The 221,489-nt window shown below is 67.6% G+C and carries 217 protein-coding genes, 3 tRNA genes, 3 rRNA genes, 1 pseudogene and 1 riboswitch (2 of these 225 only partly in view); of the genes and pseudogenes, 152 read left to right on the top strand and 72 right to left on the bottom strand.

Going from position 1 to position 221,489, the window contains the following annotated elements:
- Positions 1-505 carry the 5' end (the start) of an AraC family transcriptional regulator gene (locus BKK80_RS19740; RefSeq protein ID WP_071010147.1) on the bottom strand. It extends 512 nt beyond the left edge of the window, so only the first 505 of its 1,017 coding nucleotides appear in the window; the start codon lies at positions 503-505; its stop codon lies beyond the left edge, outside the window.
- Positions 506-846: 341 nt separating this feature from the next.
- On the opposite strand from BKK80_RS19740, the gene BKK80_RS19735 reads away from it, so the two are divergent.
- From BKK80_RS19735 to dsbD, 34 genes are all read left to right on the top strand, one after another.
- Positions 847-2,076: a dienelactone hydrolase family protein gene (locus BKK80_RS19735; protein ID WP_071070566.1), complete on the top strand. Its 1,230-nt coding sequence runs from the start codon at positions 847-849 to the stop codon at positions 2,074-2,076.
- Between the two features lie 143 nt (positions 2,077-2,219).
- Positions 2,220-3,008 (top strand): SDR family oxidoreductase, encoded by a 789-nt coding sequence (locus tag BKK80_RS19730; protein ID WP_071010144.1) that lies wholly within the window; start codon positions 2,220-2,222, stop codon positions 3,006-3,008.
- 126 nt (positions 3,009-3,134) lie between these two features.
- Complete coding sequence (locus BKK80_RS19725; protein ID WP_071070565.1) at positions 3,135-4,376, top strand: styrene monooxygenase/indole monooxygenase family protein; 1,242 nt, start codon at positions 3,135-3,137, stop codon at positions 4,374-4,376.
- Position 4,377: 1 nt separating this feature from the next.
- Positions 4,378-4,881, top strand: coding sequence for a flavin reductase family protein (locus BKK80_RS19720; RefSeq protein ID WP_071010140.1), 504 nt, complete (start codon positions 4,378-4,380; stop codon positions 4,879-4,881).
- Positions 4,882-5,296: 415 nt separating this feature from the next.
- Positions 5,297-5,947 carry a 50S ribosomal protein L3 gene (gene rplC / locus BKK80_RS19715; RefSeq protein ID WP_071010138.1) on the top strand — a complete coding sequence of 217 codons (651 nt, stop codon included), beginning with the start codon at positions 5,297-5,299 and terminating at the stop codon, positions 5,945-5,947.
- A 12-nt stretch (positions 5,948-5,959) separates the two neighbouring features.
- Positions 5,960-6,580, top strand: coding sequence for a 50S ribosomal protein L4 (gene rplD, locus BKK80_RS19710; protein WP_071010137.1), 621 nt, complete (start codon positions 5,960-5,962; stop codon positions 6,578-6,580).
- Positions 6,577-6,891, top strand: coding sequence for a 50S ribosomal protein L23 (rplW, locus tag BKK80_RS19705; RefSeq protein WP_006576245.1), 315 nt, complete (start codon positions 6,577-6,579; stop codon positions 6,889-6,891). Before rplD ends, rplW begins: the two co-directional genes overlap by 4 nt.
- Before the next feature lie 2 nt (positions 6,892-6,893).
- Positions 6,894-7,724, top strand: a complete 831-nt coding sequence (gene rplB / locus BKK80_RS19700) for a 50S ribosomal protein L2 (protein WP_071010135.1) — start codon at positions 6,894-6,896, stop codon at positions 7,722-7,724.
- A gap of 22 nt (positions 7,725-7,746) precedes the next feature.
- Complete coding sequence (gene rpsS / locus BKK80_RS19695) at positions 7,747-8,022, top strand: 30S ribosomal protein S19 (RefSeq protein ID WP_071010134.1); 276 nt, start codon at positions 7,747-7,749, stop codon at positions 8,020-8,022.
- Positions 8,023-8,031: 9 nt separating this feature from the next.
- Positions 8,032-8,361 (top strand): 50S ribosomal protein L22, encoded by a 330-nt coding sequence (gene rplV, locus BKK80_RS19690; protein ID WP_061956552.1) that lies wholly within the window; start codon positions 8,032-8,034, stop codon positions 8,359-8,361.
- Between the two features lie 9 nt (positions 8,362-8,370).
- Positions 8,371-9,168 (top strand): 30S ribosomal protein S3, encoded by a 798-nt coding sequence (gene rpsC / locus BKK80_RS19685; protein ID WP_071010132.1) that lies wholly within the window; start codon positions 8,371-8,373, stop codon positions 9,166-9,168.
- Positions 9,169-9,170: 2 nt separating this feature from the next.
- Positions 9,171-9,587: a 50S ribosomal protein L16 gene (gene rplP, locus BKK80_RS19680; RefSeq protein ID WP_006576240.1), complete on the top strand. Its 417-nt coding sequence runs from the start codon at positions 9,171-9,173 to the stop codon at positions 9,585-9,587.
- Between the two features lie 11 nt (positions 9,588-9,598).
- Positions 9,599-9,793, top strand: coding sequence for a 50S ribosomal protein L29 (gene rpmC / locus BKK80_RS19675; protein WP_071010131.1), 195 nt, complete (start codon positions 9,599-9,601; stop codon positions 9,791-9,793).
- On the top strand, positions 9,790-10,068 hold the full coding sequence (gene rpsQ / locus BKK80_RS19670; protein WP_071010129.1) for a 30S ribosomal protein S17: 279 nt from the start codon (positions 9,790-9,792) through the stop codon (positions 10,066-10,068). The genes rpmC and rpsQ overlap by 4 nt, the downstream gene beginning before the upstream one ends.
- Before the next feature lie 290 nt (positions 10,069-10,358).
- Complete coding sequence (gene rplN / locus BKK80_RS19665) at positions 10,359-10,727, top strand: 50S ribosomal protein L14 (RefSeq protein WP_006576237.1); 369 nt, start codon at positions 10,359-10,361, stop codon at positions 10,725-10,727.
- Between the two features lie 9 nt (positions 10,728-10,736).
- Complete coding sequence (rplX, locus tag BKK80_RS19660) at positions 10,737-11,045, top strand: 50S ribosomal protein L24 (RefSeq protein ID WP_071010127.1); 309 nt, start codon at positions 10,737-10,739, stop codon at positions 11,043-11,045.
- A gap of 25 nt (positions 11,046-11,070) precedes the next feature.
- Positions 11,071-11,613: a 50S ribosomal protein L5 gene (rplE, locus tag BKK80_RS19655; RefSeq protein WP_071010125.1), complete on the top strand. Its 543-nt coding sequence runs from the start codon at positions 11,071-11,073 to the stop codon at positions 11,611-11,613.
- 9 nt (positions 11,614-11,622) lie between these two features.
- Positions 11,623-11,928, top strand: coding sequence for a 30S ribosomal protein S14 (gene rpsN / locus BKK80_RS19650; RefSeq protein WP_071010124.1), 306 nt, complete (start codon positions 11,623-11,625; stop codon positions 11,926-11,928).
- 27 nt (positions 11,929-11,955) lie between these two features.
- Complete coding sequence (rpsH, locus tag BKK80_RS19645) at positions 11,956-12,351, top strand: 30S ribosomal protein S8 (protein WP_071010122.1); 396 nt, start codon at positions 11,956-11,958, stop codon at positions 12,349-12,351.
- A gap of 9 nt (positions 12,352-12,360) precedes the next feature.
- Positions 12,361-12,894, top strand: coding sequence for a 50S ribosomal protein L6 (gene rplF, locus BKK80_RS19640; RefSeq protein WP_071010119.1), 534 nt, complete (start codon positions 12,361-12,363; stop codon positions 12,892-12,894).
- Positions 12,895-12,905: 11 nt separating this feature from the next.
- Positions 12,906-13,262, top strand: a complete 357-nt coding sequence (gene rplR, locus BKK80_RS19635) for a 50S ribosomal protein L18 (RefSeq protein ID WP_071010117.1) — start codon at positions 12,906-12,908, stop codon at positions 13,260-13,262.
- Between the two features lie 20 nt (positions 13,263-13,282).
- Positions 13,283-13,801, top strand: coding sequence for a 30S ribosomal protein S5 (gene rpsE, locus BKK80_RS19630; protein WP_039007559.1), 519 nt, complete (start codon positions 13,283-13,285; stop codon positions 13,799-13,801).
- Between the two features lie 11 nt (positions 13,802-13,812).
- Entirely contained in the window at positions 13,813-13,995 is a 183-nt protein-coding gene (gene rpmD, locus BKK80_RS19625) for a 50S ribosomal protein L30 (RefSeq protein ID WP_071010115.1), read from the top strand.
- A 22-nt stretch (positions 13,996-14,017) separates the two neighbouring features.
- Positions 14,018-14,452, top strand: a complete 435-nt coding sequence (gene rplO, locus BKK80_RS19620) for a 50S ribosomal protein L15 (protein WP_071010114.1) — start codon at positions 14,018-14,020, stop codon at positions 14,450-14,452.
- Positions 14,453-14,500: 48 nt separating this feature from the next.
- The gene (gene secY, locus BKK80_RS19615) at positions 14,501-15,844 is read left to right on the top strand and encodes a preprotein translocase subunit SecY (protein ID WP_071010112.1); all 1,344 of its coding nucleotides are present in this window, start codon (positions 14,501-14,503) and stop codon (positions 15,842-15,844) included.
- A gap of 23 nt (positions 15,845-15,867) precedes the next feature.
- A complete protein-coding gene (gene infA / locus BKK80_RS35685; protein ID WP_018313956.1) occupies positions 15,868-16,086 on the top strand; it encodes a translation initiation factor IF-1 in 219 nt (72 codons plus the stop codon).
- Between the two features lie 31 nt (positions 16,087-16,117).
- Entirely contained in the window at positions 16,118-16,234 is a 117-nt protein-coding gene (gene rpmJ / locus BKK80_RS35680) for a 50S ribosomal protein L36 (protein ID WP_008642959.1), read from the top strand.
- 19 nt (positions 16,235-16,253) lie between these two features.
- Positions 16,254-16,619 (top strand): 30S ribosomal protein S13, encoded by a 366-nt coding sequence (gene rpsM / locus BKK80_RS19605; RefSeq protein WP_071010110.1) that lies wholly within the window; start codon positions 16,254-16,256, stop codon positions 16,617-16,619.
- Between the two features lie 25 nt (positions 16,620-16,644).
- On the top strand, positions 16,645-17,046 hold the full coding sequence (rpsK, locus tag BKK80_RS19600; RefSeq protein ID WP_008642963.1) for a 30S ribosomal protein S11: 402 nt from the start codon (positions 16,645-16,647) through the stop codon (positions 17,044-17,046).
- Positions 17,047-17,336: 290 nt separating this feature from the next.
- Positions 17,337-17,960 (top strand): 30S ribosomal protein S4, encoded by a 624-nt coding sequence (gene rpsD / locus BKK80_RS19595; RefSeq protein WP_071010108.1) that lies wholly within the window; start codon positions 17,337-17,339, stop codon positions 17,958-17,960.
- 178 nt (positions 17,961-18,138) lie between these two features.
- On the top strand, positions 18,139-19,119 hold the full coding sequence (locus BKK80_RS19590; protein WP_071010107.1) for a DNA-directed RNA polymerase subunit alpha: 981 nt from the start codon (positions 18,139-18,141) through the stop codon (positions 19,117-19,119).
- A 158-nt stretch (positions 19,120-19,277) separates the two neighbouring features.
- Entirely contained in the window at positions 19,278-19,673 is a 396-nt protein-coding gene (gene rplQ / locus BKK80_RS19585) for a 50S ribosomal protein L17 (RefSeq protein WP_071010105.1), read from the top strand.
- 138 nt (positions 19,674-19,811) lie between these two features.
- A complete protein-coding gene (cutA, locus tag BKK80_RS19580; RefSeq protein WP_071037799.1) occupies positions 19,812-20,150 on the top strand; it encodes a divalent-cation tolerance protein CutA in 339 nt (112 codons plus the stop codon).
- A 140-nt stretch (positions 20,151-20,290) separates the two neighbouring features.
- Positions 20,291-22,135 carry a protein-disulfide reductase DsbD gene (gene dsbD, locus BKK80_RS19575; protein WP_236903701.1) on the top strand — a complete coding sequence of 615 codons (1,845 nt, stop codon included), beginning with the start codon at positions 20,291-20,293 and terminating at the stop codon, positions 22,133-22,135.
- 30 nt (positions 22,136-22,165) lie between these two features.
- Here dsbD and BKK80_RS19570 read toward each other — a convergent pair whose 3' ends face one another.
- The 3 genes from BKK80_RS19570 to yihA all read right to left on the bottom strand — a co-directional run bounded on the left by BKK80_RS19570 (position 22,166) and on the right by yihA (position 25,382).
- On the bottom strand, positions 22,166-23,386 hold the full coding sequence (locus BKK80_RS19570; protein ID WP_071010101.1) for a magnesium transporter CorA family protein: 1,221 nt from the start codon (positions 23,384-23,386) through the stop codon (positions 22,166-22,168).
- 15 nt (positions 23,387-23,401) lie between these two features.
- Positions 23,402-24,394, bottom strand: coding sequence for a porphobilinogen synthase (gene hemB / locus BKK80_RS19565; RefSeq protein ID WP_071010099.1), 993 nt, complete (start codon positions 24,392-24,394; stop codon positions 23,402-23,404).
- 277 nt (positions 24,395-24,671) lie between these two features.
- A complete protein-coding gene (gene yihA, locus BKK80_RS19560) occupies positions 24,672-25,382 on the bottom strand; it encodes a ribosome biogenesis GTP-binding protein YihA/YsxC (RefSeq protein WP_071010097.1) in 711 nt (236 codons plus the stop codon).
- A gap of 532 nt (positions 25,383-25,914) precedes the next feature.
- Between yihA and BKK80_RS19555 the strand changes: the two genes are divergently transcribed.
- The 6 genes from BKK80_RS19555 to msrQ all read left to right on the top strand — a co-directional run bounded on the left by BKK80_RS19555 (position 25,915) and on the right by msrQ (position 32,794).
- Positions 25,915-26,580 carry a c-type cytochrome gene (locus BKK80_RS19555; protein ID WP_071037802.1) on the top strand — a complete coding sequence of 222 codons (666 nt, stop codon included), beginning with the start codon at positions 25,915-25,917 and terminating at the stop codon, positions 26,578-26,580.
- Positions 26,581-26,784: 204 nt separating this feature from the next.
- Complete coding sequence (locus BKK80_RS19550; RefSeq protein WP_071070563.1) at positions 26,785-28,974, top strand: cytochrome c biogenesis protein ResB; 2,190 nt, start codon at positions 26,785-26,787, stop codon at positions 28,972-28,974.
- Between the two features lie 152 nt (positions 28,975-29,126).
- Complete coding sequence (gene ccsB / locus BKK80_RS19545; protein ID WP_198173330.1) at positions 29,127-30,293, top strand: c-type cytochrome biogenesis protein CcsB; 1,167 nt, start codon at positions 29,127-29,129, stop codon at positions 30,291-30,293.
- Positions 30,294-30,475: 182 nt separating this feature from the next.
- On the top strand, positions 30,476-30,904 hold the full coding sequence (locus tag BKK80_RS19540) for a COG4315 family predicted lipoprotein (protein ID WP_071010090.1): 429 nt from the start codon (positions 30,476-30,478) through the stop codon (positions 30,902-30,904).
- 196 nt (positions 30,905-31,100) lie between these two features.
- Positions 31,101-32,111: a protein-methionine-sulfoxide reductase catalytic subunit MsrP gene (gene msrP / locus BKK80_RS19535; RefSeq protein ID WP_071070560.1), complete on the top strand. Its 1,011-nt coding sequence runs from the start codon at positions 31,101-31,103 to the stop codon at positions 32,109-32,111.
- Positions 32,111-32,794, top strand: coding sequence for a protein-methionine-sulfoxide reductase heme-binding subunit MsrQ (gene msrQ / locus BKK80_RS19530; RefSeq protein ID WP_071070558.1), 684 nt, complete (start codon positions 32,111-32,113; stop codon positions 32,792-32,794). The genes msrP and msrQ overlap by 1 nt, the downstream gene beginning before the upstream one ends.
- Before the next feature lie 57 nt (positions 32,795-32,851).
- Here msrQ and lysA read toward each other — a convergent pair whose 3' ends face one another.
- Complete coding sequence (lysA, locus tag BKK80_RS19525; protein WP_071070556.1) at positions 32,852-34,111, bottom strand: diaminopimelate decarboxylase; 1,260 nt, start codon at positions 34,109-34,111, stop codon at positions 32,852-32,854.
- 2 nt (positions 34,112-34,113) lie between these two features.
- On the bottom strand, positions 34,114-34,335 hold the full coding sequence (gene lptM, locus BKK80_RS19520; RefSeq protein ID WP_071015862.1) for an LPS translocon maturation chaperone LptM: 222 nt from the start codon (positions 34,333-34,335) through the stop codon (positions 34,114-34,116).
- 136 nt (positions 34,336-34,471) lie between these two features.
- On the opposite strand from lptM, the gene cyaY reads away from it, so the two are divergent.
- Complete coding sequence (gene cyaY / locus BKK80_RS19515) at positions 34,472-34,807, top strand: iron donor protein CyaY (RefSeq protein ID WP_071010083.1); 336 nt, start codon at positions 34,472-34,474, stop codon at positions 34,805-34,807.
- 119 nt (positions 34,808-34,926) lie between these two features.
- On the opposite strand, the gene BKK80_RS19510 is transcribed toward cyaY, so the two are convergent.
- Positions 34,927-37,311, bottom strand: coding sequence for a penicillin-binding protein 1A (locus BKK80_RS19510; protein ID WP_071010081.1), 2,385 nt, complete (start codon positions 37,309-37,311; stop codon positions 34,927-34,929).
- Positions 37,312-37,691: 380 nt separating this feature from the next.
- Here BKK80_RS19510 and pilM point away from each other — a divergent pair, with 380 nt between their 5' ends.
- From pilM to BKK80_RS19455, 11 genes are all read left to right on the top strand, one after another.
- Positions 37,692-38,762, top strand: a complete 1,071-nt coding sequence (gene pilM / locus BKK80_RS19505; protein ID WP_167366680.1) for a type IV pilus assembly protein PilM — start codon at positions 37,692-37,694, stop codon at positions 38,760-38,762.
- A gap of 16 nt (positions 38,763-38,778) precedes the next feature.
- Positions 38,779-39,438: a PilN domain-containing protein gene (locus BKK80_RS19500; RefSeq protein ID WP_071070554.1), complete on the top strand. Its 660-nt coding sequence runs from the start codon at positions 38,779-38,781 to the stop codon at positions 39,436-39,438.
- A 2-nt stretch (positions 39,439-39,440) separates the two neighbouring features.
- Positions 39,441-40,139 (top strand): type IV pilus inner membrane component PilO, encoded by a 699-nt coding sequence (locus tag BKK80_RS19495; protein ID WP_071010076.1) that lies wholly within the window; start codon positions 39,441-39,443, stop codon positions 40,137-40,139.
- Positions 40,136-40,678, top strand: coding sequence for a pilus assembly protein PilP (locus BKK80_RS19490; RefSeq protein WP_071010074.1), 543 nt, complete (start codon positions 40,136-40,138; stop codon positions 40,676-40,678). The genes BKK80_RS19495 and BKK80_RS19490 overlap by 4 nt, the downstream gene beginning before the upstream one ends.
- Complete coding sequence (pilQ, locus tag BKK80_RS19485) at positions 40,675-42,840, top strand: type IV pilus secretin PilQ (RefSeq protein WP_071070552.1); 2,166 nt, start codon at positions 40,675-40,677, stop codon at positions 42,838-42,840. Before BKK80_RS19490 ends, pilQ begins: the two co-directional genes overlap by 4 nt.
- A 216-nt stretch (positions 42,841-43,056) precedes the next feature.
- Entirely contained in the window at positions 43,057-43,596 is a 540-nt protein-coding gene (locus tag BKK80_RS19480) for a shikimate kinase (protein ID WP_071010064.1), read from the top strand.
- A complete protein-coding gene (gene aroB / locus BKK80_RS19475; RefSeq protein WP_071070550.1) occupies positions 43,593-44,699 on the top strand; it encodes a 3-dehydroquinate synthase in 1,107 nt (368 codons plus the stop codon). The genes BKK80_RS19480 and aroB overlap by 4 nt, the downstream gene beginning before the upstream one ends.
- Before the next feature lie 56 nt (positions 44,700-44,755).
- On the top strand, positions 44,756-45,892 hold the full coding sequence (locus BKK80_RS19470) for a deoxyguanosinetriphosphate triphosphohydrolase (RefSeq protein ID WP_071010061.1): 1,137 nt from the start codon (positions 44,756-44,758) through the stop codon (positions 45,890-45,892).
- Positions 45,893-45,991: 99 nt separating this feature from the next.
- A complete protein-coding gene (locus tag BKK80_RS19465; protein ID WP_071070548.1) occupies positions 45,992-46,738 on the top strand; it encodes a transposase in 747 nt (248 codons plus the stop codon).
- 351 nt (positions 46,739-47,089) lie between these two features.
- Positions 47,090-51,799 (top strand): glutamate synthase-related protein, encoded by a 4,710-nt coding sequence (locus BKK80_RS19460; RefSeq protein ID WP_231908067.1) that lies wholly within the window; start codon positions 47,090-47,092, stop codon positions 51,797-51,799.
- Between the two features lie 119 nt (positions 51,800-51,918).
- Positions 51,919-53,382, top strand: coding sequence for a glutamate synthase subunit beta (locus BKK80_RS19455; RefSeq protein ID WP_071010056.1), 1,464 nt, complete (start codon positions 51,919-51,921; stop codon positions 53,380-53,382).
- Positions 53,383-53,455: 73 nt separating this feature from the next.
- On the opposite strand, the gene BKK80_RS19450 is transcribed toward BKK80_RS19455, so the two are convergent.
- Positions 53,456-54,016 carry a GNAT family N-acetyltransferase gene (locus BKK80_RS19450; RefSeq protein WP_071015861.1) on the bottom strand — a complete coding sequence of 187 codons (561 nt, stop codon included), beginning with the start codon at positions 54,014-54,016 and terminating at the stop codon, positions 53,456-53,458.
- A 281-nt stretch (positions 54,017-54,297) separates the two neighbouring features.
- On the opposite strand from BKK80_RS19450, the gene BKK80_RS19445 reads away from it, so the two are divergent.
- The 26 genes from BKK80_RS19445 to BKK80_RS19320 all read left to right on the top strand — a co-directional run bounded on the left by BKK80_RS19445 (position 54,298) and on the right by BKK80_RS19320 (position 75,315).
- On the top strand, positions 54,298-55,320 hold the full coding sequence (locus BKK80_RS19445; protein ID WP_418235871.1) for a Bug family tripartite tricarboxylate transporter substrate binding protein: 1,023 nt from the start codon (positions 54,298-54,300) through the stop codon (positions 55,318-55,320).
- Positions 55,321-55,471: 151 nt separating this feature from the next.
- On the top strand, positions 55,472-56,296 hold the full coding sequence (locus tag BKK80_RS19440; RefSeq protein ID WP_071010052.1) for an ABC transporter ATP-binding protein: 825 nt from the start codon (positions 55,472-55,474) through the stop codon (positions 56,294-56,296).
- A gap of 8 nt (positions 56,297-56,304) precedes the next feature.
- Positions 56,305-57,081, top strand: coding sequence for a lipid asymmetry maintenance ABC transporter permease subunit MlaE (gene mlaE / locus BKK80_RS19435; protein ID WP_071015859.1), 777 nt, complete (start codon positions 56,305-56,307; stop codon positions 57,079-57,081).
- 55 nt (positions 57,082-57,136) lie between these two features.
- Positions 57,137-57,667 (top strand): outer membrane lipid asymmetry maintenance protein MlaD, encoded by a 531-nt coding sequence (gene mlaD / locus BKK80_RS19430; RefSeq protein WP_071037813.1) that lies wholly within the window; start codon positions 57,137-57,139, stop codon positions 57,665-57,667.
- Positions 57,664-58,497 (top strand): MlaA family lipoprotein, encoded by an 834-nt coding sequence (locus tag BKK80_RS19425; RefSeq protein ID WP_071037814.1) that lies wholly within the window; start codon positions 57,664-57,666, stop codon positions 58,495-58,497. The genes mlaD and BKK80_RS19425 overlap by 4 nt, the downstream gene beginning before the upstream one ends.
- A 224-nt stretch (positions 58,498-58,721) precedes the next feature.
- Entirely contained in the window at positions 58,722-59,345 is a 624-nt protein-coding gene (locus BKK80_RS19420; RefSeq protein ID WP_071010045.1) for an MlaC/ttg2D family ABC transporter substrate-binding protein, read from the top strand.
- A 146-nt stretch (positions 59,346-59,491) separates the two neighbouring features.
- Positions 59,492-59,788: an STAS domain-containing protein gene (locus BKK80_RS19415; RefSeq protein WP_071070544.1), complete on the top strand. Its 297-nt coding sequence runs from the start codon at positions 59,492-59,494 to the stop codon at positions 59,786-59,788.
- A 221-nt stretch (positions 59,789-60,009) separates the two neighbouring features.
- The gene (locus BKK80_RS19410; protein ID WP_071010041.1) at positions 60,010-60,960 is read left to right on the top strand and encodes an ABC transporter ATP-binding protein; all 951 of its coding nucleotides are present in this window, start codon (positions 60,010-60,012) and stop codon (positions 60,958-60,960) included.
- Positions 60,957-61,787 carry an ABC transporter permease gene (locus tag BKK80_RS19405; protein ID WP_071010039.1) on the top strand — a complete coding sequence of 277 codons (831 nt, stop codon included), beginning with the start codon at positions 60,957-60,959 and terminating at the stop codon, positions 61,785-61,787. Before BKK80_RS19410 ends, BKK80_RS19405 begins: the two co-directional genes overlap by 4 nt.
- A gap of 86 nt (positions 61,788-61,873) precedes the next feature.
- Complete coding sequence (locus BKK80_RS19400; protein WP_071010038.1) at positions 61,874-62,122, top strand: BolA family protein; 249 nt, start codon at positions 61,874-61,876, stop codon at positions 62,120-62,122.
- A 107-nt stretch (positions 62,123-62,229) separates the two neighbouring features.
- Entirely contained in the window at positions 62,230-63,480 is a 1,251-nt protein-coding gene (gene murA / locus BKK80_RS19395; protein WP_071010036.1) for a UDP-N-acetylglucosamine 1-carboxyvinyltransferase, read from the top strand.
- Between the two features lie 17 nt (positions 63,481-63,497).
- On the top strand, positions 63,498-64,169 hold the full coding sequence (gene hisG / locus BKK80_RS19390; RefSeq protein ID WP_071010034.1) for an ATP phosphoribosyltransferase: 672 nt from the start codon (positions 63,498-63,500) through the stop codon (positions 64,167-64,169).
- Positions 64,170-64,199: 30 nt separating this feature from the next.
- Positions 64,200-65,537 carry a histidinol dehydrogenase gene (gene hisD, locus BKK80_RS19385; RefSeq protein ID WP_071010032.1) on the top strand — a complete coding sequence of 446 codons (1,338 nt, stop codon included), beginning with the start codon at positions 64,200-64,202 and terminating at the stop codon, positions 65,535-65,537.
- 54 nt (positions 65,538-65,591) lie between these two features.
- Positions 65,592-66,692: a histidinol-phosphate transaminase gene (gene hisC / locus BKK80_RS19380; RefSeq protein WP_071010030.1), complete on the top strand. Its 1,101-nt coding sequence runs from the start codon at positions 65,592-65,594 to the stop codon at positions 66,690-66,692.
- Positions 66,693-66,696: 4 nt separating this feature from the next.
- Positions 66,697-67,284, top strand: coding sequence for an imidazoleglycerol-phosphate dehydratase HisB (hisB, locus tag BKK80_RS19375; protein WP_071010029.1), 588 nt, complete (start codon positions 66,697-66,699; stop codon positions 67,282-67,284).
- Positions 67,285-67,367: 83 nt separating this feature from the next.
- Positions 67,368-67,991, top strand: a complete 624-nt coding sequence (locus tag BKK80_RS19370; protein ID WP_071010027.1) for a YchE family NAAT transporter — start codon at positions 67,368-67,370, stop codon at positions 67,989-67,991.
- The gene (gene hisH, locus BKK80_RS19365; protein WP_071070542.1) at positions 67,988-68,641 is read left to right on the top strand and encodes an imidazole glycerol phosphate synthase subunit HisH; all 654 of its coding nucleotides are present in this window, start codon (positions 67,988-67,990) and stop codon (positions 68,639-68,641) included. The genes BKK80_RS19370 and hisH overlap by 4 nt, the downstream gene beginning before the upstream one ends.
- A 121-nt stretch (positions 68,642-68,762) precedes the next feature.
- Positions 68,763-69,509: a 1-(5-phosphoribosyl)-5-[(5-phosphoribosylamino)methylideneamino]imidazole-4-carboxamide isomerase gene (hisA, locus tag BKK80_RS19360; protein ID WP_071010024.1), complete on the top strand. Its 747-nt coding sequence runs from the start codon at positions 68,763-68,765 to the stop codon at positions 69,507-69,509.
- A gap of 71 nt (positions 69,510-69,580) precedes the next feature.
- Positions 69,581-70,351, top strand: a complete 771-nt coding sequence (gene hisF / locus BKK80_RS19355) for an imidazole glycerol phosphate synthase subunit HisF (RefSeq protein ID WP_071010022.1) — start codon at positions 69,581-69,583, stop codon at positions 70,349-70,351.
- A 15-nt stretch (positions 70,352-70,366) separates the two neighbouring features.
- Positions 70,367-70,774: a phosphoribosyl-AMP cyclohydrolase gene (hisI, locus tag BKK80_RS19350; RefSeq protein WP_071010021.1), complete on the top strand. Its 408-nt coding sequence runs from the start codon at positions 70,367-70,369 to the stop codon at positions 70,772-70,774.
- A complete protein-coding gene (locus BKK80_RS19345) occupies positions 70,771-71,139 on the top strand; it encodes a phosphoribosyl-ATP diphosphatase (RefSeq protein ID WP_071037817.1) in 369 nt (122 codons plus the stop codon). The genes hisI and BKK80_RS19345 overlap by 4 nt, the downstream gene beginning before the upstream one ends.
- Before the next feature lie 87 nt (positions 71,140-71,226).
- Complete coding sequence (locus BKK80_RS19340) at positions 71,227-71,613, top strand: DUF4870 family protein (RefSeq protein ID WP_071010017.1); 387 nt, start codon at positions 71,227-71,229, stop codon at positions 71,611-71,613.
- Positions 71,614-72,207: 594 nt separating this feature from the next.
- Positions 72,208-72,447, top strand: coding sequence for a Sec-independent protein translocase subunit TatA (tatA, locus tag BKK80_RS19335; RefSeq protein WP_071010016.1), 240 nt, complete (start codon positions 72,208-72,210; stop codon positions 72,445-72,447).
- Between the two features lie 93 nt (positions 72,448-72,540).
- Complete coding sequence (gene tatB / locus BKK80_RS19330; RefSeq protein ID WP_071010014.1) at positions 72,541-73,041, top strand: Sec-independent protein translocase protein TatB; 501 nt, start codon at positions 72,541-72,543, stop codon at positions 73,039-73,041.
- A 91-nt stretch (positions 73,042-73,132) separates the two neighbouring features.
- A complete protein-coding gene (tatC, locus tag BKK80_RS19325) occupies positions 73,133-73,933 on the top strand; it encodes a twin-arginine translocase subunit TatC (protein WP_071010012.1) in 801 nt (266 codons plus the stop codon).
- Positions 73,934-74,223: 290 nt separating this feature from the next.
- Positions 74,224-75,315, top strand: coding sequence for a porin (locus BKK80_RS19320; protein ID WP_071010010.1), 1,092 nt, complete (start codon positions 74,224-74,226; stop codon positions 75,313-75,315).
- Between the two features lie 631 nt (positions 75,316-75,946).
- On the opposite strand, the gene BKK80_RS19315 is transcribed toward BKK80_RS19320, so the two are convergent.
- Positions 75,947-77,146 carry a Do family serine endopeptidase gene (locus BKK80_RS19315; protein WP_071010008.1) on the bottom strand — a complete coding sequence of 400 codons (1,200 nt, stop codon included), beginning with the start codon at positions 77,144-77,146 and terminating at the stop codon, positions 75,947-75,949.
- A 20-nt stretch (positions 77,147-77,166) separates the two neighbouring features.
- On the opposite strand from BKK80_RS19315, the gene BKK80_RS19310 reads away from it, so the two are divergent.
- On the top strand, positions 77,167-77,913 hold the full coding sequence (locus BKK80_RS19310) for a Nif3-like dinuclear metal center hexameric protein (protein ID WP_071070540.1): 747 nt from the start codon (positions 77,167-77,169) through the stop codon (positions 77,911-77,913).
- Positions 77,914-78,084: 171 nt separating this feature from the next.
- On the opposite strand, the gene mscL is transcribed toward BKK80_RS19310, so the two are convergent.
- A complete protein-coding gene (gene mscL, locus BKK80_RS19305) occupies positions 78,085-78,510 on the bottom strand; it encodes a large conductance mechanosensitive channel protein MscL (RefSeq protein ID WP_071010004.1) in 426 nt (141 codons plus the stop codon).
- 214 nt (positions 78,511-78,724) lie between these two features.
- Between mscL and petA the strand changes: the two genes are divergently transcribed.
- From petA to BKK80_RS19270, 7 genes are all read left to right on the top strand, one after another.
- Positions 78,725-79,342: a ubiquinol-cytochrome c reductase iron-sulfur subunit gene (gene petA / locus BKK80_RS19300; RefSeq protein ID WP_071010002.1), complete on the top strand. Its 618-nt coding sequence runs from the start codon at positions 78,725-78,727 to the stop codon at positions 79,340-79,342.
- Positions 79,343-79,344: 2 nt separating this feature from the next.
- Complete coding sequence (locus tag BKK80_RS19295; protein ID WP_071010000.1) at positions 79,345-80,748, top strand: cytochrome b; 1,404 nt, start codon at positions 79,345-79,347, stop codon at positions 80,746-80,748.
- A gap of 31 nt (positions 80,749-80,779) precedes the next feature.
- Positions 80,780-81,523, top strand: a complete 744-nt coding sequence (locus BKK80_RS19290) for a cytochrome c1 (protein ID WP_071009998.1) — start codon at positions 80,780-80,782, stop codon at positions 81,521-81,523.
- A 200-nt stretch (positions 81,524-81,723) separates the two neighbouring features.
- Complete coding sequence (locus BKK80_RS19285) at positions 81,724-82,335, top strand: glutathione S-transferase N-terminal domain-containing protein (RefSeq protein WP_035870642.1); 612 nt, start codon at positions 81,724-81,726, stop codon at positions 82,333-82,335.
- Between the two features lie 63 nt (positions 82,336-82,398).
- A complete protein-coding gene (locus BKK80_RS19280; protein WP_071015851.1) occupies positions 82,399-82,893 on the top strand; it encodes a ClpXP protease specificity-enhancing factor in 495 nt (164 codons plus the stop codon).
- Positions 82,894-82,951: 58 nt separating this feature from the next.
- Positions 82,952-83,027: transfer RNA gene (locus tag BKK80_RS19275), tRNA-Thr, on the top strand.
- 97 nt (positions 83,028-83,124) lie between these two features.
- A complete protein-coding gene (locus BKK80_RS19270; RefSeq protein ID WP_071070538.1) occupies positions 83,125-84,165 on the top strand; it encodes a tyrosine-type recombinase/integrase in 1,041 nt (346 codons plus the stop codon).
- A 17-nt stretch (positions 84,166-84,182) separates the two neighbouring features.
- On the opposite strand, the gene BKK80_RS19265 is transcribed toward BKK80_RS19270, so the two are convergent.
- Entirely contained in the window at positions 84,183-85,181 is a 999-nt protein-coding gene (locus tag BKK80_RS19265; protein ID WP_157903252.1) for a hypothetical protein, read from the bottom strand.
- A gap of 103 nt (positions 85,182-85,284) precedes the next feature.
- Here BKK80_RS19265 and BKK80_RS19260 point away from each other — a divergent pair, with 103 nt between their 5' ends.
- The 3 genes from BKK80_RS19260 to BKK80_RS19250 all read left to right on the top strand — a co-directional run bounded on the left by BKK80_RS19260 (position 85,285) and on the right by BKK80_RS19250 (position 88,853).
- The gene (locus BKK80_RS19260) at positions 85,285-85,521 is read left to right on the top strand and encodes a hypothetical protein (protein ID WP_071070533.1); all 237 of its coding nucleotides are present in this window, start codon (positions 85,285-85,287) and stop codon (positions 85,519-85,521) included.
- On the top strand, positions 85,518-86,132 hold the full coding sequence (locus BKK80_RS19255) for a helix-turn-helix domain-containing protein (protein WP_071070531.1): 615 nt from the start codon (positions 85,518-85,520) through the stop codon (positions 86,130-86,132). The genes BKK80_RS19260 and BKK80_RS19255 overlap by 4 nt, the downstream gene beginning before the upstream one ends.
- A gap of 1,827 nt (positions 86,133-87,959) precedes the next feature.
- Positions 87,960-88,853 carry a TIR domain-containing protein gene (locus BKK80_RS19250; protein WP_071070529.1) on the top strand — a complete coding sequence of 298 codons (894 nt, stop codon included), beginning with the start codon at positions 87,960-87,962 and terminating at the stop codon, positions 88,851-88,853.
- 238 nt (positions 88,854-89,091) lie between these two features.
- On the opposite strand, the gene BKK80_RS36525 is transcribed toward BKK80_RS19250, so the two are convergent.
- From BKK80_RS36525 to BKK80_RS19240, 3 genes are all read right to left on the bottom strand, one after another.
- Complete coding sequence (locus BKK80_RS36525; protein ID WP_157903251.1) at positions 89,092-89,805, bottom strand: hypothetical protein; 714 nt, start codon at positions 89,803-89,805, stop codon at positions 89,092-89,094.
- Positions 89,802-90,725 carry a hypothetical protein gene (locus BKK80_RS36520; protein ID WP_157903250.1) on the bottom strand — a complete coding sequence of 308 codons (924 nt, stop codon included), beginning with the start codon at positions 90,723-90,725 and terminating at the stop codon, positions 89,802-89,804. Before BKK80_RS36520 ends, BKK80_RS36525 begins: the two co-directional genes overlap by 4 nt.
- Before the next feature lie 475 nt (positions 90,726-91,200).
- On the bottom strand, positions 91,201-92,454 hold the full coding sequence (locus BKK80_RS19240; protein WP_236903700.1) for an outer membrane beta-barrel protein: 1,254 nt from the start codon (positions 92,452-92,454) through the stop codon (positions 91,201-91,203).
- A gap of 859 nt (positions 92,455-93,313) precedes the next feature.
- Here BKK80_RS19240 and BKK80_RS19235 point away from each other — a divergent pair.
- Positions 93,314-93,559, top strand: a complete 246-nt coding sequence (locus BKK80_RS19235; protein WP_071015849.1) for a hypothetical protein — start codon at positions 93,314-93,316, stop codon at positions 93,557-93,559.
- Positions 93,560-93,595: 36 nt separating this feature from the next.
- Here the strand turns inward: BKK80_RS19235 and BKK80_RS19230 are convergent, their stop codons facing one another.
- Positions 93,596-94,597, bottom strand: coding sequence for a Bug family tripartite tricarboxylate transporter substrate binding protein (locus tag BKK80_RS19230; protein WP_418235899.1), 1,002 nt, complete (start codon positions 94,595-94,597; stop codon positions 93,596-93,598).
- 112 nt (positions 94,598-94,709) lie between these two features.
- Positions 94,710-96,221: an amidase gene (locus BKK80_RS19225; protein WP_071037820.1), complete on the bottom strand. Its 1,512-nt coding sequence runs from the start codon at positions 96,219-96,221 to the stop codon at positions 94,710-94,712.
- A 120-nt stretch (positions 96,222-96,341) separates the two neighbouring features.
- Here BKK80_RS19225 and BKK80_RS19220 point away from each other — a divergent pair, with 120 nt between their 5' ends.
- Positions 96,342-97,253: a LysR family transcriptional regulator gene (locus tag BKK80_RS19220; protein WP_071015843.1), complete on the top strand. Its 912-nt coding sequence runs from the start codon at positions 96,342-96,344 to the stop codon at positions 97,251-97,253.
- Positions 97,254-97,262: 9 nt separating this feature from the next.
- Here BKK80_RS19220 and gcvA read toward each other — a convergent pair whose 3' ends face one another.
- Complete coding sequence (gene gcvA, locus BKK80_RS19215; RefSeq protein WP_071037822.1) at positions 97,263-98,174, bottom strand: transcriptional regulator GcvA; 912 nt, start codon at positions 98,172-98,174, stop codon at positions 97,263-97,265.
- Between the two features lie 148 nt (positions 98,175-98,322).
- On the opposite strand from gcvA, the gene BKK80_RS19210 reads away from it, so the two are divergent.
- Positions 98,323-99,174: an EamA family transporter gene (locus BKK80_RS19210; RefSeq protein ID WP_071070525.1), complete on the top strand. Its 852-nt coding sequence runs from the start codon at positions 98,323-98,325 to the stop codon at positions 99,172-99,174.
- Between the two features lie 56 nt (positions 99,175-99,230).
- Here BKK80_RS19210 and BKK80_RS19205 read toward each other — a convergent pair whose 3' ends face one another.
- From BKK80_RS19205 to BKK80_RS19190, 4 genes are all read right to left on the bottom strand, one after another.
- Positions 99,231-99,548 carry a TonB-dependent receptor gene (locus tag BKK80_RS19205; RefSeq protein WP_071070523.1) on the bottom strand — a complete coding sequence of 106 codons (318 nt, stop codon included), beginning with the start codon at positions 99,546-99,548 and terminating at the stop codon, positions 99,231-99,233.
- A 107-nt stretch (positions 99,549-99,655) separates the two neighbouring features.
- Positions 99,656-100,219 (bottom strand): ester cyclase, encoded by a 564-nt coding sequence (locus BKK80_RS19200; protein ID WP_071015836.1) that lies wholly within the window; start codon positions 100,217-100,219, stop codon positions 99,656-99,658.
- 36 nt (positions 100,220-100,255) lie between these two features.
- Positions 100,256-101,245: a polysaccharide deacetylase family protein gene (locus tag BKK80_RS19195; RefSeq protein ID WP_071070521.1), complete on the bottom strand. Its 990-nt coding sequence runs from the start codon at positions 101,243-101,245 to the stop codon at positions 100,256-100,258.
- A gap of 178 nt (positions 101,246-101,423) precedes the next feature.
- Positions 101,424-102,392, bottom strand: coding sequence for a LysR family transcriptional regulator (locus BKK80_RS19190; RefSeq protein WP_162287348.1), 969 nt, complete (start codon positions 102,390-102,392; stop codon positions 101,424-101,426).
- Positions 102,393-102,542: 150 nt separating this feature from the next.
- Between BKK80_RS19190 and BKK80_RS19185 the strand changes: the two genes are divergently transcribed.
- Complete coding sequence (locus tag BKK80_RS19185) at positions 102,543-103,553, top strand: tripartite tricarboxylate transporter substrate binding protein (protein WP_157903249.1); 1,011 nt, start codon at positions 102,543-102,545, stop codon at positions 103,551-103,553.
- Between the two features lie 2 nt (positions 103,554-103,555).
- On the top strand, positions 103,556-103,924 hold the full coding sequence (locus tag BKK80_RS19180; protein ID WP_071015831.1) for a tautomerase family protein: 369 nt from the start codon (positions 103,556-103,558) through the stop codon (positions 103,922-103,924).
- 37 nt (positions 103,925-103,961) lie between these two features.
- On the opposite strand, the gene BKK80_RS19175 is transcribed toward BKK80_RS19180, so the two are convergent.
- Both BKK80_RS19175 and BKK80_RS19170 read right to left on the bottom strand, forming a co-directional pair.
- Positions 103,962-104,456: a M48 family metallopeptidase gene (locus BKK80_RS19175; RefSeq protein WP_071070932.1), complete on the bottom strand. Its 495-nt coding sequence runs from the start codon at positions 104,454-104,456 to the stop codon at positions 103,962-103,964.
- 55 nt (positions 104,457-104,511) lie between these two features.
- Complete coding sequence (locus BKK80_RS19170; RefSeq protein ID WP_071015829.1) at positions 104,512-104,736, bottom strand: hypothetical protein; 225 nt, start codon at positions 104,734-104,736, stop codon at positions 104,512-104,514.
- Between the two features lie 259 nt (positions 104,737-104,995).
- On the opposite strand from BKK80_RS19170, the gene ettA reads away from it, so the two are divergent.
- A complete protein-coding gene (gene ettA / locus BKK80_RS19165) occupies positions 104,996-106,663 on the top strand; it encodes an energy-dependent translational throttle protein EttA (RefSeq protein WP_071015828.1) in 1,668 nt (555 codons plus the stop codon).
- 195 nt (positions 106,664-106,858) lie between these two features.
- Here the strand turns inward: ettA and BKK80_RS19160 are convergent, their stop codons facing one another.
- The 4 genes from BKK80_RS19160 to BKK80_RS19145 form a co-directional block, all read right to left on the bottom strand.
- The gene (locus BKK80_RS19160; protein ID WP_071015826.1) at positions 106,859-108,007 is read right to left on the bottom strand and encodes a metallophosphoesterase; all 1,149 of its coding nucleotides are present in this window, start codon (positions 108,005-108,007) and stop codon (positions 106,859-106,861) included.
- A 147-nt stretch (positions 108,008-108,154) separates the two neighbouring features.
- On the bottom strand, positions 108,155-109,522 hold the full coding sequence (locus tag BKK80_RS19155) for an MATE family efflux transporter (protein WP_071070930.1): 1,368 nt from the start codon (positions 109,520-109,522) through the stop codon (positions 108,155-108,157).
- A complete protein-coding gene (locus BKK80_RS19150) occupies positions 109,515-110,057 on the bottom strand; it encodes a winged helix-turn-helix transcriptional regulator (RefSeq protein ID WP_071070517.1) in 543 nt (180 codons plus the stop codon). The genes BKK80_RS19155 and BKK80_RS19150 overlap by 8 nt, the downstream gene beginning before the upstream one ends.
- Positions 110,058-110,195: 138 nt before the next feature.
- On the bottom strand, positions 110,196-111,113 hold the full coding sequence (locus BKK80_RS19145) for a LysR family transcriptional regulator (RefSeq protein WP_071038532.1): 918 nt from the start codon (positions 111,111-111,113) through the stop codon (positions 110,196-110,198).
- Positions 111,114-111,313: 200 nt separating this feature from the next.
- Between BKK80_RS19145 and BKK80_RS19140 the strand changes: the two genes are divergently transcribed.
- The 6 genes from BKK80_RS19140 (at position 111,314) to BKK80_RS19115 (ending at position 118,096) form a co-directional block, all read left to right on the top strand.
- Entirely contained in the window at positions 111,314-112,240 is a 927-nt protein-coding gene (locus tag BKK80_RS19140; RefSeq protein ID WP_071070515.1) for an SDR family oxidoreductase, read from the top strand.
- A 71-nt stretch (positions 112,241-112,311) separates the two neighbouring features.
- On the top strand, positions 112,312-113,832 hold the full coding sequence (locus tag BKK80_RS19135; protein WP_071015819.1) for an acyl-CoA synthetase: 1,521 nt from the start codon (positions 112,312-112,314) through the stop codon (positions 113,830-113,832).
- A gap of 145 nt (positions 113,833-113,977) precedes the next feature.
- Complete coding sequence (locus BKK80_RS19130; RefSeq protein WP_083384169.1) at positions 113,978-114,982, top strand: Bug family tripartite tricarboxylate transporter substrate binding protein; 1,005 nt, start codon at positions 113,978-113,980, stop codon at positions 114,980-114,982.
- Between the two features lie 188 nt (positions 114,983-115,170).
- Positions 115,171-116,724, top strand: coding sequence for a chloride channel protein (locus BKK80_RS19125; protein ID WP_071070513.1), 1,554 nt, complete (start codon positions 115,171-115,173; stop codon positions 116,722-116,724).
- 189 nt (positions 116,725-116,913) lie between these two features.
- Positions 116,914-117,162 carry a hypothetical protein gene (locus BKK80_RS19120; protein ID WP_071015815.1) on the top strand — a complete coding sequence of 83 codons (249 nt, stop codon included), beginning with the start codon at positions 116,914-116,916 and terminating at the stop codon, positions 117,160-117,162.
- A 214-nt stretch (positions 117,163-117,376) separates the two neighbouring features.
- A complete protein-coding gene (locus BKK80_RS19115) occupies positions 117,377-118,096 on the top strand; it encodes a hypothetical protein (RefSeq protein WP_071070511.1) in 720 nt (239 codons plus the stop codon).
- A 76-nt stretch (positions 118,097-118,172) separates the two neighbouring features.
- Here the strand turns inward: BKK80_RS19115 and dapB are convergent, their stop codons facing one another.
- Positions 118,173-118,982: a 4-hydroxy-tetrahydrodipicolinate reductase gene (dapB, locus tag BKK80_RS19110; protein WP_071070509.1), complete on the bottom strand. Its 810-nt coding sequence runs from the start codon at positions 118,980-118,982 to the stop codon at positions 118,173-118,175.
- A 173-nt stretch (positions 118,983-119,155) separates the two neighbouring features.
- Positions 119,156-119,605 carry an Lrp/AsnC family transcriptional regulator gene (locus BKK80_RS19105; protein WP_071015810.1) on the bottom strand — a complete coding sequence of 150 codons (450 nt, stop codon included), beginning with the start codon at positions 119,603-119,605 and terminating at the stop codon, positions 119,156-119,158.
- 231 nt (positions 119,606-119,836) lie between these two features.
- Between BKK80_RS19105 and BKK80_RS19100 the strand changes: the two genes are divergently transcribed.
- From BKK80_RS19100 to BKK80_RS19090, 3 genes are all read left to right on the top strand, one after another.
- Positions 119,837-121,051, top strand: coding sequence for a saccharopine dehydrogenase family protein (locus tag BKK80_RS19100; RefSeq protein ID WP_418235870.1), 1,215 nt, complete (start codon positions 119,837-119,839; stop codon positions 121,049-121,051).
- Positions 121,048-122,568 carry an L-piperidine-6-carboxylate dehydrogenase gene (amaB, locus tag BKK80_RS19095; protein ID WP_071015808.1) on the top strand — a complete coding sequence of 507 codons (1,521 nt, stop codon included), beginning with the start codon at positions 121,048-121,050 and terminating at the stop codon, positions 122,566-122,568. Before BKK80_RS19100 ends, amaB begins: the two co-directional genes overlap by 4 nt.
- Positions 122,569-122,744: 176 nt before the next feature.
- Positions 122,745-122,978, top strand: coding sequence for a hypothetical protein (locus BKK80_RS19090; protein WP_071070507.1), 234 nt, complete (start codon positions 122,745-122,747; stop codon positions 122,976-122,978).
- Between the two features lie 39 nt (positions 122,979-123,017).
- Here BKK80_RS19090 and BKK80_RS19085 read toward each other — a convergent pair whose 3' ends face one another.
- The 6 genes from BKK80_RS19085 to hemA all read right to left on the bottom strand — a co-directional run bounded on the left by BKK80_RS19085 (position 123,018) and on the right by hemA (position 128,280).
- Positions 123,018-123,635, bottom strand: a complete 618-nt coding sequence (locus tag BKK80_RS19085; protein WP_071070505.1) for a UbiX family flavin prenyltransferase — start codon at positions 123,633-123,635, stop codon at positions 123,018-123,020.
- A gap of 2 nt (positions 123,636-123,637) precedes the next feature.
- Complete coding sequence (gene grxD / locus BKK80_RS19080) at positions 123,638-123,949, bottom strand: Grx4 family monothiol glutaredoxin (protein WP_071015802.1); 312 nt, start codon at positions 123,947-123,949, stop codon at positions 123,638-123,640.
- Positions 123,950-124,133: 184 nt separating this feature from the next.
- A complete protein-coding gene (gene prmC, locus BKK80_RS19075) occupies positions 124,134-125,063 on the bottom strand; it encodes a peptide chain release factor N(5)-glutamine methyltransferase (protein ID WP_084084701.1) in 930 nt (309 codons plus the stop codon).
- 167 nt (positions 125,064-125,230) lie between these two features.
- Entirely contained in the window at positions 125,231-125,554 is a 324-nt protein-coding gene (locus BKK80_RS19070) for a hypothetical protein (protein WP_071015801.1), read from the bottom strand.
- A gap of 189 nt (positions 125,555-125,743) precedes the next feature.
- Positions 125,744-126,826 carry a peptide chain release factor 1 gene (prfA, locus tag BKK80_RS19065; RefSeq protein ID WP_071015799.1) on the bottom strand — a complete coding sequence of 361 codons (1,083 nt, stop codon included), beginning with the start codon at positions 126,824-126,826 and terminating at the stop codon, positions 125,744-125,746.
- Between the two features lie 149 nt (positions 126,827-126,975).
- Positions 126,976-128,280, bottom strand: coding sequence for a glutamyl-tRNA reductase (gene hemA / locus BKK80_RS19060; RefSeq protein WP_071015797.1), 1,305 nt, complete (start codon positions 128,278-128,280; stop codon positions 126,976-126,978).
- A 308-nt stretch (positions 128,281-128,588) separates the two neighbouring features.
- Here hemA and BKK80_RS19055 point away from each other — a divergent pair, with 308 nt between their 5' ends.
- Positions 128,589-128,834: a hypothetical protein gene (locus tag BKK80_RS19055; protein ID WP_071015795.1), complete on the top strand. Its 246-nt coding sequence runs from the start codon at positions 128,589-128,591 to the stop codon at positions 128,832-128,834.
- Positions 128,835-128,875: 41 nt separating this feature from the next.
- Here BKK80_RS19055 and BKK80_RS19050 read toward each other — a convergent pair whose 3' ends face one another.
- Positions 128,876-129,643: a 5'-methylthioadenosine/adenosylhomocysteine nucleosidase gene (locus BKK80_RS19050; RefSeq protein ID WP_071015793.1), complete on the bottom strand. Its 768-nt coding sequence runs from the start codon at positions 129,641-129,643 to the stop codon at positions 128,876-128,878.
- A 193-nt stretch (positions 129,644-129,836) separates the two neighbouring features.
- On the opposite strand from BKK80_RS19050, the gene BKK80_RS19045 reads away from it, so the two are divergent.
- From BKK80_RS19045 to BKK80_RS19030, 4 genes are all read left to right on the top strand, one after another.
- Entirely contained in the window at positions 129,837-130,877 is a 1,041-nt protein-coding gene (locus tag BKK80_RS19045; protein WP_236903699.1) for a DUF2157 domain-containing protein, read from the top strand.
- Positions 130,874-132,016 (top strand): DUF4401 domain-containing protein, encoded by a 1,143-nt coding sequence (locus tag BKK80_RS19040; protein WP_236903698.1) that lies wholly within the window; start codon positions 130,874-130,876, stop codon positions 132,014-132,016. The genes BKK80_RS19045 and BKK80_RS19040 overlap by 4 nt, the downstream gene beginning before the upstream one ends.
- On the top strand, positions 132,013-132,513 hold the full coding sequence (locus BKK80_RS19035; protein ID WP_071037834.1) for a GDYXXLXY domain-containing protein: 501 nt from the start codon (positions 132,013-132,015) through the stop codon (positions 132,511-132,513). Before BKK80_RS19040 ends, BKK80_RS19035 begins: the two co-directional genes overlap by 4 nt.
- Positions 132,514-132,823: 310 nt before the next feature.
- Positions 132,824-133,117, top strand: a complete 294-nt coding sequence (locus tag BKK80_RS19030; RefSeq protein WP_071070500.1) for a hypothetical protein — start codon at positions 132,824-132,826, stop codon at positions 133,115-133,117.
- Between the two features lie 62 nt (positions 133,118-133,179).
- On the opposite strand, the gene BKK80_RS19025 is transcribed toward BKK80_RS19030, so the two are convergent.
- On the bottom strand, positions 133,180-133,548 hold the full coding sequence (locus BKK80_RS19025; protein ID WP_071015782.1) for a helix-turn-helix domain-containing protein: 369 nt from the start codon (positions 133,546-133,548) through the stop codon (positions 133,180-133,182).
- Positions 133,549-133,838: 290 nt separating this feature from the next.
- Between BKK80_RS19025 and BKK80_RS19020 the strand changes: the two genes are divergently transcribed.
- Positions 133,839-134,045 carry a hypothetical protein gene (locus BKK80_RS19020; protein WP_071015780.1) on the top strand — a complete coding sequence of 69 codons (207 nt, stop codon included), beginning with the start codon at positions 133,839-133,841 and terminating at the stop codon, positions 134,043-134,045.
- Between the two features lie 845 nt (positions 134,046-134,890).
- On the opposite strand, the gene BKK80_RS19015 is transcribed toward BKK80_RS19020, so the two are convergent.
- Positions 134,891-135,715, bottom strand: coding sequence for an AraC family transcriptional regulator (locus BKK80_RS19015; RefSeq protein WP_071015778.1), 825 nt, complete (start codon positions 135,713-135,715; stop codon positions 134,891-134,893).
- Positions 135,716-136,073: 358 nt separating this feature from the next.
- Here BKK80_RS19015 and BKK80_RS19010 point away from each other — a divergent pair, with 358 nt between their 5' ends.
- The 3 genes from BKK80_RS19010 (at position 136,074) to BKK80_RS19000 (ending at position 140,326) form a co-directional block, all read left to right on the top strand.
- Positions 136,074-137,603 carry an efflux transporter outer membrane subunit gene (locus BKK80_RS19010; RefSeq protein ID WP_071070498.1) on the top strand — a complete coding sequence of 510 codons (1,530 nt, stop codon included), beginning with the start codon at positions 136,074-136,076 and terminating at the stop codon, positions 137,601-137,603.
- Positions 137,600-139,183: an MFS transporter gene (locus BKK80_RS19005; RefSeq protein ID WP_236903697.1), complete on the top strand. Its 1,584-nt coding sequence runs from the start codon at positions 137,600-137,602 to the stop codon at positions 139,181-139,183. Before BKK80_RS19010 ends, BKK80_RS19005 begins: the two co-directional genes overlap by 4 nt.
- A 99-nt stretch (positions 139,184-139,282) precedes the next feature.
- Entirely contained in the window at positions 139,283-140,326 is a 1,044-nt protein-coding gene (locus tag BKK80_RS19000; RefSeq protein WP_071015774.1) for an HlyD family secretion protein, read from the top strand.
- 18 nt (positions 140,327-140,344) lie between these two features.
- Here the strand turns inward: BKK80_RS19000 and BKK80_RS18995 are convergent, their stop codons facing one another.
- The gene (locus BKK80_RS18995; RefSeq protein ID WP_071015772.1) at positions 140,345-141,337 is read right to left on the bottom strand and encodes a Bug family tripartite tricarboxylate transporter substrate binding protein; all 993 of its coding nucleotides are present in this window, start codon (positions 141,335-141,337) and stop codon (positions 140,345-140,347) included.
- 226 nt (positions 141,338-141,563) lie between these two features.
- Between BKK80_RS18995 and BKK80_RS18990 the strand changes: the two genes are divergently transcribed.
- On the top strand, positions 141,564-142,490 hold the full coding sequence (locus BKK80_RS18990; protein WP_071015770.1) for a LysR family transcriptional regulator: 927 nt from the start codon (positions 141,564-141,566) through the stop codon (positions 142,488-142,490).
- 89 nt (positions 142,491-142,579) lie between these two features.
- On the opposite strand, the gene BKK80_RS18985 is transcribed toward BKK80_RS18990, so the two are convergent.
- Positions 142,580-143,245, bottom strand: coding sequence for a 3-oxoacid CoA-transferase subunit B (locus tag BKK80_RS18985; RefSeq protein ID WP_071015769.1), 666 nt, complete (start codon positions 143,243-143,245; stop codon positions 142,580-142,582).
- Positions 143,242-143,922 (bottom strand): CoA transferase subunit A, encoded by a 681-nt coding sequence (locus BKK80_RS18980; protein ID WP_071070497.1) that lies wholly within the window; start codon positions 143,920-143,922, stop codon positions 143,242-143,244. Before BKK80_RS18980 ends, BKK80_RS18985 begins: the two co-directional genes overlap by 4 nt.
- Before the next feature lie 148 nt (positions 143,923-144,070).
- Here BKK80_RS18980 and BKK80_RS18975 point away from each other — a divergent pair, with 148 nt between their 5' ends.
- A complete protein-coding gene (locus BKK80_RS18975; protein ID WP_071037839.1) occupies positions 144,071-145,003 on the top strand; it encodes a LysR family transcriptional regulator in 933 nt (310 codons plus the stop codon).
- Here the strand turns inward: BKK80_RS18975 and BKK80_RS37775 are convergent.
- A complete protein-coding gene (locus BKK80_RS37775; RefSeq protein WP_071037840.1) occupies positions 144,988-145,353 on the bottom strand; it encodes a CzcE family metal-binding protein in 366 nt (121 codons plus the stop codon). The genes BKK80_RS18975 and BKK80_RS37775 overlap by 16 nt on opposite strands.
- A gap of 385 nt (positions 145,354-145,738) precedes the next feature.
- On the opposite strand from BKK80_RS37775, the gene BKK80_RS18965 reads away from it, so the two are divergent.
- The 7 genes from BKK80_RS18965 (at position 145,739) to BKK80_RS18935 (ending at position 152,728) form a co-directional block, all read left to right on the top strand.
- A complete protein-coding gene (locus BKK80_RS18965) occupies positions 145,739-146,119 on the top strand; it encodes a DUF427 domain-containing protein (protein WP_071015764.1) in 381 nt (126 codons plus the stop codon).
- 102 nt (positions 146,120-146,221) lie between these two features.
- Complete coding sequence (locus tag BKK80_RS18960; RefSeq protein WP_071015762.1) at positions 146,222-147,148, top strand: LysR family transcriptional regulator; 927 nt, start codon at positions 146,222-146,224, stop codon at positions 147,146-147,148.
- A gap of 92 nt (positions 147,149-147,240) precedes the next feature.
- Complete coding sequence (gene tcuA, locus BKK80_RS18955) at positions 147,241-148,650, top strand: FAD-dependent tricarballylate dehydrogenase TcuA (protein WP_071070495.1); 1,410 nt, start codon at positions 147,241-147,243, stop codon at positions 148,648-148,650.
- Positions 148,637-149,860 carry a tricarballylate utilization 4Fe-4S protein TcuB gene (gene tcuB / locus BKK80_RS18950; RefSeq protein WP_071070493.1) on the top strand — a complete coding sequence of 408 codons (1,224 nt, stop codon included), beginning with the start codon at positions 148,637-148,639 and terminating at the stop codon, positions 149,858-149,860. The genes tcuA and tcuB overlap by 14 nt, the downstream gene beginning before the upstream one ends.
- Before the next feature lie 84 nt (positions 149,861-149,944).
- On the top strand, positions 149,945-150,928 hold the full coding sequence (locus BKK80_RS18945; protein WP_071015756.1) for a Bug family tripartite tricarboxylate transporter substrate binding protein: 984 nt from the start codon (positions 149,945-149,947) through the stop codon (positions 150,926-150,928).
- 176 nt (positions 150,929-151,104) lie between these two features.
- A riboswitch (FMN riboswitch) is annotated at positions 151,105-151,275 on the top strand.
- Between the two features lie 83 nt (positions 151,276-151,358).
- Entirely contained in the window at positions 151,359-151,880 is a 522-nt protein-coding gene (locus BKK80_RS18940) for a 6,7-dimethyl-8-ribityllumazine synthase (protein ID WP_071015754.1), read from the top strand.
- Between the two features lie 143 nt (positions 151,881-152,023).
- Positions 152,024-152,728, top strand: coding sequence for a riboflavin synthase (locus BKK80_RS18935; protein ID WP_071015753.1), 705 nt, complete (start codon positions 152,024-152,026; stop codon positions 152,726-152,728).
- A gap of 83 nt (positions 152,729-152,811) precedes the next feature.
- Here the strand turns inward: BKK80_RS18935 and BKK80_RS18930 are convergent, their stop codons facing one another.
- Entirely contained in the window at positions 152,812-153,360 is a 549-nt protein-coding gene (locus BKK80_RS18930; protein ID WP_071015751.1) for a Spy/CpxP family protein refolding chaperone, read from the bottom strand.
- Between the two features lie 691 nt (positions 153,361-154,051).
- On the opposite strand from BKK80_RS18930, the gene BKK80_RS18925 reads away from it, so the two are divergent.
- Together BKK80_RS18925 and BKK80_RS18920 are read left to right on the top strand one after the other, a co-directional pair.
- Positions 154,052-154,807 (top strand): SDR family NAD(P)-dependent oxidoreductase, encoded by a 756-nt coding sequence (locus tag BKK80_RS18925; protein WP_071070491.1) that lies wholly within the window; start codon positions 154,052-154,054, stop codon positions 154,805-154,807.
- A 180-nt stretch (positions 154,808-154,987) separates the two neighbouring features.
- On the top strand, positions 154,988-156,421 hold the full coding sequence (locus BKK80_RS18920) for an MFS transporter (RefSeq protein WP_071070487.1): 1,434 nt from the start codon (positions 154,988-154,990) through the stop codon (positions 156,419-156,421).
- On the opposite strand, the gene BKK80_RS18915 is transcribed toward BKK80_RS18920, so the two are convergent.
- The 5 genes from BKK80_RS18915 to BKK80_RS18895 all read right to left on the bottom strand — a co-directional run bounded on the left by BKK80_RS18915 (position 156,418) and on the right by BKK80_RS18895 (position 160,961).
- Complete coding sequence (locus tag BKK80_RS18915; RefSeq protein WP_071015745.1) at positions 156,418-157,317, bottom strand: hypothetical protein; 900 nt, start codon at positions 157,315-157,317, stop codon at positions 156,418-156,420. The two genes, BKK80_RS18920 and BKK80_RS18915, sit on opposite strands and share 4 nt — an antisense overlap.
- A gap of 157 nt (positions 157,318-157,474) precedes the next feature.
- Positions 157,475-158,857, bottom strand: a complete 1,383-nt coding sequence (locus BKK80_RS18910) for an ATP-binding protein (RefSeq protein WP_071070485.1) — start codon at positions 158,855-158,857, stop codon at positions 157,475-157,477.
- Positions 158,821-159,498 carry a response regulator transcription factor gene (locus tag BKK80_RS18905; protein WP_071070482.1) on the bottom strand — a complete coding sequence of 226 codons (678 nt, stop codon included), beginning with the start codon at positions 159,496-159,498 and terminating at the stop codon, positions 158,821-158,823. Before BKK80_RS18905 ends, BKK80_RS18910 begins: the two co-directional genes overlap by 37 nt.
- A 23-nt stretch (positions 159,499-159,521) precedes the next feature.
- A complete protein-coding gene (locus BKK80_RS18900) occupies positions 159,522-160,280 on the bottom strand; it encodes a COG4705 family protein (RefSeq protein WP_071015739.1) in 759 nt (252 codons plus the stop codon).
- Positions 160,281-160,367: 87 nt separating this feature from the next.
- Entirely contained in the window at positions 160,368-160,961 is a 594-nt protein-coding gene (locus tag BKK80_RS18895) for an undecaprenyl-diphosphatase (RefSeq protein ID WP_071070479.1), read from the bottom strand.
- A gap of 1,087 nt (positions 160,962-162,048) precedes the next feature.
- Here BKK80_RS18895 and BKK80_RS35670 point away from each other — a divergent pair.
- A complete protein-coding gene (locus BKK80_RS35670; protein ID WP_084545612.1) occupies positions 162,049-162,861 on the top strand; it encodes a DUF6597 domain-containing transcriptional factor in 813 nt (270 codons plus the stop codon).
- A 113-nt stretch (positions 162,862-162,974) separates the two neighbouring features.
- Positions 162,975-163,343 (top strand): VOC family protein, encoded by a 369-nt coding sequence (locus tag BKK80_RS35665; protein WP_084545611.1) that lies wholly within the window; start codon positions 162,975-162,977, stop codon positions 163,341-163,343.
- 128 nt (positions 163,344-163,471) lie between these two features.
- On the opposite strand, the gene BKK80_RS37490 is transcribed toward BKK80_RS35665, so the two are convergent.
- The 4 genes and pseudogenes from BKK80_RS37490 to ychF all read right to left on the bottom strand — a co-directional run bounded on the left by BKK80_RS37490 (position 163,472) and on the right by ychF (position 165,942).
- Positions 163,472-164,023: a tyrosine-type recombinase/integrase gene (locus BKK80_RS37490; RefSeq protein WP_236903756.1), complete on the bottom strand. Its 552-nt coding sequence runs from the start codon at positions 164,021-164,023 to the stop codon at positions 163,472-163,474.
- Positions 163,926-164,348 carry an N-terminal phage integrase SAM-like domain-containing protein gene (locus BKK80_RS37485; protein WP_236903755.1) on the bottom strand — a complete coding sequence of 141 codons (423 nt, stop codon included), beginning with the start codon at positions 164,346-164,348 and terminating at the stop codon, positions 163,926-163,928. The genes BKK80_RS37490 and BKK80_RS37485 overlap by 98 nt, the downstream gene beginning before the upstream one ends.
- A 102-nt stretch (positions 164,349-164,450) precedes the next feature.
- A pseudogene (locus BKK80_RS37480) lies at positions 164,451-164,663 on the bottom strand (Arm DNA-binding domain-containing protein); the annotation flags it as partial.
- Between the two features lie 187 nt (positions 164,664-164,850).
- Positions 164,851-165,942 carry a redox-regulated ATPase YchF gene (ychF, locus tag BKK80_RS18885; protein ID WP_071070460.1) on the bottom strand — a complete coding sequence of 364 codons (1,092 nt, stop codon included), beginning with the start codon at positions 165,940-165,942 and terminating at the stop codon, positions 164,851-164,853.
- Positions 165,943-166,113: 171 nt separating this feature from the next.
- Here ychF and BKK80_RS18880 point away from each other — a divergent pair, with 171 nt between their 5' ends.
- The 5 genes from BKK80_RS18880 to BKK80_RS18860 all read left to right on the top strand — a co-directional run bounded on the left by BKK80_RS18880 (position 166,114) and on the right by BKK80_RS18860 (position 173,691).
- A complete protein-coding gene (locus BKK80_RS18880) occupies positions 166,114-167,394 on the top strand; it encodes a UbiH/UbiF family hydroxylase (RefSeq protein WP_071070459.1) in 1,281 nt (426 codons plus the stop codon).
- Positions 167,395-167,468: 74 nt separating this feature from the next.
- Positions 167,469-168,218: a DsbC family protein gene (locus BKK80_RS18875; RefSeq protein ID WP_071037849.1), complete on the top strand. Its 750-nt coding sequence runs from the start codon at positions 167,469-167,471 to the stop codon at positions 168,216-168,218.
- Positions 168,219-168,313: 95 nt separating this feature from the next.
- Positions 168,314-169,315 (top strand): acrylyl-CoA reductase (NADPH), encoded by a 1,002-nt coding sequence (gene acuI / locus BKK80_RS18870; protein WP_071037850.1) that lies wholly within the window; start codon positions 168,314-168,316, stop codon positions 169,313-169,315.
- A 116-nt stretch (positions 169,316-169,431) separates the two neighbouring features.
- Entirely contained in the window at positions 169,432-171,246 is a 1,815-nt protein-coding gene (locus BKK80_RS18865; protein ID WP_071070457.1) for a M61 family metallopeptidase, read from the top strand.
- A gap of 90 nt (positions 171,247-171,336) precedes the next feature.
- The gene (locus BKK80_RS18860; protein WP_071015713.1) at positions 171,337-173,691 is read left to right on the top strand and encodes an FUSC family protein; all 2,355 of its coding nucleotides are present in this window, start codon (positions 171,337-171,339) and stop codon (positions 173,689-173,691) included.
- Between the two features lie 454 nt (positions 173,692-174,145).
- On the opposite strand, the gene BKK80_RS18855 is transcribed toward BKK80_RS18860, so the two are convergent.
- The gene (locus BKK80_RS18855) at positions 174,146-175,519 is read right to left on the bottom strand and encodes an ABC transporter ATP-binding protein (RefSeq protein WP_231907943.1); all 1,374 of its coding nucleotides are present in this window, start codon (positions 175,517-175,519) and stop codon (positions 174,146-174,148) included.
- Positions 175,516-177,285: an ABC transporter permease gene (locus BKK80_RS18850; RefSeq protein WP_157903247.1), complete on the bottom strand. Its 1,770-nt coding sequence runs from the start codon at positions 177,283-177,285 to the stop codon at positions 175,516-175,518. The genes BKK80_RS18855 and BKK80_RS18850 overlap by 4 nt, the downstream gene beginning before the upstream one ends.
- A gap of 278 nt (positions 177,286-177,563) precedes the next feature.
- Here BKK80_RS18850 and BKK80_RS18845 point away from each other — a divergent pair, with 278 nt between their 5' ends.
- Positions 177,564-177,851: an acylphosphatase gene (locus BKK80_RS18845; protein WP_071015711.1), complete on the top strand. Its 288-nt coding sequence runs from the start codon at positions 177,564-177,566 to the stop codon at positions 177,849-177,851.
- A gap of 56 nt (positions 177,852-177,907) precedes the next feature.
- On the opposite strand, the gene BKK80_RS18840 is transcribed toward BKK80_RS18845, so the two are convergent.
- The 8 genes from BKK80_RS18840 to rpe form a co-directional block, all read right to left on the bottom strand.
- Complete coding sequence (locus tag BKK80_RS18840) at positions 177,908-178,684, bottom strand: uracil-DNA glycosylase (protein ID WP_071037851.1); 777 nt, start codon at positions 178,682-178,684, stop codon at positions 177,908-177,910.
- Positions 178,685-178,809: 125 nt separating this feature from the next.
- The gene (locus BKK80_RS18835; RefSeq protein WP_071070455.1) at positions 178,810-179,439 is read right to left on the bottom strand and encodes a CYTH domain-containing protein; all 630 of its coding nucleotides are present in this window, start codon (positions 179,437-179,439) and stop codon (positions 178,810-178,812) included.
- Positions 179,440-179,449: 10 nt separating this feature from the next.
- Positions 179,450-180,253, bottom strand: coding sequence for an indole-3-glycerol phosphate synthase TrpC (trpC, locus tag BKK80_RS18830; protein ID WP_071015706.1), 804 nt, complete (start codon positions 180,251-180,253; stop codon positions 179,450-179,452).
- A 51-nt stretch (positions 180,254-180,304) separates the two neighbouring features.
- The gene (trpD, locus tag BKK80_RS18825; RefSeq protein WP_071016609.1) at positions 180,305-181,342 is read right to left on the bottom strand and encodes an anthranilate phosphoribosyltransferase; all 1,038 of its coding nucleotides are present in this window, start codon (positions 181,340-181,342) and stop codon (positions 180,305-180,307) included.
- Between the two features lie 74 nt (positions 181,343-181,416).
- Entirely contained in the window at positions 181,417-182,001 is a 585-nt protein-coding gene (locus tag BKK80_RS18820) for an aminodeoxychorismate/anthranilate synthase component II (RefSeq protein ID WP_071015704.1), read from the bottom strand.
- A 26-nt stretch (positions 182,002-182,027) separates the two neighbouring features.
- Positions 182,028-183,554, bottom strand: a complete 1,527-nt coding sequence (gene trpE, locus BKK80_RS18815; RefSeq protein ID WP_071015703.1) for an anthranilate synthase component I — start codon at positions 183,552-183,554, stop codon at positions 182,028-182,030.
- A 486-nt stretch (positions 183,555-184,040) separates the two neighbouring features.
- A complete protein-coding gene (gph, locus tag BKK80_RS18810; protein WP_071070453.1) occupies positions 184,041-184,763 on the bottom strand; it encodes a phosphoglycolate phosphatase in 723 nt (240 codons plus the stop codon).
- Complete coding sequence (gene rpe, locus BKK80_RS18805) at positions 184,760-185,473, bottom strand: ribulose-phosphate 3-epimerase (RefSeq protein WP_071037854.1); 714 nt, start codon at positions 185,471-185,473, stop codon at positions 184,760-184,762. Before rpe ends, gph begins: the two co-directional genes overlap by 4 nt.
- A gap of 162 nt (positions 185,474-185,635) precedes the next feature.
- Here rpe and apaG point away from each other — a divergent pair, with 162 nt between their 5' ends.
- Positions 185,636-186,010, top strand: coding sequence for a Co2+/Mg2+ efflux protein ApaG (gene apaG, locus BKK80_RS18800; protein WP_071015691.1), 375 nt, complete (start codon positions 185,636-185,638; stop codon positions 186,008-186,010).
- A 58-nt stretch (positions 186,011-186,068) separates the two neighbouring features.
- Here the strand turns inward: apaG and BKK80_RS18795 are convergent, their stop codons facing one another.
- Positions 186,069-186,269 carry a hypothetical protein gene (locus tag BKK80_RS18795; RefSeq protein ID WP_071015688.1) on the bottom strand — a complete coding sequence of 67 codons (201 nt, stop codon included), beginning with the start codon at positions 186,267-186,269 and terminating at the stop codon, positions 186,069-186,071.
- 103 nt (positions 186,270-186,372) lie between these two features.
- On the opposite strand from BKK80_RS18795, the gene mltA reads away from it, so the two are divergent.
- Positions 186,373-187,521 (top strand): murein transglycosylase A, encoded by a 1,149-nt coding sequence (mltA, locus tag BKK80_RS18790; protein WP_071037855.1) that lies wholly within the window; start codon positions 186,373-186,375, stop codon positions 187,519-187,521.
- A 16-nt stretch (positions 187,522-187,537) separates the two neighbouring features.
- Here mltA and paaK read toward each other — a convergent pair whose 3' ends face one another.
- From paaK to paaG, 3 genes are all read right to left on the bottom strand, one after another.
- Complete coding sequence (paaK, locus tag BKK80_RS18785) at positions 187,538-188,842, bottom strand: phenylacetate--CoA ligase PaaK (RefSeq protein WP_071070451.1); 1,305 nt, start codon at positions 188,840-188,842, stop codon at positions 187,538-187,540.
- An 88-nt stretch (positions 188,843-188,930) separates the two neighbouring features.
- Positions 188,931-189,332, bottom strand: a complete 402-nt coding sequence (gene paaI, locus BKK80_RS18780) for a hydroxyphenylacetyl-CoA thioesterase PaaI (RefSeq protein WP_071016607.1) — start codon at positions 189,330-189,332, stop codon at positions 188,931-188,933.
- A 128-nt stretch (positions 189,333-189,460) separates the two neighbouring features.
- Positions 189,461-190,273, bottom strand: coding sequence for a 2-(1,2-epoxy-1,2-dihydrophenyl)acetyl-CoA isomerase PaaG (gene paaG, locus BKK80_RS18775; RefSeq protein ID WP_083384165.1), 813 nt, complete (start codon positions 190,271-190,273; stop codon positions 189,461-189,463).
- 520 nt (positions 190,274-190,793) lie between these two features.
- Between paaG and BKK80_RS18770 the strand changes: the two genes are divergently transcribed.
- The 9 genes from BKK80_RS18770 to BKK80_RS18730 all read left to right on the top strand — a co-directional run bounded on the left by BKK80_RS18770 (position 190,794) and on the right by BKK80_RS18730 (position 200,165).
- Positions 190,794-191,354, top strand: a complete 561-nt coding sequence (locus tag BKK80_RS18770) for a copper resistance protein CopQ (protein ID WP_071070450.1) — start codon at positions 190,794-190,796, stop codon at positions 191,352-191,354.
- Positions 191,355-191,604: 250 nt separating this feature from the next.
- Positions 191,605-192,192, top strand: a complete 588-nt coding sequence (locus BKK80_RS18765) for a TetR/AcrR family transcriptional regulator (protein WP_071037857.1) — start codon at positions 191,605-191,607, stop codon at positions 192,190-192,192.
- 193 nt (positions 192,193-192,385) lie between these two features.
- Positions 192,386-193,162, top strand: a complete 777-nt coding sequence (locus tag BKK80_RS18760; protein WP_071015640.1) for an enoyl-CoA hydratase — start codon at positions 192,386-192,388, stop codon at positions 193,160-193,162.
- A gap of 581 nt (positions 193,163-193,743) precedes the next feature.
- Positions 193,744-195,275 (top strand): 16S ribosomal RNA (locus tag BKK80_RS18755).
- A 61-nt stretch (positions 195,276-195,336) separates the two neighbouring features.
- Positions 195,337-195,413, top strand: a tRNA-Ile gene (locus BKK80_RS18750).
- Positions 195,414-195,423: 10 nt separating this feature from the next.
- Positions 195,424-195,499: transfer RNA gene (locus BKK80_RS18745), tRNA-Ala, on the top strand.
- A 287-nt stretch (positions 195,500-195,786) separates the two neighbouring features.
- Positions 195,787-198,665, top strand: a 23S ribosomal RNA gene (locus BKK80_RS18740).
- 122 nt (positions 198,666-198,787) lie between these two features.
- Positions 198,788-198,901 (top strand): 5S ribosomal RNA (gene rrf, locus BKK80_RS18735).
- Together the 16S, 23S and 5S rRNA genes with 2 tRNA genes alongside form the textbook arrangement of a ribosomal RNA operon.
- Positions 198,902-199,244: 343 nt before the next feature.
- Positions 199,245-200,165 carry a DUF3047 domain-containing protein gene (locus BKK80_RS18730; RefSeq protein ID WP_071015638.1) on the top strand — a complete coding sequence of 307 codons (921 nt, stop codon included), beginning with the start codon at positions 199,245-199,247 and terminating at the stop codon, positions 200,163-200,165.
- 21 nt (positions 200,166-200,186) lie between these two features.
- Here the strand turns inward: BKK80_RS18730 and BKK80_RS18725 are convergent, their stop codons facing one another.
- Together BKK80_RS18725 and BKK80_RS18720 are read right to left on the bottom strand one after the other, a co-directional pair.
- Entirely contained in the window at positions 200,187-201,203 is a 1,017-nt protein-coding gene (locus tag BKK80_RS18725; RefSeq protein WP_071070919.1) for a DUF2891 domain-containing protein, read from the bottom strand.
- 50 nt (positions 201,204-201,253) lie between these two features.
- The gene (locus BKK80_RS18720; RefSeq protein ID WP_071037859.1) at positions 201,254-202,447 is read right to left on the bottom strand and encodes a M20 aminoacylase family protein; all 1,194 of its coding nucleotides are present in this window, start codon (positions 202,445-202,447) and stop codon (positions 201,254-201,256) included.
- 285 nt (positions 202,448-202,732) lie between these two features.
- Between BKK80_RS18720 and BKK80_RS18715 the strand changes: the two genes are divergently transcribed.
- The 5 genes from BKK80_RS18715 to BKK80_RS18695 all read left to right on the top strand — a co-directional run bounded on the left by BKK80_RS18715 (position 202,733) and on the right by BKK80_RS18695 (position 208,448).
- The gene (locus tag BKK80_RS18715) at positions 202,733-204,319 is read left to right on the top strand and encodes an ABC transporter substrate-binding protein (RefSeq protein ID WP_071037860.1); all 1,587 of its coding nucleotides are present in this window, start codon (positions 202,733-202,735) and stop codon (positions 204,317-204,319) included.
- Positions 204,320-204,461: 142 nt separating this feature from the next.
- Positions 204,462-205,439, top strand: coding sequence for an ABC transporter permease (locus BKK80_RS18710; protein ID WP_071016599.1), 978 nt, complete (start codon positions 204,462-204,464; stop codon positions 205,437-205,439).
- A 3-nt stretch (positions 205,440-205,442) separates the two neighbouring features.
- Positions 205,443-206,375 (top strand): ABC transporter permease, encoded by a 933-nt coding sequence (locus BKK80_RS18705; RefSeq protein WP_071070448.1) that lies wholly within the window; start codon positions 205,443-205,445, stop codon positions 206,373-206,375.
- Between the two features lie 19 nt (positions 206,376-206,394).
- On the top strand, positions 206,395-207,393 hold the full coding sequence (locus BKK80_RS18700; RefSeq protein WP_071015630.1) for an ABC transporter ATP-binding protein: 999 nt from the start codon (positions 206,395-206,397) through the stop codon (positions 207,391-207,393).
- Complete coding sequence (locus BKK80_RS18695; RefSeq protein WP_071015628.1) at positions 207,390-208,448, top strand: ABC transporter ATP-binding protein; 1,059 nt, start codon at positions 207,390-207,392, stop codon at positions 208,446-208,448. Before BKK80_RS18700 ends, BKK80_RS18695 begins: the two co-directional genes overlap by 4 nt.
- Positions 208,449-208,471: 23 nt before the next feature.
- Here BKK80_RS18695 and BKK80_RS18690 read toward each other — a convergent pair whose 3' ends face one another.
- Positions 208,472-209,680 carry an ABC transporter substrate-binding protein gene (locus tag BKK80_RS18690; protein WP_071015626.1) on the bottom strand — a complete coding sequence of 403 codons (1,209 nt, stop codon included), beginning with the start codon at positions 209,678-209,680 and terminating at the stop codon, positions 208,472-208,474.
- A 412-nt stretch (positions 209,681-210,092) separates the two neighbouring features.
- Between BKK80_RS18690 and BKK80_RS18685 the strand changes: the two genes are divergently transcribed.
- Positions 210,093-212,222: a molybdopterin-containing oxidoreductase family protein gene (locus BKK80_RS18685; protein ID WP_071070446.1), complete on the top strand. Its 2,130-nt coding sequence runs from the start codon at positions 210,093-210,095 to the stop codon at positions 212,220-212,222.
- Positions 212,219-213,457: an aminopeptidase gene (locus BKK80_RS18680; RefSeq protein ID WP_071070444.1), complete on the top strand. Its 1,239-nt coding sequence runs from the start codon at positions 212,219-212,221 to the stop codon at positions 213,455-213,457. The genes BKK80_RS18685 and BKK80_RS18680 overlap by 4 nt, the downstream gene beginning before the upstream one ends.
- 46 nt (positions 213,458-213,503) lie before the next feature.
- On the opposite strand, the gene BKK80_RS18675 is transcribed toward BKK80_RS18680, so the two are convergent.
- From BKK80_RS18675 to BKK80_RS18665, 3 genes are all read right to left on the bottom strand, one after another.
- On the bottom strand, positions 213,504-214,832 hold the full coding sequence (locus BKK80_RS18675) for a branched-chain amino acid ABC transporter substrate-binding protein (protein WP_236903695.1): 1,329 nt from the start codon (positions 214,830-214,832) through the stop codon (positions 213,504-213,506).
- 90 nt (positions 214,833-214,922) lie between these two features.
- Positions 214,923-218,255 (bottom strand): acetyl-CoA carboxylase family protein, encoded by a 3,333-nt coding sequence (locus tag BKK80_RS18670; RefSeq protein WP_071070442.1) that lies wholly within the window; start codon positions 218,253-218,255, stop codon positions 214,923-214,925.
- 121 nt (positions 218,256-218,376) lie between these two features.
- A complete protein-coding gene (locus BKK80_RS18665) occupies positions 218,377-220,140 on the bottom strand; it encodes an AMP-binding protein (protein WP_071070440.1) in 1,764 nt (587 codons plus the stop codon).
- A 192-nt stretch (positions 220,141-220,332) separates the two neighbouring features.
- Here BKK80_RS18665 and BKK80_RS18660 point away from each other — a divergent pair, with 192 nt between their 5' ends.
- On the top strand, positions 220,333-220,965 hold the full coding sequence (locus BKK80_RS18660; RefSeq protein ID WP_418235868.1) for a TetR/AcrR family transcriptional regulator: 633 nt from the start codon (positions 220,333-220,335) through the stop codon (positions 220,963-220,965).
- 254 nt (positions 220,966-221,219) lie between these two features.
- Positions 221,220-221,489, top strand: the beginning of a protein-coding gene (locus BKK80_RS18655; protein WP_071015615.1) for a long-chain fatty acid--CoA ligase. Its footprint extends 1,413 nt past the window's final position; 270 of the gene's 1,683 nt are visible here — the first part of the coding sequence; its start codon is at positions 221,220-221,222; its stop codon lies off the right edge, out of view.

Here is a 221,489-nt window from a genome sequence, read left to right as displayed (position 1 = left end):
CCATGCCCAGGGCGAAGCGCAGCGCCTGCTCGGGGCGCCGTCCCAGGTAGGCGGCGCAGACACGTTCCAGCGCGCCCAGTTCCACCCGCACGATGAGCTGGTCATTGTCGGCGCTCCAGCGCATGCGCACGGGGTCGCTCGGCGTCAGCACCGAGGCCAGGTCGGCGTCGGACAGGATGCGCTGGGTACCGCAGGCGACGTCGGCCTGGCCCGACAACGGCATCTGCACCAGCAGGAAATCACCCATGGGCCCGGGGTCGATCTCCACCTCTGCACCGTAGGCGAGGCGGTTGAAGGAGACCGCTCCCAGCGGCGCGTGGTGCAGGCGGGCGGCCAGGCGGTTGCCACCGATGGCGAGCCGATGGGGTTTGAAGACGGCGCCCACCGCCGCGCGGGCCTGGTCCTGGTCGGTCGAGGCGAACACCAGGCGGCCGGGGTCGCCCAGCAGGGCGGCGGCCAGCGCGGGGGTGGCCATGGTGGCCGTGGCGGTCGGGGGCAGCAGCATGTCTCGCTCCACTGGAGGTGGCCGGGCGCTGCCGGTGGCGCGCGCGATCCCGGGATGGTCTCGCCACGCCCGGTCTCTGCCCGCGCGGTGGACTCCCTGCGCACCACTATAGCGGAGCGCGCGGGCCGCGCACCGGCCGCGGGTGCGCCGGCTTGCGCACGGCTGCAATTTCCTGCACTAATCGGATAGCCGCTGCAGGCGGCGGCTAGCTTGCTGCAGTGCGGAGCGCCCATGATGGAATCCATGTGGCGACGCGGCCCGGTTCCGGTGTCACCCTTCGGCGTCACCGCCGGCGCCAACCGCAGGCAGCCCGACCCCCACACCAACAAGGAGACCAGGCAATGGGCCAGACCATCCAGATCCAGACCCCCGACGGCAGCTTCAGCGGCTATCTCGCCACCCCGGCTGCCGGCAAGGGGCCCGGGATCGTTCTGTGCCAGGAGATCTTCGGCGTCAACGCCACCATGCGGCAGGTAGCTGACTATTACGCCGAAGAGGGCTACACGGTGCTGGTGCCGGACCTGTTCTGGCGCCTGGAGCCCGGCATCGAGCTGGGAGATCGCGGCGAAGACTTCCAGCGCGCGCTGGGCCTCTACCAGCGCTTCGACGAGGCCCTGGGGGTCAAGGATGTCGGCGCTGCCCTCGAGGCCCTGCGCCAGCGCCCGGAATGCGTCGGCCGCACCAGCGTGCTGGGCTTCTGCCTCGGCGGCAAGCTGGCTTACCTGGCTGCCTGCAGGCTGCCGGACGTCGCCTGCGCCGTCGCCTATTACGGGGTCGGCATCGAGCATGCCCTCGATGAGGCGGCCAGGATGCGCGGCCGCCTGGTGCTGCACATCGCTGCGCAGGATGGCTTCTGCCCGCCCGAGTCTCAGGCGCGCATCGGGGCGGCGCTGGGCGGGCGCGACGGCATCGAGGTCTATGTCTACCCGGGCGTGGACCACGCCTTCGCGCGCGCCGGCGGCGAGCACTTCGACAAGCCCAGCGCCCTGATGGCGCACCAGCGCTCGATTGCCGCGCTGCGTCGCGAGATGGGGCCGCACTACGATTTCTCGGCACTGTGGGACAAGCACTGCGAGTACGAATTCGCCACGCGCGACGTCGACGCCACCATGGCGACGATGGTCGCCGAGCCCTACGTCAACCATATTCCGACCATGACCGGCGGCGTGGGCTACCGCCAGCTCAAGCGCTTCTACCAGCACCACTTCGTGCACAGCAATCCGCCGGACACCGCGCTGATCCCGCTGTCGCGCACCATCGGCGCGAGCCAGATCGTCGACGAGCTGCTGTTCTGTTTCACGCACACCTGCGAGATCGACTGGATGCTGCCCGGCGTGGCGCCCACCGGCCGTCGCGTGGAGATTCCGCTGGTCGCCATCGTCAAGTTCCGCGGCGACAAGCTCTATCACGAACACATCTACTGGGACCAGGCCAGCGTGCTGGTGCAGATCGGCAGGCTGGACCCCGCTGGGCTGCCGGTGGCCGGCATCGAGACCGCGCGCAAGCTGCTCGACGAAACGCTGCCATCGAACACCCTGATGGCGCGTTGGCAGGACAGCGAAGGCAAGTAGGCCACCGCTAAGACCACCACCAAGACCACCACTAAGGCCGACGCGATGGCCACCGCATGGCACCGCTAGGTGCCGTGCGGCCGCTTCAACCCCCGGAGCCGGCGCCCGCATGAGGCGCCGCCCGCAGACGAGGAGACGATGACATGAAAGGCTTGCAGGACAAGGTCGCCATCATCACCGGTGGCGCGACGCTGATCGGCGCCGGCGTGGCGCGTGCTTTCGTGGCCGCCGGCACGCGCGTGGCCATCCTGGACATCGATGCCGCCGGCGGTGAGCGGGTGGCGGCGGAACTGGGCGAGCGCTGCCGTTTCCTGCGTACCGACATCAGCGATGACGCCCAGGTCGCAGCGGCCGTGGCGCAGGTTGCCGAGCAGTTCGGCGGGGTCGATTTCCTCGTCAACCTGGCCTGCACCTACCTTGATGACGGGCTGCGCTCCAGCCGCGCCGACTGGCGCACCGCCCTCGACGTCAACGTGGTCTCCGCGGTGATGCTGGCACAGGCGGTGCAGCCGCTGATGCGCGCGCGCGGTGGCGGCGCCATCGTCAACTTCACCAGCATCTCCGCCAATGTCGCCCAGACCGGCCGCTGGCTCTACCCGGTGTCCAAGGCCGCGCTGCGCCAACTCACGCGCAACATGGCCATGGACCTCGCGCCCGACCGCATCCGCGTCAATGCCGTGTCGCCCGGCTGGACCTGGTGCCGCTTGATGGACGAGGTGTCAGGCGGCGACCGCGCCCGCACCGACCGCGTGGCGGCCGACTTCCACCTGCTCGGCCGCGTCGGCGAGCCCGACGAGGTGGCCCAGGTGGTGCTGTTCCTGTGCTCGGACCATGCCAGCTTCGTGACCGGGGCCGACTACGCGGTCGACGGCGGTTACTCGGCCATGGGGCCGGAGCGCGCCGAACCGGCCATTCCGCGCCTGGCCGGCTGAGCCGTCGCGGCCGTCGCGCCGCATTCCCTCTGTTGCCCTATCTGCCGGCGCGGCGTCGCGCGCCGCCGGCCGGCTGCCTTCGTCCTTTTCCAGACCGCGCGACCCGTCCATCGAGGAGACAACGCCATGAGCCAACGCATCGCCATCGTCGGGGCCGGCCAGTCCGGCCTGCAGATGGCCCTGGGCCTGCAGGCCCGGGGCTACCACGTGACCCTGATGACCAACCGCACCCCGGAACAGGTCCGGGCCGGCAAGGTCATGTCCAGCCAGTGCATGTTCGACCGTGCGCTGCAGACTGAGCGCGACCTCGACCTGAACTGGTGGGAGGCCGAGTGCCCGCCGGTCGAGGGAATCGGCCTGGCCGTGCCGCATCCCGAGCAGCCGGGCGCCCGCCTGATCGATTGGGCGGCGCCGCTGGACAAGCCGGCGCAGGCGGTCGACCAGCGCCTCAAGATGCCGGCATGGATGGAGGCCTTCGCCGCGCGTGGTGGCGACCTGCGCATCGGTGACGCCGGCATCGACGAACTGGAGGCGCTGGCGGCCAGCCATGACCTGGTGCTGCTGGCTGCCGGCAAGGGAGAGATCGTCGGCCGCTTCGAGCGCGATGCCGCGCGCAGTCCCTACGCAGCGCCGCAGCGCTCGCTTGCCCTGACCTATGTGCATGGCATGGCGCCGCGCGAGCCGTTCTCCCGGGTCTGCTTCAACCTGATCCCCGGCGTGGGCGAATACTTCGTATTTCCCGCGCTGACCCTGTCCGGGCCCTGCGAGATCATGGTGTTCGAAGGCGTGCCCGGTGGCCCCATGGACCGCTGGCAGGACGCGCGTACGCCCGCGGAGCACCTGCAGGAGAGCCTGCGCATCCTGCGCACCTGGCTGCCCTGGGAGGCTGAACGCTGCGCCGCGGTCGAGCTGACCGACGCCAACGGCATCCTGGCCGGGCGCTTCGCTCCCACGGTGCGCAAGCCGGTGATGACGCTGCCGTCCGGCCGGCCGGTGTTCGGCATGGCCGATGCGGTGGTGGTGAACGACCCCATCACCGGACAGGGCTCGAACAATGCCGCCAAGTGCTGCAAGGTCTATCTCGATGCCATCCTCGCCCGCGGCGACCGCCCCTTCGACGCCGCCTGGATGGAGCAGACCTTCGCCCGCTACTGGGACTACGCCTCGTATGTGGTGGACTGGACCAACTCCCTGCTGGCGCCGCCACCGCCGCACATCCTGGCACTGCTGGGCGCGGCTGGCCAGGCGCCGGCGCTGGCGGGCCGCATTGCCAACGGCTTCGACAATCCGCCCGACTTCTTCCCCTGGTGGCGCGATGCCCAGGCCTGCCATGCGCTGATCGAGCAGTACCTGCCGCAGGCAGCCTGACATGGACGCCGCAGCCGACAAGCAGCCGGGCGCCCTCGACGGCCGTACCCTGCGCCGGGTTTGCTCGCGCTACGCCACCGGCGTGGCGGTGATCGGGGCGGCTGGCGCGCAGGGCAGGGCGGTCGGGTTGACCGTGAACTCCTTCGCCTCCCTGTCGCTGGCACCGCCCCTGATCCTCTGGAGCCTCGCGCTGCACTCGCCCAACGCCGGACTGTTCGTACCGGCCGCGGGTTTCGGCGTCAGCGTCCTGCATGCCGGCCAGGGGGCGCTGGCCCGCCACTTCGCGACGCCCGCGCCGGACAAGTTCAGCGGCGTGGCCCACCGCCGGTGCCCGGCCGGTGTGCCTTACCTCGACGATGCCCTGGCCACGCTGGCCTGCCGCGTGGTGCGCGCCGATCCGATCGGAGACCACCTGCTGGTGGTGGGCGAAGTCGAAAGCTGCGAAGCGGGGGAGGGCGAGCCGCTGGTCTTCTACGGCGGCGGCTTCGTGCGCATCGCTGCCTAGGCCCGAGGCCCTTTGCGCACGGCGCAGGCGGCTCCATCGATGCACCGCTCCCCGTCGTTCCCGGCTTGCGGCGGCGGTCTCCATCGCCCGACCGCCGGCCCATTGCCTATCGCGGCCGGGACGGCATTCCGTGCAGCGGGCGGCCGGCCTGCCACCTGTTTCGCATCGCCGCAACGGCCCCGCCCGGAATCCGGGTTTACCTCTTGCCCTTTCCAATTGGGTCGGATATAGTGTAAGGCTACCCGTGTCTCTGGGTGGTGGGCTGGCCGTTTTGGCCTCGCGCTGTCCTCTTTTGCGCAAGCCCGTGCCGCGCGCAGCCATGCGCTCCGCGGCAGACTCCTGCGGCATTCCGCAGATCACACAGTTTCGTGTATCAATCAGCCCCGGCCAATCGCAGCTGGGAATGGAGCAAACCATGAGCCTTGGCCTTGTAGGTCGCAAGGTTGGCATGACCCGTATTTTCACGGACGACGGTGATTCGATCCCCGTTACCGTGGTCGAGGTCGGCGACAACCGCGTGACGCAAATCAAGACGGACGAGACCGACGGTTACACCGCGGTTCAAGTCACCTTCGGCAAGCGACGCGCCAGCCGCGTCACCAAGCCGCTGGCGGGTCACCTCGCCAAAGCCGGCGTGGAAGCCGGCGAAATCATCCGCGAATTCCGTATCGATGCAGCCAAGGCTGCCGAACTGCAAGCTGGCGGTTCGCTGTCGGTCGACCTGTTCGAAGTCGGTCAGAAGATCGACGTGCAGGGCGTGACCATCGGTAAGGGCTACGCCGGTACCATCAAGCGCTACCACTTCGCTTCCGGCCGTGCCACCCACGGTAACTCGCGTTCGCACAACGTGCCGGGCTCGATCGGTATGGCGCAGGATCCGGGCCGCGTGTTCCCGGGCAAGCGCATGACCGGTCACCTGGGTGACGTCACCCGCACCGTCCAGAACCTGGAAATCGCCAAGATCGACGCAGAGCGCAAGCTGCTGCTGGTCAAGGGCGCCATCCCCGGCTCCAAGGGCGGCAAGGTTATCGTGACCCCGGCCGTCAAGGCCAAAGCCAAAGCTTAAGGAGCGGAAACAATGGAACTCAAGCTCCTGCAGGACAACGGCCAGATCGGCGCCGGCGTTACCGCCTCGCCCGAAGTCTTCGGTCGTGACTACAACGAAGCCCTCGTTCACCAGATCGTCGTCGCTTACCAGGCCAACGCTCGCAGCGGCAACCGTAAGCAGAAGGATCGTGAAGAGGTCAAGCACACGACCAAGAAGCCGTGGCGCCAGAAGGGTACGGGTCGCGCCCGTGCCGGTATGTCCTCCTCGCCGCTGTGGCGCGGGGGCGGCCGTATCTTCCCGAACTCGCCGGAAGAGAACTTCAGCCAGAAGGTCAACAAGAAGATGTACCGTGCCGGCCTGCGCTCGATTTACTCGCAGCTCGCACGTGAAGGTCGTATCAACGTGGTGGAAGGTCTGACCGTCGAAGCCCCGAAGACCAAGCTGCTGGCCGACAAGTTCAAGGCCATGGGCCTGGACTCGGTCCTGGTCATCACCGACAGCCTCGACGAGAACCTCTACCTGGCCGCTCGCAACCTGCCGCACGTGTCGGTGGTTGAAGCACGCCACGCCGATCCGCTGTCGCTGGTGCACTACAAGAAGGTGCTGGTCACCAAGGCGGCCGTCGCGCAGATCGAGGAGTTGCTGAAATGACGCAAGTAGCCAAGAACGATCATCGTTTGATGCAGGTGCTGCTCGCGCCCGTGGTTTCCGAAAAGGCAACCCTGGTCGCCGACAAGAATGAACAGGTCGTGTTCGAAGTCGCCCGCGACGCCAACAAGGCGGAAGTGAAGGCGGCAGTCGAACTGCTGTTCAAGGTCGAGGTGCAGTCCGTTCAGATCCTGAACCAGAAGGGCAAGCAAAAGCGCTTCGGCCGCTTCATGGGCCGTCGCAACCACGTCAAGAAGGCGTACGTGTCGCTGAAGCCGGGTCAGGAAATCAACTTCGAAGCGGAGGCCAAGTAATCATGGCACTCGTCAAGACCAAGCCGACTTCCCCGGGTCGCCGCTCGATGGTGAAGGTCGTCAACCGCGACCTGCACAAGGGTGCGCCCCATGCTCCGCTGCTGGAAAAGCAATTCCAGAAGTCGGGCCGCAACAACAACGGTCACATCACCACCCGTCACAAGGGCGGTGGTCATAAGCACCACTACCGCGTGGTCGACTTCAAGCGCAACGACAAGGACGGCATCGCCGCCAAGGTCGAGCGCCTGGAATACGATCCGAACCGCAGCGCGAACATCGCGCTGGTGCTGTTCGCCGACGGCGAGCGCCGCTACATCATCGCCACCAAGGGCATGGTCGCCGGCCAATCGCTGATGAACGGCTCGGAAGCGCCGATCAAGGCCGGTAACAACCTGCCGATCCGCAACATCCCGGTCGGTACCACGATCAACAACGTGGAAATGCTGCCCGGCAAGGGCGCGCAGATCGCCCGTGCCGCCGGTGCCTCGGCTGTGCTGATGGCCCGCGAAGGCGTGTACGCCCAGGTCCGCCTGCGCTCCGGCGAAGTGCGCCGCATTCACATCGAATGCCGTGCCACCGTTGGTGAAGTGGGTAACGAAGAGCACAGCCTGCGCGTCATCGGCAAGGCCGGTGCGACCCGCTGGCGCGGTATCCGCCCGACGGTCCGCGGTGTGGTGATGAACCCGGTGGATCACCCGCACGGTGGTGGTGAAGGCAAGACCGCTGCTGGTCGCGATCCGGTGTCGCCGTGGGGTACCCCGACCAAGGGCTACCGCACCCGCAGCAACAAGCGCACTGCCAGCATGATCGTGCAGAAGCGCCACAAGCGTTAATCGGTAGGTAGGAGCTAAAGACATGACACGTTCCGCAAAGAAGGGTCCGTTCTGTGACGCCCACCTGCTGAAAAAGGTGGAAGCGGCTGCAGGCGGCAAGGACAAGAAGCCCATCAAGACCTGGTCGCGTCGTTCGACCATCATGCCGGACTTCATCGGCCTGACGATCGCCGTGCACAACGGCCGTCAACACGTGCCGGTGTACGTGACGGAAAACATGGTTGGCCACAAGCTCGGCGAATTTGCGATCACTCGCACGTTCAAGGGTCACGCGGCCGACAAGAAAGCGAAGAGGTAAGGTGCCATCATGGAAGTGAAAGCGATTCATCGCGGTGCCCGTATCTCCGCCCAGAAGACGCGCCTGGTCGCTGACCAGATCCGTGGTCTGCCGATCGAGCGCGCGCTCAACATCCTGGCGTTCAGCCCGAAGAAGGCCGCCGGGATCGTGAAGAAGGTGGTCGAATCGGCCATCGCCAACGCCGAGCATAACGAAGGCGCCGACATCGACGAACTGAAGGTCAAATCGATCTACGTCGACAAGGCGACCTCGCTCAAGCGCTTCACCGCACGGGCGAAGGGCCGCGGCAACCGCATCGAGAAACAAACCTGTCACATCACTGTGACGCTCGGCAACTAAGGAGTCACGATGGGACAGAAGATTCATCCGACTGGCTTCCGTCTGGCCGTCAGCCGTAACTGGGCCTCGCGTTGGTACGCCGCCAACACGAAGTTCGCCGGCATGCTGAAAGAAGACATCGAAGTTCGCGACTTCCTGAAGAAGAAGCTCAAGAACGCATCGGTTGGCCGCGTCGTGATCGAGCGTCCCGCCCGCAATGCCCGCATCACCATTTACAGCTCGCGTCCGGGCGTGGTGATCGGCAAGAAGGGTGAGGACATCGAACTGCTGAAGGCCGAGCTGCAGCGTCGCATGGGCGTGCCCGTGCACGTGAACATCGAGGAAATCCGCAAGCCGGAAACCGATGCGCAGCTGATCGCCGACTCGATCACCCAGCAGCTCGAGCGTCGCATCATGTTCCGCCGCGCCATGAAGCGCGCGATGCAGAACGCGATGCGTCTGGGCGCCCAGGGCATCAAGATCATGAGCTCGGGCCGTCTGAATGGCATCGAAATCGCCCGTACCGAGTGGTACCGCGAAGGCCGTGTGCCTCTGCACACCCTGCGTGCTGACATCGACTACGGCTTCTCCGAAGCGGAAACCACCTACGGCATCATCGGTGTCAAGGTGTGGGTCTACAAGGGAGATCACCTCGGCCGCAACGAAGCGCCGGTGGTGGAAGAGCCGCAAGACGAACGTCGCCGCCGTCCGGGTCGCCCCGATGGTCGCCGCCGTGACGGTGAAGGCCGTCCGGGTGGCAACCGCCGCGGCGGTGCCGGTGCCGGCCGTCGCGCTGCGCCTGGCGCAGATGGGAAGAGTGGAGAATAACGATGCTGCAACCTAAGCGCAGAAAGTACCGCAAGGAGCAGAAAGGCCGCAACACGGGTAAGGCTACCCGTGGCAACGCCGTGTCTTTCGGCGAGTTCGGCCTGAAGGCAATGGGCCGTGGCCGCCTGACGGCTCGCCAGATCGAGTCGGCACGTCGTGCGATGACCCGTCACATCAAGCGTGGCGGCCGCATCTGGATCCGGATCTTCCCGGACAAGCCGATCTCGAAGAAGCCCGCTGAAGTCCGTATGGGTAACGGTAAGGGCAACCCGGAGTACTACGTGGCTGAGATTCAGCCGGGCAAGATGCTGTACGAAATGGATGGCGTGAGCGAAGAGCTGGCACGTGAGGCGTTCCGCCTCGCGGCCGCCAAGCTGCCGATCGCCACCAACTTCGTGGTGCGTCAGGTCGGGACGTAAGGAGAGCAGGAATGAAAGCATCCGAACTGCGCGGCAAGGACGCCGCCGGGCTGAACCAGGAGCTCTCCGAGCTGCTGAAGGCCCAATTTAGCCTGCGCATGCAAAAGGCCACCCAACAGCTGCAGAACACCAGCCAGCTGAAGAAGGTGCGCAAGGACATCGCGCGGGTGCAAACCGTGCTGAGTGAAAAGGCGAGCTCGAAATGACTGAAACTGCAAAAACGGAATCGTCGCTTCGCCGCACGCTGGTCGGCCGGGTTGTAAGCGACAAGATGGACAAGACCGTGACGGTCCTGGTTGAAAACCGCGTCAAGCACCCGCTGTATGGCAAGTACGTGCTGCGTTCGAAGAAGTACCACGCACACGACGAAGCCAACCAGTACAAGGAAGGCGACAAGGTCGAGATCCAGGAAGGCCGTCCGATGTCCCGGACCAAGGCCTGGGTAGTCTCCCGTCTGGTGGAAGCCGCCCGCGTCATCTAACGACAACGCGGTCGTATCCTAGCTTGCAAGTCCAGGGTTATATGTTATAATCCTGGACTTCCGCTTTATTGCGTTCGCCTTAGCTGTACCACCCGGGCGGGCCTGTGAGGCGAGCCGGGGTCGGCGGACCGGGCTGGGGGTCTCTCCAGTCAGGGTCGCCAGGCGACTACCGACTTCAAAGTTGATCAACCCAAGCGGTGCTGGCGCAAAGCCGGTTCCGACGGGACCAAGACTGACCGGCGGGCTTGCATTCCGGCAAGCCAGGCGGATTAAGTTGGGAAGATAACACCATGATTCAGACAGAAAGCCGGCTCGAAGTGGCCGATAACACTGGTGCGCGCGAAGTGCTGTGCATCAAGGTGCTGGGTGGGTCCAAGCGCCGCTATGCGAGCGTTGGCGACATCATCAAGGTGACCGTCAAGGACGCAGCCCCCCGTGGCCGTGTCAAGAAGGGCGACATCTATAACGCCGTCGTGGTCCGCACCGCCAAGGGCGTGCGCCGCGCGGACGGTTCGCTCGTCAAGTTCGACGGCAATGCCGCCGTCCTGCTGAACAACAAGCTCGAGCCGATCGGCACCCGTATCTTCGGGCCGGTGACTCGTGAACTCCGTACCGAGCGCTTCATGAAGATCGTGTCGCTCGCGCCGGAAGTGCTGTAAGGAGCCGCCATGAACAAGATTCGCAAAGGCGATGAGGTCATCGTCCTGACCGGCAAGGACAAGGGCAAGCGTGGCACCGTGCAAGCCGTGCTGGGCGACAAGGTTGCCGTCGAAGGCGTGAACGTTGCCAAGAAGCACGCTCGCCCGAACCCGATGCTGGGTACCACCGGTGGCGTGGTCGACAAGGTCATGCCCCTGCATATTTCCAACGTTGCGCTCGTGGATGCCAATGGCAAGCCGTCGCGCGTCGGCATCAAGGTGGAAGACGGTAAGCGCGTGCGCTTCCTGAAGACCACCGGCGCCGTCGTGGCTGCTTGATTCTGGGCACGGATAGGAGTTGAGCATGACAGCACGTCTGCAAGAGTTTTACAAAGAACAGGTCGTTCCGAAGCTGATCGAGCAATTCGGTTTCAAGTCGATCATGGAAGTGCCGCGCATCACCAAGATCACCCTGAACATGGGTCTGGGCGAAGCGATCAACGACAAGAAGGTCATCGAGCTCGCCGTTGGCGACCTGACCAAGATCGCTGGTCAGAAGCCCGTGGTGACCAAGGCCAAGAAGGCCATCGCCGGCTTCAAGATCCGCCAGGGCTACCCCATCGGTGCGATGGTGACCCTGCGCGGCGAGCGCATGTTCGAATTCCTCGATCGTTTCGTCACCGTGGCGCTGCCGCGTGTGCGTGACTTCCGTGGTGTGTCGGGCCGTTCGTTCGACGGTCGCGGCAACTACAACATCGGTGTGAAAGAGCAGATCATCTTCCCCGAAATCGAGTACGACAAGATCGACGCACTGCGTGGTCTGAACATCAGCATCACGACGACGGCGAAGAATGACGAGGAAGCCAAGGCGCTCCTCGCTGCATTCAAGTTCCCGTTCCGTAATTAAGGGGTAACCGTGGCTAAACTGGCTCTGATTGAACGTGAGAAGAAGCGCGCCAAGCTGGTGGCGAAGTTCGCCGCTAAGCGCGCAGCCCTCAAGGCCATCATCGACGACCAAGAGAAGTCGGAAGAAGAGCGTTACGGCGCGCGTCTGGCACTGCAGCAGCTGCCGCGCAACGCTAACCCGACTCGCCAGCGCAATCGCTGCGCGATCACCGGTCGTCCCCGCGGTACCTTCCGCAAGTTTGGCCTGGCGCGTAACAAGATCCGCGAGATCGCCTTCCGTGGCGAAATCCCGGGTCTGACGAAAGCCAGCTGGTAATTACGCACAGGCTACAGGAGAAACAGTATGAGCATGAGCGATCCCATCGCCGATATGCTGACGCGCATCCGCAACGCCCAAGGCGTGCAGAAGGCGTCGGTTGTCATGCCGTCGTCGAAGCTGAAGGCAGCGATCGCCAAGGTCCTGAAGGACGAAGGCTACATCGACGACTACGCAGTGAAAGAAGAAGGCGGCAAGGCACAACTGACCATCGGTCTGAAGTATTACGCAGGTCGTCCGGTCATCGAGCGCATCGAGCGCGTGTCCAAGCCTGGCCTGCGTGTCTACAAGGGCCGCAGCGAGATCCCGCAGGTGATGAACGGCCTGGGCGTGGCGATCATCTCGACCCCGAAGGGTCTGATGACCGACCGCAAGGCACGTGCCTCCGGCGTGGGCGGCGAAGTTCTCTGCTACGTCGCTTAAGGAGGAACCATGTCCCGTGTAGGTAAGGCTCCCATCGCGCTGCCCAAAGGCGCGGAAGTGAACGTGGCGGCCGGTGTGCTCTCTGTGAAGGGCCCGCTCGGTACGCTGTCCCAGCCGATCCACAGCCTGGTCAAGGTCAATGTCGAGAACGACACGCTGACTTTCGCCCCGGCCGATGAATCGCGCGAAGCAAACGCCCTGCAAGGCACCATGCGCGCCCTCGCGGCGAACATGGTCAAGGGCGTGACCACCGGTTTCGAGCGCAAGCTGACCCTGGTTGGCGTGGGCTACCGTGCCCAGCTCCAAGGCGCTGCGCTGAAGCTCCAGCTTGGTTTCTCGCACGACGTGATCCATGAGATGCCGGAAGGCGTGAAGGCGGAAACGCCGACGCAGACCGAGATCATCATCAAGGGTGCGGACAAGCAGAAAGTCGGTCAGGTTGCCGCTGAAGTCCGCGCGTACCGTCCGCCCGAGCCCTACAAGGGCAAGGGTGTGCGCTACGCCGACGAGCGCGTCATCCTGAAGGAAACCAAGAAGAAGTAAGGGGTGCAGAGATGAACAAGAAAGACGCTCGTTTGCGCCGTGCACGTCAGACCCGCGCGAAGATCGCGGAACTGAAAGTGAATCGTCTGACGGTGTTCCGCACGAACTCGCATATTTACGCTCAGGTCTACTCGCCGTGCGGCACCCAAGTGGTGGCCTCGGCTTCGACCCTCGAAGCAGAAGTGCGCAAGGAACTGACCGGCAGTGGCGCGACCACCGCCGCCGCCACCGTGATTGGCAAGCGCATCGCCGAGAAGGCGAAGGCTGCCGGCGTGGAAATCGTCGCGTTCGATCGCGCCGGCTTCCGCTTCCACGGCCGCGTGAAGGCTCTGGCTGACGCTGCACGCGAAGCCGGCCTCAAGTTCTAAGCGCTAGAGAGAGATACGTCATGGCAAAGATGCAAGCAAAAGTCCAGCAGGACGAACGCGACGACGGCCTCCGCGAGAAGATGATCTCGGTCAACCGTGTCACCAAGGTGGTGAAGGGTGGCCGGATTCTCGGTTTCGCTGCGCTGACCGTTGTAGGTGACGGCGACGGCCGCATCGGCATGGGCAAGGGCAAGGCTAAGGAAGTCCCCGTGGCCGTGCAGAAGGCGATGGATGAAGCCCGTCGCAAGATGGTCAAGGTCGCACTGAAGAACGGCACGCTGCAGCACGAAGTCGTGGGCAAGCACGGCGCCGCCAAGGTGCTGATGATGCCCGCCAAGGAAGGTACCGGCGTGATCGCCGGCGGTCCGATGCGCGCGATCTTCGAAGTGATGGGCGTGACCAACGTGGTGACCAAGTCGCACGGTTCGACGAATCCGTACAACATGGTCCGCGCCACGCTGGATGGCCTGCAGAAGATGAGCACTCCGTCCGAGATCGCCGCCAAGCGCGGCAAGTCGGTCGAAGACATCCTCGGCTAAGGAGTCCGCAAATGTCGCAGAAAACCGTAAAAGTGCAACTGGTGCGGAGCCTGATCGGCACGCGCCAGGATCATCGCGCCACCGTGATTGGCCTGGGCCTGCGTCGCCTGAACTCCGTCTCGGAGCTGCAGGACACGCCCGCCGTGCGCGGCATGATCAACAAGGTCTCGTACCTGGTCAAGGTTCTGGCCTGATACCGGGAACTCGGAGAGCAAGATGCAACTGAACAACCTGAAACCGGCCGCCGGTTCGAAGCACGCCAAGCGTCGCGTCGGCCGCGGTATCGGCTCCGGCCTGGGCAAGACGGCTGGTCGCGGTCACAAGGGTCAGAAGTCGCGTTCGGGCGGCTTCCACAAGGTCGGCTTCGAAGGCGGCCAGATGCCCCTGTACCGTCGCCTGCCGAAGCGTGGCTTCACCTCGCTGACCAAGGCCTTCAACGCTGAAGTGACCCTGCGCGACATCGAGCGCCTGGAAGCCACCGAGGTGGACCTGCTGGTTCTGAAGCAGGCCGGCCTGGTGAGCGACCTGGTCAAGAGCGCCAAGGTCATCAAGGCCGGCGAGCTGACCCGCAAGGTGACGATCAAGGGTCTGGGTGCCACCGCTGGCGCCAAGGCCGCGATCGAAGCCGCTGGCGGCCAGATCGCGGAATAAACTAGCAGCTGATTTCGCAGTCAAGGCGAGTCACAGTCGGAGCATCGTTTGGCCACGGCGAAACCCAATGCAAGCGCGCTAGCCAAGAACACGGCGAAGTACGGCGATCTCAAGCGCCGGCTGATGTTCCTGGTGCTGGCCCTGATCGTCTACCGCATCGGTGCGCACATTCCGGTGCCGGGAATCGATCCGGACCAGCTGGCGAAGCTTTTCCAGAGTCAGTCGGGTGGCATCCTCGGGATGTTCAACCTGTTCTCGGGCGGTGCGCTGTCGCGCTTTACCGTCTTCGCGCTCGGCATCATGCCGTACATCTCGGCGTCGATCATCATGCAGTTGCTGACGATCGTGCTGCCGCAGCTGGAAGCGCTGAAGAAGGAAGGGCAGGCAGGGCAGCGGAAGATCACGCAGTACACGCGCTACGGCACGGTGGTCCTGGCCACCTTCCAGGCGCTGTCGATCGCGGTCGCACTGGAGTCACAGCCTGGCCTGGTGCTGGATCCGGGCCTGATGTTCCGGGTCACGGCCGTGATCACGCTGGTGACCGGCACGATGTTCCTGATGTGGCTCGGTGAGCAGATCACCGAGCGTGGTCTGGGCAACGGCATCTCGATCATCATCTTCGGCGGTATCGCAGCGGGCCTGCCCAATGCGATCGGAGGGTTGTTCGAGCTGGTGCGCACCGGTTCGATGAGCATCATCGCCTCGATCCTGATCGTGGCGATCATCATCGGCGTGACCTACGCCGTGGTGTTCATCGAGCGTGGCCAGCGCAAGATCCTGGTGAACTATGCCAAGCGTCAGGTCGGCAACAAGGTGTACGGCGGTCAGTCGTCGCACCTGCCGCTGAAGCTGAACATGGCCGGGGTGATTCCGCCGATCTTCGCATCGTCGATCATCCTGTTCCCGGCGACCATCGCGGGTTGGTTCACCTCGGATTCGACCGGGGCGGTCGGTCGGTTCATCAAGGACCTGGCCGCAACCCTGTCGCCCGGCCAGCCGGTGTACATCCTGCTGTACTCGACTGCAATCGTATTTTTCTGCTTCTTCTATACGGCCTTGGTGTACAACAGCCGTGAAGTTGCAGACAACCTGAAGAAAAGCGGTGCCTTCATTCCTGGCATCCGTCCGGGCGAGCAGACGACGCGCTATATCGACAAGATCCTGGTGCGCCTGACGCTGGCTGGTGCGATCTACATCACACTGGTCTGCCTGTTGCCGGAATTCCTGGTGCTGCGCTGGAATGTTCCGTTCTATTTCGGCGGAACCTCGTTGCTGATCATCGTGGTCGTCACGATGGACTTCATGGCTCAGGTCCAGTCCTATGTCATGTCGCAGCAATATGAGTCGCTGCTGAAGAAGGCGAATTTCAAGGGTAATCTGACCTTGCGCTGAAGCCGGGTCGGTACGGGCTAGGTATGGCAAAAGACGATGTCATCCAGATGCACGGGGAGGTGCTGGAAAACCTCCCCAACGCAACCTTCCGTGTGAAGCTGGAGAACGGCCATGTGGTACTGGGCCATATCTCCGGAAAAATGCGGATGAATTACATCCGGATCCTTCCGGGTGACAAGGTGACCGTCGAGCTGACCCCATATGATCTGTCGCGTGCACGGATCGTCTTCCGGACGAAGTGAAGCGAACAGGAATTGAAGGAAGAGGAAAATTATGAAAGTGCTGGCTTCTGTTAAGCGCATTTGCCGCAACTGCAAAATCATCAAGCGCAACGGTGTCGTGCGCGTGATCTGCTCGTCGGATCCCCGCCACAAGCAACGCCAAGGCTAATCGTAGAGAGGATTGACGAATGGCACGTATCGCAGGGGTTAACATCCCGAACCACAAGCATACCGAGATCGGCCTGACCGCCATTTACGGTATCGGCCGCTCGCGCGCCCGCAAAATCTGCGAGGCCACCGGCGTTCCTTTTGACAAGAAGGTCAAGGACCTGACCGACGCCGACCTGGAAAAGCTCCGTGACGAGGTAGGCAAGGTCACGGTCGAGGGTGACCTGCGTCGTGAGACCACGATGAACATCAAGCGTCTGATGGACCTTGGTTGCTATCGTGGCATGCGTCACCGCAAGGGACTGCCGCTGCGCGGTCAGCGTACCCGCACCAATGCACGTACCCGCAAGGGTCCGCGCAAGGCCGGCGTGGCTCTGAAGAAGTAAAGCCGAAGGCAGAGGAAGATAGACAATGGCAAAAGGTCCGAACAACGCCGCCCAGCGCGCGCGTAAGAAGGTCAAGAAGAACGTTGCCGACGGCATCGCGCACGTCCACGCTTCGTTCAACAACACCATCATCACCATCACCGACCGCCAGGGCAACGCTCTGTCGTGGGCGACCGCCGGTGGCCAGGGCTTCAAGGGTTCGCGCAAGTCGACCCCGTTTGCAGCCCAGGTCGCAGCCGAGAACGCCGGCCGCGTGGCGCAAGACCAGGGTATCAAGAACCTGGAAGTGCGCATCAAGGGCCCGGGCCCGGGCCGCGAGTCGGCCGTGCGTGCCCTGAACGCCCTCGGCATCAAGATCGCGGTGATCGAAGATGTGACGCCGGTGCCGCACAACGGCTGCCGTCCGCCGAAGCGCCGCCGTATCTAAAGCGCCAGGCACGGTCGCAGCAGGGCTTCCCCTGCTGCGATCGCTTGTGGTAGTATCGCGCGTTGGCCTGCCCCAGTTGTTTGTGGCAGGTTTTCGTTTTGCGCCGCCAGGCAGTCGTGGCCTGGGCGGCCATTCAAGTACATGCTGTTTTGCGCGGCCTTCAATCGGAGGGCCGCGCCGGATAAGCCCACCGTTCGCCCAGCCGCGCCGATAAGGCGGCAGGACCAGGCGGACTCGCGGCGCACCGCCTTCTGGCGGCATGGCGCCGTGATCGACCAAAGGAAGATAAAGTGGCACGTTATACCGGCCCGAAGGCCAAACTCTCCCGCCGCGAAGGCACTGATCTGTTCCTGAAGAGCGCGCGTCGCTCGCTGGCCGACAAGTGCAAGCTGGACAGCAAGCCGGGCCAGCACGGCCGCACCTCGGGTGCCCGCACCTCGGACTACGGCAACCAGCTGCGCGAAAAGCAGAAGGTCAAGCGCATCTACGGCGTGCTCGAGCGCCAGTTCCGCCGCTACTTCGCCGAGGCTGACCGCCGCAAGGGCAACACCGGCGAAAACCTGCTGCAACTGCTGGAATCGCGCCTGGACAACGTCGTCTACCGCATGGGTTTCGGTTCGACCCGCGCCGAAGCGCGCCAGCTGGTGTCGCACAAGGCCATCCTGGTGAACGGCCAGGCCCTGAATGTCCCGTCGGCCCAGATCAAGGCCGGTGACGTGGTGACGGTGCGTGAGCAATCGAAGAAGCAAGTGCGTATCGCCGAAGCGCTGTCGCTGGCCGAGCAGTCGGGTTTCCCGACCTGGGTCGCTGTCGACGCCAAGAAGTTCGAAGGCACCTTCAAGCAAGTGCCGGATCGTGCCGATATCTCGGGCGACATCAACGAAAGCCTGATCGTCGAACTTTACTCGCGCTAATTCCAGGCATTGGCCCGACCCAAGACCGGTCCAACGCTTGTATTTTCGCCAAGCTCCCTCTTCAGCCCGACGCGCCCCGGCGCGCCGGGCTTGTTGCCCATCGCACGATGGGATGTTCAGGTTCCATACGTCAGCCTTATCGGTGTAACGAGCCGAGGGTATTGAAAAGGACAACCTAATGCAAACAGCACTCCTCAAGCCAAAAATCATCGCCGTCGAGCCGCTTGGCGATCATCACGCCAAGGTCGTGATGGAGCCGTTCGAGCGTGGCTACGGGCATACGCTCGGTAACGCCCTGCGTCGCGTGCTGCTGTCCTCGATGGTCGGCTATGCGCCGACGGAAGTGACGATCGCTGGGGTGGTCCACGAGTATTCCACCATTGATGGCGTGCAGGAAGACGTGGTCAACCTGCTGCTGAACCTCAAGGGTGTGGTCTTCAAGCTGCACAACCGCGATGAAGTCACGGTTTCGCTGCGCAAGGAAGGCGAAGGCGTGGTGACGGCTGCCGATATCGAGCTGCCGCACGACGTCGAGATCATCAACCCGGGCCACGTGATCGCCCACCTGTCTGCCGGCGGCAAGCTGGACATGCAGATCAAGGTCGAACAGGGCCGTGGCTACGTGCCCGGCAACGTGCGCAAGTTCGGCGACGAAGCGAGCAAGGTCATCGGCCGCATCGTGCTGGATGCCTCGTTCTCGCCGGTGCGCCGCGTGTCGTACGCGGTCGAGTCGGCCCGCGTGGAACAGCGTACCGACCTCGACAAGCTGGTGATGAACATCGAAACCGACGGCGTGATCTCGCCCGAGGAAGCGATCCGCCAGTCGGCCCGCATCCTGGTCGACCAGCTGTCCGTGTTCGCTGCCCTGGAAGGCACCGAGTCGTCGGCGGAAGCCGCCTCGAGCCGCGCGCCGCAGATCGATCCGATCCTGCTGCGCCCGGTCGACGACCTGGAGCTGACGGTGCGCTCGGCCAACTGCCTGAAGGCCGAGAACATCTACTATATCGGCGACCTGATCCAGCGTACCGAGAACGAGCTGCTGAAGACCCCGAACCTGGGTCGCAAGTCGCTCAACGAAATCAAGGAAGTCCTTGCCTCGCGCGGCCTGACCCTCGGCATGAAGCTCGAGAACTGGCCGCCCGCAGGCCTGGAGAAGTAATTTGCGTCGGGGGGCGGCGTGAGCGGCCTCCCGTGCAAGCGCGGCCGCCGGCAGGTGCCGGCGGCTTCAATCGACTACCGGCCCGCGTCGGAAGCAGCCTTTGGCAAGCCTGCGGCGATAGAAGAGCTGGTCAAACACTGAAATAGAAAGGAATCATCATGCGTCACCGTCATGGTCTGCGGAAACTGAACCGCACCTCGTCGCACCGTCTCGCGATGCTGCGCAACATGTCCAACTCGCTGTTCCAGCACGAGCTGATCAAGACCACCCTGCCCAAGGCCAAGGAACTGCGCAAGGTCGTCGAGCCCCTCATCACGCTGGCTAAGAAGGACACCGTCGCCAACCGCCGCCTGGCCTTCGCCCGCCTGCGCGACCGCGACATGGTCACCAAGCTGTTCACCGAGCTGGGCCCGCGCTACAACGCCCGTCCGGGCGGCTACACCCGTATCCTGAAGTTCGGCTTCCGCCAGGGCGACAATGCGCCGATGGCGCTGGTCGAGCTGGTCGACCGTCCGGAAGTGACCGAGGCTCCGGCCGAGGAAGCAGCGGAATAAGCCCGCGGCGCAGCCCGTCCGAGAGGACGGGCCGGCGCACATTGCTTACAATCGAGCCAGGCTGATGCCTGGCTCTTTTGTTTTTGGGCTTTGGTTGCTGGCGTCGGACGAGCACGACAAGACGAGACGAGGTGGCACATGGAGCCGGTGGAAGCGATCTGGATGGTGATGACCACCCTGCCCGATGAGGCCGGCGCACGGCATATGGCGCACGTGCTGTTGGAAGCGGGTCTGGCAGCCTGCGTGAACCGGCTGGCTCCATGCGAGTCGGAATACCGGTGGCAGGGCGCGATCGAGCAGGCGACCGAATGGCCGTTGCTCATCAAGACCACTGCCGCACGCTATCCGGCACTGGAAGCGGCGATCCGCGCGGCGCATCCCTACGAGGTGCCGGAGATCGTGGCGTGGCCGCTGGCGGCCGGCCATGCGCCCTACCTGGCCTGGGTGAGCGCGGAAACGACGCCCGGCGGGCGCTGAGGCGCGCCCGCGGCGCACTGGACTGACGAGGACGAGGTATGTTTCTGGAGTGGGTGGCTGCATGGCACGGACAAGCGGGAGGCCTGGCGGGAGGCCGGGCTCGCGCAGCCTCGCTGCGGCATTTCGCCGCGGCATGCCTGATGGTGTTCGCCTGGCTGTGCGGGGCCGGTGGCGCCGTGGCAGCGACCGGCGATGACTTCCTGCCACCCGAGCAGGCCTTCCGCTTCGCCGCCCGCCAGATCGACGCGCACGCCATCGAGGTGCGCTTCGACGTGGCCGATGGCTACTACCTGTACCGCGACCGCTTCGCCTTCGCCGCGCAGCCGGCCGGAGTGAAGCTGGGTCAGCCGCAGTTTCCACCGGGCAAGGTCAAGTTCGACGAGAACTTCGGCAAGGAGATGGAGACGTACCACGACGGCGTCACCATCCGCGTGCCGGTGGAGTCGGCCCCCGAGGGCGGCTGGACCCTGGTGGTGACGTCGCAGGGCTGCGCCGACAAGGGGTTGTGCTATCCGCCGATGGAGCATGCCTTCCAGGTCGGCGGCAGCGCGCTCGATGGACTGCTCGGCAAGGCAGCGCGCAGCGAGGCGCCGACGGCGCGTGCGCCGGGCGCGGATGCCCCGGCCGCAAGCGCTGGGGCCAGGCTGGATGGCGGCGACGATGGCGATCGCATCGCCGGCGCCCTGGCCAGCCGCAACCTGCCGCTGATCGCCGCGCTCTTCTTCGGCCTCGGCCTGCTGCTGACCTTCACGCCCTGTGTGCTGCCGATGGTGCCCATCCTGTCGTCCATCGTGGTGGGCGAGCACGTCACGCGCGGCCGCGCGCTGGCGGTGTCGCTGGCCTATGTGCTCGGCATGGCCGTGGTGTACACCGCAGTCGGCGTGGCCGCCGGCCTGCTCGGCGAGGGGCTGTCGGCTGCGCTGCAGAATCCCTGGGTGCTGGGCGCCTTCGCCGTGCTGATGGTGGCGCTGGCATTGTCCATGTTCGGCCTCTATGAACTGCAGCTGCCGCAGCGCTGGCAGACGCGGCTGACGGCTTCCTCCAACCGCCGCCAGGGCGGCCAGGTCGCCGGTGCCGCCGCGATGGGCGCGATCTCGGCGCTGATCGTCGGCCCCTGCGTGACGGCGCCGCTGGCCGGCGCGCTTGCCTATATCGCGCAGACCGGCGATGCCTTCACTGGTGGCGGTGCACTGTTCGCCATGGCCCTCGGCATGGGCGTGCCCCTGGTCCTGGTCGGCGTCGGGGCCGGCAACCTGCTGCCGCGTGCCGGACGCTGGATGGAGGTGACCAAGCGCTTCTTCGGTTTCCTGCTGCTGGGTGTGGCGATCTGGATGGTGAGTCCGGTGCTGCCGGCCTGGCTGCTGATGGCGGCCTGGGCCGCCTTGCTGCTGGTGGCGGCGGTCTTTCTCGGCGCTTTCGACCAGCTCGGTAGCGAGCCGCACGGACTGGCGCGGCTGGGCAAGGGCCTGGGCCTGCTGGCGGCCCTGGCCGGTGCCATCCTGCTGGTGGGCCTGGCCTCGGGCGGCCGCGATCCACTGCAGCCCCTGTCGCACCTGGCCGCGGTGCGCGGTGCGGGCGCCGCCGTGCCGGGCGGGGCCGGGCATGCCGAGGTCCGCTTCGAGCGCGTCGCCTCGGTGACCGAACTGGAGACGCGCGTCGCGCAAGCCTCGGCGGCGGGCAAGCCGGTGCTGCTGGATTTCTATGCCGACTGGTGCGTCAGCTGCAAGGAGATGGAGCGCCTGACCTTCAGTGACACCGCCGTGCGTTCGCGCCTGTCTGGCCTGGTGCTGCTGCAGGCCGACGTGACCCGCAACAATGCCGACGACAAGGCGTTGCTCAAGCGTTTCGGCCTGTTCGGCCCGCCCGGTATCATCCTGTTCGGCGCCGATGGCAGCGAGCGCCCGGTACGGGTGATCGGCTACCAGTCCGCCGAGCGCTTTCTCGACAGCCTGCAGCGGGCGCTCGGTTCCGCCACGCGTACCTGAGGCTGCGCCAGCCGCGGCGGCAGGCCAGGCTCAGCGGTCCAGCCAGCGGCTGAGCTGCCATACCGCGCCCAGTACCACCACCACCGCGCCCATCAGGCCGAGCGACCACCAGAAGCCGTCCGGCTCATGCAGCCACGGCATGCGCTCGAAGTTCATGCCGAAGATGCCGGTGATCAGCGTCAGCGGCATGAACAGCGCGGTGATCAGCGTCAGCGTGCGCATGGTGCGGTTGGTGCGATGCGCCACTGCCGAGAAGTGGATCTGCACCGCCGACTCGATCGAATCCTCCAACCGCCGCGCATGGGCGAGTACGCGCGAGATGTGTTCCATCAGGTCGTTGATGCGCACCAGCAGCACTTCGTCGCGCCCGGCCGGTCCCCCGGCTGCGGCGGCACCCGGCCCGGGCTCGGAGGCGTCGCTGTAGCGGTTGTCCAGCAGGCTGTCGCGGAATTCCTGCAGCGCGTCGCGCTGCTCTTCGCTGAGGTGTTCCAGGCGGCGCAGCTGGATGCGTGCATCCAGCAGGCCTTCCCAGCTGGAGAAGCCGCGTCGCGCGTTCAGCAGTGCCCGCTGCCAGCGGTCGAGCTGGCGCGTCAGCGGTGCCCGCAGCTCCAGGTAGCGGTCGACCATGGCATTGAGCAGCCGCAGCATCAGGTCTTCGGGGCGCGTCGGCGGGCGGATGCCGTGGACCAGCGCCGCCTGGCCGTTGCCGCGGGCCTTCGCCGGCGGCGCCTGGCAGAGTTCCAGCAGGCGCTGGCGCACCTGCTCGATGGTGCGCGACTGGGCCGGCCCGACCGTGGCCAGCACGTTGTCGAAGACGAAGAAGGCCACCGGCTGCGTATCGATGCGCGCCAGCGCCGGCAGGAAGCCCGGCGCGCGCCGGCGCGGCCTGGGCCCGGCTGCAGCGGCTGCCTCGCCGTTGCCCGCTTCCGTGCTGCCCGCCCCGGCTTCCGCGATCAGGCGGCTGGTCTCCAGCGTCAGCTTGCGGAAGATCACCATGTCATAGGCATGGGTGGTATCGAAGTAGGACGGGTGGGCGGGATTGGTCGCATCCGCCAGATGCAGGTCCAGCACCGATGCGCCCGCCAGCGCGGCCAGCTGGTCGCGCCAGGCGCTTGCTGCCGCCGTCACTTCCTCGATGGTGCAATCGATCCAGATGAAACGGGCCGACGCATGGCCGGCGAGGAAGCCCCGCGCGGCCTCGACGGTGTCGAGCGGGTGGACCTGGCTGGCGGAGAAGCCAAGCAGCTGCATGCGCGGCGGCGGCGCTCAGCGTGCCAGCAGCCGCGCGGCATCGCGCGCGAAATAGGTCAGGATGCCGTCGGCGCCCGCTCGCCGGAAGGCCAGCAGGGACTCCATCATCACCTTGTCGTGGTCGAGCCAGCCGTTCTGCGCGGCGGCCTTCAGCATGGCGTACTCGCCGCTGACCTGGTAGACGTAGGTGGGGAAGCGGAACTCGTCCTTCACGCGGCGCACGATGTCCAGGTAGGGCATGCCGGGCTTGACCATCACCATGTCGGCGCCTTCCATGATGTCCTGCGCCACCTCGCGCAGGGCCTCGTCGGTGTTGGCCGGGTCCATCTGGTAGGTCATCTTGTTGCCCTTGCCCAGGTTGGCGGCGGAGCCGACCGCGTCGCGGAAAGGACCATAGAACGCCGAGGCGTACTTGGCCGAATAGGCCATGATGCGCGTGTGGATGTGGCCGGCTTCCTCGAGTGCGCTGCGCACCGCACCGATGCGCCCGTCCATCATGTCGGACGGCGCCACGATGTCGACGCCGGCCTCGGCCTGGGTCAGCGCCTGCCGGACCAGGATCTCCACGGTGACGTCGTTGATCACGTAGCCGTTTTCGTCCAGTACGCCGTCCTGGCCGTGGCTGGTGTAGGGATCGAGCGCCACGTCGGTCAGCACGCCCAGTTCGGGGAAGCGCTCCTTCAGCGCGCGCACGGCGCGTGGGATCAGGCCCTCGGCGTTCGTGGCTTCGATGCCGTCCGGCGTCTTGAGCGACGGGTCGATCACCGGGAACAGCGCAATCACCGGAATCCCCAGTTCCACGCAGTCCTGCGCCACCGGCAGCAGCAGGTCGACCGAGACGCGCTCGACGCCCGGCATCGACGCCACGCTTTCGCGCTTGTCGTGGCCATCCAGCACAAAGACCGGATAGATCAGGTTGTCGGGGGTCAGGCGATGCTCGCGCATCATGCGGCGCGAGAAGTCATCGCGGCGCATGCGGCGGGGACGGTATTCGGGGAAGGTGGACATGAACGGAATCAGCGGAGTGATGCGCCGGCCGGCCTGGCCGGCGCTGCGGCATGGGCATGTTGCCGGCCAGGCCGGCGGTCCCGTGAAAAAGAAAGTCGAGAAAAACTAAACTTTCGGGCGTGCCCGCTATCATACTCGCGGACACTCTGCGTTGCGCCATGCGCGGCGCAGTGTCCCCCGCTACTCCTCCCTGAGCGGGTACCCGTCGCCCTTCGTGGCGGGAATGTTCCTCCCCGTTGCATGCAACGGGGTTTTTTTTGCCCGCGTGCCGTGGCGCTCAGGGCGCCGGCTGCTCGCCGCCGGCCGCGTCGGGGGCCTCGGGCTGCGTCGCGGGCTTGGCGTCGGCCGCCTGCGCCTCGGGCAGGCCGAGCCAGCCGGCCACGACGCGCTGGGCCTCTTCGATGCCGCGCCGCTTCAGGCTGGAAAACAACTGCGCGGTCAGCGGCACCGGTTGTTCGAGCTGTGCCGCGTATTCCGCCAGCATGCGCCGGGTTTCACGCAAGGCCAGGGCGTTCTCGCTGTTGGTGAGCTTGTCGGCCTTGGTCAGCAGCACGTGGATGGGCCGCCCCGTGGGCAGGAACCACTCGACCATCTGGCAATCGAGGTCGGTGAACGGGCGGCGGGCGTCCATCATCAGCACCAGGCCGGCGAGCTGCGTGCGCGTCTGCACGTAGTCGCTCAGCAGGCCCTGCCAGTGGAACTTGGCGGTGCCCGAGACCTGGGCGTAGCCGTAGCCGGGAAGGTCGACCAGGAAGGCCAGCGGCTCCGGTGCCTTGACCGGTGCCACCGAGAAATAGTTGATGTGCTGGGTGCGCCCCGGTGTGCGCGACGAGAAGGCCAGGCGCTTCTGGTTGCACAACACGTTGATGGCGGTCGACTTGCCGGCGTTGGAGCGACCGGCGAACGCCACTTCCGGCACGGCCGTGGCGGGCAGGTCGCGCAGGTGGTTGACGGTATTGAAGAAGCGGGCCTGGTGTAGGAGGGACATGCGGTCGGGACTAAGCGGCTGGACGATGGCAAGACAGGTCGTCTCGCGCCATCGGGCAGCGCGGGTTGGGGCCGGCGGCGGCGAGGCCGCGCCTTGGGAGCCGGGTCGGGTGGCGTTGCCGCCGCGCCGGGGTCGGCGCCATCTTTCGAGGAGACGATTTATTGTACAATAAGCCGGTTTACGGTCTCCGGATTGGGTGACGCGTGGCATCCTTGCGCCGCCCTAGGCTTCTCCAGGAGGTCTTGCGTGTCCGTTTCATTGTGGTAGCAGCGCGGCCTTTGCGCGCTCGCCATCGGCGCTGCGTCCCTGCCCGACGCCGTGTGCGTGGCGGGTCGGAGGGGGCCGGAAGCTTCTACCCGGACCGGCGCGCGGCGGGCCCGCGGGGCGCGCCGCCGGGTCTGGGCGGTGGCGCCGGGCGCAGGTCGCGTAGAACCCTGGACATCACCACCCTGCACGCCGCGCGTCCTCACCGCGGCATGCAGGCAAGCGGCACGCAGCACGGTTTCGATAACAAATCAGACAAGGTGTGCGAATGAACCGCATTGCGCAATTCCTGGCTATCGTGGCACTGGCCCTGCCGGCCGCCACCATGACCAGTCTGGCATCCGCTGCAGAACAAGCCGCACAGGCACCGAAAGCGGACCCCGCCAAGGGTGAAACGCTGTACACGCAGGGCGCCCCCGATCGCAATGTCCCCGCCTGCCTGAGCTGCCACGGCGCCAACGGCAACAGCGGCGCCGCCGCCAATCCGAAGCTCGCCGGCCAGCATCCCGAGTACATCGTCAAGGAACTGCAGAACTTCAAGGCGAAGACCCGCAACAACGCCATCATGTCGGCCTATGCCGCCACGCTGAGCGACCAGGAAATGCGCGATGTCGGCGCCTACCTGGCCAAGCAGGGACTGAAGCCTGCCACGGCCAAGAACAAGGACACCATCGAGGCCGGCCAGAAGATCTACCGCGGCGGCATTGCCGCCAAGGCTGTGCCGGCTTGCGCCGCCTGCCACGGCCCGACCGGCGCCGGCATCCCGGCCCAGTATCCGCGCATCGGCGGTCAGTGGGCCGACTACACCGAGGCGCAGCTGGTCGCGTTCCGCCAGGGCACGCGCACCAACAACCCGGTGATGACGGCCATCGCCGCGCGCATGTCGGACGCCGAGATCAAGGCAGTGGCCGACTACGTCGCCGGCGTCCGCTGAGGCTGGCCTGCGCCGGAACGGCCCGAGGCCCTGCGGCAAGCTGACGCAGGAACGGGGCGCGGCCCGGCGCGCGGAGTATCATCGAACAGGGTGGGCTGCTCGCCGAGCAGGTCCGCCCTTTTTCTTGCCAACCTATGCTCCAAGCATCCGGCCACCCGTCTGGCCACAAGTTTGGCCACAACCGGCTGTAGGGCCTGACCGCACATGTCGACCGCTTCCACTTCGGGACTGCACCTGAAGACACCCCACCGCCTGCTGCGCGACGCGGTCGAGCTGCTGTCCTCGATGCGCTTCGCCATCACGCTGCTGACGGTGATCGCCATCGCCAGCGTGATCGGCACCGTGCTCAAGCAGAACGAGCCCTACCCGAACTACGTCAACCAGTTCGGGCCGTTCTGGGCCGACCTGTTCCATGCGCTGTCGCTGCAGAAGGTCTACAGCTCCTGGTGGTTCCTGTTGATCCTGGCCTTCCTGGTCATCTCGACCTCGCTGTGCATCGCGCGCAACGCCCCCAAGATGGTGGCCGACATGCGTTCGTGGAAGGACCATGTGCGCGAGCGCAGCCTGCGTGCCTTCCACCACCGCGGCGAATTCGATACCGGGCGCGGGCGCGCCGATGCTGCCGCTCACCTGCAGGCACTGCTGCACAACCGTGGCTACCGCATCCGGCCGGTGGCCCACGAGGGTGCCACGCTGCTGGCGGCCAAGGCCGGTGCTGCCAACAAGCTGGGCTACATCCTCGCTCACAGCGCCATCGTGGTGATCTGCCTGGGCGGGCTGATCGACGGCGACATGCTGATCCGCGCACAGATGTGGTTCGGCGGCAAGACGCCGATCTCGGGCAATGCCGTGATCAGCGAGATTCCGCCGCAGCATCGCCTGTCGGCCAGCAACCCGGGCTTCCGCGGCAATGCCTTCGTGCCCGAGGGGGCCACCGTTTCCACCGCCATTCTCAACGTGGCCGACGGCGCCCTGGTGCAGGACCTGCCGTTCACGCTCACGCTGAAGAAATTCACCATCGAGCACTATTCCACCGGCATGCCCAAGCTGTTCGCCTCGGACGTGGTGGTGACCGACCGCGCCACCGGCAAGCGCACCGAGGCCACGATCAAGGTCAACGAGCCGCTGGTGGTGGATGGCGTGGCCATCTACCAGTCGAGCTTCGAGGATGGTGGCTCGCACCTGAAGTTCGTCGGCTATCCGATGCAGGGCTCGTCCGACAAGACATTCGCCTTTACCGGCAGCGTCGGCGGCAATGCCCCGCTGGCCGGCACCGGTACCGCGGCGGACCAGGATGGCCTGACGGTGGAGTTCAGCGATTTCCGGCTAATGAACATCGAGAACGTCACCGATGCCTCGGGCAAGCCCGACGCGCGCGGTGTGGCGCGCCAGTCGCTCAATGCCAAACTGGAATCCCATCTCGGCGCGGCCGCGAATCCCGAGCGCGCCAAGGAACTGCGCAACGTCGGTCCGTCGGTGCAGTACAAGCTGCGCGATCGCAATGGCCAGGCGCGTGAGTTCAACAACTACATGGTGCCGGTACAGCTCGACGGGCAGACGGTCTTCCTGGCCGGCGTGCGCGACTCCCCCAACGAGCCCTTCCGCTACCTGCGCATTCCTGCCGACGACCAGGGCAGCGTGGCCGACTGGATGCGCCTGCGCGCCGCGCTGCAGGACCGTGGCATGCGCGGCGAGGCAGCGCGCCGTTTTGCGCAGGCGTCGATGCCCGGCGAGGACAAGGCCACGCTGCGCACGCAACTTGCCGAAAGCGCCCTGCGCGCGCTCGACCTGTTTGCAGGCGCCAGCCGTCCGGCGCCGGACGCGCCGCCGGGCGGCTTTGCCGCGGTGGCCGCCTTCCTGGAAAAGACCGTGCCGCAGGCCGAGCAGCAGAAGGCGGCCGACGTGCTGCTCAAGATCCTGAACGGTTCCATGTGGGAGCTGTGGCAGATATCGCGCGAGCACGACAAGCTACCGGTGGTGCCCAACAGCGTGCAGAGCGGCGCCTTCCTGCAGCAGGCGGTCAATGCGCTGTCCGACAGCGTCTTCTACCAGGCGCCGGTCTTCTTGCAGCTCGAAGACTTCCAGCAGGTCCAGGCCAGCGTGTTCCAGCTGACCCGTGCGCCGGGCAAGAACATCGTGTATCTTGGCTGTCTGCTGCTGGTGCTGGGCGTGTTCGCCATGCTCTATATCCGCGAGCGGCGCGTCTGGATCTGGATCAAGGACCGCGCCGAGGGGGCGGGAAGCCACGTGCTGATGGCCATGTCGACCCAGCGCCGCACGCTGGACTTCGAGAAGGAGTTCACGGCCTTGCGCGACGATGTGCGCCGCGCCGCAGGCGCGCCGGCCGAGGAGGGCGCGGCCGCGGTGGCGGCAGAAGACCGGCCGGCTCACTAGGCCGGCCAGGCAAGGTCCGCGAGGGCAGCCCGCGCCAGGCGGGCGGGGCGGCGCGCCGCACGCGCCGGAGAAAACAGCGGCGCCGGTCCGGCCGGCGCGCGATGATGCAGGCAGGAGATATGTCGTCCAATGTGAACCAGGCCAGCGCCGGCATGGGCGCCGCGCGGCCCGGCGCCGCCGCCGAACCGGCGCCTTACCTCGAACCGTCTTTCCTGCGCCGCCTCGGCTGGCTCGACTGGGTCTTCGCCCTGCTGCTCGCCGTCGGCGCGGGCGTGGCGCTGACCCGCTACGGCAACTGGATGAACGGCTATGACAAGGCCGTGCTGATCGCCTCGGTGCCGACCTTTGCGCTGCTCGGCTGGCACTGGAAACCGGTGCGCCTGCTGATGGTGGTATTGGCCGTGCTGGCGCTGTCCGCCCTGCAGCTTTACCAGGGGCAGCTTGCGCGCGCCGAGCAGGCCTTCTTCCTGAAGTATTTCCTCTCGAGCCAATCGGCCATCCTGTGGATGAGCGCGCTGGTCTTCCTTTCTACGCTGTTCTACTGGGGCGGCCTGCTGGCCCGCAGCGCCACCGGCTACAGCATCGGCCACAAGCTGTGCTGGGCGGCAGTCGCGCTGGGCTTCACCGGCTTGCTGGTGCGCTGGTACGAGTCCTACCTGATCGGCACCGACATCGGGCATATCCCCATCTCGAACCTGTATGAAGTGTTCGTGCTGTTCACGCTGATCACGTCGCTGTTCTACCTGTACTACGAGGGCCGCTACGCCACGCGCGCGCTGGGTCCCTTCGTGATGCTGGTGGTGTCGGCCGCGGTCGGCTTCCTGCTGTGGTACACGGTGAGCCGCAATGCGCAGGAGATCCAGCCCCTGGTGCCGGCGCTGCAGAGCTGGTGGATGAAGATCCACGTGCCGGCGAACTTCATCGGCTACGGCACCTTCGCGCTGGCCGCGATGGTAGCAGTGGCCTACCTGCTCAAGCAGAAAGGCATCCTGGCCGAGCGCCTGCCGGCGCTGGAGGTGCTGGACGATGTCATGTACAAGGCGATCGCGATCGGTTTCGCCTTCTTCACCATCGCCACCATCCTGGGAGCGTTGTGGGCCGCCGAGGCCTGGGGCGGGTATTGGAGCTGGGACCCCAAGGAGACCTGGGCGCTGATCGTCTGGCTGAACTACGCAGCCTGGTTGCACATGCGCCTGATGAAGGGCTTGCGCGGCACCATGGCGGCCTGGTGGGCACTGGTCGGCCTGTTGGTCACGACCTTTGCCTTCCTGGGGGTGAACATGTTCCTGTCCGGCCTGCACAGCTACGGCGAGCTGTAGTCCCGTACCACGGCCGCACCGTTGTGATGTGACGGATTTGACGCATCGCAAGGAACCTGCCCCCTGGGCAGGTTTTTTTTCGCGCCGAGGATGAAAAGCGCCGTATTCGGTGTTTACTGAGAGGACGGCGCCGGCTGGCGGCGCCTTTTTTTGCTTTTTTCTTTTGACTGGAGACTGACATCATGGCCCGTTTCTGTCGTACCGCTCCCTTCGCGCGCGCCGGCGCCCTGGCCCTGGCCTGCTCGGCTGTCCTGCTGGCGGCCTGTTCCAGCATGGGAATGGGAAGCTCCAGCGGCAATATGCCGCCCACGGTCAAGGTGACGAATGGTGCGCTGAGTGATCCCCAGGGCCTGACCCTCTATGTGTTCGACCGTGACAATGTCGGGGCCGGCGTCAGCGCCTGCAACGGCGCCTGCGCAAAGAACTGGCCGCCGCTGCTGGCCCAGCCCGGCACGTCGCCGAGCGGTGACTTCACCATCATCACGCGCGAGGATGGCAGCAAGCAGTGGGCCTACCGCGGCCGTCCGCTTTACCGCTTCGCCAAGGATGCCAGCCCGGGGGACCGCGCCGGCGACAACTTCAACAACGTCTGGCACGTCGCCACGCCCTGACGCATCGGGCCCGAGCGGCCCGCGCCGGCGTGACGGAGCCGGCGCGGCCGCCATGCCCTGGGGAGATGGGTGGCTTGGTGGCGGCACGGCAAGAAAACTGTCAGGTTCGGGGCGTACCGTCCGACCAAGGCTGGTGTCCGATGCCCGATGCGGCGCGATGGTGTGTCCCCGGGCTGGCCCGTACAAAGGAAAGACCATGCTGATTCCTCCTCCGCGATGGCTGCGCGGCACCGATGTGCCCGCCTCCGAGATCACGCCGCGCTCGCTGTTCGAGTCGCGCCGGCGACTGCTGGCGCTGGCGGCCGGCGGCGGAGCGATCGGCGCACTCGGCCCCTGGGCCGCGCGCCACGCGCGTGCCCAGGGGCCGGCCGGCCACGGCCCGCGGCTGGCGGCGGTGCTGAACCGCAGCTATGTGGTGGCAGACCGGCAGACATCCTATGAGGACATCACCACCTACAACAATTTCTATGAATTCGGCACGGACAAGTCCGATCCGGCCCGCTTCGCCGACACGCTGCGCCCGCGCCCCTGGCAGGTCGTGGTGGAAGGCCTGGTCAACAAGCCCAAGGTGTTCGACCTGGATGAGCTGCTGAAGCTGGCGCCGCTGGAGGAGCGCATCTGCCGGATGCGCTGCGTCGAGGGCTGGTCGATGGTGATCCCCTGGATCGGTTACTCCCTGGCGAACCTGGTGCGCCGCGTCGAGCCGCAGGGCAGCGCCAAGTACGTGCAGTTCCTCACGCTGGCCGACAAGAAGCAGATGCCCGGACTGGCCAGCCCGGTGCTGGACTGGCCCTATAGCGAGGGTTTGCGCATGGACGAAGCCATGCACCCGCTCGCACTGCTGGCCTTCGGCCTGTACGGCGAAGTGCTGCCCAGGCAGAACGGCGCGCCGGTGCGCATGGTGTTGCCATGGAAGTACGGCTTCAAGGGGGCCAAGTCCATCGCGCGCATCCGCTTCGTCGAGCGGCAGCCGCCGACCAGCTGGAACCAGGCGGCGCCGCAGGAGTACGGCTTCTTCTCGAATGTCAATCCGGAGGTCGACCATCCGCGCTGGAGCCAGGCCACCGAGCGCCGCATTGGCGAGGATAAGGGCGGCGGTGGCTTTGCCGCGCTGTTCGCGCCCAAGCGCAAGACGCTGATGTTCAACGGCTACGCCGAGCAGGTGGCCTCGCTCTACCAGGGCATGGACCTGAGGAAGTACTTCTGATGGCCGCCCCGGACCTGCCTGCAGGCCAGAGGCCGGCCACGGCCGCCGGGCGCTGGAGCCTGGCCGCGCCGACCCCCGCGGCCCTGCGTGCGATCAAGCTGGCGGCATGGCTGCTGGCCCTGCTGCCGTTCGTACGCCTGCTCTATCTGGGGGCGACCGACCGCTTCGGCGCCAATCCCCTGGAATTCGTCACGCGCTCAACCGGTACCTGGACCCTGGTGATGCTGTGCGCGACGCTGGCGGTGACGCCGCTGCGGCGGTTGCTGGGCTGGAACTGGCTGGTGCGGCTGCGCCGCATGCTGGGCCTGTTCGCCTTCTTCTATGGCTTGCAGCACTTCCTGCTGTGGGTCGGCGTGGACCGCGGCTTCGACTTCGCCTACATGCTGAAGGACGTGGCCAAGCGGCCGTTCATCACGGTGGGATTCGCTGCCTTCATGCTGATGGTGCCATTGGCCGCGACCTCCACCAACGCGATGGTACGGCGCCTTGGCGGCAGGGCCTGGCAGCGCCTGCACCGGGCCGTCTATGCGATCGCGGTGCTGGCCATCCTGCACTACTGGTGGCACAAGTCAGGCAAGCACGATTTCGCCGTGGTGTCGGTCTATGCCACGGTGGTGTTCGTGCTGCTGGGACTGCGGCTGTGGTGGCGCAGACCGCGGGCGCAGGAGGTGCGCCACGCATAAGGGGCGGCGCGGAGCGGGGTGCAGGGGGAGCCGGACGCCGCTCCCCCCGTGGAGGCGTCAGCCCTGCAGCAGTCGCTCGCCGCGGTACAGGTCCTCGACGCGTTCGCGCTCGCGCACCAGGTGCACGGTGTCGCCGTCGACCATGACTTCGGCGGCACGCGTGCGCGTGTTGTAGTTCGAACTCATGACGAAGCCGTAGGCGCCAGCCGACATGATGGCCAGCAGGTCGCCCGGTTGAACTGCCAGGGCGCGGTCGCGGCCGAGCCAGTCGCCAGACTCGCAGACCGGGCCGACCACGTCGTAGGTCACGGCCTGCGCGGCGCGCGGCGCGACCGCTTCGATGGCGTGGTAGGCCTCGTACATGGCCGGGCGCGCCAGATCGTTCATCGCGGCATCGACGATGCAGAAGTTCTTGGTGGCACCCGGCTTCAGGTACTCGACGCGCGCGAGCAGCAGGCCGGCATTGCCCACCAGGGAGCGGCCCGGCTCGAACAGCACTTCACGGTGGCCGTGGCCGCGCGCGGCCACGTGCGACAGCAGCGTCGAGGCGAAGGCCGTGATGTCCGGCGGCGTTTCGTCGGCGTAGGTGATGCCTAGGCCGCCGCCGACATCGATGTGCTCCAGGTCGATGCCTTCCTGCGCCAGTGCCTCCACCACGTCCAGCACCTTGTCCAGTGCCTCCAGGTAGGGCGCCACTTCGGTGATCTGCGAGCCGATATGGCAGTCGATGCCCACCACCTCAAGGTGGGGCAGGGCCGCCGCGGCGCGGTAGGTCGGCAGCACGTCCTCGAAGGCGATGCCGAACTTGTTGCCCTTCAGGCCGGTGGAAATGTAGGGGTGCGTCCTGGCGTCGACGTCCGGGTTGATGCGCAGCGACACGCGCGCGCGCTTGCCCAGCCGGCCGGCCACGGCGTTCAGCCGGTCCAGTTCGGGAATGGATTCGACGTTGAACGACAGCACCTCGTGCGAGAGCGCCAGTTCCATCTCCGCCGCGCTCTTGCCCACGCCGGAGAACACCACCTTGCGCGGATCGCCGCCGGCGGCCAGCACCCGCATCAGCTCGCCGCCCGAGACGATATCGAAGCCCGCGCCCAGGGCGGCGAAGACCTGCAGCACGGCCAGGTTGGAGTTGGCCTTCATCGCGTACTGCACGCGCGCACGGCGGCCGGCGCAGGCGGCGGCGTAGGCCTCGTAGGCGGCGGTCAGCGCGGCGCGCGAGTAGACGTAGGTCGGCGTACCGAATTCGGCGGCGATGCGCGACAGCGGCACTTGCTCGACGGCAAGCTCGCCGTCGCGACGTTGGAAGAAGGCGTTCATGGTCACTTGGAGGCGGGGGCGCTCGCGGCCGGCGCTGCGGCTGCGGGGGCGCCTGGCGCGTAGACGGCGTCGGGACGGCCCAGTCCCGGATCGGGTGCGGCGGGCGCGGTCGGCTCGGGCGGGCGCTTGGGCATCACCAGCGGGCCGCGCACGCCGCATCCCGACAGCAGGGACATCGCAAGGCTGGCGGCAAACGCCGATACAATCGCTACACGACGCAACATCGGGTCGTCCTTGAAGAAGCGTCCCGGCCGGGACGGGCCGGGACCATCGGAATTGCATTCAAATACAGCGCCGGCCGCGCCCGCGCCTGCATGATGCGGGCGCAGGAAGAGCGGCCGGCGGACCTTGGAGTTTAGCATGCCCCCCTTGAGCGAGAGCGAGTTCCTGGCCCTGGCAGAACAGGAGCTGGACCGTCTGGAACGCGCCGTGGAAGACGCGGCGGATGCCGCCGGCGCCGACATCGAGATCAACCGCAGCGGCAACGTGATGGAGCTGGAATTCGAAGACGGCTCCAAGATCATCGTCAACAGCCAGGCGCCGATGCAGGAGCTGTGGGTGGCGGCACGCGCGGGCGGCTTCCACTTCCGCCGCGACGGCGGGCGCTGGGTCGACACGCGCGGCGGCGGCGAATTGTTCGAGGCGCTGTCGCGCTACCTGAGCCAGCAGGCAGGGGTGGTGCTGACCCTGGCCTGAGGCTGATCCTGGCCCGAGGCGTGCGGGCGCGCGCCTGCGCTGCCATGCCCATGAAAAAGCCGGCCACAGGGCCGGCTTTTTTCATGGGCGCGAGGTGGCTGCCAGTTGTCTCTAGCGTTTCAAGCGCCGCCGAACATCTCCAGGACGCGCTTCTTCTCCGCTTCGGCATCGGCCGGCGACTGCGGCTGCGAGGCGCCGCTGTCGGCCTTGCCGGGCCACGGGTCGCCCAGGCCCACCGAGGCTACGCCGGCACCACCGGCATTTTCCTCGAAGGTCCAGTCTCCGCCGGCCATCACCACCCCCTCCGGCGGCTGGCGCTCGGGGATTTCCGGCACGCCCTTGAGGGCATGGCTCATGTAGCCGACCCAGATCGGCAGTGCCAGGCCGCCGCCGGTCTCGCGCACGCCCAGGCTCTTGGGCTGGTCATAGCCCATCCAGGCGATCGCAACCAGGCCCGGCGTATAGCCGGCGAACCAGGCATCGACCGCATCGTTGGTGGTACCGGTCTTGCCGGCCAGGTCGTTGCGGCCAAGGCGCTGCTTGGCGAGGTTGGCCGTGCCCATGCGCACCACATCGCGCAGCATGCTGTCGGCGATGAAGGCTGTGCGGGCATCGAGCACGCGCACGGCATCCTGGCCGGCGCGCGCGGGCCTGGTCTCCGACAGCACATTGCCGCGCGCGTCGACGACCTTCTGGATCAGGAAGGGATTGACGCGGTAGCCGCCGTTGGCGAATACCGAATAGGCTGCCGCCATCTGCAGCGGGGTCACGCTGCCCGAGCCCAGCGCCATCGGCAGGTAGGCGGGATGCTTGTCGGCGTCGAAGCCGAAGCGCGTGATGTAGTCCTGGGCGTATTGCGTGCCGATCGCGCGCAGGATGCGCACCGAGACCAGATTCTTCGACTTGGCCAGCGCGCGGCGCATGGTCATCGGGCCTTCGAACTTGCCGTCGTAGTTCTTCGGCTCCCAGACCTGGCCGCCGGTGTCGGGGCCGATGGTCAGCGGCGCGTCGTTGATCACGGTGGCAGGGGAGAAGCCTTTCTCCAGCGCAGCCGAGTAGATGAAAGGCTTGAAGCTTGAACCGGGCTGGCGCCACGCCTGCGTCACGTGGTTGAACTTGTTGCGGTTGAAGTCGAAGCCGCCCACCATCGAGCGGATCTGGCCATCGTTGGGGTCGATCGAGATGAAGGCCGCCGACACCTCGGGCAACTGCGTGACCGACCAGGCGCCCTTGGCATCCTGCGTCACGCGGATGATGGCGCCCGGGCGCATCTTCATTTTCGGCTGGGCGCTGGCCGACAGCGAGGGGGCGATGAATCGCAGCGCCGCACCTTCGATGGTGGCGACCTCGCCCGACAGCAGCGTGGCCGTGACCTGGCGCGGCGTCACGCTGGTGACCACGGCCGAGCGCAGGTCGTCGCTGCCGGGGTGTTCCAGCAGCGCGTCGTCGATGGCCTGCTCGCGGTCGTCGGCATTGCCCGGCAGGTCGATGAAGGCCTCCGGCCCGCGGTAGCCGTGCTTGCGCTCGTAATTCATGATGCCGTCGCGCACGGATTCATAGGCGGCGTCCTGGTCGGGCTTGCGCAGCGTGGTGTAGACGGTCAGGCCGCGCGTATAGGTCTCTTCGCGGTACTGGGCGTACATCAGCTGGCGCACCATCTCGGCCACGTACTCGGCATGGGTCGAGAACTCGTTGCCTTCGCTGCGTACCTTCACTTCCTCGTGCAGCGCCTGCTCATATTGCTCCGGCGTGATGTAGCGCAGGTCGCGCATGCGCTGCAGGATGTACTCCTGGCGCACCTTGGCGCGCTTCGGGTTGACCACCGGGTTGTAGGCCGAGGGCGCCTTGGGCAGGCCCGCCAGCATGGCCGCTTCGGCGATGCTGAGGTCCTGGATCGACTTGCCGAAATACACGCGCGCCGCGCTGGCGAAGCCGTAGGCGCGCTGTCCCAGGTAGATCTGGTTCATGTACAGCTCGAGGATCTGGTCCTTGCTCAGGTTCGCCTCGATCTTGTACGACAGCAGCATCTCGTAGATCTTGCGCGTATAGGTCTTCTCGCTCGACAGGAAGAAGTTGCGCGCCACCTGCATGGTGATGGTCGAGGCGCCCTGAGACAAGCCGCCGCGCAGGTTGGCCAGGCCCGCACGCAGCACGCCGACGAAGTCGACGCCGCCGTGCTCGTAGAAGCGGTCGTCCTCGATCGCCAGCACCGCCTTCTTCATGATGTCCGGGATCTGCGTGATCGGCACGAAATTGCGGCGCTCTTCGCCGAACTCGCCGATCAGCACGTTGTCCGCGGTGTAGACGCGCAGCGGGATCTTGGGACGGTAGTCCGTGATGGTGTCGAGCGAAGGCAGGTTCGGGGCTGCCACCAGCAGGGCATAACCGAGCAGCAGCGCAACGGCGACGGCACCGGCCAGCAGCAGGCCGAATCCCCACATCAGCGCGCGCTGCCAGAGGGGGCGGCGGGCGGGGGCGGGCGTCGTCGGTTGTGGGGTGACCATGGGGAATTTGCCTAGTCTGAGGTGCCCGGATTATATCGCCCGTGTCCCTGCGCTCCGCTTCGCCGGTGACGGAAGCGCCGCAGCAGTGCTGTTACAAGATGTAATGCCTTGGAAACCTGTCTGAAACCGCGTGGAAGTCGGCAAAGTGCCTTCGCGGCGCATGCGGGAGAGGGGCGTCGGATTTTGGCAACGCTTTGGCAGGGGCGGAAACAAATTAAATGCGTGTCCAGACCGGCACATTGCCAGCGCTCCGCCTTTTTGTGAGAATCCTCGAACAGAAAACGGGAAACGTTTCATCCAAGAAACAGGATTCGTCCAATTAGAGCAGACATGCCAGGGGCGAGTTCAAATGTCAGGGGGTCACCTTGCGACGGGGCATCTTGTCGGGGCTTCTGCGCCGGACTACGGTCGGCGTGGATATTGGTTCGTCCAGCGTCAAGGTAGTGGAGCTGTCGGTCGGCGGCAGCAAGCAGGACTACCGGCTGGAGAAATGCGCCAGCGAACTGCTGGACCGCAATGCCGTTGCCGATGGCAACGTGGTCGATATCGCAGCGGTCGGCGCCGCGCTCAAGCGTGCGCTGGGCAAGGCCGGCATCCGCACCAAGGATGTGGTGCTGGGCGTGCCGTCCATGCTGACCGAGTCGCAGACCGTCAGCCTGCCCGACAACCTGACGGACGACGAACTCTATCTGCAGGTGGAATCCGAGGCGCACCGCCTCTATCCGCCATCGCAACCCGTCAACTTCGATTTTGCCGTGATCGGTCCCAACGAGACCGAGGGCGGCATCGGCGTGCGCGTGACGGCGGCCAACAGCGACCGTGTGCAGGAACGCGTCACCGCCGCCGAGATGGCCGGACTGAAACCGCAGGTGATGGACATCGAGGAGTACGCCGTGCAGCGCTCCGTGGTCCACATGCTCGGCGTGCCGGAAGCGCTCTCCGAAGCCGATGCGCGCATGCTGCCGGTGGTGGCGGTGGTGCACCTGGGCGGCAGCCGTTCCAAGGCCATCTTCTACCAGGGCTGGCAGGAGTTGTACGAGCAGGCGCTGGGCAGCTATGGTGACCAGCTCACGCAGAGCGTGGCCCGCATGTTCTCGCTCGACGCGCTCAAGGCCGAGGTCAAGAAGCGCAAGAACACCTTGCCGGAAGCCTGGCGCACCCAGTTGCTGAAGCCTTCGCTGCAGATGCTGGCCGAGGAAGTGGACGGCGCGGTGCGCAACTTCATCAGCGGCTCCGGCGTGGCCCGGGTCGACGAGATCCTGCTGTCCGGCGGCCACGCCTCGCTGCTGGGCGTGCAGGCGGCGATCGAGCAGCAGACCCACATCACCACCACGCTCGCTAATCCTTTCGCCAATATGGCGACCGCCGGCAAGGTCAACGAACGCTACCTGCAGCGCGACCTGCCGGCCTACATCGTCGGCGCCGGGCTGGCGCTGCGCGGATTGCAATAGCCCGACGGGAGACATCATGCCGATCCATTCGATCCCGTCGGTCAACCTGCTGCCCTACCACGAAGCACGCAAGGCCGCCCGGCGCAGGAAGGTCTACACGATGCTGGCGGCTGCCGCTGGCGGTGGCCTGCTGGTGGTGCTGCTGGGCGGCTTCTACATCGACAGCCGCGTCAGTGCCGAGGAAGGACTGAACCAGATGCTGCGCCAGGAGAACGCGCGCATGGATGGCCAGATCCGCGAAGTCGATGCGCTGAAGAAGGACATCGATTCCCTGCTGCAACGGCAGCAGGCGGTGGAGAGCCTGCAGACCGAGCGCAACCGCCCCGTGCAACTGCTGGAGGAACTGGTGCGCCAGGTGCCGGAAGGCGTCTACCTGACCAGCCTCAAGCAGACCGGCGACAGCTTCACCGTGTCCGGCGTGGCCCAGTCGAACGAGCGCGTTTCCGAACTGCTGCGCAACATCGGCCAGGTGGCCTGGCTCGACAAGGCCGAACTGGTCGAGTCCAAGGCGGTGACCATGACCAACAACCTGCGCGAGCAACGCCGCTTGTTCGACTTCTCGATGCGCTTTGCCTATCGGGCGCCCGAGGCGGCCGACGCCGGCAAGGCAAGACGCGGGGCCGGCGGTGCTGCCGCCCCCATGCCCACGGTGCCTGCCGCGGCGAACAAGGGCTGATCATGGCGCTCAATTCCGAAATCTCGCTGGCCGCTCTCAATGACCTGGCCGGCCAGTTCCGCGGCCTGAACCTGAACGAGCCCGAGACCTGGCCGCAGGCGCCGCGGGTGGCGTTCGCGCTGCTGGCCTGCTTGCTGGTGCTGGTGCTCGGCTGGCAGTTCTACTGGAGCGGCAAGTTCGACGAGCTCGATGCCAGGCGCAACGAGCAGAACACCCTGAAGCAGGCCTACCAGACCAAGGTGGCGCAGATCGCCAACCTGGCCGCGCTGCGGGAGCAGAAGCGCGAGGTCGAGCAGCGCGTCGCCCTGCTGGAGCGACAGCTCCCGAACAAGACCGAGATGGACGCGCTGCTGGCCGACGTCAACCATGCGGGCGTGGCCCGAGGCCTGCAGTTCGAGTTGTTCAAGCCGCAGGCCGCGGTCATCAAGCCTTATTTCGCCGAGATCCCGGTGAACCTGAAGGTCACGGGCCGCTATCACGACGTGGCACAGTTCAACGCCGACGTGGCGGCGCTGTCGCGTATCGTCACCATGCGGGGCCTGCAGCTCACCGCCGGCAAGGACGGCAGCGGCCTGACCATGGAGGCGGAGGCGATGGCCTATCGCACGCTGGACGCCGACGAGCAGGCGGCGCAGCGCAAGGCAGCCGCCGATGCGGCCAAGAACAAGAAGGGCGCAGGCCAGCCGGGAGGCGCCAAATGATCCGGCTGATCCGCTCCCTTCCTGCCGGCCGCATACGCGTGCTCGGCGCCGCGTTGCTGGGGGCCGCGCTGCTCAGCGCCTGTGGTGACGGCGAGGAGGACGCGCTGCGCCATTGGATGGCCTCGACCCGCACCGCCAAGGCGCCGCCGCCCGCGCCCCTGCCGCAGCCTACCCCCTTCGTGCCGCGCGAGTACGCGGGGCGCAATGCTCCCGAACCCTTTTCGCAGACCAAGATCGGCGATCTCAACCGGGTGCTTTCCGAATCCCCGGAAGCCGGCCGGCGGCGCGAGCCGCTGGAAGACTTTCCGCTGGAGAACTTCAAGATGCTGGGGGCCATGCACAAGCGCGGCGAAACCTACGGCATCGTCCAGGTAGATAACAAGATCCACCACGTCAAGGTGGGTCAGTACCTCGGCCAGAACTATGGCCGGGTGGTCCGCATCACTGATCAGACGATCGAGTTGCGTGAATTGGTCCGGGAAGGGGTAGGGGAGTGGAAACAGAAAATGACCAGCCTGAAACTGGAGGGAGCGGCATGAGCGCGCAACGCTGGACGCGCGCCTTCGCCGCCGCCGCGATGGTGCTGTCGCTGGCGCTGTCGCCGGCATGGGCGCAAGGCAGTACGTCGCCGAATCTCGTCAAGTCGGTGGACGTGGCCACTGTCGGTGAGCAGACCGTCTTCACCATCGACCTGGCTGCGCCGCCGGCGCAGCCGCCTGTGGATTTCTCCACGCAGAGTCCGGCGCGCATCGCCATCGACTTCGTCAACACCGGGTTTGCCGCGGGCCGCGCGCAGTACAGCTACGGCGGCAAGCTGGTGCGTGGTGCCAGCGTGGTGCAGACGGGCGATCGCACGCGCGTGGTGCTGGACCTGGGGCGGCCCGCCACCTATCGCACCGAGCTGAGCGGATCGCGTTTCCTCGTGCGCATCGACAATGTCGCGCCGCAGAGCAAGGCGGCCGCGCCGACCTTCGCCCCGAGCGCCGCGCTGGCTTCCCCGGCTGCGCCGGGCCTGCGCCCTGCCGTGCGCAGCATCGACTTCCGCCGCGGCACCGATGGTGCCGGACGGGTGGTGGTCGACCTGTCCTCGCGCGATTCCGGTGTCAACATCGCGCAGCAGGGCCAGAACGTGGTGGTCGACTTCATCGGTACCGCGCTGCCCCAAAGCCTGCGCCGCCGCTTCGATGTGATGGATTTCGGCACGCCGGTGCAGTCGCTGCGCGCCAGCGATGCCGACGGCAACGCACGCCTGACCATCTCGCCACGTGGCAACTGGGAATACAGCTCCTACCAGACCGACACGCAGTTCGTGGTCGAGGTGCGGCCGGTCAAGGAAGATCCCGCCAAGCTGATCAGCGGACCGGGCTACCGTGGTGAACGGCTTTCGCTGAACTTCCAGAGCATCGATATCCGCTCCTTGCTGCAGGTGTTCGCCGACTTCACCAACCTGAACATCATCACCAGCGATACCGTGCAGGGCAACCTGACGCTGCGTCTCAAGGACGTGCCGTGGGACCAGGCGCTGCAGATCGTGCTGGACGCCAAGGGCCTGGCTTCGCGCCGCAGCGGCAACGTGCTGTGGGTGGCGCCCAAGTCGGAGCTGGCGACCAAGGAAAAGCTCGAGCTCGAGTCACAGCAGCAGATCAGCGAGCTGGAGCCGATCCGCAGCCAGGTATTCCAGCTCAACTACCAGCGCGCCGACGATGTACGTCGCATGCTGCTCGGCCAGGCGGTCGGCGGCCCGGGCGCGGCCGGCTCCGGCCTGGGCACCACCGCCACGGTCGCCGGCGGTGTCGGCGGCACCATGGGCAATACCCGCATGCTGTCCAAGCGCGGCTCGCTGACCGCGGATGCGCGCACCAACCAGCTGTTCGTCTCCGACGTCGCCAGCAAGCTGGAGGAAGTGCAGAACTTCCTGGGCAAGATCGATATCCCGGTACGCCAGGTCATCATCGAGGCGCGCATCGTCGAGGCCACCGACTCCTTCAGCCGCAACCTGGGCGTGAAACTGGGCTTTGCCTCCAAGACCAATGGCGCGGGCTACGGCAATACCTACTCGAACGTGGTCAGTCCGGTGACGGCCAATGCGACCTGGGACAACAGCCCGGCGGTCAGCCTGCCGGCCGCCGTGATCAACGGCGTCAACCCGGCGACCGCGGCCATCAGCCTGTTCAATGCCGGTGCCAGCCGCTTCGTCGCGCTCGAACTGTCGGCGCTGGAAGCCGACGGGCTCGGCAAGATCATCTCCAGCCCGCGCGTGGTGACGGCCAACAACGTCAAGGCGCTGATCGAGCAGGGCACGGAGCTGCCCTACCAGGCCGCCACCTCCAGCGGTGCGACTTCCGTGCAGTTCCGCAAGGCCAACCTGAAGCTGGAGGTGACGCCGCAGATCACGCCGGAGGGCAATGTGCTGCTGGACGTGGATGTCAACAAGGACAGCGTCGGTATCCAGACCACGGCCGGCTTCGCCATCGACACCAAGCACGTGCAGACCCAGGTACTGGTGGATAACGGCGGAACGGTGGTGATCGGCGGCATCTTCATGCAGACGGAGAGCAACAACAGCAATAAAGTGCCTTGGTTGGGGGATATCCCGGTACTCGGCAACCTCTTCAAGGACAACTCCCGCGTCAACAATCGCTCGGAACTCCTGGTGTTCCTGACGCCGCGCATCCTGAACGACAATGTCTCCCTGAAATAGCCCCGCCGGCGCGCTATGCAGTAGACTGGCAGGCCGCATCGCTGATGCGGCCTTTTTTTATCGCCCCGGCCCTGCTGCCGCATGCGGCACTTGCCCAGAGCGGGCCAAAAGACGAAGATGATGCAGTTCGAGACAGGGGAGGCCCGGTGCGCACCGGCCTCCCGCGTTCTATCCCCCGTGACAGCCTCCCGCCCGAATCTCTTTTTCGTCGGCCTGATGGGCGCCGGCAAGACCACCGTCGGCCGCGCCGTGGCCCGGCGCCTGGATTATCCGTTCTTCGATTCCGACCATGAGATCGAAGCGCGCTGCGGCGTGCGTATCCCCGTGATTTTCGAGCACGAAGGCGAGGCGGGCTTCCGCGAGCGCGAGGCCCAGATGATCGACGAGCTGACGCAGCGCAGCGGCATCGTGCTGGCGACCGGCGGTGGCGCGGTGCTGCGTCCGGAGAACCGCGCCCTGCTGCATGCGCGCGGCACCGTGGTCTACCTGCGCGCCAGTCCGCACGACCTGTGGCTGCGCACCCGCCACGACCGCAATCGCCCGCTGCTGCAGACCGAGGATCCCAAGGGGCGGCTCGAAGCCTTGTACACCGCGCGCGACCCCCTCTATCGCGAAGTGGCCCACTTCATCATCGAGACCGGCAAGCCTTCTGTCGCGCAGCTTGCTAATATGGTCTTGATGCAACTTGAAATGGCCGGCTTCCACGTTGCCGGCGACGATGTGCCGGCCGGTCCGGCGCCACACACGACCCCATGATCACGCTTGAAGTCTCCCTGGGAGAGCGCAGCTATCCCATCCATATCGGCGGCGGCCTGCTTGGCCGGGCCGACCTGCTCCAGCCTCACGTGCGCGGCCAGCACGCCGTCATCGTCACCAACGAGACCGTCGGGCCGCTGTATGCGGCGCGCGTCGAGGCGGCGCTGGCTTCGCTGGGCAAGACCGTGCGCGTCGTCACGCTGCCGGATGGCGAGGCCTTCAAGAACTGGGAAACGCTCAACCTGATCTTCGACGCGCTGCTGCGCGCTGGTGCCGACCGCAAGACCACGCTGGTGGCGCTCGGCGGCGGGGTGGTGGGTGACATGACCGGCTTTGCCGCGGCCTGCTACATGCGCGGCGTGCCCTTCGTGCAGATGCCCACCACGCTGCTGGCCCAGGTCGATTCCTCGGTGGGCGGCAAGACCGGCATCAACCATCCCCTCGGCAAGAACATGATCGGCGCCTTCCACCAGCCGCGCGCGGTGATCGCCGACATCGAGGCGCTGCAGACCCTGCCTCCGCGCGAGCTGGCCGCGGGCATGGCCGAGGTGATCAAACACGGCGCGATTGCCGATGCGGGCTACTTCGAGTGGATCGAGCAGCATATCCAGGCGCTGAACACCTGCGATCCCGAACTGATGGCGCTGGCGGTGCAGCGCTCCTGCGAGATCAAGGCAAATGTGGTGGCGCAAGATGAGCGCGAAGGTGGACTGCGCGCCATCCTGAACTTCGGCCACACCTTCGGCCACGCCATCGAGGCGGGTCTCGGCTACGGCGAGTGGCTGCACGGCGAGGCTGTCGGCTGCGGCATGGTGATGGCGGCCGACCTGTCTCTGCGCCTGGGCTTCATCGATGTGCAGACGCGTGCGCGCCTGCGCCGGCTGGTCGAGGCGGCGATGCTGCCGTCGGTGGCGCCGGAACTCGGTACCGAGCGCTACATCGAACTGATGAAGGTGGACAAGAAGGCCGAGGCCGGCAGCATCAAGTTCATCCTGCTGAAGAAGCTGGGCGATGCCTTCATCACCACCGTGCCCGACGCGGACCTGCACGCCACGCTGCAGCACGCGATACTGAAACCTCCCGCAGAGGCGACCGTCGCCTGAACGGACGGTGATGCCTCGCAGCCCGAGATCCCCTCAATGGACCCCCGGATTGCCGCATGACCGACCTTGAAAGCCACCTTGCCCCCTATGCCGCCCGCTCGCTGCGCAGCCGCGGGCGGGTCCACATCGAACCCGCATCGTCCTCGCGCAGCGAATTCCAGCGCGACCGCGACCGGGTCATCCACAGCACCGCCTTCCGCCGCCTCGAGTACAAGACCCAGGTCTTCGTCAACCACGAAGGCGACCTGTTCCGCACCCGGCTGACGCACAGCCTGGAGGTGGCGCAGATCGCCCGTTCGATCGCGCGCAACCTGCGGCTCAACGAGGATCTGGTCGAGGCCATCTCGCTGGCGCACGACCTGGGGCATACCCCCTTTGGCCACGCCGGGCAGGATGCGCTGAACGCCTGCATGAAGAACCACGGAGGCTTCGAGCACAACCTGCAGAGCCTGCTGGTGGTGGACGAGCTGGAGGAGCGCTACGGTGGCTTCAACGGCTTGAACCTGACCTTCGAGACGCGGGAAGGCATTCTCAAGCATTGCTCGCGCGTCAACGCCGCCGCGCTAGGCGAACTGGGCCGGCGCTTCCTGGAGGGCACGCAGCCCTCGCTGGAGGCGCAGCTGGCCAACCTCGCCGACGAGATCGCCTACAACAACCACGATATCGACGATGGCCTGCGCTCGGGCCTGCTGACGCTGGACCAGCTCGACGAAGTGCCGATGTGGACCAGGCACCGGGCCGAGGCTGCCGCGCTGTTCCCCGGCATCAACGGTCGCCGGCTGATCAACGAGACGGTGCGGCGCATGATCAATACGCTGATCGTCGACCTGATCGAGACCACCAGCCGCAACATCGCTGCGCAGGCGCCGGCCAGCATCGACGCGGTGCGCGCGGCCGGGCCGCTGGTCGCCTTCAGCAAGCCGATGCAGGACGAGGCGGCGGCGCTCAAGCGCTTCCTGTTCCGCCATCTGTACCGCCACTACCAGGTCATGCGCATGTCGGCCAAGGCCCAGCGCATCGTCAGCGACCTGTTCGGCGCCTTCCTCGACGATCCGCGCCTGCTGCCGCCGCAGTACCAGGCCGGGCCCGGCGGCGACCAGGCGCGCCTGGTCGCCCACTACATCGCCGGCATGACCGATCGCTATGCGATCCGCGAGCACCGGCGTATCTTCGCCGTCGCCGAAGGGGCATGAGCCTGCATTGAGCCCGCCACGGCCCCGCCACCCGGACGGTGGCGGGAAAATGGGGACGGATCAGGCTATGATGGCGCCATGGCATCCGCTTGAACTCCCATGGCACGACTCCCCCGTTTTTCTCCCGCCGGCCAGCCGGCCCTGGTGTTGCAGCGCGGCAACAACCGTCAACCCGTCTTCCTCGTCGCCGACGACTACCTGCACTACCTCGACTGCCTGCGCATGGCCGCGCGCGAGCACGATCTGGCCGTCCATGCCTATGCGCTGCGCCCCAACCACGTCCATCTCGTCGCCACGCCGCGCCAGGCCGACTCGCTGAGCCTGGCCATGCAGGCGGTCGGCCGCCGCTACGCCCGCCACTTCAACCGGGCCGCCGGTCGCAGCGGCACGCTGTGGGAAGGGCGCTTCCGCTCAGCGGTATTCGACCCGACGGTTTGGATGCTGCAGGCCATGCTCTACGTCGAGGGCAATGCCGTGCGAGCCGGCGAAGCCGCGTCGCCGGAAGTCGATCGTTGGAGCAGCTACCGGCACCATGCCGGCATCGAGGCCAGTGCCTTTGTAAGCGATCACTCTGCCTACTGGAGCCTGGGCAATACACCCTTCGAGCGGCAGTCCAACTATCGAGCACTGAGCGCCGAAGGTCTGTCGGGCAGCCAGCTCGCCACGCTGCGCCAGCACGCCCACAGTGGCTGGCCACTTGGCGACGCCGCCTTCCTGGCACAGCTGGAGCGATATGCGCCACGGCGTATCCAGCCACTGCCCAAGGGGAGGCCGCGCCGTTCCACCATGCTCGAGGGTGGGGAGGAAGCACCAGGCACTGCACTAGGCACCGCCGTGGGGCATTAATCTGTCCCCATTTAAAACCCATGACGAAAGTGGTGCGAGATTAAATGGTATCTGACCCCATTTAATTTTTTTGCGATGCTTGCGCGATTCTCTTATAGTTGCTCAACCCACAGTCATTGTGCGGCGCGTCACGCTCGTGTACGCCGCTGCGGTCCGTAGATCGCTGCCTCTCCGCCGGCCGGTTTCCCGGGCGCAGGACAGAAGGCAGCGCACGGTCCCGTTTCGGTCTGCCTTGCTGGCTGCGCAGCCCTCACCGGAATCCAGCCCGTGGACCAATTGCACACTTCTTCGGCCCAAGCGCAGGCCAGCGAGTCTTCCTCCGCCATCGACCTCCGCCCGCAGGCGCAGGGCATGTACGACCCGAGCAACGAGCACGACGCCTGCGGCGTCGGCATGGTCGCGCACATCAAGGGCAAGAAGAGCCACGAGATCATCCAGCAGGGCCTGAAGATCCTGGAGAACCTCGACCACCGGGGCGCGGTCGGCGCCGATGCGCTGATGGGCGACGGTGCGGGCATCCTGATCCAGATCCCGGATACCTACTACCGCGAAGAGATGGCCAAGCAGGGCGTGACCCTGCCGCCGGCCGGCGAATATGGCGTCGGCATGATCTTCCTGCCGAAGGAGCACGCCTCGCGCCTGGCCTGCGAGCAGGAGCTCGAGCGCACCGTGCGCCTGGAAGGCCAGGTGGTGCTGGGCTGGCGCGACGTGCCGGTCGACATCAACATGCCGATGTCGCCGACCGTGCGCACGACGGAGCCGGTGATCCGCCAGATCTTCATCGGCCGTGGCCGCGACATCATGACCACGGATGCGCTGGAGCGTAAGCTCTACGTGATCCGCAAGACGGCCAGCCACGCCATCCAGGCGCTCAAGCTCAAGCACGGCAAGGAGTACTTCGTGCCGTCGATGTCGGCGCGCACGGTCGTGTACAAGGGCCTGCTGCTGGCCAACCAGGTCGGCGAGTACTACCTGGACCTGCAGGATGCACGCGCCGTGTCGGCCCTGGCCCTGGTGCACCAGCGCTTCTCGACCAACACCTTCCCCGCCTGGGAACTGGCCCACCCGTACCGCATGGTCGCCCACAACGGTGAAATCAACACCGTCAAGGGCAACGTCAACTGGATCAACGCCCGTACCGGCGCGATCTCCTCGCCGGTGCTCGGCGACGACCTGCCCAAGCTGTGGCCGCTGATCTACCCGGGCCAGTCCGACACCGCCTCGTTCGACAACTGCCTCGAACTGCTGACGATGGCCGGCTACCCGCTCGTCCACGCGATGATGATGATGATCCCGGAAGCCTGGGAACAGCACACGCTGATGGACGACAACCGTCGCGCCTTCTACGAATACCACGCCGCCATGATGGAGCCGTGGGACGGCCCCGCCGCCATCTGCTTCACCGACGGCCGCCAGATCGGCGCCACGCTGGACCGCAACGGCCTGCGTCCCGCGCGTTTCTACGTGACCGAGGACGATTTCGTCGTGCTGGCCTCGGAAGCCGGCGTGCTGCCCTTCCCCGAGTCGCGCATCGTGCAGAAGTGGCGCCTGCAGCCGGGCAAGATGTTCCTGATCGACATGGAGCAGGGCCGCATCATCGACGACAAGGAGCTCAAGGACAACCTGGCCAACGCCAAGCCCTACAAGAGCTGGATCGATGCCGTGCGCATCAAGCTCGATGAGCTGGACGCCAAGCCCGAGGACGTGGCCGCCGAGAAGAAGCCGGCCGCCAAGCTGCTGGACCGCCAGCAGGCCTTCGGCTACACCCAGGAAGACGTCAAGTTCCTGATGGCGCCGATGGCAGTATCCGGCGAGGAAGCCACCGGCTCGATGGGCAACGACAGCCCGCTGGCCGTGCTGTCGTCGAAGAACAAGACGCTGTACCACTACTTCAAGCAGCTGTTCGCGCAGGTCACCAACCCGCCGATCGATCCGATCCGCGAGAACATGGTGATGTCGCTGGTGTCCTTCATCGGTCCCAAGCCCAACCTGCTCGAGCTGAACAACATCAACCCGCCGATGCGTCTCGAAGTGTCCCAGCCGGTGCTGGACTTCAAGGACATCGCCAAGATCCGCAACATCGAGCACTACACCGGCGGCAAGTTCCGTTCGTACGAACTGAACATCTGCTATCCGAAGGCCTGGGGCAAGGAAGGCATCGAGGCGCGCCTGGCCTCGCTGTGCGCGGAGGCCGTGGATGCCGTGCGTTCGGGCTACAACATCCTGATCGTGTCGGACCGCCGCGTCGACACCGAGCAGGTGGCGATCCCCGCGCTGCTGGCCACCTCGGCCATCCACCACCACCTGGTGGAAAAGGGCCTGCGCACCTCCACCGGCCTGGTGGTGGAAACCGGCTCGGCACGCGAAGTGCACCACTTTGCCCTGCTGGCCGGCTACGGCGCTGAAGCCGTGCACCCCTACCTGGCGATGGAAACCCTGGCCGACATGGCCACGGGCCTGTCCGGCGACCTGTCGCCCGAGAAGGCGATCAAGAACTTCGTCAAGGCGATCGGCAAGGGCCTGCACAAGGTGATGTCCAAGATGGGCATCTCCACCTACATGTCGTACACCGGCGCGCAGATCTTCGAAGCCATCGGCCTGTCGCGCGAACTGGTGCAGAAGTATTTCCACGGCACCCCCTCCAATGTCGAGGGCATCGGCATCTTCGAGGTGGCCGAGGAAGCGCTGCGCCTGCATCGCGACGCCTTCGGCGACAGCCCCGTGCTGGCGAACATGCTGGACGCGGGCGGCGAGTACGCCTTCCGCATCCGCGGCGAAGAGCATATGTGGACCCCGGACTCCATCGCCAAGCTGCAGCACTCGGTGCGCGCCAACGACGGCAAGGGTGCCTACCAGACCTACAAGGAATACGCCAACCTGATCAACGACCAGAGCCGCCGCCACATGACGCTGCGCGGCCTGTTCGAGTTCAAGGTCGACCCGGCCAAGGCGATTCCGCTGGAGGAAGTCGAGCCGGCCAAGGAAATCGTCAAGCGCTTCGCCACCGGTGCCATGTCGCTGGGCTCGATCTCGACCGAGGCCCACACCACGCTGGCGCTGGCGATGAACCGCATCGGCGGCAAGTCCAACACCGGCGAAGGCGGCGAGGACGAGAAGCGCTATCGCAATGAACTGCGCGGCATCCCCATCAAGCAGGGCGACACCCTGAAGGGCCTGCTGGGCGACAACGTGATCGAGCGCGACCTGGAACTGCAGGCCGGTGACTCGCTGCGTTCCAGGATCAAGCAGGTCGCCTCGGGCCGCTTCGGCGTCACCGCCGAGTACCTGGCCTCGGCCGACCAGATCCAGATCAAGATGGCGCAGGGTGCCAAGCCCGGCGAAGGCGGCCAGCTGCCCGGCCACAAGGTGTCCGACTACATCGGCAAGCTGCGCTACTCGGTGCCGGGTGTCGGCCTGATCTCGCCGCCGCCGCACCACGACATCTACTCGATCGAAGATCTGGCGCAGCTGATCCATGACCTGAAGAACGTCAATCCGGTCTCGGACATCTCGGTCAAGCTGGTGTCGGAAGTGGGCGTGGGCACCGTGGCGGCCGGCGTGGCCAAGGCCAAGGCCGACCACGTGGTGATCGCCGGCCATGACGGCGGCACCGGTGCTTCGCCGTGGTCGTCGATCAAGCACGCCGGCACGCCGTGGGAACTGGGCCTTGCCGAGACGCAGCAGACGCTGCTGCTGAACGGCCTGCGCAACCGCATCCGCGTGCAGGCCGACGGCCAGATGAAGACCGGCCGCGACGTCGTGATCGGCGCGCTGCTGGGCGCGGACGAGTTCGGCTTCGCCACCGCGCCTCTGGTCGCGGAGGGCTGCATCATGATGCGCAAATGCCACCTGAACACCTGCCCGGTGGGCGTGGCGACGCAGGATCCGGTGCTGCGCAAGAAATTCCAGGGCAAGCCCGAGCACGTCGTCAATTTCTTCTTCTTCGTCGCCGAGGAAGCGCGCGAGCTGATGGCCCAGCTGGGCATCCGCACCTTCGACGAGCTGATCGGCCGTGCCGACCTGCTCGACACCCGTGCCGGCGTCGAACACTGGAAGGCGCGCGGCCTGGACTTCGCACGCATCTTCCACCAGGTGTCGCTGGCGCCGGAAGTGCCGCGTTACCATACCGACGTGCAGGATCACGGCCTCTCGGCCGAAGCCGGCAAGGCGCTCGACCACGTACTGATCGCCAAGGCCCGCCCCGCCATCGACAAGGGCGAGCGCGTGTCCTTCATCCAGCCGGTGAAGAACGTCAACCGCACCGTGGGCGCGATGCTGTCGGGCGTGGTGGCCAAGCAGTACGGCCATGAAGGCCTGCCTGACGACACCATCCACATCCAGCTGCAGGGCACCGCCGGCCAGTCGTTCGGGGCGTTCCTGGCGCACGGCATCACGCTGGACCTGGTGGGCGACGGCAATGACTACGTGGGCAAGGGCCTGTCGGGCGGCCGCGTGATCGTGCGTGCCCCGCACGAGTTCCGCGGCGACCCGACCCGCAACATCATCGTCGGCAACACCGTGCTGTACGGCGCCATCGCCGGCGAGGCCTTCTTCAACGGCGTGGCCGGCGAGCGCTTCGCGGTGCGCAACTCCGGCGCGATGGCCGTGGTGGAAGGCACCGGCGACCATGGCTGCGAGTACATGACCGGCGGTACCGTGGTTGTGCTGGGCGGCACCGGCCGCAACTTCGCGGCTGGCATGTCGGGCGGCGTGGCCTACGTCTACGACGAGGACGGCCTGTTCGACAAGCGCTGCAACACCTCGATGGTGGCGCTGGAAGCGGTGCTGGCCGCGGCCGACCAGGAGAAGGGCCAGTCGCCTGCCACCTGGCACAAGGTCGGTGGCGAGCGCCAGGTGGACGAAGTCATCCTGCGCCAGCTGATCGAGCAGCACTTCCGCTTCACCGGCTCCGAACGCGCCAAGGCGCTGCTGGCCGACTGGACCACCGCGCGCCGCAAGTTCGTCAAGGTCTTCCCGACCGAGTACAAGCGCGCGCTGGGCGAGATGTATGCCAAGGAGCAGGAAGCCAAGGACAGCGGCCGCGAAGCGATCGCTGCCTGAAGCGGGCTCTCCGACCAGCACGGACCGCGGCGCGCTGCGCCGCGGATCCGACCAGATACTGACCTCATAGCGGGGCCGGCCGATGCGCCGGCGCCGCGCAGCAAGACCAAGGACGCAACATGGGTAAGGCGACTGGCTTTCTCGAATTTCCGCGCCAGAACGAAGGCTACGAATCCGTAGTCAAGCGCGTGAAGCACTACAAGGAATTCGTCTTCGCGCTGTCCGACAGCGAAGCGAAGATCCAGGGCGCGCGCTGCATGGACTGCGGCATTCCGTTCTGCAACAACGGCTGCCCGGTCAACAACATCATTCCCGACTTCAACGACCTGGTGTACCGCCAGGACTGGAAGTCGGCGATCGAAGTGCTGCACCAGACCAACAATTTCCCCGAATTCACCGGCCGCATCTGCCCGGCACCGTGCGAGGCCGCCTGCACGCTCGGCATCAACGAGCTGCCGGTGGGCATCAAGTCGATCGAGCACGCCATCATCGACAAGGCCTGGGAAGAGGGCTGGGTCGCGCCGCAGGCGCCCAAGCACAAGACCGGCAAGACCGTCGCCGTGGTCGGTTCGGGGCCCGCCGGCCTGGCTGCCGCGCAGCAACTGGCACGTGCCGGCCATGACGTCACGGTGTTCGAGAAGAACGACCGCATCGGCGGCCTGCTGCGCTACGGCATCCCCGACTTCAAGATGGAGAAGTCGCTGATCGACCGCCGCATCGAGCAGATGCAGGCCGAAGGCGTGACCTTCCGCGCGGGCGTGATGGTGACCGACGGCGCACTGCCGGCGGGAATCAAGAACTATGCGCGCGAGACCATCTCGGCCAAGGCCCTGATGGAGCAGTTCGACGCCGTGGTGCTGGCCGGCGGCTCGGAAGTGCCGCGCGACCTGCCGGTGCCGGGCCGTGACCTGTCCGGCGTGCACTACGCGCTGGAATTCCTGATCCCGCAGAACAAGGAAGTGGCCGGCGACGGTGCCAACGAGATCCGCGCCGAAGGCAAGCACGTGATCGTGATCGGCGGTGGCGACACCGGTTCCGACTGCGTCGGCACCTCGAACCGCCACGGCGCCACCTCGGTGACCCAGTTCGAACTGCTGCCCCAGCCGCCGGAAGAAGAAAACAAGCCGCTCGTATGGCCGTACTGGCCGATCAAGCTGCGCACCTCGTCGTCGCACGAAGAGGGCTGCGAGCGCGACTGGTCGGTGGCCACCAAGGAACTGATCGGCGAGAACGGCAAGGTGACCGGCCTGAAGGCCTGCCGCGTCGAGTGGAAGGACGGCAAGATGCAGGAAGTGCCGGGCAGCGAGTTCACCCTGAAGGCCGACCTGGTGCTGCTGGCAATGGGTTTCACCAACCCGGTGGGCTCGATGCTGGAAGCGTTCGGCGTCGACACCGACGCACGCAAGAACGCCAAGGCCGCCACCGAAGGCGAGCGGGCCTACCAGACCAATGTGGCCAAGGTGTTCGCCGCCGGCGACGTGCGTCGCGGCCAGTCCCTGGTGGTGTGGGCGATCCGCGAAGGCCGCCAGGCCGCGCGCTCGGTCGACGCCTTCCTGATGGGGCACTCGGAACTGCCGCGCTGACGCCTGCGCTGCCGCTGCACCCAACCCGCCCCGCGCCAGCCGGGCGGGTTTTTTCTTTGGGGCCGCGTGCCGCTCAGGCGGGTGCCGCCGCCAGTGCGCACTCCATGATGACGGCGCCGGCGCCATAGCCGGCCAGCTTGGCTGCGAACGGCGCTGTCTGCGCCGCATCCAGCGGCCGGTAGCCCAGGCGCTGCCACCAGGCGCCGGCTGCCTGCACGGCGATCAGCCGTGAATGGTGCAGGCCGGCCTGCAGCGCGGTCGCCTGCGCGGCCCGGTAGAGCCGTTGCGCCAGCCCGCCGCCACGTCCGGTCGGCGCCACCGCCATGTCGTGCACGAACCACGTCAGGCCGGCCACCGCAGCCGCGGCAGCCGGCACGGCAGCGGGAAGCACGCCGTCGAGCGTCGGCAGCGTGCTGCGTGGCCACGCATGGGTGAACAGGTAGGCCGCCAGCGGAGCGCCGGCGGCGGGCTCGTTGCCGGCTTGGGCGACCCAGCAGGTGGCGGGCGACAGGGCCAGCCTGCTGGCCAGCGCCGCCTCGGATTCCAGCAGCATGTTGCCGTAGCATTGCGCCTGCACCGCCAGAACGCCGGGCAGGTCGGCGACCTGCATGGGTCGGAGGAGGAATTCGGACATCCCGGCATTATAGGCAGCGATGGCCGGCATTCCCTGGAGTTGTGTGCCGCTGCCATCTTCTCTGCTGGCCCGGCAGGTGTTGCTACAGGGTTCTCCCGGCTATGGTTTACGTGGTCTGTGCCGCCTCGGGGGTGGTCCGTACAATGCCATGCACAACGATAAAGACTGCCTCGCTAACGCTTCCCACTCGACCCCAATTGGCTGCCACCATCCACGGCGCCCGGGAGGAATAGATGTCCGAAGTACGCATGTTGGCGCGGCTTTGGCGAGGTAGGGCGCAGTTGTGGTTTTCCGTCACCCCAGCGCGAGCAGGCGCCTACCTCGCCGGCAAGGTCCTGGGGTTCGCCCTTACCGCCTTCGCCCTGTCCGCGCCGGGAGCCCAGCCCGCCTCGGCGCCAAGGCAGATCAGCTACCCCGCGCGGCCGATCCGCCTGATCGCGCCGTTTCCCGCCGGTGGCGTCGCCGATGCGGTGGCGCGCTTGCTGGCCGAGCGCCTGAGCGCCCGCCTGGGTGTTCCCGTCGACGTCGACAATCGCCCCGGTTCGGCCGGTACCCTGGCCGGCGACCTGGTCGCCAAGTCCAGCTCCGACGGTCATACCCTGTTGTTCCACCAGGCCAATATGCTGATCCAGCCAGGCCTGGAGCCCGTCCCCTACGATGTGCAGCGCGATTTCACCCCGGTGGCGCGGGTGGCCACCATGCCGCTTTTCCTCGCCGTCGGCGCGCACTTGCCGGTGCGCACGGTGCAGCAGTGGATGACGGCGGTGCGGACCAATCCCGCCGCTTACAGCTACGGCTCCGGCCAGCCGGGCACGCCTGCACACCTGTATGCCGAGTACACCGTGCTGGGTCTGCGCAACGGCGTGCCCCTGGTCACGGCAAAGGGGGAGGGGGCCGTGGTGCAGGAGATGCTGGCCGGCCGCATCAGCGCCTGCTTCTGCTCCTATGGGGCGGTGCAGGCACACGTCCGCAACGGTGCGCTGCGCCTGCTCGGCGTCACCGGCTTGAAGCGCTCGCCACTGGCGCCGGCCGTCCCCACGTTGCAAGAGGCCGGGCTGGACGGTTATTCCGCCGCAGCCTGGTTCGGCGTGCTCGCGCCGGCCAAGACGCCGCACGCCATCGTGGCGCGCCTGGCCGCGGAACTTGCCGCGGTGATGGCCGAGCGCGAAGTGCGCGAGCGCCTGCAGGCGGCCGGGCTGACGCCGATGAGCGATGTGCCGGATGCCTTCGCCACCGCCATCCGGACCGACCAGTTGCAGTGGCAGGCCATCCTGCGCGAGGCCGGCGGACAAGGCAGCCCCTGATGCTGGCTGTCGGCCGGCTGCCGACTGCTGGCGGGTGCGCCTGCGCCTGCACACATTGTTTCACCGATTTCCGATGGGTATTGCGCCACATACGCACGGCAGCTATCCGGACAAGCCCTTATAATGCGGCACTGTCCAATGCGGTGCCAATGTGATCGATAAAGCGCAAAACCTCGTCGAGCTAGAGGCGGTCGACTTCGCCTACGCGCCAGGCGCCAAGCCCATCCTGTCCGGCCTGACCATGCGTTTCCCGCGCGGTAAAGTGGTTGCGGTGATGGGGGGCTCGGGCTGCGGCAAGACCACCGTGCTGCGCCTGATCGGCGGGCAGGTGCGGGCACAGTGCGGCCAGGTCAGTTTCGACGGTGCCGATCTCGGCACCCTGGGCCAGAAGGACCTGTACGCCGTGCGCAGGCAGATGGGCATGCTGTTCCAGTTCGGCGCGCTGTTCACCGACCTGTCCGTTTTCGACAACGTCGCTTTTCCGCTGCGCGAGCATTCCGACCTGCCCGAGCCGATGATTCGCGACCTGGTCCTGATGAAGCTCAATGCGGTCGGCCTGCGCGGCGCGCGCGACCTGATGCCGTCGCAGATCTCGGGCGGCATGGCGCGGCGGGTGGCGCTGGCGCGGGCCATCGCGCTCGATCCGGCGCTGCTGATGTACGACGAGCCGTTCGCCGGGCTCGATCCGATCTCGCTCGGCCTGACCGCGCGCCTGATCCGCAGCCTCAACGACGCGCTGGGGGCTACCACCATCATCGTCTCCCACGACGTCAACGAGACCTTCCAGATCGCCGACTACGTCTATTTCATCGCCAACGGTCGCATTGCCGCCGAGGGCGAGCCGGAGGCGTTGCGGGCCTCCGATGACCCGTTCGTGCGGCAGTTCGTGCTGGCCGAGCCGGACGGTCCGGTGCCTTTCCATTATCCCGGGCCGCCGCTGGCCGAGGACTTCGCGCTGGGAGACGGGCGGGCATGATCGGTGCAGTGATCGGTTTCTTCAGCGCGATCGGCGCTGCGGTGCGCCTGGGCGTGGTCGGCGTCGGCCATGCCACACGCATGTTCTTCTCCGTGCTGGTGCTGTCGCCGCCGCTGTTCAAGCGCTTCCGACTGGTGTCGGACCAGATCTTCTTTGTCGGCAACCTGTCGCTGGTGATCATCGCCGTGTCCGGGCTGTTCGTCGGCTTCGTGCTCGGACTGCAGGGCTACTACACGCTGAATCGCTACGGCTCCGAGCAGGCGCTCGGGCTGTTGGTGGCGCTGTCGCTGGTGCGCGAACTCGGTCCGGTGGTCACCGCCCTGCTGTTCGCCGGGCGTGCGGGCACCTCGCTGACGGCTGAGATCGGCCTGATGAAAGCCGGCGAACAGCTCACGGCAATGGAAATGATGGCCATCAATCCGCTGCAACGCGTGATCGCGCCCCGCTTCTGGGCCGGCGTGGTGGCGATGCCGGTGCTGGCCGCGATCTTCAGCGCGGTCGGCATCCTGGGCGGCTACCTGGTCGGCGTGCAGATGATCGGCGTCGACGCCGGCGCCTTCTGGTCGCAGATGCAGAACGGGGTGGACGTGCGCGCGGACGTGCTCAACGGCGTGATCAAGAGCGTGATCTTCGGCATCGCCGTGACCTTCATCGCGCTGTACCAGGGCTTTGAGGCCAAGCCGACACCCGAGGGGGTGTCGCGCGCGACCACGCGCACCGTGGTGATCGCATCGCTGGCGGTGCTGGGACTGGATTTCCTGCTGACCGCGCTGATGTTCAGCTAGGCCGCGCCGCCATCGGCGCGCCTGGCAGGCATACGGCGCTTGAAAAGAGACACAGATGAAAAGAAACGCACTCGACTTCTGGGTGGGGCTGTTCGTGGTGGTGGGCTTCCTGGCCCTGCTGTTCCTGGCGCTGAAGGCAGGGAACATGAGCTCCTTTTCCTTCCAGGAAACCTATTCGGTGCAGGCGCGCTTCGACAATATCGGCGGCCTGAAGGTGCGTGCGCCGGTCAAGAGCGCCGGCGTGGTGGTAGGCCGCGTGGCGGACATCAGCTTCGACGACAAGACCTACCAGGCCACAGCCCTGCTCAAGCTGGACAAGCGCTTCCAGTTTCCCAAGGACACCTCGGCCAAGATCCTGACCTCGGGCCTGCTGGGCGAACAGTACATCGGCCTCGAGCCGGGCGGCGATACCGCCATGCTGGCGGATGGTTCGCGCATCACCATGACGCAGTCGGCCGTGGTGCTGGAGAACCTGATCGGGCAGTTTCTTTACAACAAGGCCGCTGACGCCGGCGCCGGCAGTGGCAATGGCAGCAGCGGCAGCAGCAGCGCTGCCGCCCTGCCGGCAGCGGGAGGTGCGAAATGAATCGGACGCTTTCGATCCCGCGGCGCGCCGGTCTCGCCGCCTGCGCGACCGCCTTGGCCCTGACGGCTGGCTGTGCCACCGGCCCGGACGCCAATCCCAAGGACCCGCTGGAGCCGCTCAACCGCGGCGTCCTGCGTGTCAACGACGAAGTCGACAAGTACGTGATGAAGCCGGTCGCCCAGGCTTACGACTTCGTGCTGCCATCCCCGGTGCAGACCGCGGTCAGCAACTTCTTCTCCAATATCGGCGACGTTTACTCGGCCGCCAACAACCTGCTGCAGGGCAAGCCTACGCGGGCGGTCGAGGATAGCCTGCGCGTGATCTTCAACAGCACGCTGGGCATCGGCGGGCTGATCGACATCGCCACCCCGGCCGGCCTGCCGAAGTACAAGGAAGACTTCGGCCAGACCCTGGGGGTGTGGGGCGTGCCGGCCGGCCCCTACCTGGTACTCCCGGTGTTCGGGCCGAGTACCGTGCGCGACACCGCCGGCATGCTGGTCGACCGCTACATGGATCCGTCGGCCTACCTGCATCCGATCTGGCTGCGCAACTCGCTCACGGGCCTGCGCCTGGTCAACACCCGCGCGCAACTGCTGGGCGTGTCCAACCTGCTCGAACAGGCTGCGCTGGACCGCTACTCGTTCTTGCGCGATGCCTATCTGCAGCGGCGCGAATACCAGATCTATGACGGCAACCCGCCGGCGCGCGACGAGGACAAGGATAAGGACCAGTCAGGCAACCAGGGCGCGTCCGCGCCCGCAGGCCCGCAGCCCGAGGGGCAGACCCTGCCGGTCACGCCTACCGTGCCGAGCCTGCGCATCGGCCGCTAGCGGGCTAGTGGCCACTAGCGCCGGCTGCGCGGCAGCGTGAGCAGCCTGTGAGCACTGCAACAAGTTATTAGATATGGCGCATCCGGCACGGCTGGCCTGAACTCCCGCCAGCGGCCCGTGTTCCAATAGTAAAAGGTGGATCTGCGCCAGCCCCGTTCGCGGGGCTCGCTGCCAGGCACCGGGTGCCGGCGACGATCCGCCTCCACGATAGACAAGGAAACCCAATGATCAAGCGACTCTTGCTTCCCCTCGTGACCGTTTTCGCCTTCAGCGGCGCTGCGCATGCCCAGACGCAGGATGCTTCGACACCCGACGGGCTGGTCAAGGCCGTCGTGGGCGACGTGATGAGCACCGTCAAGGCCGACAAGGACATGCAGGCGGGCAATATCAACAAGATCACCTCGCTGGTCGAGCAGAAGATCTTGCCCAACGCCAATTTCCAGAGGACGACCCAGATCGCCATGGGCCGCAACTGGTCCAAGGCCACGCCCGAGCAGCAGAAGGTGATCATCGATGAGTTCAAGACGCTGCTGATCCGTACCTACGCCGGTGCGATCGCCCAGATCCGCGACCAGACCGTGCAGTTCCGTCCCTACCGTGGTGCGCCCGACGACACCGACGCCACCATCCGCACCCAGGTGATCAACAAGGGCGAGCCGATGCAGCTCGACTACCGCCTCGAAAAGACGCCGCAAGGCTGGAAGGTCTATGACATCAACGTGCTGGGCGCCTGGCTGACCGAGGCCTACAAGGGCAGCTTCAACACCATCGTCGGCCAGCAGGGCATCGACGGTGTCATCAAGACGCTGCAGGACCGCAACCGCCAGCTGGCCAACGCCAAGAGTTGAGCGGGAGAGGGCAGGCCGGCTTCGGAACCCGGTTCCGCCACATTCTGGTTGCGGTGCAGCACGCCGCTGCCAAGCTGCTACAATGACCCGTCAACGCCGCGCCATGACGCCATGGGCGGCGGTTCACAATACCCGACACCCTCCGCATGCTCTCGCTCGGTACCTCGCTGACCAACCGCAACGCCGCCGCCGTGCTGCGTGACGGTCTGTCGCGCCTGGCGCAGGGCGAGGCGCAGGTCGATTGCGCCGCGCTGGCGCAGGTGGATTCGGCCGCTGTCGCGGTACTGCTGGCCTTGCGCCGGGCCGCCGACGCGCGTGGCCAGGCGCTGGCTTTCGTCGGCGTGCCACGCCAGCTGGCCGCACTGGCAGAGGTCTACGGCGTCGACGGCCTGCTGGGCATCCCGGCGGGTGCCGCCGGCTTCTACGCCAGCCACCGACATTGACCCGGCATCCGTGGCGGACCGACGCATCGGCCGCCAGTGCGATGCCCGGGTGCCGGTTCCGGCCGCGCGCCTCGTCCAAAGCGGGACTTCGCCCGCATCCCCTATAATTCCCGGTTGTTCGCCCGTTGCGCGCCAGACGCGCGCGACCGATGCCGGCGGCAGTCCCGCCCAGTCCCGGCCGGCCGGCTCCGCAGAGCCTGCCAGCCCCACAGTACCCGGCCATGAAAGCCATCGAACTCACCGACGTTCGCAAGCGCTACCGCAACCTGCAGGCGCTCAAGGGCGTCAGCTTCTCCGTCGAGCAGGGCGAATTCTTCGGCCTGCTCGGTCCCAACGGCGCAGGCAAGACGACGCTGATCTCGATCCTCGCGGGCCTGAACCGCGCCGACTCGGGCAGCGTCAGCGTGCTCGGGCACGATGTGGTGTCCGACTACCGCATGGCGCGCCGCATGCTGGGCGTGGTCCCGCAGGAACTGGTGTTCGACCCCTTCTTCACCGTGCGCGAGACCCTGCGCCTGCAGTCCGGCTATTTCGGCCTGACGCGCAATGACGACTGGATCGACGAGGTGATGGCCAACCTGGACCTGACCAACAAGGCCGATGCCAATATGCGCCAGCTCTCCGGTGGCATGAAGCGCCGCGTGCTGGTGGCCCAGGCCCTGGTGCACCGCCCGCCGGTGATCGTGCTCGACGAGCCGACCGCCGGCGTCGACGTGGAGTTGCGCCAGACGCTGTGGAAGTTCATCGCGCGGCTCAATCGCGAGGGCCACACGGTGATCCTGACCACCCACTACCTGGAAGAAGCCGAGGCGCTGTGCGACCGCATCGCCATGCTCAAGTTCGGCGAGGTGGTGGCGCTGGACCGCACCAGCAACCTGCTGACCCAGTTCGCCGGCCTGCAGCTCCAGCTGACGCTGGCCAGCGGCACGCTGCCACAGGAGCTCGAGGCGCTGCGCATGCCCGCCAACCCTGGCGAGCGCGGCGTGCGCCTGCGCCTGTCGGGCTATGCGGCGGTGGAACCCATCCTGGCGGCTTGCCGCGAGGCCGGCTGCGAGATCGAAGACATGGAAATCAACAAGGCCGACCTGGAAGACGTGTTTGTCCAGATCATGCGCCGCGAGGCCGACATGCCCGGCGCCCAGGGGGCGTCCGCAATGGAGGTGGCAGCATGAAGGCGCCCGTGGAATTCGACGTGAGCGACGCCGCGCGCCGCCTGCCGGCCGCCGTCTCGGCGCCCGGCGGCCTGGTGGGTTTCCGCACGCTGTTCTACAAGGAAGTGCTGCGTTTCTGGAAGGTCAGCTTCCAGACCGTGGCCGCGCCCGTGCTGACGGCCATCCTTTACCTGCTGATCTTCGGTCACGTGCTGGAAGACCGCGTCAAGGTCTACGACCAGATCAGCTATACGGCCTTCCTGGTGCCCGGCCTGGTAATGATGAGCGTGCTGCAGAACGCCTTCGCCAACAGTTCGTCCTCGCTGATCCAGTCCAAGATCACCGGCAACCTGGTGTTCGTGCTGCTGCCGCCGCTGTCGCACTGGGAGATGTTCAGTGCCTACGTGCTGGCGTCCGTGGTGCGGGGCCTGTCGGTCGGGCTCGGCGTGCTGCTGGTCACCGCCTGGTTCGCGCACCTGAATTTCGCCCACCTGGGCTGGATCCTGGCCTTTGCCGTGCTGGGCGCCGCCATCCTCGGCACGCTCGGCCTGATCGCCGGCATCTGGGCGGAGAAATTCGACCAGCTCGCGGCGTTCCAGAACTTCCTGATCATGCCGGCCACCTTCCTGTCCGGCGTGTTCTATTCCATCCACTCGCTGCCCCCCTTCTGGCAAGGGGTGTCGCATGCGAACCCGTTCTTCTACATGATCGACGGCTTCCGCTATGGCTTCTTCGGCGTGTCCGACGCCGACCCGGTCTTCAGCCTGGCCGTGGTCGGCACCGCCTTCCTGGTGCTGGCGGCGCTGGCGCTGCGGCTGCTGAAGTCGGGCTACAAGCTGCGGCATTGAGGCTGAGGCGCTCCCCCGCGCCGCTGCCGATTCCTATACCGCAAGCCAAGCGATCAGACGTAACGAGACGAAACAAAGAGAAAGACATGCTGCCTACACCGGAACAAGTCAGGGACTATATCGCCCAAGGTCTGCCATGCGAACACCTGCAGGTGGAGGGCGACGGTCAGCACTTCTTCGCCACCATCGTCAGCGGGGAGTTCGAGGGCAAGCGCCTCATCCAGCGGCACCAGCGCGTCTACGCGGCGCTGGGCGACCGCATGAAGGCCGAGATCCACGCGCTGTCGATGAAGACCCTGACGCCCGCCGAATGGCAGGCGGCCGACGGCAAGTAAGAGCAACCGGAAGCGCGGGCACGCAGGGCGGAGCGACGGGGCGGCATGTGCCGCCGCAGCGCGAGCGTCCCTTGCCGGCCCGCCGGCCTTCCACCAAACGACGGAACATGGACAAACTTGAGATCCAGGGCAACGGCCCGCTGCGCGGTGAGATCCGCGTCTCCGGGGCCAAGAACGCCGCGCTGCCGATCCTGTGCGCGGGGCTGCTCTGCGCCGACACGGTCTCGCTGGGCAACGTGCCCGACCTGCAGGACGTGCGCACCACGCTGAAGCTGCTGCGCCAGATGGGCATGAAGGCCGAGCAGGACGGCCACGCCGTCACGCTGGACGGCAGCGGCGTCAACCGGCCCGAGGCACCCTACGAGCTGGTCAAGACCATGCGCGCCTCCATCCTGGTGCTGGGGCCGCTGGTGGCCCGCTTCGGCGAGGCGCGCGTGTCGCTGCCCGGCGGCTGCGCCATCGGGGCGCGGCCGGTGGACCAGCACATCAAGGGCCTGCAGGCGATGGGGGCTGAGATCGCCATCGAGCATGGCTTTATCCATGCCCGTGCCAAGCGCCTCAAGGGCGCACGCGTGGTGACCGACATGATCACCGTGACCGGCACCGAGAACCTGCTGATGGCCGCCACGCTGGCCGACGGCGAGACCGTGCTGGAGAACGCCGCGCGCGAGCCCGAGGTGACCGACCTGGCCCGCCTGCTGGTCAAGATGGGCGCGCAGATCGAGGGCATCGGCACCGACCGGCTGGTGGTGCGGGGCGTCGAGCGCCTGCACGGCGCCAGCCATGACGTGGTTGCCGACCGCATCGAGGCCGGCACCTTCCTGTGCGCGGCTGCCGCCACGCTCGGCGACCTGACGCTGCGCGGCATCAGCCCGGCCATTCTCGACGCGGTGCTGGACAAGCTGCGCGAAGCCGGCGCGCGCATCGACAGCGGCGAGGACTGGATCCGCCTGGCGATGCCGCAGCGCCCGCGCGCGGTCAGCTTCCGTACCTCGGAGTACCCGGCCTTCCCGACCGACATGCAGGCGCAGTTCATGGCCCTGGACGCAGTCGCCGAAGGTACGTCGCGCGTCACCGAGACCATCTTCGAGAACCGCTTCATGCATGTGCAGGAACTGAGCCGGCTGGGTGCGAATATCTCGGTGGAGGGCAATACGGCGGTGGTGACCGGCGTGCCGCGCCTGTCCGGTGCCAAGGTGATGGCCACCGACCTGCGCGCTTCGGCCAGCCTGGTGATCGCCGGGCTGGTGGCCGAAGGCGAGACCGTCATCGACCGTATCTATCATCTGGACCGCGGTTACGACCGCATCGAAGACAAGCTGTCGGCGGTGGGCGCCAAGATCCGCCGCATCGCCTGAGTATCCCGAGGACACCCATGAATCTCGCCATCCGCCCCGCCAACCAGCTGACGCTGGCTCTGTCCAAGGGCCGCATCTTCACCGAGACGATGCCGCTGCTGGAGGCTGCAGGCATCCGCGTCACCGAGAATCCGGAGACGTCGCGCAAGCTGATCCTGCCGACCACGGATCCGGACGTGCGCGTCATCATCGTGCGCGCCTCCGACGTGCCGACCTACGTGCAGTACGGTGCCGCCGATTTCGGCGTGGCCGGCAAGGACGTGCTGATGGAGCACGGCATGGCGGGCCTCTATGCACCGATCGACCTCAATATCGCCAAGTGCCGCATGTCGGTGGCGGTGCCGGCCGGTTTCGACTATGCCAGTGCCGTGCACCAGGGCGCGCGCCTGGCGGTCGCCACCAAGTACGTGCAGACCGCGCGCGAGCACTTCGCCAAGAAGGGCGTGCACGTCGACCTGATCAAGCTCTACGGCTCGATGGAACTGGGTCCGCTGGTGGGCCTGGCCGACGCCATCGTCGACCTGGTCAGCACCGGCGGCACGCTGCGCGCCAACAACCTCGTCGAGGTGGAGGAGATCGTGCAGATTTCGTCGCGGCTGGTGGTCAACCAGGCCGCGCTCAAGCTCAAGCGCGAGCGGCTCACGCCGATTCTCGACGCATTCGAACGGGCCTCGGCGGCGCTGGCCTGAAGCCGCCGCTTGCCCCAGGGGATAGCCATCATGACTGAAAACCGTACCGAACACGTGGTGATCCGCCAGCTCGATTCGAGCGAGGCGGGCTTCGCCGCCGCGTTGCGCGAGGTGCTGGCGTTCGAGGCTTCGGAAGACGAAGCCATCGACCGCGCCGCGGCGCAGATCCTGGCCGACGTGAAGGCGCGCGGCGATGCCGCGGTGCTGGAATACACGCAGCGTTTCGACCGCGTCGAGGCCGCCTCGCTGGGCGCGCTCGAACTGTCGCAGGCGGAGCTGGAAGCCGCGCTCGACGAGCTCGAGCCCAAGCGCCGCGCGGCGCTGGAGGCGGCGGCGGCGCGCGTGCGCGCCTACCACGAGAAGCAGAAGATCGAATGCGGCAGCCACAGCTGGGAGTACACCGAGTCCGACGGCACGGTGCTCGGCCAGAAGGTCACGCCGCTCGACCGCGTCGGCCTCTACGTGCCGGGCGGCAAGGCCGCCTATCCCTCGTCGGTGCTGATGAACGCGATTCCCGCGCGCGTGGCCGGCGTCAAGGAAGTGATCATGGTGGTGCCGACGCCGGGCGGCGTGCGCAACCCGCTGGTGCTGGCCGCCGCGCAGATCGCCGGCGTCGACCGCGTGTTCACCATCGGTGGCGCGCAGGCGGTCGGGGCGCTGGCCTACGGCACCGCCACGCTGCCGCAGGTGGACAAGATCGTCGGTCCGGGCAATGCCTATGTCGCGGCCGCCAAGCGCCGCGTGTTCGGCACGGTGGGCATCGACATGATCGCCGGGCCGTCCGAGATCCTGGTGATCTGCGACGGCACCACCGATCCCGACTGGGTGGCCATGGACCTGTTCTCGCAGGCCGAGCACGATGAACTGGCGCAATCGATCCTGCTGTGCCCGGACGCCCGCTACATCGCCGCGGTGGAGGCCAGCATCCAGCGCCAGCTCGATGTGATGCCGCGCCGCGACGTCATTGCCGCCTCGCTGTCCGGACGCGGCGCGCTGATCAAGGTGCGCGACATGGACGAGGCCTGCGAGATCGCCAACGCGATCGCGCCGGAGCACCTGGAGATCTCCGCGGAGAATCCGCGCCAGTGGGCGGAGAAGATCCGCCATGCCGGCGCCATCTTCCTAGGCCGCTTCACCAGCGAGTCGCTCGGTGACTATTGCGCCGGCCCCAACCACGTGCTGCCGACCTCGCGCACCGCGCGCTTCTCTTCCCCGCTGGGCGTCTACGATTTCCAGAAGCGCTCCAGCCTGATCGAGGTCAGCGAGGGCGGTGCGCAGATGCTGGGCCAGATCGCCGCCGAACTGGCCTACGGCGAGGGGCTGCAGGCCCACGCACGCAGCGCCGAGTACCGTATCAAGCGCAGTTGATTCCACCCGCCGCCGCCCTGCCGGGCGGCGGCAACCCACCCGAGAGGACCTTCCATGTCTGCCGTAAAGCCTTCCCTGATCGAACGCATCATCCGTGACGACGTGCGCGCCATGGGCGCCTACCACGTGCCGGACGCGCATGGTCTGGTGAAGCTCGACGCCATGGAGAACCCCTACCTGCTGCCGCCCGCGCTGCGCGCCGAACTGTCCGCCCGCCTGGGCGAGGTCGCGCTCAACCGCTACCCGGTGCCGAGCAGCGACGCGCTGCGCGCCAGGCTCCAGGCGGTGATGCAGGTGCCGGCCGGCATGGATGTGCTGCTCGGCAACGGCTCCGACGAAATCATCAGCATGCTGTCGCTGGCCGCCGCCAAGCCGGGCGCCAAGGTGCTGGCGCCGGTGCCGGGCTTCGTCATGTACGCGATGTCGGCGCAGTTCGCCGGCCTGGGCTTCGTCGGCGTGCCGCTGCGCGCGGATTTCACGCTCGACCGCGACGCCATGCTGGCGGCCATGGCCGAGCACCAGCCCGCCATCATCTACCTGGCTTATCCGAACAATCCCACCGGCAACCTGTTCGACGAAGCCGACATGGAGGCCATCCTGCGCGCCGCCGACGGCGCCGTCTGCCAGAGCCTGGTGGTGGTCGACGAGGCCTACCAGCCCTTCGCCCAGCAGAGCTGGATGCCGCGCCTGGCGGACTTCGGCAACCTGCTGGTGATGCGCACCGTGTCCAAGCTTGGCCTGGCTGGCATCCGCCTGGGCTACGTGGCCGGCGCGCCGGAATGGCTGGCGCAGCTCGACAAGGTGCGTCCGCCATACAACGTCAATGTGCTGACCGAGGCCGCCGCGCTGTTCGCGCTGGAGCATGTCGCCGTGCTCGACGAGCAGGCGGCCCGGTTGCGCGCGGAACGCGCGAACCTGGTGGCGGCGTTGCAGGCGCTGCCCGGGGTCACCGTCTTCCCCAGCGCGGCCAATTTCCTGCTGCTGCGCGTGCCCGATGGCGCACAGATCTTCGACCGAGTGCTGGCGCGCAAGGTGCTGATCAAGAACGTGGGTAAAATGCACCCGTTGCTGGCCAACTGTTTGCGCGTCACGGTCAGCACCCCCGAAGAGAACGCGCAGTTTCTCGAGGCCTTCCGTGCCTCGTTGCAGGATTAACACCATGCGTGTTGCAGAGGTCACCCGCAATACCTCCGAAACGCAGATCCGCGTTTCGCTCAATCTCGACGGCACCGGACGCCAGAAGCTGGCCTCCGGCGTGCCCTTCCTCGACCACATGCTGGACCAGATCGCCCGGCATGGCATGTTCGACCTGGAGGTCGAGGCCAAGGGCGATACGCATATCGACGACCACCATACGGTCGAGGACGTCGGCATCACGCTCGGCCAGGCCGTGGCACGTGCCATCGGCGACAAGAAGGGCATCACCCGCTACGGGCACAGCTATGTGCCGCTGGACGAATGCCTGTCGCGCGTGGTGATCGATTTCTCGGGCCGCCCGGGCCTGGAATTCCACGTGCCGTTCACGCGCGCCCGCGTGGGCAGCTTCGATGTCGACCTGACCATCGAGTTCTTCCGCGGTTTCGTCAACCATGCCGGCGTCACGCTGCATATCGACAACCTGCGCGGCATCAATGCCCACCACCAGTGCGAAACCGTGTTCAAGGCCTTCGGCCGGGCGCTGCGCATGGCGGTGGAACTGGATCCGCGCGCAGCGGGCACCGTGCCGTCCACCAAGGGTACGCTGTAAGCAGAACCGCCCCCCGGCGCGCCGGGGGGGCGGAACCGCCGCGAGGCGCCTGGATTGGCCGGCAAGCCGGCCGCACGCAACCGATGGATACCCTCAAGTCGTTCATCTCGCTGCTGGCGCTGATCAACCCGATCGGGGCGATCCCGTTCTTCATCAGCCTGACGGACCAGCAGTCCGAGACCGAGAAGCTGCACACGATCAAGATCGCATCGATCTCGGTGGCGGTGGTGGTGGCGGTGTCGGCGCTGCTGGGGCAGCAGATCATCGAGTTCTTCAATATCTCGGTGGCGTCCCTGCAGGTCGGTGGCGGCCTGATCATGATCATGATGGCCATGAACATGCTCAACGCCCAGACCAGCCGCACCAAGGCCACGCCCGAGGAGGAGGACGAGGCCGAGGCCAAGGCCAGCGTGGCGGTGGTGCCGCTGGCGCTGCCGCTGCTGACCGGGCCGGGCTCGATCAGCACGGTGATCGTCTATGCCGGCAAGACTCAGCACTGGTACCAGTTGCTGGTGCTGGTCGCCATCGGCGTGGTGCTGGGGGCGGTGGTGTATCTGGTATTCCGCGCGGCCGACCCCATTTCCAGGGTGATCGGCCGCACCGGCATCAATATCGGCACGCGCCTGATGGGCCTGATCCTGTCGGCGCTGGCCGTGGAATTCATTGTGGACGGGCTGAAGACCCTTTTGCCTGTTTTGAAATCATGACTACCATAGCAATTGTGGATTACGGCATGGGCAACCTGCGCTCGGTCGCGCAGGCACTGCGTGCCGCGGCGCCGGAAGCGGATGTGCGGGTGGTGGATGCTCCCGAGGGTATCCGCGCCGCGGACCGGGTGGTGCTGCCCGGCCAGGGCGCGATGCCGGACTGCATGGGCGCGCTGGGAGCCTCGGGCCTGCAGCAGGCCGTGCTGGAGGCGGCGGCCAGCAAGCCGATGCTGGGCGTGTGCGTGGGCGAGCAGATGCTGTTCGACAGCAGTACCGAGCGCCGCGCCGGACAGGGCGACACGCCCTGTCTCGGACTGATGCCCGGCGAAGTGATCCGCTTCGAGCTGGACGGCATGACACAGCCGGACGGCTCCCGCTTCAAAGTTCCCCAGATGGGATGGAACCGGGTCCGGCAGGTCGGTGCCCACCCGCTGTGGGAGGGGATCCCGGACGACAGCTGGTTCTATTTCGTCCACAGCTACTACGTGCGGCCGCACAACCCGGCCCATACGGCAGGCGAAACGCAGTATGGCGTCGTGTTTACCAGTGCCGTGGCGCGCGATAATATTTTTGCCACGCAGTTCCATCCGGAAAAGAGCGCCGCGATGGGTCTGCAGCTGTACAGGAACTTCGTGCATTGGAATCCGTGAGGATCCGGCCCTTGACCGATCGACCTGTTCTGACTTGAATCGACCCGAACTGACCTGACCTGACTCGACCGGTCCGCCGGTCTTGTTCCCTTTTTTCTACTCAACCACGCTCGTCACACATATGTTGCTCATTCCGGCCATCGACCTGAAGGACGGTCAGTGTGTACGCCTCAAACAAGGCGACATGGACCAGGCCACCGTCTTTTCCGAGGATCCCGCCGCCATGGCACGTCACTGGGTGGAGCAGGGCGCTCGTCGCCTGCACCTGGTCGACTTGAATGGCGCCTTCGTGGGCAAGCCGCGCAACGAAGCCGCGATCAAGGCGATCATCGCCGAGGTGGGGGGCGAAATCCCCGTCCAGCTGGGCGGCGGCATTCGCGACCTGAACACGATCGAGCGCTGGCTCGACGACGGGTTGTCCTACGTCATCATCGGCACCGCGGCAGTGAAGAATCCCGGCTTCCTGAAGGATGCCTGCTCGGCCTTCGGCGGCCACATCATCGTCGGCCTCGATGCCAAGGACGGCAAGGTCGCCACTGACGGCTGGAGCAAGCTGACCGGCCACGAAGTGGTGGACCTGGCCCGCAAGTACGAGGATTATGGCGTCGAAGCCATCATCTATACCGACATCGGTCGCGATGGCATGCTGCAGGGCATCAACATCGAGGCGACCGTCAAGCTGGCCCAGTCGATGTCGATCCCGGTGATCGCCAGCGGCGGCCTCTCCAACCTGGCCGACATCGATCACCTGTGCGCGGTCGAGGGCGATGGCGTGGAAGGCGTGATCTGCGGCCGCGCGATCTACTCGGGTGACCTGAACTTCTCCGACGCGCAGGCCCGCGCCGACAAGCTGGGCGCGGAGCAATAGGCAACGCGCGCACGGCGCGCCGTGCCGGCCGCCCCGGCTGCGAGCCGGGGCAGGGCCGGACAAGGAATCTCATGCTAGCCAAACGTATCATCCCCTGCCTGGACGTGACCAACGGGCGGGTGGTCAAGGGGGTCAACTTCGTCGAATTGCGCGACGCAGGCGACCCGGTCGAAATCGCGCGCCGCTACGACGAGCAGGGTGCCGATGAAATCACATTTCTCGACATTACCGCGACCAGCGACGGCCGCGACCTGATCCTGCACATCATCGAGGCCGTGGCCTCCCAGGTCTTCATCCCGCTGACTGTGGGCGGCGGTGTGCGCGCCGTCGAGGACGTACGCCGGCTGCTCAATGCTGGCGCGGACAAGATCAGTGTCAATTCGTCCGCCATCGCCAATCCGCAACTGGTGTCGGACGCCACGGCCAGGTACGGCTCGCAGTGCATCGTGGTCGCCATCGACGCCAAGCGTAGCTCGGCGCCGGGTGAGCCGCCGCGTTGGGAGGTCTTCACCCACGGCGGGCGCAAGGCCACCGGCCTGGACGCGGTGCAGTGGGCACGCGAAATGGCCGAGCGTGGCGCGGGCGAACTGTTGTTGACCAGCATGGACCGCGATGGTACCAAGAGCGGCTTCGACCTCGAACTGACGCGTGCCGTCAGCGATGCCGTGCCGGTGCCGGTGATCGCATCGGGGGGCGTGGGCAGCCTGCAGGACCTGGCCGACGGCATCCGCCTGGGCCATGCCGATGCGGTGCTGGCGGCCAGCATCTTCCACTACGGCCAGCACACCGTAGGCGAGGCGAAGGCGTTCATGGCCCGCGAGGGCATTCCGGTGCGGATCTGATCACGGCGAAGCAAGATGGCAAAGAAGTGGCTCAACAAGGTTAAATGGGACGACAACGGCCTGGTGCCGGTGATCGTGCAGGAAGTCGGCTCGAATGACGTGCTGATGTTTGCCTTCATGAACCGCGAGGCGCTGCAGCGCACCGTGGAGCTGGGCGAGGCGGTGTTCTGGTCGCGTTCGCGCAAACGCCTGTGGCACAAGGGCGAGGAGTCCGGCCATGTGCAGAAGGTGCATGAGATCCGTCTCGACTGCGACGAGGACGTGGTCCTGCTCAAGGTCACCCAGATCGACGGCATTGCCTGCCACACCGGACGGCACGCCTGCTTCTTCCAGAAGTTCGAGGGTGACGCCGAGAACGGCGACTGGCAGACGGTCGAGCCGGTCCTGAAGGACCCCACCCAGATCTACGCGGCCAAGCCATGAGCGCATCCCCGAGCGGCACCGATATCCTGGCGCGCATCGCCGCCACGCTGGAGTCGCGCAAGCCCGAACTGGGTGGCGATCCCGACAAGTCCTACGTGGCGCGCCTGTTCCACAAGGGCGATGATGCCATCCTGAAGAAGATCGGCGAGGAAGCGACCGAGACCGTGATGGCGGCCAAGGACGCGCGCGCCGCCGGCCTGTCGGACGAGGCAAAGGGCAAGGTGGTCTACGAAGTGGCCGACCTGTGGTTCCACACCATGGTGCTGCTGGCGCGCTTCGGCCTGTCCCCGGACGACGTGGTGCGCGAACTGGCGCGCCGCGAAGGCCTGTCGGGGCTGGAAGAGAAGGCGAGCCGGTCGCAATAAGGCCCACGGCGAGACCCACGCCGCTGGTCGCGCGGAGAGCCGCGCGCCGGCCGGCACTTGCCCCGCACAACAAGGAGAAGGACGCACATGAGCAACGAATCCAGCGGCCAGGTCCTGCCTTCCGGCGCGCAGCTCGACAGCCTGCGCAAGCTGCTGCACATCCTGTATGCCCTGTACGCCATCTTCTGGCTGACCGGCGGCATCACCGCGCTGGTCGCCATCATCGTCGACTACGTCAAGCGCGACGACGCGCGCGGCAGCCTCTATGCCTCGCATTTCGCCTGGCAGATCCGCTCCTTCTGGTGGTCGATCGCCTGGGCGGTGCTGGGTGGGGCCTTGTTCTTCACCGTGGTGCTGATTCCGGCAGCCTTCGCCGTCTGGGGCGTGCTGTCGCTGTGGATGTTGTACCGCATCGTCAAGGGCTGGCTCTACCTGAACGATGGCAAGCCGATGTACCCGGACGGCTCGTTCTGAGCTGCCTGCCTGCCCACGTGGCTTCGCTTCCCCGGTCCGCCTGATCCGACTCCACCCGAACCACGAGATTTTCATGAACACGCGGGATAATCGTCACTTCTGCTAGGCCGCAGCCGGCCGGCGCGGGGCGGACCAGGCGCCAGGGCGCAGCAGGGATGGGGCGATGCCCGACGTCCGGTGGCTTCATCTCAAGGCGCCGGTACACTTCCTGCATGGTCCGGGGAGGCATCCCGCCTCGCCGGCCAATTGCGGCCCCGGCGAAGGCGGCTTGCTTGCTAAAATGGTGTAGAGAGTGCCCGGACTGGCATGGGCTGGCGCAGTGTCGGCGGTGCCGTACCATGATCGGCGCGGGGCCGGAAGACGGACAAGCCGTCCATCAACCGTACCCGCAGGCGAGGGTGGTCCATGCGTGCAGTGGAAGATGCCGCTGCGCCGGCCGGGAGCGAGCAGGAGAAGGAGGTACAGGCCGCGGTCCGTTTGACGGCGGCCGGGTGCCGCGCCGGCAACCGTCGCCCGGCGCAGGCTTGTGAGGACGGAACAAACGGGGCGGGACGGCCGGAGGGCTGTCCGCGGCGCCATCAGGAGCGATAGAAAATGGGTTCGTTGAGCATTTGGCACTGGCTGATCGTGCTGCTGATCGTGATGCTGGTATTCGGCACCAAGAAGCTGCGCAACATCGGCCAGGATCTGGGTGGCGCGGTCAAGGGCTTCAAGGACGGCATGCGCGAAGGCGACGCTGCCGATAAGCCGGCCCAGTCCGCCCAGCCCAAGGAACTGCGCGACTCGACCACCATCGATGTCGAGGCCAAGGACAAGTCGTCGCAGCAGAAGTGATGCGCGTTCCGCCCACGTTCGCGCGGCGGCGCACGTGATCCTTTCCGCTTCCGGCGCCACGGCGCCGGTCCCTCTTCCTGTCCCGAAGCCCGCATGATCGACCTCGGTATTTCCAAGCTCGCGCTGATCGGTGCCGTGGCGCTGATCGTGATCGGCCCTGAGCGGCTGCCGAAGGTGGCGCGTACGGTCGGCGCGCTGGTCGGGCGCGCCCAGCGCTATATCAATGATGTGAAGGCCGAGGTCAGCCGCGAGGTCGAGCTCGAGGAACTGCGCAAGATGCGCACCGAGTTCGAGGAAGCCGCGCGCGATGTCGAGCGGACCATCCACAAGGAAGTGAGCGAACAGACGCAGGCGCTGAACGAGGCCCTGTCCGGCGAAAGCCATGCCGAGCCCGGCGGCGGCACTGGCTACGTGCCCTCGTGGGACGCGGCGCACAAGGTCCGCACTGGCCGCAAGAGCTGGCGCGTCAAGCAGGGCGCTCGGCCGCTGTGGTTCAAGCGGCAGCAGAATGTGCGCATGTGGGCACAGTCGGGTGCGGCGCGCGTCAAACGCCACCGGCCGGCGGCGGGCCCCGGCCGCTCTTTCTTCGATTGACGTGGCCGGCCCGAGTGGCACGCCACAGCCCGGCGCCCCGCGCCGCCAAGTCTTACTCGTTACCGGCCCGCGCGGCTGAGCGATCCACGCCATGAGCGATACGCGTTCCTCCCATTCTCCCGAGCCGGATCCGCAGGACGACCAGCAGGAAACCTTCATCTCCCATCTGATCGAACTGCGCGAGCGGCTGGTCAAGGCGGTGGCCGGCGTGCTGATCATCTTCCTCGGCCTCGTCTACTGGGCGCCCGAAATCTTCAACCTCTTCGCGCGGCCGCTGATGGTTTCCCTGCCCAAGGGGGGCAGGATGATCGTCACCGACGTCACCGGTTCCTTCTTCGTGCCGATGAAGGTCACACTGCTGGTCGCCTTCCTGATCGCACTGCCCTGGGTGCTGTACCAGATCTGGAAATTCGTCGCGCCGGGCCTGTACCAGCATGAGAAGCGGCTGATCCTGCCGCTGGTCAGCAGCAGCTATGTGCTGTTCCTGTGCGGCGTCACCTTTGCCTACTTCCTGGTCTTCCCCACGGTCTTCCACTTCATGGCGCACTACAACGCGCCGCTCGGGGCGGACATGTCGACCGACATCGACAAGTACCTCAGCTTCGCCATGACCATGTTCCTTGCCTTCGGCATCACCTTCGAGGTGCCGGTGGTGGTGATCGTGCTGGTGCGCTTCGGCGTGGTGGAACTCGACAAGCTCAAGCAGGTGCGTCCCTACGTCATCGTCGGCGCATTCATCATTGCCGCCGTGGTGACGCCGCCCGACGTGCTCTCCCAGCTCCTGCTGGCCGTGCCCCTGATCGCCCTGTATGAACTGGGCCTGCTGATGGCGCGCTTCTTCCTGAAGCCGGAGGAATCGCCGGAGGCCGTGGGCGGCACGACGGCCGATTGAGCCGCCGGCGGCCCTCGCTGAGGCGCTGGCCACCGTGCCGGCAGCCGACTGTGGGAGGGCCACGGGTACCTCGGTTTACCTCTATTTTTTGCACCACTTTGGTGAAAATTGGAGACTTGTCTGTTGCTCCCTCGCAACAAATCGGGCTGATTCGCAGTGTTTACCGCGAAAAAGCCTTCTGAGCCTCTGGGGGCCTGGCCCATAATACGCAGCAGACGTTAAGTAAGTGCGTCGCCCAAGCACTTGGGCAAGCCAAGATTTCCCAATCAGTTGACAAGGAAAGTGTCGATATGAAGATGAAACTGTTTGCAGCTGCCGTCGCCGCTCTGGCCGCCGGCGGTGCGTATGCCCAGTCGAGCGTGACCCTTTACGGCGTGGCTGACGTTGGCCTCGAGTACACCAACCGCACCCCGGGTCCGAACGGCCAATCGTCGAACGCATGGCGCATGACCTCGGGCAACCAGTCCGGTTCGCGTTGGGGCCTGCGTGGCGTGGAAGACCTGGGCGGCGGCCTGAAGGGCATCTTCACCCTGGAAAGCGGTTTCAACGTTGACACCGGTGGCCAGTCGGACTCCAGCCGTCTGTTCAACCGTAACGCCTACGTCGGCCTGCAGAACCAGTGGGGCACCCTGACCCTGGGTCGCCAACAGACCCTGTTCTATGATTTCGGCCTGGTCTACGATCCGATGGCGATCTCGACCCGCTACTCGATCACCTCGATCGCTCCGGAATACGCTTCGCGTGCTGACAACGCCGCCAAGTACGTTGGTACCTTCGGTGGCCTGACCGTCGCCGCTCTGTACAGCTTCCAGAACAACGGCAACGAAATCCCGGGCGTGTTCTCGGCTGGCCGTGAGTACGGCTTCACCGCCATGTACGGCGCTGGCCCGTTCTCGGTTGGTGCGACCTATGACCAATCGAACGGCAGCACCGCTGCTTCGGCTGGCCAATCGATCCGCCGCGCAAGCGTTGCCGGTACCTACGCTTTCGGTCCGGCCAAGGTCTACGCTGGCTACCGCTGGGCGAAGGGCTACAACGGCGCAACCCTGCCGGGCGCAGTGGCTTCCGCCCCGGGCAGCGTCGTGAGCACCGCCAACCTGTACTGGCTGGGTCTGGGTTACCAACTGACCCCGGCTCTGTCGCTGACCGGCGCCGCTTACTACCAAGACTTCCGCAACACCTCGGCTGATCCGTGGCAATTCGTCGCGACCGCCGACTACGCTCTGTCGAAGCGTACCGACCTGTACACCTCGGTCTCGTACACCAAGAACAAGAGCGGCTCGTCGCTGGGCGTCGATGGTTACAACAGCAGCACGGCTTCGAACGTCATCTCCGGCGGCAACCAATTCGGTGCCGTGGTTGGTGTCCGTCACAAGTTCTAATTTGACGCGGGTGTAAGCCCGCTTCGAATCGACTTGCAGGCGAAAGCCGGCTTCCGCAAGGAAGCCGGCTTTTCTCATTTCTGCGGCCCCATCTGCGGCCCGCATCTGCCGCCGGCGTTGCGTGGAGGCGCCACGGCTATCGTGCAGCGCCCATTCCGGATGTGGCCTGACCCTTCCTCTGGTAATTGCCCTGGCGTGCGGCGGGGCCGATGCAGCCCACCGCAGCGCATAGCTGCCTGCCCGAGGGCGCTGCCTCTCGGGTCGTCGAAGCAGGGAGGGGAGGCAGGTTTTTGGCGCGTGGCGAGTTCCTTTGGAGCCGCGCAAACGCATCAACATGCCTGAGCGTGGATGGCCCATGGAAGGCCTTGGGCAGAGGGCAGGGCGGCGATGTGGCAACTGCGGTCCTGCCGGCGTCGCCACGGGGCGTTCCGGCTGCGTCGATGTCCGCTTCGCCGGCCGCCATGATCGGCATGAGCCAATGCCGGTCGGCAGCCCCCTCAGGGCAAAGCTTCCCTGGGGGCGCGGTTTTCCCGCCGACGCGCTCCCGACGCCCAAGAAAGAAGCCCGCCATGGCAGCGGGCTTCTGTATTTCCGGCGCGGAGGTCTGCGCGCGGACCGTATGGCGTACCGCTTATTCCTCTTCTTCGTCGAGCTGCATGGCTCGGCGCGGCGGCGGCGGGCGCTTGCCGATCATCACGGTCAGCTCGGCCTGCTTGCCGCGTCGCATGACCTGCATCTTGGCCGCCGCCCCCGGCTTGAGCTGGGCCACCGCATTGAGCAGCGCGGTGCTGTCGGCAATGTGCTGGCCATCGACCGTGACCAGGATATCGCCGGGACGCACCCCTGCCTTGTCGGCCGGGCCACCCTGCACCACGGCGGCGATCAGGGCGCCTTCCTTGGCTTCCAGGCCGAAGGATTCGGCGATCTCCGGGGTCATGTCCTGCGGCTCCACGCCGATCCAGCCGCGCGTGACCGAGCCGGTGGAGATGATCGATTCCATCACCTGTTTGGCAGTCGATACCGGGATGGCGAAGCCGATCCCCAGCGAGCCGCCCGAGCGCGAATAGATCGCCGTATTGATGCCGAGCAGGTTGCCGCGCGCATCGACCAATGCGCCGCCCGAATTGCCCGGGTTGATGGCCGCATCGGTCTGGATGAAGTTCTCGAAGGTATTGATACCCAGATGGCTGCGGCCCAGCGCCGAGACGATGCCCATCGTCACCGTCTGGCCGACGCCGAACGGGTTGCCGATGGCCAGCACGATGTCGCCCACCTTGACGTTTTCGATCCGTCCCAGCGTGATGGCCGGCAGGTCCTTCAGGCCCACCTTCAGCACCGCCAGGTCGGTTTCCGGATCGGAGCCCACCACCTTGGCATTGGCCTTGCGCCCATCCGTCAGCGCCACCTCGATCTCGTCGGCGCCGTCCACCACATGGTGGTTGGTTAGAATGTAGCCTTCGGAGCTGACGATCACGCCGGAGCCGAGGCTCGACACGGGTTCCTGCCGCTCGGGCAGGCGGTCGCCGAAGAAGAAGCGGAACCAGGGATCTTCCTGCTGCTGCGGGTTCTGGCTGCGCTTGCGGCCGTTCTTGCTGGTGAAGATGTTCACCACCGCCGGCATCGCCTGCTGCGCGGCCTCGCTATAGGAGCCCTCCGCGGACCCGCCGCTCACATTGGGCACGACTTCCTTCAGCGCGACGATCGGAGAGCCGGATTGGACCGCGACCCGGCCGCGCTGCAGCCAGTCCGGCTTCAACGTGGCCACGACGAACCAGACCGCCAGCACGACCGTGACAGCCTGGGCGAAAAACAGCCAAAATCGGCGCAACATATTGGGAATTTGAGCGGAAAATGAAAACCAGAGAGCTGGAATTGTACTTGAACGATCTGCTCGAGGCGTCTCGCTACAAGGACTATTGCCCCAACGGCCTGCAAGTGCAAGGGCGTGCCGAAGTGCGGCATATCGTCACGGGCGTGACTGCCAGCCTGGCGCTGGTGGAGGCTGCCATCGAGGCCGGCGCCGATGCCCTGCTGGTCCATCACGGTTACTTCTGGAAGAACGAGGATGCCCGCGTGATCGGGCAGAAACACGCCCGTCTCAAACGCCTGCTCGGTGCCGACCTGAACCTGTTCGCCTACCACCTGCCGCTGGACGGCCATCCGGAACTGGGCAACAACGTCCAGCTCGGGCTGCAGCTCGGGCTCACGCCGCATGGCCGTTTCGGCGACAACGACTTGTGCTGGTCCGGCTCGCTGCCGCAAGCGATGCCGCTCGCGACCTTCGCTGCCCATGTCGGCGGCGTGCTGGGGCGCGAGCCGCTGGTGCTGGGCGAGCCTGGGCAGATGGTCCGCAGCATCGGCTGGTGCACCGGCGGGGCCCAGGGCTATTTCGATGCCGCAGTGGCGGCGGGGGTCGACGCTTACCTGAGCGGCGAGGCCTCCGAGCAGACCGCGCACCTGGCGCGCGAGAGCGGCGTGGCCTATCTGGCCGCCGGCCACCATGCCACCGAGCGCTTCGGCATCCGTGCGCTGGGTGAGCACCTGGCCGACCGCTTCGGCCTCAGCCACACCTTCATCGACATCCCGAATCCGGTCTGAGCGCGGCGACCCGCGGCCCCGGTTTGTCGCTTGCCGGGCGAAGAATCCATCCCATTTGATCTGGCGCAAGAAAACCGGGTCGGAACGGGTGTTTAAATATTGCGGCGCCGCAATAACATGCGGCGCCGCAATATTTTTACCGGCTGTGGGCCGTATCCTACGGGTAAATCCTTACTTGGCTTTCAGGCTGTCGCGGATTTCGCGCAGCAGCACCACTTCTTCCGGCGTCGGGGCCGGTGCGGGAGGCGGCTCCTGGGCGCGCAGTTTATTGAAACCGCGCACCATCAGGAAAATGATGAACGCGAGAATGACGAAATTCACGACGATGGTCAGGAAATTCCCGTAGGCGAACACCGGGACGCCGGCCTTCTTCAAGGCGTCCAGTGTCATCGGTGTTCCTGCTGGTGGCTCCGATAAGGTGACGAACAGGTTGGAGAAGTCCAGCTTGCCGATGATGCGGCCCACGATGGGCATGATCAGGTCGTTGACCACCGAATCCACGATTTTCCCGAAGGCAGCGCCGATGATCACACCGACCGCGAGGTCGATGACGTTGCCGCGCATCGCGAAAGTTTTGAATTCCGAAACCATTCCCATTGCATTCTCCCGATTTGTTGCGCGTATCGTACTATACGCATGCCAAAAGCCTGCCGCATCACCGCCAGGAACGCAAGTGTGAAGCAGGGAACCCTGTTGCATCGTCCGATTATCGTACGGCGGTGGCGTGTCATGCGCCTTTCGTCGAACAATGTGCCTAAGGTACAATTTGCGGTTGACGCAAAATCTAAATTGACTTCCCCTGGGGTTTGGAATGAGTGACCAGCAAAGCGTGAAAAGCGTGGATAAGGGGCGTCGCACTTGGTTGATCGCGACGTCCGTGGCTGGCGGCATCGGAGGAGTGGCAGTGGCGGTGCCGTTTGTCAGTACGTTTGCGCCATCGGAGAAGGCCAAAGCGGCCGGCGCCCCGGTCGAGGCCGACATCGGTGCCCTCAAGCCTGGCGAGATGATGACGGTGGAGTGGCGCGGCAAGCCTGTGTGGATCCTGCGGCGCACCGATGAGATGCTGGCGTCTCTCAAGAAGACCGACGTCGAAGTGGCCGATCCGAACTCGGATGTGCCCTTCACCATGAAGACGCCCGAGTACTGCAAGAACGAAACCCGTTCACGCGCCGACCACAAGGACGTCCTGGTCGTGGTCGGCATCTGTTCCCACCTGGGCTGCTCGCCTTCCGGCCCGTTCCCCGCCGGCGCCAATCCCCAGCTCGGCAGCGATCCCGGCTTCCTCTGCCCCTGCCACGGCTCGACCTTCGATCTCGCCGGGCGCGTGTTCAAGAACAAGCCGGCCCCGCAGAACCTTGACGTTCCCCCATACCAGTTCCTGACCGACACCAAGATCGTGATCGGCAAGGACGAGAAAGGAGAGGCCTGATCATGGCAGCCGAGAAAGAAGTCAAGACGACCGGCCTGCTGGGCTGGATCGACGCGCGTTTCCCCGCCACCCAGCTGTGGGAAGACCACCTCTCCAAGTACTACGCGCCAAAGAACTTCAACTTCTGGTACTTCTTCGGTTCGCTGGCGCTGCTGGTGCTGGTGATCCAGATCGTCACCGGCATCTTCCTGGTGATGAACTACAAGCCGGACGGCACGCTGAATGCGGCCGGCATCCCGGTCGCCTTCGCCAGCGTCGAGTTCATCATGCGCGAGGTGCCCTGGGGCTGGCTGGTGCGCTACATGCACTCGACCGGCGCCTCGGCCTTCTTCGTCGTGGTCTACCTGCACATGTTCCGCGGCCTGCTGTACGGTTCCTACCGCAAGCCGCGCGAGCTGGTGTGGATCTTCGGCTGCCTGATCTTCCTTTGCCTGATGGCCGAGGCCTTCATGGGCTACCTGCTGCCCTGGGGCCAGATGTCCTACTGGGGCGCGCAGGTGATCGTCAACCTGTTCTCGGCCATCCCGGTGATCGGCCAGGACCTGTCACTGTTCATCCGCGGCGACTACGTGGTCAGCGACGCCACGCTGAACCGCTTCTTCTCCTTCCACGTGATCGCCGTGCCGCTGGTGCTGCTTGGCCTGGTGGTGGCGCATATCATCGCGCTGCACGAAGTGGGCTCGAACAACCCCGACGGCGTCGAGATCAAGGCCAAGAAGGACGAGAACGGCATCCCGCTGGACGGCATCCCCTTCCACCCCTACTACTCGGTGCATGACCTGCTGGGCGTGGGCGGCTTCCTGATGGTGTTCTCGGCGGTGATCTTCTTCTTCCCCGAGGTCGGCGGCTACTTCCTGGAATCGAACAACTTCTTCCAGGCTGATCCGCTGAAGACCCCGCCGCACATTGCCCCGGTCTGGTACTTCACGCCGTTCTACTCGATGCTGCGCGCCACCACCTCGAACTTCCTGCCGATCCTGTGGGTGTTCTTCGCGCTGCTGCTGGGCCTGGTCTTCCTGCGCAGCAAGGATGCGCGTATCAAGATCGGCGCATTGGCCATCGCCGTGATCCTGGCGGTCGGCTTCTACTTCATCGACGCCAAGTTCTGGGGCGTGCTGGTGATGGGCGGCTCGGTCATCGTGCTGTTCTTCCTGCCCTGGCTGGACCACTCGCCGGTCAAGTCGATCCGCTACCGTCCTGCCTTCCACAAGTCGATCCTGATCGTCTTCGTGGTGGTGTTCCTGGTGCTCGGCTACCTGGGCGTGCAGCCACCGTCGCCGGTGGGCGAAAAGGTGTCGCAGCTCGGCACCCTGCTGTACTTCGCCTTCTTCCTGACCATGCCGCTGTGGAGCCGCGCCGGCACCTTCAAGCCGGTGCCGGACCGCGTGACCTTCACCCCGCACTGACCGAAGGCCCACCAGAGGACAAGGACACAAGATGAAAAAGCTGCTTTCGATCTTCGCACTCGCGGGCGCCTGCTTTGCCGCCGCTCCCGCCATCGCCAGCGAAGGGGGCTATCCCCTGGAGCCGGCGCCGGTGCAGACCAGCGACCTGTCGTCGCTGCAGCGCGGCGCGAAGCTGTTCGTCAACTACTGCCTGAACTGCCACGGCGCCTCCCTGATGCGGTACAACCGCCTCAAGGATATCGGCCTCACCGACGACCAGATCCGCGAAAACCTGCTGTTCTCCGCGGACAAGGTCGGCGAGACCATGACCATCGCCATGCACCCCAAGGACGCCAAGTCCTTCTTCGGCGCGACCCCGCCGGACCTGTCGGTGATCGCCCGCGCCCGCGGCGACGATTGGCTCTACACCTATCTCCGCACCTTCTACCGCGACGACAACCGCGCCACCGGCTGGAACAACCTCGTGTTCCCCAGCGTCGGCATGCCGCACGTGCTGTGGGAACTGCAGGGCCAGCGCGCCGCCAAGTTCAAGGAAGTGGAAGAGCATGGCGAGACCGTGCACAAGTTCGCCGGCTTCGAGCAACTCACGCCCGGCAAGCTGAGCACGGTCGAGTATGACCAGGCCGTGGCCGACCTGGTCGGCTTCCTCGACTGGATGTCCGAGCCGGCGCAGAACCAGCGCAAGCGCCTGGGCGTGTGGGTGCTGCTGTTCCTGGGCATGTTCACCATCTTCGCCTGGCGCCTGAACGCGGCCTACTGGAAAGACATCAAGTAAGGCAGGCCAGCGCTGCAGGGGCTGGACCGGCGCCGCCGGTCCAGCCTTTTTCATTGTCGGCCTGGCGGCACTTCGCTGGCGGGAAGTGCCGCGTTGGATTGCATTAATGTGATTCAAATGCCATAAATTTGCTTTCTATTGGTCGCTTCTGCCAGAATACTGGGCCCAGTCCACCGACCCCGCACGCAAGGAATCCAACCATGATGGTGTTGTATTCGGGCACCACCTGCCCGTTCTCTCAACGTTGCCGCCTCGTCCTGTTCGAAAAGGGCATGGATTTCGAGATCCGCGACGTCGACCTGTTCAACAAGCCGGAAGACATCTCGGTGATGAACCCCTACGGCCAGGTGCCCATCCTGGTCGAGCGCGACCTCATCCTGTATGAGTCGAACATCATCAACGAGTATATCGACGAGCGCTTCCCGCACCCGCAGCTGATGCCGGCCGACCCGGTGCAGCGCGCCCGCGCCCGCCTGTTCCTGTTCAACTTCGAGAAGGAACTCTTCACGCACGTCTACGCCCTCGAGAATGAGAAGGGCAAGGCCGCCGAGAAGAACCACGAGCGCGCCCGCGCGGCCATCCGCGACCGCCTGACGCAACTCGCCCCGATCTTCGTCAAGAACAAGTACATGCTGGGCGAAGAGTTCTCGATGCTCGACGTCGCCATCGCGCCGCTGCTGTGGCGCCTGGACCACTACGGCATCGAACTGTCGAAGAACGCCGCGCCGCTGCTGAAGTACGCCGAGCGTATCTTCAGCCGTCCGGCCTACATCGAAGCACTCACCCCGTCGGAAAAGGTGATGCGCCGCTAAGCAGCGGAGCGCCGTCCGGCTTCATACCGGACGGCCCGCCCGGCCCGCGCCACTGGAAGCACCATGCCTGAAACCTCCACCAAGCCCTACCTGGTCCGCGCCATCTACGAATGGTGCACCGACAACGGCTTCACGCCGTACATCGCGGTCTTCGTCGACGCCAACACCAACGTGCCGCGCGAGTTCGTCAAGAACAACGAGATCGTGCTCAACGTCAGCTTCGACGCCACCAGCGGCCTCGACATGGGCAACGAGTGGATCACCTTCAGCGCCCGCTTCGGCGGTGTCTCGCGCAAGATCGACGTGCCGGTCGAGAACGTGCTCGCCATCTACGCCCGCGAGAACGGCCAGGGCATGGCCTTCCCGGTGGAGCGCAGCGTGCCCGAGACCCAGGCCGCCACGGAGCGTGAAAACAACCCGCCGCCCAAGCTGGCGCCGGTCGGCAGCGACAGCGCGCCCGCCCCGCAAGGCAGCGGCGATGGCAACGGCGACGACGATCCCAACCCGCCCGTGCCCCGCATCGGCGGCAAGAAGCCTGCCTTGAAGGTGGTGAAGTAAGCCAGCCTTCCTCACAAGCCGCCCGGCATGCAGTAGAATGGCGGGCTGCACCACATTTGCCGGCTTAGCTCATCAGGTAGAGCAGTTGATTTGTAATCATCAGGTGGCGGGTTCGAGTCCTGCAGCCGGCACCAATAAATTCAAGGGGTTACGTGAATTTCACGTGACCCCTTGTGCTTTCTGGGCGTTGAAAAGTACATTTTCGGTACAGTCAGCTCTCAGAACAGGTACATGGCGACCATCGTCAAGACGCCTTCCGGCACGTGGAAGGCGGTCATTCGCAAGCTCGGCTGGCCGACCACGGCCAAGACCTTCCGCACCAAACGCGATGCCGAAGATTGGGCTCGAAGCACCGAGGACGAGATGGTTCGGGGCGTGTATCTATCCCGCGCACCGTCTGAGAAGCTGACTGTCGCCGGCGCGTTGAAGCGCTACATGGAAGAGGTCTCTGTCACAAAGAAGCCGACGACCCAGCGCAGCGAACGTTTTACGGCCCAGCACTTGGAAGCGTTTTTCGGGAAGTACTCGATGGCGGCCGTCAGCGCCGACCTGGTTGCCAAATATCGTGACGAGCGACTGGCGGCGGGAAAAGCGAACAACACGGTGCGCATCGAGCTCGCCATGCTGGGCCACCTGTTCCGAACGGCCATTCAGGAATGGGGCATCGGTCTGACCTTTAATCCTGTCGCCAACATTCGCAAACCGAGTCCTGGTCCGGGCCGCAGCCGACGTCTCAACCTCGACGAGCAGCAGCGACTGTTTGCGGCAGTCGACGGTCACAGCAACCCAATGCTTGGTTGGATTGTTCGCTTCGCGGTAGAGACCGGTATGCGCTCGTCGGAGATCACGGGGCTACGCCGTTCGCAGATTGACTTGCAGCGGCGCGTCGTTGGCCTCAGCGACACGAAGAATGGTTTTGCGCGCCTGGTACCGCTGACCCGCGTAGCTGCGGGGATCTTGCAACTTGCGATGGATAATCCGTTACGCCCTCTCGATACCGATCTGGTCTTCTTTGGCGAGCCTGGGGCCAACGGCCACCGAAAGCCCTACGTCTTTCAGAAGCTCTGGAGGCGAATCACAAGCGACGTAGGACTGGCGGACCTACATTTCCACGATCTTCGTCATGAAGCGGTCAGCAGGCTCGTGGAAGCAGGGCTAAGCGATCAGGAGGTTGCTGCGATCAGTGGTCACAAGTCAATGCAGATGCTGAAGCGCTACACGCATCTTCGAGCCGAAGATCTTGTTTCGAAGCTTGATCGCCGGTTGGCATAGTAATGGGGGATCCCGGCTCACCTTTTGAAGGTATAGGCTGACCATTGCGCCAAAGGTGCGTATCGACGTGCCTGGTGTGGTTTCCAGTCGAGCAGATACCAGAACGGGTTCTCGACGAACATGCCCACGTTGAATGCGCCATAGGCCTTGTAGTGTTCTTGAACTGCGCGACGGTAACCTCCGTCTTCGGAGATGCGCTGCTCTTCAAGTCCCACGATGTAACTGGACAGGTCATCGAAGACTCCCCACGCGCGCAGCCAGGGATAGTGCTCCGCAAGCGCTAGCCTGACGCAGAGATAGGCCCTGAGTCCATGGCAATAGCGGCTGCCGTGCGCCTCTTGGAGCCGGTAGACCACAATTGCACGTCCCAGGTCCGCGGTTGTAAGTGCTACTCCGCTGTCATAGTTGCCGTAAAGATACATTTCAAGGTGTGTGAGTACATCCTCGAAATCGGCCGCAGCTCCCCAATCTCCGTCGTACTCCCTGTCGGGTGGATAGAGCTTCCAAAGTCGGTCCAGTGCGCCCTCGTGTCCCCATAGGGCTATCCAAAGGTTGCTCGGCCCGTGTTGAAACAGTTCGAGCGCGCTCAGCGGCTCCTCGCGTGCGCGTTTGTCTTGTGGCTGCGCTGGTCTCGGATAGTCGGGGGTTACCGACAATCGTTTGGTAGACGCCACGGTCACCGTGTAGTACCGGGAGTCAGGGAACAGCTCATCTAGGAAGTCCAGCGACTCTCTCGTCAACGACGCATCGCCTGCGTAGTTCCTTCTCCATTTGCGGGACCGTTGCGTACCCCACTCAATCAAAGGGTGTCGCTCGGACATCGTTTGGTCGAACCATCGAGCAAACTGATCGACGTTGTCAGCGCACGTGGTCCGGAAAAGAAGATCGTGCATTGTCGCCACAGTGCGAATCCGGTCTCGCAACCGGTCATCGCGGCCTTTCGTCGTGCCGAGAGGTCTGCCGCGCTTTGGCTTGAGAGCTATACCGGGGTAGATGTTGTTGGATCCTTCTTGCATTGCCTGTGTGGAGGCGGAATTTCTTTTACCCCTGAATGTAGCGCAATCTGGAGAAGAATATCGACACCAACCGCAATCGTGCGATGCATAGAGGAGTCGATCGTTGACAGCAACCTTTGCCACCTTGAAAGACAAGTACTCAGTGCTGCTGACGCTTACGCAGCTCGCAGAGATTCTCGATCGCAGCCCGGACGGGCTGCGCATCAGCTTGACCACGTCACGATCGGCGTGGGCCCGCAGTATCAATGCGACGAAGATCCACATCGGTAGGCGTATGTACTTCCGTACGGAACAGATCGCCAGGCTGATCGACGAAGAATTCTCAGCATCCAACGGATGAATGCCGTCGCACTAGGCTCGGACGAGAACCTTCGTGCCGAGACCACGTGGTTCCACGTATTCCGCTCGATGTTCTCGTCGCGCGATGCGGCGCGCATGGGCCCATATGCCGTCACGGTGTACTTAGTGATCAAGGCACACGCCAACTTCAATACCGGCAACTCGTTCCCGTCGATCGACGTAATCGCTGATGAGACTGGCATCAGTAGGAGCCAAGTGATTCGGGTTCTAAAGGTGCTGGAGACCTTCGGCTACCTCAAGCGGACCAGAGCCGGGCGAAAGAACGAGTATCGGCTTCGCGAGCAGGTGTCCATTCGTGATGGGAGCGGCCGGCAGGCCGCCGTCGCAACCTGGGATTACCTTCCGACTACCGTTCAAGCAGCGATGGCTGATCTGAAAAATCTCATATTGTCCGGAGACTTCTCTGGATCGCGGGTGGTTCATATCGAACGCTTGCAGATCAACGTCACACAAGCGGCCGGTGATGTCATAACAATAAATTCTGGGGACTTTGACGGGCTGCCGCGGGAGATGCGCGAGGCCCTGCTTTCGCTGCATACCAAGCTCGTGCGAAGCGAGGCGGCGGAAGAAGTTGTACACAGCTCTGACTGATACGTGTCCAGTAGACACCAATCATCGTTGGATCAGTGCCTGGCAGGCACTCATTGGGTGCTAATTGGTACCTGCCAGACACCCTAACAAGATAGATCTTCTATTTAATAGATGGCGAGGCAGGGCGGATGCGCCTGTGGATAACTGGAGATCCAAGCGAGGCCTGTAGGACGCAAAGGAGCAGTAGTCGCCGTGGGGGGGGGCGCTCCGATTCGAGCAGTCGTCTTTGATGTTCTCAGAGCGCTCGTTGAAATCGGCTCCAAGCGCCGACCATTCGCAAAGCATGCGCGAGTGGCTCGTGATCCACGTGTGGCCCTGCACGTTGTTCTAACGACGCCACTGGGACTGAGGCAAGCCGCGCACGTGTTCGATTGCCATGCTATCGGATGAAGGCTAGCCATATACTTCGCGGAAGGTGCCAATGCCGTCTTGTCGGCGACGGCAGGGGGAGCGCACATGCGGCCGGCCGATAGGGAAAGACGGCTACTTTGAAGCGGTTGCAACATTAGGAACTGGCCAACGTGGGAAGCAGAATTCGAGAAGCAATGAAAGAGACCATGGCTGATCTCAAGGCTGGTCTGCGTGGAACCGGTGCCGGAGAGGCCGCCAGGAGCCACTGGGCAGCGGGCAGGCCAATTTACGTTGGTGATCCAGCCTATCCCGGTCAGGTCGTGCGTTGGTATCCAGACGGCCGAAGAGAGTTGATGGAACTCGATCTTGGGCGAGGCGAGTTGGTTGTGGTGACTGAGTTGGAGCCACGCCCTCTGCCTGAGTATGGCAAACCAGGGAAGACCTAACGCATCCCTAACAGTCACTTAACACCGGCTTAGTAAATACTTAACAAAAGCTTAATGCAGACCTAACAGGAGTCGGGCGAGCTAGGGCCGGCAGCGTGCAAATCTTGGGGTTCCTTCGGTGAGAGGTGAGCCCATCATGCGCCCAACAAGCGGTCGGAGTGGAACATAAAGAGTGTGGCACACGGATGCCTTCAACTATGTCTAATTAATTGATTTTTAGTTGATTTCTGCGTGCTCGTATGGCGCGGCGGAACGTAGAGAAGTGTTCGGATCCGAGCACAAAGCATCAGGAGGTATTGTCGAAGGACCAATGCGCCAAGCCTGAGGCGGTGCACCAATACGCGTAGTTTGGGCACAGTCATGCGAAGAATTGGCACTAGGTTGAGTCAACAATGGGGCACATTCAGGTGAGCGGCAAGCTCAATCGGAACTGGTTCAGAGGGCTATCTGGCGATCCCGGCACTGCAATAGAGGTCCAAGGCCCAAGAAACTGCGGGTTCCTTTTGCTTTTTGTTAAGAATAAATGCATCGATGCTCGCCGATCGCATAGGGGGCACGCCGTACCGCGAAATATGGTCTGTTGGGGACGGCCTCCCTACCTTTCACCCAATTTCTATCCGCGTCATGTACTCAATTCGTTGATCTGTACTAATTGGGTTCAAAAGCAGGATTTGGATTGGGAAAATTGAGGACAATGAGACACTTCTCTCTTGGCCTCGTGCCAGCATGGCGTGTGCGGCACACGTGCGGATGTATAGATTGGGTGAAAGGTCCTCAGTCACAGAGGCGCCAAGCTAAGAGCATAGTCGCTGAGAATCTTGGCCCAGCTTTGGCACGCCGAAGCAGCGAGCATGAAATACTCTGGACGTTGACCGTTGTCGCCAGAATTGACGAGAGGTGGCGATGAGTCTCAATCGGCAGCCTGGGCTCGGTTGCTAGCCTTCACGCTAGGACTGCCCTCGCTCTATCCCGGCCACCCGGCTCTGTTGTATATGATAATGCACCTCATAGGTCATAATTTGGAGGCCCCATGGCCACACGCCGTCCTGCCACAACTTCTACGGTCGAGCCCAAGCTCCAACTGACACCGGCAGCGATTGAGCGCGGCATTGAACGCTTGGAGGAGCGCATCGGCGCGCTGGAGACTTTCGACGTCATGACGCTCTCGAAAGGCAATAGCCCTGAGTTGAGTGCACTGTCCGCCGCCATCAAAGATACTTTGGAGCGTTGTTTTGGTGAGCGCACATCTGCATACAATCGATTTCAGGGTGCCGCGAGCCTGAGTTGGTTTCCAAGCGTCATGAGTGTGGGTGGGTACGGCCCATCGCCGAGTGAGTATCAAGCAGGCGTCGAGCGGAGTATTAGCCAATCGGTTGCGCTACTGAGAGAGGCCCAACGTGTGCTGCGCGAGGATCTTACCGATGTGACCGGCAATGCAGAGGCGTCAGCCACCGCGATTTCTGCGCTCATCAAGCCTCTCTCCCGCCGCGTGTTTGTGGTCCACGGCCATGATGAGGGTGCACGCGAGACCGTCGCTCGCTTTTTGGACAAGATAGGTTTTGACCCGATCATCTTGCACGAGCAGGCGAGCCAGAACCGCACTGTCATTGAGAAGATCGAGGCCTATGACGACGTCGGTTTTGCCGTCGTACTCCTCACCCCCGATGATGAGGGCCGTGCAAAGGAGGGCGAGCTCCAGCCGCGCGCCCGCCAGAATGTGCTACTTGAGCTCGGCTATTTCATGGGCCGTCTTGGGCGAGGCAAGGTTTGCGCGCTAAAACGCGGTGAAGTCGAAATTCCGAGTGACTTTGCTGGTGTGGTATGGGTGGCCATGGATGTTGGCAACGGCTGGAAGCAAGCGCTGGGCCAGGAACTGCAGGCGGCGGGTTATGACGTTGATTGGAACAAGGTAATGCGGCCGTGAGCCTAGCGTTTGGCGCGGGGGCAAGGGCAGTTGGCTACATGAGCGGCAGCGCAATGTACTGCAGTGGTTCCTCAACGATGGCGGCGGCACCTAGAGTGAATTGAATACCGAGACGTACATGTAAGTGAGTGGCTTTGGGTTGTCGCGGCGAGTAGCGTGTGCAGTCGTACCAAAGCATACCGCCTCTTGCAAACTAAAAGAGCCCGCAAGTGCGGGCTCTCCGAATATACAAAAAGGATCAAGCTAAGGCAGCTACTGCCGCGTAATGACTGCGACGCTCCTTAACTATCTCGGGCATGTATTTGTTCTTCTGGTCTTCGTTGCCCAAGCCGAGCCTGTCGTAAACGGATCCACCGATGCCAGGAACAACATTCTCCCCGTCTTTATCAGTATCTGTGGCAAACCAGACGTATTCGAATTTGCTCGCAATACCACTTGGGAACTCATCCTCCAGGCGCTTCTCAGCTCCCTCAAGCATCACCGGCGCAACAACAAAAATCTTACTTGGCTCAGCCTTTGAGATGGCGCGAGTCAAGTTTGTTTTAACTACGCAGGCGCCAGATATAATTGACTTAACAATTATAAAAACAGTTCCCTCTGGGTCGAAAACCTCTTTGTATTGGCGAAGAACTGGGGAAATTGACACGCCACTCTCGCGCACCTTACCATTCCAAAGGCAAAGCATACGAGTCTTTTGCGAGAGCCCTTGATCGGCCAAGCCTTCCAATACACCTCGGGCCAAAAAGTCCGCATCCTCTACCGTGCACACAACGCAGATGTCGTGATCGTCTGGCGTCCCAAGCCTGGGTTTCAATCCCAGAGCGAGGTGTGCTCCCAGCGCCCGCATAGCGTCGCGATACTGAGCAACGTCTGCGCTCTTCGAAACAAGAACGTCAAGCAGCGCTTGGGCGTCCTTATCGTCCTTTACGAAGGGTGAATACGTTCTGCTCATAGTAGGTCCCAGAAGGCATCGAAGTTACTGGGTGCATTTTTGATCACTCTTTTTTGGAAGCGAGCAAACTCTTCGGTTCCGCAATCGTGAGGAAAAATGCCCGATGTGCCACTCGAATACCAGCTAAAAAAACCTCTCTTGACACTGTACTTGAGGTCGTTTACCGCGGCAAGTGCTGCAACGAACCCAGGGCTGAGGTGCTCTACCCCATCAGTGATCGGAAAGGTTCGCAATAGTTGTGGAGATTGTTTTCCTGCGCGAGCAAGTAGCTCTCCGATAGAGCATTGCCCGTCAGTTTCAATCCAGCTCAGAAGAATTGCTTGGAACGTTTCCGAAAGTTCATCTAGTTCAGGCTCCTCGGCTCGAGTCAGATGCGCCAAGGTTCTCTGGATCTCCTTGTCCTCCAGCACCAAGCGATTGGCCGTCGTTGCATATGGGAATAGGCGGACAGACGAATAAGGCTCAATGTTGTCGGGGATGCAGTTCCTCAGCTTCTCAGCCAATTCCGAATCCGATACAACAAGCTCCATCCTAGGATCTGGCTTTCCCGTCGCAGCGGCAAGATCGTGCTGCATTGCGAAGTCGCCTGCGATCGGATGCTCTCCGCCACTCCAAGTTACCGACGGCGAGTTCTTGCATTGCGAGTGTTGCGTCTCGGCAACACTCGATAGAACTAGATCGTCAACAAATCCAACTGCTTGCCCCTCGATTTTTGGCCAATCCGGCTTCTTGCCACCAATTTTGACGTGCTCGGCAGCAATCTCGGCAACCCGAAGCGTCGCGAAGTAGTCTTCATAGCGAGTCCCCTTCTTCCCGCTTTGGCCACCTCGGTGTTTGTTTCGCGCATAGGACAGCGACGCCTCACCGAACAACTCTAGGATCTTGGCCTCAATAGCGGCAGCCGGAGCATCGATCGTCATTCGCGCGCGGTCCGAAGTCGAAAAATAACTTGATAGTGTAACTGAGTCACGTTGAAGGCACAATGATGAGTTCTTTGCCGACAGGCCTTAGGTAGCGAGGATCCGCCGACTTATGGCGCTGCGGAGTGGTGGGGGATCCGACGTTCTTATGATCCAATCGTTCGTGTCCGGCGAGCTCCCGGTTTGGGGGGAGCAACCTAGTAGCAGGTACGACATCAGTACAGACGTCAGCTGTTCCTGCCTTCACTCGTCTACGCTAAGTTACTGAATATAAAGCACTTTCGATTTCGCTCTCTTATCCTAAGTTGCGCTTAAAAATCAGTAACTTATTGATTTAGTTGAAAATTTGTAATCATCAGGTGGCGGGTTCGAGTCCTGCAGCCGGCACCAATTCCGAAGCGGCCCCGAGTTTCTCGGGGCCGTTTTGCTTTCCTGGCCCGGCGCATGACGCCGGCGAACCGAGCCGCTGCAGGCGCTACATCAACATCCCCACCTCCAGCACCCCCCGCACCTGCCCGCGCCGGTTGCCGTCCGCGCCGAACGCCAGTCCGGGCGCCGTCTTGCGCGCGCCCACGTAGGACAGTTCGACCCGCGCGAAGAAGCGCTGGTACTGGTAGGTCGGCGTCAGCGTCAGCGACCACGCCGCGCTGCCCGGGCCGTACAGCAGGTTGGCGGCGCCGCTTGCGGCATCGCCGGTGGAGGCGATGTACTCCAGCCGCAGCGGCAGCTTGAAGCCGGGCAGGCGCAGGGCGGCGGGCGTGGCGGCGTTGCCGAAGTCGTAGCTCATCAGCAGCGCGGCACCGTAGGTGGAGGCGGCGCCGGTGCCTTGCGTGGGCAGGCTGGGCACGTGGGTGAACTGCACATAGGGCTGCAGCGTCCAGGCCCCCTGGGTGTGCGCATAGATCAGGTTGTAGATCTGCTGGTTGTTCTGCAGCACTGGGGTGGCGGTGGTGGAGACATCGCTGCGGCGGGTGCTGGCGCCGCCGCTGAAGGTGAGGGTATTGCTGTCGTCGAAGGCGTAGCTGGCCAGGGCCGAGACCCAGTTGTAGCGCTGCGAGTAGAAGCCGTCGTTGACGGACGCCGACAGGGTCAGCGGGCCCGAGGCGTAGTTGACCTGTACGCCGCGATTGACGGCGTTCTCCTGGTTCCACAGCAGGCCACGCTGGATGTTGAGATTCTGGAAGGTGAAGGTGCTTTCCGCACCGATCAGCGTCGGCAGCTTGCCGGCCTGGATCGACAGGCTGTCGCTCAGTGCGAGCTTGAGGTAGCCCTGCGGCACGGCGTTGAACAGGGCGGGAGTGGCGCGGTCCGCGCGCTGGTAGGGCACGCCGAGCACGGGCACCGAGTAGTAGCCGGCCTGCAGGAAGAACTGCAGCATGCCGTCGGCCTTGTTGACGAAGACCTGGGCATTGCCCAGGTCGGCTTGCCAGGTGTGGTCGTTGGCGGTGGCGTGGCTCTGTCCCTGGACCAGGCCGCTGACGATGCCGCCGAACCAGAGCGGGCCCAGCGGGCCGGCGTCGACCCGGACCGGCGCGGCGCTCAGCGTGCTGGCGATCGACGGTTGCAGCGCGGGCGTGGCTGGCGCGGTGGGCTCGGTGGGCGCGGGTTCTGCCGTTGCGGGCTGTGCGGTGGGCATGGTGGCGTCCTGCGCGCGGGCCGCCGGGCTGGCGCCCAGGATGGCCAGCGCGACGGCGGTTGCGGCGCAGGAGGAGGTAAGAGGGATCTTCATGGATGGCTTCCTTCGTGATGGCAGCGGCTGCGGCGCGGCTTGCACCACGCCGGTGGCGAGGTTCGCCGCGGCGTGTGCAGGCGCACCGGGCTGGTGCGGATCCCCGCGGCGGCGCAAGCGTCGTGCCATTGGCGGACACCGTGATCATCGCTCAGCCTGCCATGCCGCGCCCCGCCTGGCTTGCCGGGCAGGCGGATTTAAACGACTGCCATCCATGCGATTTCATCGCTTGACGCCGCCACGCGGAGACCCTGCCGGACGCAGGCGATGCGCGCGCCTGGCGTGCCTGCCATGGCATGCGCCATAGGCCGCGGCAGGTGCGACGGCAGCCGAGACGGCAGGCGCGCCACGCTGTAGCTGCCGTCATGCACCACGTGGGCCCATGCGCCATGTCCCCAACCGGTGCATGCGCGCAGCGACTGGAGCGTATGCGTATTCGTCGTTTCTTGTCGTGCACGCGACGTCCTACACTGCCTGCATCGGAGGCGGCATGGCGCGCTGAAGTCGATCAGCCCAGGCCCGCTCCGAGCGCCAAGCCTACATCATGCATCCGCAACGCTCCGTCGTGATGGCAGTGGCCGAGGCTCTTCCCGCAGCCCGCACCGCCCCCGCAGTTCGCCCCGTCGTTCCGTCTCCTTTCCCGCACGCGGTCTCGTTCCGCTCAGCCGTCGCGCTGGGGCCCGGCACCCGTCGCACTGCGCCGGGCCGAACCGGCTCCGCCTGATCCCGCTTCACCGCCGGCCCGCGGCAACGTGTCCGGACCGTGCGCCAGCAGCATGGCGCGCGCGGGCGTGGCCGGCTTCCGGGGTGACGCGCGTCCGGCGCGTCCGTTTCCCTTTACCTTAGCCAAGACCTCATCGTGAAATCCTTTCTTCTGATCGGCGCCGCATTGGCCGCCGCTTCCGTCTCGTTCTCCGCCGTGGCCGGCCCCGACTTCTACATCATCGAGAAGGGGCGCGATGCCAAGCGCGCGGTGCAGCGTGCGGAAGCCGCGCAGGCAGCGCAGGCCTCCCAGGCCGTGCCGGCTCCGCAAGCCGCGCCGGCAACGCAGCCGCCCCTGACCTCCGTCACGCCGCGCGGCGTGGTGTATCGGCGCGGGGGCTGAACGGCGCGCACCGGCGAGCAGTGGCGCCGCCGTCGTTCAATCCACCCGTATCGCCGCCCGCGCCGCCACCGCCCGCATCTGCGGCAGTTCGCGCTCGACGCGCTGGCGCACGGCCGCGCCGTCGCCGTAGGCCGGGCTCAGGCCCAGTTCGACCATGCGTTGCCTGGTCTGCGGCGCGGTGGCGACGTCGGCCAGCGCCTTCTCCAGTTTCTGCTGTACCGGCTGGGGCAGTCCCGCCGGCGCCAGCAGCGCGAACCAGGTGCCCATCTCGAAGCCGGGGTAGCCGCTTTCGGCCACCGTGGGTACTTGCGGCAGCGATGGCAGGCGCTGGGATGACAGCACCGCCAGCGGCTTGATCTTGCCGCTCTGGATCAGGGGCTGGGTGGCGACGATGGTATCGACCGCCACCGGCACCTGGCCGCCGGCCAGCGCGGTGAGGCTGGGTGCGCTGCCGTTGAAGGGCACGTGCACCATGCGGATGCCGGCGGCGGATTTGAGCATTTCGCCGCCGAAGTGGACCGAGGAGCCGGTGCCGAAGGAGCCGTAGGAGAACTTGTCCGGTTCGGCCCTGGCCTGGGCGACGAGATCCTTGAGCGAGTTGACGGGTACCGCGGGATTGGCCACCAGCACCAGCGCCATGTCGGCCACCAGGCCCAGCGGGGTGAAGCTCTTGACGGGGTCGTAGGCCAGGTTCTGGCGGATGGCGGGGTTCAGCGTCAGCGTGGTGCTGGCGGCCAGCAGCAGGGTGTAGCCATCGGGCGGCGACTTGGCCAGCACGGTGGCGCCGACCACGGTGCTGGCGCCGGGTTTGTTTTCCACCACCACCGTCTGCCCCAGTTTCTCGCCCAGGCCGACCGCCAGCAGGCGGCCCAGCACATCGGTGGCGCCGCCGGCGGCGAAGGGGATCAGCAGCTTGATCGGCCGCGTCGGGTAGGCGGCGTCGGCGCGCGCGCCGAGCGGGACTGCGGCGCACAGGGCGCCCAGCGTGCACAGGACGGCCAGTGCGCGCAGGCGGGGGCGGGGTACTGCGGTCGTCATCTTCGTCATGTCGGACTCCTGCCGGCGGGGGATGGGGGAAGCGAAAGCAGTCGGTATCGGCGGGGGCGGGACGGTCGCCGGCGTGCTTGCCGCCACCCGTCCCTGTCCGTGCTCAGCCCAGCAGCGGGCTGGCGACGCGCGCGTAGCCGCTGGCCTGGTCGTAGGCGTGGCCGAGCTGCAGCACCGCGGCGTCGGCCTGCGCCGGGCCGATGATCTGCAGCCCGCAGGGCAGGCCGCCGGGGCCGAAGCCCGCCGGTGCGGACAGCACCGGCAGTCCTGCCATGGTGGCCGGCACCACGGCCTGCATCCAGCGGTGGTAGGTATCCATGGCGCGCCCGTCGATGGCCTTGGGCCAGTCCCAGTCCACCGGGAAGGGGAAGACCTGGGTGGCCGGCATGACCAGGAAGTCGACGCGCTCGAACAGCGTGCGCAGCGCCTGGTACCAGGCGCTGCGCACGCGCGCCGCGTCGTAGACCTGCATGGCGCCCAGGGCGAGGCCGCGCTCGATCTCCCAGACCGCTTCCGGCTTGAGCAGGGCGCGCTTGGCCGGGTCGTGGTACAGCGCCGCGTTGGCGCCCGCCACCGAGAAGCTGCGCAGGTCGATCCAGGCGCGCCACAGGCTGTCCAGGTCGAAGGCCGGCTGCACCGGCTCGACGTGGCAGCCGATGGTACGGAAGTGGGCCAGCGCCGCCGCGCAGGTGTCGAGCAGGCCGGGTTCCGTCGGCAGGTGGCCGCCGAGGTCGCCCAGCCAGCCGATGCGGGTGCCGCGCAGGTCGCGCTCCAGCGCGGGCGCGAAGCTGCCGGGGGTCTCGGCGCGGCGCGTCAGCGGCAGGCGTGCGTCGAAGCCGGCCTGCACCGACAGCAGCAGCGCCAGGTCGGGGATGTTGCGCGCCATCGGGCCGGCCACGCTGAACTGCTGGAAGAACACTTCTTCGGTGGGGCCGTGCGGCACGCAGCCGAACGAGGTGCGCAGGCCGTAGACGTTGTTGAAGGCGGCCGGCGTGCGCAGCGAGCCCATCATGTCGGAGCCGTCGGCCACCGGCAGCATGCGCAGCGCCACCGCCACGCCGGCGCCGCCGCTGCTGCCGCCGGCCGAGCGGCCGGGGTCGAAGGCATTGCGGGTGGCGCCGTAGATGGGGTTGTAGGTATGGCCGCCGAGGCCGAACTCGGGCGAGTTGGTGCGGCCGACGAAGAGCGCGCCGCCGGCGCGCATGCGCTCGAACACCACGGCATCGGCGGTGGGCACATGGTCGCGGAACACCGGCGAGCCCTTGGTGGTGACCATGCCGGCCACCGGCATGATGTCCTTGGGCGCCTGCGGGAAACCGTGCAGCGGGCCGCGGCTGTGGCCGCGCGCCAGCTCGGCGTCGCGTTCGGCGGCCTGGGCCGCCAGCGCCTCGCGCGCGGCCGGCGCGACGATGGCGTTGACCAGCGGGTTCAGGCGGTCGATCTGCGCCAGGTAGGCGTCGAGCACCTCGGCGCACGACACCTCGCGCGCGTGGATGGCGTGCGACAGGGCGACGGCGTCGAGGGCGACGATGGTGCTTCCGGTGCCACCTTCCGGAGCGGCATTCGGGGTCGGGCGGGCGTGTGCTGCGGTGGCGGCGGGGGCGGTGGCGGTCATGCGGTCAGGGTGCGGTGCGCGTGGCGATGCAGAACAGCATAGGGACGGCCGAGGGTTTCGACAATCGAGGATTTTTCCAAATATCATTGCATTTCACGCAAACCTGGACGTGGCCGCGCCATGCTCTCGAACCAACTGCAGGACACCGCCCTGCGCTACTTCCTCGAGGTGGTGCGCAGCGGCTCGCTGAGCGAGGCCGCGCTGCGCCTGAACGTGACGGCCTCGGCCGTCAGCCGCCAGGTGGCGGCGCTGGAGGCCTTGCTGGGCGTGCCGCTGTTCGAGCGCCGGCCGCGCGGCATGGTGGCCAGCGCGGCCGGCGAACTGCTGGCCGCCTTCGCCCTGCGCGGAGCGCTGGAGGCCGACCGCGTGGTGGCGGAGATCCAGGCCCTGCAGGGGCTGCGGCGCGGGCGGGTGCGCGTGGCGAGTTCGGCGGGCTTCGCCATCGAGTTCCTGCCGCGCGCCATCGCGGTCTTCCGCGAGCGCTTTCCGGGTCTGCAGTTCCACGTGCGGGTGGCGAGTCCCGCCGAGGCCACCGCCATCGTACTGCGTGGCGAGGCCGATATCGGCATCACCTACAGCCGCGCCACCGAGCAGGGCATCCGCGTCGAGCACCGCCAGCCGGCCCCGGTGATCGCCATCATGCGGCCCGACCATGCGCTGGCGCGCTTTCGCTCGGTGTCGCTGGCGCAGATGCAGGCCTACCCGCTGGCGCTGCCGGAGGGCGACAACACCGTGCGCCAGCTGTTCGACCTCGCCTGCGGCGAGCGCGGCATCGTCTTCGAGCCGGTGCTGGTGACCAACCATTTCGAGACCCTGACCAACTTCGTGGTGCATGGCGGCGGCCTGTCGATCTCCGGCGAGGTCACCGTGCGCGATCGCGTGCGCCGCGGCGAGTTGCACGCGGCCGAGATCCGCGAGCGCGGCATGCGCGGCCGCGCCATCGAGCTGCAGACCCTGAACGGGCGCACCTTGCCGGAGGGCGTGCGCGCCTTCCTGGACTTCCTGCGCGAGCAGCTGGCGCCGCCGCGCTGAGCGGAATGCCTAGCTGCCCCGGCTTTCCCCGGCGGCATCGCCTTCCTCCACCAGCCACTGCGCGAAGGCTTGCACGATGGCGTCGCCGGCCTTGTGCTGCGGCAGGTAGCAGCAATAGCTGCGCGAGGGCAGGCGCAGGTCCGGGAACGGTGCCACCAGCCGCCCCGCGGCCAGGTCTTCGGCCACCAGCGCGGTAGGGCCCATGGCCACGCCGATGCCGTCGAGCGCGGCCTGCAGCGTCAGGTAGAAATGGTCCAGCGTCAGCGCGGCGGCCGGCGCCAGCTCCGGCACGCCGGCCGCGGCCAGCCAGTCGTCCCAGGCGCGCGGCAGCGTGGAGGCGTGCAGCAGCGTGTGCCGGCACAGGTCGGCGGGCACCGCCAGCGGCGCGTGCGCCGGCAGCGCGGGGCTGCATACCGGCAAGCGCTGCTCGGCCAGGAAGGGCTGCATGGTGTAGCCGTAGAAGGTGTCCGGCCCGCCGCGGATGATCACGTCATAGGCTTCGCGCAGCGCGTCGACCGGCTCGTTCGAGGTGTCGACGCGCACGTCCGCCTGCGGATGGCGCTGGCGGAAACGCTCCAGCCGGGGCACCAGCCAGCGCAGCGCGAAGGTGGCCACGCTGCTGACGCGCAGCACGGTGCGCGTGCGCGCTGCGCCGCGGCCGTAGCGGCTGGTGGCCGAGGCGATGCGGTCGAAGGCCGGGCCGATCTCGGCGAGGTAGGCGGTGGCCGCCGGCGTCAGCGCCACGCGCCGGTTGTGGCGTTCGAACAGGGGCTGGCCGAACCAGTCCTCCAATTGCCGCACATGCTGGCTGATGGCGCCCTGGGACACGTGCAGCTCGGTGGCGGCAGCCTTGAAGCTGCCCAGGCGGGCCGCGGCCTCGAAGGCGCGCAGCGCATTGAGCGGAGGCAGGGTGCGGGACATCGGGGTCGTCGTGCAGTCGGTGGCGGGGAGGGCAGGGGGTAGAGGCCGCAGCCTCGTATTAGTTTTTCTACTGTGGAGGGCCAAATTTACTGGTTTGCCGGGCCGGCTTCAAGCAGGGATACTGCAGCGAAACCCGAGGAGAGCCTGGATGTCCACCCCCATCGTCCTGCTGGTCTTGTGCGCCGCACTGCTGCACGCCGGCTGGAACGCCGCCGTCAAGGCCAGCGCCGACAAGGCGCTGGACATCGTGCTGGTGACCGGCGGCGCGGCGCTGCTGTCGGCCTTCGCGCTGCCCTGGCTGCCGGCGCCGCAGCCGCAGAGCTGGCCCCACCTGGCCGCCTCGGCGGGCATCCACGTGGTCTATTTCGCGCTGGTGGGCGCGGCCTACCGCCACGGCGACATGAGCTATGCGTACCCGTTGATGCGGGGCCTGCCGCCGCTGCTGGTGGCACTGGCCAGCGGCGCGCTGATCGGCGAGCACCTGCCGGCGGGCGCCTGGGGCGGCGTGCTGCTGATCTGCGGGGGCATCCTCAGCCTGATGCTGGTGTCCCGGCGCAGTGCCGCCGCGTCGCCCAAGGCGCGCGCCGCGACTGCTTTCGCGCTGGCCAATGCGGTGGTGATCGCCGGCTATACCTTCGTCGACGGCACCGGCGTGCGCCTGGCCGGCAGCGCCGCCGCCTATACCGGCTGGGTCTTCGTGCTGTGCGCGCTGCCGCTGCTGGGCTGGGCCCTGCTGCGGCGCCCGGCCGACCTGGGCCGCCACCTGCGCCAGCGCTGGTGCGTCGGCCTGCTGGGCGGCGCCTGCACCGCCGGCGGCTACGCCATGGTGCTGCTCGCCATGGCGCACGCGCCGGTGGCGATGGTGGCGGCGCTGCGCGAGACCGCGATCGTGTTCGGCATGGGCCTGTCGGCGCTGGTGCTGAAGGAGCGCTTCGGCCGCAGCCGCCACGCGGCGGCGCTGGCGATCCTGCTGGGGGCGGTGGTGCTGCGGCTGGCGTGAGGGGGTGATGGCGGGGCTGGCGGCTCCGGCCGGCGGCAGCGCCCGCCGGCCTCGGTTCAGAAGTCGATCCTGGCGTTCAGGCTGACGCTGCGCGGATCGCCCGGCTTGATGTAGTCGGCATACTGGAACTCCCCGTAACGGCGGTCGGCCAGGTTGGTGACGGCGGCGCGCAGCGTCACGTCGTAGCCGGACAAGCGCGTGGTGTAGCTCGCGCCGAGATGGAACACCATATAGCCCGGCACCGACAGGTTGCTGGCCTGGCGCAGCTGGGTGCAGCCCGTGAACTTGCCGTCGACGCCGACGCGCAGCCCCGGCACGAAAGGCACGCGGTAGCCCAGCCGCGCGGCGGCCACCACGCGCGGCGCGCCGGCCACGCAATTGCCGTCGTAGGCGCTGCCCTTGGCGTACCAGGTGTCCGGGACCGTCAGGCTGCCGCCCAGATGCCACTGCCCGATTGCCGTGCAACGTATTGCCGCCGACCCTATTGCCGCGCAGCCAGTCCCATCTGCTGCATCAGGCCGAGGTTGTCTTCCAGGTGCCAGTTTTCCGCGATGCGGCCTTCCGCGATCCGATACAGGTCGAAGGCCTGGAAGTCGATGGCCTGGCCCGCGCCGGCGGCCGTGCCGAAGTGGCCGGTGAAATGCCCGTGGAAGCGCAGGCGCACGGACACGCGGTCGCCGGCAATCACGACATCTTCCAGTTCGGCGCTCAGGTCGGGCACGGCAGCGCGGAACGCGAGCGACGCCTGCAGCGGGCCCTGCCTTCCCTGCGTGCGTCCGGGGGGCAGCGTGCGGTCGAGGAAGTCCGGGGCCAGTGCGGCCTCGGCATAGCGCGGCTCGCCGGTGTGCCAGAAGGTGGCGTAGCGGCGCGCGGCGAGCAGGGCCGGGTTCGCCGCTTCGAGGTCGGCGCCTGCGACGTGCAGCGGCAGGACCAGGTGGTCGTCCACGCCGGCCAATGCCGGCGCGGGGGCGGTTCCGCACAGGGTAAGGACGGCCAGGGCGCAGTGCGCGGCGACGCGGGCGGGATGCAGATGGCTAAGGGACATGATGGATTCCGGTAGGCGGGGAGGGCAGGGGAGGGTTCAAGCGGCAGGTACATCGCGCGCGCCGAGGATGAAGCGTGCGATCTCATCCTTGCGCAGGAACGCCACGCCAGGGTGCCCCTGCGCGTAGCGGATGAAGCGTTCCAGCGCCTGCACCCGCGCCGGGGTGCCGGAAATGCGGTCGTGCGCGCTGATGGACATCATGCGGCGGCGCGTCGCGCCTTCCGCGTAGAGCACGTCGAAATCGGCCTTCAGTTCGCCGAGAAAATCGTCCACGCTGGTGGCCGGCGAATCGAAGCGGACGATATCGTTGTTGCGCACCGTGTACGGCACCACTACGAAGGGCTTGCCACCGACCTGCAGTCGCGACGGTTCATCGCGGCTGAGGTCGTCGATGTGATAGAGGAAGCCGAGCGACTGCAGGATGGACAGGGTATGGGGCGAGCCGCGCATCCAGAACGCATTGAAACCGACCGGCCGCACGCCGGTGGCGCGCTCGATGCTGGCGATGCTCTGCACGTAACTGGCCCGCTCCTGCGCGGCGGACATGCTGTACTGCGGTTCCCAGGTCTGGCCATGGCCGGCGGCCTCATGCCCGCGCGCCACGATCTCGCGTGCAAGCTCGGGGTGGCGTTCCACCGCCTGGCCGACCATGTGGGACGTCACCGTGACCCCCGTGCGTTCCCACAGGTCCAGCAGGCGTGGAATGCCTTCGCGCACGCCATAGGCGTACCAGGTCTGCATGGGGTAGTCGGGATATCTGGGGTCCAGTGGCGGGAACGGTCCGCTGGCACCGCGCTCCGGCTGGGCGCCGGCCTCGAACTGCATGGAGATCGAGATCGCCAGGCGCGAGCCGCCGGGCCAGAACGGCCCACGGTCGGCTGGCGCGGTGGCGCGATGCGGCGATCCGCCGCCGGCGTCCTGTGCCTGGGCGGCGGCCAGCCCAGGCAAGGCGGCGCCCAGCAGCGCGGCCTGGCCGAGAAAGCGCCGGCGGGCGGGGGCTTCGGGATGAGAAGGAGTGGTAGGCATGGCGCACGTCCTGTTGGCTGGCCGCCGGGATGGCAGCCGATCGAGTGCGCACTGTAGATTTCAATCCCTGTTGGATAAAGATCGTTAAAAAAGGATATTTTTCAAATCAGGTTTGAAAGCGCGGCGCAACCACCGGCATTGACGTGCAGGTGCGCTGGCGCTGCGATACGCGGCTCGCTCAGCAAGATGTCACGAATCCGCCGGCGGCGGCACCCGCCACCGCCGTGCCCAGCATCTCGACAAAGGCAGATGCGGCAGCGCCGTCCGGGCGGCCGTGCCGGCGGTGCAGCGCCGCCGTACGCGTAAATCCCGGCAGTGCGAGCGGCAGATGCGCCAGTCCGGCGAAGCCGCCGCCGCGCGACCCCGCGACATGCAGCGCCAGCGGACTGGCCACTGTGTAAAGATTGCCGCCGAGCACGGCACGCAGCAGCGCGTCGACGCTGGGGCCTTCGAGCCGCGGGTGCAGCTGGACACCGGCGGCAGTCGCGGCGGCGTCGAGCTGGCGCCGCATGGCGAAGCGTCGCGGCAGCAGCGCGAGCGGCAGTGCGGCCAGCTCGCGCGGCGTCATGGCGGGCTCGGGCGCCGGCAGGCGTGGTGCGGGAGCGATCAGCGCCAATGTTTCGCGGAACAGGGCTGTGCGGGCGATGCGTTTCGGTACCGCATCGGCCAGGCGGGGGCCGGGGTGTTCGCGGAAGGCGAGGCCGAGATCGATCTGGCCATCCAGCAGCGCACGGTCGACCTCGGCGGCCGAGAACTCCGACACCTGCACTTCCAGTTCCGGGTGCGCGGCCAGCAAGGCCTGCACGGCGGGCATGACCAGCGCGGACAGATAGGTGTGGATGGCGCCGACGCGCAGTATGCCCGTCACCTGCCGGCGCGGCGCAGCCGCGCCGGCCACCACCCGCTCCAGTTGCTCGAGCACCGGCTCGAGCGCCTGCACCAGTTGCCGCCCCGCTTCGGTCAACTCCAGGGTGCGGCCGACGCGTGCGAACAGCGGAACGCCGAGCTGTGCCGCCAGCTCGCGCAGGTGCTGGGACAGGGCCGGCTGCGTCAGGCCGAGCGCATCGGCGGCCGCGGTCACGCCGCCATGGCGCGCCACCGCCATCAGACTGCGCAGCAGACGCAGGTCGAGTGCCGGATGGGCCATGCGCTGAATCATAAGAATTGATGATGGATTGAAAATCAATCGATCATTTTACGTGCCGAGGCGGTGCTGGTGAAATGCTGCTCGACGAAGGGGCTTGCAGACTGCGACCCCGCACAAGCCCGCACAAGCCCGCAGGCAAGGAGACCAGAATTGACTGCCACCCCGATCCGGCGCCGAGCCGTTCCACCCGCTCGCGCGGCCGTCCAGGCACTTGCCGTCTGCGCCGCCGCCCTTGCCGCCGCAGCGCCGGCAGCGGCGGCCTATCCCGAGCGGCCCATCCGCCTGGTGGTGCCGTATGCGCCAGGTGCCACCACCGACGCGCTGGCCCGGCTGGTGGGCCAGTCCTTGCAGGCGCGGCTCGGGCAGCCGGTCGTGGTGGAGAACCGGCCGGGTGCCGGAGGCACCATCGGCACGGACTATGCGGCCAAGGCACCGGCCGACGGCTATACGCTGCTGCTGGGCGCGGTCGGCCCGGTGTCGGTGGGGCGCGCCCTGTATCCATCGCTGCCATATGACCCGCAGCGCGATCTGGCCGGCGTCGGCCTGGTCGGCTCGGTGCCTTTCATCCTGGTGGCGGGCAAGCGCGGCCAGCGCCTGGCTTCCCTGCCGGCGCTTCTGAGCGCCGCACGCGCTGCGCCGGACACCATCGCCTATGGATCGGCCGGCAACGGCACGCCGCAGCACATCATCGGCGCCATGTTCGCGCAGGCGAGCGGCGTGCGCCTGCTGCATTCGCCCTACAAGGGCTCGGGGCCTGCCATCAACGACCTGCTGGGCGGGCAGATTGCGCTGATGTTCGACAGCCCGGTGCCGCTGCTGCCCCACATCCGCGCCGGCAGCGTGGTGCCGCTGGCGCAGACCGGCGCGCGCCGCTCCGCCTCCTTGCCCGACGTGCCTACGCTTGCCGAGCAGGGCATGCGCGGATTCGACGCCGCGCCCTGGTACGGCATCATGGTGCCGGCGGCCGTGCCGGCCGACATCGTGGTCCGGCTCAATCGCGAGCTCGATGCCGTGCTGGCCGAGCCGCAGGTGCGCCAGCGCCTGCTGGCCCTGGGGGTCGAAGCGCAGCCGCTCGATGTTCCGGCTTTCCGCCGCTTCCTGGCGCAGGCCCAGGCGCGCTGGACCGCAGCGGTCACCGCGGCGAACGTGAGGCCCGACTGAGCATGCCCCACCTGATCGTGGAAACCACGCGCGAGCTGGCCGGCAGCCTGGATTTCGGCGAGGTCTGCGCCACCCTGCACGGCGCGCTGGCCGCGACCGGGCATGTGCGCCTGGATGACCTGAAGAGCCGCTTGCTGGTTGCCGAGGCCGCCCTGACCGGCAACACGCCGGCCGACGGCTTCCTGGTGGTCCATCTGCTGATGACGCGGCCCAGGCCGGAGCCGGTGCAGGCCGAACTGGCCGCCCTGGTGCTGCGCCACTTCGAGGCAGCGGTTCGTGCGGCGGCACCGCAGGGAGTGGTGCAAGTGTGCGTTCTGCACCGGGCGGTGGCGCCGGGAGCCTATCGCAAGACCCTGGTGTCGCCAGCCTAGCCGTGCAATGGCCGCCGCATGGCGTGGGCCGCCGGGCTCAGTCCTGCGCCCGCTCCAGTTCGCGCCAGGCCAGGAACAGCCGCGCGTCGAACTCGAACTGGTGGTAGCGCGGCTCCATGTGCTCGCACAGGCGGTAGAAGGCCTTGTCGTGGTCGGCCTCCTTCAGGTGCGCCAGTTCGTGCACCACGATCATGCGCAGGAACTCGGGCGGGCCGTCCTTGAAGACGGCCGCCACGCGGATTTCCTTCTTGGCCTTGAGCTTGCCGCCCTGCACGCGCGAGATGGCGGTGTGCAGGCCGAGCGCGCGATGCGCGGCTTCCAGGCGGGGGTCGTAGCCGACCTTGTGCAGCGGCGGCGCGCTGCGCAGGTATTCCTGCTTGATGTCGTTGGCGTACGCGTAGAGCGCGCGGTCGGTCTGCACCGTGTGGCGCGCCGGGTAGCGCTGCGCCAGGTGCTCGCCGAGGCGGCCGGCGCCGACCAGCGCGCGCACCTGGTCGAGCAGGTCGGGCGGATAGCCGGCGAGAAAGCGCAGCGGGTCGCGCGCGGCCGGGCGCCAGGTGTCGTTCACGGCAGGCTTGGCGCGGCGGTCAGTGGTGGTGATGGTGGTGGTGCGCCCAGTTGGCGTCGAGCGAGTTGACGAAGGACTCGACGGCCTCCTTGTCGCCGGTGGCGTGGCGCATCAGTTCGCCGCACTTGCACCAGCCCTGGTAGGGCGTGATATGCGAGCAGGCGGAGACCTTCTGCAGGAACAGGGTCACGGGCTTCGTGCACTTCTTGCACTTGAAGGTCAGGGTGCGGGCGGGTTTGCTCATCGGGAGATCCGGAGGCCCGGCGGGGGCCGGGCGTCAGGCCCGGCGCGGCCGGTTCGGGGCGTGCCTGGGCGGGTTGCTGCGGGAAGGGTCTGGGTTGGCGCGGCGCGGGCCGGCGGGTGCTGCCGCGGCGCGGTGCGCGCAGCCGGCATTGTACCGGCTCGCGCCGGCCGCCGCGCGGGCCGCGCGCCCGCCCGGGCCGCGCGCCCGCCCGGCTTTGCTACACTGCCGCCATTCCCCAGCACCCAACCCGCGAATCCGCATGGCACAGTACGTTTTCACCATGAACCGCGTGGGCAAGATCGTTCCGCCCAAGCGTCACATCCTGAAGGACATCTCGCTGTCCTTCTTCCCCGGCGCCAAGATCGGCGTGCTCGGCCTGAACGGCTCGGGCAAGTCCACGCTGCTGAAGATCATGGCCGGCCTGGACAAGGACATCGAGGGTGAAGCCACGCCGATGCCCAACCTGAACATCGGCTACCTGTCGCAGGAACCGCAGCTAGACCCCGAGCAGACCGTGCGCGAGGCCGTGGAAGGCGGCCTGGGCGAAGTGTTCGAGGCGCGCAAGAAGCTCGACGAGATCTACGCCGCCTACGCCGAGCCGGATGCCGACTTCGACGTCCTGGCCGCCGAGCAGGCCAAGTACGAGGCCATCCTGGCCGCCAGCGACGGCAACAACGCCGAGCTGCAGCTGGAGATCGCCGCCGACGCACTGCGCCTGCCGCCGTGGGACGCCAAGGTCGGCCACCTGTCGGGCGGCGAGAAGCGCCGCGTGGCACTGTGCCGCCTGCTGCTGTCGCGCCCCGACATGCTGCTGCTGGACGAACCCACCAACCACCTGGACGCCGAGTCGGTGGATTGGCTGGAGCAGTTCCTGACGCGCTTCCCCGGCACCGTGGTGGCCGTCACCCACGACCGCTACTTCCTCGACAACGCCGCCGAGTGGATCCTCGAACTGGACCGCGGCCAGGGCATCCCCTGGAAGGGCAACTACAGCTCCTGGCTGGACCAGAAGGAAAACCGCCTGAAGCAGGAAGAGTCGACCGAATCGGCGCGGCAGAAGGCGCTGAAGAAGGAACTGGAGTGGGTGCGCCAGAACCCCAAGGGCCGCCAGGCCAAGTCCAAGGCGCGCCTGGCCCGTTTCGACGAGCTCAACAGCCAGGAATACCAGAAGCGCAACGAGACCCAGGAAATCTTCATCCCGGTGGGTGAGCGCCTGGGCAACGAGGTCATCGAGTTCAAGAACGTCACCAAGGGCTTCGGCGACCGCCTGCTGATCGACGATCTCAGCTTCACCGTGCCGCCGGGCGCGATCGTCGGCATCATCGGCCCGAACGGCGCCGGCAAGTCGACCTTCTTCAAGATGCTGACCGGCAAGGAGCAGCCTGACAGCGGCGAGATCAAGGTCGGGCCGACCGTGAAGCTGGCCTATGTCGACCAGAGCCGCGACGCGCTGGACGGCAGCAAGACCGTGTTCGAGGAAATCTCGGGCGGTGCCGACGTGCTGACCGTGGGCCGCTACGAGACCCCGTCGCGCGCCTACATCGGCCGCTTCAACTTCAAGGGCGGCGACCAGCAGAAGCAGGTGGGCTCGCTGTCCGGCGGCGAGCGCGGCCGCCTGCACATGGCCAAGACGCTGATCGCCGGCGGCAACGTGCTGCTGCTGGACGAACCGTCCAACGACCTCGACGTGGAAACGCTGCGCGCGCTGGAAGACGCGCTGCTGGAGTTCGCCGGCTGCGTGATGGTGATCTCCCACGACCGCTGGTTCCTGGACCGCATCGCCACCCACATCCTGGCCTTCGAGGGCGACTCGCACGTCGAGTTCTTCCCCGGCAACTACCAGGAGTACGAGGCCGACAAGAAGAAGCGCCTGGGCGAAGAGGCCGCCAAGCCGAAGCGCATCCGCTACAAGCCGATCGCGCGCTGAGCGCGGCCCCGGCCGGAAAGGGAAACGCCCTCGCTCACGCGAGGGCGTTTTTCATTGGGCGGCGCGGTTGTGGGCGCGGTTGTGGGCGCGGATGTGGGCCCGGCATGCGCACGCCCCAGCGATGGTTGGCTCCCCTTTCCCACTGGTGGGAGAGGGGCCGTGGGAGAGGGCAGGCACCCGCCGGCTCGATGCCCGTCACGTTGCCCCGGCGCCCGCCCGCACCAGCCGGATCCGCGTGATCTCCGACGGTGCGCCGAAGCGCTTGGGCGGGCCCCAGTAGCCGGTGCCGCGGCTGGTGTAGATCCACATGTCCTGGTGGCGGTCCAGCCCCGCCACATAGGGCTGCTGCATCGGCACGAAGAGGTTCCAGGGCCAGAACTGGCCGCCGTGGGTATGGCCCGACAGCTGCAGGTGGAAGCCGGCCGCGGCGGCGGCGGGCGCGGTGCGCGGCTGGTGGGCCAGCAGCACGCGCACGCCGGCCCGGTCCGGCGCGCCGTCGATGGCGCGCGCGGGGTCGCTGCGGTGCGCCTCGTCGAAGCGGTGCGCCGAATAGTCGGTGACCCCGGCCAGCACCAGCGCGTGGCCGTCGCGCTCGATCACCACGTGCTCGTTCATCAGCACGCGCACGCCGAGGCGGCGCAGCTCGGCGATCCAGGGATCGGCGCCGGAGTAGTACTCGTGGTTGCCGGTGACGAAGAAGCTGCCGTGCCCCGCGCGCAGCCGGGCCAGCGGCTCGGTGTGGGGCGCCAGTTCGCGCACCGTGCCATCGACCAGGTCGCCGGTGATGGCCACCGCGTCGGGCTGCAGGCTGTTGACGCGCTCGACGATGCGCGCCAGGTAGCTGTGCTTGATGGTCGGCCCGACGTGGATGTCGCTGATCTGCACGATGGTGAAGCCGTCCAGCGCGGCCGGCAGCCCCTCCACCGGCACCTGCACCTCGACCACGCGCGCCACCCGGCGCGCGTTGAGGAAGCCCAGCGCCGTCACCGCCAGCGCCAGCAGCAGCACGGCGGCGGCGCTGCCCGGCAGCAGCCAGGGTGGCTGCCAGCCGGCGATGCGGCAGCCCAGCAGCACGAGGTCGCGCGCGGCGGTCAGCACCAGCAGGGAGGAGAACAGGCCCATGGCCAGCATGCCGACCCAGTTGATGGCATCGGACCACGGGTGGCTGAGGCGGCGCGCCAGCAGCGCGGCGGGGATCAGCGGCCACGACAGCAGCAGCCAGGCGCCGCCCAGCAGCTTCGCCAGCAGGGGCACGGGCAGGTCCGGCAGCACGCGCGCGCCGACGTAGGCGTGCAGCAGGCCGATCAGCAGGGCGGCGATGAATATGGTGGTGCGAGGGGGCATGGCACCTTCTCGGTTGGGGACGGGAGGCGGGCGCGGCGCCGTGGATCCCGGGCCGCGGCGGCCGCTCTAGTCTACTTTGGGCCCGGCGCGCCGAGTTCAAGAGCGGCGGATGCCGCATCGTGCACGCATCCGGCCGCCGTGGCAGGCTCAGCGTGCCGACCAGGCCCCCGGCCGCACCCCGAGCGCGGTGACCAGGCCGTAGGCGCTGATGCCCAGCGCCACCCCCAGGAAATGCCCGTCCAGCCCCATGCCGGCCACGTTGGCCAGCAGCCAGCCGCCGCCGGCGGCCAGGCCGATGCGGGCCAGGCCGGCTGCCACCGGCCAGCGCATGCGGCCGGCGCCCATCGAGGCGAAGTAGAGCGCCATGCCGAGGCCGAAACCGCCGAAGGCCGGGCCGACCCAGGACAGCGCGCGCGCGGCGATGGCGGCCACCTGTGCATCGTGGGTGAAGAGCGCTGCGAAGCGCGCTGGCGCCAGGCCCACCGCCGCGCCGACCAGTCCGGCCACGGCCAGTGCCAGCAGCGCGCCGGCCCAGGCCGTGCGCCGCGCCGTGGCCCAGTCGCCGGCGCCGACCGCGCGGCCGACCAGCGCGGTCAGCGCCGAACCCACGCCGAAGGCAAGCGGGATCATCAGGAATTCCAGGCGCGCCGAGATGCCGTAGGCCGCCACCGCGGCGGTGCCGTGGTGGCGCAGCTGGGCGGTGACCAGGATGGTGGTCAGGTTGGCCACCGAGGCCAGCGCGCAGGCCACCAGCCCGACCGACAGGATGCGCGCGAAGAGCGCGCGCGAGGGCCGCATGCGCAGCACCGGCGTGAAGCCGGCGCCGCCGCGCGCCACCACGACGGCCATGGCCAGCGCGGCCGCCCACGACACTGCCGCCAGCGCCGCGCCGATGCCGGCCAGGCCCATGCCGGCGGGCTCCGCCAGCAGCCAGGCCAGCAGCGGGAAGGCGATCCACATCAGCGACAGCACGCGCGCGGCCAGCGCGTGGCGGCCGCCGCCGCGCAGCACCGAGGCCAGCGTATTGGCCAGCCAGGCCGGCACCGCGCCGGCGCCGAACAGCCAGATCGCATAGGTGGTGGCGGCCTCCGCCGCGGTGGCGCCGGCCACCGCGCCCAGCACGCCGCGCGGGAAGCCCGCCAGCGCCACGGCGAAGGCCAGCCCGGCGGTGATGGCGATGATCAGCGCGTGCAGCACCAGGGAAGAGGCCTCCTCGCGCCGGCCCGCGCCCAGGGCGCGCGCGATGGCCGAGACCACGCCGCCGCCCATGGCGCCGGTGGACATCTGCTGCAGCAGCAGCGCGAAGGGCAGCACCACCGCCCAGCCGGCCAGCGCGGCGGTGCCCTGGCGTGCCGCCAGCCAGGTCTCGATCAGCTGGGCGCTGGCCTGCAGCAGTGCGATCAGGCTGGTGGGCGCGGCCAGGCGCAGGATGCCGCGCAGCAGCTGCGGGGTGGGCAGCGCCGCGCGGGCGGCGCCGGCGCGGGGCAGCGCGGCGGCGGTCGGGGATTCACGCATCGCCGTCCTCCCGCGCCGGTGCGCCGGCGGCCGGCGCGGCAGCATCGGCATGCGCCGCCTCGTCACCGAAGCGCCGTTGCAGGTAGGTGCCAGCCGCGGGGCCCGGCCGCACGCGCAGGTCGTCGAGCGTGATCGGCGAGCCATCCGCGCGCGCCAGCGCCGGCGGCTCGATGCCTGCCCCTGTGGCGCGATCCTGCAGCACCACATAGGGGCCGGCGGCGTCGGTCATCCAGCGGTCGGCCCAGGCCTTGAGCGCCACGAAGGCGGGGAAGAAGTCGCGCCCCTTGGCGGTCAGGCGATAGACGTGGCGCACACCATCCGTGCCCGGCACGCGGGCCATCAGGCCGTGCTCGACCAGCGACTTCAGCCGCGCGCTGAGGATGTTGGGGGCGATGCCCAGGTGGCGCTCGAATTCGTCGAAGCGGGTGCTGCCGTAGAAGGCCTCGCGCAGCACCAGCATGGCCCAGCGCTCGCCCAGCACCGCCATCGAGCGGGCCACGGGGCAGGCCATGGCGGCAAAATCGGTATGGCCCATCGTCGTCTCCTCCGGCTCGGCCTGTTGTGCTGTGGTGTTCCGACTTGCGATCTGCAAGCCCGCATCTTAGCTTGCAATTTGCAAGTTCGGTGGCCGTGCCGATTGCCGCATGGCTTGCGGGGCCATGCCCGGGCGGCGTCAGTCCGCAGCCGCTTCCCGGAACACGTCCAGCGCCGGGATCTCCTCGCGCAGGAAGCCGATCAGCGCGCGCGTGGCCAGGGTGGGGTGGACGCTGGGTGTGGTGATCAGGTAGAGCCGGCTGCCCAGCCCCTCGGGCTGCCACGCCGGCAGCACCCGCACCAGGCGCCCGGCATGCACGTCTTCCCAGCCGGCATAGGCCGGCAGCAGGGCCACGCCATGGTGTTCGCGCACGGCGCGCAGCAGGAAGGGGAAGTGCTCCGACTGCAGGTGCGGGCTCAGGGAGACCTCTTCGCGCTGGCCGTCGCGTTCCAGCCGCAGCGCGAAGCGCCGGCCGGGGTAGGGCGGGCACAGGAACTGGCAGCTGGCCAGGTCGGCCGGCGTGAGCGGGGTGCCGGCGCGTGCCAGGTAGTCGGGCGAGGCAAAGAGCTGCCAGCCGATCTCGCAGACCTCGCGCGCCACGTGGTCGAGCGGCGGTTCGGAGGTGACCTTGAGCGCCACGTCGATCTCGGCCGAGATCAGGTCGACCACGCGGTTGGCGAAGAACACGCGCAGCGTGATGCCCGGGTGCCGCGCCGCGAAGCGCAGCAGCAGCGGCGCCACGAAGCTGTCGCCCAGCCCGGTCGGCACGCTCAGGCGCACGTGGCCGCGCAGTGTCTTGCCCAGGCTGTCGATCTCGGCCTGGGCCGCGGCGACTTCGCGCAGGATGCGCAGCCCGTGCTGGTACAGCGCGTGGCCCGCTTCGGTCAGTTCGAGGCGGCGCGTGGTGCGGCGCATCAGCTGCGCGCCGGCCTGCGTTTCCAGTTCGCGCAGCTGGCGGCTGACCTGCGAGCGCGTCACGCCGCGCCGGCGGCCGGCTTCGGCCAGGTTGCCGGCCTCGACGATGTCGGCGAAGGCCTGGATGAGGTTGAGGTCCATCGTGGTCGGAATGGTGCGGGCTGGCCGGTCCATCCGGGATTGCCAGCGGGATTGTCGCGTCTTGCGCAACATTGTGATTCCGACCTGGGCAATTGTCGATGCGGTGCCACGCCGCTACAGTGGGCTGCTTCAGTCTGCCGCGCTCGTGCGGGGCAGGCGAGGCACGACAACGACGACCGCAAGACGGCAGGAGACAAGCGATGTTCAAGAGCGATCTGTTCGCCGGCCAGCGCGTGCTGGTCACCGGCGGCGGCACCGGCCTGGGATTCGCCATGGCCGACCAGTTGGCGGCGCTGGGCGCCGAACTTCACTTGTGCGGGCGGCGCCTGCCGGTGCTGGACGAGGCCGCGGCGCGGCTGCGCGCGGCCCACGGCGGCATGGTCGCCACCCATGCGGTGGACATCCGCGACGCTGCCGCCGTCGACGCCATGGTCGAGTCGATCTGGCAGGCGCACGGCCCGCTCGACGGCCTGGTCAACAACGCGGCGGGCAACTTCATCAGCCGCACCGAGGACCTGTCGCCCAACGGTTTCCATGCCATCTCCGACATCGTCTTCCGCGGCACCTTCTACACCACCCAGGCGGTCGGCAAGCGCTGGATCCGCGACGGCCTGCCCGGCGCGGTGCTGTCCATCGTCGTCACCTGGGTCTGGACCGGCTCCCCCTTCGTGGTGCCCTCGGCCATGTCCAAGGCAGGCGTCGATGCCATGACCAAGTCGCTGGCGGTGGAGTGGGGGCGCCACGGCATCCGCTGCAACGCCATCGCCCCGGGTGTGATTCCCACCGAGGGCGCCGGCGCGCGGCTGCGGCCGACCGATGCGCGCCAGGAGGAGATGAGCGGGCAGAACCCGACCGGCCGGCTCGGCCGCCCGCAAGACATCGGCAACCTGGCCGCCTTCCTGCTGGCGCGCGAAAACAGCTGGATCAACGGCCAGACCATCGCCCTCGATGGCGGCGACTGGCTGGCCAACGGCGCCTATTTCAAGCAGTACCTGGACTGGGGCGATGCCGAGTGGCAGGCCGCGCGCGAGCGCATCCTGGCACGCAATGCCGCCGACCGCGCGGCGCGCACGGTCGGCGCGCCCGACGCCGATGCCGGCCAGGCGCCGCCGGCACCGCAGGCATGACAAGCATGACAGACACGACAAACAGCCAGGCGCTAACAGCCAAAGGCCAACCGCAAACAGGAGGAGCACCGATGTCCGCCGATCTCTACTTCGAAGGCACCCACTACAGCGGCGCGCAGCTCGCCGAGCGCGGCGCGCGCCTGGCCGGCGGCCTGCGCGCGCTGGGCGTGCAGGAAGGCGACGTGGTCGCCGTGCTGCTGCGCAACGATCCCATCTATGCCGACATCGTGCATGCCTGCCGCACGGCCGGCTGCTACTACTGCCCGATCAACTGGCATTTCACCACCGAGGAGATCCGCTTCCTGCTGAGCGACAGCGGCGCCAAGGTGCTGATCGCCCATGCCGACCTGCTCGACGCCGCGCGCGACGCGGTGCCGGCCGGCGTGACCGTGCTGGCGCTGGCGCCGGGGCGCCACGGCGAGGCCGGCGCGGCGGGCGCGCCCGGCGTGCGCGACTACGAGAGCTGGCTGCGCGCGCAGCCGCCCTACGACGGCCCGCGCGTGGCGCCGCGCGGCCACATGGCCTATACCTCGGGCACCACCGGCCGGCCCAAGGGCGTGCTGCGCGCGCCCATCCCGCTGGAGCGGCTCGACGCGCAGTTGGCGCAGATGCGCTCGGTGGTCGAGCAGACCATGGGCGTGGTGGCCGGCTGCCGCGCGCTGATGTCGGCGCCGCTGTATCACAGCGCCCCCGGCGTCTTCATCCAGAACGCGCTGCAGGTGGCCGAGCGCCTGGTGCTGACGCCGCGCTTCGATCCGGAGCAGGTGCTGGCGCTGGTGCAGGAGCACCGCATCGACGTGCTCTACCTGGTGCCCATCATGTACGTGCGCATGCTCAAGGTGCCGCCGGAGGTGCGCGCGCGCTACGACCTCTCTTCGCTGCGCTTCGTCGCCTCCACCGGCGCGCCGTGCGCGCCCGAGGTCAAGCGCGCCATGATCGAGTGGTTCGGCCCGGTCATCCATGAGACCTACGCTTCCAGCGAGGCCGGCATGATCACCGTCGCCACGCCGGCCGATGCGGCGGCCCGCCCGGGCACCGCCGGCCGGCCGGTCGACGCCGCGCAGGTACGCATCCTCGACGAGTCCGGCCGCCCCTGCGCGCCCGGCGAGGTCGGCCTGGTCTACGTGCGCCAGCCCGCCTACCCCGACTTCACCTACCGCCACAACGCGGCCGCGCGGCAGGCCATCGACCGCGACGGCATGGTCAGCCTGGGCGACATGGGTTACCTCGACGCCGACGGCTACCTGTTCATCTGCGACCGCGCCTCGGACATGGTGATCTCGGGCGGGGTCAACATCTACCCGGCCGAGATCGAGCATGAACTGGTGCGCTATCCCGGCGTGGCCGACTGCGTGGTGTTCGGCGTGCCCGACGACGAATACGGCGAGCGCCTGCTGGCCATGGTGCAGCCGGTGCCCGGCGCGCAGCTGGAGGAGGGCGCCATGGTCGAATGGCTGCGCGGCCGGCTGTCCGGCTTCAAGGTGCCGCGCACCATCGTGATCGAGCCGCAGTTGCCACGCGACGAGACCGGCAAGCTGGCCAAGCGCCGCCTGCGCGACAAGTACTGGGCCGGGCGCACGCGCCGGGTCTGACGTCGCCGGCACCGGGCCGCCCGCATCGGCTATGCGCGGAGCGGACGCCGGCAGGCGAGCCAAAAGACAAGCAGGAAGACGAGCAAAAAGACGAGCAAAAAGACGAGCCAAAAGACAAGCAAAAAGACGAGCAACAGGAGACACCATGCTGCACCGTATTCCCGCGGGTTGGCGCGCCGGACTGGCCGCCGCCCTGTGCGCCGCCCCGTTCTGCATTCCCGCCGGCATCCCGGCCGCCCGGGCCGCCGCCTTTCCCGAGCGGCCCGTCAAGCTGGTGGTGCCCTACGCCCCCGGCGGCTCCGCCGACCAGCTCGCCCGCGCGCTGGCCGACGGCATGGGCCGCGACCTCAAGCAGCCGGTGGTGGTGGAGAACCGGCCCGGCGCCAACACCATGATCGCCGCCACTGCCGTGGCACGCGCGTCCGCCGACGGCTACACGATGCTGCTGGCCAGCAACGCCAGCATGGTGCTCAACCCCATGCTGTACAAGAAGGTCAACTACGACGCCAGGCGGGACTTCAAGGTGGTCTCGGTGGCGGCCGAGATCCCGCTGGTGGTGGTCACCAACACACAGGTGCCGGCCGGCAATATCCGTGACTTCGCCAGCTATGCCAAGGCCAACGCCGGCAAGCTCAACTACGCCTCGGTCGGGCTCGGCAACCCGCTGCAGCTCGCCACCGAGATGCTGAAGACGGAGCTGGGCATCCAGTTGACCCACGTGCCCTACAACGGCAGCGCGCCGGCGCTGTCGGCGCTGCTGGCCAACGACGTGCAGCTGATGATCGACGTGGTGAGCACCTCGCTGCCGCACATCAAGGCCGGCAAGCTCAAGGCGCTGGCGGTGACCGGCCGCGAACGCCTGGAGGTGCTGCCCAACGTGCCCACCGTGGCCGAGAGCGGCCATCCCGACTACCAGGCTGCGACCTGGTTCGGCCTGGCGGTGCCCGCGCAGACGCCGCCCGAGGTGGTGGCGCGGCTGCAGGCGGCCGCCGCGCACGTCACCGCCGACCCGGGCTTCCGCCGCACCTTCGCCGAGCTTGGCCTGGTGATCCAGCGCCCGCGCGACAGCGCTGAGATCCAGCGCTACGTCGATGCCGACCGGGCCCGCTGGGGCGCGGTGATCCAGGCCAACCACATCGCGCTGGACTGAGCGGCTGCCGGCGGGGGCACGGCTTGATGCGGCTCGGCACGGCTCGGTGCGGGCGAACGCGACGCAACGCGATTCCACGCGATTCCATGCGGCACGAGCCGCGTCGAGGGGCGTATAGTGCCGGGGATGCCGCGACGTTTCCGGCGCCCGGGAGCGGCTGCGGTGTCCCTGCAACCGCCTGCCGCCCCATGAACGACCAAGAGACCAACCCGGCGTCCCGTCCCGGCGCCGCCCCGCCCGGGACCGGTTCGGCTGAACCCGCCGGTTCTGCCGCCGCCCCGCCTTCCTCATCCCCTGCCTCCGGTCCTGCCGCGGGGCCCGATCACGCTGACCCGGACGATGCCCCCGCCGTGGACGACCCTGACCTTTTGCGCGCGCTGGGCCGCCGCGCGCGTTCGGCCGCCACGCGCAAGTCGCGCCAGGTCGGGCGCCTGTCGCGCACCACCATGCGCTACACCGTCTTCATGTGCGGTGCCGGCTGCGTCGCGCTGTTCTCGATGGTGTTCGCCTGGCTCGCTGAATGGGCGCTGCAGTGGAACGAGCGCATCACCACGGCCAGGCCGTGGCTGGCCTTCCTGCTGCTGCCCTGCGGGCTGGCGGCGCTGCGCTGGCTCACCATCCGCTTCGCGCCGCAGGCGCGCGGCAGCGGCATCCCGCAGGTGATCGCCGCGGTCAACCTGCCCGAGGCGGGCACCGCGCAGAACATCCTGGTGTCGTTCCGCCAGTCGATGTGGAAGGTGGTGCTCACCGCCGGCGGCCTGATGGCCGGCGCATCGATCGGCCGCGAGGGGCCCTCGGTGCAGGTGGGGGCGGCCGCCATGCTGGCGTGGGGGCGCTGGTGCCACGAACGGCTGCAGTTCCGCATCGGCTTCCATCCCAATGCGCTGATCGCCGCCGGCGCCGCCGGCGGGCTGGCCGCGGCCTTCAACACGCCGCTGGCCGGCGTGGTGTTCGCCATCGAGGAACTGGGCAAGGGCACGGCCGTGCGCTGGGACCGGCTGGTGCTCACCGGCGTGCTGACCGCCGGCTTCCTGTCGCTGGCCATCTTCGGCAACAACCCGTACTTCACCGTGCGCACGCCGATCCTGGCGCTGCACAGCGCCTGGGGCCCGGTGCTGCTGTGCGCGGTGCTCAACGGCGTGCTGGGTGGCCTGTTCGCCAAGGCGCTGATCGGCGGCGTGCCCGCGCTGCTGCCGGCGCGCTGGCGCGGCTGGCCGGGGCGCCACCCGGTGCAGGTGGCCTTCGGCTGCGGCCTGGTGGCCGCCGCGATCGGCTGGGCCACCGGTGGCGCTACTTTCGGCACCGGCTACGGCCAGGCCGCCGGCCTGATCAACGGCGTGCCGCACGAGACCACGCTGTGGTTCGGCGTGGCCAAGCTGGTGTCCACCGTGGTGTCGTATTTCGCCGGTATCCCCGGCGGTATCTTCACGCCGTCGCTGGCCATCGGCGCCGGCATCGGCGCCAACGTCGCGCATTTCATCACCGGCATGGCCGAGCCGCGCGTGCTGGCGCTGGTATCGATGGCCGCCTTCCTGGCGGCGGCCACGCAGGCGCCGATCACCGCCAGCGTGATCGTGATGGAAATGACCCGCTCGCAGGACCTGACCCTGTTCCTGCTGGCCGCCTCGCTGCTGGCCTCCTTCCTGGCCCGCCAGTTCTGCCCTCATCCCTTCTACCACCACGTCGGCCATGCCTTCCGGCGCGAGGCGGTGGGGCTGGAGCGCAAGGCCGCGCCGGCTTGAGCGGGCGCCGGGTGGAGCGTGCTGCGCCCAGGTGTGGCGGCGTTCAAACACCTGCCCGGCAGCGTGTGCCGCGCCCGTTGCGGGCATGGGCGGATGCCTTACCATGGGCCCGCGCCGGCGCACTGTCCGGTGCGCGCGACGGCGCCGCCCGCGCCGGATGGCAGCCTTTCGCTTCACCGGGGAGCACAGATGGCCACGCAAGGACCGGCGGGACGCCCCGCGCCCAGCAAGCAGGCGAAGGACCCGCCGCCCCGGCCGGATCCCGACATGGTGTGGCATACGCGCGGCCCGCGCCACGAGGTGCGCCAGGACGCCTCCCGCGCGCGGCCCGGCCGCCGCGAACTGCCGCCCAGCCGCGTGCCGCGCCTGCTGCTGTGGGCCTTGTTCCTGGCGGTGCTGGCCGGACTGGCCAACGCGGTGCTGCGCATGACGGCCTAGCGCCCCTCCGGCGCCCGCGGCCACATGCCGCCGGAGCCACCGGAACGGACCGGCCGTGCCGCTCAGGAACCGCCCGGGCCGGCCGGGCTCCAATCCAGTCTGTGCCCGGTTTTGTCTGCCTTGTTCGCCGCGCACGGCGCGCAGGCGCGGGAAGCCGGCATACTGCTGGCTGCCCGCGCATGGCGCCGGGCCGTCCGAGATTCCTGGAGTATCGATGCGATTGACCCTTGCCGGGCTGGCTGCCGCCAGCCTGATGGCCTGCCTGCCGGCGGCCCGCGCCGCCGCGCCCGCGGCAACCCCGGCCCCGTCCACCGCCGCGGCTTCGGCCACCGCTGCCCAGGCGGCGCCCGCCGGCACCGGCAGCAACGCGCTGGCGCCGGTGCTGCGCACGCTGGAGATCGGCAACCCGATCCCGGCACTGCCCGACTGCGCCGACAAGCGCACGCCGGATGGCCGCGACGTGACAGCCTACTGCGTGGAACTGCGCGGCGACGGCGTGATGCGCCAGATCGGCGTGCCGCGCGACAAGCGCCCGTCCTTCATGGACGGCACGCACGTGGTTGCCTTCGTCGACGGTAACGCGCTGGTCGGCCTGATCGTGCCGACCACCGGCACGCGCGGCCAGCAGGCCGCGCTGGAGTCGCTGGTGGCCGGCTACGGCAAGCCGCTCCGTCAGCGCGAAGTCGAGGTCAAGGACCGCAACGGCAAGCCGCTCAAGACCGTGCACGCGGCCTGGGTCAAGGCGCCGTTGACGGTGGAGCTGTATGCGATCCCGGAAGAGGGCGACGAGGGCACCATCGAGATGCTGCTGCCGCAGGCGCGCAAGCTGATGACGGGCCAGAGCGATGCCATGGCCAAGCAGCTGGCGCCGGCCTCGGCGCCGGCCGCCAAGGCCGCACCCGAGCCGAAGGCCAAGGGCAAGGCCGCCTGGTAGCCCGGCTGCCCGCGCTGCGGCGCTGCCGGCATGGGCCGGCGCACCGCCTGCCTGGCAGACGTTCCTGCAGACCGTCCTACAGTCCTTCCATCACGCGATCCAGTCCGCGTACCACGCCGCGCAGCGTGTGCACCTTGCGGATGGCGAGCAGGGCGCCCGAGACATAGGGCCTGGAGCCGTCGCCCGCCTCGTGGCGCAGGTGCAGGCGCTGGCCGTCGGCGCCGAAGATGACCTCCACGCCGAGCTGGTAGCCGGGCAGGCGCACGGCGTGCACCTGGGTGCCCGACAGCGAGGCGCCGCGCGTCTCGACCGGGCCGTTGACCTTGTCCAGCGGCACCGTCAGTTCGGGCTGCCTGACCTGTCCCAGGCGATAGGCCAGTTCGCGCACGGTGCCGGACGGGGCATCGACCTTGCCGGCCTTGGCGTAGTCGATGATCTCCCACTGGTCCAGGTGGCGTGCGGCCATCTCGGCGAACTTCTGCAGCAGCACCACCGTGATGGCGAAGTTGCCGCAGGCCAGCACGCCCCGTCCGGCCTGGTGCGCGGCGGCGTCGATCTCGGCGTAGTCCTGGTCCGACAGGCCCGAGGTGCCCACCACCACGTGCGCGCCGTGGCGCAGTGCCTGCAGGATGTTGTGCTTGGCTACCGCCGGCTTGGTGTACTCGACGTAGACGTCGCACGGCGTCTGCGCCAGCACGTCGATGCTGGCCGCCGCCACGCCCGGCGTGTCGGCATGGCCGGTCAGCTGCGCCAGCGGCTGTCCGGCGGCGCCGCGCGACAGGCCGGCCACCAGTTGCATATCGGGCGCATGCGCCACGCCGCGCGCCAGTTCGCTGCCGGCCCAGCCGGTCACGCCGCCGACGGCGACTCGGATGCGAGGGTTCATGGTGTGTCTCTCCTGGATGCTTGTTGCGGTTCGAGGTTCGTTGATGGGGACGGTCGGCGCGGCGGCCGCACCGCTGGCGCGTTCGCATGCGGCAGCATAGCGCCGCCGTGCCCGTCCTGCCGCGGGGCGATCCGGCTGGCGCCTGCGGCGGTGCTGCCCGGCACTATCCGGCACTACCCGGCAGCACGCCTGCGATCGATCTTGCGCGCCAGCACGATCGAGGTGGCGGTGTGGTTCACCCCCTCCAGCATGCCGATCTCGTCGAGCAGCTTGTCGAGCCGCGCGTGCGTGTCGCAGCGGATCACCGCCAGGTAGTCCACCGGCCCGCTGACCGAGTTCAGCTCTTCCACCTCGGGCAGGCGCTGCAGCGCGCGCACCACCGCGGGCGCGGCCTTGGGCTGCACCGAGATGCCGCAGAAGGCCAGGATGGCGTTGTCTTCCATCTGCTGGCCGAGGCGCACGCCATAGCCGGCGATCACGCCTTCGCGTTCCAGCCGGGCGATGCGCGCCACCACCGTGGTGCGCGCGATGCCCAGCTTGCGCGCAAGGTTGGCGGCGCTCTCGCGCGCGTTGGCCTGCAGCAGCGACAGCAGGTGGCGGTCGGTGGCGTCCAGTTCCGGCATCGGGTTCCTCCTTGCCTGGGTTGGGCGAGGCGCCGGGGCCGGCGCGCCGCTTGCATGTCGATGACTGTCGATGACTGTCGACGTTTGTCGATTCGTCGGGAATGTCTGTCGTTTCGACGGATTATGACTGGATATCGTCAATCTCGTGCCTTCATTCCGACGGAGCTGCGACCCATACTTCACACCAGAAGGCCGTCATGCAGCGGCAGGTCAAGCACGAGAGGAGGTCCCATGACGATGCAAGGCAAACTGGCCCGCGCGGCCGATCCGGTGGGGGTGGCGGGCGGCGGCGGCGCGCGCGCGGGGCGCAGGCCCTGGCAGGTGGTGGTGCTGGGCGCGGGCAAGATCGGCCGCACCATCGCCGCCATGCTGCATGACAGCGGCGACTACCGCGTGCGCCTGGTCGACCGCGACGCGGCGCGGCTGCAGGGCCTGCCTGCCGGCATCGTCGGACAGGCCGGCGATCCCGCCGAGCCGGCCGCCTGCGCGGCGCTGCTGGCCGGCGCCGATGCGGTGCTCAACGCACTGCCCTTCCACGCGGCGGTCGGTGTCGCCACCCAGGCGGCGGCGCTCGGCGTCCACTACTTCGACCTGACCGAGGACGTCGCCGCGACCCAGGCCATCCGGCGCCTGGCCGACGGCGCGCGCTCGGTGCTGATGCCCCAGTGCGGGCTGGCGCCGGGCTTCATCGGCATCGTCGGGCACGACCTGGCGCAGCGCTTCCTGCGCGACGGCGGCGAACTGCTGGAACTGCGCATGCGCGTCGGCGCGCTGCCGCGCTACCCGAACAACGCGCTCAAGTACAACCTCACGTGGAGCACCGAGGGCCTGATCAACGAGTACTGCAATCCCTGCGAGGCCATCGTCGACGGCCGGCAGGTCGAAGTCCCCGCGCTGGAAGGGCTGGAGAGCTTCGCGCTGGACGGCGTCGAGTACGAGGCCTTCAATACGTCCGGCGGGCTGGGCACGTTGCCCGAGACGCTGGCCGGGCGCGCGCGCCAGGTCGACTACAAGTCGATCCGCTACCCGGGCCATTGCGCGGTGATGAAGCTGCTGCTCAACGACCTGCGCCTGCGCGACCGGCGCGAATGGCTGCGCGAGATCTTCGACAGCGCGATCCCGGTCACGCAGCAGGATGTGGTGATCGTCTTCGCCAGCGCCACGGGGTATCCTGCAGCGGGCACCGCGGGCACCGCGGGCGCCGCGCCGCTGACGCAGGCTTCGTTCTCGGCGCGCATCGGCGGCGCCGACTCGCCGGCTGGCCACCTGAACGCGATCCAGCTCACCACCGCCGCCGGCATCTGCGCCGCGCTCGACCTTGTGGCACAGGGCGTGCTGCCGCAGGCCGGTTTCGTGCGGCAGGAGGCGATCGCGCTCGATGCCTTCCTGGCCAACCGTTTCGGCCGGCGCTACAGAAGCCATCCCTTGCAGGAGACGACGGCATGAAGACGCAGGACATCGCAGCATGCTGGCAGGCCATGGGCCTGCCGCGCCCGTGGTCGGACGGCGCGGGCACGGGCGCCGCGCTGGCGCTGCGCTCGCCCATCGACGGCGAGACCTACGGGCACCTGCCCGCCTGCAGCGAGGCCGAGGCCGGGCAGCGCATCCACCGCGCGCGCGAGGCGCAGAGCGCGTGGGCGCTGCTGCCCGCGCCGGCGCGCGGCGAGGTGGTGCGGCGCTTCGGCGAGGTGTTGCGCGAGCACAAGAAGGCGCTGGGGCGCCTGGTCTCGCTGGAGGCCGGCAAGATCCTGCAGGAAGGGCTGGGCGAGGTGCAGGAGATGATCGATATCTGCGACTTCGCGGTCGGCCTGTCGCGCCAGCTGCACGGCCTGACCATCGCCTCCGAGCGGCCGCAGCACGTGATGCGCGAGAGCTGGCACCCCTTCGGCCTGTGCGCGGTGATCTCGGCGTTCAATTTCCCGGTCGCGGTGTGGGCCTGGAACGCGGCGCTGGCGCTGGTGTGCGGCAATGGCGTGCTGTGGAAGCCGTCGGAGAAGACACCGCTGAGCGCGCTGGCCGCGCATGGCCTGCTCGAACGCGTGGTGGCCAACGCCGCGCCGCAGTATGCAGGCATCTCGGCGGTGCTGCCCGGCGGCCGGGCGCTGGGCAGCTACCTGGTCGAGCATCCGGCGGTGCGCCTGGTCAGTGCCACCGGCTCCACGCGCATGGGGCGTGAAGTCGGTGTGGCCTGCGCGCGCCACTTCAAGCGCAGCATCCTGGAGCTGGGCGGCAACAATGCCGCCATCGTGGCGCCGTCCGCCAACCTGGAGCTGGCGGTGCGTGCCATCACCTTCGCCGCGGCCGGTACCGCGGGCCAGCGCTGCACCTCGCTGCGGCGCCTGTTCGTGCATGCCGACCTGCTGCCGCAACTGGGCGAGCGCCTGGTGCAGGTACTGGGCCGGCTGCCAGTGGGCGACCCGCTCGAGGACGGCACGCTGGTGGGGCCGCTGATCGATGGCGACGCGGGCGATGCCATGGCCAACGCGCTGGCGGACTGCCGCGCGCAGGGCAATGTGGTGCACGGCGGCGAACGCCTGCTGGGCGAGCGCTATCCGCAGGCCTGCTACGTGCGGCCGGCGCTGGTGCTGACCGGCGAGCAGCACGACACCATGCTGACCGAGACTTTCGCGCCCATCCTCTACCTGATGCCCTACACCTCGCTGGACGAGGCCATCGCGCTGAACAACGCGGCACGGCACGGCCTGTCGTCCTGCCTCTTCACCGAGTCGCTGCGCGAGGCCGAGACCTTCCTGTCGGCGGCGGGCAGCGATTGCGGCATCGCCAACGTGAACATCGGCACCAGCGGTGCCGAGATCGGCGGGGCCTTCGGCGGCGAGAAGGAAACGGGCGGCGGTCGCGAATCGGGCTCGGATGCATGGAAGGGCTATATGCGGCGCGCCACCAATACCATCAACTATGGCGATGCGCTGCCGCTCGCGCAGGGGATTCGCTTCGACATCTAGTGCGGTGCAGGATGCCCGTCCGAGCGCGCGCGGAGCATGGCGGGGAGGGGGTGACGCGCGGGGTGACGCGCGCGATTCGTAGCGAATCGTAACAAGGGTTACAGCGCCTTGACGCTGTATTACGGGGAGTCCCCGTATAACGTTCTTAAGAACAGGAACGCCCCAAAGGACTCGCGATGAAGACGCTGTTGATCGGATTGGCGGCCGCAGCCGCCACGGCAATGCTCGGCGGTTGTGCCGTCTATCCGGCCTATCCCGCCTACCCGGCCTATGACGCCTATGGCGGCCCGGCCGTGGTTGCGCCTGCGCCGGCCTACGTGGCCCCGCCTGCCTACGTCGGCCCCTCGGTCTATTTCGGTTACGGCGGCGGCTACTACGGTGGTGGCCGGCGCTATCGCCACTGGCGCTGAGCGGGCCAGGCCGGTGCGCCCCGGTGCGGGCCGGCCGGCTCAGGCCTGGCTGCTGAGGCCGGGCCAGCTGGGCGCCAGGGCCTGCGCCAGTTCGGGCAGGTCGATCAGGTCGAGCACGCGGCCGACCGTGTGGTCGACCAGTTCGTCGATGGTGCGCGGCTTCTGGTAGAAGCCGGGCACCGGCGGAAAGACGATGCCGCCCATCTCGGTGACGGCCGTCATATTGCGCAGGTGCGCCAGGTTGAGCGGCGTCTCGCGCACCAGCAGCACCAGCCGGCGGCGCTCTTTCAGCGTGACGTCGGCGGCGCGCGTGATCAGGTTGTCGGAGAAGCCGTTCGCCACGGCGGCGAGGGTGCGCATGGAGCAGGGTGCGATCACCATCGCATGCGCGCGGAAGGACCCGCTGGCGATGGTGGCGCCTACGTCACGCACGTTATGCACCACGTCGGCCAGGGCCTCCACCTCGCCCTTGCCCATGTCCAGCTCGTGCTGCAGGTTCATCACGCCGGCGGGCGATACCAGCAGGTGGGTTTCGACCCCGGGCGCGCCGCGCAGCACCTGGGCCAGCCGCACGCCGTAGACGGCGCCGGTGGCCCCGGTGATGGCAACGATCACGCGCCGCGGCGCGGCGCCGCCGGCCGCGGGCGTGGCCGTCATGTTCAGCCCTTGAGCAGGGTCTGCAGTTCGCCGCTCTGATACATCTCCATCATGATGTCCGAGCCGCCGATGAATTCGCCGTTGACATAGAGCTGGGGAATGGTCGGCCAGTTGGCGTATTCCTTGATGCCCTGGCGGATGCCGTCGTCTTCCAGCACGTTGACCGTGGTCGGCGCGTCGACGCCGCAGGCCTTCAGGATCTGGATGGCGCGGCCGGAGAAACCGCACATCGGGAACTGGGCGGTGCCCTTCATGAACAGCACGACCGGGCTGCCCTTGACGATCTGGTCGATCTTTTGTTGCACGTCACTCATGGTTTCACGTATCGGGTTGAGGCGATGCCGGCCGGGGCCGATGCCGCACGGGGAAATCGGAACAAGCGCGGGGGCGCGCCGTGCTGGGGCGGATTTTACTTGATTCGGGCCGGCCCTTCAGGGCCGGGCCAGGAGCGCCGCGGCGGTGCCTGCGTGGGTGGCGCCGCAGGCACCGCCGGCCCGCTCAGGTGGCCAGCCGCCCGCCGCTGCAGCGCTCGTTGCCGCCCAGGTCGCGTGCGGTGGAGATCTCGGCGAAGCCCGCCGCGGCGAGCAGGCCGCGCGCGGCCTCGCCTTGGTCGTAGCCGTGCTCGACCAGCAGCCAGCCGCCGGGCGCCAGGCGGGCCGGGGCGCCGGCGGCGATCGTGCGCAGGTCGCCGAGGCCGTCGCCATGGTCGGTCAGGGCATCGACCGGCTCGAAGCGCAGGTCGCCCTGCACCAGATGCGGGTCGGCCGCGGCGATATAGGGCGGGTTGCTGATGATCAGGTCGAAGCGCACTGCTTCCGGCAGCGCTGCGTACCAGTCGGAGCGCAGGAAGCGCACATTGCCCGCGCCCAGCCGCGCGGCATTGTCCTGCGCCACCGCCAGCGCCGCCGGCGAGACATCGGTGGCCCAGACCTCGGCGTCGGGCCGCTCCAGCGCCAGGGTCAGCGCCAGGATGCCCGAGCCCGTGCCCATGTCCAGCAGATGCGGCCGCGCGCGGCCGTGCAGGCGCGCCAGCGCCGCCTCGACCGCGATCTCGGTGTCGGGCCGGGGGATCAGCACATCCGGCGTGACGCGGAAGACTCGGCCGAAGAACTCACGCTCGCCGAGCAGGTAGGCCATCGGTTCGCCCGCCAGCCGGCGTGCGACCAGCGCGGCCAGCGCCTCGCGGCGCGCAGGAGTGAGCGCCTCGTCGTCGCGGGTGATGAGCTGGGTGCGGCTGTAGCCGGTCAGGTGGCCCAGCAGCATGCGCGCCTCCAGCACCGGCAGGCCGGCCGCGGTGGCGAGCGCCTGCGCCTCGCGCAGGGTGGGCGAGGACGGCCAGCGGCCGCTATCTGGGTTATCTGGGCCGCTATCGGCGGCGGGTGGCGAGGCCTGGGGAGCTGACGGGGCGGCGGGTGCCGGGTGCGGCATGGTGTCTCGGGGTACGGGTAGGTCGGGCGGTGGCCGGCAGCAAAAAACCCCGCCGTGCCTTGCCGGACAGCATACGCCGGCGTGGCGGGGGCGGGGCCGTGCGGCGCAGCCTGGCCGCGCCGGTGGCCGGCCAGGAGCATGTCCCGGGGCCGGCCGGTACGTCCGGATTACTTGTTGACGGCGTCCTTGGCCTTGTCGGCAGCCGCGTTGACGGCGTCCTTGGCCGCATCCTTGGCATTGGCCATGGCGCTGGCGGCATCCGACTTGGCCTGCTCGGCGGCGGCGGAAGCCTGGCTGGCGGCATTGCCGGCGGCGGCCTTGGCCGCGTCGGCCGCATTGCTGGCAGCCGCGGCGGCATCGCTGGCAGCGGCCTTGGCGGAATCGGCGGCGTTCTGCATCGCGCTTTCGGCGCTGGTGGCAGGCGCTTCTTCCTTCTTGCTGCAAGCGGTGAGAGCGGCGGCGACCATCAGCAGTGCGAGCAACTTCTTCATGATTTCATCCTTTTGTCCGTTTCGAGGTGACGTTCGCCTGCCTTCTTGCGCGGCAGGTCCAGTCGCGTTCGATTATAGGAAGCGGCCCAGGCCATGCCAGTGCTGTTTCAAGCATTTACAACAGATACAAAGGCTTTCCGATCGTGCCGGATGTGCAAACAAAGGTGAGCGCACGGCATGGGGGGGCGCTCAGGCCTCTTCCCCCAGGGCTGCGAGCTGGTCCGCCTGGTGCTCGGCGGCCAGTGCGCCCACCAGTTCGTCGAGGTCGCCGTCCATGATGGCGTCGATCTTGTACAGCGTCAGGTTGATGCGGTGGTCGGTGACGCGGCCCTGCGGGAAGTTGTAGGTGCGGATGCGGTCGCTGCGGTCGCCCGAGCCGATCAGGTTGCGCCGCGTGCTGGCTTCCTTGGCCTGGGCGGCGCGCTCCTGCATGTCCTTGATGCGCGCCGCCAGCACCTTCATCGCCTTGTCCTTGTTGCGGTGCTGGCTGCGGTCGTCCTGGCACTCGACCACGATGCCGGTCGGCAGGTGGGTCAGGCGCACCGCGGAGTCAGTCTTGTTGACGTGCTGGCCGCCGGCGCCGGAAGCGCGGAAGGTGTCGATGCGCAGGTCGGCCGGGTTGATCTGCACTTCGCCCACCTCGTCGGCCTCGGGCATCACCGCCACCGTGCAGGCCGAGGTATGGATGCGGCCCTGCGCCTCGGTGGCCGGCACGCGCTGCACGCGGTGGCCGCCGGACTCGAACTTGAGCCGCGAGAAAGCCTTGTCGCCGGCGATGCGCACGATCACTTCCTTGTAGCCGCCCAGGTCGGATTCCGATTCGCTCATCACCTCGACCTGCCAGCGCTGGCGCTCGGCGTAGCGTGTGTACATGCGCAGCAGGTCGGCGGCGAACAGCGCGCTTTCCTCGCCGCCGGCGCCGGCGCGGATTTCCAGCAGCAGGTTGCGGTCGTCGTTGGGGTCCTTGGGCAGCAGCAGCGTCTGCAGGCTGCCCTCCAGCCCCTCCAGGCGCTCCTTCGCCACGGCGATCTCGTCGGCGGCGAAGTCCTTCATCTCGGGGTCGTCCAGCAGCGCCTGGGCGGTGGCCAGGTCGTCCTGGGCCTGGCGGTACTGGCCGTACTGTTCGGCCACCGGCGACAGTTCGGCGTGCTCGCGCGTCAGCTTGCGGTACTGCTCCATGTCGGCCGTGGCGTTCTCGCGCGCGAGCAGGGCGTTGACCTCTTCGAGTCGCTCGGCCAGTTGGTCGAGCTTGGCTTGCATGCTGGCTTTCATCGGGGGTTCGGCAATTCCGGGAGGGTGTTCTGGGACATCGCCGCCGCATCCGCGCCAGGCTGGGCAGGACGGCTGCGGGGGCTGGCGCCGCGCGGGCGGCTGGGCGGCTGGCGCGTGCCGCGAAGGCAGCGCGCGAAGGACGGGCGCGGCTAGCGCTCGGAGTGGCTGCTGTGGCGGAACAGGCCCGGCACCAGGCGCAGCAGCGCCTCGCGATCCTCGCCCTGGGTGTGGTTCAGGGCGTGGGTGGGGCCGTGCAGGAACTTGCGGGTGAGGGCGCCGGAGAGCGCCTCGAGCACGGCTTCGGGATCATCGCCGCGCGCCAGCATGCGGCGCGCGCGTTCCAGCTCGGCCTGGCGCATCGACTCGCCTTGCTGCTGCAGGTCGCGGATGACCGGTACCACGCTGCGGGTCTCCAGCCAGTGCATGAAGTTCTGCACGCGCGACTCGATGATCGCCTCGGCCTGGGCCACCGCCGCCTGGCGCATGGCATTGCCCTCGCGCACGATGGCGCCGAGGTCGTCCACGGTGTACAGGAAGACGTCGTCCAGGCGCGCCACCTCGGGCTCCACGTCGCGCGGCACGGCCAGGTCCACCATCATGATGGGGCGGTGCTTGCGGCGCTTGACCGCGCGTTCCACGGCGCCCAGCCCGATGATGGGCAGCGAGCTGGCGGTGCAGGAGACCACGATGTCGAACTCGTGCAGGCGCTCGCCCAGTTCGGACAGGCGGATCGCCTCGGTGGTCAGGCCCTGGCCGGAGAGCTGCTCGGCCAGCTTCTCGCCGCGTTCGACGGTGCGGTTGGCCACCACGATCTGGCGCGGCTGCTGCGCGGCGAAGTGGGTCGCGCACAGTTCGATCATTTCGCCCGCGCCGATGAACAGCACACGCTGCGTCGACACGCTCTCGAAAATGCGCTGCGCCAGCCGCACGGCCGCCGCCGCCATCGACACCGAATGCGCGCCGATCTCGGTCTGGCCGCGCACTTCCTTGGCCACGGCGAAGGTGCGCTGGAACAGCTGGTTCAGGTAGGTGCCCAGCGCGCCGGCCTCGCCGGCGGTGCGCACCGCATCCTTCAGCTGGCCGAGGATCTGGGTCTCGCCCAGCACCATCGAATCCAGGCCGCTGGCCACGCGGAAAGCGTGGCGCACCGCTTCCGACTGCGGCAGCGCATACAGGTGCGGCGCCAGTTCGCCGGCCGGCACGTTGTGATGCTGGGCCAGCCAGCGCAGCGTGTGCTCGAAGCCGTCCGAGCCGCTCACCAGGATGTCGGTGGCGCAGTAGATCTCGGTGCGGTTGCAGGTGGAGAGGATGGCGGCCTCGGTGCCGCTGCGGCCCGCAAGGTGATTGCGCAAGGTGCCCAGCGCGGGTTTGATCTGCTCAAGCGGAAACGCCACACGCTCGCGCAGCGAGACGGGTGCCGTGGTGTGATTGATGCCGATCGCGAGCAGTTGCATTCTTGCGGGGGTGCTTTCGGGGGCTTTTTTCTGGGCCGCGGTGATGCCGGAGGGCGTGGACGCGTATAAGGCGGCGTATACAGCGCGGACCGCTTTGCATTATACCGCCGGCGGTACAAATTGCTGGACGCGGACTTGATCTGGCTCAGGAGTCCGCCAAGTCTTATCCTTGCACGCTCGGCGGTGAATCGAGGGGGAGGGCGGCATCACTGCCGCAAGGCCCCCGAACGGGTGACTTTTGCGATACCTTGCATCCGGCGGCGGGCGGCAGGCCACGGCCGCCGGCACCGCAGCATTCAGGAAAACATATGGTGGGAATCTTGGTGGTCGGCGCCCTGGTCGGCCTCACGGGGCGCCAACTGCACCCGGTCGGGCGGCGCGTGGTCGGCTGGCGCGTCGCGCCGCTGCTGGGTGCGGTGGGGGCGGCGCTGGCCTTCTATGGCGGCCAGGCGCTGCGCTGGTTCATCGACGGGCAGATGATCGGCTGGGGCGCCGCGATCCTGGGCGCCGCCCTGCTGACGGCGCTGTGGGGGCTGGTGTTCCGGCGCGGGTGACACCGCCCCGCCCGCGGGCGGATCGTGCCGCCGCCGCTGCCTCAGCGGCGTGCCGCCAGGAAGCGGTTCAGCACGCCGCTGGAATAGTGGCTCGCCACCTCGCTGAGGAAGGCGGCGAAATCCACATGGGCGCTGTCGTCGGCACGGTCGGAAATGGTGCGCATCACCGCATAGGGCACGCCGTACTCATGGCATACCTGGCCCACTGCCGCGCCCTCCATCTCCACGGCCTGCAGCCCGGGCAGGCGCGCGCGCAGTTCGGCCACCGCGGCCGGCGCGCCGATGAACTGGTCGCCGCTGGCGATCAGCCCGAGGTGCAGTGCGGGCGCGCTGACGCCGAAGCGCGCGCGCACCGGCGCCGGCACGGCCTCGGCCAGGTCCAGGCGCAGGAAGTCCTCGGTGGCCTGGCGCAGGGCCGCGGTGAGGGCGGCATCGGTGGCGAAGCTGGCTTGTTCCAGCAGCGGCACCTCGTGGCGGGGGAAGAAGGGACGGGCGTCGAGGTCGTGCTGCAGCGTGGCGTCGGCGATCACCACGTCGCCCACGTGCGTGGCATCGCCCACACCGCCGGCCAGGCCGGTGAAGACGATCTCGCTGGCACCGAATTCGCGGATCAGCGTCACCGTGGTGGCCGCCGCCGCCACCTTGCCCATGCGCGCCAGCACCAGCACGCAGGGCTGGCCGTGCAGGGTGCCGACGTGGTAGTCGCGCATGCCGACGCGGTGTACCGTGGCCTTCGCATCCTCGTGCCGCATGGCGGCGATCAGCGCGTCGACTTCGTCGTGGATGGCGGCAAGGATGCCCAGGGTCATGGCAGGTCAGGGCGCGGCCAGGCGCCGGTAGTGATCGGACAAGGCGCCAAGGATACCGGGCGGGCGCGGCCCGCGCAAAGCACCGGCGGCCCGCTGCGGGCGCCCTGGATGCGGCAGGCGGATGCGACGGCGGATGCGTAGTGGCAGTCGCTTTGCTACAGTGCATCTCATCGCGTCCATCCCTTCCCTGCCCATGCCTTCCTCTCCGATGCAGTTGCTGCGCGAGCGGCGCGCGATCCGCCAGGCCCTGGCCGGCTGGCGCCGCGACGGCGTATTGGTGCCGGCGGCCGCCAGGCTGGCCTGGACCCGCACCGAGCCCGGCGCGTCCGACTGGCGCGGCTGGCTCGACCTCGCCTTGCTCGCGCTGGGCGCGGCGCTGTTGTGCGTCGGCGTCATCGTCTTCTTCGCCTTCAACTGGCAGGACCTGCACAAGTTCGCCAAGTTCGGCCTGCTGGCCGCGCTGATCACCGCTCTGGCGGCCTTCGCCCTGCCGCGCCGGCCCGGCGACCTCGCGGCCCAGGCGGCGCTGGCCGGCGCGCAGGTGCTCACGGGCGCGCTGCTGGCCGTGATCGGGCAGATCTACCAGACCGGCGCCGATGCCTGGCAGCTGTTCGCCCTGTGGGCGCTGCTGGCCGTGCCCTGGGCCCTGGCGGCGCGCGCCGCGCCGCACTGGTGGGTGGTGCTGGTGGTGGGCAATGTGGCGCTGCTGCGCTACTGCAGCATCCGCCTGGGCGTGGGCGGCATGTTCGAACTGCTGTTCGGCGAGCGTGGCGGCCTTGCCACCAGCCTGCTGCTGCTGCTGGCCACCGCGGTGCAACTGGCGCTGTGGTACGGCCTGTGCGCGCTGGCGCCGGCGCTGGGCTTCCGCGGCCAGGCCGGGGCCCGCATCGCGGGCGCGCTGGCCTGCGCCTACGCCACCTGGCTGGGCCTGGCCAGCCTGCTGCAGTCCGCGGTTGCCGGCGGCTACTACCTGTGTGCCCTGGCCGCGCTGGCCGCGCTGGCCGCGCTCGGTGCCTGGGTCTACCTGCGCGCCTTCGATATCGTGCTGCTCAGCCTGGCGAGCTTCAGCGCCATCGTGCTGGGGATCGGCGGGGCCGGCCACTGGCTGCTGCGCGGCAGCGCCGACTACGGCGTCTTCCTGCTGCTGGGCCTGCTGACCGTGGCCCTGGCCGGCGGCACGGCCAGCTGGCTGCTGCGGGCGCACCGCCGCCACGTGATGGGAGCGCAGGCATGAGCACGATGCATCCGGACGACACGTCCCGTTCGACCCGCCGCGCCGTGCGCAAGGTCTGGGACGATTTCTCCGCGCGCGGCATGGCCAGCGGCGCCTATACCGAAGCCGTGCGCGCCCCGTGGGCGGTGCGCGTGCTGATGGGCGGCGCCGGCTGGCTGGGCGCGCTGTTCTTCCAGCTCTTCCTGGTCGGCAGCGTCTTCCTGGCCGCGCGCGACAACGGCTGGGCCATGGCGCTGTGCGGCGCCGCGATGGTCGCACTGGCCTACGTGCTGTACCGGCGCCGCCTCGGCGGCATCGCGCTGGAACAGTTCGCGCTGGCCATCAGCCTGAGCGGCCAGGGCATGGTGATCCTGGGCGCGGCCAAGGGGGTCGCCTTCGGGCGCGCGCTGGAGTCGGCCGGCTTCTGGGCCGGCATCGCCGCGTTCCAGGCGCTGCTGTTCGCCGTGGTGCCCAACCGCCTGCACCGGCTGCTGTGCGCCTTGACGGCCTGGGGCGCGCTCGCGGTGACCGCGCAGCGCCTGATCGGACCGTCCGCCCTCGACGGCTGGCTGGCCTATCCCTGGCCGCTGGTGGGGCTGGTGCCGCTGGCCTGCGTGCTGCTGATCGCCTTCACCAACAACGAGGCACAGCTGTGCACCGCCGACCGGCTGGACTGGGCCGAACCCGCCGCCGATGCGACCTTGCTGTTCGCCCTGGGCGGCGCCCTGATGCTGACCGGCGCCGACCGGCCCTGGCTGCTCGCGACAGGCGGGGCGGCGCCGATCGGCATGCACTGGCACGCCGGCGCCGTGCTGGCTTTCCTGCTGGCCGTGTTCGCGGCCGCGGAAGCGCGCCGCCTCGAACTGCCCAATGCCGCCGGCCTGCCCGCGGTGATCGTCGCACTGGCGCTCGGCGGCCTGATGGCGGGCGCGCCGGCCGTCAGCGTCGGCGTGCTGGCCCTGGGGCTGGCGCTGCGGCGTGCCTCGCTGCCCTGGCTCGGATTGGGCGTGGCCACGTTGCTGGCGGGTTTCACCTGGTACTACAGCGCGCTGAGCTGGACCCTGCTCGCCAAGTCGGCCACGCTGGCCGGCGCCGGCGTGCTGGTCCTGCTGGCGCGCGTCGTGCTGCTGCGCCGCGGCGGCACCAAGGAGCTGCGATGAAACGCTGGATCCTGATCGCCTGGGCCCTGACGCTGGGCGTGGCCGCTTTCGGCATCGCCGGCAAGGAACGGCTGCTGGCCGGCGGCCAGACCATCTACCTGCGCCTGGCCCCGGTGGACCCGCGCTCGCTGATGCAGGGCGACTACATGGCGCTGAACTTCGCCATCGGCAACGCCATCCGCGAAGCGCGCCGGCAGCACGACCTGCCGGACGCCCGCGCGGGCGTTGCCGTGGTCACGCTCGACGCCCGGCGCGAAGCCGTCTTCGTGCGCCTGCACGGCAGCGAAGCGCTCGCGCCCGGCGAACGGCTGCTGCGCTACCAGACCGTGCCCACACGCTGGGGCGGGGTGCAGGTCCAGGTGTCGACCGACGCCTTCTTCTTCCAGGAGGGGCAGGCGGCGCGTTTCGAGCACGCGAAGTACGGCGAGTTCCGTGTCGGGGACGATGGAACGGCGGTGCTGGTGAAGGTGGTGGGGGAGGGCTTGGAGGCGTTGTGAGATGTGGCGGCGCTGCGCTTGCCAAGGCTGCGCAGAGGATTTTCACCGCACACTGTTTGCGTATCAAAGCGCAACATTCCCTGGGCCCCTCCGGGAGTACGCTTCATCTCGTCGCATGCAAAGCGACCGGGATTGACAGCCCGAATACACAGGCAATCCACAGGCAATCGTTTAGCCCAGGAGGCAAATGCCATGTATCGGTCTTTGACTGTCAGGATCCGGACCTGCCTATTGCCCGGTGTCAGCGCTCCCATCATTTGTAGCGAGCCCCCCGTTCCGCGGGCGTCCTCTGGGTGGGGGATGGCTGACCATGCTTAAACACACCCGTTCCAACCTCACTGCCGAGCAAGGCCCCTCGGCCATCTTCCTGACCCGCCATTTCGCCCTCGAAACGCCATTGAGCGTGGCAGCGGAGAAGGCGGCACAACTGCACGGCCTGCTGTACCTGCTCCGGGACTGTGCGACCGGCGACGGCGCCTTCGAGACCCTGGCGCGGGAACTGCAGGACGGCATCCTGTCGCTGGCGGCGGACCTGGCTCATGAAACGCTGGTGATGAGCGAGATGGCGGTGCTGCAGGCCGGGACGGACGCTGATCGGACCTGAGCGTTCCCATCTCATGCATTGACGTGGATGGAAGGCCAAGGGCCCCACGCGGGCCCTTGGCCTCAGCGCGACGGCTTCGGGTTCCGATGTCGGGTGCGATGGTTCGGCATTGCAGGCACACACTGACCGGATCCGCAGCGCGGCTGCTCTCCAGAGGCATCTACTATCTGCATCTCGATGCGAAGGCCCGCCATCGCAGCCATGCCGACGAGCGATTCGAGATCGAACTGGTGGATTCTGCCGCGCATGAGTTCTGCGATGCGTGCCTGCGGTACGCCGAATAGCGTGGCCGCCTGTGACTCATTCCTGGCCGTGCTGGCGAGATGGTCCTTGAGGGCCAGCATCAGCGCTGAGCGTAGCTTCATGTTCTGGACGCCAACGGGCCTGCTTTCGATGGCTTTCCGAGTGACTTGAAATGGCGACAGGGGCATGGTTCCTCTTCGTTGCGTGCTTGGACTTTCCTCAAGTAGAAGTGCCTGCCCGGACCAGAGACCGTATCGACATCGGCACGTCTGCCTGTCAGCGGCATTTGCGCGACCGGCTTCCGGTAGGCGTTGTGATTGTGTGGGCGTTGACTTTCTCTTTCTGTGTCCGTTTGTGCCGATTGCGTGCAAGATTCGGCCTCGCGACATGGGCTCGTTCCGTATCAGAACGTCACGTTTTCCATACGGAATTGCAGATACGCTTCGCCTCCAGTCCTTGGCTTCCCGACAGGAGCCTGATGGCCCCGCAGCAAGTCGAAGCCGAGCGGCCGCGCAACACCAAGCTCTGGATGACGCAGCATATGCCGGGCGGAACCTATCAGGTGATGACCGATCAACCCGCCTTCTCTGCGGAGATCGACCTGGACCAGGCGCACGCGGGAAGTCGCTCTTTCCGCAAGTTGTGCAGCGAATTCAGGCGGGAAGCTTTGCGTTTGCCAGCTTGATCGCTGTGGGAGGCCAGAGGCAGGGCCTCGCAACGGCTCGCTCTCAAGCCAATGCGCGCCTGAGTTTGACGGCACGACTGTCACTCATCTGTCACCAACGAAAAAGCCCTGCCAGACAGGCCAGGGCTTGAAAGACGGGCGCTTCGCGAACGGCCCGCCACCAGTATCGGCAGTCGGCGCGCGTTTGCCCAGGCGATTCGTGCCACCGTCGCGGCGGCGCAACGACGGTGTGCCGGGGGAGCGACGTCCCGGGTGCTGGCGATGCGTGGTGTGCTGTCCCGGTATCGCGCGGTGGCTCGCGGCAGGTCATCTTCGCCGGTGCACGCGCGAGATTAACTCGTTTGCGTGATGGGACGGTTGCCGCCGCCCCGGCATACTGGGTTCCAGCGGCAGCCCGGCGCGGCAGCTCCGCCTCGTGCGGCAACCTGAGGCGCGCCGCGGGCAACGACAGCGTCGATGCATCGCGGCAGCAGACAGGGAGCGCTGGCGGCCACGTCCTCATCACAACAGCGGGCGGGCCGACTTGCAGGCTTTTGGGGATTGCCTCGGGGAAACGCCGGATCCAGCAGCCTTGCCGCCGGGTCCGAGGGAGCCGTCCAGTGCTCTGCGCGTGATGTGGCGGGCCGGATCCGACCCGCCGTTCCTGGTCTCCATCCGGCTGCGCAGGCTTGCCTGCTGCGCAGCCGGATGGAGCGATGGAACGCATGAATGACCCGGTGCGCGCCGTATCGATTGCCGTTGCAACCCCGGTGCAAGCGAGACTTCCGCCGTGCCCCGATCCGTGCCAGCCCTCGCCGGATCTTCCGCTGCGTTTCATCCGGCCCCATCCCGGCCCCATCCCGCCCTCATCCAGCGCGTTCCCCGGCCTGCTGCGCCAGCACCTGGCGCCGCTCGGCGAGGAAGCGCCCCGGCGGCTTGCCCACGGCCTTCTTGAACATGGTGACGAAGGCGCTCGGGCTGTCGTAGCCCAGGTCGAAGGCCACGGCCTGCACCGACAGGCCGCCGGTCAGCAGGCGGGTGCCGGTGATCACGTGCAACTGGCGCCGCCAGTGGCCCACGCTCATGCCGGTTTCCTGCCGGAACAGCCGGCTCAGGCTGCGCTCGCTCATGCCGATGCGCGTCGCCCAGCATTCCAGCGTGGCAGGGTCGGCGGGCTCGGCGAGCAGGGCTTCGGTCAGCCGGCGCAGGCGGGCATCCGCCGGCCGCGGCAGGTGCAGTTCTTCCAGCGGGGCCTTCACCAGCTCGTCGAGCAGCACGGCAATGGCACGCCCGTCCGGTCCTTGCTCGTCGTACAGCTCGGGCATTTCCGCCGCGCGCGCGATCAGGGCCTGCAGCAGCGGCGAAACGGAGACGCTGCAGCACACGGTGGGCAGGCCCGGCACCGCATCGGGCTCGACGAACAGGCCGTAGCCGAGCACCTTGCCGGCGCCGCTGGCTTTGTGCGGTAACTCGCCCGGGATCCACACCGCACACTGCGGCGGCGCGATCCATACGCCGCGCTCGGTCTCCAAGGTGATCACGCCGGACAGCGTGAGCAGAAGCTGGGCCTTGCGATGGGCGTGCAGCGGCTGCTCGTTGCCATCCGTCACCACCTGGATGCTGAGCGCGGCGACGGGCCGCGCGACGCTGTGCGGCAGGTGGGAGCGGAGCAGGTCGGTACTGGCGGGCATGCGGTCCGTGTGGAAGTCGACAAGGGCAGAGCGTGGAGCGGGGACCGGCGATGGCTCGGCGCAGTCCATGGCGGGACTGTAGAGGCCGGCTGGGGTGGCGTCATTTTGCAACTCGGTCAATCCGTTTCGCAATCCAGCCAATGGCCGGATTGCGCAATTCTCTGGCGCGATGGCGCCATGGCGCCAGCCGGGCGCCGGCCTAGCATGCGGCTATCGCGCGGATGCCCTGCCGTCCGCGCCTGGTAGGCGCCCCGGCATGGCTCTCGCCGGCTGGTGTCCTGGTGTTCATCCCTTTGCGCAAGCGCCGTGCCGGGCCGCGTCCGTCGATGCGGTCCGCGCGGGCTTCCCCCTCGCTCTCATGATCCGACTGCCACGCCTGCATCCCCGGGCGCCGGCGCTCCTCCTGGCCTTGCTGCTGGGCGGATGCGCCGTCGGCCCTGACTTCTCTCCCCCCGCGGCGCCGCTGGCCGGCGCGACGCTGTCGCCGCGCCGTGCCGAGGGCTTGCCGGCCCGCCTGACCGCCGAGGCCGCGCCCGCGGCCTGGTGGCGCCTGTTCGGCGACGCCACGCTGGACGCGCTGCAGGCACGCGCGCAGGCGGCCAACCTCGACCTGCGCGCGGCCTCGGCGCGCGTGGCGCAAAGCCGCGCCCGGATGGGCATCGCCGGCGCCGCGCTGCTGCCGGCGCTGGGCGCGGACGGCAACTACGGCCGCCAAGCGGTCAGCGCCAACGGCCTGTTCGCCGCGCTGGGCGCGCCCAGCCATGCGATCGACCTGTGGCAGGCCGGTTTCGACGCCGCCTGGGAGATCGACCTGTGGGGCCGCGCGCGCCGCCTGCTCGAACAGGCGCAGGCGGGCACGCAGGCCGCGCTGCTGGCCCGCGAGGCCGTGCGCGTCAGCCTGTCGGCCGAGGTGGCGCGCACCTATCTGCAATGGCGCGGCGTGCAGGCACAGCTCGACATCGCGGGCGCCAACCGGGCCATCGCCGCACATGCGCTGCGGCTGGCGCAGAGCCGCGAGGCCAACGGCGTGGCAACGCGCTTCGATACTGCCGCCGCGCAGGCGCAGCTGGCCACGGTGACGGCGCTCGAGCCCGAGCTGGAGCGGCAGCGCGATGCGCTGCTCAATGCGCTGGCCTTGCTGCTGGCGCTGCCGCCGCGCGAGCTGGACGGCGAGCTCACGCGTGCGATGCCGCTGCCCGCCATGCCGCCGGCGCTGCCGGTGGGCCTGCCTTCGGAACTGGCCCGGCGCCGCCCCGACATCCTGCAGGCCGAGGCCGAACTGCACGCGGCCACCGCGGCGGTGGGCGCCGCCCAGGCCGATTTCTATCCGCGCCTCACGCTCAAGGCCCGGCTCGGCGCCGAGGCCTTCCAGTTCACCGACCTGGGCAACTGGGCCTCGCGCAACTTCCTGGTCGGGCCCACGCTCTACCTGCCCATCTTCGAGGGCGGGCGCCTGAAGCAGACGCTGGCGCTCACCGAGGCCGGGCAGCAGGCCGCCGCCATCGCCTACCAGAAGACGGTGCTGCAGGCCTGGCACGAGATCGACAATGCGCTCGACGCCTGGGCCGCCGAGCAGCGCCGCCATGCCGAGCTGGCGCGCGCCGAGGCGCAGAACCGCGTCGCACTGCAGGCGGCCGAACGCGCCTGGCAGCAGGGGGCCGCCGACTACCTGCCGGTGCTGGTGGCGCAGCGCAACCTGCTCGGCGGCCAGCTCGCGCTGAGCGACAGCGCCACCACCGCCACCCTGACCGTGGTCGCGCTGTACAAGGCGCTGGGTGGCGGCTGGGAGGCGGGGACGACGGCGGACCCGGCGCCGGGCGAGGCCGCCGCCACGGCCAATACCAGCCTGCCGCCGCCCGATGAGCGCGGCCAGGGAGCCAACTCGTGAGCGCCGCCCGTTCCGGCGAGGCGGCGTCCGTGTCCGGCGGCCTTGCGGTGCCGGCCGTGGTGGCCGCGTCTGCTGCCGCGTCCGGTACTGCCGGCGGTACCACGCGCCCGCTGCTGGCGCTCGGCGGCATCTTCCTGGCCGCGATGATGGCCGGCCTGAACAACCGCGTGGGCACGCTCGCGCTGGCCGACGTGCGCGGCGCGCTCGGCTTCGGCCTGGACGACGCCTCCTGGCTCGGCACCGCCTATGCGGCCGGCGAACTGGTGGCCATGCCCTTTGCCTCGTGGTTCGCCATCACGCTGACGCTGCGCCGCTTCCATCTCGGGCTGCTGCTTGCCAGCGTGGCCGTGGCCTTGCTGCTGCCCTGGGTGCGCGACCTGCACCTGCTGCTGGCGCTGCGCGCGCAGCAGGGCCTGGCCTGCGGCGCGATGATCCCGCTGCTGATGTCGGCCGCGCTCAGGTTCCTGCCGGCGCCGGTCCGCCTGCATGGCCTGGCGCTGTACGCGATGACCGCCACCTTTGCCCCTAATGTGGCGATGTGGCTGGCGGCGCAGTGGACCGATGCGCTGCATGACTGGCGCCTGGTCTACTGGCAGATCGTGCCGCTGGCCGCCATCGCCGGCGCGCTGGTGGCGCGCGGCCTGCCGCGCGAGCCGATCCAGGCCGGCCGCTTCCCGCGCGGCAACTGGCTGGGCCTGGCCTGCGGCGCGACGGGGCTGGCCTTGCTGGCGGTGGGGCTGGACCAGGGCGTGCGCCTGGACTGGTTCCGCTCGCCGCTGGTCACCTGCGCGCTGGCGGCGGGCGCCGGCTGCACGGCCCTGTACCTGCTGACCGAGTGGTACCACCCCGAGCCCTTCATGGAACTGCGCCTGCTGGCACGGCGCAACCTTGGCCTGGGCTTTGCCGTCTTCGTCTGCCTGCTGGTGGTGATGCTGTCGGGCTCGGCCTTGCCGTCGGGCTTCCTGGCGCGGACCTGGGGCTACCGCGCGCTGCAGGGCATGCCGATCGGCCTGATCGTGGGCCTGCCGCAGATGGTGCTGGGCTCGCTGGTGGCGCTGCTGCTGTACCGCCGCTGGGTGGATGCGCGCTGGGTGTTCGCGTGCGGCCTGGCGCTGCTGGCGCTGTCCTGCCTGCTGGCCGCGCGCCTGACGCCCGACTGGATGTGGCGGCAATTCGCCTGGGTCCAGGTATTGCAGGCACTCGGCCAGCCGATGACCGTGGTGCCGCTGCTGTTCCTCGCCACCAGCGTGGTGCGTCCGCAGGAGGGCCCCTATGTATCGGGGATCATCAATGCCCTGCGCGTGTTCGGCACGCTGCTGGGCGGTGCCGGCCTCGGCCAGTTCCTGGCCGTGCGCGAGCGCTTCCACACCAGCCTGCTGCTGGACCACGTCGGCCGGCTGGGCGGTGCCCTCGGCGACGCGCCGCTGCCGGCGGGGCTGGGCGGCATGGTGGCCCGGCAGGCCTTCGTGCTCGCCACCGCCGACGCCTACCGCGTGCTGGGATGGTTCGCGCTGGCGCTGATCCCGGTGGTGCTGCGCCTGCAGTACATCCCTGCTCCTACCGTGGCCGCGCCGCGCTAGCGGGGCCGCTGTCACTGCATTCCGCTCGCTACGGCTTCACCGCAACGCAACAGCAACGAAGCCGTAGCGAAACCGCAACGAACTTATCCGGAGATCGCCATGGCACTCCCCAGACAGATCCAGATCGCCACCGTCAGCCTGGTGGCCCTCATCGCCCTCGGCGCGCTGGCCTACCTGAACCAGCCGGAAGCCGAGGCCGCGGTCCAGTCCACCGACAATGCCTACGTGCGCGCCGATTTCACCGTGGTGGCGCCGCAGGTGTCGGGCCGCGTCGCCCAGGTGCTCGTACAGGACAACCAGGTGGTGCAGGCCGGCACGCTGCTGGCCACCCTCGACGACCGCGACTTCGTGGTCGCGCTCGACAGCGCACGCGCCCAGGTGCAGAGCAGCGAGGCCGCCATCGACAGCCTGCAGGCGCAGCAGGCGCGGCAGCAGAGCGTCATCCGCGAGGCACGGGCCAGTGTGGCGGCCGACGATGCCGCGCTCAGGCTGGCGCGCGCGGACACTGCGCGCTACCGCAACCTGGCCGCCGACGGCGCCGGCACGGTGCAGGCCTTGCAGCAGGCCGAAGCGCGGCTCGCCATCCAGCAGGCCGGCCGCGACCGGAACGCCGCCACGCACGAGGCCGCGCGGCAGCAGCTGGAGATCCTGCGGGCCGACCTGCAGAAGGCGCGCGCCGTGCTGGCGCAGGCCCGCGCCGCGCAGGCCGCCGCCGAACTGAACCTGTCCTACACGCGCGTGGTCGCGCCGCAGGCCGGCATGGTGGGCGAGCGCTCGGTGCGCGTCGGTGCCTTCGTCGGCGCGGGCAAGCCGCTGATGGTGGTGGTGCCGCTGGATGCCGTGTACGTGGAGGCCAACTACCGCGAGACGCAGCTCGCGCACGTGCGGCCCGGCCAGCCGGTGCGCATCAAGGTCGACGCGCTGCCGGGCGTGGTGCTGCGCGGCCGGGTCGACAGCGTGGCGCCGGCCAGCAGCCTCAGCTATGCACCGATCGCGCCGCAGAACGCGACCGGCAACTTCACCAAGATCGTTCAGCGCCTGCCCACGCGCATCCGGCTCGATCCGGCCCAGCCGGAAGCCGCGCGGCTGCGCGTGGGGATGTCGGTGGAGCCGGAGATCGAGACCGGCGCGGGCGGCGCCTGACGCGCGCCGGCGTGCCGCTCAATCCAGCCTGGCGCCCGAGTCCGCCACCAGTTGCTTGAGCACCGGCCAGTCGCGCGCGTAGAGCGCCTGCGATTCCTTCGGCGTGGTACCCAGCGGGCGCAGGCCGAGCGAAGTCAGGCGGGTCTGCATGTCGGGCTGCTGCAGCACCGCGCGGACCTCTTCGTCCAGCTTCGCCACCACCGCCGGCGGGGTGCCCATCGGCGCCAGCAGGCCGATCCAGCCCATGGTCTTGAAGGCGTTGTCCGGCAGGCCCGACTCGGCGAAGGTGGGCACCTCGGGCAGGCCGGCGTTGCGGCTGTCGCCGGTCACCGCCAGCGCCTTGAGCTTGCCGTTTTGGATGTAGGGCTTGGCGGTGAGGAGGCTGGCCACGCCGAACTGCACCTGGCCGCCCATCAGGTCCTGCAGCATCGGCGCCTCGCCCTTGTAGGGCACGTGCACCATGTCGGCCTGCATCTGCCGGCTGAAGTAGGCCCCCGCCAGGTGGGCGTAGGAGCCCACGCCCCAGGAGGCGTAGCCGACCTTGCCGCGGTGGCTGCGGCCGTACTCGCCCAGTTCCCTGGCATTGCGTACGGGCAGCGCGGGCGTGGTCACCAGCACGAGCTGCGCGTCGGCCAGCACGTTGATCAGCGTCAGGTCCTTGCGCGGGTCGTAGGGCAGCTTGGCGTAGAGGAACTGATTGGTCAGCACGGACTGCGTCAGCGTGACCAGCAGCGTGTAGCCGTCCGGCGCGGCCTTGGCCACGGCATCGGTGCCGATGATGCCGGAGGCGCCGCCCTTGTTGTCGACGATGATGGGCTGGCCCAGCCGCTTGCTGAGCTTTTCTCCCAGCGCGCGGGCGACGATGTCGGTGCCGCCGCCGGCGGGGTAGGGCACCACGATGCGGATCGGCTTGGCCGGATAGCCGCCGGCCTGGGCCTGGGCCGCGGTGCTGGCGGTGCCGAGGGTGATGCCGCCGAGGGCGAGCGCGAGCAGCGCGCGTCGTCTGAACATGCCTTGTCTCCTGCGTGTCTTTTTCTGTCGGGTCTGTCGCCATGCCACCGCCGTGGGGGCGAGTGGCGTCCACACGCTACCCGGCTTGAGAAAATACGTCCAATGCCATATTTTTAAGTTTTCGATGCAAATCATGCAAAGTTGAAGCTTGTGTCCCCGTGGCAGCCTCGGCGAGTTACGACACAGGAACGCTTCCAGGAACCCCTCCAGGAGACCAGACGGCACCATGGGCCTTCGCCGCTTGCATCACTTCGTCACGCTGATCGAGCAGGGCAGCTTTGCCCGCGCCGCCGACGCGCTGCACCTGTCGCAGCCCGCCTTGTCGCGCAGCATCCAGGCGCTGGAGGCCGACTACGGTTGCGCGCTGGTCGACCGCAGCTACGGCAAGGCCGGCACGACCGCCGCGGGGACCATGGTGCTGGCGCGGGCCCGCCGCATGCTGCGCGAGGGCCGCGAGCTGCGGCGCGAGCTGCAGTTGCTGCAGGACATCGAGATCGGCAGCCTGCGCCTGGGCTTCGGCCCCTTTGCCGCGGCCTTCCTGCTGGAGCCTGTGCTGGCCGCGCTGGTGACGCGCCACCCACGCCTTGGCATCGACCTGGAGATCGCCGACACGCAGAGCATGGTGCAGGCGCTGGAGGCTGAGCGGCTCGACGTCTTCATCGGCGAGAGCCAGAGCCTGGCCGGCCAGCCGCACCTGCATATCGATCGCCTGCCCGCGCTGCAGACCGGCTTCTTCGTGCGCGCCGGCCACCCGCTGGCCGGGCGGCGCGCCGTAGCGCTGACGGAACTGGCAGGCTTCCCGGTGGCCGGGCCGCGCCTGCCGGCTCGCGTGCAGGCTTTCTTCGCCGCCCAGCTCCAGGCCGAGGCCGACGCGCGTGGCGGACCGGCCGCGGCGCCGGAGGCGTTGCTCACCGTCACCTGCGACGACATGCACGCGCTGCGCACGCTGATGCAGGCGACCGACACCGTCGTGCTGGTACCCCGGTCGATGATGGCGGGTGCCTGTGCCGCGGGCGAGGCGGCCGCGCTGCCGCTGCGCCCGGCCACCGAGCTGCGCGCGCCCTATGGCGCGGTGTGGCTGGCCGGGCGTACGCTGTCGCCGGCCGCGCGCGCCTTCGTCGCGCTGGTGCACGAGGTGCTGCCGGAGGCCTGACGTTCCGGCCCGCCCGGCGCCGGCGGCGCTGTGCGACAGTGCGCCGACGCCAGCGTTCGCCGGCACGCAGGCGCCCGCCCGCGGCGGCCTCAGCGCAGCAGCGGCGCCTCCGTGAGCGCCTGCAGCGCGGACCAGGTCACGCCGGGCGCCATCGCCTCGACGCGCAGCCCGTCCGCTGTCACCGCCAGCACCGCCAGGTCGGTATAGATGCGGCGCACCACGCCGGCCGCGGTCAGCGGCAGGCTGCAGCGCGCGCGCAGCCGCGGCCGGCCGTCGCGCGTGGTGTGCTCCATCAGCACCCAGACCGCGCGCGCGCCGAAGGCCAGTTCCATCGCACCGCCGACGGCCGGCGGCGTGCCGGGGTCGGCGCGGGTCCAGTTGGCGAGGTCGCCGTTGGCCGCCACTTCGTAGGCGCCGAGGATGGCCAGGTCGAGGTGTCCGCCGCGCATCATGGCGAAACTGAGCGCCGAGTCGAACAGGGATGCGCCCGGCAGCAGGCTGACCGGCTGTTTGCTGGCATTGACCAGTTCGGCGTCCTCCTGGCCGGCGGGCGGGCGCGGCCCGAGGTGCAGGATGCCGTTCTCGCTGTGCAGGAAGACTTCGCGGTCCTGCGGCATCCAGTCGGCGACCTGGGTGGGCAGGCCGATGCCCAGGTTGACGTAGGCCCCGTGCGGGACGTCCTGCGCGGCGCGGCGCGCGATCTCCTCGCGCGTCCAGGGCCGGGCGCCGGGGGCAAGGTTCGGCTGGCCGCTCATGCCGCGCCTCCCGGGGCCAGCACGACGCGGTCGACGAAGATGCCCGGGGTCACGACCTGTTCCGGGTCGAGCGCGCCGGCTTCCACCATGCTGTCCACTTCCGCCACCACCACCTCGGCGGCGGTCGCCATGACCGGGTTGAAATTGCGGCCCGCCAGGCGATAGCTCAGGTTGCCGAGCCGGTCGGCGCAATGCGCACGGACCAGCGCGAAGTCGGCGCGCAGCGGCAGCTCCAGCACATAGGCCACGCCGCCGACCTCCTGCACCGTCTTGCCCTCGGCCAGCGGCGTACCGACCGTGATCGGGCTGAGGAATCCGCCCAGGCCGGCGCCGGCGCAGCGGATGCGTTCGACCAGGGTGCCCTGCGGCACCAGTTCCAGCTCGACCTCGCCGTGCCGGTAGGCATCGCGGAAGGCGGTGGCGCCGGCGGTGAGCGGGTAGGAGCAGACCAGCTTGCGCACGCGTCCGGCCGCGATCAGGCTGGCCACGCCTTCGTTGTCGAAGCCTGCATTGTTGGAGACCACCGTCAGCCCGCGCGCGCCCTGGTCCAGCACGGCGTTGATCAGCGCCGCCGGCAGGCCGGCGCTGCCGAAGCCGCCCACCATCAGCGTGGCGCCGTCGCGCAGGCCGGCCACGGCCTCGCTGCAGCGCGCCACGCGCTTGTCCACTCGTTTCATCAGCCTTCCTCACGGGGGGCGCCGCGGCACTGGCCGCGCACGCCGAAGCCGCATCTTGTGCCGGCCGCAGGCATAGGCACAACGGCAGCCACCTTAAATATTGATAAGCTGAGCTTATGAAGACGGCCTGGCAGGCAAGGAGAGCTCCATGGACCTGGAAGTGAGGCACTACCGCTATTTCGTCGCGCTGGCCGAGGCCTTGCACTTCGGCCGCGCGGCCGAGCGCCTGGGCATCTCGCAGCCGGCCTTGAGCCAGCAGTTGCGCTGGATCGAGCAGCGGGTGGGCGCGCCGCTGCTGGCGCGCGGCGGGCGCCGCCTGGCGCTGACCGAGGTGGGGACGGTGCTGCTGCGCGAGGCGCAGGATGTGCTGCGCCGCCTGCAACTGGCCGAACTGGCGACCGCGCGCGCCAGCCGTGGCGAGACCGGCAGCATAGCGATCGGCTACGTTGCCTCGGCGGCGCTGTCGGGCCTGCTGCCGCGCCTGATCCATCGTTTCCGCCAGGATCATCCCGACGTGCAGTTCAGCCTGCGCGAGATGGAGATGCCGCTGCAGCTCACCCGGCTGGCCGACGGCGAACTCGACCTAGGCTTCGTGCGGCCGCCGCTGCCGGGGTTGCCGGAAGGCGTGGCGCTGCTGGAGGTGGCCGACGAGCCGGTGGTGCTGGCCGTGCATGCCGGCCATGCGCTGGCGCGCCAGGCCGTGGTCGATCCCGCCCGCCTGCGCGGCGAGACCTTCCTCTGTACCCACACGCAGGAGGGCACGGGCTTCTATGCCATCACCCAGGCGGTCTGCGCCAGCGCCGGTTTCGCGCCGCGCGTCGAAACGCTGTCGCCGCAGATGTCCACCATCGTCAGCATGGTGGCGGCGGGCTTCGGCGTGGCCCTGGTGCCGGAGTCGATGCGCGCCTTCGCGCCGCCGGACGTGGTGTACCGGCCGCTGGCGCAGCAGGCCGTGCGCTCGCCGCTGGCGGTGGCGCACCGGCGCAATGTGCAGGCGCCGGCGGTGCTGCGCCTGCTGGAACGCTGCCGCGCCGGGCGGCCGGCGCGGCGCGAGGCGGGCGGCGCTCAGCCGCCGCTGTAGATCTCGCTCGGCGCGATCTGGATGTAGACGTCCTTGGCCTGCGGCACGCCGGGCATCAGCAGGGCCAGCTTCATCGAACTGCCGCCGATGGCCTGCAGGAAGGTCCAGCCGACGGTCTGGCCGCCGGCGCGGATGGCGACCGATTCGCCCGAGCCGACCAGCACGCGACGCGTGCCGGGGGTGACGTCGATGGTGCGGGTGACGGTGTCGAGACGGGCGGGACTGCCGAACAGGCGGCTATCCGCGCTGGGGGGCGCGCTGGGGGCGGGGATGGCGGCGGCGGGAGTACTCCAGGCAGAGGCGGCGCCCAGCAGCAGCAGGGCGGCGAGGAGGGAGGTCTGGGTCTTCATGGTGCAAGTCGTGGCCCCGGCGGGATGGCAGTCCCGGGCGGGACAGGGGGCGCCGGAGTCTTGCCGGGCCGCGCACCGTTCCCCGTTGCGGAGGAACGGTGCGTGCGCAGCGCGGAGGGGCGTCGTCTCCGCAGGGCCTGGGGGCGTCGTGTGGCTGGTCGTGTACAAGAACGCGGTTCAGGGTTAACCCTGGCGTCAGTGTAGTGCCGTGGATGAAATTCCAAAAATGACTTGATTTCACAGATGCAAGTCGTTTTCTTCCTGAAGGGCGTGCCGCCGCCGGGCGGCGCATACTGTGGCGGACGCGGCGCCGTCGCGGCTTCCGCTGCCGATGCCTCCGCGTCTCCTTCCGTCCCTTCCGTCCCCTTCCCGCAGGAGGCCTGTCATGACGGCCAAGCCGGTCAAGATTCCCGGACCCGACCATCCCATCACCGTGACGCCCAATCCGGCCCGGGTCATCGTCACGGTCGCCGGCCGCGTGGTGGCCGACAGCCGGCGCGCGCTGACGCTGCGCGAGGCGTCGTACGCGGCGGTGCAGTACCTGCCGCGCGAGGATGCCGACATGGCGCTGCTGGCGCGCACCGGCCACGCCACCTACTGCCCATACAAGGGCGATTGCAGCTACTTCAGCATCCCCGTGGGCGGCACGCGCGCCATCAACGCAGTGTGGTCGTACGAAGCCCCGTATGCGGCGGTGGCGCAGATCGCCGGCTACCTCGCCTTCTATCCCGACCGGGTCGACCGCATCGAGGAAGTGGCGCCCTGAGCCTGCCCTGAGCACGCCCCCGGGCGTGCTCAGGGCAGGGCATGTGCCGTGTCCCGCGCCATGCCGCTAGAATCCGCGGGATCGGATATCCAAGGGAAGGGCATGGAGCTCAGGCAACTGCGCTACTTCGTACAGGTGGTCGAACTCGGCAGCATGGGCCAGGCCGCGCAGAAGCTGGGCGTGGTGACCTCGGCGCTGAGCCAGCAGATCAGCCGGCTGGAGAGCGAGCTGTCGACCCGGCTGCTGCAGCGCACCTCCACCGGCGTGGTGCCGACCGACGCCGGGCTGGCCTTCTGGCGCCAGGCGCAGCTGGCCCTGCGCCATGCCGACGACGCCGTGCGCGCGGCCCAGCTCGCGCGCCTGTCCGGCCACGTCAGCGTGGGCATGGCGCCCAGCACCATCACCGTGCTCGGCCTGCCCTTCCTGCAGGCCATGCGCGAGCGCTATCCCGACATCCGCCTGCACCTGGTCGAGAGCCTGTCCGGCAACCTCGGCGCGATGATCGGCGCGCGCCAGCTCGACCTCGCGGTGCTGTTCCAGACCGCCGCCGGGCAGCGCTGGAGCGTGACTCCGCTGCTGACCGAACGCCTCTTCGTCATCGCCCGCCCCGGCTTGCCAGGCCTGCCGTCCACCGCCACCACGCGGCTGTCGGCGTTGCGCGATCTGCCGCTGATCCTGCCGAGCAGCCCGCACGGGCTGCGCTCGGTGCTCAACGCCGCCTTCCTGCGCAGCCGCTGCCAGCCCAATGTGGTGGCCGAGATCGATGGGCTCGCCATGCTGATGGACGCGGTGCGCGCCGGCCTCGGCGCCACCGTGCAGCCGGGCGCGGCGGTCGGCCGGGTGGCGGGCGAGCCGCTTGCCATGATCGGCATCGCCGACCGCGCCGTGCACCGTCCCAACCTGCTGGTCAGCCTGTCCGACGACGAGCTGTCGCCGGCCGGGCTGGCGGCGCGCAACACGCTGGCCAGCGTCACGCGCGAGCTGGTCAAGGCCGGGCGCTGGCCCGGGGCCACCCTTCACAAAGCCTGAAGACCCCTTGAGCCGGCGCGTCTGGCGCCGCCTCGCCCCGCTCGCTACAGTCCGCGCTTCGACACCAAGCAGTGCGGGAGGCGGAGCGGAATATGTGGGACGTCCTGGTCATCGGCGGCGGCAACGCTGCCCTGTGCGCAGCCTTGATGGCGCGCGAAGCCGGTGCTTCCGTGCTGATGCTGGAAGCGGCGCCGCGCGCGTGGCGCGGCGGCAATTCGCAGCACACGCGCAACCTGCGCTGCATGCACGACGCGCCGCAGGATGTGCTGGTCGACGCCTATCCCGAGGAGGAGTACTGGCAGGACCTGCTCAAGGTCACCGGCGGCCTCACCGACGAGACGCTGGCGCGGCTGGTGATCCGCGCTTCCTCCAGCTGCCGGCCATGGATGCGCAAGCACGGCGTGCGCTTCCAGCCGCCGTTGTCCGGCGCACTGCACGTGGCGCGCACCAATGCCTTCTTCATGGGCGGCGGCAAGGCCCTGGTCAATGCCTACTACCGCAGCGCCGAGGCACTGGGCGTGCAGATCCGCTACCAGGCGCCGGTCGATGCCATCGAGCTGGACGGCGGCCGCTTCGTCGCCGCGCGCATCGGCCGCGAGCGCATCGCCGCGCGCGCCTGCGTGCTGGCCGCCGGCGGCTTCGAGTCCAACCGCGGCTGGCTGCGCGAGGCCTGGGGCCGCAACGAGCGCGGTGAGTGGCCGGCCGACAATTTCCTGATCCGCGGCACCCGTTACAACATGGGCGTGCTGCTGCGCTACATGATCGATGCCGGCGCGGACGCCATCGGCGATCCCTCGCAGTCGCACTGCGTGGCCATCGACGCGCGCGCGCCGCTCTACGACGGCGGCATCTGCACGCGCATCGATTGCGTTTCGCTGGGCGTGGTGCTGAACCGCGATGCCCGGCGCTTCTACGACGAGGGCGAGGACTTCTGGCCCAAGCGCTATGCCATCTGGGGCCGGCTGGTGGCGCAGCAGCCGGGCCAGATCGGCTATTCCATCATCGACGCCAAGGCGGTGGGCCGCTTCATGCCGCCGGTCTTTCCCGGCACCCAGGCCGATACGCTGCCGGGGCTGGCGCGCAAGCTGGACCTGCCCGAGGCGGCTTTCCTGCAGAGCATCGAGGCCTATAACGCGGCCTGCCGCGTCGGCACCTTCGACCACACCCGGCTCGACGACTGCCACACCGAGGGCATCGTGCCGCCCAAGACGCACTGGGCGCGCCCGCTCGATACCGCGCCGTTCTACGGCTACCCGCTGCGCCCCGGCATCACCTTCACCTACCTCGGCCTCAAGGTGAACGAGCAGGCGGCGGTGCACTTCGGCGGCGTGCCGAGCGACAACCTGTTCGTGGCCGGCGAGATGATGGCCGGCAACGTGCTCGGCAAGGGATACACGGCCGGCGTCGGCATGTCGATCGGCACCGCCTTCGGCCGCATCGCGGGCACACAGGCGGCACAGGCCGCCGCGCAGCAACGAGGAAAGCAAGATGAAGCAGCCTGAGACCCTGTCCGCGCCGGCCACGCTGTCGGCCCTCACGCGCGAGGCGCAGGCCCTGGCGCAGGCGCCGGCCGAGGCATCCGCGCCGCGGCGCGTGATCCGCGTGCTGCCGCTGACGGAGAATGAAGAAGAGGTCGCGCGCCAGATGCAGATCTGCAATGCCTGCCGCTATTGCGAGGGCTTCTGCGCGGTGTTCCCGGCCATGACGCGCCGCCTGGAGTTCGGCAAGGCCGATATCCACTACCTGGCCAACCTGTGCCACAACTGCGGCGCCTGCTACCACGCCTGCCAGTACGCGCCGCCCCACGATTTCGGCGTCAACGTGCCGCAGGCGATGGCGCGCGTGCGCGGCCAGACCTATGCCGACTATGCCTGGCCGCCGGCGCTGGGCGCGCTGTACAAGCGCAACGGGCTCACCGTGGCGCTGGCGCTGGCCGCCGGCCTGGCGCTGTTCCTGCTGCTGGCGCTGGCGCGCCACGGCACGCTGTGGCACGCGCCGCTGGCGGGCGACTTCTACGCGATCTTCCCGCACAACCTGATGGCGGCGATGTTCGGCGCGGTCTTCGCCTTCGCGCTGCTGGCGCTGGCGTTCGGCGTGACGCGTTTCTGGCGCAGCGTTTCGCCCGGCCGCGCCGGCGCGCCGGCGCTGGCCGAGGCCGCGCACGACGCGTTCACGCTGACCTACCTGGATGGCGGGCACGGCGAGGGCTGCAACGAGGAGGATGACCGCTTCACGCTGGCGCGGCGCCGCTTCCACCACTGCACCTTCTACGGCTTCCTGCTGTGCTTCGCCGCCACCGCGGTGGCGACGCTCTACCACTACGCCTTCGGCTGGCACGCCCCCTACGCCTATCTCAGCGCGCCGGTGCTGCTCGGCACCATCGGCGGCGTCGCGCTCTCGATCGGCAGCGCCGGCCTGCTGTGGCTGAACCTGCGCCGCGACCCGGCACGCGGCGACGCGGCCCAGCGACCGATGGACCGCGGCTTCATCGCCCTGCTGCTGCTGACGGCGCTCAGCGGCCTGGCCCTGCTGGCCGGGCGCGACAGCGGCGCCATGGCCGCGCTGCTGGCGGTGCACCTGGGCGTGGTGATGGCGCTGTTCGCCACGCTGCCCTACGGCAAGTTCGCGCACGGCATCTACCGCAGCGCGGCGCTGCTGAAGTCGGCCATCGAGAAGCGCCAGCCGGACACGCTGAAGCTGGGCTCGGACTGAGAGCCGCGCGGCACCGATCACGATAAAGACATCGCGACATTGCGACATTGCGACATTGCGACATTGCCAAGAGGAGACGAACCCATGACGACCCACGCACGCAGAACCGTGCTCGCCGGCCTGCTGGGCACGGCGCTGATGCTCGCCGGCGCCGCGCCGGTGCTGGCCCAGGCCTGGCCCGCGCGGCCTGTCACGCTGGTGGTGCCCTTCGCCGCGGGCGGCACCACCGACATCATCGGCCGCATCGTCGGGCAGAAACTGGGCGAGGCCCTGCGCCAGCCGGTGGTGATCGACAACCGGCCCGGCGCCGGCGGCACGCTGGGCGCGAGCGTGGTGGCGCGCGCCCAGCCCGACGGCTACACCTTCCTGCTCGCCACCGTGGCGCACACCATGGCGCCGGGAATCTACAAGAAGCTGCCCTACGAGTTCACGCGCGACCTCGACCCGGTCGGCCTGGTGGCGCTGACCCCCAATGTGCTGCTGGTCAATCCCGCGATCCCGGCCAAGACGGTGCCGGAGCTGATTGCCTACATCCGGCAGCATCCGGGCAAGGTCAACTACGGCTCGGCCGGCATCGGCAGCACCGAGCACCTGTCGGGCGAGCTGTTCCGCGCCATGACGGGCACCGATCTCTCGCACGTGCCTTACAAGGGCGGTGCGCCGATGATGACCGACCTGATCGCCGGCCAGATCCAGATGGCGATCGAGACCAGCCCGTCGGCGGCGCCGCACGTGCGCAGCGGCGCGGTGAAAGCGCTGGCCGTCACCACCGCCAGGCGCTCCTCCGCGTATCCGGGGGTGCCCACGCTCGACGAGAGCGGCGTCAAAGGCTTCGAGGTGACCACCTGGTACGCGCTGGTGGCGCCGCACGGCACGCCGGCGGAGATCGAGCAGCGCGTCGGCGCGGAGCTGGCCAAGGTGCTGAAGCAGCCCGAGGTGCAGAAGCGCTTCGAGGAGCAGGGCGTGACGGCCGGCAATATGAACGCGCAGCAGTTGGCCGCCTTCATCCGCACCGAGACGGCCAAATGGGGCAAGGTGGCGAAGGAATCGGGCGCGTCGGCCGAGTGAGCGGCGCGGCCATCGCGTTCCGCTCTGCAGGCGCCGTGCCGCCGCGGTCGCCAGCGGCACGGCGCCAGGTGCGCGGTGTGCCGCCTGTCTTCGGTTTTCTGCCGCCGGCATCACCTCCGGCCTTGCCGGACGGCGCTGCCTTGAGGCAGAATCTTCCCGTTGCGGCACTGCCGCAACAGCGTTCTCAGGGCGGGGTGAAAGTCCCCACCGGCGGTAATGGCGGTTGTCGCGCGTCTCGCGCTAGCCCGCATTAGCCCGCGAGCGCCCGGCCTGCCCACAGGCCGGGGTCAGCAGATTCGGTGCGATTCCGAAGCCGACGGTCATAGTCCGGATGGAAGAGAGCGCGATGTGTTCGCCTCCTGCCTGGCCTGCCGGGCCCGGGAGGCAGCGCTCGTGCGCCCTGATTCTGGAAACCTCTCCAAGGAAAGCCATGAATCAGCTGACCCCCTCGTATCAACTCGTTCACGAAGGCCGTTCTTCCTCGTCGCCGGGCTCCGGCGGAGCGGGCGGCCGCATTGCCCTCATCTGTGCCCAATGGCACGCCGGCATCGTCCATAGCGCGCGCGACGCCTTCCTGGCCGAAGCGGTCCGGCTCGGCGTGGCGCGCGATGCCATCGATGTCATCGACGTGCCGGGCGCCTTCGAGATCCCGCTGCATGCGCGCAAGCTGGCCGCCAGCGGCCGCTACGATGCCGTGGTGGCGTGCGCGCTGGTGGTCGACGGCGGCATCTACCGCCACGAGTTCGTCGCCGACGCGGTGATCTCGGGCCTGATGCGCGTGCAGCTCGACACCGAGGTGCCGGTGCTCTCCGCCGTGCTGACGCCGAAGAGCTTCCACGATCACGAAGAGCACCGCCGCTATTTCACCGAGCACTTCGTCGTCAAGGGCAAGGAAGCGGCCAACGCCTGCGTGCAGACCATCGCCAGCCTCGGCCGCCTGGCCGCGGCATGAGTGCGGCGGGCGGGGCGCCAGCGCGCGCCGCCTGCTTGAGCGACAATGGCGGCGGCGCCGGGCCGGCGCCGCATCCAGGCGGGGATCCGGCGGATCCCCCCGCGGTCCCGCGGGACCACCGACCAGTTTGGGAAGACAGCATCATGTTCACCGGCATCATCCAGGGCGTGGCGAAGATCGCCGCCATCCAGGACCGCGAGGGCCTGCGCACCTTCGCACTCGAATTCCCGCCCGGCTTCTGCCAGGACCTGGCGATCGGCGCCAGCGTCTCGGTCGACGGTGTCTGCCTGACCGTGACCGAGCTGCTGTCGCCGACCGCGGCCTCCTTCGACGTGATGCAGCAGAGCCTGAATATCACCACGCTGGGTGGTTATGCCCAGGCCGGCGAGGTCAATGTCGAGCGCGCGGCCAAGGACGGCGCAGAGATCGGCGGCCATCCCTTGTCCGGGCACGTCGATTTCGCCACTACCCTGCTGAGCGTGCGCCACTCGGACAACAACCGCGTGCTGCGCATCGGTATCCCGCCGGCGTTCCGCAAGTACGTCTTCGCCAAGGGTTATATCGCCGTCAACGGCGCCAGCCTGACCGTGGCGGAGGTCAACCGCGCCGAAGGCTGGTTCGAAGTGTGGCTGATTCCCGAGACGCGCCGCGCCACGGTGTTCGAGCAGAAGCAGCCCGGCGACGCGCTCAATGTCGAGATCGAACGCGCTACCCAGGTGGTGGTCGACACCGTGCGCGAAACGGTGCAGGAAACCCTGGGCAAGCTGCAGCCCGTGCTGGAAGCCATCCTGAAGGAAAAGGGCCTGACGCTCGACGACCTGATCGAGCCGAACGAGCTGCCGCAGTAGGCGCGCTCCCCCTGGCTGCCGCCGCTTGCCGCCCTTTGCCGCGGTTTCCGGCCGCGGCCCTGGCGCGGCACCTCAACCGCTCCTCAACCGCCGGCTGCCGCCGGTGACGATGCGCCCGGCCGCATGCCGTGGCGCATGCCGTGGTGCATGTCGCCGCCATGGTGGCGCTCATGCTCATGGCGGAACAGCCGGTCGGCGGTCGCCTTCTGCGTGTCCGACAGCGTGGCATAGAGCGGGCTGAAGGCCGCACTCAGTTTCTGCATATGGTCGGCGTGCATCTGTGCCAGCGAAGCGTAGGACTTCATGGCTTCGTCGGCGTTCATCGTCGACAGCTTCTGCGCGTGTTCCTGGTAGGCCTCGCCGGCGCGCTTGCCGTTGTCGCGCATGGCCTGCGCGAAGGCGTCCCACTGCGGCGCCTGCTGGGCGGTGATCTGCATCTGGTCGTGCAACTGCTTGATGCGCTGTTCGACGGCCGCCTCGTGCTGCAGGGCCGGCGTGCGCTTGCCCGCCGCGGCGGGCGTCGACATCGGAGCGCTGGCGCTGCTCTGGGCGAGCGCCGGGCCGGCCATCAGGGCCAGGGCCAGCAAGGCCGGCGTGGCGGCGGAACGGAGGGTGCGAGCGGTAGGGTGCATTGTTGTTTCCTGTTCATCGGGGGAAGGGGCGGGAGCCACCAGGCAAACGTAAACGGTGGCTGAAGTCATCCGCCCGGCACATGCAGGCGGGCGTGCGGGAAGCGAGGCGATTGCGGTGGCGTTCGCACATGGGGGTTCCGCGCCGCGCCGTGGTGCTCCTCGTTGCGAGGGCACGGCCGCGCTCTGGCCGCGGAAAGAGGGAGTCTTCACAAAAAATACTAATGGCCGTCCCTGCGAAGTCAAGGCGGGTGCTTTATGCCGCGCGCACAAAGCGCGCATGACGTGCGCCAGACGCACGCATAGCGCGCGTCTGGCGGTCTGGTTCCAGGGAAGCGGGTGGGAAGGCGGGTGGTGCCGCGTTTGAGTCCATGGTCAAGGATGGCGTGCGGCGCAGGGAGCATCCCTTGCTTGTCCGCCACGCTACAATCCGCTGCATGATGTCTGCAGGCGTGACGCGGCGGTGCCAAGCCCGTTGCCGCGCATAGCCCCGGCCCACCGGCGGGGCTGGCCTGCGGGCACGCCTCCGGCGCCATCCGCCGGCATGGCGGTCCCCGCCGCCGCTCTCACGGATCGCACCTCCGATCCCGGCCGGGCCATGCGGCCCGCTTCCCCCCGTGCGCCGTGCCGGCCCGCTGCGGCTCCGAGCGGGGCGGCCCGGCTCTCCGATCCCGTCCCGAGTATGTCCGTACCCATGAAACCGCCCATCCTTGCTGACCGTCCGGTGGCCCTCGTCACCGGCTCCACCTCCGGCATCGGCGCCGCCGTCGCGCGCCGGCTGTCGCGCGACGGCTTTGCCGTGGTGCTTCATTCGCGCCGTTCCGCCGAGGCGGGCAGGGCGCTGGCCGCCGAACTCGGCCACGCGGTCTACGTCCAGGCAGACCTGGCCGACGACGCCGAGCGGACGCGCCTGGTAGGCGAGGCGCAGGCGGCATGGGGACGGCTGGACGTCCTGGTCAACAACGCCGGCATCAGCGGCGTGATTCCCCACGCCGACCTGGGCGCGGCCACCGCTGCGGTCTGGCAGGCCATGCACGAGGTCAATGTGGTGGCGCCATTCCGGCTGGTGGCCGAGGCGGAGGGGGCGCTGCGCGCGGCCGCCGCGCGGGGCCGGCCGGGCTGCGTGGTCAACATCAGCTCCCACGCCGGGATACGGCCCAAGGGGGCTTCCATCCCCTATGCGGCGAGCAAGGCCGCACTCAACCATACGACCCGGCTGCTGGCCCTGGCGCTGGCGCCCGAGATCCGCGTCAACGCGGTGGCGCCCGGCCTGGTCGATACTCCGCTGACGGCCGACTGGACGCAGGCGCACGCGCTCTGGCGCGAGCGCGCGCCGATGCGGCGCGGGGCCAGCCCGGAGGACATTGCCGAGATCGTGGCCATGCTGGTGTCATCGTCCTACCTGACCGGTGAGATCGTGCTGGCCGACGGCGGCCTCAACCTGGCTTGACGTGATGGTGCCGGCGCTTGGTGGGCGCCGGCGCGTGTGCGCCACGCCTGCAGACTTCCGTGTTTTCCCTTATCGTGTCGTCTGACGTCAGACAAAGACCCCGACAGCCAGCGCCGCACGGCGACGTGGCGGCGCCCGCCAGGGTGCGCGCCGCAAGCAGCACGCAACAGGCCGCACCCTATGCCCAGCACTCCCGAACCCCAGGCCACGGCGCGCCCGGCCGACCGTCCCCTCAATGCGCGCGAGCGCCGCGGCATGGCCGCCATCATGATCGCGGTGGCCCTGGCCACGCTCGACACCGCCATCGCCAACACCGCGCTGCCTTCGATCGCCGCCGACCTGCATGCCACGCCGGCCGCCTCGGTATGGGTCATCAACGCTTACCAGCTCGCCATGGTGGCGACCCTGCTGCCCTTCGCCGCGCTCGGCGGCATCCTCGGCCACCGGCGCATCTACCTGGGCGGGGTGGTGCTGTTCCTGCTGTCCTCGCTGGTATGCGCGCTGTCGTGGTCGCTGCCCACGCTGGCCGCCGCGCGCGTGCTGCAGGGCATCGGCGCGAGCGCCATCATGAGCGTCAACACGGCGCTGATCAGCGCTCTCTACCCGATGCACCGGCTCGGCCGCGGAGTCGGGCTGAACGCGCTGGTGGTGGGCATGTCCTTCGCGCTGGGACCGACCGTGGCCTCGGTGATCCTGTCGGTCGGCAACTGGCCCTGGCTGTTCGCCGTGAACCTGCCGATCGGCCTGCTGGCGCTGTCGATCGCCTGGTCCTCGCTGCCACAGACGGCACGCAGCGGGCACGGCTTCGACCGGGTCGCCGCCGGGCTCAACGTGATCACCTTCGCCGCGCTGATCTTCGCCCTGGGCGAGGGCTCGCAGCATGCGCCGCTGCACTGGACGCTGGCGGCGCTGGCGGTATTCCTGGTGGCGTTCGCGCTGCTGCTGCGCCGCGAGCGCGGCCACCCGGCGCCGATGCTGCCGGTGGACCTGTTCCGGCGGCCGCTGTTCGCATTGTCCACGGTGACGGCGATCTGCTCCTTCGCCGCCCAGGGCCTGGCCTTCGTCTCGCTGCCGTTCTATTTCCAGACCGTGCTCGGCCGCAGCCAGGTGGAGACCGGCTTCCTGATGACGCCGTGGTCGCTGGTGGTGGCGCTGATGGCACCGCTGGCCGGCCGCCTGTCCGACCGCTACCCGCCCGGCCTGCTGGGCGGCATCGGCCTGGCGGTGCTGGCCGTGGGCATGGCCTCGCTGGCCATGCTGCCGGTGTCGCCCTCGGCGTTCGACATCGGCATCCGCATGGCGATCTGCGGCGCGGGCTTCGGCTTCTTCCAGTCGCCTAACCTGAAGGCCCTGATGTCGAGCGCGCCGCGCGAGCGCAGCGGCGGCGCCAGCGGCGTGATCGCCACCGCGCGCCTGCTCGGCCAGGCCACCGGCGCGGCGCTGGTGGCGGCCAGCTTCGGCATCGCCGGGCGCCACGGCCCGACCCTGGCGCTGGGCCTGGGCGCGGCCTTCTCCGCGCTGGCCAGCGTGGCCAGCGCGCTGCGCCTGGCGGTGCCCGCAGGCGGCATGGCGACGCCGGGGGCCGACGCGCCGGGCCCGGCGCCAGGGCGCTAGTCGCTGGTGCGAGGGGAGGCCGGCGCAGGCGCCGGCGCCTGCGCGCGGTCGGCCATGGTGGTGTCGATGCGCTGCGCCTCGCCGCCTTCGACGATGTCCTGGCGCATCACGAAGCCCTCGGCGGGGCAGAACCAGTCGGTGACGCTCATGCGTGACGGTTCGGTCAGCACCTGCACGCCGGCCACGATCAGGCGCCCGACCGAGGTGGTGCGCACATAACGGATCGGCAGGCATTCCGACGGGCCCAGCGCGGTCTGGATCACCCGGCGCTTGCCGACCTGGCGCACGCTGATCTCGACCGTGGCGTGCGGGGCCACCAGCTTGCCGACTTCCTCGCCCGACTCGCGCGCGTAGATGGTGAAGGACGCGCTGGAATCTACGGTTTCCCCGTCGAGCATGCTGCCTTCGCGCAGGTCCTGGCCGCGGTACTGGTAGTCCAGCAGGCCGAGGCCGTCGATGGTGGTCATGCCGTACAGGCGGGCATGCGGCCCCCAGGCGTTGACCATGGCGCTGCCGGTGACGCTGGCCTGCTGCCCGTCGGCCGGGGGCTGGATCAGCACGCGCTGCTGCTGCTCGGTGACGATGGGCGGCCCCATCAGGGCTGCCAGCGCGGTCTTGGAACGGATCTCGATCTCGACCTCGCAGCCCGCGGCCGTGGCCCGCGGCGGCTGCTGCGTGGAGCGGCGCGACAGCGGCATATTGCCGTCGGCCTCCATCTGCACGTGGCCGCCGTGCGCGAACCACGCGGTGCGGCAGACGCCGGTGTCCCTGGCGGGCGCTGCGTCCTCGGCCCGGGCGGGCGTGCCCGCGGCGGCGAACACGGTCGCCAGGGCGGCCAGGCAGGGAGTCAGGCGGGAGGACGGCGGAACGGGAAGAAAGGTGCGGGGGCGATACATGATGCAGTCATCCGGTGGATGGCGATGGCCTCGCCCGGCTTTGCCGGCGGCCGCCCGCACGGGCGGCGCGCTGGTGCGGGCAGGCTCGACTGCATTGTATGGCAGCGCGCGCCGCACGGTCAGGTGCCGGCTCGCCGCGGCGCGGGCAGCACGGCCCTCAGGCCGGCGGCAGCGGCCCCGCCAGCGGAATCCGCAGCGTGACGCACAAGCCCGCCTGCTTCGCCTCGTCGGCAAAGTCGAGGCGGATCTCCGCGCCGATGCGATCGGCGATCGTCCGGACGATGGACAGCCCCAGGCCCGAGCCGAGCTGCCCGTTGCCCAGCGTCCGGTAGAACGGGTCGAACACCCGGTCCCGCTCTTGCGCCGGGATGCCCGGCCCGCTGTCCTGGATGCGCAGCACGGCATGCCCCTGCGCCACGCTTACCGAGAGATCGGCGCGTCCGCCCGCCGGCGTATAGCGGATGGCATTGTCGACCAGGTTCTTCACCACGGCGGTCAGGTCCAGCTCGCTCACCCATACCCGCGCGTCCTGCGTTCCCTCGACGCCGATGTCGATGTGCTTGGCCTCGGCCAGCGGCAGCAGGTCTTCCAGCACACGGCGGAAGACGTGCTGGACGGACACGGGGGATGTCGGCGATGCCGCCACGGCCTGGGCCCTGGCCAAGGTCAGCAACTGGTCCAGCAGGTTCCTGCCGCGCTCGATGCCCTGCCGCAGCACCGCCAGCCTGTCCCGTGCCGCCGCTGACATTTCCGCGTCTGCGAGCCGCTCCGCCTGCAGCGACAGGGCGGTCAGCGGCGAGCGCAACTCGTGGGCCGCATCCGCGACGAAGCGGCGCTGGGACTCCATGGCCTGGCCGACGCGGGCGAGCAAGCGGTTGATGGCCACGGCGAAGGGCCGTACCTCGGCAGGCAGATGCCGGTCTTCGATCGGGTGCAGGTCCTGTTCGGCGCGCTGGTCGATCTCCCGGGAGAGCGCCGCGATGGGGCGGAACATCTTGCGCACCAGGTCGGCGACGATCAGCAGCAGGATCGGCACCAGGATGAGGAAGGGCATCACGGTGCGCAGCGCGCCATCGCGGGCGATTTCATTGCGGAAGCCCGATTCCTGCGCGACCGCGATACGCTCGCCGGCACGCGTGGTCTTGACCAGTACACGGAACGTCTCGCCGCCGACCTCAAGCGTGTGCAGGCCATCGGGCAGGGTTGCGGGGAGCGGCAGCGCTCCTCCTTCGTCCACGCTCAGCCGGGAAGTGGCGCCATCGCCGAGGCCCTGCACGATCACCCGTGCGTCTTCATCGCCCTGCTTGAATTCGGTGGCGGCCCCCGGCTCCGCCGGCAGCAGGTGCTGCCGATCCACCAGGTGCGCTACCTGGCGCAGGACATCGTCCTGCAGTTCATGGGCTTCGCCCAGGGCCGACAGGAACGAGAAGGCGCCGGCGACGATGGCCAGCGCGAGTATGGCCAGCGACAGCGTGAAGGACAGCTTGAGCTGTACCGACTCGTTCAGGCGTCTTCCGAGACTATTCTTGAGACCATCCATCCCACGCCCCTGACGTTCTTGATGACGTCGCTGCCCAGCTTGCGCCGCAGCGCATGGATCAGGAATTCGACGGCATTGCTCTCGACTTCTTCGCCCCAGCCGTAGATGCGGTCCTCCAGCTCGCTGCGCGAGAGGATGGCCCCCGGCCGGACCAGCAGCGCCCGCAGCAAGGAGAACTCGCGATTGGACAGCTGTACCGGCGCGCCGCCGCTGACGCTCGCTGCCTTCGTCGCCGGATCGAGCGACACCACCCCATTGCCGAGAACCGGCGCGGCGCTGCCGCCCTTGCGCCGCAGCACGGCGCGCATGCGGGCCAGCAGTTCCGCCAGTTCGAACGGCTTGAGCACGTAGTCGTCCGCGCCGCTGTCCAGGCCGCGCAGGCGGTCATCCAGGCCATCGCGGGCCGTGATGATCAGCAAGGGCACCGGGTTATCGCGCGCGCGCAGGCTGGCCAGTACCTCCAGGCCGTCCTTGCCGGGCAGGCCCAGGTCGAGCAGGACCAGGTCGTAGTGCTGGCAATCCAGCGTGGTCAGGGCGGCCAGTCCGTCCTGCACCCAGTCGGTTGCGTAGGAGGCATCCTTCAGCGCCGCGGCCAGCGTCGCGCCGATCATGGGGTCGTCTTCGACCAGCAATACCCGCATTCCTCCTCCCGCGGCGTGATGGTTCAATGCGATGTCGTGGCCGCTCGCTGACGGAACAGCAGGAGGCCGGCCAGCATAAAGGACAGCAGCGCGGCCGACGCCGAATAGCGGCTCAGCGCCATCCCGCCGGCGCTCAGCGGCTTGTCGAGGAAGTCGCCGACCACCGCGCCGAGGGGGCGGGTCAGGATGAACGCCGCCCAGAACAGCAGCGTGCGGGACACGCGGGTGCCGTAGCGGGCGGCCAGGATCAAGGCGAGCAGTGCGCCGAAGACGACGGCCGCGCCGGTGTAGCCCAGGCCCGCGGTGTCGGCGGTCCAGTCGCCCAGCGCGGTGCCCAGGGTCTGGGAGAACATGATCGTCACCCAATAGAAGGCCTCCGCCTTGGGCGAGTGCACGGTGCCCACCGACACCGAGCCGAGCGTGCGATGCCAGGCCAGCAGAGAGCCGAGCAGCAAGGCCAGCAGCAACAGCGACCCGCCTGCATAGCCGATGCCCAGCGAGCGGTCCGCGAAGTCCGCCAGCGTCGTGCCGACCGTGGTGGTGGCGATGATGGTGGCCCAGTACAGCAGCGGATGGAATCGCTTCGCCCGGATCTGCGCGACCACGGCGACCAGGAAGAGCACGGCGAAAATGCCGGTGCTCACCAGGTAGCCCAGGTTCATGGACATCGAAACCGCGTCGCCGCCGGTTTCGCCCAGCGTGGTGGCGGCGATCTTGATCAGCCAGAACCCCAGCGTGACTTCGGGAACCTTGGCCAGTGCCTGTTCAGTTGGCGTTTTCATCGGAAGCGCTCTCGGTGCGGGCTTTGCCCTGGAAAGTATCGAAGGTTTTCGGCAGATCGGCCAGCGCCGCCTGGCAAGCGGCCCGCCTCATGCGCGGACCCAGCCGCGCGCGATCAGCCTGCCGAACAGGACACGATGAACGGCATCGGCGGTCCGATAGGCCGGCCCCAGATACCAGGGCGCGGCGCGCTGTGCCAGCCAGGCACTGGACGCGGCCACCCCGGCCGCGCCGAGCATGTCGAAGGGAAAATGCACGCCCAGGTAGACGCGTGCCCAGGCGATGGCCAGGCCGGACAAGGCCAGCGCGGCCCCGATACGGCGCTGGCCTGCCTGCAGAAGCGCGCACGCGACCGCCCACCACAGCGTCAGGTGATCACTGGGGAAGGACGGATCGGCCGCATGAGCGAGAAGCGTGTGGCCCAGGCCGATCATGAAGGGCCGGGGGTGCGGCCAGGCGAGACCGATCAGCTGGCCGGCGAGCAGCCCCAGCCAGGCCGACGCCGTGGCCGCCAGCATCGCCTTGCGGGTGCGCTCATCGCCACGCAGCCAGCCGATGGCGAGCAGGGCCGGTATGGCCCAGATCAGCCACTGCGCCAGGACCGTGGCCAGCGCCACCAGCCACGCCTGCGGGTGCGCAGGCGCGTTGAGCCAGAGAAAGAGCGTTCGGTTGAGGGCTTCCATCGGTTCCTGGTTCTCCCGGCCGGACCTCCGCGGCGCGGACGGCTCGGCCTCGCGGGCGGGCGCTCGGGCCCGCCCGCTGTGGTCGTCGTGCCCCGCACGCGCGCCGGCAGGCAGGATGGCGAGGCGCCGGTCCGGCACGGAAAGCCGGGTGCGGCGGGACATGGCGCGTCTCCGGGAGGGGCAGTGCAGGGATCTGCACGGTGGAGACATTACCGAGGCAGACTTAGCTCGGACTGAGCCGGCGGTTTGCTCCCGCGCCAGGATGGCCGCGCCTTCGGGGTGTCGTACCCGGGAGTGGCTCAGGCTGCGTAAGGGAGTCTGCGGCGGGCGGTGCCGGCTGCCCTTGCAGGTGCTGCATGTGACAACAGGACGGCAAAAGTGTCGAAAAATCGACAAAAATCCCGCAACTCCGAGGGGATTGCGGGCTTTTCGGTGGGCCTGCCCGGGGCAAGGTGCCGGGCCGGGCTCAGGCGTGGATCACACGTTTAAACGTTGGTCCGTCGGCAAAGGCCCGGAAACGCTAAGTTTCACGGGGAAAGCGCGTCACGGCCTCGCGCCGTGCCGATTACCACGGCCGAACAACGACGCGTGCTGGACCAGGTGCCCGAGCCGTCCGGCGCGGGGTCATTGATCCCCGCGCACAAGAGCTTTATCCAGCAGCGCAACACCTACGATGGGCAATGCAAGGCGGCCGGGCTGAGCAATATGCATGGGTTGCGGCACCGGTACGCGCAGGATCGCTATGAGGTGCTGACGGCTGGAAGGCACCGGCCGCTGGCGGCCTTCGGCGCGGTCGTTGACGCCTGCGCAGCGTGCCGTGGATGCGCAGGCGCGGCAGGCGATCAGCCGCGAGCTGGGGCATGAGCGCACGCAGATTACGGCGGTGTACCTTGGAAGGTGATCACTTGATCAATCTCAAGTTCGAATTTGCGTAGCTCACTACGCGCTTGGGCACTTTCGCGCGATCATGTACCCAACTGCGAAACGCAAGCTCTCGTTGTCGTACCCTGTTGAATTATTCGGCTGGTTGCAAGGCAATTGATCGCTTTGGCAAGCGCTCAAATGGTTATGTGGTTTTGGAGGCTTCATGAATTACAACAGATTTCAACCAAGTAAAGATTTGGCCTCTTTTGTTAAATTCTTTTGGACACTGGAAGTCTTTCCGGAAGAAAGCGCAGAAAGGCAGAGAATTGTGCCGGACGGCTGTATTGAGCTGGCCTTTGTATTGGGCGATGATATCAAGAGGTATACCTCGGAGAATGATTACATAATTCAACCGCGCGCCATGGTGCTTGGACAGACACTTACTCCTTTTTATATTCAACCAACAGGCTATGTCTATACCTTTGCAGCGAGCTTCTTTCCTTACGGCTTTTCAAACTTCGTTTCCAGGCCCATTAAAAGCCTAATAAATAAGGAGACGTCAATTTATGAGTTATTTGAGCACAACGAAGCAAAACAACTGGAGGGGGACATTATTAAGGCGTTAAGCACAAGGGAGCGAATTAATATATTGGAAGCATTTCTTTTTTCAAAAATTAGTGATCAACGAACTATCGAGAATATTGTAAAGACGACCGTGGAAATTCTCTTTTCAAACAATGGAAGCATATCAATTAACGAAATTACAAACTCAGATCGCAGTAAAAAACGGCAGCTGGAAAGGCAGTTTCTGGACGTCATTGGCATTAGTCCAAAGCAATTGAGCAAGGTTATCCGCTTGCAAGCTGCCTTGAAGTTGTTAATCAATCGGGAAGAAAGTCTGACTCATATAGCGTACGAAGGCAATTATTATGATCAATCTCATTTCATTAAGGACTTTAAGGAGTTTACCGGGGTAAGGCCGAGTGATTTTTTTGGCGAAAAAAGCATGATGCTATCTTCATTGTTATACAAATAAATTGCGCTGTCGCTTTTTTACAATTCATCGCGATACTCTGGATGTAAATTGAATGGGTGCCGGATAAAAGCACAAAATAATCATGTAACGCGTACAATATCGAGGAAAATAGAATGCATGGCTTTGCATCGATTTTTGAGATTCCAGCGACAAGTTTAGAGCGTGCTGTAAAATTCTATAGCAGAATTTTTTCTGTACCCATTGAGGCCGTGGATATTCCGGAGGTAAAGATGGGGTTGTTTCCATATGAGGGGCAGCCTACGATTGGTGTTATTATTGAAGGCGATGGTTATTTGCCGTCCAGCTCCGGAGTTACACTGTATTTGAATGCGGGCGAAGACCTGCAAGTAGTCTTATCAAAAGTAGAGGAAAATGGTGGAAAAATACTTGTTCCCAAAACACCACATGCCGACGAAAGTGGCTTCTTCGCATTATTTCTAGATACCGAAGGGAATCGACTGGGTTTACACTCGCCTCGATAAACGGCTTTTGGTTTTAAAGACCATTTCACTACATAGACGATCCAGAACTTCTTGCAGATGTTCCGCAGGAATGTCATGACTCAGGCCTTTCGGCCCGAGTCATTACGCGGGCTCATGCAATGGGTCCTTCACGACGTCGAGACACCTTCTGCGTCATCAAGATAGCTGACCCATTTCTGGAGCAAGACCCTTCTTTCATCCAACAACAGTGCTTTGTTGTAAGTGGCGCGCACCTTGTTGCTTTCAATGTGGGCGAGTTGCCGTTCGATTGGATCCGGACGGAAGCCGTTCTCGTTTGCCCATGTTGAGAACATGGTCCGCCAGCAATGCGGAGTGGTGCCTCGTCCGAGGTTCTTATCGCGCATGGCGTAGGTCAGCGGATCGGGTGTTGTGAAACCCTTGCCACTCCGATGCGGGGACAGGTAGCGTCCACCACCCGTGATGCGCTGCAAGTCTTTCAGCACGGCAATGGCCTGCGTAGAAAGCTGACTAATGTAATCGCGGCGCGCTTTCATCTTCGCGGCAGGGCGGCGCCATACTGCGTCCTCGTAGTCGAACTCATCCCACTCGGCATCCGCAGCTTCACCAGGGCGACAGGCTGTCAGGGCAATCAGGCGCAAGCAAAGTGCGGCCTCCGGATAGCCCCTGTACCCCCGTAACGCTTGGTAGAAGCCGTGAATTTGCTCGCGGGTCTGGCGGCTTTGCTCTCGCTGACCGGGATACGGAGCAGCCCGCGCAGGTTAGGGAGCGGGTTTGACTCAGCCAGGCCCCCAGATCGCCTTTGACATGGATCGCCGCCCAGGCACCGTGTGATTTGCACTCTTCCAGCAGTGGACGAATCTGCTTGACGCCAATGTCGCTGATAGGCGTCTCGTCGAACTTGGGCAACAGGTACTTCTGGATGCGCGATTCCTTTGTGCGGTAGGAACTGGCGGCGAAGACCGGTTTGATCTCGGCCAGGTACGCTTCGGCCACCTTGGCGAACGAGCTTGCGCGGGCGCGCATGCGTTCTTCCAGCGCTTCCAGGTTGCTTTGTTTGGTCCGCTGCCGCTCATGGGCATGGGCAGGGTGGATGCCTTGCTTGACGAGTGTGCGCGCCTTTTCGCGGGCGGCGCGTGCATCCGCAAGGCTTACTTGAGGAAAGCTGCCGAAGGCAAAGAGGTTTTCCTTGCCTTGGAGGCGGTACTTCCACCGCCAGAGTTTGCCTTGACCAGCAGGAACAGGCCGCCACCGTCTGATAGTTTCCGGTCGCGATCGGTGGGTTTGGCCGACTTGATCTTCGTGTCGGTGAGCAGATTCTCGGGCATCGTCGGACTCCACCGCGGGGAAAAGTACCCCCACGGTTGAACACGAGTACCCCCAACGCTACCCCCAATTTTTCTGGATGCGGATAAACAGAAACCTCAGTAGACCGTATTTAACTCGCAACTCATTGATTTGAAATGAGAAGCCGAGTCCAACGAGCGCTACTGAGGGCTACTGAGTTCCGCGAGAAATCGTCAGACGTTTAAACGTTGAACAGGAAGTTCATCACGTCGCCGTCGTGCACCACGTATTCCTTGCCTTCGGCGCGCATCTTGCCCGCTTCCTTGGCTCCCTGTTCGCCCTTGAAATTGATGTAGTCCTCGTAGGCGATGGTCTGGGCACGGATGAAGCCGCGCTCGAAGTCGGTGTGGATCACGCCGGCCGCCTTGGGCGCCGTGTCGCCCACGTGGATGGTCCAGGCGCGCACTTCCTTGACGCCGGCGGTGAAGTAGGTCTGCAGGCCGAGCAACTTGAAGCCGGCGCGGATCACGCGGTCCAGGCCCGGCTCTTCCATGCCCAGGTCGGCCAGGAACTCGGCCTTGTCGGCATCGTCCAGGTCGGCGATCTCGGCCTCGATGGCGGCGCACACGGCAACCACCGGCGACTTGGTCTGCTCGGCATAGCCGCGCACGGCGTCCAGGTGCGGGTTGTTCTCGAAGCCGTCCTCACGCACGTTGGCTACATACATGGTCGGCTTGGCGGTGATCAGGCAGAACGGGCGCAGTGCGTCCCACTCTTCGGGCGCCAGGTCCAGCGTGCGCACGGCCTTGGCCTGGTCGAGCACGATCTGTGCCTTTTCCAGCACCGCCACCAGGCGCTGCGCTTCCTTGTCCCCCGCGCGGGCCGGCTTGATGTAGCGGGCCAGGGCTTTTTCGACGGTGGCCAGGTCGGCCAGTGCCAGTTCGGTGTTGATGACCTCGATGTCCGACAGCGGATCGACCTTGCCGGCCACGTGGATCACGTTGGGATCCTCGAAGCAGCGCACCACGTGGGTGATGGCGTCGGTCTCGCGGATATTGGCCAGGAACTGGTTGCCGAGGCCTTCACCCTTGGAGGCGCCCGCCACCAGGCCGGCGATATCGACGAATTCGACGGTGGCCGGCAGCACGCGCTCCGGCTTGACGATCTCGGACAGCTTGGCAAGCCTCGGATCCGGCACTTCCACCACGCCGACATTGGGCTCGATGGTGCAGAACGGATAGTTCTCGGCGGCGATGCCGGCCTTGGTCAGGGCGTTGAACAGCGTGGACTTGCCGACGTTGGGCAGGCCGACGATGCCGCATTTGAGGCTCATGGTGTCAGGCGGAGAATGGCAAAACCTCTATTCTAGCGGATGGCCGCAGCCGGCCGGCCCCGTGGCTGCCCCCCATCGCCGCCCTGCGGCTGCCCGGCGCCGCGCGGCGCGCAGGCGGCGTCACCCGGCCCGGCCCGGGCTGTCGTCCCGGGTCGCTATAATCGAGCCACCATGATCCGATCCCACGCGCCTGCGCGGCCCAATTCCTCCCAGTTCCAGATCGCCGTCGTCGGCGGCGGCATCGTCGGCAAGGCCTGTGCCCTGCTGCTGGCCCAGCAGGGCATGCAGGTCGCCCTGGTGGCGCCGCGTCCGCCGGGGGCGGCGGCGGCGCCGGGCGAGGGCGAGTGGGGCAGCCGCATCTATGCCTTCTCGGCCAGTTCGCAGGCTCTGTTCGAGCGCCTGCGCGTGTGGGAGGCGCTGGATCCGGCGCGCATCCAGCCGGTGCGCGACATGCGCGTGTTCGGCGATGCCAGCGCGGCCGACGCGGCTGCCGGCATCGATGGCGACCTGCATTTCTCGGCCTACGCCGCAGCGGTGCCGCAACTGGCCTGGATCATCGAATCCGACCATGTGGAGCGCGTGCTCGACACCGCGCTGCGCTTCCAGCCCCAGCTGCACTGGTTCGATGACAGCGCCTCCGCCTTCGACCGCGACGACGACGGCGCCACCCTGACGCTGGCCGGCGGTACCCGCCTGCGGGCCGCCTGCGTGATCGGCGCCGACGGCGCGCGTTCCTGGCTGCGCGGGCAGTGCCATATCCCGGTCAGCACGCGGCGCTACCGCCAGCTCGGCGTGGTCGCCAATTTCCACTGCGAGCAGCCGCACCACGACACCGCGTCGCAATGGTTCCTCGGGCCGCTGCCCAAGCTGATGGCCGACGAGGAGCCGGCCAACGGCGAGATCCTCGCCATGCTGCCGCTGCCCGGGCCCTATCTTTCGATGGTGTGGTCGGCCGACGAGGCCCATGCGCGCGAGCTGCTGGCGTTGCCGCCCGAGGCGCTGTGCGCCGCCGTGGCCGAGGCCGCCGGCGGCGCGGTCGGGCGCCGCTTCGGCGCGCTGCGCTGTGTCACGCCGGCCCAGGGCTTCCCGCTGGTGCTGCAGCGCGCCGAGCAGTTCGTGCAGCCGCACATGGCCCTGGTGGGCGACGCGGCGCACGTGGTCCACCCGCTGGCCGGCCAGGGCGTGAACCTGGGGCTGCGCGACGTGGTGGAACTCGGGCGCGTGATGGCGGACAAAGAGACATTCCGTGGCGAAGGCGACCTGCGCCTGCTGCGCCGCTACGAGCGCGCCCGCGCCACCGACCTGCTGTCGCTGACGGTGGCCACCGACGGCCTGCACCGGCTGTTCTCGCTGCCCGGCAGCCTGCCCGCCCTGGTGCGCAATGCCGGCATGCGGGCGGTGGGCAGCCAGCCCCTGCTCAAACGCTTCCTGATCGGGCGCGCGCTCGGCTGAGCCGGGCGCCACATCGCCCCGGACCGATGCCCCGGACCCGCGCGCCCCGACCCACCCCTTACCTGGAGCCTTCTATGTTGTCATCCCTGCGCCGCCGCCCTTACTGGTTTGCCGCCATCGCCAGCGGCCTGGCCGCGGCGGGCTTCGCCCTGCATGCCATGGCTGCGGGCGAGCCGGGCACCGACCGCATCAAGGACACGCTGCAGAAGGCCTTGGGCGGCCGCGCCGAGGTGCGCTCTGTCGGCAAGACGCCGGTGCCGGGCCTGTTCGAGGTCAATATCGGCGGACAGGTCGTCTACACCGATGCCAGCGGCCGCTATGTGCTCAACGGCGAGCTGGTCGACACCAAGACCGGCGCCAACCTGACCGAGGAGCGCCTGGCCGAGCTCAACCGCATCAAGTGGGCGGACCTGCCGCTGGACCGTGCCATCAAGTGGACCAAGGGCAACGGCAGCCGCCAGGTGGCGGTCTTCTCCGACCCGAACTGCGGCTACTGCAAGCGCATCGAGCAGACCTTCCAGCAGATGGACAACATCACCGTCTACACCTTCCTCTTCCCGGTGCTGTCGCCGGATTCGGAGGCCAAGGCCAGGCAGGTCTGGTGTTCGGCCGACCGCACCAAGGCCTGGCGCGACTGGATGCTGAACAAGGTGGCGCTGACCGGCAACGGCAGCTGCAAGACGCCGGTCGAGGACAACCTGGCCCTGGGCCGCAGCCTCAACATCAACGGCACGCCGGCGGTGTTCTTCACCGACGGTACCCGCATCCCCGGCGCGGCCGATGCCGCCACGCTGGAGCGCAAGCTCGCCAGCCTGAAGAAATAGGCCCGGCCGCCGGCGGTGTCCCGGCCGGAGCGCGCGGCACGGGCATCGCCCGTGGCCGCGCCGCTCGCTCACTACAATCCCGAAGAGGAGACACCATGACCTTCCGAGCCCTGCTGCTGACCCAGGCCGATGGCGCCACCCGTGCCGAGATCGCCGAGCTGGAGACGGCACAGCTTCCCGCCGACGGCGATGTGCTGGTTGCCGTCGACTATTCCACTATCAACTACAAGGACGGCCTGGCCATCACCGGACGCGCGCCGGTGGTACGCAAGTGGCCGATGGTGGCCGGCATCGACGGTGCCGGCACCGTGCTCGAATCCAGCCATCCGCGCTGGCGCGCCGGCGACAAGGTGATCCTCAACGGCTTCGGCGTGGGCGAGGCGCACTGGGGCTGCCTGGCGCAGCGGGCGCGCCTGAAGGGCGACTGGCTGGTGCGCCTGCCGCAGGCCTTCAGCGCCAGCCAGGCCATGGCCATCGGCACGGCCGGCTATACCGCCATGCTGTCGGTACTGGCGCTGGAGCGCGGCGGCATGAATGGGCCGGTGCGGCCCGGCGACGGCGACGTGCTGGTGACCGGCGCCTCGGGCGGCGTCGGCTCGGTGGCCATCGCCATCCTGGCGCAGCTCGGCTACCGCGTGACGGCCTCCACCGGCAAGGCGGCCGAGGCGGACTTCCTGAAGGGCCTCGGCGCCGCCGAGGTGATCGACCGCGCCGAGCTGGGCGCGCCCGGCAAGCCGCTGCAGAAGGAGCGCTGGGCCGCGGTGGTCGATGCGGTCGGTTCGCACACGCTGGCCAACGCCTGCGCCCAGGTGCGCTACGGCGGCGTGGTCACGGCCTGCGGGCTGGCGCAGGGCATGGACTTCCCCGCCAGCGTGGCCCCCTTCATCCTGCGCGGCGTGACGCTGGCCGGTGTCGACAGCGTGATGGCGCCGATGGCGTTGCGCGAGCGCGCGTGGGCACGGCTGGCACAGGACCTGGCACCGGACCGGCTGCGCGCCATCACGCGCGAGATCCGGCTGGACGAGGCGATCGAGGCCGGCCGCCGCATCGTCGAAGGCGGCATGCGCGGCCGCGTGGTGGTCGACGTCAACGCCTGAGCCCGGCTGCGGCGCAGCCGCCCGGTACGGGCTGCGCTGCGTGCCTTCCTGCGTGCCGGCGCCCGGTGCCGGCTCCCTGCGCTGGCCACGCCGCGCCCGGCGCTACAATCTTTGCCATGACGCCCATCCGCTACGCCATCGCCCCGCTCGCGCCGCACGCGCACCTGTTCGCCGTGACCGTCACGGTCGATGCCCCCGATCCCGCCGGCCAGCGCTTCTTCCTGCCGGCCTGGATCCCGGGCAGCTACATGATCCGCGAGTTCGCCCGCAACATCGGCCGCGTCCGCGCCGAGTGCGGCGGCCGTGCCGTGATCCTGCACAAGCTGGACAAGCAGACCTGGCAGGCCGCGCCGCTCGAGGCCGGCGCCGGCCCGCTGACGCTGCGCTACGAGGTCTATGCCTGGGACCTGTCGGTGCGTGCCGCCCACCTCGACCAGACGCACGGCTTCTTCAACGGCAGCTCGGTCTTCCTGTGCGTCGAGGGCCAGGCCGAGAGACCCTGCACGGTCGACATCTTCCCGCCCGAGGGCGAGGCCTATGGCGGCTGGCGCGTGGCCACCGCGCTGCGCGAGGCCCGCGGCCGCGAGGGCGCCAAGCGCTACGGCTTCGGCCGCTACGAAGCTGCCGGCTACGACGAGCTGATCGACCACCCGGTCGAGATGGGCACCTTCGCGCTGGGCAGCTTCAAGGCCTGCGGCGCCCAGCATGACGTGGTCGTCACCGGGCGCGTGCCCCAGCTCGACCTGGAACGCGTGTGCCGCGACCTCAAGCGCATCTGCGAGGCGCAGATCCGCCTGTTCGAGCCGAAGACACAGCGTGCGCCCTTCCTCGACAGCAACCGTCGCTATGTCTTCATGACCATGGTGACCACCGACGGCTACGGCGGCCTGGAGCATCGCGCCAGCACCGCGCTGATGTGCGCGCGCGCGGACCTGCCGTCGCTCGGCAAGGCGGATGCCGGCGAAGGCTACCGCACCTTCCTGGGACTGTGCAGCCACGAGTACTTCCATACCTGGAACGTCAAGCGCATCAAGCCGGCCGCCTTCGTGCCGTACCGGCTGCGCGAGGAGAGCTACACGCCGCTGCTGTGGCTGTTCGAGGGTTTCACCAGCTACTACGACGACCTGATGCTGGTGCGCTCGGGCTGCGTCACCGAGGCGCAGTACGTGGAGATGCTGGGCAAGACCTGGAACGGCGTGCTGCGTGGCAGCGGCCGCACCAAGCAGAGCGTGGCCGAGAGCTCCTTCGATGCCTGGACCAAGTACTACCGCCAGGACGAGAACGCGCCCAACGCCATCGTCAGCTACTACACCAAGGGCTCGCTGGTGGCGCTGGCGCTCGATCTCACCATCCGCCAGCGCACGCGCGGGCGGCGCTCGCTCGACGATGTGATGCGCGCGCTGTGGCAGCGCTACGGCCGCGACTTCTACGCGGCCGGCACGACGCAGCGAGGCGTCACCGAGGCCGAGGTCCATGCCTTGTTCGACGAGGTCACCGGCCTGCGCCTGGGCGCGCCGCTGCGCAGCTTCACCGAGGGCACCGCCGAGCTGCCGCTGGCGCCGCTGCTGAAGGCCATCGGCGTGGGCGTGCAGGCGCAGAAGCCCGAGGCCGGCGCGGCGCTGGGCATCAAGAGCAAGAGCGAAGACGGCTGGGTGCGCGTGACCCAGGTGCTGGACGGCGGGGCCGGGCAGGCGGCCGGCCTGTCGGCCGGTGACCTGCTGGCGGCGGTGGACGGCCTGCGTGTCGCGCCCGGCCAGCTCGACAAGCTGCTGGGCCGCTACCGCCCCGGCGACCGCGCCGAACTGCACGTGTTCCGCCGCGACGAGCTGATGTGCCTGCCGCTGGCGTTCGCGCGCGAACCGGCCACGCAGTACCGGCTGTCGCTGGCCGCGGGCAAGCAGGCCGCACGCGCGCGCTGGCTGGGACAATAAGGGAGACACGGCGCCGCCGCGCGGCGGCGCCGGCAGTATGGCGGCGGCGTCCTCGTGGTCGCGCCGACCGGATCGGATTGATGCAGGCCTATGCAATACGCGCACGACACCCGTACCTTCATCTATTCGCACTATGTCTATCGCGGCCTGCGTTCTGCCACGGGGGTGATCGGGGCCACCCTGGTCGCGCTGCAGTTCACCGACATGCCGACCGCGATGGTGGTGTCGATCGGCGCGCTGTGCACCAGCCTGATGGACCTGCCCAGTCCGTTGAACCACAAGTTCAACGAGATGATCGCCAGCGTGCTGCTGTGCACCGCGGTGACGCTGGTGGTCGCGCTGGCCACGCCGTTCCCGCGCGTGATGCCCTTCGTGCTGGTGCTGGTCACCTTCCTGGCCGGCATGATGACGGTGTACGGCAACAAGACCATGCCGCTGCAGTTCTCGGCGCTGTTCGTCATGACAATGACCATCAACGAGGACTTCGTGGTGCGGCGCGCGCTGGAGCACGCCGGCCTGTTCGGCCTGGGCGGGCTGGCCTACACGGCGTACTCGATGGCGGTGAGCTGGGCCATGGCGCGGCGGACCAAGCAGCAGATCCTGGCCGAGTCGCTCTACGAGATGGCGTCCTATCTCGAACTCAAGGCGGCCTTCTACGATGCCGGCACCGATTACGAGGCCTGCTTCAGCCAGCTGGTGCGGCAGCAGATCGTAGTGGCCGAGCGCCAGCAGGCCGCGCGCGACCTGGTGCTGCGCGGCAATCGCACGCCCTACGACGGCCTGCTGGTGCAGGTGCACCTGCGCATGCTCGACCTGTACGAGTACATGCTGTCGACCAATACCGACTATCCGCTGCTGCGCCACACCTTCGGCGGCACACCGGTGCTGGACCACCTGCGCCGCCTGGTGCTGCTGATGAGCGAGGACCTGGCGGGCATCGCCTACGAGGTCACGCGCGGCCGGCCGTCCTACGCCACGGTGGAATACCGCCAGGTGCTGCGCTCGGTGGAGGAGGAGATCGCCCAGCTGCGCCACCACCATATCAAGCCGGCCGCATTGACCGCGCTGGCCGATACGCTGGAGATGATCCGCGGCGCCATCGCCCTGGTGGAGCAGCTGCACGAGGCCTCGCGCACGCCGGTGGAGCCGAGCAAGGTGCTGCCCGGGCCCGACATGACACCTTTCCTGACCCGGCAGAGGTATGAGCTGGGCGTGCTGGTCGACAACCTGCGCTGGCGCTCGCCCGGCTTCCGCTATGCGGTGCGTATCTCGCTGGCCGTGGCGGTCGGGCTATGGGTGGCGGACCACGTGCCCTATGCCTCGCACAGCTACTGGATCCTGCTGACCATCATCGTCATCCTGAAGCCCAACTTCAGCCTGACCAAGCAGCGCTACAACGATCGCGTGATCGGTACGCTGATCGGCTGCGTGATCTCGCTGGGCATACTCAAGGTGGTGCACCAGCCGCTGCTGTTGCTGGCGGTACTGTTCGCCGCGCTGGTGGCCAGTGCCGCCTTTTCCACCATCAAGTACCGCTACACGGCGATCGCCGCCTGCGTGCAGGTGCTGATCCAGTTCAAGCTGTTGCTGCCCGACAGTCCCACGGTGGCGGGCGAGCGGTTGATCGACACGGTGATCGGCGGGCTGATCGCCTCGGCCTTCTCCTTTGTCCTGCCGAGCTGGGAGTACCGCGCCATTCCCAAGCTGGTGGAAAACGTGCTGCAGGCCAACCGGCGCTACATCCTCGCCACGCGCGACCTGCTGTTGCGGCGCGCCAAGGACGACTTCGCCTACCGCGTGCAGCGAAAGCAGTTCATGGACAGCCTGTCGGGACTGATCTCCGCCTTCCAGCGCATGCAGGACGAGCCCAAGAGCCGGCATCGCGCGGTCGACAACCTGAACCGCTTCATCGTGCAGAACTACCTGGTGGCCGCGCACGTCGCCGCGGTGCGCATCCAGGTGCGCCAGCACTACCAGGAGCTGGAACTGCCGGCGGCCGAGGCTGCCATCGAACAGGCCACTGACGCGGCCGTGCGCAGCCTGGACCTTGCCCGCGAGCGCCTGCTGGCGGGCGAGCGCGCCGGCGGACGCGGGGTCGGCTTCCTGCGTCCGCCACCGACGGGCCTGCCCGAGGCGGCCGCCCAGGCCGGCGGCGCCACCATGCCGGCTCCCGCGGCGGCCGTGGCCGAAACGCAGTCCGGCGAGGAAGACGCCAGCGCGCGCCGCGCACGCGTGGCCGACTCGGCCGACCGCCGCCGCGCCGACGTGCTGGTGCAGGCCGCCGCGTCCGGCGAGCTGGCGGCGGCCAGCATTGCCGCGAACGGCGCCGGCGGACGCAGTACCAACGCCCAGCTGGAGCGCCGCCTGCGCGCGCTGCGCGAGGACGCCGCCAAGATCGCGCTGCGTACCGGGGCGATCGGGAGGGCGGTGCGGGTGGAGGAGTGAGGGGGGGGCTGGCTTGTTGCCGGCCTGGCGGGCGGGATCACACCGTTGGCCTTGTGTGGGCGGCGGCGTGCTGGATCGCACCGAGGGCTTCGCTGGATGTGGCGCCTTGCTAGACCACCCCTCACCCCCGCCCTCTCCCCATGCGGGGAGAGGGAGCCAGGACACTATGCTTGGCGATTGGTGTTGGCGCATCCTGGTGGCTTTGTTCCGCACGACAGGATTCGTACCGCGCCGGTTCGCGCCCCTCTCCCGCTTGCGGGAGAGGGGCCGGGGGAGAGGGCAGGCGCTCGCCGGGAGCGCGGGCTGTCAAATTCACACCAGGCTATGCACGCCCCGGCGTGAGCGCGCGACGCATGCTCCGTGCGCGGCGCCGGTCGGCCGCTAGTCCACTGAATCGCTGAAATCGGTCGGTGCCTGCCATGTCTTTCCCCTCCCATTTCAATGATTCAGTGGACTAGCCTTCCCCGCCTGCCGTGCCCTCGGCCTGTTCTTCGCGCGGCAGCGTCAGCATGCCGCTGTTGTAGCTGTATTCGTAGATCTCGCCGTAGCGGCCCCATTCGATGGCGAGGGTCAGCACGCGCTCGGCTTCGTCGGGCTTCAGGTAGGCCTCCAGCTCGCGCAGCACGTGCTCTTCGCCGATCTCGCCGTCCTCGGTTTCCTCCAGCTCGCGGCGGATGTGCGCGGCCAGCGCCACGTGTTCCAGCAGCTGCTTGCCGAACAGCACCTTGCGCTCGGGCGGCTCGGTCTCGTAGTAGGTGCGCCCGAGCGGGGTGGCGATGATGTCGCCGCGCTCGATGGTGGCCAGCTGCACCAGTTGCAGCGCTTCGCAGGCGGGCAGCAGTTCGTCGTCGGTGAGGCCTGCTTCGTCGGCCAGGTGGGGCAGGTCGGCGCGGCCGAAGAAGGGCGACTCGCACAGCAGGTCGAGAATGGCCTCCATCTGGCTGATGTCGGCATCCGGCAGGCGGTAGCCGATCTGCGAGGCGGCCGCCAGCGCGGGCACGCGTGGACCCAGTGCCGCGGGCGAGGTCATCAGCGCGTAGACCTCGTCGATCAGCGCGCGCACCTGGGTCGAGTCGCGGTTGCGCGGGCGCGCGAAGGGCACGCGCACCTCGGCGCGGATGCGGCCCGGGTCGCTCGACAGGATGACGATGCGGTCGGCCATCATCACCGCTTCCTCGATATTGTGCGAGACGATCAGGATGCACTTGATGTTGGTGCGGCCGTCTTCCCACAGGTCGAGCATCTCGTCGCGCAGGGTCTCGCCGGTCAGCACGTCCAGCGCCGAGAAGGCTTCGTCCATCAGCAGCAGGTCGGGCTCGGTCACCATGGCGCGGGCGATGCCGACGCGCTGGCGCATGCCGCCGGACAGCTCGCGCGGCAGCGCGCTGTTGAAGCCGGACAGGCCGATCATGTCGATCGCCGCTTCGGCGCGGCGGGTGCGCTCCTCCTTGTCGACACCCTGGGCCTCCAGGCCCAGTTCCACGTTCTGCTGCACGGTGAGCCAGGGGAACAGCGCGAACGACTGGAACACCATGGCGATGCCTTCGGCCGTGCCCGCCAGGCGCTCGCCGCGGAAGCGCACTTCGCCGCGGTCGGTGCCGACCAGGCCGGCCATGATGCGCAGCAGGGTGGACTTGCCCGAGCCGGACTTGCCCAGCATGGCGACGATCTCTCCCTGGCGCAGCGTCAGGTCCACGCCTTCGAGCACGGCGCGGTCGGTGTGGTCGGCGGTGCGGAAGATCTTCGAGACGCCGCGCAGCTCGATCACGGCGGGCGCGGCGGTTGGTGCGGTGCTGCTGGACATGGCGTCCTTTCGTTCGATCGTCATAGACGGGTGCGCTCCTGCGCCAATTGATACAGGCGGTTCCACAGCAGGCGGTTGAAGCCGACCACGAACAGGGCCATCACGCAGATGCCCAGTGCGATGCGGGGGAAGTCGCCCTTGGACGTCATCTCGGCAATGTAGCTGCCCAGCCCGGTAGCCACCAGGGTGTGGTTGCCCCAGGTCACGTACTCGGACACGATGCTGGCATTCCACGAGCCGCCGGCGGCGGTCACCAGTCCGGTCAGCAGGCTGGGGAAGACGGCGGGGATCAGGAAGCGCTTCCACATCAGCCAGCCGCGCAGGCCGAAATTGCGCGCCGCCAGCCGCAGCTCCGTGGGAATGCCCGAGGCACCCGCCACCACGTTGAAGAGGATGTACCACTGCGTGCCGAAGATCATCAGCGGGCTGAGCCAGATCTCAGGGTTCAGGCCGAAGCGCGCGATCACCACCACCGCCAGCGGGAACATCAGGTTGGCCGGGAAGGCGGCCAGGAACTGCGCGACCGGCTGGGCGACGCGCGCCACGGCCGGATTCATGCCGATGCGGATGCCGATCGGCACCCACACCAGCGCGGCCAGCGCGATCAGCACGATCACCCGCACCATGGTCAGCGTGCCCAGCCACAGCACGTGGCCGAACTCGCTCCAGCCCACCTCGGAGCGCACGAAGTGCAGGATGCGGTAGAGCGCCAGCAGGGCGGCCACGATAATCAGCACGTTGCAGGCCCGCTCGATCCACTGGCGGCGGCCGCTGGCGCCTGCCGAGGCCGGTGCCAGCGTGCCGCGCCGGGCGCCCCAGGACAGCGTGCGGCCGGCTAGGCCGGCGGTCCACGACAGCAGCACGCGCACCCATTCCGAGCGGCGCAGCAGGTCGAGCAGCCAGGACTGCGGCTCCTTCTCCTGCGCCAGGGTCTCGAAGCGGAAGCGGTCGGCCCAGGCGATCAGCGGGCGGAACAGCAACTGATCGTAGAGCAGGATGCCGATCAGCATGGCCACGATGGCCCAGCCGATGGCCGGCAGGTTCTGCTGCTGGATGGCCAGCGAAATGTAGGAGCCGATGCCGGGCAGCTTGATGTCATTGCCCGACACGGAGATCGCTTCCGAGGCCACCACGAAGAACCAGCCGCCCGACATCGACATCATCATGTTCCACAGCAGGCCCGGCATGGCGAATGGCACTTCGAGCCGCCAGAAGCGCTGCCACGACGACAGGCGGAACATGGCGGCCGCCTCCAGCAGGTCGCTGGGGATGGTGCGGAAGGACTGGTACAGGCTGAAGGCCATGTTCCAGGCCTGCGAAGTGAAGATGGCGAAGATCGCCGCGCATTCCACCCCGATCAGGTTGCCGGGGAACAGCGCGATGAAGCCGGTCACGGTGATCGACAGGAAGCCCAGTACCGGGATCGACTGCAGGATGTCGAGGGCCGGCACCATGACCTTTTCCGCCGTGCGGCTCTTGGAGGCGATGGCGGCGAAGGCGAAGGAGAACAGCAGCGAGGCGCCCAGTGCCGTCAGCATGCGGATGCTGGTGCGCATCAGGTAGTAGGGCAGGTAGGCGACGTCGAGGCTGAGATCCAGCGGCTCGCCCGGCTGGTAGGGCACGTTCATCTGCTTGGCGGCGAACGCCACCAGCACGATGGCCGCCAGGATGATGGGCAGCAGGGCGAGGTCGAAGCGGTTGGGCGGAGCCGTCAGCAATTGGCTGACGTAGCCGAGGGAAGGGGCCGGCTTGGCCTGGTCGCTGTCGGCGGATTGGGCGGGCTGCATCATGGTGAAAGACGGATCGGGGGCCGGCTCGGTCGGCCTGGGACTACGGGTGGCGCCCGCTGGAACGGCGTGGCTGGCGTCGGCTGCCGGCAGCCCTTTTGGGTCGCCCGGTGCCGCACGCATCACGTCCGGTGCAAAGCCCTACTTGCTAACGCTCAGAGCGGCCGCCTAGTTTACCGTGTGTGCATGTCGGCGCCGTTTCAGCATAGATCGTCTCGCTGCTGCAACAGTTGTCAGCGATAGCAGACAGGCAGTCCAATCCTGCAGGAGAGACTTTGGCGATGGAAACCCGGCAACTGGAAACCTGGCACATCGTGGCCAGCGGGCGCGTGCAGGGCGTAGGCTACCGCGCTGCCTGCGCGGCGCGGGCCAGCGAACTGGCGCTGCGCGGCTGGGTGCGCAACCGCAGCGACGGCACGGTCGAGGTCATGGCGCGCGGCAGCCCGGGGCAACTGCGGGCCCTGTGCGACTGGATGCGCATCGGACCGCCGGCGGCACAGGTGCTCGACCTGGCGGTGGCCTTGTCGGAGGGGGAATTCCAGGGCTTCATCTGGCGCCCCACCGTGTGATGCGGCCGCCATAAGCCGGGTCGACCGGATCGACCGGATCGACTGGATACTCCGGCTCAGGCGCGGTGCGCCTGCCAGTCGACCGCTGCCAGCCCCTGGGCCGTCAGCCAGTCATTGGCCTGGCGGAAGTGGCCGCAGCCAAGGAAGCCTCGGTGCGCCGACAGCGGCGACGGATGCGGCGCCTCCAGCACGCAGTGGCCCGCCCCCAGCAGCGGCTTCTTCGCCTGGGCATGGCTGCCCCACAGCAGGAACACGAGCTTCTGGCGGCTGCCGGCCAGCGCCTGGATCAGGCAGTCGGTCACCGCTTCCCAGCCGCGCTTGGCGTGGCTGGCCGCGCGGCCCTGCTCGACGGTCAGCACCGTGTTGAGCAGCAGCACGCCCTGGCGGGCCCAGCCCTCGAGGTTGCCCGAGGCGCCGCGCGCGGGCGCCTCGCCGTACTCCGCGGCGATTTCCTTGAAGATATTGCGCAGGCTGGGCGGCACCCGCACGCCGTCCGGTACCGAGAAGGCCAGTCCGTGGGCCTGCGGCACCTCGGCGCCGGCCACGGTCTCGACGCCGTGGTAGGGATCCTGGCCGAGGATCACGACCTTGACCGAGTCGGGCGGCGTCAGGTGCAGCGCGTGGAACACGTCGTGCGGGAACACGCGCTTGCCGCTGGCGTGCTCGCCGTCGACGAAGGCGGCCAGTTCGCGCCAGCCGGCGCCGGACAGGCAGGGGGCCAGCAGCGTGCGCCAGGCCGGCGGCAGGGCGTCGGCCTGGGCCTGCAGCGCGGCGGCGGGGGCCTGGGCGGTGGATCGGGCGGGCGTGTCCGCAGCGAAGAGATCGGATTGCATCGGGTCGGGTAGGGGAAACGGGTGGGCGGCCTGCCGGCTTGCCGGCGCCGGGTTCAAGGTGGGCCGGGCCTGAGGCGGGCCGGGCCCCCGGGGTGGAGCGGGCGGGCGCTGCCGCGCCCGGGGGCTCAGGGCGCCTCGTCCTGGCGCGTGCCGGCCAGGCGATAGCCGCGCGCGGCCTTGCTCAGGTCGGAGGGCACCAGGGCTGCAACCGCCTGCAGGCGCGCGGCCAGGGCGCGCAGTGCCTGGGCGGCCTGGGTGGCATCGCCGGCCAGGAATTCGAGTTCGAGTTCCTGGATGCGCTCCACCTCCTTGGTGCCGGGCGCGCTGACGGTGCCGATGTCGAGCGCGGCCTCGATCTCGGCGCCGTCCTGGCGCACCAGCCAGGCGCGGCGCTCGAAGTCGGTGCGGAAGACCGGCGCCAGCCGCTGCGCCAGCGGCGCCAGCAGGGACTGCGCCTCGGCCGGCAGGCGCGCCGGTTCCAGCGCTTCGCCGGCGACCTCGGTTTCCCACTCGTGGCGTGTGGCCAGGCCGCCCGCGCTGCTGCCGGCGGTCTTCAGCGTCTGCAGCCAGCGCTCGCCCTGGCTGCGCAGGCGCAGCGCGGCACGCGCGCCGGCCAGCTCGCGCGCCGGGGTGTCGAGGTAGACATTGCGCAGCAGCCAGCGGCCGCGCGCTTCGCCATGGGCATCCAGCCAGGCGGCCAGCGCATCCAGCGCACCGTCCGGCACGGCAAGCTTCAGTTCGATTTCCTGGGCCATGGCGCGCTGATCAGGCGAACAGCCGTGCCAGCTCGGCGCCCGGATCCTTGGCGCGCATGAATGCCTCGCCGACCAGGAAGGCGTGCACGCCGGCATCGCGCATGCGCTGCACGTCGGCCTGGCCGAGGATGCCGGATTCGGTCACCACCAGGCGCTCGCCCGGGATGTGCGGCAGCAGGCCGATGGTGTTGTCCAGTGAGACCTCGAAGGTGCGCAGGTTGCGGTTATTGATGCCCAGCAGCGGCGTCTTCAGGCGCAGCGCGCGCTCCAGCTCGTCCTCGCCATGCACTTCCACCAGCACGTCCATGCCCAGTTCGTGGGCGCAGGCTTCCAGCTCGGCCATCAGGCCCGGGTCGAGTGCCGCCACGATCAGCAGGATGCAGTCCGCCCCCCAGGTGCGCGCTTCGTAGACCTGGTACAGGTCGACCATGAAGTCCTTGCGCAGCGCCGGCAGTTCGCAGGCGGCGCGGGCGCGCTTGAGGTAGTCGGCGTGGCCCTGGAAGAAGTTGACGTCGGTCAGCACCGACAGGCAGGCCGCGCCGTGGCCGGCATAGCTCTCGGCGATGGCCTCGGGCACGAAGTGCTCGCGCAGCACGCCCTTGGACGGCGAGGCCTTCTTGACCTCGGCGATCACGCCGGCCTGGCCGGCGCCGATCCTGGCGCGCAGCGCGCGCTCGAAGCCGCGCGGCGCCAGGCCTGCCTCGTGGCGCAGGCTTTCGGCCTCGCCCCGCAGGCTGTGGAGGTCGCGTTGCTTGCGCGCGGCGGCGACTTCATCGGCCTTGACGGCCAGGATCTTCTGCAGGATATCGGACATGGCTTGACTCTCTGCCGCCGCTCCCGCGCGGGCGGGGGCGGCGCGCGTGTTTTACTGGAACTGCTGGGTGGCGCGCACGAACTGGTCGAGCTTCTCGCGCGCCGCGCCGCTGGCGATGGCCTCGCGCGCCCGCGCGATGCCGTCCTCGATCGAGCTGGCCACGTTGGCGGCGTACAGCGCGGTGCCGGCATTCAGCGAGACGATCTCGCGCGGCGTGCCCGCCACGTTGCCCAGCGCTTCCATCAGCATGGCCTTGGACTCCAGCGCGTCGGCCACCTTCAGGCCGCGGTTGGAGATCATGTTCAGGCCGAAGTCCTCGGGGTGGATCTCGTACTCGCGCACCTGGCCGTCCTTCAGTTCGCCGACCATGGTGGCGGCGCCCAGCGAGACCTCGTCCATGCCGTCCTTGCCGTACACCACCAGCGCGTGCTCGGCGCCCAGGCGCTGCATCACGCGCACCTGGATGCCGACCAGGTCCGGGTGGAACACGCCCATCAGGATATTAGGCGCGCCGGCCGGATTGGTCAGCGGGCCGAGAATATTGAAGATGGTGCGCACGCCCATCTCCTTGCGGATCGCCGCCACGTTCTTCATCGCCGGGTGGTGGGTCGGCGCGAACATGAAGCCGATGCCGGTCTGCTCGATGCACTCGCCGACCTGTTCCGGCGTCAGCAGGATGTTGACGCCGAGCGCCTCCAGCACGTCGGCGCTGCCCGACTTGGAGCTGACGCCGCGATTGCCGTGCTTGGCGATGCGCGCGCCGGCCGCGGCCACGACGAACATCGAGGCGGTGGAGATATTGAAGGTGTGCGAGCCGTCGCCGCCGGTGCCGACGATGTCGACGAAGTTGCCGCGCGCCACGTCGGCGGGCAGCGGCACCTTGTTGGCGAACTCGCGCATCACCTGGGCCGCGGCGGAGATCTCGCCGATGGTTTCCTTCTTCACGCGCAGCCCGGTCAGGATGGCGGCGGCCATCACCGGCGAGACCTGCGCCTGCATGATCTGCCGCATCAGGTGCAGCATCTCGTCGTGGAAGATCTCGCGATGTTCGATGCAGCGCGTCAGCGCTTCCTGCGGGGTGATGGACATGGGGCTCTCGTTCGGATGGTTGGCAGGTTCCAGTTGCGCGAGCGGGCCGGCGCCGGCGGCGGGATCGGTCAGCTTCATCGCCGTACCTCGCCCGAGCCCGCCTTGAGGAAGTTCGCCAGCAGCGCGTGTCCGTGCTCGGACAGGATGGATTCGGGGTGGAATTGCACGCCTTCGACCGCAAGGGTCTTGTGGCGCACGCCCATGATCTCGCCATCCGGCGTCCAGGCCGTCACTTCCAGGCAGTCGGGCAGGGTCTCGCGCTCGATTGCCAGCGAATGATAGCGCGTGACGTCGAAGTGCCTGGGCAGCCCGGCGAACACGCCCTGCTGGGTCGTCTCGATGGTGCTGACCTTGCCGTGCATGACCTGTTTGGCGCGGATCACCTTGCCGCCGAAGGCCTCGCCGATGGCCTGGTGGCCCAGGCACACGCCCAGCAGCGGCACCTTGCCGGCGAAGTGCTGCAGCACGGCCACCGAGATGCCGGCTTCCCTGGGGCTGCAGGGGCCGGGCGAGACGCAGATATGGTCGGGCCCGAGGGCCTCGATCTCGTCCAGCGTGATCTCGTCGTTGCGGAAGGTGCGCACGTCGGCGCCGAGTTCGCCGAAATACTGCACGAGGTTGTAGGTAAAGGAATCGTAGTTGTCGATCATCAGCAGCATGGCCGTTTCTCCTGTCCTGTTCCGGGTCAGATGTCGGAGTCCAGGCCATCCTGGACCTGCTCGGCGGCGCGGATCACCGCGCGCGCCTTGGCTTCGGTCTCGCGCCATTCGGCTTCGGGGTCCGAATCGGCGACGATGCCGGCGGCCGCCTGCACGTAGAGGTTGCCGTCCTTGATGATGCCGGTGCGGATGGCGATGGCGAGGTCCATTTCACCGCCGAAGGACAGGTAGCCCACCGCGCCGCCGTAGATGCCGCGCTTGCGCGGCTCCAGCTCGTCGATGATCTCCATCGCGCGCACCTTGGGTGCGCCCGACAGCGTGCCGGCCGGGAAGCTGGCGCGCAGCACGTCGAGATTGGTCATGCCGTCCTTGAGGCGGCCTTCGACCGAGCTGACGATGTGCTGCACGTGCGAGTACTTCTCGATCACCATCTTGTCGGTGACCTTGACGCTGCCGGTCTCGGCGATGCGGCCGATGTCGTTGCGCGCCAGGTCGATCAGCATCACGTGCTCGGCGATTTCCTTGGGGTCGTTGAGCAGTTCGGTGGCGAGCTGGGCGTCCTTCTCCGGCGTATTGCCGCGCGGGCGGGTGCCGGCCAGCGGGCGGATGGTGATGACGCGCTCCTCGCGCACTTCGCCGCCGTTGTTCGCGGTGCCGGTGCGGCGGGTCTCCTGGCGCACCAGGATCTCGGGCGAGGCACCGACGATCTGGAAGTCGCCGAAGTTGTAGAAGTACATGTACGGCGAGGGGTTCAGCGAGCGCAGCGCGCGGTACAGCGACAGCGGCGCGTCGCGGTAGGGCTTGGTCAGGCGCTGGCCGATCTGCACCTGCATCATGTCGCCGGCCATGATGTACTCCTTGGCGCGGTGGACGGCGGCCAGATAGTCGGCCTTGTCGAATTCGCGGAAGACCTCGGTCTGCACCGACGGGCTGGTGACCGGCAGGTCCACCGGCTGGCGCAGCTTCATGCGCAGGTCGCGCAGGCGGGCGCGGGCGCGCGGATAGGCCTCGGGCGTGTTCGGGTCGGCGTAGACGATCAGGTAGAGCTTGCCCGACAGGTTGTCGATCACCGCCAGCTCTTCGCACAGCAGCAACTGGATGTCGGGCAGGCCGAGGTCGTCGGCCTTCTGCGTGGCGGCGAGCTTCTTCTCGATATAGCGCACCGCGTCGTAGCCGAAATAGCCGGCCAGGCCGCCGCAGAAGCGCGGCAGGCCTGGGCGCAGCGCCACCTTGAAGCGCTTTTCGAAGTCGGCGATGAAGTCCAGCGGGTTGCCTTCATGCGTCTCCACCACTCGGCCGTCGGTCACCACCTCGGTGCGCTCGCCGTAGGCGCGCAGCAGCGTGCGGGCGTGCAGGCCGATGAAGGAATAGCGGCCGAAGCGTTCTCCGCCGACTACCGATTCCAGCAAGAAGGTGTTGATGCCGCGGGTTTGCGACTGGGCCAGCTTCAGGTAGAGCGAGAGGGGCGTCTCCAGGTCGGCGAAGGCCTCGGCGATCAGCGGGATGCGGTTGTAGCCCTGGTCGGCCAGCGATTTGAATTCGAGCTCGGTCATGTCCATCCTCGTGGGCGGCGCGCCCGCTGCCGGGCGGCGGCGCCATGGTACGGCGGGAGGGGCAGGCGATACGGTCGCCGGCCCCGGTGGCTTGCCGTGGTGCGGAAGACTTGCGAACAAGACCGCACACGGCCTGGTGGGGCGTGCGGTGCGTTCGTGGACCAAACGTAGCCGATTGCTGCGGCGTTGGCTACGGCCGGCTGGCGAGAGGGGTATGGCTGGGATTGCCCGGCTGCTGCCGGCCTGGCGAAACCTTCCGCGTGTAGGGAAGCTTCTCAGGAGACTCGCGAACGCACTTTACGCCTGTTGGGAGGCGCGCCAGCGACGCCAGGGCCAGGCCTGCCGATCACTGCCAGAAGAGATGCGTTTGCGATTCAGAAACATGTGTCGTGTTCTGCGACGGAGGTAAGCGAAGGCCGGTCTGCCGCGCACTGCAATCCGTGCAATACGTGTGCCATGCGCCGGGACCGGCTTCGGTCATGCCCGCTACGCCGTCAACAGGGACGCCGCCTGGGCAATGGTGCCGACTATACCATCGGCGTCGACGCCTTGTACAGGGTTGCCGTGGTTGTAGCCATAGGGCACCAGCAGCACTCCCATGCCGGCCGCGCGGGCCGCCTGGGCGTCGTTCTCGGAGTCCCCGATGGCTGCCATCTGCGCCGGCTCCAGGCGGAAGGCCTCGGCCACCTTGAGCAGGGGCAGCGGGTCCGGCTTGCGCAGCGGGAAGGCGTCGCCACCGTAGACCAGCTCGAAATACCGGACCAGCCCGGTCTTGGCCAACAGCGGCTCGGTGAAGCTGTAGGGCTTGTTGGTCACGCAGGCCAGGCGCAGCCCGGCGGCCTTGAGGCGCGCCAGGCCTTCGGCCACACCCGCGTAGACCTGCGAGAACCGGCCGTTGATGCGCAGGTACTCGCGGTCGTACAGCGCCAGCGCGTCGGCGAACAGGCCGTTGGCGTGGGCCGGCGTGAAGCGGGCGTCGAGCACGCGCCGGATCAGGTTCTCCGAGCCCTTGCCGACGAAGCTGACGATGGCTTCGCGCGTCAGCGGCGCCGGCGCCGGCAGGTGCGGGTGCAGGCGCGCGAGCGCGCCCAGCATGGCATTGACGGCGGCGTGGAAGTCACCTGCGGTATCGACCATGGTGCCATCGAGGTCGACGATCACGCCGCGGATGCCGCTCCAGTCGCGGCGCGCCGGCTGTGCGGCGCTCATCGGGCTGCCTGCGCGGGGACCTTGGCCAGTTCGGCGCGCAGGGCCGACAGCACGCCGCGGTAGCCACCGTCGGCGTCGGGCTTGCCGAACACCGCCGAGCCGGCCACGAAGGTGTCGGCGCCGGCTGCCGCGATCTCGGCGATGTTATCGACCTTCACGCCGCCGTCGACTTCCAGCAGGATGGGGCGGCCGGTGCGCTCGGCATAGGCGTCGATGCGGGCGCGCACGGCGCGCAGCTTGTTGAGCGTCTCGGGGATGAAGGACTGGCCGCCGAAGCCGGGGTTGACCGACATCAGCAGGATCACGTCGAGGCGGTCCATCACATGGTCCAGATGGTGCAGCGGCGTGGCCGGGTTGAACACCAGGCCGGCCTGGCAGCCCTGGTCGCGGATCAGTGCCAGCGAGCGGTCGACGTGGTCGCTGGCCTCGGGGTGGAAGGTGATGATGTTGGCCCCGGCGCGCGCGAAGTCGGGAATGATGCGGTCGACCGGACGCACCATCAGGTGCACGTCGATCGGTGCCGTCACGTGCGGGCGGATGGCTTCGCACACCATCGGGCCGACCGTCAGGTTCGGCACGTAGTGATTGTCCATCACGTCGAAGTGGATCCAGTCGGCGCCGGCCTCGGTCACGCGGCGGACTTCCTCGCCCAGGCGGGCGAAGTCGGCGGACAGGATGGACGGGGCGATGCGGTACGTGGGCGTGCTCATGGCGGCGGCGTGGGGAATTGGCGATAAAACGAGGGAACCGCCGCCATTTTACGCTGCCGGCGCCGCGGGCGCCGGCCATGCCCGTCCGGCGCCGCGCTTGCCGCCCCGGGTGCCTTGCCGCACAATGCGGCTACCCATTTCCTCGGCCCGACGCCCCAGACGATGAGCGAGTACGCGTTTTCCGTGGCGGTACGCACCCAGTACCTGCCCGAGCAGTCCGATCCCGAGCGCGGGCGCCATGCCTTCGCTTACACCATCACCATCCACAATACCGGCGAGGTGGCTGCGCAGTTGATCTCGCGCCACTGGATCATTACCGACAGCGACAACGGCACGCAGGAAGTGTCCGGCCTCGGCGTGGTCGGGCACCAGCCGCTGCTCAAGCCGGGCGAGCATTTCGAATACACCAGCTGGGCCACCATCTCCACCCCGGTGGGCTCGATGAAGGGCGACTACTTCTGCGTGGCCGAGGACGGCCACCGCTTCGAGGTGCCGATTCCCGAGTTCGCGCTGGTGCTGCCGCGCATGCTGCATTGAGTCGGCCGGCGCGGATTCCGCGCCGCGCGCACGATGCCGCCGGCGCGGCGCGCGGAACCTATCGGGCGCCGCCGTTGTCCTCTCCAGGCTGCGCGGGCTGGCCGCTGCGCGAAGGGTGATCGGCCGGTGCGCGGGTCGGGCGGGGATGCTTCTTGGCGGTGCCCATGGTCCAGACCACGATGAAGATCAGCAGGAACAATGCCACGCCGGCTTCCAGGGCGAACAGCAGCATGGGATGGGCTTCGAGGAATGCACTCATGGCGTGATCCGTGCCGGGGGCGTGGTTGGATGACAGGACGCTGGGCATTGTAGGACATCGGTGGCGCATCGGATCGCGCGGGCCGGCGATTGAACAGAGCAAGATGGCAACTCCGGATTTTTCTTCCCTTCCCCGTTTCTCCTGGCAGCGTCCAGTGCTGCCATCAGCGCGCACGCGAGCCTGGCTGGCCCTGGCCGCCGGCGCGGCCTTGCTGGCCGGCTGCATGAGCGGTCCGCCGCCGCGTGTCGAGGGACCCGGCACGCCCGGCCAGCCGCCGGCCGCGTCGTCGCAGAAGGGCCGGCTGCAAGCGGTCGACTGGAACGATGTCGCCGGCTGGCAGCAGGACGACGTGCGCGCCGCCTGGCCGGCGCTGCAGGAAAGCTGCCAGGTACTGAAGAAGCGCGCGGACTGGAACCGCGCCTGCTCGGCCGGCCTGATGGTCGACGCCGGCGACTTGGGCGCGATGCGCAGCTATTTCGAGACCTATTTCCAGCCCTACCGTGTGGTCAACGGCGATGGCTCCGACTCCGGCCTGATCACCGGCTACTACGAGCCCATCCTCCATGGTTCGCGCACGCGCCAGGGGCCCTACCAGGTCGCGCTGTACCGCAAGCCGCCGCAATGGAACGGCCGCGCGCTGCCGGCGCGCGCCGAACTGCTGCAGAACCCGGGGCTGCGCGGCCAGGAGCTGGCCTGGGTGGACGACCCGGTCGAGGCTGCCTTCCTGCAGATCCAGGGTTCGGGCCGCATCCGCCTGGCCGACGGCACGCTGATGCGGGTCGGTTACGGCGGCACCAACGACCATCCGTTCCGATCCTTCGGCAAATGGCTGCTGGACCGCGGCGAAATCACGCCGGCCCAGGCCACCATGCAGGGCATCAAGGCCTGGGCGCGTGCCAATCCGGGCCGGGTCGACGAGATGCTCAACGTCAATCCGCGCTTCGTCTTCTTCCGCGAGCTGGCGCCGACCAACGAGGGGCCGGTGGGCGCGCTGGGAGTACCGTTGACGGCGGAGCGCTCGATCGCGGTCGATCCGGCCACCATCCCGCTGGGCGTGCCGGTCTTCCTGTCGACCACGCGGCCGCTGTCGAGCGAGCCGATCCAGCGGCTCATGTTCGCCCAGGACACCGGCACCGCCATCAAGGGCGGGGTGCGCGCCGACTTCTTCTGGGGGGCGGGCGATGCCGCCGGGGAGACCGCCGGCCGCATGAAGCAGGCCGGGCGCATGTGGGTGCTGATGCCACGCAGTTGAGCGCGGCGCGCAACGCTCAGCGCGGACGCTGGTCGACGATGCGGCGGGCCTTGCCCACTGAGCGCTCGACACCGCCTTCGGGCAGCACGTCCACGCTCGCCGTCACGCCGATGAAGGCCTTGATGTCGTGGGCCAGCCTGGCGCGGGCCTCGCCGGTGTTGGCAGGGACCGCGCCGTGCGCGCACTCGACGCGCACGGTCAGGGTGTCGAGCGGACCGTCCTTGCCCAGCACGCACTGGTAGTGGGGCGCCAGTTCGGGATGCTTGAGGATCAGTTCCTCGATCTGTGAGGGGAAGACGTTGACGCCGCGGATGATCATCATGTCGTCCGAGCGGCCGGTGATCTTCTCCATGCGGCGGAACGCCGGGCGCGCGGTACCGGGCAGCAGCCGGGTCAGGTCGCGCGTGCGGTAACGCACCACCGGCAGCGCTTCCTTGCTCAGCGTGGTGAAGACCAGCTCGCCGAACGCACCATCCGGCAGCACCTCGCCGGTGATCGGGTCGATCACCTCCGGATAGAAATGGTCTTCCCAGATGGTCGGGCCATCCTTGGTCTCGGCGCACTCGTTGGCCACGCCCGGCCCCATCACCTCGGACAGGCCGTAGATGTCCACCGCCGAGATGCCCATGCGCTTTTCCAGTGCCAGCCGCATCTCGGGCGTCCAGGGCTCGGCGCCGAAGATACCCACCTTGAGCGAAGTGGAAGCCGGGTCGATGCCTTGGCGCTCGAATTCGTCGGCCAGCGCCAGCATGTAGCTGGGCGTGACCATGATCACCTCGGGCTTGAAATCCTGGATCAACTGCACCTGGCGCTCGGTCTGGCCGCCGCCGAAGGGGATGGCGGTGAGGCCGGCCTTTTCCACGCCGTAGTGCGCGCCCAGGCCGCCGGTAAACAGCCCGTAGCCGTAGCTGACGTGGACCTTGTCGCCACGGCGCGCGCCGGCGGCACGGATCGAGCGCGCCATCACCGTGGCCCAGGTATCGATGTCCTGCAGCGTGTAGCCGACCACCGTGGGTTTGCCGGTGGTGCCGGAGGAGGCATGGATGCGGGCCACCCGGTCCTGCGGCACGGCGAACATGCCGAAGGGATAGTTGTCGCGCAGGTCCTGCTTGGTGGTGAAGGGAAAGCGCGCCAGGTCGGCCAGCGAGCGCAGGTCATCGGGGTGCACGCCGGCTTCGTCGAACTTGCGCCGGTACACCGGCGAGTTGCGGTAGGCGTGATCGAGCGACCATTTCAGGCGCTGCAACTGCAAGTCCTGCAATGCGTCGCGGCTGGCGGTCTCGATCGGCTCCAGGGGCAGATCGGTCAGGCGCGTGCTCATGGTGTCTCCTGCGCTTCGGTGCGGGTTATCGTAAGGAGGGGGGGGGGGCGCGGGGGCTTCCGCCGGCTTCTGTCGATTTCAGCCGATTTCAGCCGGCCTCGGCGGGCGGCGGCACCACGTGGCCCTTGATCTGCGCGGACTTGCCGCGGAACATTGCCACCGTCTCGCCGGCGCGATTGCTGAGACGGACATCGTAGATGCCGTGTCGGCCGGACAGCGTCTGCTCGACCGCCTCGGCGCACAGCACGTCACCACCGTGCACAGGCTTGAGGAACTCGATGCTGCAGCCGGCCGCTACGGTGTTGATATTGTGGCTGTTGCAGGCGAAGGCAAAGGTCGAGTCGGCCAGCGTGAACATCAGGCCGCCGTGGCAGATACCGTGGCCGTTGAGGAACTCTGGACGTACGGGCATCGACAGGCGGGCGTAGCCGGGGCGGACCGCCTCGACCACGATGCCGAGCCAGCGGCTGCAGGCATCGGCCTCGTACATGCTGGCGGCCGCGGCTTCGGCGAGTGCCTGGGCGGCTTCTGTGGATGAGGTCAAGCGATCTCCTTGGAGCGGTGGATGGGCGGATCGAGGTGCGCAGCGCAGACGCCGGTGCTGCGCGAGGCCGGCGGCTAGGCGCCGGTGAAGCGCGGTGTGCGCCTGGCCAGGAAGGCGTTGACGCCCTCGGCGTAGTCGTGGGATGCGCCCAGTTCGCGCTGCAGGTCGCGCTCCAGGTCGAGCTGGGCGTCGAGCGTCTGCGTCGCGCCGGCGCGCATGGCCTGCTTGATGGCGGCCAGGGCGCGGGTCGGCTGGGCCGCCAGCTGCGTGGCCAGGGCCAGGGCTTGTTCGGCCAGCAGGGTGTCGTCCATCACCTCCCAGATCAGGCCCCAGCGCTCGGCATCCTCGGCCGACAATTTGTCGCCGGTCAGGGCCAGCCCGAGCGCGCGGGCCATGCCGACCCGCTGAGGCAGGAACCAGGTACCGCCCGAATCCGGAACCAGCCCGATCTTGACGAAGGCCTGCAGGAAGCTGGCCGAGCGAGCCGCCAGTACGATGTCGCAGGCCAGCGCCAGGTTCGCGCCCGCGCCGGCGGCGGTGCCGTTGACCGCGGCGATGACCGGCAGCGGCAGCGCCTGCAGCCGGCGGATCAGTGGATTGAAGCAGGAATCGATCAATTCCCCCAGATCGCTCATGTGCCCGGGGGTGAAGTCGAGATCGGCCAGGTCCTGCCCGGCGCAGAAGCCCCGTCCGGACCCCGTCAGCAGCAGGGCGCGGGCGCCGCCGGCCTCGGCGAGGTCGAGCGCGGACTGCAGCGCGGCGTGCATCTGGCGGGTAAAGCTGTTGAGCTTGTCCGGGCGATTCAGCGTCAGCACGGCAACCTGGCCGTGCCAGCGCAATAGCACGGGACCATCATTGAGCGTGGTCTGCGGGGGCGTGTCTCGCATGGCGTCTCCTGCCGGTGTTCTGTTCTATTTGCCGGGGCGCGGCCGTGCGCCCCGTCCTGCCAACTCGATTGTAGGCAGGTGTCGGCGGTTGATAAATTAACCGACCAGTCGGTCGGAAAATGGTAGCACTATTTTTCCTGGCTGAGGAGCGTGACGCATGCGGACGGGGCGGGATTCACCCGCGCTGCGATATCCGGCAGGAGGGGGGGGCGGGGCTGGCTCCCGGGGAGGGCGCGGGATCGTCGGGACGTCCCTGGCTGCGGCAATGCAAAAAACCCCTTGACTATCTATCTACCAGTAGATACCATGTGTTCATGGATCGCTGCTTCCCCTCCGCCACCGGCGGCAGGAAAGAAAAAGAGGATCCAGCGCGACATCGGGGATTTCCCCGTTTTTTCAGGACCGGTTCTCTATCTACAAGTAGATGCAAGTAGATACCTAACCGGCCCGGCACCAAGCGCCGCGCCGCAGACCAACCGGATCCCGATCGCGTGGATTCTTGCTAGACAAGGAGAGCATCATGAGCACCAACAAGACCTTCACCAAGACCCTGATCACCGCCGCCGTGCTGGCTGCCGCCGTGCTGGGCGGCCAGGCCTACGCCTCGGGCCCGAAGGACAGCGGCATCTCGGGCGACCGCTACGGCTACGTGTTCCGCGGCAATGACGCGCGCAGCGTCTACACGGACGGGGCCAAGGCGGGCAAGGCCGATCCGTACACGGACGGCGCCAAGGTCGGCAAGTTCGACCCCTACACCGACGGTGCCCGCATCGTGGCAGGCCTGGACCGCAGCGGCGTGTCGTCGGAACCGGCTCGTAAGTTCGATCCGTACACGGACGGTGCCAAGGTCGGCAAGTTCGACCCGTACACCGATGGTGCCCGCATCGTGGCGGGCCTGGACCGCAGCGGCGTGTCGTCGGAGCCGGCCCGCAAGGCCGACCCGTACACGGATGGTGCCCGCATCGTGGCAGGCCTGGACCGCAGCGGCGTGTCGTCGGAGCCGGCTCGTAAGTTCGACCCGTACACGGATGGTGCCAAGGTCGGCAAGTTCGACCCGTACACCGACGGCGCGCTGGCCTGATGTGGATGGCGGGGTGGTGGCGGCCCGTGGCCGGCGCCGCCCCGCGTTAGCAGGTGAGTGGAGAAGCGATCATGAGACTGCGGGATAGCGTTCTGATCCTGGCCGGCTGGGTGTTCCTGTGCCTGGCCAGCGGCTCGCTGGTGACCCTGGCGGCGCAAGTGCTGCCGGCGTGAGCGAGAGCAGGCGAGGATCTGGCCAGAGCGTTGCAGCAACCAGCCTGAAGTGCCGTCGCGACGCGGAGGATCACGCCATGAAAACCCAATCTGTAAGAGAACAACTGCTCGAGCACACGCTGGTGCTGATCCGCCGCCGCGGCGTGAACGGCTTCAGCTATCGAGACCTGGCCGAACTGGTCGGGGTCAAGACCTCGAGCATCCACTATTACTTTCCCTCCAAGGACGACCTGGTGCTGGAGGCGGTCACGGAATACAGCGCACGGGTGATGGAGCGCCTGCGCGAGCTGGATCGTCTGCCTACCGCGCAGGACCAGGCGCGCGCCTACCTGCAGAATCTCCGGGCTGCCGCCTGCCATGGTGACCAGATCTGCCTGGTCGGGATGCTGTCGACGGAGGTCCTGAGCCTGTCTCCGGCGACCCAGGCGGTGGTGCGCGATTTCTTCCGCCTGCATGAGGAAAGGCTGGCGCAAATGCTGGAGCAGGCTGTGCGTGAACATGCGCGGTCGTTGCCGGCCGCGCCGCATGAACTGGCCCAGGTGATCTACGCAGCGCTGCAGAACGCGCTGGTGTCGAACCGCCTGTTCGGCTCGGCTGAACGCCTGGATGCGGTCGGTCAATTGTTGATGGACTACGTGTCTGCGCCGATGGCGCGCGCCGCCTGACTTCTCTGCGTGGCGCCGCATTTCCAAGGGCCGGTCGATCTCGACCGGCCTTTTTGCATGCCTGCCGGACTCGCCCGCATGCTGCACGCATCTTGAAAAATGCTCTCGAAGTGGCAGACTGCCGGGGCAACACCCGAGCGTTGCTTCGATGCGGCGCCGGGTTCCTGCATCATTCAATCCCAGAGGAGATGGCATGTCGTATGAAAACATCCTGGTCGAGACGCGTGGCCGCGTAGGCCTGGTCACCCTGAACCGGCCCAAGGCGCTCAACGCGCTCAACGATGCGCTGATGGACGAGCTCGGCGCGGCGCTGAGCGCCTTCGATGCCGATGAAGGGGTCGGCTGCATCGTCATCACCGGTAGCGAGCGCGCCTTTGCTGCGGGGGCCGATATCGGCATGATGGCCCAGTACACCTATATGGATGTGTACAAGGGCGAGTACATCACGCGCAATTGGGAAACCATCCGCCGCATCCGCAAGCCCGTGATCGCGGCCGTGGCCGGCTATGCGCTGGGCGGCGGCTGCGAGCTGGCGATGATGTGCGACATCATCATCGCGGCGGATACCGCACGGTTCGGCCAACCCGAAGTCAAGCTCGGCACCATGCCCGGTGCGGGCGGCACCCAGCGCCTGCCGCGTGCCGTTTCCAAGGCCAAGGCCATGGACCTGTGCCTGAGCGCCCGCATGATGGATGCGGCCGAGGCCGAGCGCGCCGGCCTGGTGTCGCGCGTGGTTGCTGCCGACAAACTGCTTGACGAAGCGATCGGCGCTGCTGAGGCCATCGCCAGCTATTCGCTTCCGGTGGTCATGATGATCAAGGAGTCGATCAACACCGCCTATGAAACCACCCTCGCCGAGGGCGTGCATTTCGAGCGGCGCGTCTTCCACTCCACTTTCGCCACGGAAGACCAGAAGGAAGGTATGGCAGCCTTCCTGGAAAAGCGCAGCCCGAACTTCAAGCATCGCTAAAAACTTGATAGGGGAATACCCGAGATCATCACTCGGGTATTCCTTTCCAATCCTCGCCGGAGAAACATTTTTCAATGGATTCAATGGTTTGGCTGTTTCCTCGAGAGGGGCTGCCATGACTTCATGACAAATGTGTTGCCAAGCTGCGGGATCCGGCCTACTATTCGCCCCCTCGCAACACGAAGCGCAGCGGCAAAGCCAGCAGCGACGCGGGTTGCGGGGTTGGCAGGATGGTGGGTGGTGCTGCGAAGCGCGACCGACCGAAGCGAAAAAGATGCTTCGAACCTGTTGACGAAACGCAGAAAGTTGTTCATAATCTCGTTTCTCTGCTGCTGACAACGCAGCGACGCGGTAAGCAAAGCGAATCGCGTGAGTTCTTTAACAAACAAACAGCCGATAAGTGTGGGCGCTTGATGCGGGAAGCGGAAGACCTCGGTCTTCTAGCTTACAAGTTATCAGTGCTCGCACAGTAAACATGTTTGGTTTCGTCTTCGGACGGAGCCAGTCAGTTTTCTGAGAGTGAGCGACCGCTCGAAAGAGCGAGGTTTGCGCAGGCAACTGCGCGGAACCACACAGAGATTGAACTGAAGAGTTTGATCCTGGCTCAGATTGAACGCTGGCGGCATGCCTTACACATGCAAGTCGAACGGCAGCGCGGACTTCGGTCTGGCGGCGAGTGGCGAACGGGTGAGTAATACATCGGAACGTGCCCTGTTGTGGGGGATAACTAGTCGAAAGATTAGCTAATACCGCATACGACCTGAGGGTGAAAGCGGGGGACCGTAAGGCCTCGCGCAATAGGAGCGGCCGATGTCTGATTAGCTAGTTGGTGAGGTAAAGGCTCACCAAGGCGACGATCAGTAGCTGGTCTGAGAGGACGATCAGCCACACTGGGACTGAGACACGGCCCAGACTCCTACGGGAGGCAGCAGTGGGGAATTTTGGACAATGGGGGCAACCCTGATCCAGCAATGCCGCGTGTGTGAAGAAGGCCTTCGGGTTGTAAAGCACTTTTGTCCGGAAAGAAATCCTTTGGGCTAATACCCCGGAGGGATGACGGTACCGGAAGAATAAGCACCGGCTAACTACGTGCCAGCAGCCGCGGTAATACGTAGGGTGCGAGCGTTAATCGGAATTACTGGGCGTAAAGCGTGCGCAGGCGGTTTTGTAAGACAGGCGTGAAATCCCCGGGCTCAACCTGGGAATGGCGCTTGTGACTGCAAGGCTAGAGTGCGTCAGAGGGGGGTAGAATTCCACGTGTAGCAGTGAAATGCGTAGAGATGTGGAGGAATACCGATGGCGAAGGCAGCCCCCTGGGACGTGACTGACGCTCATGCACGAAAGCGTGGGGAGCAAACAGGATTAGATACCCTGGTAGTCCACGCCCTAAACGATGTCAACTAGTTGTTGGGGATTCATTTCTTCAGTAACGAAGCTAACGCGTGAAGTTGACCGCCTGGGGAGTACGGTCGCAAGATTAAAACTCAAAGGAATTGACGGGGACCCGCACAAGCGGTGGATGATGTGGATTAATTCGATGCAACGCGAAAAACCTTACCTACCCTTGACATGCCACTAACGAAGCAGAGATGCATCAGGTGCCCGAAAGGGAAAGTGGACACAGGTGCTGCATGGCTGTCGTCAGCTCGTGTCGTGAGATGTTGGGTTAAGTCCCGCAACGAGCGCAACCCTTGTCTCTAGTTGCTACGAAAGGGCACTCTAGAGAGACTGCCGGTGACAAACCGGAGGAAGGTGGGGATGACGTCAAGTCCTCATGGCCCTTATGGGTAGGGCTTCACACGTCATACAATGGTGCGTACAGAGGGTTGCCAACCCGCGAGGGGGAGCTAATCCCAGAAAACGCATCGTAGTCCGGATCGTAGTCTGCAACTCGACTACGTGAAGCTGGAATCGCTAGTAATCGCGGATCAGCATGCCGCGGTGAATACGTTCCCGGGTCTTGTACACACCGCCCGTCACACCATGGGAGTGGGTTTTGCCAGAAGTAGTTAGCCTAACCGCAAGGAGGGCGATTACCACGGCAGGGTTCATGACTGGGGTGAAGTCGTAACAAGGTAGCCGTACCGGAAGGTGCGGCTGGATCACCTCCTTTCCAGAGCGTGCTTCCCAAGTGAAGCGTTCACACTTATCGGTCTGTTTGCTGTTACAGCCAAGGGTCTGTAGCTCAGGTGGTTAGAGCACCGTCTTGATAAGGCGGGGGTCGTAGGTTCAAGTCCTACCAGACCCACCAAGTTATCCGAGGGGGATTAGCTCAGCTGGGAGAGCACCTGCTTTGCAAGCAGGGGGTCGTCGGTTCGATCCCGTCATCCTCCACCATCGACCTTGGGTTGGACAAGCCAAATGCAAGCGCTTAGCGTTGAGCGCTTGCATTTGGCGTTGGCCAAGCGATGCGAAAGCATCGGCTGTTCTTTAACAATATGGGATGTAGTAAAGGTGTCACGGCGTGTTGATGAGACGCGCAGTAGTTTAACGTGATACCGGGTTGTGATTGTATCAACCAAAGTATTTAAGTGATCGAAAGATGACTTGGAATACGGCACAAATGCGAGAACTCAACCTGTAATGAGCGTTTCAAGCGCGAGCTTGAGACACACTCGTTATAGGGTCAAGCGAACAAGTGCATGTGGTGGATGCCTTGGCGATCACAGGCGATGAAGGACGCGGTAGCCTGCGAAAAGCTTCGGGGAGCTGGCAAACGAGCTTTGATCCGGAGATGTCCGAATGGGGAAACCCGGCCCGTATGGGTCATCCCTTGCTGAATACATAGGCAAGGGAAGCGAACGCGGCGAACTGAAACATCTAAGTAGCTGCAGGAACAGAAATCAACCGAGATTCCCAGAGTAGTGGCGAACGAAATGGGAAGAGCCTTGTACTCTTTAGCAGCATTGTTAGCAGAACGGGATGGAAAGCCCGGCCATAGCAGGTGATAGCCCTGTATGCGAAAACAGCGTTGTGGAACTAGGTGTACGACAAGTAGGGCGGGACACGTGAAATCCTGTCTGAAGATGGGGGGACCATCCTCCAAGGCTAAATACTCGTGATCGACCGATAGTGAACCAGTACCGTGAGGGAAAGGCGAAAAGAACCCCGGGAGGGGAGTGAAATAGATCCTGAAACCGCATGCATACAAACAGTCGGAGCCTGGAAACGGGTGACGGCGTACCTTTTGTATAATGGGTCAGCGACTTACATTCAGTGGCAAGCTTAACCGATTAGGGCAGGCGTAGCGAAAGCGAGTCCGAACAGGGCGTTCAGTCGCTGGGTGTAGACCCGAAACCAGATGATCTATCCATGGCCAGGTTGAAGGTGCGGTAACACGTACTGGAGGACCGAACCCACTAGTGTTGAAAAACTAGGGGATGAGCTGTGGATAGGGGTGAAAGGCTAAACAAATCTGGAAATAGCTGGTTCTCTCCGAAAACTATTTAGGTAGTGCCTCGTGTCTCACCTTCGGGGGTAGAGCACTGTCATGGTTGGGGGGTCTATTGCTGATTACCCCGCCATAGCAAACTCCGAATACCGAAGAGTGCAATCACGGGAGACAGACATCGGGTGCTAACGTCCGGTGTCAAGAGGGAAACAACCCAGACCGCCAGCTAAGGTCCCAAAGATTGGCTAAGTGGGAAACGAAGTGGGAAGGCTAAAACAGTCAGGAGGTTGGCTTAGAAGCAGCCACCCTTTAAAGAAAGCGTAATAGCTCACTGATCGAGTCGTCCTGCGCGGAAGATGTAACGGGGCTAAGCCAGTCACCGAAGCTGCGGACGCGCGCAAGCGCGTGGTAGGAGAGCGTTCTGTAAGCCTGTGAAGGTGTCTTGTAAAGGATGCTGGAGGTATCAGAAGTGCGAATGCTGACATGAGTAGCGATAAAGGGGGTGAAAGGCCCCCTCGCCGTAAGCCCAAGGTTTCCTACGCAACGTTCATCGGCGTAGGGTGAGTCGGCCCCTAAGGCGAGGCAGAGATGCGTAGCTGATGGGAAGCAGGTTAATATTCCTGCACCGTCGTATGATGCGATGGGGGGACGGATCGCGGAAGGTTGTCCGGGTGTTGGAAGTCCCGGTCCCTGCAGTGGAGAAGGCGCTTAGGCAAATCCGGGCGCGGGATTCAAGGCTGTGGGGCGAGCGACCATGCGTCGCGAAGCAATCGGAAGTGGTTCCAAGAAAAGCCTCTAAGCTTCAGTCATACGAGACCGTACCGCAAACCGACACAGGTGGGCGAGATGAGTATTCTAAGGCGCTTGAGAGAACTCGGGAGAAGGAACTCGGCAAATTGGTACCGTAACTTCGGGATAAGGTACGCCCTGGTAGCTTGACTGGCCTGCGCCAGAAGGGTGAAGGGGTTGCAATAAACTGGTGGCTGCGACTGTTTAATAAAAACACAGCACTCTGCAAACACGAAAGTGGACGTATAGGGTGTGACGCCTGCCCGGTGCCGGAAGATTAAATGATGGGGTGCAAGCTCTTGATTGAAGTCCCGGTAAACGGCGGCCGTAACTATAACGGTCCTAAGGTAGCGAAATTCCTTGTCGGGTAAGTTCCGACCTGCACGAATGGCGTAACGATGGCCACACTGTCTCCTCCCGAGACTCAGCGAAGTTGAAGTGTTTGTGATGATGCAATCTCCCCGCGGCTAGACGGAAAGACCCCATGAACCTTTACTGTAGCTTTGCATTGGACTTTGAACCGATCTGTGTAGGATAGGTGGGAGGCTTTGAAACCGGGACGCTAGTTCCGGTGGAGCCGTCCTTGAAATACCACCCTGGTTTGTTTGAGGTTCTAACCTTGGCCCGTGAATCCGGGTCGGGGACAGTGCATGGTAGGCAGTTTGACTGGGGCGGTCTCCTCCCAAAGTGTAACGGAGGAGTTCGAAGGTACGCTTGGTACGGTCGGACATCGTACCTAAAGTGCAATGGCAAAAGCGTGCTTAACTGCGAGACCGACAAGTCGAGCAGGTGCGAAAGCAGGACATAGTGATCCGGTGGTTCTGTATGGAAGGGCCATCGCTCAACGGATAAAAGGTACTCTGGGGATAACAGGCTGATACCGCCCAAGAGTTCATATCGACGGCGGTGTTTGGCACCTCGATGTCGGCTCATCTCATCCTGGGGCTGTAGCCGGTCCCAAGGGTATGGCTGTTCGCCATTTAAAGAGGTACGTGAGCTGGGTTTAAAACGTCGTGAGACAGTTTGGTCCCTATCTGCCGTGGGCGTTGGAATCTTGACGGGGGCTGCTCCTAGTACGAGAGGACCGGAGTGGACGTACCGCTGGTGTACCTGTTGTCTCGCCAGAGGCATCGCAGGGTAGCTATGTACGGAAGAGATAACCGCTGAAAGCATCTAAGCGGGAAACTCGCCTGAAGATGAGGATTCCCTGGAGGCTTGACCTCCTTGAAGGGTCGTTCGAGACCAGGACGTTGATAGGCTGGGTGTGGAAGCGCAGTAATGCGTTAAGCTAACCAGTACTAATTGCCCGTAAGGCTTGATCCTATAACCAGTGTGTTTCACTGGTTGACGTATCGCGTGTGCCCAGGACGGTGCCGATACCTCACAACCAAGACTACATCCCTATTCGCTGCGACGGCTCAACCCCGGCGCAGCAACCCCTTATGCCTGGTGACCATAGCGAGTCGGAACCACCCCTTCCCATCCCGAACAGGACCGTGAAACGACTTTGCGCCGATGATAGTGCGGACTACCCGTGTGAAAGTAGGTCATCGCCAGGCTCTCCCTCCCGCAAAACCCCTCGACAGCAAACGCTGCGAGGGGTTTTGTCTTTGTGGCGCTCGCGGCGCACATGTCGCCAACTACGCCATCTTCCGATTTCCTGACCGGGCCCTGCCCCGCCGCAGACAACTCGTTGCGAGCACGTAGTTTTTGACTCATCCATGCATCGCATCAGGAACCCGCGTCCGCTTCCACGGTCCGTTTCTCAGGGTGTGCGAGGATTCCGACGCCTTCGGGCTTCTGCTACCTTGGCTGCCGGATCGGGGCCGGCGCATGCGCGCCGTACGCGACTGGCGCTCGGCACCTGCCGCGTGTGCATCAAGGCTTGTTCAGGGAGTTGAGATGGAGTCGAAGTGGTGCCTGCTGGCGCTGAGCGGCATCGTGAGTGCAGCAGGACTGACCGGGTGCTCCAGCATGGCTCCTATGCAGCCGCAGGATCCGGACAGGATGGTCTCGGTAGCGCCGATGGAATGCAGTACGTTTGCCACGCGCGTGGCGACGCATGCGCAGCATCAGCAGAAGGTGACCGCGTCGCCCCAGGTGGCTGCCGCGGCGGACGAAGGGGCGGCCGGCGCCGATGCCGATGAGGAATCTGGCGAGGCCGAGCCGGCTCCACGCGCGGATCTTCCGCTGTTCTCCACTGCCCCCGTGGGCCAGCCTTATCCGTCCGGCTGGCACCCCTGGCGCATCAATCGCAACAAGACACCGACTCGCTACGGGCTCGTTGCCCAACGGGACCAGGTCGTGATGCACGCGCAGGCCGATGCCTCGGCGTCCGGCCTCTACGTGCCGCTGACCGCGCGTGACGCGGGCATGCTGCGCTGGGCCTGGCGCACCCGCGACGTGATCCGCACTGCCGACAATACGCTGGGTTCTCGCGAGGATGCGCCGCTGCGCGTCTTCGTCGCGTTCGATGGCGACAAGGGCAACCTGTCGTTGAAGGACCAGTTGATGTATGAAATGGCGCGGCTGACCACCGGGCGCGAGATGCCGTATGCGACCCTGATGTATATCTGGGCCGGCCGTCGCCCGGCGGGCTCGATCCTGCCAAATCCGCATACCGACCGTGTGCGCATGATCGTGGCCGATTCAGGGCTTGCCCACACGGGAGAGTGGCGCTGCCACGAGCGCGACCTGCGTGCCGATTACCGCAAGGCCTTCGGCCAGGAGCCTGGGCGGGTGATCGCGGTCGGCATCATGACCGACACGGACAACACCAGGACACGAGCCGAGTCCTGGTATGGCGACATCCTGCTGGATTGAGCCGGCTGCCGCTTGCGCTGCTTACGTAGCTGACGTAGCTGCGGCCTGGCTGACCTCGCTCATCGCCAGCGTGGCGAAGGAGGCCAGCCAGTGCGTGCCGGCATAGTCGCCGGCCGCTGCGTGCGGCAGTCCGGCGGCCAGATGGTCAAGGCGTGCCTGCCGCGCCAGCGGCACCAGATCGGCCGGCAGCGAGGATTCCAGGCGTCCCCAGCACCAGGCACGCGACAGGTTCAGCCCGTCTAGGTGGCTGAGCTTGGGGTCGCTGCGATCACTGACCGCGACCGGCATCAGCCACTGGCCGAGTTCGCCTGCAGGCGGCGAGAACTGCTCCCACCATTCTGCAAAGCCACATCCGTCAAGGACCTGCCGCATCAGGACGGCTTCGACCAGCCCTCCCGACAGGAACTCGTCACCGCCGGGTTCGTAGCGCGCCGGATAGCGCCGGTCGCGGCCGAACCACCCGTGGGCCCGCGCAACCACGGCCTGGCGCAAGGCAGGGTGCGGCAGTGCATGGGCGTAGTCCAGTGCCATCACCAGGGCGAAGGCGCTGTTGAAGTGCGTGCCGGTACGGACCGGGAAGTCGGCGATGGCCATGTAATCGATCAGGCGCATCGCCAGCAGGTCGGCCAGCGGCGCGCATGCGGCGCTCCAGGGCACCGCGCGGGCGTCCCGCTGCGCCAGATCGATCGACTCCGCCTGCAGGCGCAGCAGCCAGGCCCAGCCATAGGGGCGCTCGAAGGTGGCGGCCGAGGGCCGTGCGAAGTAGTCGCGCTCGGCCGCGAGCGCTTCCGGGCGCAAGCGACGGTCAAGGGCCTCGCGGATCGATTCGGCGCCCTCCAGGTCCGGGAACAGGGCAAGCAGGCGTACCAGCAGCCAGTGCATGTGCACGCTCGAATGCCAGTCGTAGCTGCCGTGGAACACCGGGTGGTGGACAGCGGGCGGGGCCAGGTCGTCCGCCGAGGTCATCAGGTGATCGACCTTGCAGGGATAGGGCCGCTGGATGTTTTCCAGCGCGACCCGCGCGAAGCGGGCCGCCATGGCGTGGTCGAGCGCCGGCACCGCGCCGGCCGCCTGCGTATCGGTGGCGTTCAGGCCGGAGCCAGCCACTTCTCCACCAGCCGCACGAAGAAGGTCGAACCGATCGGCAGCAACTCGTCGTTGAAGTCGTAGCTCGGGTTGTGCAGCATGCAGGGGCCGATGCCGTGGCCATGCTCACGGTGCGCCCCGTCGCCATTGCCGATGAACAGATAGCAGCCGGGCCTGGCCTCGAGCATGAAGGAGAAGTCCTCCGCGCCCATGGTCGGCTCGACGTCGCCATCGACCAGCTCGGGCCCGACCAGTTCGCGCGCTACTTCGATGGCGAAGGTCGCCTCCGCCGCACTGTTGATGGTGGGCGGGTAGTTGCGATGGAAGGTGTACTCGATGGTGCAGTCGAAGGCGGCGGCCACGGCTTCCGAAACTTCACGCATGCGGCGCTCGATCAGGTCGAGCACGGGCACGGTGAAGGTGCGCACGGTGCCGCCGATCCAGGCCTCGTTCGGCACGATGTTGGTGGCGTCGCCTGCGTGGAACTGCGTGACGGAGATCACCGCGGTGTCGATCGGCCGCTTGTTGCGCGTGATGATGCCTTGCAGCGCCGAGACGATCTGTGCCGCGGTGAAGACCGGGTCATTGCCGTTGTGGGGCATTGCCGCGTGCGCGCCCTTGCCGCGCACGACGATGCGGAACTCGTTGCTGGAGGCCATCAACGGGCCTGCGCGCGTGCCGAAGCTGCCGGCCGGCATGCCCGGCCAGTTGTGCATGCCGAACACGGCGTCGCAGGGGAAGCGCTCGAACAGGCCGTCCTTGATCATTTCGCGCGCGCCGCCGCCGCCTTCCTCGGCAGGCTGGAAGATCAGGTGCACGGTACCGTCGAAGTTGCGGTGCTGCGCCAGGTAGTGCGCTGCGCCCAGCAGCATGGCGGTATGGCCATCGTGGCCGCAGGCGTGCATCTTGCCTTCGTGCTGCGAGCGGTGGGCGAAGGCATTGGCCTCCTGCAGCGGCAGCGCATCCATGTCGGCGCGCAGGCCGATGGTGCGCGGGCTGTTGCCGTTGCGGATCACGCCGACCAGCCCGGTGGTGCCGAGCCCGCGGTGTACCTCGATGCCCCAGGCGGCGAGTTGCTGGGCGACCACGTCGGCCGTGCGCTGCTCCTCGAAGCAGAGTTCGGGGTGCGCGTGGATGTCGCGCCGGATGGCGCGGATGTCGGCCTGGGCCTGCTGGATTTCGGGGATGAGCTTCATGGTGCCGGTACTTAGGCGATAAGCGATAAGGCGATGGAATACCCCGATCATACGACGCTGGCTCCGAAAGTGCCAAAGCAGGCAGCTCGCGCCGCCGCGCCGCGCGGGGGTTTCCCCGCATTGCCGGACGATGCGGCAAGCTGGAACAGTTAATGCTTGACGTACCCGGACAGCGTCGCACCGGCATGGCAGGGCCATCGCCCTGCACCAGCTTGCGGCAATGCGGCAATGCGCGCGCGACGCTCCATTCCAAGACTGCTTGGCTTCCCACAGGGAGAACGCACGATGTCCCTTCGCAACGTCAAGAAGGTATTCGGCGCAGCGATGCTGGCCTGGGCCATGAGCCTGGGCAGCGCCGCGCCGGCGCAGGCCGCGGACCTGAAGCTCGCGATGAGTTCGCCGCCGACTTCGATGGATCCGCATTTCTATAACCTGTTCTCCAACATCAACGTCTCGGAGCACATCTTCGACAGCCTGGTGAAGCTCGATCCGGACAGCCGTGTCATCCCCGGCCTGGCCGAATCGTGGAAGCTGGTCGACGACCATACCTGGGAATTCAAGCTGCGCAAGGGCGTCAAGTTCCACGACGGCGCCGAGCTGACCACCGAGGACGTGGTGTGGTCGCTGGACCGGCCGGCCACGATCCAGAACAGTCCCGGCAAGTTCGATGTCTATACCAAGGCCATCGTCGGCAAGAAAGTCATCGACAAATACACCATCCAGCTCCGCACCGCACAGCCGTATCCGCTGATGCTGAACGACCTGACGTCCATCTTCATCGTGCAGAAGAAGGCCACGCAGGGCCTGAGTTCCGACGACTTCGCCCAGGGCAAGGGCATGATCGGCACCGGGCCGTTCAAGTTTGTCAGCTATGCGCGCGACGACCGCGTCGAGCTGGTGCGCAATCCCGACTACTGGGGAACCCGGCCGGCCTGGGACAAGGTCACGCTGCGCTTCATTCCCAACCCCGCCACGCGCCTGGCGGCGCTGCTGTCGGGCGATGTGCAGGCGATCGAGAACGTGCCCACGCCCGACCTGCCCAAGGTGCGCAGCGATCCCAAGCTGTCGTTCTTCTCCAAGATCTCGCATCGCGTGATCTATCTGTACTTCGATGCCAAGCGCGACAAGTCGCCCTACGTCACCACAAGGGACGGGCAGCCGATGGACAAGAACCCGCTGAAGGACGCCCGCGTGCGCCGCGCCATCAGCATGGCAATCAACCGTGAAGGCATCAAGGACCGGTTGATGGAGGGCCTGGCGGAGCCGACCAACAACCTGGTGCCACCCACGCTGTTCGGCTACAACCCCAATCTCAAGACGGTCAAGTACGATCCGGAAGGCGCCAGGAAGCTGCTGGCCGAGGCCGGCTATCCGAACGGCTTCGGCGTGACGCTGCATACGCCCAACAACCGCTATGTCAACGACGAGAAGATCGCGCAGACCATCGCGCAGAACCTGACGCGCGTCGGCATCGTCACCAAGGTCGAGGCCATGCCGATGGCCACCTACTCGGCCAAGGGCATCAAGCATGAGTTCTCCTTCGGCCTGCTCGGCTGGGGTGCGCAGACCGGTGAAGTCAGCTCGCCGCTGCGCGCGCTGCTGGCCTGCGAAGACTCCAAGAAGGGCTTCGGCACCACCAACTGGGGCGAATACTGCAACCCGAAGATGGACGTCGTGCTGGAGAAGGCGCTGGCGACCGTGGACGACAAGGAGCGTTCCAGGCTGCTGCAGGAAGCCACGGCGATCGCCATCGATGACGGCGGCATCATCCCCATCCACCACCAGGTGACCACCTGGGCCACGCAGAAGGGCATCACCTACGTGCCCCGCACCGATGAGCGGACCTATGCGCACAACTTCCGCCCGCTTTGAGGTCCGGCGCCGGGCCGGCCCGCAGGCTGGCGCCTAGCGCCGCAGAAGCGGCCGCGGCGGCGCCGGCGCGCGCGCAAGCGTGTTCCGGACCGCCGCGGGCGGCTTGCGACTGACGCCCACGGGCAAGGGGAACGATCCGATCATGCTGGTCTTCATCATCCGCCGCCTGATGCAGAGCGTGGTCGTGCTCTTCGTCATGTCGCTGCTTGTCTTCCTCGGCGTCTTTGCCATCGGCAATCCTGTCGACATCCTGATCAACCCGCAGGCCGACCAGGAGGACATCAAGCGCACCATCGCCGCGCTCGGCCTGGACAAGCCGCTGTGGGAGCAGTACCTGGTGTTCCTGCAGAACGCGCTGCACGGCAACCTGGGGATCTCGTTCGCGCACGGCACGCCGGCGCTCAAGCTGATCTTCGAGCGCATGCCGGCCACCATGGAGCTGGCAGTGGCCGCCATCCTGATGGCGATCGTGCTCGGCATCCCGCTCGGCCTGTGGGCGGGACTGCGGCCGCACGGGCTGGCCAGCAAGTCCATCATGACGGTGTCCATCCTCGGCTTCTCGCTGCCGACCTTCTGGGTGGGGCTGATGCTGATCATGGTGTTCGCGGTGCAGCTCGGCTGGCTGCCCTCCAACGGCCGTGGCGAGACCGTGCCGCTGCTGGGCGTGCCGGTCAGCTTCCTGACCGTGGACGGCCTGCGTCACCTGGTGCTGCCGGCGGTCACGCTGGCGCTGCTCAACGTCGCCATGGTGATCCGGCTGACGCGCGCCGGCACGCAGGAGGCCATGCTGCAGGACTACGTCAAGTTCGCGCGCGCCAAGGGACTGTCCAATACGCGCATCGTCGGCGTGCATGTGCTCAAGAACATCCTGATTCCCATCGTCACCGTGATCGCGCTGCAGTTCGGCTCCATCATCGCCTTCGCCATCGTGACCGAATCCATCTTCGCCTGGCCCGGCATGGGCAAGCTGATCATCGATTCCATCCAGCTGCTCGACCGGCCGGTGATCGTGGCCTACCTGATGGTGATTGTCACGTTGTTCATCCTGATCAACCTGGTGGTCGACATCGCCTACAGCATGCTCGATCCGCGCGTGCGTATCGCCGACAACAAGGGCTGAGCCATGACCGATGCAAGCCTGCAGGCTGACAAGCCCGACCCGCAGCCGGCCGCGCTGCGCGAGCAGACGCCGCTGCGCCGCTTCGCCGCGCAGTTCCTCGCCAGCAAGCTGGCGGTGGGCGGCCTGGTGGTGCTGGTCCTGATCGTGCTGGTGGCGCTGCTGGCGCCGTGGCTGGCGCCGCAGGATCCCTACGACCTGGCGGCACTCGATGTGCTGGACGCGCGCCTGGCCCCGGGCGAGCATGCCGGCAACGGCATGGTGTTCCTGCTCGGCTCGGACGAGCAGGGCCGCGATATCCTGTCGGCGGTGATGTACGGGCTGCGCATCAGCATCGGCGTGGGCCTGGTCAGCACGGTGATCGCCCTGCTGCTGGGCGCCACGCTGGGCCTGCTGGCAGGCTTCCTGGGCGGGCGCACAGAAGCTTTCATCATGCGCGTGGCCGACCTGCAGCTGTCGTTCCCGCCCATCCTGCTGGCGCTGATCCTGCTGGCCTTCCTGCGTCCCGGTATCGGCAACATCGTGATCGCGCTGGTGGCGGTGCAATGGGCCTACTACGCCCGCACCACGCGCAGCGCGGCGCTGGTCGAGCGGCGCAAGGAGTACATCGAGGCTGCCGCCTGCCTGGGCCTGTCGCCTGCCCGCATCATGTTCCGCCACCTGCTGCCCAACTGCCTGCCGCCGCTGATCGTGATCGCCGCGCTGCAGGTGGCGTCCGCCATCACGCTGGAGGCGACGCTGTCCTTCCTCGGCCTGGGCGTGCCCATCACCCAGCCCTCGCTCGGCTCGCTGATCTCGAACGGGCAGCAGTACATGCTGTCCGGCAAGTACTGGATCAGCTTCTTTCCCGGCATTGCGCTGCTGGTCACCATCGTCTCGATGAACCTGGTGGCCGACCAGTTGCGCGACGTGCTCAATCCGCGCCTGCAGACCCAATGAGGACGATCCCGGAGTGTCCATGAACAAACCGACCTTGCTGGTCGAGCACCTCGAAACGCAGTTCTTCACCCGTGCCGGCGTGGCGCGCGCGGTCGACGACGTCTCGTTCTCGGTCGGCCGCGGCGAGATCATGGGGCTGGTGGGCGAATCCGGGTCGGGCAAGTCGATGACGGGATACTCGATCATGGGCCTGATCGACGCGCCCGGACGCGTGGTGGGCGGACGCATCGAACTGAGCAGCCGCGACGGCGTCACGCGTGACCTGCGCCAGCTCACGCCCGAGCAGATGCGCAACGTGCGCGGCAACCGCATCGCGATGATCTTCCAGGACCCGATGATGACGCTCAACCCGGTGCTGCGCATCGATACCCAGATGATCGAGGCGGTGCTGGCACACGAGAAGGTCGGCAAGGCGGCGGCGCGCGAACGTGCCCGCGATGCGCTGGCGCGGGTCGGCATCCCTTCGCCGGACGAGCGGCTGCTGGCCTATCCGCACCAGTTCTCCGGCGGCATGCGCCAGCGCGTGGCGATCGCCATCGCGCTGCTGAACAAGCCCGACCTGATCATCGCCGACGAGCCCACCACCGCCCTCGATGTCACCATCCAGGGACAGATCCTCTATGAGATGCAGAAGCTGTGCAGCGAATCGGGCACGGCGCTGATCTGGATCACCCATGACCTGTCGGTGGTGGCCGGGCTGGCCGACTCGGTCTGCGTGATGTATGCCGGCAAGATCGTCGAGGCGGGCGATGTGCACCAGGTGCTGGAGCGGCCGGCCCATCCGTACACGCACGGGCTGATCGCCTCGGCGCCGTCGCGCAATCCGCGCGGCGTGCCGCTGCGCCAGATCCCGGGCATGACGCCTTCGCTGCTGAACCTGCCGGCGGGCTGCGCCTTCCGCGCCCGCTGCAGCTTTGCCACCGAGGCCTGCCTGCAGCCACCGCCGCTGGAGACGGGGGCCGACGGCCGCCGCCTGCGCTGCTTCCACCCCATCGTCGTGCAACCGGAGGCCGCATGAGCACAGCTGCCGCACCACGGCCGGCGCCGGCTACGGCCGCTGTTCTTACCGCCACGCCGGGCGCACCCCTGCTGGAGATGCGCGGCGTCTCCAAGCGCTTCGTCAAGTCGCTCGACGTGGCCGCCAAGGTAGCCAACCTGCTCGGTGCGCACGCGCGCGAAGAGATCGTGCACGCGGTGGACCGTGTCGACCTGGCCATCCAGCCCGGGGAGGTGGTGGGCCTGGTGGGCGAGTCCGGCTGCGGCAAGTCGACGCTCGGACGCATGGCGGTCGGCCTGCACACACTGAGCGAAGGCGAACGCCTGTGGAAGGGCGTCGACCTGGATCGCCTGCCGCCCGAGCGCCGGCGCGAGAAGCAGCTCGCCATCCAGATGATCTTCCAGGATCCCTATGCCTCGCTGAACCCGCGCCTGCGCGTGGTCGACATCATCGGCGAGGCGCCGGTGGTGCACGGCCTGGTGGAGCGGGGCGGGCAGCGCGCCTACGTGGAGGACATGCTGGTGCGGGTGGGCATGGACCCGACCGTGCTGCGCCGTTTCCCGCACCAGTTCTCAGGCGGGCAGCGCGCCCGCATCGGCATCGCGCGCGCCCTGGCGGTGCGGCCGGAATTCCTGGTGTGCGACGAGTCGGTGGCCGCGCTGGACGTGTCGATCCAGGCACAGGTGCTGAACCTGTTCATGCGCCTGCGCGAGGAACTGAACCTGACCTACCTGTTCATCAGCCATGACCTCGGCGTGGTCAAGCACATCAGCGACCGCGTGGTGATCATGTACCTGGGGCGGGTGGTCGAGTCGGCGCCCACCGAAGCGGTCTTCGCCGCGCCCAACCATCCCTATACGCAGGCCTTGCTGGCCGAGGCGCCCCGGCTGGAGGTGGGCAAGAAGACCTTTGTGGCGATCCAGGGCGAGATCCCGTCGCCGCTGAATCCGCCGCGCGGCTGCCATTTCCACCCGCGCTGCCCGTACGCGATGCCGCGTTGCCGCGAAGAAGTGCCGGCGCTGCGGGAAATCGCGCCGCTGCGCTTCTCGGCCTGCCACCTGAACGACCAGGCATAGAGCGCCCGCCGGTGCGGCACCGCTCAGCGGATCACCTGGCCGCGCGAGTTGATGATGGTCATCTCCACGAACTTGGAACCCACGTGGTTGTCCTGCGTGAAGTTGATGATGTAGCCGCCGAGGTCGACGTTGCGCATGGTCTCCAGCGCGCTGACCAGCTTCTCGCGCGAGGGCTCCCGGCCGGCGCGGCGCAGGCCTTCCACCATGGCCTTGGCGGCGATGAAGCCCTCGATGCTGGCGTAGTCGTAGTCGTTCGACTTGCCTGCCGCCTTCAGCAGCCGCAGGTACTCGCGCACCACCGGCAGCGTGGCATTGCCCGGGTGCGGCATCACCTGCGAGATGATCACGCCGCTGCCCTGCGCGCCCACCTGCTGCGCCAGGGCCTGGGTGCCGACGAAGGACACGTTGTAGAACTGCCCGTTGTAGCCGCGCCGCAGCGCTTCCTTGACGAAGGCGCCGGCGGTCCGGTACGCGCTGATCATCACCACCGCATCCGGCTTGGCCTTCATGCTGCCCTGCATGGCATCGCCGATCTCGGCGGTATTGCGCACCACGCCTTCGCGCGCCACGATCTGCACGCCGCTCCCCGATGCCGTCTTCAGCGCGCGTTCCAGGCCGGCCAGGCCGGCCTTGCCGTAGGCATCGTCGTTGTAGACCACCGCCACGCGCTTGAGGCCGGTGGTCTCGATCTGGCGCACGATGGCCGCGGTCTCCTCGTTGTAGCCGGCGCGCACGTGGAAGGCGTAGCGGTTGAAGGGCTCGCGCAGGGACTGCGACCCGGTGAAGGGGGCGAAGAACGGCACCTTGGCTTCCGTCGCCAGCGGCAAGGCGGCCTGGCTGGGCTCGGTATCGACGTAGCCGAACAGGGCCAGCACGCGGTCCTGCTCGATCAGTTCGCGCGTGTTCTTGGCCGCCGTGTCGGGTTCGTTGTAGTCATCGAGCGACTTGAGCTCGATCCTGCGGCCGTAGATGCCGCCCTGCTGGTTGACGTAGTCGAAGTAGAGGCGGGCCCCCGCGCCCAGCTCCTTGCCCAGCATCGCGGTCGGGCCGCTGAGGGCGGCCGACTGGCCGAGCAAGATGGTGTCGCCGCCGGCGGCCTCCGCCCTGCCGGCACTGCTACGGTTGGCGGCGGCGGTGGCGGCGTAGGAGCCGCCGGCGCCGATCGAGCCGATGGCGCATGCCACCAGCAGGCCGGCAATGCGCCAGCGTTTGACCCCGATCTGCAATTGCATGGTATTCCCGTCGAAGCGGTGATGTTTTACCCATGGCCGCCCGCTCTGCGCCGGTGCTGGCCCAGCCTGCCGCACCCGGGCGGGCGCGGCGCGCCGGCACATCATAATCGAATACAATCGAAGCCGAGAAACTTCCCCGGGCGGCATGCCGGCCGGCGACGCCGGCGTACAACAGGGGCAGGCCGCTGCACCCGCGCCGGAACGGTCGGGCGGGCGTCCGCCAGGCCCGGCCGGGCCTCCCGCGAGCGTGTTCCACCCGCCGCCCGCTGCCCTGGTCCGCCGCGCCGCCTGCGCGCTCCGCGCCAGCCACCGGCGCCGCCCGCCGAAGCCGCTCGGACTTCCCCCACAACCCGAACGCCGAAGGACGGCGCCGCGACGCGCCGCACGGTGCCGCCATCGCCCCGGAGATCACATGGCCACTCGCATCATCCGTGCCGCCTGCCCGCACGACTGCCCCGATACCTGCGCCCTGCTCGTCACCGTCGAGGACGGCCGCGCGGTCAAGGTGGCGGGCGATCCCGACCACCCGGGTACGCAGGGGGTGCTGTGCACCAAGGTATCGCGCTACACCGAGCGCACCTACCACCCGGACCGGCTGCTGACGCCGATGAAGCGCGTGGGCCGCAAGGGCGAAGGCAAGTTCGCGCCGATCGGCTGGGACGAGGCACTCGACCTCATCGCCACGCGGCTGGGCCAGATCGCCGCGCGCGATGCGCAGGCCATCCTGCCCTACAGCTACGCCGGCACCATGGGCCTGGTGCAGGGCGAGAGCATGGCTGCGCGTTTCTTCCACAAGCTGGGCGCCTCGCTGCTGGACCGCACCATCTGCGCCAGCGCCGGCGCCACGGCGCTGCGCTATACCTATGGCGCCAGCGTCGGCATGGACGTCGAGCATGTGACCGAGGCCAAGCTGATCGTGATCTGGGGCGGCAATCCGATTGCCTCCAACCTGCATTTCTGGACGCGCGTGCAGGAAGCCAAGCGGCGCGGCGCTACGCTGGTGGCGATCGATCCCTACCGTTCGCTGAGTGCGGAGAAGTGCCACCGCCATATCGCGCCGATGCCGGGTACCGACGGCGCGCTGGCGCTGGCGCTGATCCATGTGCTGATCCGCGACGACCTGCTCGACCACGACTACATCGCACGCCACACCGTCGGCTTCGAGGCGTTGCGCGAGCGCGCGCAAGCCTTTACCCCCGCGCGCGCGGCGCAGATCTGCGGCATCGCTGCCGATGACATCGAATGGCTGGCCGGCCTGTACGGCCGCCTCGCCGTGCGCGAGCACCTGCCGGTGGCGATCCGCCTGAACTACGGCATGCAGCGCGCCCACGGCGGCGGCCAGGCGGTGCGCGCGGTGGCCTGCCTGCCGTCTCTGGTGGGCGCCTGGCGCCAGCCGGCCGGCGGCCTGCAGCTGTCGACCTCGGGCTTCTTCCCGGTCGACGGCCAGGCGCTGCAGCGCCCGGATCTGCTGCCGGGCTGGCCGGCGCTGCCGCGCACGGTCAATATGTCCACCATCGGCGACGCACTGCTGGATACCGGTAACGGCGCGGGCAGGCCGAAGATCGAGGCGCTGGTGGTCTACAACAGCAATCCGGTGGCGGTGGCGCCCGAGTCGGCCAAGGTCGCGGCCGGCTTTGCGCGCGAGGACCTGTTCACGGTGGTGCTCGAACACTTCCGCACCGATACTGCCGACTATGCCGACGTGCTGCTGCCCGCCACCACGCAACTCGAGCACGTCGACGTGCACAAGGCCTACGGTCATACCTACTTCCTTGCCAACAATGCCGCAGTCGCGCCGCTGGGCGAGGCGCTGCCGAACACCGAGATCTTCCGCCGGCTGGCGCAGCGCATGGGCTTCGCCGATGCCTGCTTCACCGACAGCGACGAAGACATCGCCGCGCAGGCCATCCTGCGCGACGATCCGCGTGCCCAAGGCATCAGCTGGGAGACCCTGAAAGCACGTGGCTGGCAGAAGTTGAACCTGCCAGCGGCACCGTTCGCCGACGGTGGCTTCCCGACCGCGTCCGGCAAGTGTGAGTTCTACTCGGAGGCGATGCGACGCGACGGCCTCGATCCGCTGCCAGCCTACGTGCCGCCTTACGAGGCACCCGCCACCGCACCGGAGCTGGCCTCGCGCTACCCGCTGGCGATGATCTCGCCGCCGGCCCGGAACTTCCTCAACAGCACCTTCGTCAACGTCGACAGCCTGCGTGCGACCGAAGGCGAGCCGCACCTGGACATCCACCCGGAAGACGCGGCGGCGCGCGGCATCGAGGCCGGCACGATGGTGCGCGCCTTCAACGATCGCGGCAGCCTGCTGGCGCGCGCCCGCGTCACCGATCGCGCGCGCCGGGGCCTGGTGGTGGGCCTGTCGATCTGGTGGAAGAAGCTGGCCGCGGACGGCAAGAACGCCAACGAGCTGACCAGCCAGCGGCTGACCGACCTGGGCCGCGCGCCGGTCTTCTATGACTGCCTGGTGGAGGTGGAGCGCGCCGATGGCGTGGTGTCCGCCCCGGCGGCGGAGATGGCCGCGGCGCCATGAGGGGACGGCCGGCACGCGGGCTTGCCGCAGCCTCGGTGCCGAAGGTGGCCACGCGTGTGGCGCTGGCCGGCGCGCTGGTGGCTGTGCTGCTGCTGTCCGGCTGCGACACGGTCCGCTACTACGCGCAATCGGTCAACGGCCACCTGAGCGTGATGGCGCAGGCCAGGCCGCTGGACGACGCCATCGCCGACGCGCGCGCCGCCAACGACGTACGGCTGGCCCAGCGGCTGGCGCTGGCCGGCGAGATCCGTGCCTATGCCTCGCGCGAACTCAAGCTGCCCGACAACGGCAGCTACCGGCGCTACGCCGACCTGCACCGTTCCTTCGTGGTGTGGAGCGTGTTCGCCACGCCCGAGCTGTCGATGACGCTGAAGACCTGGTGCTTCCCCGTGGTCGGCTGCATCTCCTACCGCGGCTACTACGACCAGGCCGATGCCGAGCGCTACGCGGCGCAACTGCGCAGCGAGGGCCTGGAAGCCTATGTGGCCGGCATTCCCGCCTACTCCACGCTGGGCTACTTCGACGACCCGCTGCTCAATACCTTCGTCCACCAGCCAGCCGGCGAGCTGGCGCGCCTGATCTTCCACGAACTCGGCCACCAGGTGGTCTACGTGCGCAACGACACGGCCTTCAACGAGTCCTTCGCCACCGCCGTCGAGACCGCCGGCGTGGCAGGCTGGATGGCGCAGGAAGCCACGCCGGAGCAGCGCGCCAGCTACCGGCAGTTCGACCAGCGCCGCCAGCAGTTCCGGGCGCTGGTGCTGGCCGCGCGCAACCGGCTCGACGCGCTCTACCGCTCGCCGCTGAGCGACGCGGAGAAACGACGGCGCAAGGCCGAACTGCTCGCCGAGCTGCGCCGGCAGTACGCCGGCCTGAAGGCGGGCTGGGGCGGCTATGCCGGTTACGACCGCTGGTTCGCCGGGCCGCTGGTCAACCCGCAGTTCGCCGCGGTCGCGACCTACCAGCAGTGGGTGCCGGCCTTCCTGGCCCTGCTGGCGCGCTGCGGCGGCGACTGGGAGCGCTTCTATGCCGAGGCCCGGCGCATCGGCGACCTGCCGCCGCCCGAGCGGCAGGCCGCGCTGCGTGCGCTGGCGCCGCCGGCGGCCGAGGATGCCGGCTGGACCGACGTGGCGGTCCCGGGCGGAGGAGAGTCGCGCGGTGCGGCCGCTGCTTCTGCCGGGGTCGCCGGGAGCGCCAAGGGCGAGATGCACGGCGCCGCGGCCGAACCGCGCTGACGGCCTTGCGCGGCCAGGCAGGACTCGGTGCAGCGCGGCTTTGTGCTCAGCCGGCGGCCGGGCGCCTCATGCGGCAGGCCGAGGGCAGGTCCAGCGCGCGCGCCGGTGTCACGCTGTCCTGGCGGAAGCCGTACTGGGTGCCCTCCGCGCCCACTTTCACAGTCTTGCCGTCGACCGGTACCACCGTGGACACCACCTGCGGCAGCAGCAACTGGTGGTCGCTCTTGCGCATCATCACTTCGCCCAGCGGCGAGGCGTAGCGCAGTCCCTCCAGCGCGAACGCGACCTTGGTCGGATCGTCGCTGCCGGCACGGCGGATGGCTTCGCTCAGCAATTGCACGGAGACCAGCACGCGCGGCGCGAAATACTCGCCGGCCGGGGTTTGCCGCACGCGCGCGGCCAGCGGCGCCAGCACGGGATCGTCGCTGTTGGGCAAGGCTTCCGCGACCCAGGTCAGGCGTCCCATTCTTGCCTGGGCGATCGCTTGCACGGTGCCTGGCGCACCGCCGCCGCTGTGGTTCAGGTAGCGCGCATCGTAGCCGATCTCTCCGGCGGCCTTGATCAGCAGGTTCAGGTCCTGGCCCCAGTTGCCGGTGACGACGGTGTCGGCGCCGCTGGCCTTGGCCTTGCCCGCATAGGGAGCGAAGTCCTTGACCTTGCCGAGCGGGTGCAGCGTCGCGCCGACGAACTGCACGTCCGGCCGGGCGGTGGCGATCATCTGCTGGCCGAGCGCCGCCCACATGCGTCCGTGCGCGTAGTCCTGGTTGATCAGGTAGACCTTGTGGATGTCCTTCTGGCCGCGCGTGAAGTCGGCCAGCGCGCGCATCTTCATGGCGGTGTTGGCCTCGGTGGCGAAGTGCCAGAAGCTGCAGCGCGCGCCGGTCAGGTCGGGGTCGATCGACGCATAGTTGATGATCAGGATCCGGTGCTCCGGATTGCGCTCGTTGTGCTTGCCGGCGGCCTCCACCAGGGCGCTCACCACGGCGGAGCCGGAGCCGCCGGTGAACACCGCGCGCGCGCCGGCGTCGATCGCGCTCTGCAGGGCGGTGAGGGCATCCTGGGCCGAGAGCTTGTCGTCGTAGCTGAGCAGCTCGTACTTGCGGCCGAGCACGCCGCCGCCGGCGTTGGCGTCGTCGAGCGCGAACTTCAGGTTGGCCTGGAACAGCTCGCCGACATTGGCCAGCGGCCCCGACAGCTGGTCGATGAAGGCTACCTTGATCGGCGCGCCGCCGGCATCGTCGGCCAGCGCCGGCAGGGGGGCGGCGGCGACCAGCGCCAGGGCAGCCGCCCTGGCGGCACGGGCAAGGCCGGCCGGACGTCGTAGCGCGCCTGGCCGGTGGTGCGCGCCGGGGCCCGGCATCGCTGCGTTTCGCATGGCTTGTCTCCTCTTTCTCTTGTTGTGTCTCTTGTTGTTTCTCGTTGTCGTCACATGGCGGTTGCGCGCGCCCGGCGAGGGCAACCGCGCCTACCAGGTGTCGATGAAGCGGCGCGCTTCGGGCGCGCGCGCGCCGAGCGCATCGGCCGGCACCGAGGCCAGGCCGCGCAGCAGCCAGCGGCGCGTGTCGGCCGGATCGATCACCGCGTCGATCTCGAGATGGCTGGCCATGTTCAGCGCCCGCCCGCGCTGGTAGGCCGCATCGACCATGCGCGCGAAGAGTGCCTCGCGCTCATCGGGGTCGGCCACCGCTTCCAGCTCCTTGCGGAAGCCGAGCCGGATCGAGCCTTCGATGCCCATCGCGCCGAACTCGCCGCTGGGCCAGGCCACCGTGAAGAACGGCGCGGAGAAGCTGCCGCCGGCCATGGCCTGCGCGCCCAGCCCGTAGCCCTTGCGCAGCACCACGGTGAAGAACGGCACGCGCAGCGCGCCCGCGGTGACGAACAGGCGCGACACGTGGCGCACGGTGGCGGTCTTCTCGGCCTCGGGACCGACCATGAAGCCCGGCGTGTCGCACAGCGACAGCAGCGGCAGCCCGTGCGCGTCGCACAGCTGCATGAAGCGCGCGGCCTTGTCGGCGGCGGCCGCGTCGATGGCGCCGCCCAGGTGGCGCGGGTTGTTGGCGATGCAGCCGAAGGCGCGCCCTTCGATGCGGATCAGCGCGGTCAGGATGCCGCTGCCGAAGGCGGGGCGCAGTTCGAGCACCGAGCCGGTGTCGGCCAGCGCCTCGATCACGGCGCGCATGTCGTAGCTGCGCAGCCGGTTCTCCGGGATCACATGGCGCAGCCGGCGCGCGTCGCCGGCCTCCCAATGCGTGGCGTCGCCCTGGAAATAGGACAGGTAGCGGCGCGCGGCTTCCACGGCCTGCTGCTCGTCCTCGACCAGCACGTCGATCACGCCGTTGGGCGCCTGCACGCCGACCGGGCCGACTTCCTCGGGTGCGTACACGCCCAGGCCACCGCCTTCGATCATGGCGGGACCGCCCATGCCGATGGTGGCGCTGCGCGTGGCGATGATGACGTCGGCGCAGCCCAGCAGCGCGGCGTTGCCGGCGAAGCAGCGCCCGTGCACGATGCCGACCAGCGGCACCTGGCCCGACAAGCGCGCGAACTGGATGAATGAGGTGCAGTCGAGGCCGGCCACCACCGGCATGTCGGTGTCGCCGGGCCGGCCGCCGCCGCCTTCGGCGAACAGCACCACCGGCACGCGCCACTGGCGCGCCAGCGCCAGCATGCGATCCAGTTTCTTGTGGCCGTAGAAGCCCTGGGTGCCGGCCAGCACGGTGTAGTCGTAGGCCAGTACCATGCAGCGCGTGTCGGCTGCACTGGTGGCGCCGGCGTTGACGGTGCCGATGCCGGTGACGATGCCGTCCGCCGGCGTGGCGCGCACCAGGTCGTCGACGCTGCGGCGCTGGCGCTGGGCCGCGATGGCCAGCGCGCCGTATTCGATGAAGGAGTCCGGGTCGCACAGCTGCTCGATGTTCTCGCGCGCGGTGCGCCCGCCTTGCCGGTGACGCTTGGCGACGGCGTCCGGCCGCGCCGCGTCCAGGCCGAAGGCGATGCGCTCGAGGGCATCGCGCAGGTCGGCGCGGATGTGGTCGGGCGCGGCTTCGTGCTGCGTCGACTGGTGCCCGGTCTCATCGTCGCCATCGGCTTCGAGCCACAGCACCGGGGCGCCGGCGCGGACCGTGCCGCCGGGCGCCGCGAGCACGCGCAGCACGGTGCCCGACGCCGGTGCGTCGAGCGTGTGCTCCATCTTCATGGCCTCGATCACGGCGAGCGATTGCCCGCGCCGCACGCGCTCGCCGACGGCGACCTGCAGTGCGGCGAGGGCGCCGTCCATCGGCGCGGCCACGGCGACGGCATGGTCGGGCAGCGGTTCGGCGGCGGTGGCGGCCGCCGTGTCGTACATGCCGCCGGCGGCACGGGCATGCAGGGCGGGATGCGGATCGTCCGCCGCGGCCCTGGCGGCCAGCGCGGGCAGGGCCTCGTCGAGGTACTGGGTGTGGACGGCGTTGGCCCGCACCGCGTCCTGCTGCAGCAGTTCCTGCAGCAGGCGCCGGTTGGTGGCGATGCCCTCGATGCGGAACTCGCACAGGGCGCGGTAGGCGAGGGCGAGCGCGCGGCCGTAGTCGCCGCCCGGCTCGTGCACGATCAGCTTGGCGAGCAGGGAGTCGAAGCGCGGATTGACCACCATGCCGGCAAAGCCGGCGCCATCGACGCGCACGCCCGGGCCGCTGGGCGGCTCGTAGGCGCTCAGCATGCCAGCGGCAGGACGCAGCTGTCCGTTGCCGTCGACCTGTTCGGCGTTCAGGCGCAATTGCACCGCCACGCCGCGCGGCGCCGGCGCCGTGGCCAGGCCGAGGCGCGCCAGGGTGGCATCGCCAGCCAGGGCGAGCTGGAGCTGCACCAGGTCCACGCCGGTGACCATCTCGGTGACGGTGTGCTCGACCTGCAGGCGTGGATTGGCCTCCATGAACCACAGCGCAGCCTCGTGCCGTCCCTGGCGCGGCGCCTCCACCAGGAACTCGAAGGTGCCGATGCCGCGGTAGGCCGCCGCGCGCGCCAGCGTCAGCGCGGCCTGCGCCACGCGGGCGCGCGTGCGCGCATCGAGCGACGGGCTGGGCGCGATCTCGACCAGCTTCTGGTGGCGCCGCTGCAGGCTGCATTCGCGCTCGCCCAGCGCGATCGCGTTACCGGTGGCGTCGGCCGCCACCTGGACCTCGATGTGGCGCGGTGCCTCGACGATGCGCTCGACGTAGACCGCGCCATTGCCGAAAGCCGCGGTGGCTTCCGAGACGCAGCGCGCGTAGGCCTCGTCGATCTGCGCCGCGTCATGCACGGCCCGCATGCCGCGCCCGCCGCCCCCGGCGAGCGCCTTGATCATCATGCCGGCGCCGGGCGACTCGGCCTGCAGCGTGGCGAAGAAGGCGCGGGCGCCGTCCAGCGTGGTGGGGCCGGTGGTTCCTGCCACCACCGGCACGTCGTGCTCGCGGGCCAGCGCGCGGGCGCGTGCCTTGTCGCCGAACAGCCGCAGCACGTCCGGCGCGGGGCCGACGAAGCCGAGCCCGGCATCCAGGCAGGCCTGGGCGAAGTCGGCGTTCTCCGACAGGAAGCCGTAACCCGGATGGACCAGGGTGCAGCCGGCGGCGCGCGCCGCGGCCACCACCTGGGCAATATCGAGGTAGGCGCGCGGGCCGCTGCCCGGCAAGGCCACGGCCTGGTCGGCCTTGCGCACGTGCAGCGCGTCGCGGTCATCCTCGCTGTAGATGGCGACGGTGGGGATGTCCAGCGCGGCCGCGGCGCGGGCGATGCGGATGGCGATCTCGCCGCGGTTGGCGATCAGCAGCTTCGGGGTGGTCATGATGCAGAGGTCGGAGGAGTCGGGAGCCCGTGGGCGGCCGGTGGAAGCCGGCCCCGGGGGCGATGGTTGGTGCGCCGTAGCCGGTGCCCTGGCCGGCGGCGCGGCTCGGACCCGCGGGGCGTCAGCGCACCGCGGCCGCGAGGTCGGCCAGGTCCTGCTTGCGCACCTTGCCGGTGGCGGTCAGCGGCAGGGCGTCGACGATGCGCAGCAGCGGCACCTTGTAGACAGCCATGTTGGCGCGGCACCAGGCGGTCAGCGCGGCTTCGTCGAGCGTGCCGGCGGCTTCGGGCTTGAGCATCACGAAGGCTATCGGCAGCTGGCCGCGGTCTTCGTCCGGGCGCCCCAGCACGGCGGAGCCGAGCACCGCCGGGTGCTGGCCGAGCAGGGCCTCGATCTCGGCCGGGAACACGCTCATGCCGTTGACCTTGAGCATCTCCTTGCGCCGGCCCAGGTAGTGCAGGTAGCCCTGCGTGTCGATCACGCCGATGTCGCCGGTGTGGAACCAGCCGCCGCGCAGCGACTCGCGCGTGGCCTCGGGCTTGTTCCAGTAGCCCTTGAGCAGCGTTGGCGTGCGCACGCACAGTTCGCCCTCCGTGCCCGGCGGCAGCAGTGCGCCGCTGTCGAAGTCGCAGATCTTGAACTCGGTGCCCGGGACCGGCAGGCCGACGAAGATGGGCTGGGAGCGCAGGTCGAGATCGTCCCCCTGCATGCCCAGCGTGAAGGTGTTGCAGGTCTGGGTCTCGGTCATGCCCCAGGCGGTTTCGGCGATGGTCGAGCCGGTCAGTGCCTGCCAGCGGCGCCGGTAGTCCAGGTTGAGCTTCTTGACGAAGGACGACACGCCCACGTGCCGCAGGGAGCGCAGCGAATACTGCGATACGCGCGGGTGGTCCATCACCTCCACCACGCTGTCGACCAGCATGGAGGCATTGGTGACGCGGTAGCGTTCGACCGCGGCCATGAAGGTCTCGGCATCCCAGCGTGCCAGCAGGACCAGCGGCGTGCCGTAGAAGACCGGGAAGATCAGGCACAGGTTTTCGCCGGCGATCCAGAACTCGGGAAAGAAGCCGAGCATCACGGCCTGTTCGTCGAGCGGCAGCGAGACCGCGCCGAAGGCTGCCGCCATGTCGACCATGTCGCCCTGGGTGTGGATGCAGCCCTTGGGCAGGCCGGTGGTGCCGCCGGTGTAGTTAAGCGCGGCCACGGCGTCGAGCGCGGGCGCGGCCCGTGGCGCGGGCGCCTGGCAGGCGGCCAGCGCTGGCAGCAGGTCGATGGCATGGTCCTGCGGTTCGGCCGGGCAGCGCGGCGCCTGGGCCATCGGCGGCAGGGGCAGCGTCGGTGCGGCCGGCACCACGTCGGCGAAGCTGGTGTAGAACAGGCTGGCGAGGGGATCCTCCGCGCCCAGCGCGCCGCGCGCATCGCGCACCAGCGGCAGCAACTGGTCCAGCGCGACCAGCGCGCGCGGCGTGCTGTCGCGCAGCGCGTGCAGCAGCTCGGCGCGCTGGGAGAGCGGGCTGACCGGCACGTAGACCGCGCCCAGCTTCAGGATGCCGAAGAAGACCACGTGGAATTGCGGGCAGTTCGGCAGCAGCACCGCCACGCGGTCGCCGGCGCCGATGCCGTGCGCGGCCAGCAGCGCGGCACAGCGGTCGCTCAGCGCATCCAGTTCGCCGTAGGTGGTCTGGTGCCCGTAGAAGAGCACGGCGGGCTGTCCGGGCCGCGTGCGGCCCCAGTGGCGCAGCATCTCGCTGAGCGGCTGGCGCCCCAGCGGGTAGACCGGCTCGCGTGGCGTGCCGGCAGGCCATGCGCGCTGCCAGCGCTGGTGCAGGTCGTCGAGATAGGCGGCTTCGTCGGCGGCCGCGGCCGGCCCCTGGGCGGTATGGTCCATCGGTGCGGGTCTCCTCGCGAGTGCGACGCGCCGGCGATGCAGCGCATCTACCTTTTGGTATATTTATTTACCTCTTGGTAAGATGCTAGGGAGATCGCCGCCAGTCGTCAAGCGGGAGCCGGGCGCGGCGCTGCCGGCGAGCGGCGGCAGCGCGGTGGCAGAGTGCCGCCGTGCGAGAATTCCGACATGTCCATGCCACAGCCCTCCGCCCTCGCCGAAGCCACTCCCGCCCGTTCGCACATCGCCGAGCGCCAGGAAGCGCGGCGCCGCCAGATCCTCGATACCGCGGCCCAGCTCTTCTACACCAAGGGCTATCCGGGCATGACCATGAACGACCTGTGCCGGGCGCTGGGCGTGACCAAGCCCGCGGTCTATTACTACTTCACCGACAAGTACGAGATCTTCGACATCCTCTGCCGCGAGTCGGCGCAGACCTGCCTGCCGGTGATCCGCGAAACCGCCGATCCTGCGCTGCCCGTGCGCGAGCGTCTCGAGGCCTGCCTGCTGGAGATGGCGCGGCGCTGCATCGCCAGCCATGTGCCGGCCACGCTGAGCTTCCGCGACCACCAGTACCTGCGTCCCGACACCGTGGCCTGGCTCGGCGAGATGGCGCGCGCCTTCTACCGGGATCTCTATGCCTTGCTGGAGGAGGGCAAGGGCGCCGGCGTGTTCGCCTACGGCGATGCACGCGTGGCCGCGCACGCCATCGGCAGCGTGGTCGGCTTCATGTACACCTGGCACGATCCGGACCGCCTCGACGGCGAGGCGCTGGCGCGCGAGCTGGCCACCAATATGATGAAGCTGGTATTGCCGGCCGGCGACTGAGGCGCGTGCCGCGGGCCGGATGAGGCTGCGATTTTCCTGGGAGCCTTCGCGAAGACGGCTGGCCCTCTTCCGATTGCAAGCGCGCATCAGGGTATTCCCCAGTCAGTGTGCGTCCCATGGCACGGGAATCACGCTATGCTGGGCCTCGTTTCCAGAGGACTTCATCTAATTGGTTGTCTAAAGCCCGGCGGCGCGTTTAGCATGCCGAAAATCGAACGATCATTCAGAAATCCAGAAATCAGGAGACGGTGGCTATGGAAAGGTTTTGGCTGAAGCAGTACCCGGCGGGCGTGCCCGCCGAGATCGATGCCAGCCAGTTCCGCTCGCTCGGCGAGCTGCTGGAAGAGTCTTTCCGCGCCTATGCGGACCGCAAGGCTTTCGTCTGCATGGACAAGGCCATCACCTATGGCGAACTGGACCGGATGTCGGCGCAGTTCGCCGCCTGGCTGCAGGCGCGCGGCCTGCGCGCCGGCGCGCGCGTCGCCATCATGATGCCGAACGTGCTGCAGTACCCCGTGGTGCTC

It is taken from the genome of Cupriavidus malaysiensis, from assembly GCF_001854325.1.
GTDB classification, from domain to species: Bacteria; Pseudomonadota; Gammaproteobacteria; order Burkholderiales; family Burkholderiaceae; genus Cupriavidus; species Cupriavidus malaysiensis.
This window is presented reverse-complemented; position numbering and strand designations above follow the sequence as displayed.

Coding starts and splice junctions, on each gene's coding strand:
- BKK80_RS18720 (WP_071037859.1), bottom strand. CDS start 202,447: ATGAAGCTCATCCCCGAAATCCAGCAGGCCCAGGCCGACATCCGCGCC.
- BKK80_RS19120 (WP_071015815.1), top strand. CDS start 116,914: ATGGCCACGCAAGGACCGGCGGGACGCCCCGCGCCCAGCAAGCAGGCG.
- BKK80_RS18865 (WP_071070457.1), top strand. CDS start 169,432: ATGACGCCCATCCGCTACGCCATCGCCCCGCTCGCGCCGCACGCGCAC.
- BKK80_RS18965 (WP_071015764.1), top strand. CDS start 145,739: ATGACGGCCAAGCCGGTCAAGATTCCCGGACCCGACCATCCCATCACC.
- BKK80_RS19450 (WP_071015861.1), bottom strand. CDS start 54,016: ATGTCCGAATTCCTCCTCCGACCCATGCAGGTCGCCGACCTGCCCGGC.
- dapB (WP_071070509.1), bottom strand. CDS start 118,982: ATGAACCCTCGCATCCGAGTCGCCGTCGGCGGCGTGACCGGCTGGGCC.
- BKK80_RS19030 (WP_071070500.1), top strand. CDS start 132,824: ATGCTTAAACACACCCGTTCCAACCTCACTGCCGAGCAAGGCCCCTCG.
- BKK80_RS19285 (WP_035870642.1), top strand. CDS start 81,724: ATGATGGTGTTGTATTCGGGCACCACCTGCCCGTTCTCTCAACGTTGC.
- msrQ (WP_071070558.1), top strand. CDS start 32,111: ATGGCCGCCCCGGACCTGCCTGCAGGCCAGAGGCCGGCCACGGCCGCC.
- BKK80_RS19400 (WP_071010038.1), top strand. CDS start 61,874: ATGCTGCCTACACCGGAACAAGTCAGGGACTATATCGCCCAAGGTCTG.
- BKK80_RS18910 (WP_071070485.1), bottom strand. CDS start 158,857: ATGGATGGTCTCAAGAATAGTCTCGGAAGACGCCTGAACGAGTCGGTA.
- msrP (WP_071070560.1), top strand. CDS start 31,101: ATGCTGATTCCTCCTCCGCGATGGCTGCGCGGCACCGATGTGCCCGCC.
- lysA (WP_071070556.1), bottom strand. CDS start 34,111: ATGAACGCCTTCTTCCAACGTCGCGACGGCGAGCTTGCCGTCGAGCAA.
- BKK80_RS19370 (WP_071010027.1), top strand. CDS start 67,368: ATGGATACCCTCAAGTCGTTCATCTCGCTGCTGGCGCTGATCAACCCG.
- BKK80_RS18900 (WP_071015739.1), bottom strand. CDS start 160,280: ATGAAAACGCCAACTGAACAGGCACTGGCCAAGGTTCCCGAAGTCACG.
- ccsB (WP_198173330.1), top strand. CDS start 29,127: ATGGGCGCCGCGCGGCCCGGCGCCGCCGCCGAACCGGCGCCTTACCTC.
- hisI (WP_071010021.1), top strand. CDS start 70,367: ATGGCAAAGAAGTGGCTCAACAAGGTTAAATGGGACGACAACGGCCTG.
- dsbD (WP_236903701.1), top strand. CDS start 20,291: ATGGTGTTCGCCTGGCTGTGCGGGGCCGGTGGCGCCGTGGCAGCGACC.
- hisA (WP_071010024.1), top strand. CDS start 68,763: ATGTTGCTCATTCCGGCCATCGACCTGAAGGACGGTCAGTGTGTACGC.
- cyaY (WP_071010083.1), top strand. CDS start 34,472: ATGCCCCCCTTGAGCGAGAGCGAGTTCCTGGCCCTGGCAGAACAGGAG.
- paaG (WP_083384165.1), bottom strand. CDS start 190,273: ATGCGAGACACGCCCCCGCAGACCACGCTCAATGATGGTCCCGTGCTA.
- BKK80_RS19510 (WP_071010081.1), bottom strand. CDS start 37,311: ATGGTCACCCCACAACCGACGACGCCCGCCCCCGCCCGCCGCCCCCTC.
- BKK80_RS19570 (WP_071010101.1), bottom strand. CDS start 23,386: ATGCAGCTGCTTGGCTTCTCCGCCAGCCAGGTCCACCCGCTCGACACC.
- BKK80_RS19180 (WP_071015831.1), top strand. CDS start 103,556: ATGCCCCACCTGATCGTGGAAACCACGCGCGAGCTGGCCGGCAGCCTG.
- BKK80_RS18845 (WP_071015711.1), top strand. CDS start 177,564: ATGGAAACCCGGCAACTGGAAACCTGGCACATCGTGGCCAGCGGGCGC.
- BKK80_RS19415 (WP_071070544.1), top strand. CDS start 59,492: ATGCTCTCGCTCGGTACCTCGCTGACCAACCGCAACGCCGCCGCCGTG.
- BKK80_RS19155 (WP_071070930.1), bottom strand. CDS start 109,522: ATGCGTGAATCCCCGACCGCCGCCGCGCTGCCCCGCGCCGGCGCCGCC.
- BKK80_RS36520 (WP_157903250.1), bottom strand. CDS start 90,725: ATGACGATCGATGCTCCGGCTGCCGCTATTGAGGCCAAGATCCTAGAG.
- rplN (WP_006576237.1), top strand. CDS start 10,359: ATGATTCAGACAGAAAGCCGGCTCGAAGTGGCCGATAACACTGGTGCG.
- tatA (WP_071010016.1), top strand. CDS start 72,208: ATGGGTTCGTTGAGCATTTGGCACTGGCTGATCGTGCTGCTGATCGTG.
- BKK80_RS35665 (WP_084545611.1), top strand. CDS start 162,975: ATGCATGGCTTTGCATCGATTTTTGAGATTCCAGCGACAAGTTTAGAG.
- BKK80_RS19480 (WP_071010064.1), top strand. CDS start 43,057: ATGGGCGCCGGCAAGACCACCGTCGGCCGCGCCGTGGCCCGGCGCCTG.
- BKK80_RS19730 (WP_071010144.1), top strand. CDS start 2,220: ATGAAAGGCTTGCAGGACAAGGTCGCCATCATCACCGGTGGCGCGACG.
- BKK80_RS18925 (WP_071070491.1), top strand. CDS start 154,052: ATGAAACCGCCCATCCTTGCTGACCGTCCGGTGGCCCTCGTCACCGGC.
- cutA (WP_071037799.1), top strand. CDS start 19,812: ATGGAGCCGGTGGAAGCGATCTGGATGGTGATGACCACCCTGCCCGAT.
- mlaD (WP_071037813.1), top strand. CDS start 57,137: ATGAAAAGAAACGCACTCGACTTCTGGGTGGGGCTGTTCGTGGTGGTG.
- BKK80_RS18990 (WP_071015770.1), top strand. CDS start 141,564: ATGGGCCTTCGCCGCTTGCATCACTTCGTCACGCTGATCGAGCAGGGC.
- BKK80_RS18840 (WP_071037851.1), bottom strand. CDS start 178,684: ATGCAATCCGATCTCTTCGCTGCGGACACGCCCGCCCGATCCACCGCC.
- BKK80_RS18875 (WP_071037849.1), top strand. CDS start 167,469: ATGTTGTCATCCCTGCGCCGCCGCCCTTACTGGTTTGCCGCCATCGCC.
- hisD (WP_071010032.1), top strand. CDS start 64,200: ATGACTGAAAACCGTACCGAACACGTGGTGATCCGCCAGCTCGATTCG.
- rpsC (WP_071010132.1), top strand. CDS start 8,371: ATGGGACAGAAGATTCATCCGACTGGCTTCCGTCTGGCCGTCAGCCGT.
- BKK80_RS19410 (WP_071010041.1), top strand. CDS start 60,010: ATGAAAGCCATCGAACTCACCGACGTTCGCAAGCGCTACCGCAACCTG.
- BKK80_RS19470 (WP_071010061.1), top strand. CDS start 44,756: ATGACCGACCTTGAAAGCCACCTTGCCCCCTATGCCGCCCGCTCGCTG.
- BKK80_RS19720 (WP_071010140.1), top strand. CDS start 4,378: ATGGACGCCGCAGCCGACAAGCAGCCGGGCGCCCTCGACGGCCGTACC.
- BKK80_RS19460 (WP_231908067.1), top strand. CDS start 47,090: ATGTACGACCCGAGCAACGAGCACGACGCCTGCGGCGTCGGCATGGTC.
- BKK80_RS19115 (WP_071070511.1), top strand. CDS start 117,377: ATGCGATTGACCCTTGCCGGGCTGGCTGCCGCCAGCCTGATGGCCTGC.
- BKK80_RS18920 (WP_071070487.1), top strand. CDS start 154,988: ATGCCCAGCACTCCCGAACCCCAGGCCACGGCGCGCCCGGCCGACCGT.
- hisH (WP_071070542.1), top strand. CDS start 67,988: ATGACTACCATAGCAATTGTGGATTACGGCATGGGCAACCTGCGCTCG.
- BKK80_RS19255 (WP_071070531.1), top strand. CDS start 85,518: ATGAATGCCGTCGCACTAGGCTCGGACGAGAACCTTCGTGCCGAGACC.
- BKK80_RS18715 (WP_071037860.1), top strand. CDS start 202,733: ATGTCCCTTCGCAACGTCAAGAAGGTATTCGGCGCAGCGATGCTGGCC.
- BKK80_RS18960 (WP_071015762.1), top strand. CDS start 146,222: ATGGAGCTCAGGCAACTGCGCTACTTCGTACAGGTGGTCGAACTCGGC.
- BKK80_RS18935 (WP_071015753.1), top strand. CDS start 152,024: ATGTTCACCGGCATCATCCAGGGCGTGGCGAAGATCGCCGCCATCCAG.
- BKK80_RS19725 (WP_071070565.1), top strand. CDS start 3,135: ATGAGCCAACGCATCGCCATCGTCGGGGCCGGCCAGTCCGGCCTGCAG.
- BKK80_RS19500 (WP_071070554.1), top strand. CDS start 38,779: ATGCCGATCCATTCGATCCCGTCGGTCAACCTGCTGCCCTACCACGAA.
- BKK80_RS18915 (WP_071015745.1), bottom strand. CDS start 157,317: ATGTATCGCCCCCGCACCTTTCTTCCCGTTCCGCCGTCCTCCCGCCTG.
- rplR (WP_071010117.1), top strand. CDS start 12,906: ATGAACAAGAAAGACGCTCGTTTGCGCCGTGCACGTCAGACCCGCGCG.
- mscL (WP_071010004.1), bottom strand. CDS start 78,510: ATGGGAATGGTTTCGGAATTCAAAACTTTCGCGATGCGCGGCAACGTC.
- BKK80_RS19070 (WP_071015801.1), bottom strand. CDS start 125,554: ATGAAGAAGTTGCTCGCACTGCTGATGGTCGCCGCCGCTCTCACCGCT.
- BKK80_RS19295 (WP_071010000.1), top strand. CDS start 79,345: ATGGCAGCCGAGAAAGAAGTCAAGACGACCGGCCTGCTGGGCTGGATC.
- hemB (WP_071010099.1), bottom strand. CDS start 24,394: ATGTCCACCTTCCCCGAATACCGTCCCCGCCGCATGCGCCGCGATGAC.
- BKK80_RS19025 (WP_071015782.1), bottom strand. CDS start 133,548: ATGCCCCTGTCGCCATTTCAAGTCACTCGGAAAGCCATCGAAAGCAGG.
- petA (WP_071010002.1), top strand. CDS start 78,725: ATGAGTGACCAGCAAAGCGTGAAAAGCGTGGATAAGGGGCGTCGCACT.
- BKK80_RS18710 (WP_071016599.1), top strand. CDS start 204,462: ATGCTGGTCTTCATCATCCGCCGCCTGATGCAGAGCGTGGTCGTGCTC.
- prmC (WP_084084701.1), bottom strand. CDS start 125,063: ATGCCGCACCCGGCACCCGCCGCCCCGTCAGCTCCCCAGGCCTCGCCA.
- rpsK (WP_008642963.1), top strand. CDS start 16,645: ATGGCAAAAGGTCCGAACAACGCCGCCCAGCGCGCGCGTAAGAAGGTC.
- BKK80_RS19045 (WP_236903699.1), top strand. CDS start 129,837: ATGCCTTCCTCTCCGATGCAGTTGCTGCGCGAGCGGCGCGCGATCCGC.
- BKK80_RS19170 (WP_071015829.1), bottom strand. CDS start 104,736: ATGAGCAAACCCGCCCGCACCCTGACCTTCAAGTGCAAGAAGTGCACG.
- rpsH (WP_071010122.1), top strand. CDS start 11,956: ATGAGCATGAGCGATCCCATCGCCGATATGCTGACGCGCATCCGCAAC.
- BKK80_RS18725 (WP_071070919.1), bottom strand. CDS start 201,203: ATGGCGGCCCGCTTCGCGCGGGTCGCGCTGGAAAACATCCAGCGGCCC.
- BKK80_RS18895 (WP_071070479.1), bottom strand. CDS start 160,961: ATGGAAGCCCTCAACCGAACGCTCTTTCTCTGGCTCAACGCGCCTGCG.
- BKK80_RS19420 (WP_071010045.1), top strand. CDS start 58,722: ATGATCAAGCGACTCTTGCTTCCCCTCGTGACCGTTTTCGCCTTCAGC.
- BKK80_RS19020 (WP_071015780.1), top strand. CDS start 133,839: ATGGCCCCGCAGCAAGTCGAAGCCGAGCGGCCGCGCAACACCAAGCTC.
- amaB (WP_071015808.1), top strand. CDS start 121,048: ATGAAGACGCAGGACATCGCAGCATGCTGGCAGGCCATGGGCCTGCCG.
- rplP (WP_006576240.1), top strand. CDS start 9,171: ATGCTGCAACCTAAGCGCAGAAAGTACCGCAAGGAGCAGAAAGGCCGC.
- hemA (WP_071015797.1), bottom strand. CDS start 128,280: ATGCAACTGCTCGCGATCGGCATCAATCACACCACGGCACCCGTCTCG.
- BKK80_RS18680 (WP_071070444.1), top strand. CDS start 212,219: ATGAGGGGACGGCCGGCACGCGGGCTTGCCGCAGCCTCGGTGCCGAAG.
- yihA (WP_071010097.1), bottom strand. CDS start 25,382: ATGTCCCTCCTACACCAGGCCCGCTTCTTCAATACCGTCAACCACCTG.
- BKK80_RS19150 (WP_071070517.1), bottom strand. CDS start 110,057: ATGGGCCATACCGATTTTGCCGCCATGGCCTGCCCCGTGGCCCGCTCG.
- gph (WP_071070453.1), bottom strand. CDS start 184,763: ATGAGCGCCGCACAGCCGGCGCGCCGCGACTGGAGCGGCATCCGCGGC.
- BKK80_RS18820 (WP_071015704.1), bottom strand. CDS start 182,001: ATGCTGCTGATGATCGACAACTACGATTCCTTTACCTACAACCTCGTG.
- grxD (WP_071015802.1), bottom strand. CDS start 123,949: ATGAGTGACGTGCAACAAAAGATCGACCAGATCGTCAAGGGCAGCCCG.
- rpsE (WP_039007559.1), top strand. CDS start 13,283: ATGGCAAAGATGCAAGCAAAAGTCCAGCAGGACGAACGCGACGACGGC.
- BKK80_RS19105 (WP_071015810.1), bottom strand. CDS start 119,605: ATGCCGGAACTGGACGCCACCGACCGCCACCTGCTGTCGCTGCTGCAG.
- BKK80_RS19550 (WP_071070563.1), top strand. CDS start 26,785: ATGTCGACCGCTTCCACTTCGGGACTGCACCTGAAGACACCCCACCGC.
- BKK80_RS19540 (WP_071010090.1), top strand. CDS start 30,476: ATGGCCCGTTTCTGTCGTACCGCTCCCTTCGCGCGCGCCGGCGCCCTG.
- tcuA (WP_071070495.1), top strand. CDS start 147,241: ATGTGGGACGTCCTGGTCATCGGCGGCGGCAACGCTGCCCTGTGCGCA.
- BKK80_RS19210 (WP_071070525.1), top strand. CDS start 98,323: ATGTCCACCCCCATCGTCCTGCTGGTCTTGTGCGCCGCACTGCTGCAC.
- BKK80_RS18940 (WP_071015754.1), top strand. CDS start 151,359: ATGAATCAGCTGACCCCCTCGTATCAACTCGTTCACGAAGGCCGTTCT.
- BKK80_RS18670 (WP_071070442.1), bottom strand. CDS start 218,255: ATGACCACCCCGAAGCTGCTGATCGCCAACCGCGGCGAGATCGCCATC.
- rplQ (WP_071010105.1), top strand. CDS start 19,278: ATGCGTCACCGTCATGGTCTGCGGAAACTGAACCGCACCTCGTCGCAC.
- BKK80_RS18980 (WP_071070497.1), bottom strand. CDS start 143,922: ATGAAACGAGTGGACAAGCGCGTGGCGCGCTGCAGCGAGGCCGTGGCC.
- trpC (WP_071015706.1), bottom strand. CDS start 180,253: ATGTCCGATATCCTGCAGAAGATCCTGGCCGTCAAGGCCGATGAAGTC.
- pilQ (WP_071070552.1), top strand. CDS start 40,675: ATGAGCGCGCAACGCTGGACGCGCGCCTTCGCCGCCGCCGCGATGGTG.
- BKK80_RS18665 (WP_071070440.1), bottom strand. CDS start 220,140: ATGGACCATACCGCCCAGGGGCCGGCCGCGGCCGCCGACGAAGCCGCC.
- BKK80_RS19405 (WP_071010039.1), top strand. CDS start 60,957: ATGAAGGCGCCCGTGGAATTCGACGTGAGCGACGCCGCGCGCCGCCTG.
- BKK80_RS36525 (WP_157903251.1), bottom strand. CDS start 89,805: ATGAGCAGAACGTATTCACCCTTCGTAAAGGACGATAAGGACGCCCAA.
- BKK80_RS19040 (WP_236903698.1), top strand. CDS start 130,874: ATGAGCACGATGCATCCGGACGACACGTCCCGTTCGACCCGCCGCGCC.
- BKK80_RS19160 (WP_071015826.1), bottom strand. CDS start 108,007: ATGCCCCCTCGCACCACCATATTCATCGCCGCCCTGCTGATCGGCCTG.
- BKK80_RS18995 (WP_071015772.1), bottom strand. CDS start 141,337: ATGTTCAGACGACGCGCGCTGCTCGCGCTCGCCCTCGGCGGCATCACC.
- BKK80_RS19735 (WP_071070566.1), top strand. CDS start 847: ATGGGCCAGACCATCCAGATCCAGACCCCCGACGGCAGCTTCAGCGGC.
- BKK80_RS19055 (WP_071015795.1), top strand. CDS start 128,589: ATGGTGGGAATCTTGGTGGTCGGCGCCCTGGTCGGCCTCACGGGGCGC.
- murA (WP_071010036.1), top strand. CDS start 62,230: ATGGACAAACTTGAGATCCAGGGCAACGGCCCGCTGCGCGGTGAGATC.
- BKK80_RS19555 (WP_071037802.1), top strand. CDS start 25,915: ATGAACCGCATTGCGCAATTCCTGGCTATCGTGGCACTGGCCCTGCCG.
- paaK (WP_071070451.1), bottom strand. CDS start 188,842: ATGAGCACGCGCCTGACCGATCTGCCCCTGGAGCCGATCGAGACCGCC.
- BKK80_RS19135 (WP_071015819.1), top strand. CDS start 112,312: ATGTCCGCCGATCTCTACTTCGAAGGCACCCACTACAGCGGCGCGCAG.
- BKK80_RS19010 (WP_071070498.1), top strand. CDS start 136,074: ATGATCCGACTGCCACGCCTGCATCCCCGGGCGCCGGCGCTCCTCCTG.
- BKK80_RS19015 (WP_071015778.1), bottom strand. CDS start 135,715: ATGCCCGCCAGTACCGACCTGCTCCGCTCCCACCTGCCGCACAGCGTC.
- ychF (WP_071070460.1), bottom strand. CDS start 165,942: ATGAGCCTCAAATGCGGCATCGTCGGCCTGCCCAACGTCGGCAAGTCC.
- BKK80_RS18795 (WP_071015688.1), bottom strand. CDS start 186,269: ATGAGTGCATTCCTCGAAGCCCATCCCATGCTGCTGTTCGCCCTGGAA.
- rplE (WP_071010125.1), top strand. CDS start 11,071: ATGACAGCACGTCTGCAAGAGTTTTACAAAGAACAGGTCGTTCCGAAG.
- hisB (WP_071010029.1), top strand. CDS start 66,697: ATGCGTGTTGCAGAGGTCACCCGCAATACCTCCGAAACGCAGATCCGC.
- BKK80_RS19035 (WP_071037834.1), top strand. CDS start 132,013: ATGAAACGCTGGATCCTGATCGCCTGGGCCCTGACGCTGGGCGTGGCC.
- BKK80_RS18705 (WP_071070448.1), top strand. CDS start 205,443: ATGACCGATGCAAGCCTGCAGGCTGACAAGCCCGACCCGCAGCCGGCC.
- BKK80_RS37775 (WP_071037840.1), bottom strand. CDS start 145,353: ATGAAGACCCAGACCTCCCTCCTCGCCGCCCTGCTGCTGCTGGGCGCC.
- rplF (WP_071010119.1), top strand. CDS start 12,361: ATGTCCCGTGTAGGTAAGGCTCCCATCGCGCTGCCCAAAGGCGCGGAA.
- BKK80_RS18760 (WP_071015640.1), top strand. CDS start 192,386: ATGTCGTATGAAAACATCCTGGTCGAGACGCGTGGCCGCGTAGGCCTG.
- rpmD (WP_071010115.1), top strand. CDS start 13,813: ATGTCGCAGAAAACCGTAAAAGTGCAACTGGTGCGGAGCCTGATCGGC.
- BKK80_RS18730 (WP_071015638.1), top strand. CDS start 199,245: ATGGAGTCGAAGTGGTGCCTGCTGGCGCTGAGCGGCATCGTGAGTGCA.
- BKK80_RS18690 (WP_071015626.1), bottom strand. CDS start 209,680: ATGCAATTGCAGATCGGGGTCAAACGCTGGCGCATTGCCGGCCTGCTG.
- BKK80_RS18860 (WP_071015713.1), top strand. CDS start 171,337: ATGCAATACGCGCACGACACCCGTACCTTCATCTATTCGCACTATGTC.
- BKK80_RS19425 (WP_071037814.1), top strand. CDS start 57,664: ATGAATCGGACGCTTTCGATCCCGCGGCGCGCCGGTCTCGCCGCCTGC.
- BKK80_RS18930 (WP_071015751.1), bottom strand. CDS start 153,360: ATGCACCCTACCGCTCGCACCCTCCGTTCCGCCGCCACGCCGGCCTTG.
- BKK80_RS19240 (WP_236903700.1), bottom strand. CDS start 92,454: ATGAAGATCCCTCTTACCTCCTCCTGCGCCGCAACCGCCGTCGCGCTG.
- BKK80_RS19145 (WP_071038532.1), bottom strand. CDS start 111,113: ATGGACCTCAACCTCATCCAGGCCTTCGCCGACATCGTCGAGGCCGGC.
- BKK80_RS18905 (WP_071070482.1), bottom strand. CDS start 159,498: ATGCGGGTATTGCTGGTCGAAGACGACCCCATGATCGGCGCGACGCTG.
- BKK80_RS19090 (WP_071070507.1), top strand. CDS start 122,745: ATGAAGACGCTGTTGATCGGATTGGCGGCCGCAGCCGCCACGGCAATG.
- BKK80_RS19290 (WP_071009998.1), top strand. CDS start 80,780: ATGAAAAAGCTGCTTTCGATCTTCGCACTCGCGGGCGCCTGCTTTGCC.
- rpmJ (WP_008642959.1), top strand. CDS start 16,118: ATGAAAGTGCTGGCTTCTGTTAAGCGCATTTGCCGCAACTGCAAAATC.
- BKK80_RS19340 (WP_071010017.1), top strand. CDS start 71,227: ATGAGCAACGAATCCAGCGGCCAGGTCCTGCCTTCCGGCGCGCAGCTC.
- BKK80_RS19320 (WP_071010010.1), top strand. CDS start 74,224: ATGAAGATGAAACTGTTTGCAGCTGCCGTCGCCGCTCTGGCCGCCGGC.
- BKK80_RS19265 (WP_157903252.1), bottom strand. CDS start 85,181: ATGCAAGAAGGATCCAACAACATCTACCCCGGTATAGCTCTCAAGCCA.
- BKK80_RS18700 (WP_071015630.1), top strand. CDS start 206,395: ATGAACAAACCGACCTTGCTGGTCGAGCACCTCGAAACGCAGTTCTTC.
- BKK80_RS18975 (WP_071037839.1), top strand. CDS start 144,071: ATGGACCTGGAAGTGAGGCACTACCGCTATTTCGTCGCGCTGGCCGAG.
- BKK80_RS19195 (WP_071070521.1), bottom strand. CDS start 101,245: ATGCCTACCACTCCTTCTCATCCCGAAGCCCCCGCCCGCCGGCGCTTT.
- aroB (WP_071070550.1), top strand. CDS start 43,593: ATGATCACGCTTGAAGTCTCCCTGGGAGAGCGCAGCTATCCCATCCAT.
- BKK80_RS18685 (WP_071070446.1), top strand. CDS start 210,093: ATGGCCACTCGCATCATCCGTGCCGCCTGCCCGCACGACTGCCCCGAT.
- BKK80_RS19000 (WP_071015774.1), top strand. CDS start 139,283: ATGGCACTCCCCAGACAGATCCAGATCGCCACCGTCAGCCTGGTGGCC.
- BKK80_RS19130 (WP_083384169.1), top strand. CDS start 113,978: ATGCTGCACCGTATTCCCGCGGGTTGGCGCGCCGGACTGGCCGCCGCC.
- tcuB (WP_071070493.1), top strand. CDS start 148,637: ATGAAGCAGCCTGAGACCCTGTCCGCGCCGGCCACGCTGTCGGCCCTC.
- BKK80_RS18985 (WP_071015769.1), bottom strand. CDS start 143,245: ATGAGCGGCCAGCCGAACCTTGCCCCCGGCGCCCGGCCCTGGACGCGC.
- BKK80_RS19225 (WP_071037820.1), bottom strand. CDS start 96,221: ATGACCGCCACCGCCCCCGCCGCCACCGCAGCACACGCCCGCCCGACC.
- BKK80_RS18770 (WP_071070450.1), top strand. CDS start 190,794: ATGAGCACCAACAAGACCTTCACCAAGACCCTGATCACCGCCGCCGTG.
- BKK80_RS19315 (WP_071010008.1), bottom strand. CDS start 77,146: ATGTTGCGCCGATTTTGGCTGTTTTTCGCCCAGGCTGTCACGGTCGTG.
- rpmC (WP_071010131.1), top strand. CDS start 9,599: ATGAAAGCATCCGAACTGCGCGGCAAGGACGCCGCCGGGCTGAACCAG.
- rpsS (WP_071010134.1), top strand. CDS start 7,747: ATGACACGTTCCGCAAAGAAGGGTCCGTTCTGTGACGCCCACCTGCTG.
- BKK80_RS19345 (WP_071037817.1), top strand. CDS start 70,771: ATGAGCGCATCCCCGAGCGGCACCGATATCCTGGCGCGCATCGCCGCC.
- tatB (WP_071010014.1), top strand. CDS start 72,541: ATGATCGACCTCGGTATTTCCAAGCTCGCGCTGATCGGTGCCGTGGCG.
- BKK80_RS19200 (WP_071015836.1), bottom strand. CDS start 100,219: ATGTCCCTTAGCCATCTGCATCCCGCCCGCGTCGCCGCGCACTGCGCC.
- hisG (WP_071010034.1), top strand. CDS start 63,498: ATGAATCTCGCCATCCGCCCCGCCAACCAGCTGACGCTGGCTCTGTCC.
- trpD (WP_071016609.1), bottom strand. CDS start 181,342: ATGTCCATCACCCCGCAGGAAGCGCTGACGCGCTGCATCGAACATCGC.
- BKK80_RS35670 (WP_084545612.1), top strand. CDS start 162,049: ATGAATTACAACAGATTTCAACCAAGTAAAGATTTGGCCTCTTTTGTT.
- BKK80_RS19140 (WP_071070515.1), top strand. CDS start 111,314: ATGTTCAAGAGCGATCTGTTCGCCGGCCAGCGCGTGCTGGTCACCGGC.
- BKK80_RS19100 (WP_418235870.1), top strand. CDS start 119,837: ATGACGATGCAAGGCAAACTGGCCCGCGCGGCCGATCCGGTGGGGGTG.
- rplD (WP_071010137.1), top strand. CDS start 5,960: ATGGAACTCAAGCTCCTGCAGGACAACGGCCAGATCGGCGCCGGCGTT.
- BKK80_RS19190 (WP_162287348.1), bottom strand. CDS start 102,392: ATGGCCCATCCGGCACTCGACCTGCGTCTGCTGCGCAGTCTGATGGCG.
- hisC (WP_071010030.1), top strand. CDS start 65,592: ATGTCTGCCGTAAAGCCTTCCCTGATCGAACGCATCATCCGTGACGAC.
- BKK80_RS37485 (WP_236903755.1), bottom strand. CDS start 164,348: ATGCGCGCCCGCGCAAGCTCGTTCGCCAAGGTGGCCGAAGCGTACCTG.
- tatC (WP_071010012.1), top strand. CDS start 73,133: ATGAGCGATACGCGTTCCTCCCATTCTCCCGAGCCGGATCCGCAGGAC.
- rpe (WP_071037854.1), bottom strand. CDS start 185,473: ATGAGCACGCCCACGTACCGCATCGCCCCGTCCATCCTGTCCGCCGAC.
- rpsM (WP_071010110.1), top strand. CDS start 16,254: ATGGCACGTATCGCAGGGGTTAACATCCCGAACCACAAGCATACCGAG.
- BKK80_RS18835 (WP_071070455.1), bottom strand. CDS start 179,439: ATGGCCCAGGAAATCGAACTGAAGCTTGCCGTGCCGGACGGTGCGCTG.
- BKK80_RS19230 (WP_418235899.1), bottom strand. CDS start 94,597: ATGACGACCGCAGTACCCCGCCCCCGCCTGCGCGCACTGGCCGTCCTG.
- BKK80_RS18765 (WP_071037857.1), top strand. CDS start 191,605: ATGAAAACCCAATCTGTAAGAGAACAACTGCTCGAGCACACGCTGGTG.
- BKK80_RS19495 (WP_071010076.1), top strand. CDS start 39,441: ATGGCGCTCAATTCCGAAATCTCGCTGGCCGCTCTCAATGACCTGGCC.
- BKK80_RS19590 (WP_071010107.1), top strand. CDS start 18,139: ATGCAAACAGCACTCCTCAAGCCAAAAATCATCGCCGTCGAGCCGCTT.
- apaG (WP_071015691.1), top strand. CDS start 185,636: ATGAGCGAGTACGCGTTTTCCGTGGCGGTACGCACCCAGTACCTGCCC.
- infA (WP_018313956.1), top strand. CDS start 15,868: ATGGCAAAAGACGATGTCATCCAGATGCACGGGGAGGTGCTGGAAAAC.
- BKK80_RS19490 (WP_071010074.1), top strand. CDS start 40,136: ATGATCCGGCTGATCCGCTCCCTTCCTGCCGGCCGCATACGCGTGCTC.
- lptM (WP_071015862.1), bottom strand. CDS start 34,335: ATGTTGCGTCGTGTAGCGATTGTATCGGCGTTTGCCGCCAGCCTTGCG.
- BKK80_RS19270 (WP_071070538.1), top strand. CDS start 83,125: ATGGCGACCATCGTCAAGACGCCTTCCGGCACGTGGAAGGCGGTCATT.
- BKK80_RS18880 (WP_071070459.1), top strand. CDS start 166,114: ATGATCCGATCCCACGCGCCTGCGCGGCCCAATTCCTCCCAGTTCCAG.
- BKK80_RS19455 (WP_071010056.1), top strand. CDS start 51,919: ATGGGTAAGGCGACTGGCTTTCTCGAATTTCCGCGCCAGAACGAAGGC.
- BKK80_RS18675 (WP_236903695.1), bottom strand. CDS start 214,832: ATGCGAAACGCAGCGATGCCGGGCCCCGGCGCGCACCACCGGCCAGGC.
- BKK80_RS19465 (WP_071070548.1), top strand. CDS start 45,992: ATGGCACGACTCCCCCGTTTTTCTCCCGCCGGCCAGCCGGCCCTGGTG.
- BKK80_RS19125 (WP_071070513.1), top strand. CDS start 115,171: ATGAACGACCAAGAGACCAACCCGGCGTCCCGTCCCGGCGCCGCCCCG.
- BKK80_RS19310 (WP_071070540.1), top strand. CDS start 77,167: ATGAAAACCAGAGAGCTGGAATTGTACTTGAACGATCTGCTCGAGGCG.
- rplX (WP_071010127.1), top strand. CDS start 10,737: ATGAACAAGATTCGCAAAGGCGATGAGGTCATCGTCCTGACCGGCAAG.
- BKK80_RS18855 (WP_231907943.1), bottom strand. CDS start 175,519: ATGACGATCGAACGAAAGGACGCCATGTCCAGCAGCACCGCACCAACC.
- BKK80_RS19085 (WP_071070505.1), bottom strand. CDS start 123,635: ATGACGGCCACGCCCGCGGCCGGCGGCGCCGCGCCGCGGCGCGTGATC.
- BKK80_RS18850 (WP_157903247.1), bottom strand. CDS start 177,285: ATGATGCAGCCCGCCCAATCCGCCGACAGCGACCAGGCCAAGCCGGCC.
- gcvA (WP_071037822.1), bottom strand. CDS start 98,174: ATGTCCCGCACCCTGCCTCCGCTCAATGCGCTGCGCGCCTTCGAGGCC.
- BKK80_RS19250 (WP_071070529.1), top strand. CDS start 87,960: ATGGCCACACGCCGTCCTGCCACAACTTCTACGGTCGAGCCCAAGCTC.
- prfA (WP_071015799.1), bottom strand. CDS start 126,826: ATGAAAGCCAGCATGCAAGCCAAGCTCGACCAACTGGCCGAGCGACTC.
- BKK80_RS19050 (WP_071015793.1), bottom strand. CDS start 129,643: ATGACCCTGGGCATCCTTGCCGCCATCCACGACGAAGTCGACGCGCTG.
- BKK80_RS19220 (WP_071015843.1), top strand. CDS start 96,342: ATGCTCTCGAACCAACTGCAGGACACCGCCCTGCGCTACTTCCTCGAG.
- mltA (WP_071037855.1), top strand. CDS start 186,373: ATGGCAACTCCGGATTTTTCTTCCCTTCCCCGTTTCTCCTGGCAGCGT.
- rplO (WP_071010114.1), top strand. CDS start 14,018: ATGCAACTGAACAACCTGAAACCGGCCGCCGGTTCGAAGCACGCCAAG.
- rplC (WP_071010138.1), top strand. CDS start 5,297: ATGAGCCTTGGCCTTGTAGGTCGCAAGGTTGGCATGACCCGTATTTTC.
- ettA (WP_071015828.1), top strand. CDS start 104,996: ATGGCACAGTACGTTTTCACCATGAACCGCGTGGGCAAGATCGTTCCG.
- BKK80_RS18695 (WP_071015628.1), top strand. CDS start 207,390: ATGAGCACAGCTGCCGCACCACGGCCGGCGCCGGCTACGGCCGCTGTT.
- rplW (WP_006576245.1), top strand. CDS start 6,577: ATGACGCAAGTAGCCAAGAACGATCATCGTTTGATGCAGGTGCTGCTC.
- rplV (WP_061956552.1), top strand. CDS start 8,032: ATGGAAGTGAAAGCGATTCATCGCGGTGCCCGTATCTCCGCCCAGAAG.
- rplB (WP_071010135.1), top strand. CDS start 6,894: ATGGCACTCGTCAAGACCAAGCCGACTTCCCCGGGTCGCCGCTCGATG.
- hisF (WP_071010022.1), top strand. CDS start 69,581: ATGCTAGCCAAACGTATCATCCCCTGCCTGGACGTGACCAACGGGCGG.
- acuI (WP_071037850.1), top strand. CDS start 168,314: ATGACCTTCCGAGCCCTGCTGCTGACCCAGGCCGATGGCGCCACCCGT.
- BKK80_RS18945 (WP_071015756.1), top strand. CDS start 149,945: ATGACGACCCACGCACGCAGAACCGTGCTCGCCGGCCTGCTGGGCACG.
- BKK80_RS19280 (WP_071015851.1), top strand. CDS start 82,399: ATGCCTGAAACCTCCACCAAGCCCTACCTGGTCCGCGCCATCTACGAA.
- BKK80_RS18660 (WP_418235868.1), top strand. CDS start 220,333: ATGCCACAGCCCTCCGCCCTCGCCGAAGCCACTCCCGCCCGTTCGCAC.
- paaI (WP_071016607.1), bottom strand. CDS start 189,332: ATGTACGAGGCCGATGCCTGCAGCCGCTGGCTCGGCATCGTGGTCGAG.
- trpE (WP_071015703.1), bottom strand. CDS start 183,554: ATGACCGAGCTCGAATTCAAATCGCTGGCCGACCAGGGCTACAACCGC.
- rpsQ (WP_071010129.1), top strand. CDS start 9,790: ATGACTGAAACTGCAAAAACGGAATCGTCGCTTCGCCGCACGCTGGTC.